This window comes from Janthinobacterium sp. GL_088, assembly GCF_057837845.1.
The window spans coordinates 1,935,537-2,158,566 of the sequence record NZ_CM174453.1 but is presented as its reverse complement, the minus strand read 5'-3'; the positions used below and the strand labels follow the sequence as shown (position 1 = coordinate 2,158,566).

The 223,030-nt window shown below is 61.7% G+C and carries 218 protein-coding genes, 7 tRNA genes, 3 rRNA genes, 1 other RNA gene, 1 pseudogene and 1 riboswitch (2 of these 231 only partly in view); of the genes and pseudogenes, 137 read left to right on the top strand and 93 right to left on the bottom strand.

Annotated features, from left to right (window positions below; all coding sequences use genetic code 11):
- Together AC3IQ7_RS09915 and AC3IQ7_RS09910 are read left to right on the top strand one after the other, a co-directional pair.
- Positions 1-507: the 3' end of a sugar diacid recognition domain-containing protein gene (locus AC3IQ7_RS09915; RefSeq protein ID WP_489209298.1), read on the top strand. Its footprint begins 708 nt before the window's first position; 507 of the gene's 1,215 nt are visible here — the last part of the coding sequence; the start codon falls outside the window, past its left edge; it ends in the stop codon at positions 505-507.
- Positions 504-857, top strand: a complete 354-nt coding sequence (locus AC3IQ7_RS09910; protein WP_099380077.1) for a YnfA family protein — start codon at positions 504-506, stop codon at positions 855-857. Before AC3IQ7_RS09915 ends, AC3IQ7_RS09910 begins: the two co-directional genes overlap by 4 nt.
- 6 nt (positions 858-863) lie before the next feature.
- On the opposite strand, the gene AC3IQ7_RS09905 is transcribed toward AC3IQ7_RS09910, so the two are convergent.
- The gene (locus AC3IQ7_RS09905; protein WP_099380076.1) at positions 864-1,265 is read right to left on the bottom strand and encodes a TerB family tellurite resistance protein; all 402 of its coding nucleotides are present in this window, start codon (positions 1,263-1,265) and stop codon (positions 864-866) included.
- A 69-nt stretch (positions 1,266-1,334) separates the two neighbouring features.
- A complete protein-coding gene (locus tag AC3IQ7_RS09900; RefSeq protein WP_035826186.1) occupies positions 1,335-2,297 on the bottom strand; it encodes a TerC family protein in 963 nt (320 codons plus the stop codon).
- A gap of 158 nt (positions 2,298-2,455) precedes the next feature.
- Between AC3IQ7_RS09900 and nhaR the strand changes: the two genes are divergently transcribed.
- On the top strand, positions 2,456-3,355 hold the full coding sequence (nhaR, locus tag AC3IQ7_RS09895; protein ID WP_099380075.1) for a transcriptional activator NhaR: 900 nt from the start codon (positions 2,456-2,458) through the stop codon (positions 3,353-3,355).
- A gap of 114 nt (positions 3,356-3,469) precedes the next feature.
- Positions 3,470-4,810, top strand: coding sequence for a chloride channel protein (locus AC3IQ7_RS09890; protein WP_489209295.1), 1,341 nt, complete (start codon positions 3,470-3,472; stop codon positions 4,808-4,810).
- Here the strand turns inward: AC3IQ7_RS09890 and AC3IQ7_RS09885 are convergent.
- Together AC3IQ7_RS09885 and AC3IQ7_RS09880 are read right to left on the bottom strand one after the other, a co-directional pair.
- Positions 4,800-5,294, bottom strand: coding sequence for a MarR family winged helix-turn-helix transcriptional regulator (locus tag AC3IQ7_RS09885; RefSeq protein WP_322427973.1), 495 nt, complete (start codon positions 5,292-5,294; stop codon positions 4,800-4,802). The two genes, AC3IQ7_RS09890 and AC3IQ7_RS09885, sit on opposite strands and share 11 nt — an antisense overlap.
- Positions 5,295-5,373: 79 nt before the next feature.
- Complete coding sequence (locus AC3IQ7_RS09880) at positions 5,374-6,501, bottom strand: toxin-antitoxin system YwqK family antitoxin (RefSeq protein WP_489209292.1); 1,128 nt, start codon at positions 6,499-6,501, stop codon at positions 5,374-5,376.
- Between the two features lie 77 nt (positions 6,502-6,578).
- Between AC3IQ7_RS09880 and AC3IQ7_RS09875 the strand changes: the two genes are divergently transcribed.
- On the top strand, positions 6,579-6,974 hold the full coding sequence (locus tag AC3IQ7_RS09875; protein ID WP_099380071.1) for a hypothetical protein: 396 nt from the start codon (positions 6,579-6,581) through the stop codon (positions 6,972-6,974).
- A gap of 4 nt (positions 6,975-6,978) precedes the next feature.
- Here AC3IQ7_RS09875 and msbA read toward each other — a convergent pair whose 3' ends face one another.
- The 3 genes from msbA to AC3IQ7_RS09860 all read right to left on the bottom strand — a co-directional run bounded on the left by msbA (position 6,979) and on the right by AC3IQ7_RS09860 (position 10,313).
- Positions 6,979-8,814, bottom strand: coding sequence for a lipid A export permease/ATP-binding protein MsbA (gene msbA, locus AC3IQ7_RS09870; RefSeq protein WP_099380070.1), 1,836 nt, complete (start codon positions 8,812-8,814; stop codon positions 6,979-6,981).
- Between the two features lie 108 nt (positions 8,815-8,922).
- Positions 8,923-9,306 carry a hypothetical protein gene (locus AC3IQ7_RS09865; RefSeq protein ID WP_099380069.1) on the bottom strand — a complete coding sequence of 128 codons (384 nt, stop codon included), beginning with the start codon at positions 9,304-9,306 and terminating at the stop codon, positions 8,923-8,925.
- 44 nt (positions 9,307-9,350) lie between these two features.
- On the bottom strand, positions 9,351-10,313 hold the full coding sequence (locus tag AC3IQ7_RS09860; protein WP_322427969.1) for a Dyp-type peroxidase: 963 nt from the start codon (positions 10,311-10,313) through the stop codon (positions 9,351-9,353).
- Positions 10,314-10,485: 172 nt separating this feature from the next.
- Between AC3IQ7_RS09860 and AC3IQ7_RS09855 the strand changes: the two genes are divergently transcribed.
- Entirely contained in the window at positions 10,486-11,907 is a 1,422-nt protein-coding gene (locus tag AC3IQ7_RS09855) for an aminotransferase-like domain-containing protein (protein ID WP_322427968.1), read from the top strand.
- A 9-nt stretch (positions 11,908-11,916) separates the two neighbouring features.
- Here the strand turns inward: AC3IQ7_RS09855 and moaA are convergent, their stop codons facing one another.
- Both moaA and AC3IQ7_RS09845 read right to left on the bottom strand, forming a co-directional pair.
- Positions 11,917-12,984: a GTP 3',8-cyclase MoaA gene (gene moaA / locus AC3IQ7_RS09850; RefSeq protein ID WP_489209289.1), complete on the bottom strand. Its 1,068-nt coding sequence runs from the start codon at positions 12,982-12,984 to the stop codon at positions 11,917-11,919.
- A gap of 103 nt (positions 12,985-13,087) precedes the next feature.
- Entirely contained in the window at positions 13,088-13,423 is a 336-nt protein-coding gene (locus AC3IQ7_RS09845) for a helix-turn-helix domain-containing protein (protein WP_489209287.1), read from the bottom strand.
- 111 nt (positions 13,424-13,534) lie between these two features.
- On the opposite strand from AC3IQ7_RS09845, the gene AC3IQ7_RS09840 reads away from it, so the two are divergent.
- The 7 genes from AC3IQ7_RS09840 to AC3IQ7_RS09810 all read left to right on the top strand — a co-directional run bounded on the left by AC3IQ7_RS09840 (position 13,535) and on the right by AC3IQ7_RS09810 (position 22,707).
- Positions 13,535-15,847: an FdhF/YdeP family oxidoreductase gene (locus tag AC3IQ7_RS09840; protein ID WP_489209285.1), complete on the top strand. Its 2,313-nt coding sequence runs from the start codon at positions 13,535-13,537 to the stop codon at positions 15,845-15,847.
- A gap of 13 nt (positions 15,848-15,860) precedes the next feature.
- On the top strand, positions 15,861-17,240 hold the full coding sequence (locus AC3IQ7_RS09835) for a cytochrome ubiquinol oxidase subunit I (protein WP_489209283.1): 1,380 nt from the start codon (positions 15,861-15,863) through the stop codon (positions 17,238-17,240).
- A gap of 30 nt (positions 17,241-17,270) precedes the next feature.
- Positions 17,271-18,251: a cytochrome d ubiquinol oxidase subunit II gene (locus AC3IQ7_RS09830; RefSeq protein ID WP_489209281.1), complete on the top strand. Its 981-nt coding sequence runs from the start codon at positions 17,271-17,273 to the stop codon at positions 18,249-18,251.
- A 12-nt stretch (positions 18,252-18,263) separates the two neighbouring features.
- A complete protein-coding gene (locus AC3IQ7_RS09825; RefSeq protein ID WP_489209279.1) occupies positions 18,264-19,184 on the top strand; it encodes a bestrophin family protein in 921 nt (306 codons plus the stop codon).
- A 16-nt stretch (positions 19,185-19,200) separates the two neighbouring features.
- Positions 19,201-20,046: a formate dehydrogenase accessory sulfurtransferase FdhD gene (gene fdhD, locus AC3IQ7_RS09820; RefSeq protein WP_489209277.1), complete on the top strand. Its 846-nt coding sequence runs from the start codon at positions 19,201-19,203 to the stop codon at positions 20,044-20,046.
- Positions 20,047-20,189: 143 nt separating this feature from the next.
- Entirely contained in the window at positions 20,190-21,683 is a 1,494-nt protein-coding gene (locus AC3IQ7_RS09815; protein WP_322427961.1) for a metal-dependent hydrolase family protein, read from the top strand.
- Between the two features lie 46 nt (positions 21,684-21,729).
- Positions 21,730-22,707, top strand: a complete 978-nt coding sequence (locus AC3IQ7_RS09810; RefSeq protein WP_489209274.1) for a ribonuclease Z — start codon at positions 21,730-21,732, stop codon at positions 22,705-22,707.
- Here AC3IQ7_RS09810 and AC3IQ7_RS09805 read toward each other — a convergent pair.
- Positions 22,694-23,350 (bottom strand): tetratricopeptide repeat protein, encoded by a 657-nt coding sequence (locus AC3IQ7_RS09805; protein WP_099380060.1) that lies wholly within the window; start codon positions 23,348-23,350, stop codon positions 22,694-22,696. The genes AC3IQ7_RS09810 and AC3IQ7_RS09805 overlap by 14 nt on opposite strands.
- Positions 23,351-23,420: 70 nt before the next feature.
- Between AC3IQ7_RS09805 and AC3IQ7_RS09800 the strand changes: the two genes are divergently transcribed.
- From AC3IQ7_RS09800 to AC3IQ7_RS09790, 3 genes are all read left to right on the top strand, one after another.
- Positions 23,421-24,188, top strand: coding sequence for an XAC2610-related protein (locus AC3IQ7_RS09800; protein WP_489209272.1), 768 nt, complete (start codon positions 23,421-23,423; stop codon positions 24,186-24,188).
- A 49-nt stretch (positions 24,189-24,237) separates the two neighbouring features.
- The gene (locus tag AC3IQ7_RS09795; protein ID WP_489209270.1) at positions 24,238-24,705 is read left to right on the top strand and encodes a GNAT family N-acetyltransferase; all 468 of its coding nucleotides are present in this window, start codon (positions 24,238-24,240) and stop codon (positions 24,703-24,705) included.
- A gap of 649 nt (positions 24,706-25,354) precedes the next feature.
- A complete protein-coding gene (locus AC3IQ7_RS09790; RefSeq protein ID WP_489209268.1) occupies positions 25,355-28,108 on the top strand; it encodes a TonB-dependent receptor in 2,754 nt (917 codons plus the stop codon).
- Between the two features lie 125 nt (positions 28,109-28,233).
- Here the strand turns inward: AC3IQ7_RS09790 and AC3IQ7_RS09785 are convergent, their stop codons facing one another.
- The 3 genes from AC3IQ7_RS09785 to AC3IQ7_RS09775 form a co-directional block, all read right to left on the bottom strand.
- Positions 28,234-28,431 carry a DUF3079 domain-containing protein gene (locus AC3IQ7_RS09785; RefSeq protein ID WP_489209266.1) on the bottom strand — a complete coding sequence of 66 codons (198 nt, stop codon included), beginning with the start codon at positions 28,429-28,431 and terminating at the stop codon, positions 28,234-28,236.
- Positions 28,432-28,569: 138 nt separating this feature from the next.
- Positions 28,570-29,028: a hypothetical protein gene (locus AC3IQ7_RS09780; RefSeq protein WP_489209264.1), complete on the bottom strand. Its 459-nt coding sequence runs from the start codon at positions 29,026-29,028 to the stop codon at positions 28,570-28,572.
- Positions 29,029-29,035: 7 nt separating this feature from the next.
- The gene (locus AC3IQ7_RS09775) at positions 29,036-29,491 is read right to left on the bottom strand and encodes a GNAT family N-acetyltransferase (protein WP_489209262.1); all 456 of its coding nucleotides are present in this window, start codon (positions 29,489-29,491) and stop codon (positions 29,036-29,038) included.
- Positions 29,492-29,783: 292 nt separating this feature from the next.
- Between AC3IQ7_RS09775 and AC3IQ7_RS09770 the strand changes: the two genes are divergently transcribed.
- Positions 29,784-30,149 carry a hypothetical protein gene (locus AC3IQ7_RS09770; protein WP_489209260.1) on the top strand — a complete coding sequence of 122 codons (366 nt, stop codon included), beginning with the start codon at positions 29,784-29,786 and terminating at the stop codon, positions 30,147-30,149.
- A gap of 112 nt (positions 30,150-30,261) precedes the next feature.
- On the opposite strand, the gene AC3IQ7_RS09765 is transcribed toward AC3IQ7_RS09770, so the two are convergent.
- On the bottom strand, positions 30,262-30,654 hold the full coding sequence (locus tag AC3IQ7_RS09765; RefSeq protein WP_322427949.1) for a GFA family protein: 393 nt from the start codon (positions 30,652-30,654) through the stop codon (positions 30,262-30,264).
- A 526-nt stretch (positions 30,655-31,180) separates the two neighbouring features.
- Here AC3IQ7_RS09765 and AC3IQ7_RS09760 point away from each other — a divergent pair.
- Both AC3IQ7_RS09760 and AC3IQ7_RS09755 read left to right on the top strand, forming a co-directional pair.
- Positions 31,181-31,438, top strand: a complete 258-nt coding sequence (locus AC3IQ7_RS09760; protein ID WP_489209258.1) for a YjhX family toxin — start codon at positions 31,181-31,183, stop codon at positions 31,436-31,438.
- A 33-nt stretch (positions 31,439-31,471) separates the two neighbouring features.
- Entirely contained in the window at positions 31,472-31,978 is a 507-nt protein-coding gene (locus AC3IQ7_RS09755) for a GNAT family N-acetyltransferase (protein WP_489209256.1), read from the top strand.
- A 482-nt stretch (positions 31,979-32,460) separates the two neighbouring features.
- Here AC3IQ7_RS09755 and AC3IQ7_RS09750 read toward each other — a convergent pair whose 3' ends face one another.
- Both AC3IQ7_RS09750 and AC3IQ7_RS09745 read right to left on the bottom strand, forming a co-directional pair.
- Positions 32,461-32,733 carry a DUF4242 domain-containing protein gene (locus AC3IQ7_RS09750; protein WP_099380048.1) on the bottom strand — a complete coding sequence of 91 codons (273 nt, stop codon included), beginning with the start codon at positions 32,731-32,733 and terminating at the stop codon, positions 32,461-32,463.
- Between the two features lie 214 nt (positions 32,734-32,947).
- The gene (locus tag AC3IQ7_RS09745; RefSeq protein WP_035826142.1) at positions 32,948-33,205 is read right to left on the bottom strand and encodes a hypothetical protein; all 258 of its coding nucleotides are present in this window, start codon (positions 33,203-33,205) and stop codon (positions 32,948-32,950) included.
- A gap of 1,572 nt (positions 33,206-34,777) precedes the next feature.
- Here AC3IQ7_RS09745 and AC3IQ7_RS09740 point away from each other — a divergent pair.
- Both AC3IQ7_RS09740 and AC3IQ7_RS09735 read left to right on the top strand, forming a co-directional pair.
- Complete coding sequence (locus AC3IQ7_RS09740) at positions 34,778-35,473, top strand: hypothetical protein (protein ID WP_489209253.1); 696 nt, start codon at positions 34,778-34,780, stop codon at positions 35,471-35,473.
- 171 nt (positions 35,474-35,644) lie between these two features.
- Positions 35,645-36,481 (top strand): hypothetical protein, encoded by an 837-nt coding sequence (locus tag AC3IQ7_RS09735; protein ID WP_489209251.1) that lies wholly within the window; start codon positions 35,645-35,647, stop codon positions 36,479-36,481.
- 200 nt (positions 36,482-36,681) lie between these two features.
- Here the strand turns inward: AC3IQ7_RS09735 and AC3IQ7_RS09730 are convergent, their stop codons facing one another.
- From AC3IQ7_RS09730 to AC3IQ7_RS09715, 4 genes are all read right to left on the bottom strand, one after another.
- Positions 36,682-37,176: a hypothetical protein gene (locus AC3IQ7_RS09730; RefSeq protein ID WP_489209249.1), complete on the bottom strand. Its 495-nt coding sequence runs from the start codon at positions 37,174-37,176 to the stop codon at positions 36,682-36,684.
- Positions 37,177-37,567: 391 nt separating this feature from the next.
- Positions 37,568-37,783 carry a hypothetical protein gene (locus AC3IQ7_RS09725; protein WP_489209247.1) on the bottom strand — a complete coding sequence of 72 codons (216 nt, stop codon included), beginning with the start codon at positions 37,781-37,783 and terminating at the stop codon, positions 37,568-37,570.
- A complete protein-coding gene (locus tag AC3IQ7_RS09720; protein WP_489210420.1) occupies positions 37,780-38,835 on the bottom strand; it encodes a phage portal protein in 1,056 nt (351 codons plus the stop codon). The genes AC3IQ7_RS09725 and AC3IQ7_RS09720 overlap by 4 nt, the downstream gene beginning before the upstream one ends.
- A gap of 14 nt (positions 38,836-38,849) precedes the next feature.
- Complete coding sequence (locus tag AC3IQ7_RS09715; protein WP_489209245.1) at positions 38,850-40,661, bottom strand: terminase ATPase subunit family protein; 1,812 nt, start codon at positions 40,659-40,661, stop codon at positions 38,850-38,852.
- 136 nt (positions 40,662-40,797) lie between these two features.
- Between AC3IQ7_RS09715 and AC3IQ7_RS09710 the strand changes: the two genes are divergently transcribed.
- The 26 genes from AC3IQ7_RS09710 to AC3IQ7_RS09585 all read left to right on the top strand — a co-directional run bounded on the left by AC3IQ7_RS09710 (position 40,798) and on the right by AC3IQ7_RS09585 (position 61,112).
- Positions 40,798-41,586 (top strand): GPO family capsid scaffolding protein, encoded by a 789-nt coding sequence (locus AC3IQ7_RS09710; protein WP_489209243.1) that lies wholly within the window; start codon positions 40,798-40,800, stop codon positions 41,584-41,586.
- A 47-nt stretch (positions 41,587-41,633) separates the two neighbouring features.
- A complete protein-coding gene (locus AC3IQ7_RS09705) occupies positions 41,634-42,653 on the top strand; it encodes a phage major capsid protein, P2 family (RefSeq protein WP_489209241.1) in 1,020 nt (339 codons plus the stop codon).
- Positions 42,650-43,369 carry a phage terminase small subunit gene (gene gpM / locus AC3IQ7_RS09700; protein ID WP_489209239.1) on the top strand — a complete coding sequence of 240 codons (720 nt, stop codon included), beginning with the start codon at positions 42,650-42,652 and terminating at the stop codon, positions 43,367-43,369. Before AC3IQ7_RS09705 ends, gpM begins: the two co-directional genes overlap by 4 nt.
- Before the next feature lie 96 nt (positions 43,370-43,465).
- Complete coding sequence (locus tag AC3IQ7_RS09695; RefSeq protein ID WP_489209237.1) at positions 43,466-43,969, top strand: head completion/stabilization protein; 504 nt, start codon at positions 43,466-43,468, stop codon at positions 43,967-43,969.
- Positions 43,969-44,178, top strand: coding sequence for a tail protein X (locus tag AC3IQ7_RS09690; RefSeq protein WP_489209236.1), 210 nt, complete (start codon positions 43,969-43,971; stop codon positions 44,176-44,178). The genes AC3IQ7_RS09695 and AC3IQ7_RS09690 overlap by 1 nt, the downstream gene beginning before the upstream one ends.
- A gap of 47 nt (positions 44,179-44,225) precedes the next feature.
- Entirely contained in the window at positions 44,226-44,597 is a 372-nt protein-coding gene (locus AC3IQ7_RS09685) for a hypothetical protein (protein WP_035820867.1), read from the top strand.
- Complete coding sequence (locus AC3IQ7_RS09680; protein WP_489209233.1) at positions 44,597-45,157, top strand: glycoside hydrolase family 108 protein; 561 nt, start codon at positions 44,597-44,599, stop codon at positions 45,155-45,157. Before AC3IQ7_RS09685 ends, AC3IQ7_RS09680 begins: the two co-directional genes overlap by 1 nt.
- The gene (locus tag AC3IQ7_RS09675; protein ID WP_489209231.1) at positions 45,154-45,666 is read left to right on the top strand and encodes a lysis system i-spanin subunit Rz; all 513 of its coding nucleotides are present in this window, start codon (positions 45,154-45,156) and stop codon (positions 45,664-45,666) included. The genes AC3IQ7_RS09680 and AC3IQ7_RS09675 overlap by 4 nt, the downstream gene beginning before the upstream one ends.
- A complete protein-coding gene (locus tag AC3IQ7_RS09670) occupies positions 45,650-46,138 on the top strand; it encodes a phage tail protein (protein ID WP_489209229.1) in 489 nt (162 codons plus the stop codon). The genes AC3IQ7_RS09675 and AC3IQ7_RS09670 overlap by 17 nt, the downstream gene beginning before the upstream one ends.
- Positions 46,135-46,602, top strand: a complete 468-nt coding sequence (locus AC3IQ7_RS09665; RefSeq protein WP_489209228.1) for a phage virion morphogenesis protein — start codon at positions 46,135-46,137, stop codon at positions 46,600-46,602. Before AC3IQ7_RS09670 ends, AC3IQ7_RS09665 begins: the two co-directional genes overlap by 4 nt.
- A gap of 143 nt (positions 46,603-46,745) precedes the next feature.
- A complete protein-coding gene (locus tag AC3IQ7_RS09660) occupies positions 46,746-47,480 on the top strand; it encodes a class I SAM-dependent methyltransferase (RefSeq protein ID WP_489209226.1) in 735 nt (244 codons plus the stop codon).
- Between the two features lie 218 nt (positions 47,481-47,698).
- On the top strand, positions 47,699-48,367 hold the full coding sequence (locus AC3IQ7_RS09655) for a phage baseplate assembly protein V (protein WP_489209224.1): 669 nt from the start codon (positions 47,699-47,701) through the stop codon (positions 48,365-48,367).
- The gene (locus tag AC3IQ7_RS09650) at positions 48,367-48,711 is read left to right on the top strand and encodes a GPW/gp25 family protein (protein ID WP_489209222.1); all 345 of its coding nucleotides are present in this window, start codon (positions 48,367-48,369) and stop codon (positions 48,709-48,711) included. The genes AC3IQ7_RS09655 and AC3IQ7_RS09650 overlap by 1 nt, the downstream gene beginning before the upstream one ends.
- Entirely contained in the window at positions 48,708-49,586 is an 879-nt protein-coding gene (locus AC3IQ7_RS09645) for a baseplate assembly protein (RefSeq protein ID WP_489209220.1), read from the top strand. Before AC3IQ7_RS09650 ends, AC3IQ7_RS09645 begins: the two co-directional genes overlap by 4 nt.
- Positions 49,583-51,049 (top strand): phage tail protein I, encoded by a 1,467-nt coding sequence (locus AC3IQ7_RS09640; protein WP_489209218.1) that lies wholly within the window; start codon positions 49,583-49,585, stop codon positions 51,047-51,049. The genes AC3IQ7_RS09645 and AC3IQ7_RS09640 overlap by 4 nt, the downstream gene beginning before the upstream one ends.
- The gene (locus AC3IQ7_RS09635; RefSeq protein WP_489209216.1) at positions 51,042-51,422 is read left to right on the top strand and encodes a hypothetical protein; all 381 of its coding nucleotides are present in this window, start codon (positions 51,042-51,044) and stop codon (positions 51,420-51,422) included. The genes AC3IQ7_RS09640 and AC3IQ7_RS09635 overlap by 8 nt, the downstream gene beginning before the upstream one ends.
- A gap of 11 nt (positions 51,423-51,433) precedes the next feature.
- Positions 51,434-52,351: a hypothetical protein gene (locus AC3IQ7_RS09630; protein WP_489209214.1), complete on the top strand. Its 918-nt coding sequence runs from the start codon at positions 51,434-51,436 to the stop codon at positions 52,349-52,351.
- Positions 52,352-52,375: 24 nt separating this feature from the next.
- Positions 52,376-52,708, top strand: coding sequence for a hypothetical protein (locus AC3IQ7_RS09625; protein ID WP_489209212.1), 333 nt, complete (start codon positions 52,376-52,378; stop codon positions 52,706-52,708).
- Positions 52,709-52,733: 25 nt separating this feature from the next.
- Positions 52,734-53,852, top strand: a complete 1,119-nt coding sequence (locus tag AC3IQ7_RS09620) for a hypothetical protein (protein ID WP_489209210.1) — start codon at positions 52,734-52,736, stop codon at positions 53,850-53,852.
- Positions 53,853-53,922: 70 nt separating this feature from the next.
- Positions 53,923-55,098 carry a phage tail sheath protein gene (locus AC3IQ7_RS09615; RefSeq protein ID WP_489209208.1) on the top strand — a complete coding sequence of 392 codons (1,176 nt, stop codon included), beginning with the start codon at positions 53,923-53,925 and terminating at the stop codon, positions 55,096-55,098.
- A 58-nt stretch (positions 55,099-55,156) separates the two neighbouring features.
- Positions 55,157-55,666, top strand: coding sequence for a phage major tail tube protein (locus AC3IQ7_RS09610; RefSeq protein ID WP_426074173.1), 510 nt, complete (start codon positions 55,157-55,159; stop codon positions 55,664-55,666).
- 37 nt (positions 55,667-55,703) lie between these two features.
- Positions 55,704-56,012, top strand: coding sequence for a phage tail assembly protein (locus AC3IQ7_RS09605; protein WP_489209205.1), 309 nt, complete (start codon positions 55,704-55,706; stop codon positions 56,010-56,012).
- A gap of 8 nt (positions 56,013-56,020) precedes the next feature.
- On the top strand, positions 56,021-56,134 hold the full coding sequence (locus AC3IQ7_RS09600; RefSeq protein ID WP_071650277.1) for a GpE family phage tail protein: 114 nt from the start codon (positions 56,021-56,023) through the stop codon (positions 56,132-56,134).
- Between the two features lie 30 nt (positions 56,135-56,164).
- Positions 56,165-59,221 carry a phage tail tape measure protein gene (locus AC3IQ7_RS09595; protein ID WP_489209203.1) on the top strand — a complete coding sequence of 1,019 codons (3,057 nt, stop codon included), beginning with the start codon at positions 56,165-56,167 and terminating at the stop codon, positions 59,219-59,221.
- 14 nt (positions 59,222-59,235) lie between these two features.
- On the top strand, positions 59,236-59,844 hold the full coding sequence (locus tag AC3IQ7_RS09590) for a phage tail protein (protein ID WP_489209201.1): 609 nt from the start codon (positions 59,236-59,238) through the stop codon (positions 59,842-59,844).
- Positions 59,841-61,112: a phage late control D family protein gene (locus tag AC3IQ7_RS09585; protein ID WP_489209199.1), complete on the top strand. Its 1,272-nt coding sequence runs from the start codon at positions 59,841-59,843 to the stop codon at positions 61,110-61,112. The genes AC3IQ7_RS09590 and AC3IQ7_RS09585 overlap by 4 nt, the downstream gene beginning before the upstream one ends.
- A gap of 76 nt (positions 61,113-61,188) precedes the next feature.
- Here AC3IQ7_RS09585 and AC3IQ7_RS09580 read toward each other — a convergent pair whose 3' ends face one another.
- The 7 genes from AC3IQ7_RS09580 to AC3IQ7_RS09550 form a co-directional block, all read right to left on the bottom strand.
- Positions 61,189-61,893 carry an SIR2 family NAD-dependent protein deacylase gene (locus tag AC3IQ7_RS09580; RefSeq protein WP_099377171.1) on the bottom strand — a complete coding sequence of 235 codons (705 nt, stop codon included), beginning with the start codon at positions 61,891-61,893 and terminating at the stop codon, positions 61,189-61,191.
- Positions 61,894-62,000: 107 nt separating this feature from the next.
- The gene (locus tag AC3IQ7_RS09575; RefSeq protein ID WP_489209196.1) at positions 62,001-62,360 is read right to left on the bottom strand and encodes a hypothetical protein; all 360 of its coding nucleotides are present in this window, start codon (positions 62,358-62,360) and stop codon (positions 62,001-62,003) included.
- Positions 62,361-62,447: 87 nt separating this feature from the next.
- Positions 62,448-62,747, bottom strand: a complete 300-nt coding sequence (locus tag AC3IQ7_RS09570; protein WP_289907219.1) for a hypothetical protein — start codon at positions 62,745-62,747, stop codon at positions 62,448-62,450.
- 69 nt (positions 62,748-62,816) lie between these two features.
- A complete protein-coding gene (locus AC3IQ7_RS09565; protein ID WP_489209194.1) occupies positions 62,817-63,350 on the bottom strand; it encodes a hypothetical protein in 534 nt (177 codons plus the stop codon).
- A 466-nt stretch (positions 63,351-63,816) separates the two neighbouring features.
- Entirely contained in the window at positions 63,817-64,221 is a 405-nt protein-coding gene (locus tag AC3IQ7_RS09560; protein ID WP_489209192.1) for a hypothetical protein, read from the bottom strand.
- A 126-nt stretch (positions 64,222-64,347) separates the two neighbouring features.
- Positions 64,348-64,617 carry a hypothetical protein gene (locus AC3IQ7_RS09555; protein ID WP_139143233.1) on the bottom strand — a complete coding sequence of 90 codons (270 nt, stop codon included), beginning with the start codon at positions 64,615-64,617 and terminating at the stop codon, positions 64,348-64,350.
- A gap of 191 nt (positions 64,618-64,808) precedes the next feature.
- Positions 64,809-65,252 (bottom strand): helix-turn-helix domain-containing protein, encoded by a 444-nt coding sequence (locus tag AC3IQ7_RS09550; protein WP_083292451.1) that lies wholly within the window; start codon positions 65,250-65,252, stop codon positions 64,809-64,811.
- 293 nt (positions 65,253-65,545) lie between these two features.
- Here AC3IQ7_RS09550 and AC3IQ7_RS09545 point away from each other — a divergent pair, with 293 nt between their 5' ends.
- The 12 genes from AC3IQ7_RS09545 to AC3IQ7_RS09490 all read left to right on the top strand — a co-directional run bounded on the left by AC3IQ7_RS09545 (position 65,546) and on the right by AC3IQ7_RS09490 (position 71,969).
- Positions 65,546-65,749, top strand: coding sequence for a hypothetical protein (locus AC3IQ7_RS09545; RefSeq protein WP_035820909.1), 204 nt, complete (start codon positions 65,546-65,548; stop codon positions 65,747-65,749).
- A gap of 37 nt (positions 65,750-65,786) precedes the next feature.
- Complete coding sequence (locus AC3IQ7_RS09540) at positions 65,787-65,975, top strand: hypothetical protein (protein WP_046682347.1); 189 nt, start codon at positions 65,787-65,789, stop codon at positions 65,973-65,975.
- The gene (locus AC3IQ7_RS09535) at positions 65,972-66,235 is read left to right on the top strand and encodes an Ogr/Delta-like zinc finger protein (protein WP_070300963.1); all 264 of its coding nucleotides are present in this window, start codon (positions 65,972-65,974) and stop codon (positions 66,233-66,235) included. The genes AC3IQ7_RS09540 and AC3IQ7_RS09535 overlap by 4 nt, the downstream gene beginning before the upstream one ends.
- Before the next feature lie 120 nt (positions 66,236-66,355).
- The gene (locus tag AC3IQ7_RS09530; RefSeq protein WP_070300961.1) at positions 66,356-66,757 is read left to right on the top strand and encodes a hypothetical protein; all 402 of its coding nucleotides are present in this window, start codon (positions 66,356-66,358) and stop codon (positions 66,755-66,757) included.
- Positions 66,758-66,858: 101 nt separating this feature from the next.
- Entirely contained in the window at positions 66,859-67,212 is a 354-nt protein-coding gene (locus AC3IQ7_RS09525; protein ID WP_489209189.1) for a hypothetical protein, read from the top strand.
- Positions 67,202-69,040 (top strand): replication endonuclease, encoded by a 1,839-nt coding sequence (locus AC3IQ7_RS09520; RefSeq protein ID WP_489209187.1) that lies wholly within the window; start codon positions 67,202-67,204, stop codon positions 69,038-69,040. Before AC3IQ7_RS09525 ends, AC3IQ7_RS09520 begins: the two co-directional genes overlap by 11 nt.
- Complete coding sequence (locus tag AC3IQ7_RS09515) at positions 69,037-69,189, top strand: hypothetical protein (RefSeq protein WP_175445254.1); 153 nt, start codon at positions 69,037-69,039, stop codon at positions 69,187-69,189. Before AC3IQ7_RS09520 ends, AC3IQ7_RS09515 begins: the two co-directional genes overlap by 4 nt.
- Positions 69,183-69,494 (top strand): hypothetical protein, encoded by a 312-nt coding sequence (locus tag AC3IQ7_RS09510; RefSeq protein WP_489209185.1) that lies wholly within the window; start codon positions 69,183-69,185, stop codon positions 69,492-69,494. The genes AC3IQ7_RS09515 and AC3IQ7_RS09510 overlap by 7 nt, the downstream gene beginning before the upstream one ends.
- A 10-nt stretch (positions 69,495-69,504) precedes the next feature.
- Positions 69,505-69,750, top strand: coding sequence for a hypothetical protein (locus AC3IQ7_RS09505; protein ID WP_489209183.1), 246 nt, complete (start codon positions 69,505-69,507; stop codon positions 69,748-69,750).
- Positions 69,747-70,472, top strand: coding sequence for a hypothetical protein (locus AC3IQ7_RS09500; protein WP_489209182.1), 726 nt, complete (start codon positions 69,747-69,749; stop codon positions 70,470-70,472). The genes AC3IQ7_RS09505 and AC3IQ7_RS09500 overlap by 4 nt, the downstream gene beginning before the upstream one ends.
- 168 nt (positions 70,473-70,640) lie before the next feature.
- Positions 70,641-70,892, top strand: coding sequence for a DUF4224 domain-containing protein (locus AC3IQ7_RS09495; protein ID WP_489209180.1), 252 nt, complete (start codon positions 70,641-70,643; stop codon positions 70,890-70,892).
- An 18-nt stretch (positions 70,893-70,910) separates the two neighbouring features.
- A complete protein-coding gene (locus AC3IQ7_RS09490) occupies positions 70,911-71,969 on the top strand; it encodes a tyrosine-type recombinase/integrase (RefSeq protein WP_489209178.1) in 1,059 nt (352 codons plus the stop codon).
- A 129-nt stretch (positions 71,970-72,098) separates the two neighbouring features.
- On the opposite strand, the gene AC3IQ7_RS09485 is transcribed toward AC3IQ7_RS09490, so the two are convergent.
- From AC3IQ7_RS09485 to AC3IQ7_RS09465, 5 genes are all read right to left on the bottom strand, one after another.
- Positions 72,099-72,188 (bottom strand) — tRNA-Ser (locus AC3IQ7_RS09485).
- Positions 72,189-72,334: 146 nt separating this feature from the next.
- The gene (locus tag AC3IQ7_RS09480) at positions 72,335-74,380 is read right to left on the bottom strand and encodes a putative bifunctional diguanylate cyclase/phosphodiesterase (protein ID WP_489209176.1); all 2,046 of its coding nucleotides are present in this window, start codon (positions 74,378-74,380) and stop codon (positions 72,335-72,337) included.
- 1 nt (position 74,381) lies between these two features.
- Positions 74,382-75,506 carry an EAL and HDOD domain-containing protein gene (locus AC3IQ7_RS09475; RefSeq protein ID WP_324847603.1) on the bottom strand — a complete coding sequence of 375 codons (1,125 nt, stop codon included), beginning with the start codon at positions 75,504-75,506 and terminating at the stop codon, positions 74,382-74,384.
- Between the two features lie 266 nt (positions 75,507-75,772).
- Positions 75,773-76,402 (bottom strand): response regulator transcription factor, encoded by a 630-nt coding sequence (locus tag AC3IQ7_RS09470; RefSeq protein WP_489209173.1) that lies wholly within the window; start codon positions 76,400-76,402, stop codon positions 75,773-75,775.
- Between the two features lie 28 nt (positions 76,403-76,430).
- On the bottom strand, positions 76,431-77,801 hold the full coding sequence (locus tag AC3IQ7_RS09465) for a cache domain-containing protein (protein WP_099380307.1): 1,371 nt from the start codon (positions 77,799-77,801) through the stop codon (positions 76,431-76,433).
- Positions 77,802-78,043: 242 nt separating this feature from the next.
- Between AC3IQ7_RS09465 and AC3IQ7_RS09460 the strand changes: the two genes are divergently transcribed.
- The 4 genes from AC3IQ7_RS09460 (at position 78,044) to AC3IQ7_RS09445 (ending at position 85,494) form a co-directional block, all read left to right on the top strand.
- Positions 78,044-80,104, top strand: coding sequence for a carbon starvation CstA family protein (locus tag AC3IQ7_RS09460; protein ID WP_099380306.1), 2,061 nt, complete (start codon positions 78,044-78,046; stop codon positions 80,102-80,104).
- The gene (locus AC3IQ7_RS09455; protein ID WP_010396213.1) at positions 80,104-80,304 is read left to right on the top strand and encodes a YbdD/YjiX family protein; all 201 of its coding nucleotides are present in this window, start codon (positions 80,104-80,106) and stop codon (positions 80,302-80,304) included. The genes AC3IQ7_RS09460 and AC3IQ7_RS09455 overlap by 1 nt, the downstream gene beginning before the upstream one ends.
- 188 nt (positions 80,305-80,492) lie before the next feature.
- Positions 80,493-83,333 carry a hybrid sensor histidine kinase/response regulator gene (locus AC3IQ7_RS09450; RefSeq protein WP_489209170.1) on the top strand — a complete coding sequence of 947 codons (2,841 nt, stop codon included), beginning with the start codon at positions 80,493-80,495 and terminating at the stop codon, positions 83,331-83,333.
- A 1-nt stretch (position 83,334) separates the two neighbouring features.
- Positions 83,335-85,494 carry a putative bifunctional diguanylate cyclase/phosphodiesterase gene (locus AC3IQ7_RS09445; RefSeq protein WP_489209168.1) on the top strand — a complete coding sequence of 720 codons (2,160 nt, stop codon included), beginning with the start codon at positions 83,335-83,337 and terminating at the stop codon, positions 85,492-85,494.
- Here the strand turns inward: AC3IQ7_RS09445 and AC3IQ7_RS09440 are convergent.
- From AC3IQ7_RS09440 to ubiD, 7 genes are all read right to left on the bottom strand, one after another.
- The gene (locus tag AC3IQ7_RS09440; protein ID WP_489209166.1) at positions 85,463-86,605 is read right to left on the bottom strand and encodes an esterase-like activity of phytase family protein; all 1,143 of its coding nucleotides are present in this window, start codon (positions 86,603-86,605) and stop codon (positions 85,463-85,465) included. The two genes, AC3IQ7_RS09445 and AC3IQ7_RS09440, sit on opposite strands and share 32 nt — an antisense overlap.
- A gap of 29 nt (positions 86,606-86,634) precedes the next feature.
- Positions 86,635-87,855 (bottom strand): CaiB/BaiF CoA transferase family protein, encoded by a 1,221-nt coding sequence (locus AC3IQ7_RS09435; RefSeq protein WP_489209165.1) that lies wholly within the window; start codon positions 87,853-87,855, stop codon positions 86,635-86,637.
- Between the two features lie 10 nt (positions 87,856-87,865).
- Positions 87,866-88,456 carry a recombination mediator RecR gene (gene recR / locus AC3IQ7_RS09430; protein WP_034786598.1) on the bottom strand — a complete coding sequence of 197 codons (591 nt, stop codon included), beginning with the start codon at positions 88,454-88,456 and terminating at the stop codon, positions 87,866-87,868.
- A gap of 47 nt (positions 88,457-88,503) precedes the next feature.
- Positions 88,504-88,830, bottom strand: a complete 327-nt coding sequence (locus tag AC3IQ7_RS09425; RefSeq protein ID WP_034759121.1) for a YbaB/EbfC family nucleoid-associated protein — start codon at positions 88,828-88,830, stop codon at positions 88,504-88,506.
- Positions 88,831-88,872: 42 nt separating this feature from the next.
- Positions 88,873-91,182, bottom strand: a complete 2,310-nt coding sequence (gene dnaX / locus AC3IQ7_RS09420; RefSeq protein WP_322429149.1) for a DNA polymerase III subunit gamma/tau — start codon at positions 91,180-91,182, stop codon at positions 88,873-88,875.
- A gap of 238 nt (positions 91,183-91,420) precedes the next feature.
- An RNA gene (ffs, locus tag AC3IQ7_RS09415) (signal recognition particle sRNA small type) lies at positions 91,421-91,519 on the bottom strand.
- 76 nt (positions 91,520-91,595) lie between these two features.
- The gene (gene ubiD / locus AC3IQ7_RS09410) at positions 91,596-93,080 is read right to left on the bottom strand and encodes a 4-hydroxy-3-polyprenylbenzoate decarboxylase (protein WP_071650179.1); all 1,485 of its coding nucleotides are present in this window, start codon (positions 93,078-93,080) and stop codon (positions 91,596-91,598) included.
- A 478-nt stretch (positions 93,081-93,558) separates the two neighbouring features.
- Here ubiD and AC3IQ7_RS09405 point away from each other — a divergent pair, with 478 nt between their 5' ends.
- Entirely contained in the window at positions 93,559-94,476 is a 918-nt protein-coding gene (locus AC3IQ7_RS09405) for a transglycosylase SLT domain-containing protein (protein ID WP_199534502.1), read from the top strand.
- 175 nt (positions 94,477-94,651) lie between these two features.
- Here the strand turns inward: AC3IQ7_RS09405 and AC3IQ7_RS09400 are convergent.
- The 4 genes and pseudogenes from AC3IQ7_RS09400 to ribBA all read right to left on the bottom strand — a co-directional run bounded on the left by AC3IQ7_RS09400 (position 94,652) and on the right by ribBA (position 98,346).
- Positions 94,652-95,883: pseudogene (locus AC3IQ7_RS09400) on the bottom strand (IS3 family transposase).
- Between the two features lie 132 nt (positions 95,884-96,015).
- Positions 96,016-96,486, bottom strand: coding sequence for a transcription antitermination factor NusB (gene nusB / locus AC3IQ7_RS09395; protein ID WP_034759129.1), 471 nt, complete (start codon positions 96,484-96,486; stop codon positions 96,016-96,018).
- A 196-nt stretch (positions 96,487-96,682) separates the two neighbouring features.
- A complete protein-coding gene (gene ribH / locus AC3IQ7_RS09390) occupies positions 96,683-97,165 on the bottom strand; it encodes a 6,7-dimethyl-8-ribityllumazine synthase (RefSeq protein WP_034759563.1) in 483 nt (160 codons plus the stop codon).
- A gap of 59 nt (positions 97,166-97,224) precedes the next feature.
- The gene (gene ribBA, locus AC3IQ7_RS09385) at positions 97,225-98,346 is read right to left on the bottom strand and encodes a bifunctional 3,4-dihydroxy-2-butanone-4-phosphate synthase/GTP cyclohydrolase II (RefSeq protein WP_099380459.1); all 1,122 of its coding nucleotides are present in this window, start codon (positions 98,344-98,346) and stop codon (positions 97,225-97,227) included.
- A gap of 422 nt (positions 98,347-98,768) precedes the next feature.
- Here ribBA and AC3IQ7_RS09380 point away from each other — a divergent pair, with 422 nt between their 5' ends.
- Positions 98,769-99,194, top strand: coding sequence for an OsmC family protein (locus AC3IQ7_RS09380; protein WP_034759136.1), 426 nt, complete (start codon positions 98,769-98,771; stop codon positions 99,192-99,194).
- Here the strand turns inward: AC3IQ7_RS09380 and AC3IQ7_RS09375 are convergent.
- The 11 genes from AC3IQ7_RS09375 to glyA form a co-directional block, all read right to left on the bottom strand.
- Positions 99,191-100,606, bottom strand: coding sequence for a hypothetical protein (locus AC3IQ7_RS09375; protein ID WP_489209161.1), 1,416 nt, complete (start codon positions 100,604-100,606; stop codon positions 99,191-99,193). The genes AC3IQ7_RS09380 and AC3IQ7_RS09375 overlap by 4 nt on opposite strands.
- 111 nt (positions 100,607-100,717) lie before the next feature.
- The gene (locus AC3IQ7_RS09370; protein ID WP_489209159.1) at positions 100,718-101,353 is read right to left on the bottom strand and encodes a riboflavin synthase; all 636 of its coding nucleotides are present in this window, start codon (positions 101,351-101,353) and stop codon (positions 100,718-100,720) included.
- 27 nt (positions 101,354-101,380) lie between these two features.
- Positions 101,381-102,454 (bottom strand): bifunctional diaminohydroxyphosphoribosylaminopyrimidine deaminase/5-amino-6-(5-phosphoribosylamino)uracil reductase RibD, encoded by a 1,074-nt coding sequence (gene ribD / locus AC3IQ7_RS09365; protein WP_489210418.1) that lies wholly within the window; start codon positions 102,452-102,454, stop codon positions 101,381-101,383.
- A gap of 66 nt (positions 102,455-102,520) precedes the next feature.
- Positions 102,521-103,051 carry a GspH/FimT family protein gene (locus tag AC3IQ7_RS09360; protein ID WP_322429146.1) on the bottom strand — a complete coding sequence of 177 codons (531 nt, stop codon included), beginning with the start codon at positions 103,049-103,051 and terminating at the stop codon, positions 102,521-102,523.
- Between the two features lie 78 nt (positions 103,052-103,129).
- The gene (locus tag AC3IQ7_RS09355; protein WP_489209157.1) at positions 103,130-103,633 is read right to left on the bottom strand and encodes a type IV pilin protein; all 504 of its coding nucleotides are present in this window, start codon (positions 103,631-103,633) and stop codon (positions 103,130-103,132) included.
- Between the two features lie 59 nt (positions 103,634-103,692).
- Positions 103,693-107,550 carry a pilus assembly protein gene (locus tag AC3IQ7_RS09350; protein WP_489209155.1) on the bottom strand — a complete coding sequence of 1,286 codons (3,858 nt, stop codon included), beginning with the start codon at positions 107,548-107,550 and terminating at the stop codon, positions 103,693-103,695.
- The gene (locus AC3IQ7_RS09345) at positions 107,547-108,131 is read right to left on the bottom strand and encodes a pilus assembly PilX family protein (protein WP_489209153.1); all 585 of its coding nucleotides are present in this window, start codon (positions 108,129-108,131) and stop codon (positions 107,547-107,549) included. The genes AC3IQ7_RS09350 and AC3IQ7_RS09345 overlap by 4 nt, the downstream gene beginning before the upstream one ends.
- An 84-nt stretch (positions 108,132-108,215) precedes the next feature.
- On the bottom strand, positions 108,216-109,184 hold the full coding sequence (locus AC3IQ7_RS09340) for a PilW family protein (protein ID WP_489209151.1): 969 nt from the start codon (positions 109,182-109,184) through the stop codon (positions 108,216-108,218).
- Positions 109,181-109,771: a type IV pilus modification protein PilV gene (pilV, locus tag AC3IQ7_RS09335; protein WP_489209149.1), complete on the bottom strand. Its 591-nt coding sequence runs from the start codon at positions 109,769-109,771 to the stop codon at positions 109,181-109,183. The genes AC3IQ7_RS09340 and pilV overlap by 4 nt, the downstream gene beginning before the upstream one ends.
- 219 nt (positions 109,772-109,990) lie before the next feature.
- Positions 109,991-110,452 carry a transcriptional regulator NrdR gene (gene nrdR / locus AC3IQ7_RS09330; protein WP_034759169.1) on the bottom strand — a complete coding sequence of 154 codons (462 nt, stop codon included), beginning with the start codon at positions 110,450-110,452 and terminating at the stop codon, positions 109,991-109,993.
- A 143-nt stretch (positions 110,453-110,595) separates the two neighbouring features.
- Positions 110,596-111,843 carry a serine hydroxymethyltransferase gene (gene glyA / locus AC3IQ7_RS09325; protein ID WP_035826086.1) on the bottom strand — a complete coding sequence of 416 codons (1,248 nt, stop codon included), beginning with the start codon at positions 111,841-111,843 and terminating at the stop codon, positions 110,596-110,598.
- Between the two features lie 111 nt (positions 111,844-111,954).
- Positions 111,955-112,079: riboswitch (ZMP/ZTP riboswitch) on the bottom strand.
- Between the two features lie 315 nt (positions 112,080-112,394).
- Here glyA and ybgC point away from each other — a divergent pair.
- The 9 genes from ybgC to AC3IQ7_RS09280 all read left to right on the top strand — a co-directional run bounded on the left by ybgC (position 112,395) and on the right by AC3IQ7_RS09280 (position 118,087).
- Complete coding sequence (ybgC, locus tag AC3IQ7_RS09320) at positions 112,395-112,796, top strand: tol-pal system-associated acyl-CoA thioesterase (protein WP_099380468.1); 402 nt, start codon at positions 112,395-112,397, stop codon at positions 112,794-112,796.
- A 47-nt stretch (positions 112,797-112,843) separates the two neighbouring features.
- Complete coding sequence (gene tolQ, locus AC3IQ7_RS09315) at positions 112,844-113,533, top strand: protein TolQ (protein ID WP_034759183.1); 690 nt, start codon at positions 112,844-112,846, stop codon at positions 113,531-113,533.
- 15 nt (positions 113,534-113,548) lie between these two features.
- A complete protein-coding gene (locus AC3IQ7_RS09310; protein WP_223278896.1) occupies positions 113,549-113,989 on the top strand; it encodes an ExbD/TolR family protein in 441 nt (146 codons plus the stop codon).
- Positions 113,990-114,037: 48 nt separating this feature from the next.
- Positions 114,038-115,048: a cell envelope integrity protein TolA gene (tolA, locus tag AC3IQ7_RS09305; RefSeq protein ID WP_099380469.1), complete on the top strand. Its 1,011-nt coding sequence runs from the start codon at positions 114,038-114,040 to the stop codon at positions 115,046-115,048.
- A 5-nt stretch (positions 115,049-115,053) separates the two neighbouring features.
- Complete coding sequence (gene tolB, locus AC3IQ7_RS09300; protein ID WP_374106454.1) at positions 115,054-116,322, top strand: Tol-Pal system beta propeller repeat protein TolB; 1,269 nt, start codon at positions 115,054-115,056, stop codon at positions 116,320-116,322.
- A 43-nt stretch (positions 116,323-116,365) separates the two neighbouring features.
- A complete protein-coding gene (gene pal, locus AC3IQ7_RS09295; protein WP_034786578.1) occupies positions 116,366-116,887 on the top strand; it encodes a peptidoglycan-associated lipoprotein Pal in 522 nt (173 codons plus the stop codon).
- Between the two features lie 134 nt (positions 116,888-117,021).
- Positions 117,022-117,780, top strand: a complete 759-nt coding sequence (ybgF, locus tag AC3IQ7_RS09290) for a tol-pal system protein YbgF (protein ID WP_077401297.1) — start codon at positions 117,022-117,024, stop codon at positions 117,778-117,780.
- Between the two features lie 67 nt (positions 117,781-117,847).
- A tRNA-Lys gene (locus tag AC3IQ7_RS09285) sits at positions 117,848-117,923 on the top strand.
- Between the two features lie 88 nt (positions 117,924-118,011).
- A tRNA-Lys gene (locus tag AC3IQ7_RS09280) sits at positions 118,012-118,087 on the top strand.
- Positions 118,088-118,243: 156 nt separating this feature from the next.
- On the opposite strand, the gene AC3IQ7_RS09275 is transcribed toward AC3IQ7_RS09280, so the two are convergent.
- From AC3IQ7_RS09275 to AC3IQ7_RS09250, 6 genes are all read right to left on the bottom strand, one after another.
- Positions 118,244-118,969, bottom strand: coding sequence for a hypothetical protein (locus AC3IQ7_RS09275; RefSeq protein WP_489209142.1), 726 nt, complete (start codon positions 118,967-118,969; stop codon positions 118,244-118,246).
- Between the two features lie 251 nt (positions 118,970-119,220).
- The gene (locus AC3IQ7_RS09270) at positions 119,221-119,388 is read right to left on the bottom strand and encodes a hypothetical protein (RefSeq protein WP_489209140.1); all 168 of its coding nucleotides are present in this window, start codon (positions 119,386-119,388) and stop codon (positions 119,221-119,223) included.
- 40 nt (positions 119,389-119,428) lie between these two features.
- Complete coding sequence (locus AC3IQ7_RS09265) at positions 119,429-119,728, bottom strand: BrnA antitoxin family protein (protein ID WP_489209138.1); 300 nt, start codon at positions 119,726-119,728, stop codon at positions 119,429-119,431.
- Positions 119,688-119,960, bottom strand: a complete 273-nt coding sequence (locus AC3IQ7_RS09260) for a BrnT family toxin (RefSeq protein WP_489209136.1) — start codon at positions 119,958-119,960, stop codon at positions 119,688-119,690. The genes AC3IQ7_RS09265 and AC3IQ7_RS09260 overlap by 41 nt, the downstream gene beginning before the upstream one ends.
- Before the next feature lie 85 nt (positions 119,961-120,045).
- Positions 120,046-121,176 (bottom strand): acyltransferase family protein, encoded by a 1,131-nt coding sequence (locus tag AC3IQ7_RS09255; protein ID WP_489209134.1) that lies wholly within the window; start codon positions 121,174-121,176, stop codon positions 120,046-120,048.
- Positions 121,177-121,298: 122 nt separating this feature from the next.
- Positions 121,299-121,640 (bottom strand): ArsR/SmtB family transcription factor, encoded by a 342-nt coding sequence (locus AC3IQ7_RS09250; protein ID WP_489209132.1) that lies wholly within the window; start codon positions 121,638-121,640, stop codon positions 121,299-121,301.
- A gap of 106 nt (positions 121,641-121,746) precedes the next feature.
- On the opposite strand from AC3IQ7_RS09250, the gene AC3IQ7_RS09245 reads away from it, so the two are divergent.
- A complete protein-coding gene (locus AC3IQ7_RS09245; RefSeq protein WP_489209130.1) occupies positions 121,747-122,835 on the top strand; it encodes an NADH:flavin oxidoreductase/NADH oxidase in 1,089 nt (362 codons plus the stop codon).
- Here AC3IQ7_RS09245 and AC3IQ7_RS09240 read toward each other — a convergent pair.
- Together AC3IQ7_RS09240 and AC3IQ7_RS09235 are read right to left on the bottom strand one after the other, a co-directional pair.
- Positions 122,829-124,328 (bottom strand): MDR family MFS transporter, encoded by a 1,500-nt coding sequence (locus AC3IQ7_RS09240; RefSeq protein WP_489209128.1) that lies wholly within the window; start codon positions 124,326-124,328, stop codon positions 122,829-122,831. The genes AC3IQ7_RS09245 and AC3IQ7_RS09240 overlap by 7 nt on opposite strands.
- On the bottom strand, positions 124,325-124,783 hold the full coding sequence (locus tag AC3IQ7_RS09235) for a MarR family winged helix-turn-helix transcriptional regulator (RefSeq protein ID WP_489209126.1): 459 nt from the start codon (positions 124,781-124,783) through the stop codon (positions 124,325-124,327). Before AC3IQ7_RS09235 ends, AC3IQ7_RS09240 begins: the two co-directional genes overlap by 4 nt.
- A gap of 120 nt (positions 124,784-124,903) precedes the next feature.
- On the opposite strand from AC3IQ7_RS09235, the gene AC3IQ7_RS09230 reads away from it, so the two are divergent.
- Positions 124,904-124,979 (top strand) — tRNA-Lys (locus tag AC3IQ7_RS09230).
- Positions 124,980-125,059: 80 nt separating this feature from the next.
- Positions 125,060-125,135, top strand: a tRNA-Lys gene (locus AC3IQ7_RS09225).
- Between the two features lie 55 nt (positions 125,136-125,190).
- Here the strand turns inward: AC3IQ7_RS09225 and AC3IQ7_RS09220 are convergent.
- Positions 125,191-125,937: an AraC family transcriptional regulator gene (locus tag AC3IQ7_RS09220; protein ID WP_489210415.1), complete on the bottom strand. Its 747-nt coding sequence runs from the start codon at positions 125,935-125,937 to the stop codon at positions 125,191-125,193.
- Between the two features lie 93 nt (positions 125,938-126,030).
- On the opposite strand from AC3IQ7_RS09220, the gene AC3IQ7_RS09215 reads away from it, so the two are divergent.
- The 3 genes from AC3IQ7_RS09215 to AC3IQ7_RS09205 all read left to right on the top strand — a co-directional run bounded on the left by AC3IQ7_RS09215 (position 126,031) and on the right by AC3IQ7_RS09205 (position 127,931).
- Positions 126,031-126,288 carry a hypothetical protein gene (locus tag AC3IQ7_RS09215; RefSeq protein ID WP_489209124.1) on the top strand — a complete coding sequence of 86 codons (258 nt, stop codon included), beginning with the start codon at positions 126,031-126,033 and terminating at the stop codon, positions 126,286-126,288.
- 66 nt (positions 126,289-126,354) lie between these two features.
- Positions 126,355-126,948, top strand: coding sequence for an IMPACT family protein (locus tag AC3IQ7_RS09210; protein ID WP_489209122.1), 594 nt, complete (start codon positions 126,355-126,357; stop codon positions 126,946-126,948).
- A 266-nt stretch (positions 126,949-127,214) separates the two neighbouring features.
- Entirely contained in the window at positions 127,215-127,931 is a 717-nt protein-coding gene (locus AC3IQ7_RS09205; RefSeq protein ID WP_099380480.1) for a hypothetical protein, read from the top strand.
- Between the two features lie 104 nt (positions 127,932-128,035).
- Here AC3IQ7_RS09205 and AC3IQ7_RS09200 read toward each other — a convergent pair whose 3' ends face one another.
- Positions 128,036-128,425, bottom strand: coding sequence for a hypothetical protein (locus AC3IQ7_RS09200; RefSeq protein WP_489209120.1), 390 nt, complete (start codon positions 128,423-128,425; stop codon positions 128,036-128,038).
- A gap of 13 nt (positions 128,426-128,438) precedes the next feature.
- Entirely contained in the window at positions 128,439-128,816 is a 378-nt protein-coding gene (locus tag AC3IQ7_RS09195) for a nuclear transport factor 2 family protein (protein WP_099380482.1), read from the bottom strand.
- Positions 128,817-129,077: 261 nt separating this feature from the next.
- On the opposite strand from AC3IQ7_RS09195, the gene AC3IQ7_RS09190 reads away from it, so the two are divergent.
- The 6 genes from AC3IQ7_RS09190 (at position 129,078) to AC3IQ7_RS09165 (ending at position 136,360) form a co-directional block, all read left to right on the top strand.
- Positions 129,078-130,478, top strand: a complete 1,401-nt coding sequence (locus AC3IQ7_RS09190; RefSeq protein ID WP_489209117.1) for an L-cystine transporter — start codon at positions 129,078-129,080, stop codon at positions 130,476-130,478.
- Positions 130,479-130,558: 80 nt separating this feature from the next.
- Complete coding sequence (locus AC3IQ7_RS09185) at positions 130,559-131,323, top strand: histidine phosphatase family protein (protein WP_489209115.1); 765 nt, start codon at positions 130,559-130,561, stop codon at positions 131,321-131,323.
- A gap of 16 nt (positions 131,324-131,339) precedes the next feature.
- Entirely contained in the window at positions 131,340-132,218 is an 879-nt protein-coding gene (locus AC3IQ7_RS09180) for an NAD(P)H-hydrate dehydratase (protein ID WP_489209113.1), read from the top strand.
- Positions 132,219-132,330: 112 nt separating this feature from the next.
- Positions 132,331-134,850 carry a TonB-dependent receptor plug domain-containing protein gene (locus tag AC3IQ7_RS09175; RefSeq protein WP_489209111.1) on the top strand — a complete coding sequence of 840 codons (2,520 nt, stop codon included), beginning with the start codon at positions 132,331-132,333 and terminating at the stop codon, positions 134,848-134,850.
- A gap of 16 nt (positions 134,851-134,866) precedes the next feature.
- Positions 134,867-135,790 carry an SAM hydrolase/SAM-dependent halogenase family protein gene (locus tag AC3IQ7_RS09170; protein WP_489209109.1) on the top strand — a complete coding sequence of 308 codons (924 nt, stop codon included), beginning with the start codon at positions 134,867-134,869 and terminating at the stop codon, positions 135,788-135,790.
- 237 nt (positions 135,791-136,027) lie between these two features.
- Complete coding sequence (locus AC3IQ7_RS09165; protein WP_158301370.1) at positions 136,028-136,360, top strand: hypothetical protein; 333 nt, start codon at positions 136,028-136,030, stop codon at positions 136,358-136,360.
- Positions 136,361-136,451: 91 nt separating this feature from the next.
- On the opposite strand, the gene AC3IQ7_RS09160 is transcribed toward AC3IQ7_RS09165, so the two are convergent.
- The 3 genes from AC3IQ7_RS09160 to AC3IQ7_RS09150 all read right to left on the bottom strand — a co-directional run bounded on the left by AC3IQ7_RS09160 (position 136,452) and on the right by AC3IQ7_RS09150 (position 141,515).
- The gene (locus tag AC3IQ7_RS09160; protein ID WP_099380488.1) at positions 136,452-139,673 is read right to left on the bottom strand and encodes an efflux RND transporter permease subunit; all 3,222 of its coding nucleotides are present in this window, start codon (positions 139,671-139,673) and stop codon (positions 136,452-136,454) included.
- A gap of 3 nt (positions 139,674-139,676) precedes the next feature.
- Positions 139,677-140,849: an efflux RND transporter periplasmic adaptor subunit gene (locus AC3IQ7_RS09155; RefSeq protein ID WP_099380489.1), complete on the bottom strand. Its 1,173-nt coding sequence runs from the start codon at positions 140,847-140,849 to the stop codon at positions 139,677-139,679.
- Between the two features lie 240 nt (positions 140,850-141,089).
- Positions 141,090-141,515, bottom strand: a complete 426-nt coding sequence (locus tag AC3IQ7_RS09150; protein WP_099380490.1) for a divergent PAP2 family protein — start codon at positions 141,513-141,515, stop codon at positions 141,090-141,092.
- 248 nt (positions 141,516-141,763) lie between these two features.
- On the opposite strand from AC3IQ7_RS09150, the gene AC3IQ7_RS09145 reads away from it, so the two are divergent.
- The 11 genes from AC3IQ7_RS09145 to AC3IQ7_RS09095 all read left to right on the top strand — a co-directional run bounded on the left by AC3IQ7_RS09145 (position 141,764) and on the right by AC3IQ7_RS09095 (position 152,338).
- Positions 141,764-142,846 (top strand): DUF475 domain-containing protein, encoded by a 1,083-nt coding sequence (locus tag AC3IQ7_RS09145; protein ID WP_099380491.1) that lies wholly within the window; start codon positions 141,764-141,766, stop codon positions 142,844-142,846.
- A 99-nt stretch (positions 142,847-142,945) separates the two neighbouring features.
- Positions 142,946-143,521, top strand: coding sequence for a TerD family protein (locus AC3IQ7_RS09140; RefSeq protein ID WP_046682304.1), 576 nt, complete (start codon positions 142,946-142,948; stop codon positions 143,519-143,521).
- A gap of 64 nt (positions 143,522-143,585) precedes the next feature.
- Positions 143,586-144,302 (top strand): TIGR00266 family protein, encoded by a 717-nt coding sequence (locus AC3IQ7_RS09135; protein ID WP_099380492.1) that lies wholly within the window; start codon positions 143,586-143,588, stop codon positions 144,300-144,302.
- 242 nt (positions 144,303-144,544) lie between these two features.
- Entirely contained in the window at positions 144,545-145,582 is a 1,038-nt protein-coding gene (locus AC3IQ7_RS09130) for an ATP-grasp domain-containing protein (protein WP_489209101.1), read from the top strand.
- Entirely contained in the window at positions 145,579-146,736 is a 1,158-nt protein-coding gene (locus AC3IQ7_RS09125) for a phosphoribosyltransferase domain-containing protein (protein ID WP_099380494.1), read from the top strand. The genes AC3IQ7_RS09130 and AC3IQ7_RS09125 overlap by 4 nt, the downstream gene beginning before the upstream one ends.
- Positions 146,714-147,466 carry an HAD family hydrolase gene (locus tag AC3IQ7_RS09120; RefSeq protein ID WP_099380495.1) on the top strand — a complete coding sequence of 251 codons (753 nt, stop codon included), beginning with the start codon at positions 146,714-146,716 and terminating at the stop codon, positions 147,464-147,466. The genes AC3IQ7_RS09125 and AC3IQ7_RS09120 overlap by 23 nt, the downstream gene beginning before the upstream one ends.
- Complete coding sequence (locus tag AC3IQ7_RS09115; protein ID WP_099380496.1) at positions 147,463-148,569, top strand: cysteine protease StiP family protein; 1,107 nt, start codon at positions 147,463-147,465, stop codon at positions 148,567-148,569. The genes AC3IQ7_RS09120 and AC3IQ7_RS09115 overlap by 4 nt, the downstream gene beginning before the upstream one ends.
- Complete coding sequence (locus tag AC3IQ7_RS09110; RefSeq protein ID WP_489209098.1) at positions 148,562-149,548, top strand: HpcH/HpaI aldolase/citrate lyase family protein; 987 nt, start codon at positions 148,562-148,564, stop codon at positions 149,546-149,548. The genes AC3IQ7_RS09115 and AC3IQ7_RS09110 overlap by 8 nt, the downstream gene beginning before the upstream one ends.
- Positions 149,545-150,789: a TerD family protein gene (locus AC3IQ7_RS09105; protein ID WP_099380498.1), complete on the top strand. Its 1,245-nt coding sequence runs from the start codon at positions 149,545-149,547 to the stop codon at positions 150,787-150,789. Before AC3IQ7_RS09110 ends, AC3IQ7_RS09105 begins: the two co-directional genes overlap by 4 nt.
- A 24-nt stretch (positions 150,790-150,813) precedes the next feature.
- Complete coding sequence (locus AC3IQ7_RS09100) at positions 150,814-151,188, top strand: DUF8785 domain-containing protein (RefSeq protein WP_070224711.1); 375 nt, start codon at positions 150,814-150,816, stop codon at positions 151,186-151,188.
- 196 nt (positions 151,189-151,384) lie between these two features.
- Positions 151,385-152,338, top strand: coding sequence for a hypothetical protein (locus AC3IQ7_RS09095; RefSeq protein ID WP_322429120.1), 954 nt, complete (start codon positions 151,385-151,387; stop codon positions 152,336-152,338).
- A gap of 160 nt (positions 152,339-152,498) precedes the next feature.
- Here the strand turns inward: AC3IQ7_RS09095 and AC3IQ7_RS09090 are convergent, their stop codons facing one another.
- Both AC3IQ7_RS09090 and AC3IQ7_RS09085 read right to left on the bottom strand, forming a co-directional pair.
- On the bottom strand, positions 152,499-154,934 hold the full coding sequence (locus AC3IQ7_RS09090) for a coiled-coil domain-containing protein (RefSeq protein WP_489209096.1): 2,436 nt from the start codon (positions 154,932-154,934) through the stop codon (positions 152,499-152,501).
- Positions 154,935-155,059: 125 nt separating this feature from the next.
- Positions 155,060-156,073 carry a serine/threonine protein kinase gene (locus AC3IQ7_RS09085; protein WP_176382357.1) on the bottom strand — a complete coding sequence of 338 codons (1,014 nt, stop codon included), beginning with the start codon at positions 156,071-156,073 and terminating at the stop codon, positions 155,060-155,062.
- A 103-nt stretch (positions 156,074-156,176) separates the two neighbouring features.
- Here AC3IQ7_RS09085 and AC3IQ7_RS09080 point away from each other — a divergent pair, with 103 nt between their 5' ends.
- The 9 genes from AC3IQ7_RS09080 to AC3IQ7_RS09040 all read left to right on the top strand — a co-directional run bounded on the left by AC3IQ7_RS09080 (position 156,177) and on the right by AC3IQ7_RS09040 (position 166,635).
- Positions 156,177-156,875, top strand: coding sequence for a UPF0149 family protein (locus tag AC3IQ7_RS09080; RefSeq protein ID WP_034785080.1), 699 nt, complete (start codon positions 156,177-156,179; stop codon positions 156,873-156,875).
- 131 nt (positions 156,876-157,006) lie between these two features.
- Positions 157,007-157,573: a sigma-70 family RNA polymerase sigma factor gene (locus AC3IQ7_RS09075; RefSeq protein WP_489209093.1), complete on the top strand. Its 567-nt coding sequence runs from the start codon at positions 157,007-157,009 to the stop codon at positions 157,571-157,573.
- Position 157,574: 1 nt separating this feature from the next.
- The gene (locus tag AC3IQ7_RS09070; protein WP_099380501.1) at positions 157,575-158,591 is read left to right on the top strand and encodes a FecR domain-containing protein; all 1,017 of its coding nucleotides are present in this window, start codon (positions 157,575-157,577) and stop codon (positions 158,589-158,591) included.
- 86 nt (positions 158,592-158,677) lie between these two features.
- A complete protein-coding gene (locus AC3IQ7_RS09065; protein WP_099380502.1) occupies positions 158,678-161,083 on the top strand; it encodes a TonB-dependent receptor in 2,406 nt (801 codons plus the stop codon).
- Positions 161,084-161,111: 28 nt separating this feature from the next.
- On the top strand, positions 161,112-162,032 hold the full coding sequence (locus tag AC3IQ7_RS09060; protein ID WP_322429115.1) for a LysR family transcriptional regulator: 921 nt from the start codon (positions 161,112-161,114) through the stop codon (positions 162,030-162,032).
- Positions 162,033-162,134: 102 nt separating this feature from the next.
- On the top strand, positions 162,135-163,670 hold the full coding sequence (locus AC3IQ7_RS09055) for an MFS transporter (RefSeq protein ID WP_489209090.1): 1,536 nt from the start codon (positions 162,135-162,137) through the stop codon (positions 163,668-163,670).
- A 27-nt stretch (positions 163,671-163,697) separates the two neighbouring features.
- On the top strand, positions 163,698-164,768 hold the full coding sequence (locus AC3IQ7_RS09050) for an HlyD family secretion protein (protein ID WP_489209088.1): 1,071 nt from the start codon (positions 163,698-163,700) through the stop codon (positions 164,766-164,768).
- A complete protein-coding gene (locus tag AC3IQ7_RS09045) occupies positions 164,765-166,204 on the top strand; it encodes an efflux transporter outer membrane subunit (RefSeq protein ID WP_489209086.1) in 1,440 nt (479 codons plus the stop codon). The genes AC3IQ7_RS09050 and AC3IQ7_RS09045 overlap by 4 nt, the downstream gene beginning before the upstream one ends.
- Positions 166,201-166,635: a hypothetical protein gene (locus AC3IQ7_RS09040; RefSeq protein ID WP_199534535.1), complete on the top strand. Its 435-nt coding sequence runs from the start codon at positions 166,201-166,203 to the stop codon at positions 166,633-166,635. The genes AC3IQ7_RS09045 and AC3IQ7_RS09040 overlap by 4 nt, the downstream gene beginning before the upstream one ends.
- Positions 166,636-166,668: 33 nt before the next feature.
- Here AC3IQ7_RS09040 and AC3IQ7_RS09035 read toward each other — a convergent pair whose 3' ends face one another.
- From AC3IQ7_RS09035 to AC3IQ7_RS09015, 5 genes are all read right to left on the bottom strand, one after another.
- On the bottom strand, positions 166,669-167,457 hold the full coding sequence (locus AC3IQ7_RS09035; protein WP_489209084.1) for an ATP-binding cassette domain-containing protein: 789 nt from the start codon (positions 167,455-167,457) through the stop codon (positions 166,669-166,671).
- Between the two features lie 8 nt (positions 167,458-167,465).
- On the bottom strand, positions 167,466-168,518 hold the full coding sequence (locus AC3IQ7_RS09030) for a FecCD family ABC transporter permease (protein WP_099380808.1): 1,053 nt from the start codon (positions 168,516-168,518) through the stop codon (positions 167,466-167,468).
- Positions 168,515-169,453 carry a heme/hemin ABC transporter substrate-binding protein gene (locus tag AC3IQ7_RS09025; protein WP_099380807.1) on the bottom strand — a complete coding sequence of 313 codons (939 nt, stop codon included), beginning with the start codon at positions 169,451-169,453 and terminating at the stop codon, positions 168,515-168,517. Before AC3IQ7_RS09025 ends, AC3IQ7_RS09030 begins: the two co-directional genes overlap by 4 nt.
- Complete coding sequence (locus AC3IQ7_RS09020; protein ID WP_099380806.1) at positions 169,441-170,526, bottom strand: hemin-degrading factor; 1,086 nt, start codon at positions 170,524-170,526, stop codon at positions 169,441-169,443. The genes AC3IQ7_RS09025 and AC3IQ7_RS09020 overlap by 13 nt, the downstream gene beginning before the upstream one ends.
- Positions 170,527-170,728: 202 nt before the next feature.
- Positions 170,729-171,628, bottom strand: coding sequence for a DMT family transporter (locus AC3IQ7_RS09015; RefSeq protein WP_489209081.1), 900 nt, complete (start codon positions 171,626-171,628; stop codon positions 170,729-170,731).
- A gap of 235 nt (positions 171,629-171,863) precedes the next feature.
- Here AC3IQ7_RS09015 and gcvA point away from each other — a divergent pair, with 235 nt between their 5' ends.
- Both gcvA and AC3IQ7_RS09005 read left to right on the top strand, forming a co-directional pair.
- Positions 171,864-172,808: a transcriptional regulator GcvA gene (gene gcvA / locus AC3IQ7_RS09010; protein WP_058051030.1), complete on the top strand. Its 945-nt coding sequence runs from the start codon at positions 171,864-171,866 to the stop codon at positions 172,806-172,808.
- Positions 172,805-173,149, top strand: coding sequence for a hypothetical protein (locus AC3IQ7_RS09005; RefSeq protein ID WP_489209079.1), 345 nt, complete (start codon positions 172,805-172,807; stop codon positions 173,147-173,149). The genes gcvA and AC3IQ7_RS09005 overlap by 4 nt, the downstream gene beginning before the upstream one ends.
- A 138-nt stretch (positions 173,150-173,287) precedes the next feature.
- On the opposite strand, the gene orn is transcribed toward AC3IQ7_RS09005, so the two are convergent.
- Positions 173,288-173,896: an oligoribonuclease gene (gene orn, locus AC3IQ7_RS09000; RefSeq protein ID WP_180287809.1), complete on the bottom strand. Its 609-nt coding sequence runs from the start codon at positions 173,894-173,896 to the stop codon at positions 173,288-173,290.
- 56 nt (positions 173,897-173,952) lie between these two features.
- Here orn and AC3IQ7_RS08995 point away from each other — a divergent pair, with 56 nt between their 5' ends.
- The 15 genes from AC3IQ7_RS08995 (at position 173,953) to ppnP (ending at position 191,901) form a co-directional block, all read left to right on the top strand.
- Positions 173,953-175,233, top strand: coding sequence for a M48 family metallopeptidase (locus tag AC3IQ7_RS08995; RefSeq protein ID WP_489209076.1), 1,281 nt, complete (start codon positions 173,953-173,955; stop codon positions 175,231-175,233).
- Positions 175,230-175,595: a 4a-hydroxytetrahydrobiopterin dehydratase gene (locus AC3IQ7_RS08990; RefSeq protein WP_322429106.1), complete on the top strand. Its 366-nt coding sequence runs from the start codon at positions 175,230-175,232 to the stop codon at positions 175,593-175,595. Before AC3IQ7_RS08995 ends, AC3IQ7_RS08990 begins: the two co-directional genes overlap by 4 nt.
- On the top strand, positions 175,592-176,497 hold the full coding sequence (gene rsgA / locus AC3IQ7_RS08985) for a ribosome small subunit-dependent GTPase A (protein ID WP_034785059.1): 906 nt from the start codon (positions 175,592-175,594) through the stop codon (positions 176,495-176,497). Before AC3IQ7_RS08990 ends, rsgA begins: the two co-directional genes overlap by 4 nt.
- 282 nt (positions 176,498-176,779) lie before the next feature.
- Complete coding sequence (locus AC3IQ7_RS08980) at positions 176,780-177,196, top strand: hypothetical protein (protein WP_322429105.1); 417 nt, start codon at positions 176,780-176,782, stop codon at positions 177,194-177,196.
- A 241-nt stretch (positions 177,197-177,437) separates the two neighbouring features.
- On the top strand, positions 177,438-180,293 hold the full coding sequence (locus tag AC3IQ7_RS08975) for an ATP-binding protein (protein WP_489209073.1): 2,856 nt from the start codon (positions 177,438-177,440) through the stop codon (positions 180,291-180,293).
- A gap of 283 nt (positions 180,294-180,576) precedes the next feature.
- Entirely contained in the window at positions 180,577-181,497 is a 921-nt protein-coding gene (gene argF / locus AC3IQ7_RS08970; RefSeq protein ID WP_099380798.1) for an ornithine carbamoyltransferase, read from the top strand.
- A 69-nt stretch (positions 181,498-181,566) separates the two neighbouring features.
- Positions 181,567-182,802 (top strand): argininosuccinate synthase, encoded by a 1,236-nt coding sequence (locus AC3IQ7_RS08965; protein WP_035825961.1) that lies wholly within the window; start codon positions 181,567-181,569, stop codon positions 182,800-182,802.
- Between the two features lie 175 nt (positions 182,803-182,977).
- Entirely contained in the window at positions 182,978-184,789 is a 1,812-nt protein-coding gene (locus AC3IQ7_RS08960; RefSeq protein WP_099380797.1) for a methyl-accepting chemotaxis protein, read from the top strand.
- A 4-nt stretch (positions 184,790-184,793) separates the two neighbouring features.
- The gene (locus AC3IQ7_RS08955) at positions 184,794-185,249 is read left to right on the top strand and encodes a chemotaxis protein CheW (protein ID WP_489209070.1); all 456 of its coding nucleotides are present in this window, start codon (positions 184,794-184,796) and stop codon (positions 185,247-185,249) included.
- Positions 185,246-186,484, top strand: coding sequence for a CheR family methyltransferase (locus AC3IQ7_RS08950; RefSeq protein WP_489209068.1), 1,239 nt, complete (start codon positions 185,246-185,248; stop codon positions 186,482-186,484). Before AC3IQ7_RS08955 ends, AC3IQ7_RS08950 begins: the two co-directional genes overlap by 4 nt.
- A gap of 9 nt (positions 186,485-186,493) precedes the next feature.
- Positions 186,494-187,180 (top strand): chemotaxis protein CheW, encoded by a 687-nt coding sequence (locus AC3IQ7_RS08945; RefSeq protein WP_322429101.1) that lies wholly within the window; start codon positions 186,494-186,496, stop codon positions 187,178-187,180.
- Entirely contained in the window at positions 187,177-189,462 is a 2,286-nt protein-coding gene (locus AC3IQ7_RS08940) for a hybrid sensor histidine kinase/response regulator (RefSeq protein WP_099380793.1), read from the top strand. The genes AC3IQ7_RS08945 and AC3IQ7_RS08940 overlap by 4 nt, the downstream gene beginning before the upstream one ends.
- A gap of 10 nt (positions 189,463-189,472) precedes the next feature.
- Positions 189,473-190,525 carry a chemotaxis-specific protein-glutamate methyltransferase CheB gene (gene cheB / locus AC3IQ7_RS08935; RefSeq protein ID WP_099380812.1) on the top strand — a complete coding sequence of 351 codons (1,053 nt, stop codon included), beginning with the start codon at positions 189,473-189,475 and terminating at the stop codon, positions 190,523-190,525.
- 10 nt (positions 190,526-190,535) lie between these two features.
- Positions 190,536-191,561, top strand: a complete 1,026-nt coding sequence (locus tag AC3IQ7_RS08930) for a diguanylate cyclase (RefSeq protein WP_322429099.1) — start codon at positions 190,536-190,538, stop codon at positions 191,559-191,561.
- A gap of 25 nt (positions 191,562-191,586) precedes the next feature.
- Entirely contained in the window at positions 191,587-191,901 is a 315-nt protein-coding gene (gene ppnP, locus AC3IQ7_RS08925) for a pyrimidine/purine nucleoside phosphorylase (protein ID WP_489209064.1), read from the top strand.
- 111 nt (positions 191,902-192,012) lie between these two features.
- Here the strand turns inward: ppnP and murB are convergent, their stop codons facing one another.
- Complete coding sequence (gene murB / locus AC3IQ7_RS08920) at positions 192,013-193,041, bottom strand: UDP-N-acetylmuramate dehydrogenase (protein WP_099380790.1); 1,029 nt, start codon at positions 193,039-193,041, stop codon at positions 192,013-192,015.
- Between the two features lie 185 nt (positions 193,042-193,226).
- Here murB and AC3IQ7_RS08915 point away from each other — a divergent pair, with 185 nt between their 5' ends.
- Positions 193,227-193,712, top strand: a complete 486-nt coding sequence (locus AC3IQ7_RS08915; RefSeq protein ID WP_034759416.1) for a YajQ family cyclic di-GMP-binding protein — start codon at positions 193,227-193,229, stop codon at positions 193,710-193,712.
- A gap of 184 nt (positions 193,713-193,896) precedes the next feature.
- Positions 193,897-195,162, top strand: coding sequence for a nitronate monooxygenase (locus AC3IQ7_RS08910; protein ID WP_070277935.1), 1,266 nt, complete (start codon positions 193,897-193,899; stop codon positions 195,160-195,162).
- Positions 195,163-195,215: 53 nt separating this feature from the next.
- Here AC3IQ7_RS08910 and AC3IQ7_RS08905 read toward each other — a convergent pair whose 3' ends face one another.
- The 6 genes from AC3IQ7_RS08905 to AC3IQ7_RS08880 form a co-directional block, all read right to left on the bottom strand.
- Positions 195,216-196,514 carry a leucine-rich repeat-containing protein kinase family protein gene (locus AC3IQ7_RS08905; protein WP_489210413.1) on the bottom strand — a complete coding sequence of 433 codons (1,299 nt, stop codon included), beginning with the start codon at positions 196,512-196,514 and terminating at the stop codon, positions 195,216-195,218.
- Between the two features lie 110 nt (positions 196,515-196,624).
- Positions 196,625-196,737 (bottom strand): 5S ribosomal RNA (gene rrf / locus AC3IQ7_RS08900).
- 138 nt (positions 196,738-196,875) lie between these two features.
- A 23S ribosomal RNA gene (locus tag AC3IQ7_RS08895) occupies positions 196,876-199,765 on the bottom strand.
- Between the two features lie 238 nt (positions 199,766-200,003).
- Positions 200,004-200,079 (bottom strand) — tRNA-Ala (locus AC3IQ7_RS08890).
- 12 nt (positions 200,080-200,091) lie between these two features.
- Positions 200,092-200,168 (bottom strand) — tRNA-Ile (locus AC3IQ7_RS08885).
- Positions 200,169-200,266: 98 nt separating this feature from the next.
- Positions 200,267-201,797: ribosomal RNA gene (locus AC3IQ7_RS08880) — 16S ribosomal RNA — on the bottom strand.
- The 16S, 23S and 5S rRNA genes sit together here with 2 tRNA genes alongside, the layout of an rRNA operon.
- Positions 201,798-202,404: 607 nt before the next feature.
- Here AC3IQ7_RS08880 and AC3IQ7_RS08875 point away from each other — a divergent pair.
- The 3 genes from AC3IQ7_RS08875 to AC3IQ7_RS08865 all read left to right on the top strand — a co-directional run bounded on the left by AC3IQ7_RS08875 (position 202,405) and on the right by AC3IQ7_RS08865 (position 205,865).
- Positions 202,405-203,697 carry a sensor histidine kinase gene (locus tag AC3IQ7_RS08875; RefSeq protein WP_099379008.1) on the top strand — a complete coding sequence of 431 codons (1,293 nt, stop codon included), beginning with the start codon at positions 202,405-202,407 and terminating at the stop codon, positions 203,695-203,697.
- Between the two features lie 68 nt (positions 203,698-203,765).
- A complete protein-coding gene (locus AC3IQ7_RS08870; protein ID WP_035825940.1) occupies positions 203,766-204,524 on the top strand; it encodes a LytR/AlgR family response regulator transcription factor in 759 nt (252 codons plus the stop codon).
- 150 nt (positions 204,525-204,674) lie between these two features.
- Positions 204,675-205,865: a PAS domain-containing sensor histidine kinase gene (locus AC3IQ7_RS08865; protein ID WP_322427677.1), complete on the top strand. Its 1,191-nt coding sequence runs from the start codon at positions 204,675-204,677 to the stop codon at positions 205,863-205,865.
- Positions 205,866-205,911: 46 nt separating this feature from the next.
- On the opposite strand, the gene AC3IQ7_RS08860 is transcribed toward AC3IQ7_RS08865, so the two are convergent.
- The 3 genes from AC3IQ7_RS08860 to AC3IQ7_RS08850 form a co-directional block, all read right to left on the bottom strand.
- The gene (locus AC3IQ7_RS08860; RefSeq protein WP_046682561.1) at positions 205,912-206,859 is read right to left on the bottom strand and encodes a porin; all 948 of its coding nucleotides are present in this window, start codon (positions 206,857-206,859) and stop codon (positions 205,912-205,914) included.
- A 194-nt stretch (positions 206,860-207,053) separates the two neighbouring features.
- Positions 207,054-207,704, bottom strand: coding sequence for a class I SAM-dependent methyltransferase (locus tag AC3IQ7_RS08855; protein WP_099379006.1), 651 nt, complete (start codon positions 207,702-207,704; stop codon positions 207,054-207,056).
- A gap of 61 nt (positions 207,705-207,765) precedes the next feature.
- Positions 207,766-208,707 carry a CysB family HTH-type transcriptional regulator gene (locus tag AC3IQ7_RS08850; protein ID WP_034751505.1) on the bottom strand — a complete coding sequence of 314 codons (942 nt, stop codon included), beginning with the start codon at positions 208,705-208,707 and terminating at the stop codon, positions 207,766-207,768.
- A gap of 160 nt (positions 208,708-208,867) precedes the next feature.
- Here AC3IQ7_RS08850 and AC3IQ7_RS08845 point away from each other — a divergent pair, with 160 nt between their 5' ends.
- The 8 genes from AC3IQ7_RS08845 to AC3IQ7_RS08810 all read left to right on the top strand — a co-directional run bounded on the left by AC3IQ7_RS08845 (position 208,868) and on the right by AC3IQ7_RS08810 (position 216,633).
- Positions 208,868-209,641 (top strand): sulfite exporter TauE/SafE family protein, encoded by a 774-nt coding sequence (locus AC3IQ7_RS08845; RefSeq protein WP_034782225.1) that lies wholly within the window; start codon positions 208,868-208,870, stop codon positions 209,639-209,641.
- An 81-nt stretch (positions 209,642-209,722) separates the two neighbouring features.
- On the top strand, positions 209,723-211,411 hold the full coding sequence (locus AC3IQ7_RS08840; protein WP_099379005.1) for a nitrite/sulfite reductase: 1,689 nt from the start codon (positions 209,723-209,725) through the stop codon (positions 211,409-211,411).
- Complete coding sequence (locus AC3IQ7_RS08835) at positions 211,404-211,964, top strand: DUF934 domain-containing protein (protein ID WP_219312948.1); 561 nt, start codon at positions 211,404-211,406, stop codon at positions 211,962-211,964. The genes AC3IQ7_RS08840 and AC3IQ7_RS08835 overlap by 8 nt, the downstream gene beginning before the upstream one ends.
- Positions 211,965-211,973: 9 nt before the next feature.
- Positions 211,974-212,690, top strand: coding sequence for a phosphoadenylyl-sulfate reductase (locus tag AC3IQ7_RS08830; RefSeq protein ID WP_099379003.1), 717 nt, complete (start codon positions 211,974-211,976; stop codon positions 212,688-212,690).
- 40 nt (positions 212,691-212,730) lie between these two features.
- A complete protein-coding gene (gene cysD, locus AC3IQ7_RS08825; protein WP_034782216.1) occupies positions 212,731-213,642 on the top strand; it encodes a sulfate adenylyltransferase subunit CysD in 912 nt (303 codons plus the stop codon).
- The gene (locus AC3IQ7_RS08820; RefSeq protein WP_099379002.1) at positions 213,642-214,958 is read left to right on the top strand and encodes a sulfate adenylyltransferase subunit 1; all 1,317 of its coding nucleotides are present in this window, start codon (positions 213,642-213,644) and stop codon (positions 214,956-214,958) included. The genes cysD and AC3IQ7_RS08820 overlap by 1 nt, the downstream gene beginning before the upstream one ends.
- Before the next feature lie 28 nt (positions 214,959-214,986).
- Positions 214,987-215,751: a uroporphyrinogen-III C-methyltransferase gene (gene cobA, locus AC3IQ7_RS08815; RefSeq protein ID WP_322427675.1), complete on the top strand. Its 765-nt coding sequence runs from the start codon at positions 214,987-214,989 to the stop codon at positions 215,749-215,751.
- Between the two features lie 231 nt (positions 215,752-215,982).
- Complete coding sequence (locus AC3IQ7_RS08810; RefSeq protein WP_158301267.1) at positions 215,983-216,633, top strand: hypothetical protein; 651 nt, start codon at positions 215,983-215,985, stop codon at positions 216,631-216,633.
- On the opposite strand, the gene AC3IQ7_RS08805 is transcribed toward AC3IQ7_RS08810, so the two are convergent.
- Genes AC3IQ7_RS08805 through lptF form a run of 4 tightly spaced genes read right to left on the bottom strand, consistent with a single transcriptional unit; the run spans position 216,630 to position 220,313 of the window.
- The gene (locus AC3IQ7_RS08805; RefSeq protein WP_233516217.1) at positions 216,630-217,598 is read right to left on the bottom strand and encodes a stealth family protein; all 969 of its coding nucleotides are present in this window, start codon (positions 217,596-217,598) and stop codon (positions 216,630-216,632) included. The two genes, AC3IQ7_RS08810 and AC3IQ7_RS08805, sit on opposite strands and share 4 nt — an antisense overlap.
- On the bottom strand, positions 217,595-218,002 hold the full coding sequence (locus AC3IQ7_RS08800) for a sirohydrochlorin chelatase (RefSeq protein ID WP_099378998.1): 408 nt from the start codon (positions 218,000-218,002) through the stop codon (positions 217,595-217,597). The genes AC3IQ7_RS08805 and AC3IQ7_RS08800 overlap by 4 nt, the downstream gene beginning before the upstream one ends.
- Positions 218,002-219,171: an LPS export ABC transporter permease LptG gene (gene lptG / locus AC3IQ7_RS08795; protein WP_099378997.1), complete on the bottom strand. Its 1,170-nt coding sequence runs from the start codon at positions 219,169-219,171 to the stop codon at positions 218,002-218,004. Before lptG ends, AC3IQ7_RS08800 begins: the two co-directional genes overlap by 1 nt.
- The gene (gene lptF / locus AC3IQ7_RS08790; protein WP_099378996.1) at positions 219,168-220,313 is read right to left on the bottom strand and encodes an LPS export ABC transporter permease LptF; all 1,146 of its coding nucleotides are present in this window, start codon (positions 220,311-220,313) and stop codon (positions 219,168-219,170) included. The genes lptG and lptF overlap by 4 nt, the downstream gene beginning before the upstream one ends.
- Before the next feature lie 67 nt (positions 220,314-220,380).
- Between lptF and AC3IQ7_RS08785 the strand changes: the two genes are divergently transcribed.
- Positions 220,381-221,874, top strand: a complete 1,494-nt coding sequence (locus AC3IQ7_RS08785) for a leucyl aminopeptidase (RefSeq protein ID WP_322427671.1) — start codon at positions 220,381-220,383, stop codon at positions 221,872-221,874.
- 99 nt (positions 221,875-221,973) lie between these two features.
- Here the strand turns inward: AC3IQ7_RS08785 and AC3IQ7_RS08780 are convergent, their stop codons facing one another.
- The 3 genes in view from AC3IQ7_RS08780 to AC3IQ7_RS08770 are tightly spaced (at most 32 nt apart) and all read right to left on the bottom strand, a layout consistent with a single transcriptional unit that may run on beyond the window.
- Positions 221,974-222,498, bottom strand: coding sequence for a hypothetical protein (locus AC3IQ7_RS08780; protein WP_199534432.1), 525 nt, complete (start codon positions 222,496-222,498; stop codon positions 221,974-221,976).
- An 11-nt stretch (positions 222,499-222,509) separates the two neighbouring features.
- On the bottom strand, positions 222,510-222,980 hold the full coding sequence (locus tag AC3IQ7_RS08775) for a CreA family protein (protein WP_489209053.1): 471 nt from the start codon (positions 222,978-222,980) through the stop codon (positions 222,510-222,512).
- Between the two features lie 32 nt (positions 222,981-223,012).
- On the bottom strand, positions 223,013-223,030 hold the final stretch of the coding sequence (locus AC3IQ7_RS08770) for a DUF1653 domain-containing protein (protein ID WP_034782199.1). It continues 171 nt past the right edge of the window; 18 of the gene's 189 nt are visible here — the last part of the coding sequence; the start codon falls outside the window, past its right edge; the stop codon is at positions 223,013-223,015.

The window sequence follows — 223,030 nt, the reverse complement described above, 5'->3', positions numbered from 1 at the left end:
GAACTGCACCAGGTGGCGCAGCAGGCGCTCACGCCGCCCGCCACCCTGTCCATGGGCGTGGCCTTGCCGGGCCTCGATGGCGCGACGGCCTCGTATGAATCGGCGAAGCAGACGGCGCGCGTGGGGCGCGCCCGCGATGCCGGGCAAGCTACTTTTTCCTATCTGGAACTGAGCCTGCCCGTGCTGCTGTCCGGCCTGAAAGCCGGTTGGCAGGCAGAGCAGCTGCGCCAGACCCTGGCGCGCCTGCAGGCGCACGACCGCAAGTCGGGCACCCTGATGCGCACCTTGGCCGCCTGGTTCCGCCACCACAGCCATCCGATGGCCACGGCCAGGGCCCTGCACATCCACCGCAACACCCTCGATTACCGGCTGCAAAAGATCGCCGAACTGACAGGGCTGGACCTGGATGACACGGATGACCGTTTGCTGCTGTATGTTGCCCTGCAGCTCAATGAAGGCTCTCCCGTCTACAATGGCGGCTCGACTGAAAAAAAAGGAATGCAATGAACGACGCCATTGAGTGGACAGGACTGGCCCGCACCTTCGGGCTGTTTACTGTCACGGCCGTGGCCGAACTGCTGGGCTGCTACCTGCCCATGCTGTGGCTGAGCAACAAGGGCAGCGCCTGGCTGCTGTTGCCGGCCGCCATCAGCCTCTTGATCTTCGTGTGGCTGCTGACCTTGCATCCAGCCGCCAGCGGCCGCGTGTATGCCACGTATGGCGCCATCTATATCGCCACGGCGCTGGGATGGCTGTGGCTGGTGGACGGCATCACGCCCGCCTGGACCGACATCGCCGGCGTGGGCCTGGCCCTGGCCGGCGCCGCCGTCATTGCCATGGGGCACAAGACGGCTTGATGTGCCTCAGGCAGCGTGCGCGCGGAAGTTCGTTTCCGCCGACCACGCCGCGCTGGCGCGGGCCAGCAACACGGCTTCGCCATCGGCCAGCCAGTCGTCCGCGTCGGCGATCTTCCACATGGCTTGCAGCAGCTTGCGGCGCAAGTCGGGATCGGTGATTTCGTCGAGCAGGCTGTCGATCACGCCATTGGCCAGCTGCACGGCGCCATGCACGGTCGAGGTCAGCATGTCGTCACACAGGTCTTGCAGCAGTTGCTGGAAGGCGGCCGGTTCCAGGTCGATATGCTCGAGGATCTTGCTGCGGTGCATCGCTTGCAGCTCGGCGCTGGCCAGGTTGCCATCGACCACCATCATCAGGGCCAAAATACGTCCCGCTGCCTGGGGACTATTTACTTCATACGTACGCATGATTTTCTACTCTTTCTATTAGTCAATTAAAAGGCGCGCCACCGCCACGCGGGGCGCGCCGTACCACATTTACTTCTTGTCGCTGCGGGTGATGAACACGCTCGCCACGCAGCTCGACACGATCAGCACTGCCACTACCAGCAACGATGCTTCCACCGGCACGTGGTACCACGGCATGATCAGCATCTTGGCGCCGATGAACACCAGCACCATGGCCAGGCCGTACTTGAGCATGTGGAAGCGGTCAGCCACATCCACCAGCAGGAAGTACAGGGCGCGCAATCCCATGATGGCGAACAGGTTCGACGTGAAGACGATGAACGGATCCGTCGTGATGGCGAAAATCGCCGGGATCGAATCCACCGCGAAGACCAGGTCCGTCACCTCGATCAGGATCAGCACCAGGAACAGCGGCGTGACATAACGCAAACCGCCCTTTGCCACGAAGAAACGTTCGCCGTGGTCGCCATCGGCCACCCGCAAGTGGCGGCGGGCAAAACGCAGCACCGGGTTGTTCGCCACGTCCGGCTCCGCATCGGCCGCCACCAGCATGCGCATGCCGGTAATCAACAGGAAGGCGCCGAACAGGTACAGCACCCAACTGAACTCGCTCACCACCCACGCACCGGCCATGATCATCACGGCGCGCATGACAATCGCGCCCAGCACGCCATAAATCAACACGCGGCGCTGGTACTGGATCGGCACCTGAAAGGCGCTGAAGATCAGCAGGAAGACGAACACGTTATCGACCGACAGGGCTTTCTCGATCAGGTAGCCGGAGAAAAACTCCAGCGCTTTCTGGTTGGCGATCTCGGGACCGGCCGTGCCGTTCAGATACCACCACAGGCCGCCGTTGAACAGCAGGGCCAGGCTGACCCACACGAGCGACCACGTCGCCGCTTCCTTGACGCTGACCTTGTGCGCCTTGTTGCCGCCGAAGACGAACAAGTCCAGCGCCAGCATCACCAGGACAAAGGCGATGAAGCCGGCCCACATGGGTGCCGTAGCAATACTTTCCAGGCCGTTCATCGGCGGCCTCCGCAACTGTCTGTTTGTATCCTGAAGTCCATGGCACTCTCCTTGCATGAATTGAGCAGCCATCATAGTCTGAATATAAACATCGAACAAATCGAATATAATTTAAGAATACATCGAAAAACTCGATGCATTTATTGCCTGGAAATATCATGTCGACACTCAACTTCAAGCACTTGCGCTATTTCTGGATGGTGGCCAAGACAGGCAGCATCGCGCGCGCGGCCGAGCAGCTGCACCTGACGCCGCAATCGATTTCCGGACAGCTCAGCGAGTTTGCCGACACCCTGGGCGTGGAACTGTTCCGCCGCAGCGGGCGCCAGCTGGAATTGACGGACACGGGGCGGCGCATCCTCAGCCATGCCGAAAGCATCTTCAGCACGGGCGATGAATTGCTGGAAATCGTGCGCGACCAATCGCGCACCACGACGACGACCTTCCGCGTGGGCTGCGCCGATTCCGTGTCGAAACTGATCGCCTGCCGCCTCGTCGCGCCCGCGCTGGGACTGGCCGAGCCGCTGCGCATCATTTGCCGCGAAGGCCGGCTGGCCAGCCTGCTGGCGGACCTGGCAGTGCACCGGCTCGACCTGATCATGGCGGACCGCCCCATGCCGGCCCACTTGAGCGTGCGCGGCTTTAACCATTTACTGGGCGAAAGCGGCATGACCCTGTTCGGCACACCAGCGCTGGCCGCCACCCTGACGGGGGGCTTTCCGCAATGCCTGGACGGCGCGCCGCTGCTGCTGCCCGGCGAAGACTTCGCCATTTACGGACGCTTGCTGCAGTGGCTGGGCGACAACAATCTGCACCCGCGCATCGTAGGCGAGTTCGACGACAGCGCCATGATGAAAGCCTTCGGCCAGTCCGGCGCCGGCCTGTTCTTTGCGCCCACCGTCATCGCGCCCCAGGTCTGCGAACAGTACGCCGTGGTGGCGCTGGGCCGGGTCGACAGCCTCGTCGAACAGGTGTATGCAATCACCACGGAACGGCGCCTGAGCCACCCGGCCACCATCGCCATCAGCCAGAGCGCGCGGCGCGAGCTGTTCGTGTAGCAGTTCCGCAACTGCAATACCAAAATTAAATCCCGCAAATACATTTGAACAAATACATCTATATAATGGCAAGTCTCCCCGACGCCCTGCGCGCCCCTTCCTGGACTTGCCGCAATGAAGCACTTGCACGATATTCCCTCTGCCTTCAAGCATGAATTTGCCAACCCGCGCCTGTGGTGGTCGCGCGCCGTCGTCGTCGGCATGGCCGCCATCGCGGGCCTCGTCGTCGTCGGTTTTACGTGGCTGGCGGAGGAAGCGCTGGACCTGTTTCTCTTTTTTAACGGCAAGGCCTGGTGGTTTGCCCTGCTGTGGACGCCAGCCTGCGCCGCCCTGCTGGTCTGGCTGACGCGCCGCTACGCGATGGGCGCGGCCGGTTCCGGCATCCCGCAAGTGATGGCGACACTGGATCCGGCCGTGGCGCCCGAGCAGCGCTCGCTATTTGTCTCGTTGAAACTCAGTGCCGCGAAAATCGGCCTGACGGCGGGGGGCTTGCTGGGCGGCTTGTCTCTGGGGCGCGAAGGCCCGTCCGTGCAAATTGCGGCTGGCGTGATGCTGGCCGCGCGCCGCTGGCTGCCGCGCCACTCGCAGGTGAGCGCCCATTCGCTGCTGGTGGCCGGCGGCGCGGCCGGCATCGCGGCCGCCTTCAACACGCCGCTGGCGGGCGTCATGTTTGCCATCGAGGAACTCTCCCGCTCGCCAGAGCAGCGCAACAGCGGCCTGATCGTGGCCGGCATCGTGCTGGCCGGCATGATGGCCGTGTCGATCCACGGCAACGCCACGCACTTCGGCATCATCCATCCCGGCCCCATCGGCCTGGCGCTGGCCTTGCCGGGTTTACTCGTCACCTTGATCGCAGGCGTGGCGGGCGGCCTGTTTGCCCGGCTGCTGCTGGCCTCCGCCCGGGGCAATCCGCTGGGAAAACTGTCCGCGTGGAGAAAGGGCCGGCCCGTGCTGTTTGCCACCGTCTGCGGTGTGCTGGTGGCGGCCATCGGCATCGCCAGCCATGGCGCCACATTCGGCAGCGGCACCGTGGCCACGCGCGCCATGCTGGAAGGCTCGTCCGACGTGGCGCCCGCCTTTGTTGCCTTCAAATATGTGGCCACGTGGCTGACCGTCTGGTCGGGCGTGCCGGCCGGCATCTTCGCGCCATCGCTGGCCATCGGCGCCGGCATCGGCCACGATATCGCCGTGCTGCTGCACTATCCGCACGCGCCGGCGCTGATCGCGCTGGGCATGGTGGGCTTCCTGGCCGCCGCCACGCAGGCGCCGCTGACGGCTTTTATTATTGTCATGGAAATGGTCGATGGCCACGGCATGGTGCTGAGCCTGATGGCCTGCGCCGTCGTCGCCAGCACCGTCTCGCGCGTGCTCAGCGAACCGTTGTACGGGGCGCTGGCGCAATTGCAGCTGCAACGGTTGCCGCAGCAGCAAGCGGGCCGGGAAACTACATCGTAAACGGAAACGGTTGCATGCCCGCCTGCCTGTCATCGGGAGCGACGACGGCCAGCAAGGCGCTCAAGCCCTGGTTCAGGTGCGCCAGGCTGGCGGCATCGAGCTGGCTCAGCGCGCTGGGCAGCAAGCCGCGCGCCGGCTGTGGCGCGCCGGCGATCACGGCCTGTCCTTGCGCCGTCAGGGTCAGGGTGACCACGCGCTGGTCGGGCTGGTCGCGCGCCTTGCGCACATAGGCTTTCTTGACCAGCGCCTCGACCAGGTTGCTGGCCGTCGTCTGGTGGATCGACATCTTGCTGGCCAGCTCGCCCATGCGCAGTCCCGGCCGCTCCAGCAATTCCTGCATCACCCACAATTGCGCGCCCGACACGCCGCATTGTTTCTCGATCTGCGCCGAGTGGCGCTGCGCCGCGCGCATGACGACGCGCATGTTTTGCAAGGCCATGCCTTGCGCCCTGGCCATCGCCGATACTTCCGCTTCCACCACCATTGCCTCCAGTTATCCTGCCGGCTTCGCGCCTGCTGGCGGGCCGGAATCCCTGCATGATACCTGCAAAGGATGCGCTCGACTAACTGCTCGTTACAGGCTGTCCATCGCGCCACGCCTGTTCCAGCACCAGCTTGCCTGCCTTGTCCCACTGGCGCTCGATGCCGTGCTTCTTGCCGTGTTCGTACGGCACGATCTGCCGCAGGCTGCCATCGCTGTACCAGGTTTGCAGCAAGCCGTGGCGCTGGCCTTTGACGAATGGGGTCACGCTGGCGCGCACGCCGTTGGCATGCCAATCCGTCGTGTCGCCATGGTCGCGCCCCTGCGCGTCTTTCTGCCAGGCAAACACGGGCCGGCCACTCGGCCCCCACGTTTGCAAGCTGAGCACGGCACCTTTCCGGTACAGCGTTTTGTTCGACATGACGCCATTGCCATGGCTTTCAAACGACCAGCCGTCGGGCTGGTCGTGCACCCAGACGGTTTTGCCCAGCACGCTGCCGTCCTGCGCATACGTGACAAACTCGCCCTCGCGCTTGCCATCGACATACTGTCCACGTTGGAACAGCTTGCCATCGTCATAAAACGATTCCTGCACGCCATCCATCTTGCCATTGCGTTGATACGAGCGGCTGCTGACGGCCCCATTCGCGCCATACGACACATGCTCGCCATCGGCCATCTCGTCGTCGTGATACAGCGTCTTGTAGGCCAGCTGGCCATTCTCGTGGTACGTTTCAGAGATGCTGTCGCGCCCGTTCGGCAAGGCCGTCACCCGCTGCTGGACCTGGCCATTTTCAAAGTACACGCAGCCGCCCAGCAGCTCCTCGCCCTGGGCATTGAAGTAGGTTTCACGCTGCAGTTGGCCATTTTCGTAGTAGGACTTGCGAAAATTCACGAACCTGACCTGGCTCAGGTCCAGGTCCGTGGTGTAGGTTTCAAAGGCCAGCACGCCCGGCGTGTCGGGAAATTCGAGGCGCACATGCCAGGCGCCCAGCGCCTCGTCGCGCACGGGTGGCGTGCGCAGCGCATACACGGCGCGGCGCTGGTTGCTGGGCATGAAATTTTGATCCAGATACATGGTGTGGTCTTCCTCCTGTAAGGTTGGCGTTGGCGTTTGCCCTTCGGGCTGTTCCTGTGCCGCCAGTGGCAGGGCTGCGCCCATGGCCAGCGCGGCGGCCAGCAGCCAGCGCATCGTCTGTGGTGTCTGCATTGTGTTCCATTGCAATGTTATTGTGTGGGCGCCATCATAATGGAAAGCAACGTTTTCCCCCGTCACGAAAGAAATCCATGCACTTGCCCGCCGCCCCCAGCGACACCCAGATACTGGACATCATCGATGCCTGGATCTCCGACCTGGCGCGCGGCGATTACGCGTGCGCCCATGCGCGCACGGCGCACGACGCGTACTACGGCTGGACGCCGGCGCTGCTGCGCGCCGTGATCGAAGGGTATGGTTCGCCGGAGCCGTATGCGGATGGCACGGCGTATCGCGTCACGCCGGCAGCCCAAGCTAGCGGCGCGCCACATGAGCGCTGCGTCGAGCGCCTGGCTGGCCAGGACGGCGGCGCGGCGCTTGCCGAAGCGCGCCATTCGCTGCCCCTGAATGGCGTTTGGTCGGATCTGACCGCCACGTTCCGCGTGGAGGGCGCCACGCTGGTATTACAGGAAATTCACGTGTTCTAAGGTGCTAGGCCACGCCATCCTTGACGGGAGACAGCTGGCTCGCATGCAGGCGCGCATACGCGCCGCCCTGCTGCAGCAAGTCCGTGTGGCTGCCCGCTTCCACCAGGCGCCCGCCCTGCATGACGACGATGCGGTCGGCGCTTTCGATGGTCGACAGGCGGTGGGCGATGACGATGGTGGTGCGGTTGCGCATCAGCACTTCCAGCGCCGCCTGCACGGAACGCTCCGACTCCGTGTCCAGTGCGCTGGTCGCTTCGTCGAGCAAGAGGATCGGCGCATCCTTGTACAGGGCGCGGGCGATGGCCAGGCGCTGGCGTTGCCCGCCCGACAGGCGCGAACCGTTCTGCCCCGCCTGGGTCTCGTAGCCCTGCGGCAACTGCATGATGAAGTCGTGCGCGTAGGCGGCGCGCGCCGACGCTTCGATCCTGTCCTGGTCCGGGGCCGGGTCGCCATACGCGATATTCGCCGCCATCGTGTCATTGAACAAAATCACATCCTGGCTGACGAGGGCGAACTGGCGCCGCAGAGCCAGCAAGGCGTAATCGCGCAGGTCCACGCCGTCGAGCAGGATCTGGCCGCCGCTGACGTCATAGAAGCGCGGCAGCAAGCCCAGCAAGGTTGTCTTGCCACCGCCGGAGCCGCCCACCAGGGCCACCGTTTCGCCGGCGCGGATGTCGAGCGTGATGTCGCTCAAGGCCGTGGGTGCATCGGGATCGTCGCTGTTGTAGCGGAAGTTGACGTTCTGCAGGGACAGATTGCCGTGCACCGTGACGGGCGCGATGGTGCCCGGGTCCGGTTCCAGCGGCGTGTCGATCAGGCCGAAGACGGACTCGGCCGCAGCCAGGCCCCGCTGCAGCGGCTCATTGATCTTCGTCAAATTCTTGATCGGCGACTGCATCGCCATCAGCGCGCCCATGAAGGCGACGAAGGCGCCCGGCGTGATGGCGCCGCTTTGCGCGCGCAACATGGCGAAATAGATGACGGACGACAGGGTAATGCCAACGAGCATCATGATGAAGCCGGAATTCATGGCCGAGGTGGCCGCGTGCTTGACGGCCAGCTGGCGGTTGCGCTTGACCACGTTGACGAAGCGCGCCTGTTCATAATCCTGGCCACCGAAGATTTTCACGACGCGCTGGCCGCCGATGCTTTCGTCGAGCACGGACGTCAGCTCGCCCACGGCTTGCTGCGAACTCTTGCTCAGGTGGCGCATGCGGCGTCCCGCCAGGGTCACAACGATGGCCACGATGGGCATCGAGGCCATGCAGAACAGGGCCAGCTTGACGTCAATGCTGAACAATAAAATCAGGTAGCCGACGGTGGCGACGGAATCGCGCACCATCACGTTGAGCACGTTCAAGCCCGCCTGCGACACCTGGCTGGCGTCGAAGGCCACGCGCGACTGCGTCAGGCTGGTGGTGGTGGTATCGAAAAAGCGGCTGGGCAGGCGCATGATGGTGGCGAACATCTTTTCCCGCAAATCGGCCTGCACCCGGCTCGATAACCAGACGGAACCATAATCGCCGGCAAAGCTCGACACCATGCGCAGCACGGCCAGGCCCAGGATGGTGGCGGGAATCACCCACAAGTCCACCTGCCCCGCCTGTGCCGGCAAGAAACGGTCGACCCAGCCCTGCAACATGCCCATCACGCCGGACGCGGGCGCGACCTGCGTGCTGGCCGTCGCGCGCATGGCGTCGACGACGTTTTGCAACTGGCGGATTAACAACACATCGGTGGCGGACGCCACGCCCACGGCCAGCAAGGTAGCGGCAACGATGGCGCCATAGCGGCGAAACTGGCCGGCCAGGCGGAAGAACAGGAGGCGACTTTGCTGCATGCAGGTGAGAAAAGTGAGGGTAAAACGTGATTCTAACCGCTGCAACACTTACGTATGAGAAAGTCGTACCTTGCCGGTGCAGAACCGGCAAGGGAAATGCACGGACGATCAGCTCTTCGCCACTTTCCAGGCGGCCGTGCCGGCCTTGCAGACCGTCAGCTTGAGGGTCTGTTCCTGGCCCTTGGCGCTCAAGCCCACCTGCACCTTGCGGCACGTTTGCGCCTCCGTCTTTTGCGTATCGCTGGCCGTGATCTCGGCGGCGATGCGCACGGAATTGCGCAAGCCTTCATTGCTCCATTGCACGGTTTCGCCATCCTTCTTGTCATTGAGCACGTCGGTGACGGCTTTCACGAAGACGGGCTTGTCGTTCTTGTTCAGGTAGGCCATCGGCGTATCGGCCAGGAAACCCAGGCCGACGGCGGAAGCGGAAGCGCTGAAGACGACGCTGCCGAAGATCAGGGCGGACAGTAGTGTGGCGGGACGAATACGCATGGAAAACTCCTTTAAAGTGAAAATAGGGACCGCTGGAGCGGTCCTTAGCCGGGATCCGCCGGCGAAATACCCACGGCCAGCAAGGCATCGATGCTGGGCACAAAATAGATCGCCGACGACAGCGCCGTGGAAAAATCCAGCAGCCGGTCCGTCTTGGTGACGCCATCATAGCCTACGCCGTACATTTGCCGCAGCATGCCCATGGTCACTGTGATGTCCTTGCAAAAACCGACAAACATGACGCCCGCTTCGCCGGCATTGGCGTAATTGGCATTGCGGCGCACGATATCGACTTCCTCGCCATCGCGGATGAACTGGTTGCGGCCCACGTGGGAATCGACAGGCAGCGGCGACAATTCATGGCTGCCGGCCTTGGTGCGGCCCCACACCTGCTCCGCCGCATGCACAGGCAAGGCGCGCAGGCGCTCCACATCCATGCGCCATTTTTGCAGCAGCACGGTCGAACCGCCCGCGCCCGCTTCGCCATCCGGAATGATGGCCACGCCGTTGGCGCGAAACGGATTCGGATTGGCGACGCCGTCGGCAAAACCGTCGAAGGTCACGTTATTGTGATACGGAAAACACACCTGCTCGCTGGCCAGCTCGGCGAAGGGACTCAAAAGCGTGAGCGTCGTGCGCATGCTGTCGTACAGGGTGGCCGCGTTCGACTGCGTGATCCAGACCCAGAAATCATGCTGCGTGGCCGGCGCCGTCTTGCCATTGACGCCTACCAGGTCTTGCGCGAACGAGGCCATGTTGTCCGGCACGCAGCCGGGGCAGGCGGCGCGCCACAGCTCGGGCTTAAATCCCAGCACCACATTGGCCGTGCCGCCCGTCAACTGATGGTGGCGGTTCAGGGTGGGATCGAGGATACCCGTGACTTCGGACTCCCACAGCTTTCCAAGTAACTTGAACAGCTGCCGCAGGTCGACGCCGGCCTTCACATTGAACTGCAAATGCACTTCGTCGCGCGCGACGACCGACAGCATGCTTTGTGGAATTGCCATAACCAATGTTCCTCTTTTTGTTTTCTATGTGGATCTTAAACCAGAAGTGCCGGATGGCAGTTTCATTTAGGCAACATACTTTAGGCAACATGCGATAACTGTAACTATAGGTAGTCATGAATTGGACGATAATGCAATGACGTAGAGCAAGAATAAGAATGGATACCATTGCATGAAATTGTATGAAAAGCTCGTCAGCGACATCGAGCAACTGGTGGACAAGGGCGTGCTCCTGCCCGGCGAACGCATTCCGTCCGTGCGCCAGACCAGCCAGCAGCACAAGTTGAGCATCACCACGGTGCTGCGCGCCTACGTCAAGCTGGAAGGCATGGGCGTGATCGAAAGCCGGCCCCAGTCCGGCTACTTCGTGCGCCAGCGGGCCAGCGATGCGGCCACACCGTCCTTGTGCATGCAGGCTTCGCATCCCAGCCCCGTGCCGGCGGAAGTGCACGTCAGCCGCCTGGTGCTGTCGACCCTGCGCTCGATCGGCTTGCATGACGCCATACCGCTGGGCTCGCCCTACCCCGATCCGTCGCTGTTTCCGTGGGAACGCATCAACCAGTATGCGGGCACCGTGGCGCGCCGCAACCGCGCGTGGAGCGTGACGGACGACCTGCCGCCGGGCAACCCGCAGCTGATCCGCGAAATTGCCCGCCGCTACATGGAAAACGGCCTGGCCGTCGATCCCGACGAAATCATCGTCACCGTAGGCGCCACGGAAGCCATCAACCTGTGCCTGCAAGCCGTGGCCAAGCCGGGCGACACCATCGCCGTCGAGTCGCCCACCTTCTATGCCATGCTGATGGCCGTCGAACGGCTGGGCATGAAAGTGGTGGAAGTGTCCACCGATCCGTATGAAGGCATCAGCATCGAGGCGCTGGCCGACATCATGGCCCAGCAACCGATCGCCGCCGTCATGGTGATGCCGAACTTCCAGAATCCGCTGGGCTTTCAAATGTCCGACCAGCGCAAGCGTGCCCTGGTCCAGCTGCTGGAGCAGCACGACGTGCCCGCCATCGAAAACGGCGTCTACAACGAGCTGTACTACGGCGACGCCCACCCGTCCTCGCTCAAGTCCTACGACCGCAAGGGCCTGGTGCTGCACTGTTCCTCGTTTTCCAAAAGCCTCAGTTCCGCGCAGCGCGTGGGGTGGGCCCTGGCCGGACGCTACCGGGGCAAGGTGGAGGAACTCAAATTCCTCAACACCCTGGCCACGTCCTCGTTTCCGCAGCTGGCGATTGCCGAATACCTGCAAAACGATGGCTACGAACAGCATCTGCGCCGCACCCGCAAGGCCTATGCCCAGCAGGCGCGCATCATGGCTGCCGCCGTGCAGCGCTTCTTTCCTGCTGGCACGAAAATCTCGCACCCGCAGGGCGGCTACGTGCTGTGGGTGGAGCTGCCCGGCGACATAGATTCCATGCAGCTGTACCGGCGCGCGCTGGAATGCAAGATCACGGTGGGTCCGGGGCGCATGTTTTCCGTCAGCCAGGCCTACAAGCATTGCATCCGCCTCAACTACAGCTATCCGTGGAGCGTGGGCGTCGAGCAAGCCATTATCCTGCTCGGCAAACTCATCACCGAATTCCTCTAGGCCCATCCTTCATCCGCCCACCAGCGACATGCGCACGGTGGGATACTGCTTGCGCCCGCCAAGCTGGGCCAGTGCGCCGCGCACTTCCGAGTAGCGGTCGCCACGCCGCTGCCAGTGCTGGCGCAGCAGGGTTTCCAGCCCTTGCCCGGTATCAAGCTGGGGCAGCAGGTCGAGGCCGTCCTGGGCGAACAAACAGGTAAACAGCTTGCCGTCCGACGAGACGCGCACGCGGCTGCAGTCGCCGCAGAACGGCTGCGACACGCTGGAAATGAAGCCCACTTCGCCGCCGCCATCGAGATAACGATAGCGGCTGGCCGTCTCGTGCAGGACAGGCTTGCCTTCGCCCAGCGACACGAGGGGGAATTCGGCGGCGATCAGCGCGCGCGCCGCGTCAGACGTGACGACGTGCGTGCGCGACCAGGCGCCGATGCCGCCCACGTCCATGAATTCGATCAGGCGCAGGATCACGCCCGTGTGGCGGAAATGGCGCGCCAGCGGCACGATCTGACTGTCGTTGACGCCTTTCTGCACGACCATGTTGACCTTTACGGGGTTCAAGCCCACAGCTTGCGCCACCTCAATGCCGTGCAGCACTTTCTCGACGGGAAAATCGACGCCATTCATGCGCTGAAAAATGCCGTTATCGAGACTGTCGAGGCTGACGGTGACGCGGTCCAGGCCAGCATCCTTCAGCGAGCGCGCCTTGGCCGCCAGCAAGCTGCCATTCGTCGTCAGCGCGATGCTCACGGCGCGCCCGTCCGGCGTGGTGAGCTTCGCCAGCGTCTCGATCAGCTGCTCCAGATTCTTGCGCAGCAGCGGCTCGCCGCCCGTGATGCGGATTTTATCCACGCCCAGACGCACGAAGGCGCGCGCCAGCGTTTCGATCTGCGCGAAGGACAGGCGCTCGCTGGAGGGAAGAAACGGGTAATCGCTGGGGTACAGCTCGGCCGGCATGCAATAGGTGCAGCGGAAATTGCACTGATCGATGACGGAAATGCGCAAGTCCGTCAGGGGACGGCCCAGCATGTCCACGCAGGGTTCAATATGGTCTGGCTGCGGATACCTGATGGTGTTCATTGTGCTTCCCCCTTGATTGCGTTCGTCTGGAAGTAGCATAGGACGAAAGCAGGCACTCAATGAGGTACAGTCCGGCGCCATGCGATAGAGTACAGATTCGGCTTTACTCTCCTGGTGGCGCGAACACGCTGGCGCACAGCTCGGCGCCCGCCGTACTCAGCGAAGCGCTGCCACCGCCGTTCTCCGCCGTCGTTACGTTGGCCAGTCCCGCACTGGACAGCGCATTGAGCTGGCGCAGCAAAGTGCTCATCTGTACTCCTGCCCGCTTGGCCAGCTTGGCCAGCGACCACGGTTTCTCCGGCGCCTCCTGTCGTGCTTCCCACAGCAGCGCCAGCAGGGCTATCAGCGCCGCGTCGACTCCGTCCTCCTTGTCTTCCTTGTGCATGTTTTTCTCCTTGTGCACATCATAAATCACGGCCGGCGCCGGCGCGACCGGCATCGTCGTCTTGCCATCTGTACTCTGTTTTTTTGTCCGGAACTGTGCGCCTACCGGGCGGTTCGCCGCCCCTACCATGTGATTGTCCCATCGCATATCACCAGGAGAGTCATCATGAGCAAGCCAAAGTCCGACGCGCGCATCGCGCCCTACACCCATGCCGCGGCCGGTTGGGGTGCCCTCAAGTATGTGGCCATCAACCTGTTCAAGGAAAAAGTCAGCGCGGGCAATTACCGCTCGCTGTTCGAGCAAAACCAGCCCGACGGTTTCGACTGTCCCGGCTGCGCCTGGCCCGACCGCGAACACGCGTCGACGTTTGAATTCTGCGAAAACGGCGTCAAGGCCGTGGCCGCCGAATCGACGAGCAAGCGCGTGCGCCCAGAGTTTTTCCAGGAACACACGGTCACCGAATTGATGGAGCAGTCGGACTATGATCTGGAGCAACATGGCCGTTTGACGGACCCCATGGTGTACGACTCTGCCAGCGACAAATACCAGGCCATTTCCTGGGACGACGCCTTCGCCCTTGTAGCGCACCACTTGCACGCGCTGGACGACCCGAACCAGGCCGCCTTCTATACGTCTGGCCGCGCCAGCAACGAAGCCGCTTTCCTGTATCAGCTGTTCGTGCGCGCCTACGGCACCAACAATTTCCCCGATTGCTCCAACCTGTGCCACGAAGCGACCAGCCGCGGCTTGCCGGAAACGGTCGGCATCGGCAAGGGAACGGTGCTGCTGGACGACTTCGAACATGCGGACACCCTGCTGCTGTTCGGCCAGAATCCCGCCACCAACCACCCGCGCATGCTGGGAGAATTGCGCGAAGCGTCGCGCCGTGGCGCCACCATCGTGTCCATCAACCCATTGCACGAACGGGGCCTGGAGCGCTTCACGAGCCCCCAGCATCCGCTGGAAATGCTCACGGGCGGCAGCACGAACATTTGCTCGCTGTTCATCTGCCCCACTCTGGGCGGCGACTTCGCGCTGATCAAGGCCATGGCCAAGCGCGTCGTCGAGCTCGATGACGAGGCCATCGCCCACGGCCAGGAGCGCGTGCTCGACTGCACCTTCATCGCCGAGCACACGAAGGGCTTCGAAGCGTTCGCAGCCGACCTGCGCGCCGAAAGCTGGGACTTGCTGCTGGCCGAATCGGGCGTGGCGCGCGACAAGATCGAGGAACTGACGCAGATCTATGTGAAGGGCAAGGCCGTCATCGCCACCTGGGGCATGGGCGTGACGCAGCACAAGAATTCGCTGGCCACCGTGCAAATCCTGTCGAACTTGATGATGTTGCGCGGCAATATCGGCAAGCGCGGCGCGGGCCTGTGCCCCGTGCGCGGCCACTCGAACGTGCAGGGCGACCGCACCATGGGCATCGAGGAACAGCCGACCAAGGAATTCCTCGACCGCCTGGGCCTGGTCTTCAACTTCGAGCCGCCGCGCCACCACGGCTACGACGCCGTCGGCACCATCGCAGCCATGCTGGAAAAGAAAGTCAAAGTGTTTGTCGCGCTCGGTGGCAATTTCTCGATGGCCACGCCGGACACGCCGCGCACGTGGGATGCGCTGCGCTCGTGCGACCTGACCGTGCACATCGCTACCAAGCTCAACCGCAGCCATCTGGTGCATGGCAAGGATGCGCTGATCCTGCCGACTTTGGGCCGCACGGAAATCGACGTGCAGGAAGGCGTGGCGCAAGGCGTGACGGTGGAAGATTCGATGAGCATGGTGCACATCTCGTTTGGCATGAACCAGCCCGCCTCGCCCAATCTGCGCTCGGAAATCGCCATCGTGGCCGGCATGGCGCAAGCGACCTTGGGCAGCGAAAAGATCGACTGGCTGCGCTTTTCCGGCAACTATGCGCTGTTGCGCGATTCCATCGAACAAGTTTTTGACGACTTTTTCGACTACAACTTGCGCATAGCCAAGCCAGGCGGTTTCCACCTGAAAATCGCCTCGCGCGAACGCGTATGGAAGACGGACAGCGGCAAGGCGCAATTCCTCGTCAACGCCGTGGAACTGGACACGCCGATCCACCGTGCGCGCCAGCAATATGGCGAGCGCCTGATGGTGCTGATGACCACGCGTTCGCACGACCAGTACAACACGACGATCTATGCCATGGACGACCGCTACCGCGGCGTGTTCGGCCAGCGCCGCGTGGTTTTCATCAACAAGGACGACCTGGCCATGCTGGGCTTTGCGGCCGGCGACTGGGTCGACCTGATCGGCGTGTGGCATGACGGCATCGAACGCCGCGCCGACCGCTTCCTGCTGGTCGAGTACGACATCCCGCGCGGCTGCATCGGCGCCTACTACCCGGAAACCAATCCGCTGGTGCCGCTCGACAGCGTGGGCGAAGGCTCGCGCACGCCGACCTTCAAATCCATCCCCGTGCTGCTGTCGCCTTCCGCCGCCCTCAGCTGATCAGGAGAACGCCATGTTCGGTTTCGATACCCTGGACCTGTCGCGCGCGCAATTTGCGATGACGGCCATCTTCCACATCCTGTGGCCCATATTGACGATCAGCCTGTCACTGTTCCTGTTCGTTGTCGAGGCGCTGTGGCTGCGCACCAGCGACCCCGTCTACTACCGCCACGCGCGCTTCTGGAGCAAGTTGCTGGTGCTCAACTTTGCCGTCGGCGTCGTCAGCGGGATTCCCCTGGAATTCCAGTTCGGCACCAACTGGGCGCCGTTCTCGCACCATTCCGGCCAGTTTATCGGCAACATCCTCGGCTTCGAAGGCGCCATGGCCTTCATGCTGGAAGCGGGCTTCATCGGCGTCATGATGTTCGGCTGGGGCCGCGTACCGAAAGGCGTGCACCTGTTTGCCACCGGCATGGTGGCGCTCGGTTCAAGCATTTCCTCGTTCTGGATCATGGTCGCCAATTCCTGGATGCAGACGCCGGCCGGCGTGCGCGTGGTGGACGGCAAGATCATCGTCACCGATTACGTGGCCGCCATATTCAATCCCGACATGGCCTGGGCCGTGGGCCACATGTGGGTGGCCGCCGTGGAAACGGGTTTGTTCGTCATCGCCGGCATTTCCGCCTGGTATATGTTCAAACGCCGCGAACCGGCTTTCTTCGCCCGCTCGTTCAAGCTGGCGCTGATGCTGCTGCTGGTCATTGCACCGTTGCAAGTGTGGCTCGGCGATTCGAGCGGCGTCGACGTCTTCAAGACCCAGCCCGCCAAGGGCGCGGCCATCGAAGGCCACTGGCACACGAATCCCGATGGCGAAGGCGCGGCCTGGTCCCTGCTGGCCTGGCCCAACCAGGCGGAGCAAAAGAATGACTGGTCCATCGAAGTGCCGGGCATGCTCAGCGTGATCGCCACGCATAGCGCCACGGGCAAGATCACGGGCCTGGCCGACATCGCCCGCGAAGACCAGCCGCCCATGCTGCCGCTGCTGTACTACGCCTTCCGCGCCATGGCCGGCATCGGCATGTGGTTCGTGCTGCTGTCGTTCTGGACCTTCGTCGCCTGGCGCAAGGTAGGTGGGCGGGTGCAGGAGTTCGTGCGCAATCGCAAGCTGCTGCTGGCCTGGGTGCTGACGATACCGTTGCCCTATATCGCCGTCGAGTGCGGCTGGATCGTGCGCGAAGTGGGACGCCAGCCATGGGTCGTGTACGGCTTGCTGCGCACGCGCGACGCCGTCTCCAACGTGGCGGCCCATGCCGTGGCCGGCAGCATGCTGATGTTCTTCGTGTTTTACATCGTGCTGTTTGTCACTTTCTTCGTGTTTGCCAAGAAATGGCTGCAACAAGGCCCGGATGTGGCGCTGCCGCTGCCGGACGCTGCCCATGCCATGGGGTACTGAAATGCGCCCCTACCAATCAAGGAGTTTGTAATGGATATCAATTCGCATGCCATGCTGGGCAATGCCTGGTTCGGCCTGATCGGCCTGATGCTGATCTTTTACGTGGTCACGGACGGCTTCGACCTGGGCGTGGGCATCCTCAGCCTGTTCACCCGCCGCGAGCAGGAACGCAACCTGATCTTTCAATCGATCGCCCATGTGTGGGACGCCAACGAAACCTGGCTGGTGGTGGTGGGCGGCGCCCTGTTCGGCGCCTTCCCCAGCGCCTACGCCACCTTGCTGGAAGGGCTGTACATTCCCATCATGCTGCTGATCGCCAGCCTGATCATGCGCGGCGCCTCGATCGAGTTCCGCCATGCGGCCGGCAACAAGCGCCTGTGGGACCTGATCTTCGGCGTGGGCAGCCTGCTGGCCGCCGTGGCGCAGGGCGTGGTGCTGGGCGAGGTCATCACGGGCTTGCAGCCGGGATGGCTGAGCGGCATCTTCACGGCGTGCACGGCGCTGGGCGTGGTAGCCGGCTATTGCCTGCTGGGCAGCACCTACCTGATCAAGAAGACGGGCGGCCAGCTGGAAGCGGCGGCGCGCCGCTATGCGACGGCCAGCGTGCTGGCGACTGTCGCGGCCGCCATCGTGCTGTCGGCCGGCACCATGGTCTTCAGCGCCATCGGCCACGACCGCTGGGCGCAGCCGGGCGTGTTCGGCGTGCTGCTGGCCCTGGCCGCCATCGCCGCCAGCGCTTTTATTTACATCCTGTGGGCCGTGCACGTGAATGGCGTGCGCGGACCGTTCCGCGGCGCCATCGTGCTGTTCCTGGCCTCGTTTGCGGGCCTGGCCATCAGCTTCTTCCCCGACCTCGTGCCGGGCAAGCTGAGCATCGCGGCGGCGGCATCGGATGAGCCGACCCTGATCTTCATGCTGATCGGCATGGGTTCCATGCTGCCGATCATGATCGGCTACAACCTGTTCCAATACTACGTCTTCGAGGGCAAGGTCGTGCCTCGCAAGCATTGAGCGAAATCAAATATGATCATTCGGCCTACCACCAACTGGTTCCGCATGCTGTTCGTCTGGGATGGCTCGGTGCTGCAAGCCATCATCCCGCAATTGCTGCTGATGCTGGTCGTCAGTTCGCTGGCCCTGCTGACGGATGGCCGTATCTTCGGCGTCAAGATTCCACTCGATACGGCGCCGTTTCCCATGGTCGGCATCAGCCTGGCGATCTTTCTCGGCTTTCGCAACAACGCCAGCTATGCGCGCTTCGTCGAGGCGCGGCATATCTGGGGGCAATTGCTGATCGCCGCGCGGGCCCTTGCTTCGCAGGTGCTCACGTATCTGCCACAGGAAACGAGCGGCCTCGACCACCAGTTGCTGCTGCGCCGCCTGATCGCTTTCGTGTATGCGCTCAAGCACCAGCTACGCCAGACGGACCCGCAGCAAGACCTGGCGCGCTACCTGCCGGCCGAGGACGTGCAGCGCTTGCAGGGACTCAACTTCAAACCCGTCGCCGTGCTCCATTCCGTGCGCGCCATGCTGCACGACGCCGTGCAGCGCCAGCCGGGCCAGACCCAGCTGCTGTGGATGCTCGACACCCAGCTCAACGACCTGGCCGCCACCGTGGCCGGCTGCGAGCGCATCAAGAACACGCCGATTCCGTATCCGTATGGCGTGCTGGTGCACCGCACCGTCTACATGTACTGTTTTTTACTGCCGCTGGGCCTGGTGGACGCCATCGGCGTGGCCACGCCCCTCATTTCCGTGTTTGTTGCCTACACCCTGTTTGCGCTGGAAGCCATCGCGCAGCAGATCGCAGAACCATTCGGCCTGGCGCCCAACTGCCTGGCCCTGAACGCCATGACGCGGGAAACGGAACGCTCGCTGCTGGAATTGCATGGCGACCCGCTGCCGCCTTCGATACGGCCTTGTCCGCGCTATCAAATCAATTAACGGGAGAACACACATCATGGAATGCGACATTACCACCATCGAACGCGATGGATTTCTGGAAGTTCCCATGGTGCGCCACCAGGCCGGCGTGGCCACGGCGGGCCACGACATGGTGGCCGAGGAGTATCCCGTGGCCCTCGTCTACAACGGCATCGCCCACGCGGTGATGATGGCCACGCCGCGCGACCTTGAGGAATTCGCCGTCGGCTTTACCTTGACCGAAGGCATCGTCGGCAGCGTGCGCGATATCTACGACCTCGACGTGTGCTGCGGCGCGGACAGCGCGGAAGTGCGGCTGACCATCGCCCAGCCGGATTTGATCAAGCTCAAGGCTCGCCGCCGCGCTCTGACGGGGCGCACGGGCTGCGGCGTGTGCGGCATCGAAAGCCTGGCCCTGCTGGACCTGGTGCCGGAAAAGATCACGCGCCCCCTGCCGCCGCTGGTCGCCAGCAGCGCCATCCTCGGCCGCGCCGCGCGCGAACTGCTGCCCTACCAGGAATTGATGCACAAGACGGGCGGCGTGCATGCGGCCGCCTGGTGCACGGCCGAGGGCGCCATCGTGAAAGTGTTCGAGGACGTGGGCCGGCATAACGGCCTGGATAAACTGATCGGCTACCTGGCGCTGCACCGCATCGCCATGCACGACGGCTTCGTCTTCCTGTCCAGCCGCGCCAGCTATGAACTGGTGCGCAAGTCGGCGCGCATGCATATCGGGCTCGTCGCCACCATCTCGGCGCCCACCTCGCTGGCCATCCGCATCGCGCGCCAGGCCGGCATGCAGCTGGCCAGCTTTTGCCGCCGCGACGGCTTTGTCGATTACACGGCGGGCGAAAGGGGAAATAGCGGCCAGCATGCACCTTGAACAGCCGATGCTACATTCTTTGCCGTAAAGCAAGTGCACGCTTGACTTGCCGCCGCTGCAGGCCAACTATGACAATAGTTTCCTATTGTTAACTTTGCCTGCAGCCACTATGCTGGCGCGGCAGCGATGAAAGGATGGCGGCGATGGCCCTGGCACAAGAGCAGCATCTGATGGATACGTGGCAAACGGGCGGCTTGAAGCCGCGTGCCTGCGATTGCGGCGGCACCGTCTTCACCATCCTGCATCAGCGGGTGATGGCGGACATGCGGCGCCGGCAGTTTCTCGGTGGCGCGGCCGCCATGCTGGCGCCCTTCATCGGCCTGTCCACCAGCAACGCCATCGCCCAGCAGCCGCAAACGCCCCAGCGCCCCCTGCTGCTGACCAATCTGCGCCTGTTCGACGGCACGGGCAAGACGCCCCGCTCCGGTATCCACGTGCTGGTGACAGGCCCGACCATTACCGCCCTGTTGCCGGCCGGCGAGAAGGTGGAAGGCGCGCACGTCATCGATTGCCAGGGCAAGCTGGTGATGCCGGGCCTGATCGACGCCCACTGGCACACCATGCTGGCCGCCATCAACCAGGTGACGGCCATGACGTCCGACGTTGGCTATCTGTATCTGGTGGCGGCGCAGGAAGCGCAGCGCACCCTGCTGCGCGGCTTTACCTCCGTGCGCGATCCTGGCGGCCCCGCCTTTGCTTTACAACGCGCCATCGATGAAGGCATCGTCGACGGTCCGCGCATCTTCCCCTCGGGCGCCATGATTTCGCAAACCTCGGGCCATGGCGACTTCCGCCTGCGCTCGGAAATTCCCCGCGCGGCCAACGCGCCGCTGGGCATGGCGGAAACGGCGGGCATGGCCATGATCGCCGATGGCGAGGCGGAAGTGCTGCGCCGCGTGCGCGAGCAGCTGATGCTGGGCGCGACGCAAATCAAGATGATGGCCGGCGGCGGCGTTGCTTCGATGTACGACCCGCTCGACAGCACGCAATATTCGGAACGCGAACTGCGCGCCGGCGTGGAAGCGGCCGCCGACTGGGGCACGTATGTGATGACCCACGTCTACACGCCGAAAGGCATACAGCGGGCCATCCGCGCAGGCGTGCGCAGCATCGAACATGGCCAGTTGGCGGACGACGATGCCGTGCGCCTGATGCGCGACACGGGCACGTGGTGGAGCCTGCAGCCTTTCCTGCAAGACGCGGATGCGAATGTCTACCCCGATGCGGCGCGCAAGGCCAGCCAAACCATCGTATCCGAAGGCACGGTGAAGGCGTATGCGCTGGCGCAAAAGTACGGCATCAGGACGGGCTGGGGCACAGACATCCTGTTCAGCGCGAAAAACACGCCCACGCAAGGCCGCCAACTGGCGAAACTCACGCGCTTTTACGATCCCCTGACCTTGCTGGCGCAGGCGACGGGGCAGAATGGCGAACTGCTGGCCCTGTCCGGCCAGCGCTCGCCCTATCCGGGCACCCTGGGCAAGCTGGCCGTGGGCGCGTTTGCCGACTTGCTGGTGGCCGATGGCGATCCCACGAAGAACCTCGATTTCCTCGCCCAGCCGGAAGAAAGCCTGCTGCTGATCATGAAGAACGGGCGCATCTACAAGGACAAATTGAGCGCGCCACGGGCAAGCTGAAGGCTGGCGCGTTGGCAACGGCGGTGGCTTGCCGCATAATGCGCCCATGTTCAAACTGACTTTTCTCGGCACGTCTTCCGGCGTGCCCACGCGCCACCGCAACGTCACGTCGCTGGCCCTGCAAACCACGCACAACCGCGACTGGTGGATGATCGATTGCGGCGAAGCCACGCAGCACCGGCTGCAGCGCCTGCCCCTGTCCGTGCACGACCTGGTGGGCATCTGCATCACCCACGTGCATGGCGACCACAGCTATGGGCTGCCTGGCTTGCTGGCCAGCGCCTCGATGACGGGACGCAAGAAGCCCTTGCTGCTGATCGCCTCGGCCGCCATCAAGGCCTGGATCGACGCCACCCTGCTGCACACGGAACTGTTTTTGACGTACCCCTTGATTCATATCGACGTGGACAGCGCGCCAGTCGTGCATGAGGAGGCGGGCTTGACCATCTCACGCCATGCGTTGTCGCACCGCGCCCCGAGCGTCGGTTATCGTTTTGCGCTGGAAACAAGCAGGTGGAAGCTGGACAAGGCGGCCCTGCAGGCAGCCGGCGTGCCGCCCGGCCCCGCCTGGGGACTCTTGCAGGCTGGCCAGGATGCGATCCTGGACGATGGCACGGTATTGAACGCCGCCACCTTCCGCCAGACGGACACGCAGCGCGCCACGGTGGTGATTGGCGGCGACAACGACACGCCAGCGTTGCTGACGGACGCCTGTGCCGGCGCGCAACTGCTCGTGCATGAAGCCACCTACACGGAAGCCATGCTGCAGAAAGTGGGCCCCGGCCCCACGCACAGTTCCGTGCAGCGCGTGGCGCAGTTCGCCGAAGCGGCCCGCTTGCCGAACCTGATCCTCACCCACTTCAGCGCCCGCTATCACCATGCGGACGGCATGGCCGAGCTGGAAGCGGAAGCCCGGCTGCATTACTCGGGTGAACTATTCCTCGCGCGCGATTTCGACAGCTATGAACTCGATGCGGCAGGTGTGCTCAGCAAGCTGCCGGCAAAGAAATCTAGTGGGGATTGACGCCATACTGCGCCGCATACTCTGCCGCCAGCGCGCGCGCCGCCTGCTGCTGTGACGGCGTGAGGATTTCCAGCAACTGGTCGCGGTTCTTGATCGATTGTGCGCTGCCCGCCTCGGCCGGCATGGCGATCCACGCATACGCCTGCACGTAGTCGAGTTCCACGCCCTGCCCTTGCGCGTACAGCAAGCCGTATTCGTTCTGCGCCGACAGGGAACCGGCTTCGGCCGCCTGCTTGTACCAGAAGGCCGCCTCGGCGAAGTCTTGCGGCACATCAACCCCCTTGCGGTAGGCCTGCGCCAGGTTGAATTGCGACTGGCCATCGCCCGCCTCGGCCGCCTGGCGGCCATACGCAAGCGATTGCGCCATGTCTTGCGCGACGCCATCACCGCTCGCATACATCAGGGCCAGATTGGCCAGCGACGGCGGAAAGCCCGCCTGCGCGGCTGCCGTGAACAGTTCCACCGCTTTCGGCAAGTCTTGCGTCACGCCATGGCCCTGGTAATACAGGCTGGCCAATAAATGCTGGCCGGCAGGATCGCCGGTGCGCGCAGCCGCGTCGAATTGCCTGAATGCCTCGGCGTGCTGACCGTCGTTATAAGCGAGAATGCCCGCTTCATTCAAAGATTCGGGAGAGGATGTCATCAGAATTCCTTATTCGGGGATTTTTGGGCATTGTACACAGCACTGTTCCGCGCAGAATGCACGATAGGGAATGGTGTGGCACATTGCCCAAATCATGCGTTATCATCATTCTCCGCCCGATATAATCGGGGCATTGTGCCCTACATTTGGGGCCCAATATCCGCCCAAGAATAACGCCATGAAATTGATTGTTCTGCTTTTATCCCTGATTTCCACCTCGGTTTATGGCGGCACCTTGCACCTGGACAAAGCCGCGACAGGCAAAGTACGGCAAGCGGCCGATATCCGCTATGCGAATCACGATGAAAAACAGACGTACCAGCTGAAAATCGGGAAGCAGTGGATACCTGGCAGTTGCAGCACCAGCGGCACGGGCAATTTGCATGCGCTGCTGGTCGACATGAATTTCGACGGCCATGCCGACCTGTGGCTTACCGGTTACACGGATAGCCAGGGACGCATCCGCTGTTCCGATGTATGGCTGTGGGATGCGCCGGCGAAGCAATACCGTTTCAATCAACCCATGTCTGCCATTCCGAATCTGGATATCAGCACAGCCGATCAAAAAATCGAAGGCGGCATCCCCAATTGCGGCTGCGCCGCGCAATGTTTTTATGAAGACAGCTATGCGTGGCGGGCTGACAAATTAATCACCACCGCCCGGCGCGAACAGGATTGCGAGCGCTATCGGGAATACCGCTTGAATGAAAAAGACGCCTTGATCATCGTCAAGGATGAAATCATCGATAGCGGCAATCCCGGCCAGCAGGCCATCGAGAATACAAAAGTAGTTGACTGGCAGCGTCACGCGAAAATCATGCGCAAACCTTGGGAATGATTTTAATCCTGTCCTGCCCGCCATTCATCCGACACCATCGAGTTAATACATGACGACACACCCAGCATCGATTACCTTCCATCCCGCCAGGACGGAAGACACCCCGGCCTTTATCGCCTTGCGCGGCAAGACACGGCAAAACGCCGTTTCCGAGGAACGCCTGGCGGAAGTGGGCATCACGGCCGTCACCTGGGCGGAAATGATGCGCTCGGGCAGCCTGCCTGGCCAGGCCTGCCATCACGACGGCCAGCTGGTAGGCTACTGCTTTGGCGAGCGCGACACGGGCGAAATCATCGTCCTGGCCCTGCTGCCGGAATTCGAAGGCTTAGGCATCGGCAAGACCTTGCTGGAACTGGTGATGACGGAACTGCGCGCGCAGGGCCACCAACGGCTATTCCTCGGCTGCTCCAGCGATCCCGCTTCGCGCTCCTACGGCTTTTACCGTTACCTGGGCTGGACGGCGACGGGCGAGACGGACAAGTATGGCGACGATGTGCTGGAGTTTCTGTTCCACTGATATAACAGGAATGCGTCCGGCCGCAGGCCGCTGGCCGGATCGCTTCACTCGTCTGCTAGGGCCCGAAGCGTGGCGTACGTCCAGACACAAGGGAGGTACGTCACGCGCCATTGTCGGCCCCCTCCAGCTTGTCACAAATTCTTCATTGATAGTTTGTCATGCACATAACTTACTATCAAAGCAATAGTTTAGAATAACGTCTGTTGAGTGATGAACGACGCGTTTCCTGGTATTCGCCTTGTCGCTTCCCCGCCTCTCCGCCCCCTCCCCAGCTTCCTCCATGGCGAAAAATTCAGCACGCTCTTATGTAAAGAAAATCTTTACTGTTGTAAATAAGAGTAAAGCATATAGATAAAATTGACATTTAGTGCAAATAAATGTTTTTATGTTACCCCTAGGTAAAATGAATATCACATTTTACAAAAATGACTGAACTTAAACGGTCAAACTAGATCGGGTTGGCAGGCAATTGCATATCTCAATATGCTTGTTTCAACAGTTTTTCGCATAAAACGGGTCCTGAGAATGACTCGTACGGAGAAGTGAATTGACCAAGAAGTTTGTTCTGAAGCGCAGCGTCGTCGCTGTCGCATTGACACTGTCCTCATCCCATTTCGCGTTTGCACAGCAAGTTCCGGCAGAGCCGGCAGTGCAAAAAGTCCTGGTGACCGGTTCCAATATCAAGCGTACTGAAAAGGAAGGCTCTTCGCCTATCCAGACCCTGAACGCCAAGCAGATTGCCGCTACCGGCGCCAATACCGTGGCAGAACTGTTGCACTCGATCCCAGCTTTCGGCTCAGGTTCGTCGGTGGACGTGACCGACGGCGGCTTCGCCCGTGGCGCGGCAACCGCGTCCTTGCGTGGACTGGGTTCGTCTTCCACGCTGATTTTGCTCAATGGCCGCCGCATCACGGCTTCCGCCTATGCCGACCCGAACCAGGGGAAATCGGCCGTCTATGACTTGAACAGCATTCCCGTGTCGGCCATCGAACGCGTCGAAGTATTCAAGGATGGCGCATCGGCAGTGTATGGTTCCGACGCCATCGCCGGCGTGGTCAACTTCATTACCAAAACCAAGTACACGGGCGCCGAAATGAACGCCAGCATCAGCGCCAACGACGACGGCGAATTCGCCCGCAAGAGCGCCAGCGGTATCTTCGGCTTTGGCAAGGATCGTTTCAATGCCTTCGTCAGCTTTGACGTAGCCAAGCGCGACAGCACCATCATCAAGAACGAACGGGACGTCGAGAAAGGCATGTATGCCGATATCAATGGCCGCCTGAACCCTTTCGCCAGCAGCCTGACGACATCGCCGTTCTTCTACGCTGAAACGAAGCCAGGCACGAAGAACTTCGCCACCACCTACGCACAGCGCGCGCAAATCATCAACCGCCTGGACTGCCCGACATCGCAGCAAATCACCGGTAACATGGCGGCGCACAACCTGCTGGCAACCGACACGCTGGTGGGACGCACCTTCTGCAACTTCAACATCGACGATTACGCCGAAGTGCAAAGCGCCGGCAAGGACGCCAACATCCTGTCGCGCGCCACGTTTGAAATCAACGAGGACGTGACCGCCTTTGCCGAAGCCGGCTACAGCCGTTCGGAACGCACCTATCTGCGCGTGCCGACCGCCTTCCGCAGCACAGCTTCGACCACCGTGTATCAAATCAACGGTGCACCGCAGCAGTTCCAGATGATCTTGCCGGTAGGTCATCCTGACAATCCATTCCCGACGCAGCGCTCCGCTGTCGGTTACCGCGTCAGCGCCCCGGGCGGCGCCTCCAATCTGAACGAAAGCTATCGCTTGCTCGCTGGCGTGCGCGGTACGACAGGTGCGTGGGATTGGGAAACGGCCGTGCTGTGGAACCGCTCCGAACGCACGGAAACCACGAATGGCATGCTGTATCGCCCGACCCTGGAAAAGGTCATGACGCAAAACTGGACCCTGGCGCAGGTCAATGCCGATCCTAGCGTCACGCGCGATCTGGAAAACCGCGGCTTTGCCCAGGTAACGCAAGTCGATGCCAAGGCGAGTACCGCATTTGGCCAGCTGGCTGGCGGTCAGGTCGGCGTGGCATTCGGCGCTGAATTCCGTCAAGAAAAAATCGGTCTGACGCCAGACATGGCGACACAGCGCGGCGACATCATCGGCCTGGCCAATTCGATGGCCGATGGCCAGCGCAATGTCAGCTCGACATTCGTCGAAGTGCGCACGCCGTTTGCGAAATACTTTGAAATGGACTTTGCCGGCCGTTACGACAAATACCCTAACATGAAGGGCAATTTCGTACCGAAAGTCGGCGCCAAGTGGACCATCAGCGACCGCGTGGCCGTCCGCAGCACCTATGCAGAAGGTTTCCGCGCACCAGCACTGACCCAGGTCTCGCCTGGCGGCGTACAGTCGTTTGGCAACGTGGTTGACCCGCTGCGCTGCCCGGACGGCGTCAATCCGGCCTCCGGCGCAGATAAAACCGATTGCAAGAAAGGCATTTCCAGCCTGTCCTCGGCCACGCCTGATCTGCGCCCTGAAACTTCGAAGAGCTACTCGCTGGGCCTGATTCTGGCGCCAACCAAGGAAATCGACGTGCTGGTCGATTACTACCGCATCAAGAAAGTGGATGAAACCGCTTTGTTCAGTGCGCAGTACATGGTTGATCGTCAAGACCGCTACCCTGGCAGCGTCGTACGCGACAACAATCCGGCCAATCTGGTGACCGATGCCAATGGCAACGTGGTGCCTAACTCCGGCCCGATTTCCCAGGTCAACCGTTCGTATGTGAACCAGGGCAGCACTGAAGTGCAGGGTATCGATTTTGAAGTGGCGTACCGCAAGTCGCTGGGCGATCTGGGCCGTCTGACGGCCAACCTGAACTGGAGCTATCTGATGAGCTTCAAACGCGCCGAGCGTCCGGGTGAAGCAGCAACCGACACCTCCGGCGCGAATGGCGGCCTGTCCGACTATGCCACTTCGGTCGGCGACAATCCCAAGAACCGCGGCAACCTGTCGGTCAACTGGACCCGTGGCGACCACTCGCTGACGACGTCGGTAGATTTCGTCGGTCCAGTATCGTTGCTGCGCCGTAGCGACAACAATGTGGTCTACGAGAAACCATACTGCCAATACGGCGTGGGTCAACCCAAGTCGGCATATGGGCTGGGCGGCTTGCCAAAGTACAGCAACTACATCAGCAGCTGCGACGTGAAGAGCTGGACGACCACCAATATGTCGTACTCCTACACGGGCTTCAAGGATCTGACCCTGTCGTTCAATATCAAGAACCTGTTTGATATCAAGGCGCCATACGATCCACGTTACCCAGTGGAAGGCTTCAATCCACAGTTGCACAATGGTCAAGGCCGCTACTTCCGCATCAGCGCCAACTACCACTTCATGTAATCCCCTGCTGCCGGCGTGATACTACGCCGATAGCCAAGGGCTGAGTCCTGTCTTACACAGGACTCGGCCCTTTTTAGTTTCAGATGGAAAATGTCGGCCGCCGATCTGCTTCCGCCCCTGCCGGCTCAAGGCAACTTCTTGCCTTCATCCTTGTCGGCCGCCTCCAGTCCCCAGTCATTCCAGCCTTCGCCAAACAGCTCGATCGGATGCTGCGTGCGCTCGGAACCATTGCCGCAACGCATGGCGTCCGGCGGACAATACTTGTCGCAGCCCCAGCAGATGCGTTCGGGGTTCTTGGGATTCAAGGGAAAAGGCTTGGCCATGGGAGGCGATCGTGGTCGTTTGAGGGTTCCTGGTTGACTCTAGGCCTGGCGTGGGGGGGCGGTCAAACGAATTTCGGCTGGGAACTTGTCCGATATCAAGCTTGTGCAGAAAATGGAGCGTCGGCATGGCGCCGCCTCCTATTCCGGATCTTTCGTGACGGATATGGCCACTTCCAGCACGGTTCTCACGTAATTGACACTGCCGTCGACAGCCGGCTGCGCCTTCAGCTCATCCTGCACGTAGACCATCGTCACCATGGCGCCAGGCACGAACAGCCTGGTGTCCTGCTTGTGATTCGTGTAGATGCTTTCGTCGACTGTCGAGCCATCCGCCAGGCGCAAGGTGAAGCCGTTGACCTGATCGCCACGGCGGCTGTCCTGGCCCGCGAAATACGTTCGTTCGATGCTGCCCGTCAAGGTTTGCGTCTGGAGGCGTTTGGCCTCGATGCTTTGCCACCAGGCTTCGGAAGCGAACAGGCCGTGACTGCCTTTCAGGCCCATGTGGGGTCTGGAACTGTCGCGGGTGAGGGACTGGGTTTTGGCGACGCGGCTGGGATCTTTTGCCAGGGCTTCGGCAAGGGTGTAGACGGGTTTCATAGGGCGCTCAATATTTGCGCCGGATGACATAGGCATTGCCGGCAGGCTCAAAACCGAGCGTCGGATAGTAAGACATGGCATCCGGGGCGGAGAGCAGTATCAAGGATACTTCGTCGCCGATGATAGCCTGAGTGCGCTTGACAAGTTCCTTGCCGATACCCAGACCCTGGTACTGCTTGTTGACGGCCAGATCCGACAGATAGCAGCAGTAGGCATAGTCCGTCAGCGACCGGGCCAGACCCACAAGCTCATTATCCACCCAGGCCGACAGCAAAAGGCAAGGCGCAGCGAACATGCGCGCGATTCTCGGGAGATTGTCGGTAGGACGCTTGATTCCGGATTGATCGAAGACACGCACGACATCGAGCGGATCGAGGGGAAAGTTGTGACGATATTCTACGCTGATGTTTTTCATGGTTTTAAAGGTGGCAGGTAATTGGGCGCAGCTTGTTTCTGCAAACATTGCTCATGTTGGCATGTGCATTAATAGTATGCCAGTTGCGGGGGCGAGAAGGCTGTTCCCGTCCCCGCCACGCATCTGACGCTCATTCAAATGCCCGGAACTTCAGGAAACGCGGGCCTTCATACGCCACCTCGCAATCAAATAGGAATCCTGCCAGCAAACGAACAAGCTGCGCTAGCTTGTGTGACAATGCACACACTGGACATGTGGAACCTTCCATATCTCTATCTGATATCAAACCGACTTGGCAAGGATTGTAAAAATGTGGGTACCGTTACGATTGAATAAACGCATGTCCACTTCCTTTGTTGCCGCCCTTTTTCTTGTTGCTGGTGCCTCATCAGCACTCGCTGGCACGCTTGACGAAGACCGGACACGCGGTGACATCCATGGCTTGTTTGAGATCAGGGATGCAGCAGTACAGTTCATGGCAGCTGAAAATGCAAAAAATGAAACAAGTTGGCAAGTCCTGGAGCCGAACCGGAAGATTCTGGTAACGAAATGCGCGGTAGCGTTGGGTGTGCAATGGGTTCCGAAAAGCCATGGCCTGTCCGGACCGAATGTTGCTGTGATTTGCGCCAAGACCGTCAAGCCCACGATACAAGATAAATGGGAAGTGTTTGTGCCGATCGCCAAGGGGCCGGTGGCGCATAAATGATCAGCTCGCGAGGGTATGGCTGGAGGAGCCATCCTGACAGCAACCGATCATCGGAATTCTTCGGAGTGTCATGAATGCGATAAAAAAACCAGTCAGATGACTGGCTTTTTTATTATGTCGGACTTTCTTGAAACTGTTTGGCATTATCAAAAATTTCATACCATGCAGGCTTGGAGCCAACATGCACATGAAATTGTATTCTTACCTCAGGGTCATCATCCAGGCAGTTAAGCGATATTGGAAATGAATCACTCTCTGAACCAATTTCCCCCAAAGAAGTCCCGCATTTCTTGCAAAAAGTTCTTGCGTATTTAAAGGGAGCCTCTGGCTCATATCGTTGAATAAATTCCCGCCCCTCCAGCAAGGTAAATGCATTTTTATCCACGAAGGCCAGGGCACTCGCTCCGGCCTTCCGGCAACGCGAACAGTGACACATGCCCATCATGCCTGGGGGTGAGGCCAATTCAAACTTTACTGAGCCACAGCAGCAACTACCTTTGATCATGAGGTGTCCTTTTTGAAAGTTGACACTGTATTTTTACACAGTACTTCTCGACAAACAAGACACATAGGGAGGAATTTTTTCAGCACCGAAACGAGGGGCTGTTCCGCCATTCAGACGCTGAGCGATGCGCTGGATGCCGTGAAAGCTGGCTCAGTCGAAAAGCGAATGAGGAGCAGGTGGATGCGGGGTGGACTTGGCTGGAAAGCCCAGCCCTTCGAATCTCACACCGACAACGCTACCTACGCATGGACATCGGTTAAATCGTGCTCCACCAAAATCATCGTATATCCAAGCACCTTGAGCCTTGACAAGAAAATTACACCAGCGTAGAATTAATTTGCCCTAATTTTAGGCAGCTCTTCTTTCAGATTTCATAAGGCTTGTATGTTGGAGATTGCAGTAATCCGATAACCAAAATTCTTCTTTAGCAAGAAGCTTTGGTTATCAATGCGCAAAAATACTTGGCGTGCACCTGCTGGTGCCTGCTGATTCTGCACATTCAGATTACTGAGTTAGGATTTCCAACATGAACATTTCCAAGCCGGAACAACGGACTCTTCACGTTCTCGCAAAAGGTGGTCGTATCGCTCATATACGCGATATGTCAGGCCGCATCACATCTGTCGAATGCTACACCCGCGACGGCCATGTACTGTCAGATTGCACAGTAGCTACTTTCACAAAGCTCAAGACGAAGCGCTTGATCAAGTCTACAAATGGTCAACCATATCAAATCAATGCGACCGGGCTTCGATCCGTACGCGCACAGCTCGACAACCGCTAACTTTTTAGTTATCTACACCAAGGAAAAATCAAAATGACCATCAAGATCAGCACAGAGCGTGCGGAGCATATCAATGCCATTACCCTGCTGACAGAAGCGGCCTTTCAAAACGAAGAGCACTCAAGCCACACTGAGCAATTTATCGTTAATGCATTGCGGGATTCCGGTCAATTGACGATATCATTAGTGGCAGTAGATGGAGCGTCCATCGTAGGCCATGTCGCAGTCTCACCAGTTACAATTTCTTCGGGTGATACTGGATGGTACGGTCTTGGGCCTATTTCAGTTTCTCCTGAACGCCAAGGACAGGGGATAGGCTCGCAGTTGATGAAGGCCGCGCTGAAAGAACTTCAACACTTGGGGACGACCGGGTGCGTCGTGCTCGGCAACCCGGCTTACTATGGACGTTTTGGGTTCAAGGCGCATTCAGGCCTTATTCTGCCAGGAGTTCCGCAGGAATACTTTCAGGCAACGTCGTTTGGCAGCAAAATACCCTGTGGTGACGTTAAATTCCACGAGGCATTCAACGCCACAGAGTAAGCATAAGCAATTACCTGAGCGGGAGCCGGTGTCAAAAAAACGCATTCTTGCGTTACCAGGGCATGCCTGCAACCACTGGAATGTTATGCGGCGGCGAATCCCACTGGCTCCGCCACTGAATTGTTTAGAATCAAGTAGTTAGCAACAAGAAGGCTGTCATTATCTGGGGTATTTTTGGGCTATTCTCGCCTGGGAATGACAACAAAATGGCAGCCTTTTATCGCCGCTCCCTGCATTGTGGTCGCGAGGGTCATCCCGACATTCAGACACGGACTGATGCGTTGGGCGCAGCAAAAGCTGGCTCAGTCGAAACTGACGACAGCCACGAACGCGCGCCACCGGCGCGTAAACGGTACCCACCGGCATACCCTCTCCAAAGCGCAAGCCCGAACTATCCTCGCGAGCGTATGCCCCAGCCACATCCAGCATTAACAGAGTGAAACTCCGCCAGGAACGGGACTAACGTACTTTGTTGGGCGGCCCTATTCCGCCGTAGTCGGGTCAATTACTGAAATGACTTCCGACACGCGGTTTGCAGGGAAGCCTCCTTGCTGGGCATGTTCGCGAACCAGTTCCTCATTTGCAGCGATGTAAACACAGTAGATTTTATCGCCAGTAACATAACTTTGGAGCCATTGAATTTGTGGGCCCATCTTGTTTAGTACACCGCATGATTTCTGCGAAATGGCTCGAAGTTCTTGCTCTGATAACTTGCCAGCCCCGGGAATATCACGCTCAATAACGTACTTTGGCATAGCACTCTCCTTATGATGTTTCCGGGCGAACACAACACTCGCCGGCTCCATGCGTCACACATGCCGTGACATCTTTTGTTATACACCACTCTGGCTGGTTAGTATTGCTTAAATTATCATAAGATACCGAGATACCATAACTGTTTTCTTCGACCCGCCTGCCGACGCTGCCCACTAGCCGCATCACTGGATCTCGGCCGACTATTCTTTGCCATCAAGGGAGGGTCAAGTCCAACTCCAGACCGCCCATCCTGATAAGGAAGAAGGTGGCGATCCCCAGGCCCACGAGCAATAGCACGAAAACTGTGACCACCTTGCCGCTCGCGCGCAGCACCGCGCGATTCTGCTTCGCCTTATCCTTGTCCTTCTTCCCTTGATCGTAATGCCACTTGATGGCGAAGAACATGCCCGTGCCGAGCACGAGAGCCTTGAACGTCACGAAGACTATAGGGGTCCAATCCAAATCCGTCATTTTGAGTATTTCCAGTCTATTACTTGACACTATCTATCGTGAGGAGCACCACCTCAAAACGCTGCTTCAGCAGCTGCTGTTCCAACCATCTCCCAGGCACCCTGTTTGACTCTGTCATTATAGCTACCGATGAAATAACAATGGCATCGGGCGCAGTGATTTGCCATATGCAGATGAGAGAGGCGAAAACGTCAGCGACTGCCATACAAGGACGGTGTTGCTGCACGCTCTGATGCATACTACTTGAAAACAATATCCATACATTGGGACAAAATGTCCTAGTTGAAAACCATGCAAGATGAGAATTTTGCCATCTGTTTGCCGCGCTTTTCCGGGAATAAAAGGCCACGTTTTTGGCAGATTGCGCATGCGTTGCAGGCGGCGGTGGCGGACGCATCCTTGACACCGGGTAACCGCCTGCCTTCGCAGCGCCAGGTCGAGGAGACGGGGCGGGCCAGGTTCTGTGCGGTGCCTTCGCCCCCAACGAAAGCCGTACCTACTAACCTACCTACACAAAGGCATCGGTACAAAAAAGGCTTTGCGTACTCCTCAAATACCTTGGCTTCGGGCAGAGGCACAATCTAGTCGGGAAAAACATGGCCAACTGCGATACTCGCCGCCCTCAACGCGATCATTTCGGTCCCCGGAAGGCCCCTGTCGGCATTGCTCAGCGAGAGCGAGCAGCGAGAGCGAGGGTCAGGTCCGGATTTCAGACACGGACTGAGGCGCAGGTGCTGTGAAAGCTGGCTCAGTCGAAAAGCTGTGAAATCACGAACGCGCGCCTGCGGCGCGCGGGGCTGCCGCGCAGCGGCAGCAGTTGGAGGATTCGGGGCGGGCTGGGCCGGTAGGCCCAGCCCTTCGAATCTCACACGCAGGGCGCGAAGGCGCCCTGCTCGATTCCGCCAGGCAATAAAAAACCGCCCGAAGGCGGTTTCTTTATTTCTTGGCGGAAGCGGTGAGATTCGAACTCACGAACAATTTAACCCGTCGCTAGTTTTCAAGTCTTCGAAATATCTGTTTAAATTCAACAAGTTACGAATTTTCTCATTCCGCATGCGAGGTTTTTCAGCCGTCATACAAAGTCCTTTTTTCCTCACCAAGTACAGACGATGCGGAAACGATTTTGCTGCGCCAAGACAAGTACCTATTGAATTCCGCAAAAATGCCTTTACTTTCAAAGATGGCATTTCATCATCCACAAAAAAGGGGCGAGCATGGCAGATTTTTGCATCACGGCAGTCAGCTATAATCAAAGTCGTAGTCATATCGAATACGTTATAGTGAGAGAAGAAAAGTCTGGGACAATCGGGGCAGAGCGCAATGTGCCGCGGGCGTTCGTGGCCGATCTCATTCGGTTAAATTTGGCAACATTCCAGACCAGGATAAAAACGACCGAAGGCAAATGGAGGGTTGGTGCGCAGATACATCTCATTGACGATATCTACATTACGACAGACAGAAATAGTACGGAGCGTGACAACTTAGAGAATTTGCCGGAGTTCTAACGATAGTGCTGTCCTGCACTGAGCAGCGTATGCTTGATGCGATTTATGGGGCGCGTTCTGGCGCCCCATGGACACCTTGAAGTATAGCTTAGTGCTGCTTTTTTCTTTCTATCAAAGGTCAACGATGGTTGATGAAATTCTTTCCAGAACGGACGATATCCTTGCAACTGCACGTTTAGGCCTGGACGATATGCTTTCGACAGATCGCACGCGACGCATGAGCGGATTACGCAATCTAATCGTTTTTGGTCGTTCGGTTACATTTACACTTCAGAATCTTAGCTCCAAAGCAGAGGGGTTTGACGAGTGGTATTTAGCTGAACAGGAGGTAATGAAGGCCGACTCTCTGATGAAATATTTTCTTAATCTTCGCAACGAAATTCTCAAACAAGGGAAATTGAACGTTAGCACGTCGGCTCACATTAGCGCGTTCAATACTGAGGATATAAAAAAATTTCCAAGACCACGTAACGCCGTAGCGTTTTTCATTGGAGATCAGATAGGCGGCACAGGATGGGAGGTTGAACTTCCTGATGGATCAAAAGAGAAGTATTACGTTACGTTACCTTCAAGCATTGGGACCGTAAAGCAAACTTTCGCTGATATGCCACAAGAAAAATTCCCAGCTCTCGACGGGCGAAGTGTCGAAGACCTTTCAAGTGAGTATCTTGAAAAATTGTCCGCCTTGGTCAGTAGAGCAAAAATACGATTTGGAACGAATGTTAGACCGTCAGGCCGTCCGCACCTGACTCTTGTGAAGTAGCGACATAGCCGCCCGACACATGCACTACTGATGCAGCAGTGTATTTAGCTATGAAACCTTTTCTATATTTAATAAAGTTGCGCCAAAAGTTACGCTGAAATATCTAATAAATGTACTTGCAATATGACTGCGTAAGCTAGACTGATGAGATCTAAAAATTAAGGATGGTCTATGAAAGTGTTCATGAGCTGGTCGGGACTACGCAGCAAACTTACTGCAGAGCTTCTACATGATTGGATTAAATGCGTTATTCAGGCTGCTCAACCTTGGATTTCTTCGAAAGGAATTGAACGCGGTGCCCTTTGGTTTTCAGAAATCAATAATGAGCTAAAAGACACCTCTATGGGCGTCATTTGCCTGACAGCAGAAAATAAAAATGCTCCATGGATTCTTTTTGAGGCTGGCGCGCTAGCGAAAGGACTCGTTAACAGCCGTGTTTGCACCTTCCTCGTTGATTTAGAAAGTCACGAGCTTCAACCGCCACTCGCACAGTTTAATCATACTTTCCCAAATAACGAAAGTATGTGGAGTTTAGTTGCGACAATAAATAATGCACTAGGTGAAAAAAGCTTAGAAATATCTGTTTTAAAGCGTGCTTTCGACACCTACTGGCCTCAATTTGAAGTTGCGTTCGCTGAAATCATCAATAACAACCCTTCTGTTACAGTGGTTAAACCGCGAGACGATAAGGAAATTCTAACTGAGATTCTGGAAACTACTCGCAGTATGCTGGGCCGGGTTCGCAAGTTGGAAGCGAGGGAAGGTCAAGCTAGTCTTAATGAGATAGCTAACTGGAATGGGCTTCTGAAGGACACATCGTCGGTACTCGAACAAGGGCAATATCACAATGCCGTTAATATCGCCGTACATCACATGCAGAAAGGCGTCACTACGGAATCTCTGCAAATTTATCTGATGCAGAAATTTGGATTTGATGAAGCAAAAGCCATGTATGTTATTGAAGTAGCAAAAATTTCCACTACCGGAGATAGGCCTGTAATCCTTTAGATAGAACAAATTTCACTTACGTCTAGGATTGTGATTCCTGTTGTCGTGGGTTCGAGCCCCATCAGCCACCACACAGAATAAGTAGGAAAATCAAAGGGTTACATGCTTCGGCTTGTAACCATTTTTTTCATTTTCCAACGGTTTTTTAAATTTTCCAACGCTCCCTGCTGCCGTATTGCATCGCATGCAACAAATCAGCACTATGTTCTTAATTTTTCAGTTGCCACTAGAACATTCACGTGGGCAACGAAAATTCTTCGGCAAAGATCCACTGCCTTGGCGCTAATACTAGACACGTCCGATGCTGAAACACCTGGGACTTTGCCACAATCAATCCACAGTTCCCCCTCATAAGTCTTCGTGTAGCGATTTATGTATGCCTCAATTTCACCCAAATCGGCGTACTGATTGGCTTCGGCAAAAGCCAAAGCTTCAGTGAAATTTATCAAGTTCCAACCGAGCGGCTCGCTAAATTCTGTTACACGCACAGCCAATGGATCTTTGATTGAGAGGTGCGGCGCGTTATCAAGAATAATCTTTCGTATCCACGCAGAAGATTTTAGTCCAGCAACTTGGGCCGCAGCATCGATGCGTCTAGTTTCAGCGGCGTTAAAGCGCAATGTTGGTTTGTATTCATTTTGCATAATTTTCCCTTTCAAAAGTGATAAATGTATTTTGCCGGCATTTGCCGGCATTTGCAAGCATTACTTTCGCATTCTTGCAATATTGCACCTTGGCAATGCCAATAACCGCAATATGCTATCCAAACCACTCACACAAAAAACCGCTCAAAGTGCGTCAAAGTGCGTCAAAACGCATGCCCCCTCTTCGCCCCACCGCGCCAGTCCTCATGCGCCTTCGGCCATGGCGCAAATTTGAGTCAAAAGAGCCCTATATAGCGGGCAGGTGTGGAGGGGGGACAACTGCGCGCGCCGGGCCGAAATGGGCTTTTTTCTTGCTTCTGGAGCAATATCATTCGTCGGGAAGTGAAAAAGCCGCCTCATGGGCGGCTTGTGCGGTGGCTGGGGCGCTCTGGCGCGGCTGGGCTGTCGCGGCCCTGCCCCGCCGGCTAAAGCGGCGTGACGGTCATCCTGCGCGGCCTGCGCGCTCCTTCGCCGCCTGCTCCTTCTCGTAGTCGTCGCGGCAATCGACGTTGCAGAACGGCAGGCCGGGCGCCAGCGGCTCGTCGCAGTAGTGGCAGGCGCCGTGCGCCACCAGGGCGGGCCGTCCGCGCACGGCGGCCAGGCCGCGCGCCACTTCGGCAAAGATGATCTTGTCCGTGCTGTCTACGTGGTCGCTCATTGCGCGCCCTCCCCACCTGTGGCCAGGTCATACGGGGCAAAGCGCACCACTTCCACGCCGGCCCACTCGTTGATCGCCATGAACTGCGCCTGCAGCGGCACCAGCTCATTACGCGCGAAGACGCGTGCGGCCGGTTCCACGGCGCCGAAGCCGCCGGCGTTGTTGGGCAGGATGCCCATCAGCTGGGGCGGCACGCGGTGCGCGGCCAACTGGTCGTCGCGCGTGACGCTCTTGATGTTGAAAAACTCGTCCTTGGCGGCCACGTCCGAAACGGGCAGAATCTGAATGCCGTCCTTCTTGCCGTTCGGCGCGTACATGAACAGGTTGCGGAAGTTGCCCGGCCCCTTGCTGTCGCGCATGGCCTGGCGCAGGTTGTCCACGTCCTGGGTATTGGCGGCCGCATCCGTCATGTAGAAGACGAAACCGGCGTGCGAGCCGTTCTTGTAGTACTTGCGGCGGAACAGGGTGGCCGCCTCGTTGAGCCAGGCCGATTGCAACGCGCTCAGGTACTGCGGCACGCCGTACAGCTCCTGGTTCACGTCCGGTTCCATCAGGTGAAACACGCGGCCCTTGTCGAACTGGTGCACGGCCTGATAGCCGTTGACGAAGTAATAGGTATCCAGATCGACGCCGCGCCGCATGTACTTGGCCAGCGCATGCTGGTACGCCAGCGCCTTGCCGCTGCGGCTGGGCCGGTCTTCCAGGTAGGCATTGCCGAACGTCAGGAAGTCCAGCGCCATGCGCTTGAAGGCGTCGCGCGACAGGTACTTGCTGGGGATCAGGGTAGACGCCAGCACGTTGGCCTTGAAGTGGATGGCGCTACTGTGGTGCACGCCAGCATTGAAGGACTTGGCCAGGCCGGCCAGGTTGACGGGCGGTTCATACCAGTGGCCGTTCTTCCAGCATTCGAAGCAGTCGAGAATGTCGGCGTGCTCGAGCACGGGCGTCGGGTCACCGAAGGAAAACACCTCGATGCCGGCGGCCGGCGCCGTGGCCGTGGCCGTGGCCGCTGTTGATGGTGCGCCTTGGGGCTGCTGGCCGCGCGCGCGCAGGTGTCGTGCTTTGCTCAAGAATAAATCTCCATGAAAGATTGGTGGTTGTCGGTGGTGCCTTCGAATGGCTCGTGATCGAGGGCGTGCATGCAGGCCCACGCCAGATCGGCGTGGCCGGTTTCATCGGTGCGCCCCGCCACGTAGGTGACGTTGCGCCCGCTGGGGGTGAGGGTTTTGTGGATGGCCATGAACGATTGCGCGATGTCGGTCCAGCCGGCGTCGAATTCCAGCCGCCCCTTGCTGATGATGTTTTTGGCCTTCAAGACCATGCGGGTTTTGACTTCGGGCGAGTAGTTCAGGGCAGTCACTGCCGGGAAGAAACCGCGCACGATGGGCAGCACGCCGATACCCATGCCCGTGGTATCGATGCCGATGTACTCGACGTTGTAACGCTGGGTCATCTGGCGGATGGCGTCGGCGTGATCTTCGAAACTCTGCCCGCGCCACTGGTGGCGCTCCAGGATGCGGAACTTGCCGCCGGCCGTCATGGGCGGCGCCAGCACGACGCAGCCGGCGCTGTCGCCGTTCAAGGCCGGGTCGTAACCGATCCACACGGGCCGGTTGCCGAACGGTCGCAGGCCCAGCAAGGGCTTGTAGTCGTCCCACTCGACCCAGGAATCGACCATGCAGCGCTGCAGCTCGGCCAGCGGGAAGACCGAGGCCGAGTCATCGATAAAGTTGCACATCAGCAGGTTGTCAAACTGGTCGGGGCTGTATTCGAAGTTGCGCAGCTCATCGATGTCGAACAGATTGCAGCCGCCGCGCTCGGCGTCCAGGATGGTGACGATCTGGCGCCAGATCTTGTCCTCGCCCGTAAAGCCCGACGACAAGCGGCCATGGCTCACGTCGATATTCACCTGGTCGACCTTGGCGCGGCGCTTGTTGAACAGCTCGCCCGTCCAGAACGGGTAGGCCTGGTGTGTGGTCGAGGATGGCGTTGAAAAGTAGGTCTTGCGCCATTTCTTGTGGATGGCCATGCCCGAGGCCACCTTGTTCAACTCCTGGAAATTCTGCGTCCAGAAAAATTCATCGAAGTAGAAATTGCCGTGGTAGCCCTGCGCGGTGCGCGCGTTGGTGCCCAGGAAATACAGGTGCGCGCCGTTCGGTAGCACGATGGGGTCGCCCGTCAGCTCGATGCCTGCCGCCTCGCGCGCGAATTGCACGATGTATTGCTTGAAGACGTGGGCTTGCGACTTCGACGCCGACAGGAAAATCTGGTTGCGGCCCGTCCCCATGGCGTCGGCCAGCGCCTCGCGGGCGAAATACCAGGTGGCGCCGATCTGGCGGGACTTGAGGATGGCGCGCGTGCGCTGGTCGCCGTTGCGATACCAGACCTTTTGATAATCGAAGAGCGAGTCCTGGAAGGCGTCGAGCAGCTGGATTTTCTGTTCTTCGCTGAAGTCGTTGCGGGTCGGCTTCTTCTTCGGCCCCGCGTTGCGGTTCGCCAGCTTCGGATTGAGATCCACCTCGTTGCCGCCCGGCTGTTCATAGCGGCGCACGCGCGCCATCTGCACGATGGTGCGCGCCAGCAAGTCGATTTCCTTGTAATCGCTGCCGCTCTTGACCTCTTTTTCGATCAGTTTCACCAGGCGCAGCTCGGCCGCTGCTTCAACGTGTTCGATGGCCTGCGCCTGGTCCCACTCGTCGCGCAGCTTCCAGCTATTGATGGTGCTGCGCTTGATCCCTAAGTGCCGGGCGATGGACGAAATGCGCCAGCCCTTCCAGTACAGGGCGCGCGCGGCTCGGCGCGGCTCGGATTCGGGCACGGCCAGTTCACCGATGATTCCATCGACGGTTTGTTCGCTTGTTTTCTCGATTGTCAGCATGCCGCCAGCGTAGGCCGCGCGCGCGCGGAGCGGGGGAAGGCAAAAGTCGCTATTGCCCATAGCAACCCGCACCACATTGAATCGCAGCGCCAAGACGTTGACCATGGCGTTATCCGATCAACCGAAAACGTCCACCATGTCCAAATCCAAATTCTTCCGCGTCGCCACCGAAGGCGCCACCACGGACGGCCGTAACATCGACCGCGCCACCATCGAGCAAATCGCCGCCACCTACAACCCGAAAACCTACGGCGCGCGCATCTGGCTGGAACACATCCGGGGCATCCTGCCCGACAGCCAGTTCAAAGCCTACGGCGACGTGATCGCCGTCAAGGCCGAGGAAGTCGACACCGACAGTGGCAAGAAACTGGCCCTGTTCGCGCAGATCGAGCCCACGTCGGAGCTGGTGGCCATCAACAAGGCGAAACAAAAGCTCTACACCAGCCTGGAAATTCAGCCCGACTTTGCCGACTCGTCGCAGCCTTACCTGGTCGGCCTGGGCGTCACCGACAGCCCGGCCAGCCTGGGCACCGAGGCGCTGAAATTCTCCGCCAGCCGCAAGCTGCAAAGCGCCAACCTGTTCACCTCCGCCGTCGAGGTGACGCTGGAATTTGACGAGCCACAGGGCATCAAGCTGGCCGACGCCGTGAAAAACCTGCTGTCGCGCTTCTCCAATAAATCCGGCACCGACGCGGCGCAGTTCGCCGACATCAGCGAAGCCGTGCAGGAGCTGGCCGGCCACGTCGTCACCGCCAACGACAACTACGCGGACGCCGTGATGCGCCTGGAGAAAACCGAAACGGCATTGAAGGCCACCCAGGACGAGCTGGCCGCCTTCAAGGCGCAGATGGATGAAGCGCCCGGCAACGGCCCACGCCGCCCGGCCGCCACCGGCAACGACGGCGCCGTGCAGACCGAGTTTTAAGCGCCCTCGCCCTTTCTTACACCCATTCAACAACGGAGCACCGAACCATGAAAAAGCAAACGCGCCAGGTATTTGGCCAGTATGAAACCCGCCTGGGCCAACTGAACGACACGGACAACGTGGCCAAGACCTTCAGCGTCACGCCAAGCGTGCAGCAAAAGCTGGAAAACAAGATGCAGGAATCGAGCGAGTTTCTGTCGAAAGTGAACATCATCGGCGTGGGCGAGCAGGAAGGCGAAAAGCTGGGCCTGGGCGTCTCCGGCCCGATTGCCAGCCGCACCAACACCAAGGACAAGGAACGCGAAACGCGCGACCTGTCCACCATGGACAGCACGAAGTACCGCTGCGAGCAAACGAACTTCGACACGCATTTGAGCTATGCCAAGCTGGACGCCTGGGCCAAGTTCCCCGACTTCCAGTCGCGCGTGGCCAATGCCATCCTGACGCGCCAGGCGCTCGACCGCATCGTCATCGGTTTTAACGGCGTCAAGGCCATGGCCGATACCGATCTGGACGCCAATCCGCTGCTGCAGGACGTGAACAAGGGCTGGCTGCAGCACCTGCGCGAGCTGGCGCCCGAGCGCGTGCTGGGCCTGGTGGCCAACGGCATGCCGGGCAAGGTCATCATCGGCGACGTGGACGGCGCCGACTATGCCAACCTGGACGCGGCCGTCACCGATGCCGTCAACCTGCTTGACCCTTGGTATCAGGAAGACACCAATCTGGTGGCCATCGTTGGGCGCAAGCTGTTGAACGACAAGTATTTCCCGCTGGTCAATACCAAGCAGGCGCCGACGGAAACCCTGGCGGCTGACATCATCATCAGCCAGAAGCGTATTGGCGGCTTGCCAGCGGCGCGCGTGCCCTTCTTCCCGGATAACGCGATCCTGATTACGCGCTTCGACAACCTGTCGATCTACTTCCAGGAAGGCGCGCGCCGCCGCCGCGTCGAAGACGTGCCGAAGCGCGACCGCATCGAAAACTACGAGTCGTCCAACGACGCCTACGTGATCGAAGACCTGGGCCTGGCCGCGCTGGTGGAAAACATCGAGCTGAAAGACAAATGATGGCGAACCAATCCCCCGCCCTGCGCCACCGCGCGCGCATGCTTGCCGAGCGCACGGCCGGCGCCGCCGCGCCGCAAGGCGTGACCACCGGCACGGCCTACGAAATGATGCTCTACAAGCTGGCCGACGACCGCCGCCGCCTGAAATCCATCCAGTCAGTGGAACGCAAGATCGAGGTCAAGGCCACCTTGCTGCCGGATTACGCGCAATGGATCGACGGCGTGCTGGCCGGCGGCAAGGGCGCCCAGGATGACGTCTTCGCCACCCTGCTGGTGTGGCACATCGACACGGGCGAGTATGCGCGCGCCCTGGTCATGGCCGAATACGCGCTGGCGCACAAGTTCACCCTGCCCGATACCTACAGCCGCGACATTGCCACCCTGATGCTCGACGAGTTTGCGGAAGGCTACTTGCACGGCAAGCTGGCCGCCGATCCGCAGCACGCCGCGCAGGTGCTGGGCACCGTCGAGCAATTGACGGCCGCCAGCGATGCGCCCGACCAGGCGCGCGCCAAGCTGCACAAGGCTATCGGCCTGGCCATGATCGCCGTGCTCGATCAGGCCGACGACACGGACATCGCCCCGGCGCTGGTGGCGCAGGCGGAAACGGCCATGGGCCAGTTGAAACGCGCGCGCGCCCTTTCCGAGTCGTGCGGCGTCAAGAAAGATATGGAACGGCTGGAGCGGCGCCTCAAGCGCGCGGCCGGTTCCACGTAAAGAGCATCCCCCGCAGCACGGCGGCACGGGGGGATTCTGGCCATACCTTTGGCCTGATGAACCCCGTCCACCGCCCTATTATTGAAAGCGTCCCGTATGTCCTTCATGGCCCTGCCCCCGTCAACTAAGCCTGGCACCGCCCCGGCGCCGCCAGCGGTTGCCCCCGGCATCATCGAGAACGACGGCTGGTTTCCCGATATTGCGCTGGCCGATATGCGCGACGCCATGCGCCTCGACGGCACCGTCACCGACGCGCGCCTGGTGCAAGCCGTGGTCGACGCCATCCTGCACGTCAACCGCGAGCTGGCCGACTGGCAAGGCAAGCAAGCCGCCGCAGGTATCGCCACCCTGGTGGACGTGCCGGCCACGCGCATCAACCGCGAATCCCGCTTGCTGGCGCAGTACCGGCGCGCCGTCTACAGCACGGCCAAAGCCGATCTGATCGAGCGTTACCGCGATTACGACAGTACGGCCACGTCCGTCAGCGACAAGAAAAGCATGGAGTGGCTGGACGAGGCGCCCGGTGCACAGCGGCGCAATGCGCAATGGGCCATTGCCGATATGGTCGGCCGCACGCACCTCACCGTGGAATTGATCTGATGCAGGTGCGCACGCGGCAGCACGACACGTTAGACGCCCTGGTGTGGCGCTACCTGGGCGACGGCGCGGGATACGTTGAGCACACCTTGGAAATGAATCCCGCACTGGCCCGCCACGGCGCCGTGCTGCCGGCCGGCCTGGTCGTCACCCTGCCGGAACCTGCCGCCAACGTGGCCGCCGTTGCCGATCTTGTGCAGCTATGGGACTAACTTTTTTAACAACACCTCTACTTATCCTCATCATGGAGAAACAAGCAATGTCCGCAGAATCGTTTGGTGGTTTCGCCACCCTGGTCAAACTGTACGGCTTCAAGGCAGCGCTGGGCATGGTCGGCGCGGCCATGCTGTACATCGTGCTGCCGCCCTTAAATAGCGACGGCACCTTCAACAAGGGCGAATTCGTCGCCCGGCTGGCCTGCGCCGGCGTGTTCTCGTGCCTGTTGGGCGGTACCGTGTACCAGCTGCTGTGCGCCCAGCTCCCCGCCATCGGCGCCATGGTCAACGCCTCCGCCATCGACTTGATCGTGGGCGCCCCCGGCTGGTGGGTATCGCGCGCCGTGGCGCTATGGTTCCAGCGCCGCAGCGACAAGGACATCGCCGAGCTGGTCAAAGACGCAAAGGAACACTGATGGCCACCATGGAAAATCCCGTGATCGCGCGCACCATCGATGCCATCCTGCGCGCCGAAGGCGGCTATGTGAACGACCCGGCCGACAAAGGCGGCGAAACCAATTTCGGCATCACGGTGGCCGTGGCACGCGCCAACGGCTACAGCGGCTCCATGCGTGACCTGCCCGTGGCGGTGGCGCGCGCCATCTACACGGCGCGCTACATCACGGAACCGAAATTCGACCAGGTGCTGGCCATCCATGCCGGCATCGGCGCCGAAGTGATCGACACGGCCGTGAACATGGGGCCGCACCGCGCGGCCGAGTTCCTGCAGCGCTGGCTGAACGGGTTCAATGACACGGGCGCCCGCTATCCCGCCCTGTTCGTCGACGGCCGCCTGGGCGCGCAGTCGCTGGCCGCCCTTGCATCCTTCCTGAAATGGCGCGGACAGGACGGCGCCGCCGTGCTGCTGCGTGCCTTGAACGGACTGCAGGCAGCGCGTTACCTGGAAATCACCGAGGCCAACAAGAGCCAGCGCCGTTTTCTGTTCGGCTGGATCAAGGAACGGGTGGCCATGTGAGCACGACCACCTCGCGCCCGCTGGTCGCCGTTCTCCTGTGCGGCGCCATCGCTGGCTGGACGGCGCAGGGCTGGCGCAAGGACGCGACCATCGCCGAGCTGCAGCGGGCGGCGGCCACGGACGAGACCAACGCCGCCACCGCGCTGGCCCAGGCCACCGCCCGCGTGCTCACCTTGGAGCGCGCCGCCGGCGCCGCCCTGGCGCAGCGCGCCGACCACCTCACCCAGGAGCAAACCCATGCGAAAACTGAACGCGACCGTTTCAATGCTGACGTGCGCAGCGGCGCTGTGCGCCTGTCAATCCCCGTCGCCAATAGCCAGTGCGCCGCAACTGCAGATGCCACCGCTGCCGCAGGCAATCAGCAGCAAGCGCGTGCCGAACTTGACCCAGCGACTGCGGCAGCTCTTGACGCCATTGCCGGCGACGGCGACGACGCCACCCGCCAGCTGAACGCCTGCATCGACGCCTACAACACCGTGCGAGACACCTACCATGTACAAACCGAATAGCCTGCGCCAGCACCTGGCCGCCGCCATCCCCGACCTGCAGCGAGACCCCGACCGCCTGCTGGTCTTCGCCGATGAAGGCAACGTGGTGGCGTCGGCCACCGCCTCCCTCTCCTTCGAATACCGCTTCAAGCTTAACCTGATCGTCACCGACTACGCGGGCGACGCGGACGCCATCATGGTGGCCCTGATCGCCTGGCTTAAAGTCCACCAGCTCGACCTGATGGCCAACGAAGAGACGCGCAAGCACGGCATCGCCTTCGAGGTGGATTTTAATAATCATGAAACGGTCGACATTTCCATCAAGCTGGACCTGACCGAGCGCGTGGCCGTCAAGACCGGAGAGGCGGGCCGCCTCGACATCAAGCACCTGGGCGAGATACAGCACATGCCGGCCTACGCGGACGAGTTCTGGAAGCTGTATGCCGGCGACACCCTGCTGGCTGAATGGCGCACGCCCGAGGCGACGCCATGAGCGACGACCTGCAGGCGCTGGAAGCCTGGGCTGGCGCCTTGTTGGCCAAGCTACAGCCGGCCCAGCGCCGCGCCATCAATCACAAGGTGGCCATCGACCTGCGCCGCAGCCAGGCGCAGCGCATCAAGGCGCAGCAGGGGCCGGATGGCACCGCGTATCCGGCGCGCAAGCGACGCAAGGAATTCAAGGGGAAGAATGGGCGCATCAAGCGGCAGAAGGCGGCGATGTTTGCCAAGATTCGCACCGCCAAACACCTGAAGGTAAAGGCGACTGGCGACCAGATCGAAGTCGGGTTCTTTGGCTGGGTGGCGCGCGTGGCGCATGTGCATCAGTTTGGCCAGCAAGATCGAGTTTCAAAAAAAGGGCTCGCGTACAAGTACCCGGAGCGGCCGCTGCTGGGCTTGAGTGAACCGGATCGGACATTGATACGCGAATCGCTGCTGCGTCACATGGAAAAAAACTAAGATACTTCAATGCAAACTTCAACTGACATTAGTTATCAAATGAGTTAGAGTCACATACCGTTGATCACTACAGGCGGAAAATTCAGTCGATTAAAGTAATCCGCTAAGCGGAATCATCTAAATTTCTAGCAGAGAAAAATACTATGTTGGTACGAATGAATCAAATAACTTACGCTGAACATTGGGAAAATGAATCGATTCAATTCGAGAAAAAAGGAATCTATAAGCTCCTGGCTGAAATTACACCAAATGAGGACACTCTGGAGATAGGGTGTGGTACCGGCGTAACCACGAAGCACTTGGCATCAACGAGAAAAGTATTGTCGATCGACAACAACACGCACATTATCAATAAGGCAAAATTATCCCTTTCAGAAATTAATTTGAATGTGCCAATAATACATGCTGACATATTTGAGCTTTCGCCTCAATGCATCAGTACCATCGAGGATTTCGCGCCGAAAGGCATCGTATGTTGGTTTATCGGTTCACACCCGGACGATGTAGATAACCGTACACCCGCTGCGACGCCGCCCATACAGAAACCAAAGAAATACCGTGAAAATATAGAGGATCAACTTTTATTGTTAAGTTCATCATCTGTAGAGTGGATTCATCTTGCCAACAGATGCATGGTGCTTACAACTGCAACAGAATCTGAATTAATTAACGCCACCAAGGATGACTACGACACTTACCTCTTTTCAAACAGCGAATTTAAGGTAGTTGACGTACAAATTATTGACTGGGATACAGAAGGCAGCGAATTCATGTACGCGCTTGCTCCGAACGCCAATGCCGGGCCAGGTAAGGCTGTCCCAAAAATCATTTCAATACTTGCCCGTCGTGTCAACCCAACAGAAATTAAAATCCAATAAATATGAATATGGTTGGTATTGGAATTCCACATTGAGTTCGCTGATAGAGCTAAGCAAAGAATGACTTTTAGGAAATAAAATATTTTTTGAGCAAAAGCGGCTGTCAGCCACGTCCTAGAACTCTAGGGAAATTTAAATTAGCGTATTTAAGTATCTCATAGTCGCTAAGCCACTTATCAACCTGGCCCCGCGTGCATCCGCACGCGGACTTCGGCAACATGCACTGCATGAACGCCGACCTGTCCGACCTCCTCCGCTTGCTGCAAAACCTGATCCGCCTTGGCACCATCGCCGAGGTCAAGGGGGCCAAGGCGCGCGTGCGACTCGGCCCGACACTCACCACCGAATGGCTGAAATGGGCCACGCCGCGCGCCGGCAACACCCGCACCTGGTCGGCGCCGACTGTGGGCGAACAGGTGATTGTCTTTTCCCCGGGCGGCGACCTGACGCGCGGGGTCATCTTGCCGGCCCTGTACTCGCAGGCGTTTGACGCGCCCGAATCCAGCCCCACAGTCCACACCACGCACTACCCCGACGGCGCCGTGGTGCAGTACGACCACGCGGCCCATGCCCTGACGGCTACCATTCCCGGCGGCAGCGCCACCATCACGGCCGACAAAGTCACGTCGAACGCGCCCAGCACCATCTGCACGGGCGACCTGACCGTCATGCAAAACCTGATCGTCATGCAAGCGGCCACCGTCAACGGCGCCACCGCCCTGAACGGCGGCGTGAACGCCAAAGCCGGCGCCGCTGGCGGCGTGGCCATGGCCGTGCAAGGAACGATCAAAGCCAGCGAGGACGTGCTGGCCGGCGCCATCAGCCTGGCCAAGCACCCGCACGGCGGCGTCAAGGCCGGCGGCGACCAGTCGGGCGGGCCGCTGTGATGCTGGGCATGCACGCCGCCACTGGCCGCAGCCTGTCCGGGCTGGCCCAACTCCGTCAGTCCATCAGCGATATCCTGACCACGCCCATCGGCTCGCGCCTGATGCGCCGCCGCTATGGCTCTGAAGTGCCTGAACTGATCGACCAACCCTTGAACAGCGCAACCGTGCTGCGCATCTACGCCGCCACCGCTTACGCGATCCGCCTATGGGAACCGCGCATCACGCTGACCAGCCTGCAGTTTGAAACAGGCGAGGCCGGCGCGGCATCCCTGATCCTAGATGGCGTGGCCGATGGCCAAGCTGTCCAGCTCGCGGTCGGTATCGGCCAGGAAGGCACGCCATGAGCACGGCAATCGACCTGTCCATGCTGCCGGCGCCGACCATCATCGAGGCGCTCGACTATGAAACGCTGCTGGCTGCCCGCCGCGCCGACCTGGTTGCGCGCTATCCGGCCGCCGCCGACGTCATCACGCTGGAATCGGAACCGCTGAACAAGCTGCTGGAAGAATCGGCGTACCGCGAACTGATACTGCGACAACGCATCAACGACGCCGCGCGCGGTGTCATGCTGGCATTTGCGACCGGCGCCGACCTCGACCACCTTGCCGCCCTCTTCGACATCGCGCGCCTCGATGGCGAGGTCGATGACGCGCTGCGTCCACGCACGCAGCAATCGCTATACCGCCTGTCCGTCGCCGGGCCGAAAGAGGCCTATGCAAGCCATGCGCGCGCCGCTGCCCCGTACATCAAGGATGTCGCCGTCACCAGCCCGACACCGGGAACCGTCTTGCTCACCATCCTGAGCACGAAGGGCAACGGTACGGCCGATGCCAGCCAGATTGCGGCCGTCAACGCCGCACTATCCGCTGACACCGTGCGTCCAATCTGCGACACCGTGGCGGTGCAAAGCGCCGTGGTGACGGAGTACAGCGTGGTGGCCAGCCTTGAAACGATGGGTGGCCCGTCGTCGCAGGCGGTGCGCGCGGCAGCGCAGGCAGCAGCCGAGGATTACACGCGCAACGCGCACCAGATCGGCAATGCGATTACCCGCAGCGGCCTGTATGCCGCACTGCGCCAGCCTGGCGTCACGCGCGTCACGCTGACCGCTCCGATACAGCCTACCGGAGACAACGACATCCTGATTCAGCCGGCCGCACTCGGCGCGGCCTGGTGCATGAGCGTCACCGTCAAGCTGAGCGACGAGCGAGGATCGCCATGACCAACCTGCTGCCACCGAACGCCAGCGCGCTGGAACGCGCCATCGCCGCGACCGGCGCCGGTATCGACACGCTGCCCGTGGCCGTGCGCGATGTCTGGAATCCGGCCACTTGCCCGACCGCGCTGCTGCCCTGGCTCGCCTGGGCGCTTGCCGTCGATGAGTGGGACGAGGCCTGGAGCGAAGCCGTCAAGCGTACCGTGATCGCCGACGCCATCGAGGTGCACCGCCATCGCGGCACGGTCTGGTCCCTCAAGAAATCACTGGCGCCGCTGAGCATGGCGGTCGACATCATCGACCAGGCGAGCCAGCGAGCCACCTATGCCGCGTTGGACGCCCTGCGGCTGGATGGCGCCTGGCGGCTCGACAGCACGAGGCAAATCAGCCCGGTTGAACTGTACGCCAATCTGCCGCAGATCCAGCACTGGGCTCAATTTATCGTGCGCGCCAATCTGGCAGACGCGGTGCGTGCCGAGAATTTCGCCCTTCTGCGCCACCTGGTGCAAAAGTGGAAGCCGGCCCGAAGCTGGCCCATTTTCATGTTCTGGCTGATGTTCGCCCTGGAAGTGCGCGCGCAAGCGAGCGCGGCGCTGCAGCTCGACAAGCGGATCGGCGCGCGCTACCCGTGGAGTGGCCGCACGGTCAGCGACACCACGCGCTGGCCCTTGGGCCGGGATGGCACGACGGTGTCACTGCCGCAAGCGCTGGGTACGTTCCGCTTGGGCGAACGGCGCGGCGCGATCAGCGCCTGGCGCCTGAAAGGCAGCCGGGTCGATAGCAACACGCTCATGCAAAGCGCGGCAGCGGCCAGCGTGTACCGCCTGCCGCAGCTCGCCGAGACTGACCGCCGGCTGAATGGCGCATGGCGCCTTGGCGGCCGGGATGCCCTCACCATCAGCCATTCCAGCATCACAGCGGCCAGCAGCATCGCCGCCCCGCAAATGGTAACGGTCACGCATCACTCCAACATACGCATCGACTACCCAGCGACGCCGGCCAAATTGGGCGCACGTGCACGACTGGCCGCATGGCGGCGTCTGGATGGCCGCTGGGCGGTCGGATCGACCGTCACAGCTCGCCCCTTTGGCTTCGCCCTTCGGCGCGATGAGGCGATCCTGGCGGAGAGCAGCACTGCAGTGGTATCGGCATCGGCGTCCTACGTGAACCCGGAGCGGCTCACCCGACGGGCGCCGATCAAGATGGCGCCGACCGTGCGGCGGCTCGACGGGAGCTGGCATCCGGGCGCGGAGCACCGCATCGGCCGCTTCCGCCTCGACGGCCGCCGGTTAAGGGCACATCAATTCGTCACCTGCCGGCGCATCGGCAGCTTTGCCGTCATGCAGGGTGCGTCTGGCATCGAAGAGAGCCTAAAGCGCCGGTTACACCTGAATGGCGCCTGGAGACTGGGCGGACAGGCAGCGCCGCAATTTCACATCAACATCATCAAGGAGGTTCAACATGGCTGAAGCCATCACGCTCGACGCCTACCGCAAGCGGCTGGCAAAACACATGGCAGATAACACGGCCCTGCCGCCCATTGCCTTCATGGCCTTTGGCGATGGTGGCCATAACGCCGACCTCACGCCCAAGCCGCCATCGGCGGGCGCCGTCGCGCTGGTCCATGAAGTGCTGCGCAAGCCGCTGGCCGCCATCACGCAAGAGGACGCTTTCAGCACCACCGGCAAGGGCGTCATCGACGCATCCGAGCTGATCGGCGCCCGCATTTCCGAGGCGGCCTTGCTCGATGCCAACGGCCAGCTGGTCGGCTTGAAAAACTTCGCGCCCAAGCTCAAGGAATCGGACGAGCGTTATGAAATCAGCATCAAGCTGCGATTTTAAAGGACAAAAAAATGGCTTTGCCACACAACACAATTACCCCGATTCCCAACAACGAACCTGATGCCGTGCCGGCGCTGTGGAACACGCGTTATGACGAGATCGACGAAAACTTCCGCAATCTCGATGGCCGAGTGGCCGCCAGCGGAAATGAAATTTCCGCAGCGCGCAAAGGCAAACCCAGCCTCGATGCGCGTCTGGACGATATGGCGTCAAATATCTCGGTCACGTCTGTCGGCATGCAAAACGCGACCGTCGCCGCTCTGACGTTCGCGCTTGACCAGGCCGCTGTGGCGAACTACAGCATCCAGGCACTCAAACAGCAACTGCAACAGGAAGGCGAAATCACCGTCCAGAACAGAGGCATTGTGTCCGGCTGCATCGCCATCAAATCCGCTACTGCCGCGCGCAACCTGACCCTGTTGACAGGCGTGTGTTTTGCCAATGGCCGCGCCTATTCCGTCGCTGGTGGCGTCAATGCCGCCAGCGTGCCGAGCAATACCGGCGCCGGCAGCGTGACGGTGTACGCGTATCTGTATCAAGACGCTGGTGGCCTGTGGCGCGTTGCGGTCACGGCTATCGGGCAGGAAGTGCCATTGAGCGGTATTCGCATTTACAACATCACTGTGCCGGCGAACAGCACCGATGCAACAGATCCCAGCCTGACCAACGTGGCCTTGACAGATATCCGTCGCATCGAGGCAAATTTTCCGTCTCGCCTGAACTCTCCTGTCCAGGCATCGGCCGCCATCAATGCTTTGTCTGCCAACAATTACCGGCTCGATTTTGACGTCGTATCCGCGACCGGCGCGCCCTGCGAAGAGGTGGCCATTGTGGTGTTTAGTCGGGCAACCAACGGTTTTACCGTGCAACTGGCCAGCGCCGCCGACAACGTCACCCTGCGCTGGCGTGTCAGCAAGCTCAACAACTAATTCAACTCACAACAGGACTCTTCCATGCCACAAATTATTTTGAAACAACCTGGCCAGCCCGTCGCTGATTTTGCGTTCACCGGTACGACGGTCATGGTCGCCGGTGTCTCGGTCGATTGTGCCCATCGACAGATGGACGTTGCCGTCGCCGTCGAAATCCGCAGCAATCCCAGCGGGCCAGGCGAGGGTGGCAATGGTGCCTATCTCGCCCAGATTACGATTCCGGCGCGCCGCTACACCCTGGCGCAAGCCCTCGGCGCGGAGGGCAAAGGTGGAGACGGTCCGCCCATCGTGACGCAAGAGGCCGTACCGCTCGATCCCAACGCCGTGCAAGTCACGCTTTGGCCTACCGCTTAATTCACCTTTTTGATAGAGAAAAAACATGGCAACGATTTTCAGTAAAGACAGCTTGCGCGCCAGCGTCGAGGCAGCCAGCGGCGGCCGCCAAACAGTGCTGTATACCGCGCTCGGCCAACCAACCTACATGAACGTTATTCCGCAGTTTGATGGCCAGTCCGTGGATGCCGGACTGCCGGCCGGGCCACACGAAATGTTCATGGTCGGCGGCGTCGCCAAAAGTGAATATTTTGTTGGCACTTACCAAGGCCAACTGGTCAACGGCGAGCTGTTGAGCCTGCCTGGCGTCGATCCTTCGACATTCATGAATCACGAGAAACTTGTTGCATCTGCCCGCGCGTGCGGCGTAGGCCATCACGTCATGACGAATGCGGCATTTGCGGGTCTTGCGCTGTGGTGCCGTGCGAACGGTTTTCAGTCACGTGGCAACACCGCCTATGGAAAATCCTCTGATTCGCCTTGGGAGACCGCGCGCCGTATCGACGGCTTGAGCCCTGGAGGCACAGCCGGCACGCCGCGCACCTTCACCGGTTCCGGGCCAGCGTCCTGGCGCCATGACAATACCTCGTCCGGCATTTGCGACTTGACCGGCAATATCTGGGAATGGGCGCCAGGCATGCGCTTGATGGCTGGCGAAATCCAGATCATTGCAGGCAATAACGCCGCATTGTCATCGACTGATATGTCTGCCACCTCGGTGGAATGGAAGGCGATCAACGGTGCGACCGGGGCGCTGGTGGCGCCTACATTCACCGGCACGATTGCCGGCGGTGACTACGTCGCAACAACGGCCAATTCAGTGCGCATTGCTGCCAGTGGCAATGCCAACTACACCTTGGTTTGCGGCTTCGGGGAGAGCTTCGAAGCCGTTAGAAATCCCGGTGGCACACCTGTGGGCGCTACCGCTCTGGCACTACTCAAATCGCTGGGTCTGTTTCCAGTCGCAAGTTCGCTGGGCGGGACGATTGCCGTACCAGTGGGAAATGGTGACGGTATTTGGCCTCGCTTAACCGATGAACGCTTTCCCCTGCGCGGCGGTGACTGGGTCAGCGGTACCGCTGCCGGCTTGTTTGCATTGGACATCAGCAATCCTCGTTCGAGCTCGCTTTATAGCATCGGTGCACGGCCCGCTTTTGTGCTCTGACCGCTTAAACATGAAATCTGTCGGGCTGGGCGATAGCCTGGCCCAGCCCATCAATTAAAGGAACAAAAAAATGGCCACCGACTACCACCATGGCGTGCGCGTCATTGAAATCAACGAGGGTTCGCGCCCGATCCGCACCGTGTCCACCGCCGTGCTGGGCCTGATCGCCACAGCCGACGATGCCGACCCGGCAGCCTTCCCGCTCGACACGCCCGTGCTCGTCACCAACGTGCTGGCCGCCATGGCTAAGGCCGGCAAGACCGGCACCTTGTACCGCAGCCTGGCGGCCATCGCCGCGCAGACCAAACCGCTGACCGTCGTGGTACGCGTGGCCGAAGGCGAAACGGAGGCGGAAACCACCAGCAACGCCGTGGGCGGCGTCTCGCCGGATGGCAAGTACCTGGGCGCCAAGGCGCTGCTGGCCGCGCAAAGCAAGCTGGGCGTCAAACCGCGCATCCTGGGCGCGCCGGGGCTGGACACCCAGGCCGTCACCAACGCCCTGGCCAGCGTGGCACAGCGCCTGCGCGGCTTCGTGTATGCGTCCGCCTATGGCTGCGCCACCGTCACGGCGGCGACCACCTATCGCGGCCAGTTCGGCCAGCGCGAAGTCATGATGATCTGGCCGGATTTTGTGAACTGGGATACCTCCACCGATACCGAGGCCAGCATTTCGGCCGTCGCTTACGCCATGGGCCTGCGCGCCAAGATCGACGAGGAAACGGGCTGGCACAAGACGCTGTCGAATGTGGTCGTGAATGGCCCCACCGGCATCACCAAGGATGTGTTTTTCGACCTGCAAGACCCGGCCACCGATGCCGGCGTGCTCAATACCAAGGAAGTGACTACCCTGATTAACATGGGCGGTTACCGCTTCTGGGGTTCGCGCACCTGCGAGGCGCCGGGCGGCTTCTTCTATTTCGAAAGCTACACGCGCACGGCCCAGGTGCTGGCCGACACCATCGCCGAGGCACACTTCGCCTACGTCGATGTGCCCTTGCATCCGTCCCTGGTGCGCGACCTGCTGGAAAGCATCAACGCCAAGTTCCGCGACCTGAAATTGCAGGGCTACATCATCGACGGCCATGCCTGGTATGACGAGCAATACAATGACAAGACGGCGCTGAAAGACGGCAAGCTGGCCATCGACTACGACTACACGCCCGTGCCGCCGCTGGAAAACCTGAAATTCCAGCAGCGCATCACCGACCGCTACCTGGCCGACTTCGCCTCGCGCATCGCCGCGTAACTGTCCAATCACCACCCTGCCCGCGCCTACGCGGGCACATTGAAATACTGGAGAAATTATGGGCCTGCCCCGCAAACTGAAAAATTTTAACTTGTTCCAGAACGGCGTCTCCTTCATGGGCATGGTGCCCGAAGTCACCTTGCCCAAACTCAGCCGCAAGATGGAAGAGTACCGCGCCGGCGGCATGAGTGGCCCCGTGTCCGTGGACTTCGGCAACGAGGCGCTGTCGCTGGAATGGAGCGCGGGCGGTCTGATCGCCGAAGCCCTGAAACAGTACGGCGCGCACTCGCACGGCGCCGTGCAACTGCGCTTTGCCGGTGCCTACCAGGAAGACGATGACGGCACGGTCGCCGCCGTGGAAGTCGTCGTGCGCGGCCGCTACAAGGAAATCGACATGGGCGCGGCCAAGATGGGCGACGACACGACCCACAAATACACCATGGCGTGCAGCTATTACAAGCTGATGATCGACGGCGCCACCGTCATCGAACTGGACTTCATGAGCGGCACCGAGAACTTCGGCGGCGGCGACACCAACGCGGCCATCCGCAAGGCCATCGGCCTGTAATCCCCTTTTTTAATCACACCACGACAAGGAACACACCATGCACAACGATACCCAAAACCAGGCCGTCATCGAGCTGGACGAGCCGATCAAACGCGGTGACACCTTCATCACCGCGCTGACCGTGCGCAAGCCCAAGGCGGGCGCCCTGCGCGGCATTTCCCTCATTGAGCTGGCCAACCTGAACGTATCAGCCCTGCAGATCGTGCTGCCGCGCATCACCGAGCCGACCTTGACCGCGCACGACATCGCCAACATGGACCCGGCCGACCTGCTGGCCGTGGGCGCCGAGGTTGCCGGTTTTTTGGCGAGCAAAGCCGATCGCCTTTCGGTATCCCCGGCGAAGTAGAAGACGCCATGGCCGACATTGCCGGCGTCTTTCACTGGACGCCGGCAGCGATGGACGATTTTACGATTGATGAACTGATGGCCTGGCGCGAACGCGCCCGGCAGCGAAGCGGAGCGGAATAAATGGCTGGTCGGGATTTGAGGTTACAGGTAGTGTTTGCAGCGCTGGACAAGATCACCGGCCCGCTGAAAAAGATCATGGGCGGCTCCAGCGATACGGCCAAGGCATTGAAGGCCACCAGCGACCGCTTGCGCGATCTGAATGCCCAGCAGAAAAACATCAGCAAGTTCCGCGAGCTGCACGGCGGCCTGGACGCCACCCGCACCAAGCTGGAGGCGGCCCAGCAAAAGGTGGCCAGCCTGGCCACCAAGATGAAGCAGACGGAGGTGCCCACGCGCGCCATGACGCGCGAGTTTAACGCCGCCGTCAAAGCGGCCGGCGCCCTGAAGACGGCCGGCCAGCAACAGGCGCAGCAACTACAGGTCATGCGCGAGCGCCTGGGGGGCGCCGGCATCGGCACCAAAGACCTGGCCAATCACGAGCGCACCTTGCGCCGCGAGATCGAGGCCACCAACAAAACCATGACGCTGCAGCAGCAGAAGCTGGCCAACGCGGCCGCCAAGCAGCAGCGCGTCACCAATGCCACCCAGCACGCGGACAAGCTACGCAGCAAGGCGGGCAGCATCGCCATGGCGGGCGCTGGCGCGACGGCGACCGGCGCGGTCATGGCCGTGCCCGTGGCCAAGGGTCTGCACGAGGCGAAGCATTACCAGCTGGAAAAGGCCCGCGTCAATGCCTTGGGCTTGGGGCCGAAAACCAGCCAGCAGGCGATCCAGTTCGCCCAGAACATGAAGACCTACGGCACCAGCCAAAACGAAAACCTGGAACTGGTGCGCGACGCGATGTCAATCTTTGGCGACCTGCACCACGCGGAAATGGTCGCGCCCACCCTGGCCAAGATGAAGTTTGCCAACAAGGCATTTTTCGGCGCCGAGTCGGGCGAAGAGAACGAGCGCGTCTTCATGGACTTGCTCAAAGTCATCGAGCAGCGCGGCGGCACGGCCAGTTCGGAGAAATTTCACGACCAGGCCAACATGATGCAAAAAGTCATCACGGCCACGGGCGGGCGCGTGGGGCCAACGGAATGGCTGAACTTCATCAAGACGGGCGGCATCGCTGCCAAGATCATGGACGACAAGCAGTTCTATTACCAGATGGAACCACTGGTGCAAGAAGTCGGTGGCCACCGCGCCGGCACGGCCCTGATGTCCGGCTATTCGAACTTGTACCAGGGGCGCACCACCAAGCGCGCCGTCAGCAACATGGAAAAACTGGGGCTGATTAAAGATCGTCGTCAGGTCAAGCATGACAAAGTTGCGCAAAGCGCCACCCTTGGCCCGGGTGCCCTGCTGGGCAGTGACATTTTCCGACGCAGCCAATTTGAGTGGCTGGAAACCGTCTTGCTGCCACAACTGGAAAAGAAAGGCATCACGGATCCTAAGCAAATTGAGGACACCATCGGCAGTTTATTTTCAAACCGCACGGCAGGTAATCAGTTTTTGGATATGTTCCGGCAGCGCATCCAGATGCACAAAAATGCCAAGCTGAACGAAGGTGCGTATGACATCGAGCAGATTTATGACTTGGGAAAGCAGCAGGCCGGCGGCGCCGAATTGGAAGCGACGGCCAGGCTGGCCAACTTGAAACTCACCATGGGCGAGAAAATCCTGCCGCTGTATGCGCAGGGACTGGAAATGGCGATTTCCGCCATCACGCGCCTGAACGGCTTCATGGAGCGCAACCCGACCGTGGCCAAGGTCATGATTACCGCCTTTGCCGTGCTGGCCGGCCTGATGCTGGCACTCGGCCCGCTGATGCTCGGCATTGCCGCCATGATCGGCCCATATGCCATGCTGCACGTCATGTTCGCCAAGATGGGCGTGACGGGCGGCGTGCTCACGCCCATCCTGCGCGGCTTGGGCGGCGCCTTCATGTGGGCGGGCCGGGCCGTGCTGTGGCTGGGCCGCGCCCTTCTGATGAACCCGATTGGCATCGCCATCACGCTCATCGCCGGCGCCGCCTTCCTGATCTACAAATACTGGGAGCCGATCAAGGGTTTCTTTGGCGGTCTGTGGTCGGACGTCAAGGCGGCGTTTGCCGGCGGCTTTACCGGCATTAATAGCCTGATCGCCGACTGGTCGCCGCTGGGCTTGTTCTATCGCGCCTTCGCGGGCGTGCTGGGCTGGTTCGGTGTTGCGCTGCCGGCCAAGTTCACCGACTTTGCCGCCGGCATCCGGGGCCGCCTCGCCAAGGGACTGGCGCCGCTGGCCGGCTTCTTTACCGGCATCTGGTCGCAGATCAAGACTGCCTTTGCCGGCGGCATTGGCGGCGTCAGCACCCTGATCGCCAACTGGACACCGCTCGCCCTGTTCTATCGCGCCTTCGCGGGCGTGCTGGGCTGGTTCGGCATTGCGCTGCCGGCCAAATTCACCGACTTCGGCGCCAGCATCCTGCAGCGCATCACCGCATCCTGGGCGCCTATTTCCGCCTTCTTCGCCGATATCTGGTCGCGCCTGCGCACCGTCTGCGCTGGCGGCATGGGCAGCATCACGGCCCTGATTATCAACTGGTCGCCGGTCGGCGTGTTCTACCAGGCGTTCGCGGGCGTGCTGAGCTGGTTCGGCATCAAGCTGCCGGCCCAGTTCACCGAGTTCGGCGCCAACATCGTGCGTGGCCTGGTCAACGGCATCACCAGCTCCATGGGCGCTGTCAAGGACGCCATCAGCAATGCCGGTTCCAGCACCATTGCCTGGTTCAAGGAAAAGCTGGGTATCCACAGCCCAAGCCGCGTGTTTGCTCAGCTCGGCGACTACACCATGCAAGGCCTGGCCGTGGGACTGGACCGCAGCGAGGGCGCACCGATTGCCAAGGTATCGGGCCTGGCGCAACGCCTGACGCAATTGGGCGCCGGCATCGCCATCGGCTCAGCGACCGCCCTGCCGGCCAGCGCCTTTGACACGCGCGCGCCGCTGTCCCAGGGCGGCTTCGGCGCCGGCATGACCATTCAGGGCGACAAGATCGAAATCACGATCCAGGCGCAAGCCGGTTCCGATCCCCAGGCCATCGCCCGCGCCGTGTATGCGGCCATGGAACAACGCGACCGCGAAAAGGCGGCGCGCATCCGCTCGTCCCTGCGCGACCACGATTAAGAAGGAAGTACACCATGATGATGATTTTAGGAATGTTCGTGTTCAGCCTGCCGACCCTGGCCTATCACGAGCTACAGCGGCAAACGGAATGGAAGCACGCCAGCACGGCCCGCGTGGGCCTGCGCGACGCGCATCAATACGTGGGGCCAGGTGACGACACCATCACCCTGTCGGGCTGGGTGGCGCCGGAACTGACCGGCTCCCTGTACTCGCTCGATGCGCTGCGCATGATGGCCGACACGGGCAAATCGTGGATTCTGATCCAGGGCACGGGCCGCATCCTCGGCTCGTACCGCATCACCAGCATGACGGAGGGCCGCACCATCCTCGACGGCAGCGGCGGCGCGCGGCGCGTCGAGTTCTCGATTGCGCTCAAGCGGGACGACGACGGCGTGCTGGCCATGGTGGGCCTGGGTGACATCGGCGACCTGAAAAACATGCTCAGCATCGACGGCATGACCAGCAGCATTGCCGGCGCGGCCAAGAATGCCGTGGGCAGCGTGGTGGGCAATGTCGTGGGCGGCATCACGTCGAAATACGGCGGCGTGGTCAGCGAAATGAAAGACAAGATCAGCGGCAGCATCAGCGGCGCCATCGGCAGCGCGGCGGACAAGTTCAAATGAGCGAGCATATCCCCGCCTTCAAGGTCAGCATCGAGGACAAGGATTTGACGGCCATCGTCTCGCCGCGGCTGATTAATCTGACCTTGACCCTGTGCCGTGGCGACGAGAGCGACCAGCTCGACATTGCATTGGACGACAGCGACGGCAAACTGGCCCTGCCGCCGCGCGGCGCGCAGATCGCCCTTGCGCTGGGCTGGCAAGCGTCCGGCCTGGTGGACATGGGCAAGTTCACCGTCGACGAGGTGGAGCACAGCGGCGCGCCCGACACCATCACCCTGCGCGCCCGGTCGGCCAACCTGATCGACACCTTCAAACAGCAGCAGGAACACAGCTTTCACAAGACCACCCTAGGCGCCATCATCGAGGCCATCGCCTTCCGCAATGAGCTGGCGTCGGGCGTGTCGGCGCGCCTGCGCGATACCGCCATCGAGCACATCGACCAGACCCACGAAAGCGATGCGGCCTTCCTGCGCCGGCTGGGCAGGAAATACGACGCGGTGGCCACCGTCAAGAACGACACTTTGCTCTTCATCCCCATCAACCAGAGCCGCACCGCCAGCGGCAAGGCGCTGCCCGTCATTCCCATCACGCGCGCCCTGGGCGACGGCCACCGCTACCACAGCGCCGAAAGCGACGCCTACACAGGCGTGCGCGCCTTCTGGCATGACGAGCGCTATGCCCGCCGCCGCAGCGTCGTGGCTGGCGTGCCCGGCAACAGCAAGCGCCTGCGCACCACCTTCGCCAACGAAACGGACGCGCGCGCGGCGGCCGTGGCGGAATGGCAGCGCATCCTGCGCGGCCTGGCCACCTTCGAAATGAGCCTTGCCCTGGGCAACCCGGCCGTGTTCCCGCAATCACCCGTGACGGTGCAAGGCTTCAAGCCCGAGATCGACACCACCGAGTGGCTATCGGTCAAGGTCACGCACAACCTGGGCGGCAACGGCTTTACCACGCGCGTGGAGTTTGAAACGAAGACGGAAGCGGTGGAGGCCGAACGCGAGGAAGAGAAAGACCCGGACGAAGGCATTACGGGCGTGGTGGCCAAGTGGAAGGACGTGGCGGCGAAGAAGAAAAAGGCGGGGCAGGAGCAGGCCGGCGCCACGGGCACGCTAAAGACGCTGGAGCACACTTACAAGAGCAGGCAGGCCGCGAAGCGGGCGGCGCTGCATGCGTGGAAGCATATTGAGGAAGTGCGGGACATCATCCGCGAAAACAGCGAGGAACCCTGGAAGCCTAAGCAAACAGCAGCCGGCGCAGAAGCAGCCTAAACGCGCGCCATTCACATCCACTCAGCGGCTGCTTTCGCCCCAAAGCGGACCTGGCAACACTATTTTTAGCAGAAGTTTATAGAGCTTGGCCCAACCATTTTTCGACTAACTTCGGAACGATGCTTGTGGCGTTGCCGCGTAAAAAACTGAATCCGAATGGGACTTTGCCGATATCCAAACCGTTAAGAACCTTTTCAGCACGCCCGCGCGCCACCTTCACTAGAGCAGCTGCTGGATAGACAGATAGTGAAGTTCCGACTACAAGGACTTTCGCCGCGGAAGCAACGTGCTGGCGTGCCTCTTCAATGCGCTGAACATTTTCACCAAACCATACGATGTCTGGACGGAGCTGAGTACCGTCTTCGCAAAGTTGCCCCAGTAGAATTGGGGCCGAACCAATGCGATAGCGCTTAGGCCGATCCGATGTACCTCTTGCGCATGAGAGTTGACCGTGGAGGTGAACTATCTTGGTAGAGCCAGCCCGTTCGTGCAGCTCATCTACATTTTGTGTGATCACTACGACGTCATATGCCGCTTCAAGCGATGCAATAGCTTCATGAGCAGCGTTTGGTGCAGCCTCTGAAGCCTTTGCTCGGCGCTCGTTGTAAAAGGCCAGCACTGCTTCTGGTCGAGCCTTCCAGCCCTCAGGCGACGCAACTTCATGCCAAGAAAATTCGTTCCAAAGCCCGTTCGAATCGCGAAACGTCGGTAGTCCACTCTCCGCGCTTAGCCCCGAGCCGGAAAGAACGACGATCTTGTTTTGCTGAACTTCGGCTTTCATTCATATTCCACTGAGCAGGATATAACTGTGTCAAAAGGAGTAAAGGGCGCGACCGTCTGCTTTTGGCCGGTTGCCGTCGTTGCCAGGTTCCGTCACATTGCAGAAGTTCAGAGACGTTCAATCGTGTAAGCCTCAACTTCGCATCCCCAGCCGCTGAAATGACCGCAACCAAACGACCCTTGGGGGACACGAACAACCCCAGAAATTCGGACGCGTTTTCCCTGCCAGCGCATGAGCATTTCTTGATTCGGCTGGATACTTCCTGCATCAAAGGTAATCCAAACGCTGGATTGATAGTACGGAGGATCTACCGCTTCCGTGATCTCCCGTCGCTCTGCCTTTGGATAATGGCCGAGAGAGTGATTCTCAAATTCAAACGTCAGCAAACCAACGATTTCGACCGGCTTACCGTCAAGCTCATCTGCGCGGTCGATTACTTCGTTGACAGATAGCACATTGCTCATCATGAGATACCGTCAAATTAAGGGTGTGTGGAAAGACCGCTTCTGGCCGGTTGCCGTCATTGGCAGGTTCCGCCCCATTGCAGACGACTGTTACTTGTTAGCTTTCCGGTCCAAGACTTCGCCCAAAGAAGTGTCCGGGAACTTACGCCAGTCTCGAGGTTCCGTACTCCGAACAAGATTTTCAACAGCAGCCAGAGCGTCGCTGTTCTCAACACCAACTGCTGTCGCGAGAACGTGATTTTGCGTGTGCCGCTCTGAACGGTTCGCTCGTGCTTTAGCTAATGGGATGCCTTTGCGTGAGGCCTTGCTGTTTTCACCGTACGTGTTGCGGCGGTCTTTCTCGTAGCTGAGGCACTTTTTCTCTTGAGGAGTTTTCGGTTGCACTGCCATGTATCTTTCCCTTTCACATCCATAGCTGAAGGTCCGTTTCTGGCCGTATCCGGCAATAGCTGTACGTTACTACTTCCCCAGGATTGGGCTAAAACGAATCTCTCGAATTGATTGCTCAAGAAAAGACAGGTCTAAAGCTGTACGCTCTGACTGTTCCTGGGAACTCAAGATCGAGTAACTGAAACTTGCGATACGCACATGCTCAGGTTCCATAGCACTGGCCACGGACCACCAATAGATCGTGATGGGGTTGCCACGATCAACTTCCCGCGAGACACGTTTAGCTATCGCTGCCCCAGCTGGCAATGTCTCTACATGCGAATTGCCAATTTTCAAAAGCACCGAGCGGCTATCAGCGGAGGTCACGGGATTCGGAGATTTTGCAGTGATAACATCAAGCCGTAGCGTACCTGTATCGGCACCGGGAGCATAAAACAATCCGCCCCCCTCCGGCTCATACTCCTCAATCCAGGTGCCCGGCAAGGCGAACACTACCAGTCCTCCACGGTAATTAATCTGCTTTGGCAGTGGCTGCAATTCCTGACCCGCCATCGTGCTCTTAATGCTTAACAATGTCGCAATGCCAACTATGAGCTTCCGCATGAAGTACCCTATATGCTTATTCTGAGAGACAGCTTGTGGCCGTTCGCGGCCCAAACTTAACCCGAAAATATTTGTTCTTTAAACACCGTGAACTTGGTCTCTCCAGCTACCGACTCTATGGACCAAGGCTTCTCAGTGCTCACCCGTACCAGGCTTCGTCCCAGTTCATCAGCCCATTCCTCTTCAAAGACGCAGGCGATGTGCCCGGGGTGGGGGTAATGGCTCCCGGACATTCGTTCCCCAATTCCTATGACGGGCTCTTTTTCGACGAATTCATGTCGTACGCCGTCGGAATCGGTAAGCACGCATCCTACCCATACCGGAAAGTGGTCGTCAACAACACGCTCTATCTGCACTACCAAACTAATCATTGGCCGTATCCACGTCTATAAACCTATTTTGTTCAGTGTCCGCTTCTGGCCGGTTACAGTCATTGGCAACTTCCGCGCCGTTGCTTACCTTGCCCTTAATCGCTGTGCGCAACGTTAAGCATGAGTTCTTCGGCGAAAGGCTTCCGGTGTGCTTCGAAATACGAAACCCAGAAAGACATCACGGTATTTGTCGCCGCTAGATTTGCTGCAAGCCGATATACTTCGCGCCCGTTGTCGGCCTCATGCAAGACCTCGCGACTGCCTACCCAGCCATTTCCGCTTACGTTGACTGTACGCTCTTTGCCAAGCATTTCCTCAGGTGACGCAGGCTGGCCGTTTGCTTGTCCCCCAACCTCCATGATGTGCACATCGACTGCCCAGTCGGCGCCCCATGCAGACCACGAGCCATTGTCATTCCGCTCATGGTATGCAGGCGGTAGCCTTACGACCCAGCCGCCCCACAGATCAACTGTCCCGCCGTTCTCAAGTAAGGTCGCCATTTATCCGTGCCGAAATAAGTTTGTTAGGTGACGACTGCATTAACGCTAAATGTCCGCTCCTGGCCGGTTGCCGTCATTGGCAGGTTCCGCCCCGAAGCAGACGTAACCGACATGTCCAAGATTAACTTAAGTCAGTCGTATTTGACGCGTTTTTAACTGATCGATTTGGCGAGCTTTCGACTCTTCGGAGTAAGGCTCTGAGGATGAATCGAAGGGCTTGTAAACTCCAAAATCGTACATTTCATAATACTTTGTCATTGCTTCTGTCCAGGAAGATGCTTCAAACGTTGCAATAAATCGAGCATCAGCCGTCATAAATTCCGGCCGACTCCCGTTAGCAATACAAACCGTTATTCCATCTTCGTCCTCCCAAACCTCATGTAGTAAAGATGCCATTTCTACCTCTAGATGATTGAGTAGCCAGGTCAAAAAATGAATGTTGCTATACGACCGCTTCTGGCCGAATCCAGCCGAAGTTGCTCAGACGTTGACTTTACGACACCTTCACGCATCAGATCGGTATGCGTAGTATGCAGACAAAACAAGCAGCAATTACAATAAGCATAAGAAGGTGAATCAGTTGCAGACTATTTTTCCTTTTTTCGTCCGCTACCGGCCACATTAAAAGTCTGCGGCCCAATGATATTCCCTACGAAATTTTGCCCAATCTTGCCGTGGGTTTCAACGTGCGGAGTATTTCCTGCAGAAGATGTTGAGGGCGTTGGCATGCGCATGCCGCCAATCATTCCAAGAACACCAGCTCGTCCACGTGCATCTAGGTTCCGGAAACCAGAAACTAACTCGCTTTCATCTGCACTAAGTACAGCAGCTGAAACGCTGCCTGTCATCACATACCAAACGTCTACGCCAATTTCTAACAGCGCGCAGAGGTAGACAGCATCGGGAGAGCGCTCATCTTTTTCATACGAAATTTGAGCGCGTTTTTTGACCCCGCCAACCGCTGCGAAGTCGTCTTGGTTCATGCCCAGACGTTGACGCTCTTGCTTTAATCTTTCACCAAACATGCTCATACTCACATCTTTTTGTTGACTAGTGCGCTTTTGGACACTATAGTTACGCCATCCTGTAGCGATTACACATCATAACATTATGAAAAACGTATCCAATGCCAGGCGTACTGCCAAGGGCGTCACGACTAAGCCCCTTGGCGTCCGCCTGACGTCTGATGAAGTAGCCGAAGTCGAGGGCTACGCAGAGAAACTTGACCGGTCCCGCGCCTGGTTCCTCCGCTTCCTAATCCTACGCGGCCTCGCCGACTACAAGCGTGAACTCGCTTCCAAATCCATTCACTAAGGACAACGTCATGTACCCCGATGCAAAACGTATCCGCAGCCACCGCGTCATGCTGCGCCTCGATGACTATGAGCACCAGCTCGTTTCCTCGATCGCCAACTACCAGGGCGAAGAGCTTGCAGTGCTGGTGCGCCAGATCGTGATGCGTGAAGCCTTGGCCGTGATCGCCTTGGATGACGCCACCATCGACAGCGTACAGCGTCGCAGCGTTTAAACCGAGTCACTTTTGAGCAACTCTAAAGTTACAGAAAATGCCAGACCATCAAATTAACCTCAATGACGAAGAGCGCGCGGTGCTGGAACTTGTGCGCCAACGCCAGGGGCTGGCAAGTATCGATCAGGCGGCCGAATGGCTCGTCAAATCGCGCTTACGCATACAGTCGAAAAACATGACGGGTCGCGGTCGCGCCCTGTACCAAGTGGAAAGAAAGCTGAAATGAGAGTCATCGGCCTGCCCTGCCCGCATTGCGAATACACCGTCCGCGCCGTCAAGAGCCGCACGATGTCCGCCATGTTCAAGGAAATCACCTACATGTGCCAGAACCCCGAATGCGGGCACTCCTTCGTGGCAGGCCTGGAAGTACTGCGCACCCTTTCGCTGTCCGCCATGCCCAAGCCGGATATCCGCATCCCGATGTCCCAGCATGCGCGCACGGCGGCCACCAGCCAGCTAGCCCTGGACCTGACTGCGGGCTGCTGATGACTATCCCGATCCTCGCGCCGCCGTAACCCGGCCGCCGTATCTCCCCTCTTTTGCTGTGCCCTGCTGCGCTCCTTTTTGAGCGTGCGGGATTCGTTCAACCTGAAATAAGGAAAACCGATGGAAACCACGCTGCACGCCACCCCTCATGCCTGCATATCCATGGCATCAAACACGATCCGCCCGACCTTGCAAAATTGCATTGTCCCCGTGGCACCGACGTGTTTTCTGCTGCAAGCCAGCGCGGGCATCGGCATCGCGGCGCTGACCGCCCACATCCATGAGATTGCCAAGACCTATCACGCCTACGGCGCGGCCAATCTGACCTTCATCGTCAGCGATGCGCAGGCACTGGAGCGTGACGGCTTTTTCGCGCCAGCCAAACAACGCGCCCTGGTCGGCAAGCTGCCCATCGAGTTGAACTACATTTTCGCCAATGAAGCGGGTTCCCGGCACTGCTGCGGCGCATCGCACACGCTCCCGTACTGGGCAGAGCAATTTCTCAAGCCAGGGGCACGCTGATGCTGCGCCTAGCCAAAACCTGCGGCATCTGGCTGCTGACGCTCCTGATTGTCATTGCCCCCGGCGTGCTGCGGGCCATCGGCGCCATCAAGGACTGAACCATGCCGGCGTCCCTTATCGACAATCACCTGTCCTTCCAGCCTGCCGCCGAGATTCTGGCCGCGCGCGACAAGGCCATGCCGACGCCACCAGGCGCCGGGCATGCGCTGGCCGCCATCGCCGAAGCCAAGGCCCAGCTACGCAGCATCAAGCCGCGCAACCTGGCGCCCTTCATGGCCCAGGCGTGGGGATTGTCGCCGCGTGGCGCGCGCCGTTCCGTGCTGATCGCCGCCGGCATGGACGCCGACCGCTGGGAATCGCCCATCCATTCATTTACCGAGGAAGAGCGTATCGCACTGCGCGCCGCCACCTCTGCCGCTATCCGTGTGTACGAAAGACTGTTGAATGCAATCTAAACAAATCCTGCTGCCTGCCCCGCAACGCCACGAAGCCTTCTTGCGCTCCGCGCAGTTCGCGCCCGAGCTGGCCCGCATTCCCTACAAGTGGCGCAACCGCGTCATCACGGCCGCCATGGCCAAGATGGCCTGGTCGTCCTGGTACAAAATCTATGAGTCCATCGCCACCAGCTTTGTGCGCGAGTTCGCCGACCTGTACGTGCCGGCTGGCGTGGACCTGTCGCAGAGCGACGCCGACATCGTGGCCACCGCCGAACGCGCGGCGGCCGGCGTGACCAAAATGCTGTGGATGGCTGTGTCCGACACGCACGCCCTGCAGATCATGGAAGACGAATGTGCCTCGTATGGCATCGAGCTGCCCGAGTTCGACGCGCTGACCGACACCATCGCCCGCTTGGTGGATGCCCGCTGGTGGCGCCGGCAGTTGCGCAAGCGCGTCAAGCGCGCCTTCGAAGCGGGCAATATCCGCCTGGGCTATGTGAACTATCGCGCCGAACCCTACGCCAGCAACGACGCCGTGCTGTCGCGCCTGGCGCAGAACCGTCGCAACGCGGCAGCGCTGGCCGCCACCCTGGTGCAAAACGAGAACGGCCAGCAATTCAGTATCGCCGAGCTGGCCGAGAAAACGACCGCCAACAAAGCCATCCGGCGCGGCGAACTGATGTTGCGCATCAACGGCTTTGAGCAGATCGCCCGCGAGTGCGGCGACCAAGGCATTTTCATCACCTGGACGTGCCCATCGCGCTTCCACGCCATGCAGCACAGCGGCAAGCCAAACGACAAGTTCGACGGCTCCACGCCGCGCGAGGCCAATGCGTACCTGGGCAAGATGACATCGCTGTGCCGCTCCGCGCTGGCGCGCCGTGGCATAGGCCTGTACGGCTTTCGCATCGCAGAGCCGCATCACGATGGCTGCCCGCATTGGCATCTGCTGCTGTTTGTGCGCCCCACCGCGAAATACAAGACGGCCCACCTGCGGGACGTGGCCGGCCGCGCCATCCGCATCATGAAGCGCTACGCCTGGCGCGTGGACCGTGGAGAACCGGGCGCATTCGCGCGCCGCCTGGACGTGAAACGCATCGACTGGGCCAAGGGCAGCGCCGCCGGCTACATCGCCAAATATGTGGCCAAGAACATCGACGGCGTGGCCGAGCACAAGACGAAAGAAGGCTATCTCGTCACGGCCGACACCGAAGGCGATGTCGAGCTGACACCATCGGCGCGCGTGGAGTCCTGGGCTGCATGCTGGGGCATCCGCCAATTCCAGCAATGGGGCGGCGCACCCGTCACCGTGTGGCGCGAACTGCGCCGCATCGAAGAAAGCATGGTCAATGAAGCGCCGGCCGCCATGCGCCGCGCCTGGAATGCCGTGCAAAAGATCGACGGCGAAAAGCGCGCCTGCTGGGCCGAATACCTGCGCGCCCAGGGCGGCGCCCTGGTGCCGCGCAAGGAACTGGTCGTCACGCTGGCCAAGGACGAAAAAACCGTCATCGGCCGCTACGGCGAAACGCTGCGCACCACGCCCTACGGCGTGCGCTGCAGCGATCTGATCGGCGTGGTCTTCAAGTCCGTGCGCCATACGTGGACGCCCGTACAGGCCACAGGCGGGCGCGGGGTGGCTGTTGGGGTTGCCGTTCCTCGGACTCGTGTAAATAACTGTACGCACCCCGACCGCCCTGCCCCGGCCACGCCGCCAGCGGCGCCCGTGCCCGATCTGCCCGACGAGGCAAAAAGAGCGCTGATTGCCGCCTGGGCAGCCGTCAACGCCTGCCCGTATCCCCGGCTGATCGTCCACGACAACCCATCGCATGAAGGAGCTACCACATGAAAACCTTTGCCGTGATCGTTCGCACCCAAACCGAACGCTTTGAATTTTTTGATGACGCCGCGTCCAGCGGCGACGTGATCGACGCCGCCATCGACCGCTACGGCGTGTGCGGCGTTACCGCCAAACTGAAAGGAGCACCGCAATGCTGAACACCCTGACCAATTCGCCGCGGCAAATCGCCTTGGGCGACCGCGTGACATTCGATACCGATGAAGGCTACCAGGCCGGCACCGTCAACGACCTGCGCCGCGACGTGGGCAATGGCGAGCTGCATGCGTGGGTCGAGCTGGACCATCAGTGGCCGGGCATGTTCCGCGCGGTGCCGCTGGCTGCACTGGTGTCTATCAAGCCAGCCCAAACTGAAAACCAGCATCTGGCCATCAAAAGCAGCGCATGCGGTAAAACCAGCATGGCGCGCCAGTTCCACCAATGCAGCATCTGTATCACTGCGTGAGGGCGATGCAATGAATACTTACAGCACAAGATTTCTCGCAGCCTGCCCCAACAATGGCGAATACATCGTATATGACCTGGCAATCGATTCCACGACTGTCATCATGGTCGAGCACATCGTTACCGCGACCAGAATGATCCGGGCCGGCTATCACGAAGTTATCGCCGACGCACTGCACAAACAGTTCGGCGGTCGCCAAGTCTTGATGGCGCATCACCACGGCGTCGATATCAAGACCGTTCGGGGTGGTGCATGACGCAGCACTACCATGGCACGCCCATCACGCCGCGCAAGGTTCTGGCTCAGCTCAGGGGGCGTTCGTTCTGCATATCATTCGCTCGACCGGATGACGTGGAGTGGTGCCACGAAAATGGGCAAAGCAACATGCTCGACAATTCGGCATTTTCCATCTGGACGGAAAACATGAAGCGCAAGGCTCGTGGCGAAGCGATTGTCGAGATGGACGGTGCTTTCTGGCAGGGGTTCTACGCCTGGGCCGAACGCTGGCTGACCTATAAAACCACCTGGGCAGTTATCCCGGACGCGATCATGGGCAACGTCAGCGCTAACGACGCCCTCATTGCGCAGTGGCCGCATGGCCAGCGCGGTGCACCTGTTTGGCACATGCATGAGCCAGTGGATCGCCTCAAGCGCTTGTGTGACGAGTGGGAGCGTGTCTGCATAGGTTCGTCAGCACAGTTCCGTGTAGTTGGTGCTCAAAACTGGCATCACCGCATGACAGAAGCGATGAACGCGATATGCCAAACCGGCCGTGTGCCGACCTGGCTCCACATGCTGCGCGGAATGAATGCTGCGCGTTGGGGCTATCCATTCGCCAGCGTAGACAGCACCGACATTGCCCGCAACCACAACCGGAAAAACAATCCGCGCGAGATGGCCGAGATCTGGGATGGCATTCAATGTTCGCCGTTTTGGGATCGCAAGTACGTGCAGGCTGACCTCCTGTGTGCGGCATAAGACGTTCAAAACGAAAGAGAAAAATGGACCAATACAAAGAATTCTGCCGGCTGCGCGACTACCGCAAGCCAGGCGCAGAAGTACCGCAGTACACGGAGGCCGAAGCGTTCGCCTTGGCCACGAACAAATGCCAAGCATGCAGCCCCGCCACAAAGAAAGCGGCATCCAATGAATAACCTTTTTGATAATTCGATCCAGTCCGAAACACTGACTGTGGAAGAGCTGGAAACCATTTCAGGCTGCTGCCGGAAAGTGGATCAGATCAAATGGCTGCAGCAAAACGGCTGGACCTTCATCAAAAACCGGGCCGGCGCGCCCATCATCGGGCGCCTGTACGCCAGGTTGCGCTTGAGCGGCATCAATCCCGCCAGCCTGGTGAGCACGCCGGCCTGGGCGCCGGACCTGTCCAAAGTACGTTGATAGAATTGAAAGAAAACAATGCGACCTAAAAGCACTGGCTACAAACTGCCGCCGCGCATGCTGCGGCGCGTGCGCAAGCTGAAATCGGGCGAAACATGGACGGGCTACTACTACAACGGCCGGGACGACGCCGGGAAGCGGAAGGAATACCCACTGGGTACGGATCTGGTCGAGGCCAAGCGCCTGTGGGCGGAATATGAGTGCAAGCCAGTCCCGACCGACGCCACGCTCATGGAATACGTGTTTGCGCAGTACGTCCGAGACATACTGCCCGGCAAGGCGCCAAGCACGCAACGCGAAAACTCCAGCTCGTTGAGCCAGCTGCGCCCGGTCTTCGACAGCGCACCCATCGACGCCATCACGCCGCAGGACATAGCCCGCTACCGCGACGCGCGCAGCGCCAAGGTGCGCGCCAACCGCGAAATCGCGCTGCTGTCGCATGTGTTCAATATGGCAAGGGAATGGGGCTACACGAAGCGCGAGAACCCATGCAGGGGCGTGCGCAAAAATAAGGAGGTGCCGCGCGACTTCTATGCCGACAAGGCCGTGTGGGATGCGGTACGGAACGCCGGCTGTGAAGAGCTGCAGGACGCCATGGACCTGAACTACCTGACCGGCCAGCGGCCTGCGGACGTGCTCAAGATGCGCGACGGCGATTTGAAGGATGGGGCGTTGCAGGTGCGCCAGGGCAAGAGCAACAAGCTGCTGCGCATCGTGCTGGAGCACGACGGCATCAAGTCCGAACTGGCGAAGGTCATCGAGCGCATCCACGCGCGCCCGCACCGGCCGCGCACCACCTTCATCGTCGCGCTGCCGAATGGTTGCCAGGTCAAGAAGTGGCATTTGCGCCTGCGCTTCGATGGCGCCCGGAAAGCGGCAGCGGAACTGGCGCTAAAGGCTGGCGACGAAGAGCTGGCCAGCCGCATCAAAGCCTTCCAGTTCCGCGATATCCGCGCGCGCTCCGCCAGCGACATTGCCGACCTGGGCGCCGCCAGCTCCCTGCTGGGGCATAGTGAAAAAGTCATCACGGAAAAGGTCTATCGGCGCATTGGCCAGGCTGTCCGCCCTACCCGCTAGCGGCGAGTTGCGGAAACCATTTCCGCAAATTAGAGCTAAGTTGAAACTGAAGTTTTACATCAGGGATTTTCCAGGCGACAGCACAAAAAAAATAAGCCCTTGATAATCAAGGGCTTATTTCAATATTTCTGGCGGAAGCGGTGAGATTCGAACTCACGAACAGTGTAACCCGTCGCTAGTTTTCAAGACTAGTGCCTTCAACCACTCGGCCACGCTTCCAGATGGCAGCATTATACATAAAGGTCAGTGGCTTACCAATGGCTAGCACTCCCGTGGCCTTATTTCCCCCAGCGAAGAGGACAGGAGAACACCCACGGCTCTTCGCCTGTGGCTTCAATATCTGCGCTGACACACCAAAGCTAAGCCTACAGACCCCAATTTTCCCGCAGCGCCTTCTCGAACTCCACCGCTGGCAACGGCCGCGAGAACAGATAGCCTTGCACTTCGTCGCAGCCCGAACTCTTCAGGAAGGCCAGCTGCTCGGCCGTTTCCACGCCTTCCGCGATCACTTTATGGTGCAGTTGCTGGGCGATGCTGATGATGGTGCTGGCGATGGCGCAGTCGCTGGCGTCGGTCGGGATGCCGGTGGTGAAGGACCTGTCGATTTTTAACGTGTCGATGGGGAAGCGTTTCAAATAGGACAGGCTGGAATAACCGGTGCCGAAGTCGTCCAGCGACAGGGCCACGCCCAAGGCCGTGATGCGGTCCATGATGCCGATGACTCTCTCGATGTTGTGCATCAGGGTGCTTTCCGTGATTTCCAGCTCCAGCCAGGCCGCTTCCAGGCCGTAGCGGGCCAAGGTCGCCGCCACCCTGGCGGGCAAGGCTGCCGTGAATTCGCGGGCGGAGACGTTCACGGCCAGGCGGATCGGCGGCAGGCCGGCCAGTTTCCACGCCTGCGCCTGGGCGCAGGCCGCTTCCAGCACCCATTCGCCCACCTGCACCACCAGGCCCGTCGATTCGGCCAGGGGGATGAATTCGGCCGGCGGGATCATGCCGTGCTGCGGGTGGTGCCAGCGCACCAGCGCTTCGGCGCCGATGATGCGCCCGCTGCCCAACGCGTATTTCGGCTGGTAGTGCAGCAACAGTTGCTGCTCGGACAAAGCCTGGCGCAAGCCGGTTTCCAGGCGCATGCGCGCCTGCATGCCCAGGTTCATGTCCTGGCTGTAGAAGGCCACGCTTTCCGCTTCGCCGCCGCTGTCCTGCTTGGCACGGTACATGGCGATGTCGGCCAGGCGCAGCAGGGTTTCCGCATCCTGCCCGTCTTGCGGATACACGCTGATGCCGATGCTGGCGCCCACGCGCAAGTCGTGGCCTTCGATCAAAAACGGCTCCACCAGGGAAGCGAGCAGCTTTTGCGCCACCATGCTGGCCTCGAAATGCTGGCCGATGTCGAACAGGCCGACGGCGAACTCGTCTCCGCCCAGGCGCGCCACCAGGTCCTGGTCGCGCAAGGCATGGCGGAAACGCAGCGAGACTTGCCGCAGCAGTTCGTCGCCGATGCGCCGGCCCAGGGTGTCGTTGATCAGTTTAAAGCGGTTCAGGTCGATGAACAGCACGCAGCCGAGCATCTTGCTGCGCTGCGCCACGGAGAGGGCCTGGTCGACCAGCTTGGCCAGCAGGGTGCGGTTGGGCAGGCTGGTCAGCGGGTCGTAATAGGCCAGGTGGTGCAAGCGCTCTTCGGCCAGCTTGCGCTCGGTGATGTCCGTCAGGTAGGCGATGAGTCCGATGGGCTTGTCGTCCAGGTCTTGCAGCGGCGACAGGGACAGGCTGGCCCAGAAGATCTCGCCTGACTTCTTTCGGCGGCGCACCTCCATCAGGCGCCCTCCCTGCTCCAGGAAGGCGTCGTGGAAACCCGTGTCTTCGTCGTCGTACAGAAACAGGATGTTGCGCCCCACCGCTTCCACCGAGGTGTAGCCGAACAGGCGCTCAGCGCCCTTGTTCCAGCTGGTGATGTAGCCCGTCAAGTCCATCGTCAGCACGGATTCGTGCAACTGGTCGAGGATTTGCGTCTGCTGCGCCAGCAAGGCTTCCACTTGCGCGTAGGCGTGCGTGGAACGTTGCGCCAGCGAATGCACTTGCAAGACGCCCGCCGTCAGCGATGCCAGGCTGGCCAGGTGGCGGCGGTCGGCGTCGCTGTACAGACTGCGTCCCGCCACGCTGTAATGGCCGAAGCAATGGCCATCGAAACTGATTTCCTGCAGCAAGGCAGGCGTATCGCGGGGGAAAGGCGCGGGCGGAGCGCCGCCATCGGCGCTGGCCGCGGGCAGGAACTGGCCGTGCGGGCTGGCCATCACGGTGCTGGCGATACGGCCCAGCTCAGCGACCAGCGCGGGGCCGCGCAAACGCACGACGGCGTCGCACAGGGCGGCGCTATCACCAAGGAAATCCGACACCGGAAACAGGGTCATGCTAGAGGTTCCGGCTGACCTGGATCGCCCATTGGTAGGCCTGCAGCAGGCTGCGCCAATAGGTTTCTCCATCGATGCCGGCGCGGCGCAAGCCCTCGGGCGGCGGCGTGGCGCTTTCGACCAGCGCCAGCAAGGTGCCCAGCTCGCCATTGCGTTCGAGCAAGGCGACGCTCACTTCCGGCGCCAGGTTCAGGGTGGCGATGATCTCTTCCATCGGCATGCCCAGCAGGACGTCGAGCAGCGAGAACACACCCGCCATGAAGGCCAGGTCTTGCGCGTCGCGGTCGCCGCCGCGCAGCTGGCACAGCGCTTCCATCTGCGCCGCGCGCACGGCCGCCAGCGGCAGCAGCGCGTGGAGCTTGCCGTCGTCCTGTTGCCGCGCATACAGCAGCAGCTGCAGCCAGCGCTGCAGCTGGCGCCGGCCCAGCAAAGTGATGGCCTGGCTGAAACTGGTAATCGGCGCCGTGAAACCAAAGGCGGCTGAATTGACCAGTTTCAATAAATGATAGCTGAGCGATGGATCTTGCTTGAGCGGCACTTCCAGCTCGTGCGCGTCGGCATCGCGGGCCAGCAAGCCCAGCAGCGCCAGCAGGCGGCGCCGCGACGTGGCGTCTTCCGGCTCGCTTTGCTGGCGCGCATGGTGCAGGGCGTAGTCGCCGGCAAACCAGCTGATGCCAAGTTCTTGCAAGGCAACAAACTGCCCCGCGTCGGCGATGTTGTAGGCCAGGTGCGGCCCCGCCAGGGGCAGCAACTGGTGCAGGGCCGGGCGTGGGCCGGACGCGTCAAAGCTCAGCGCGCGCGCGTCGACTTGCGCCGCCGTCACGGGACCGGCTTCGGCCCCATCGAGGATGAGGCGATAGCCGGCATCGCGCCATTGCTGGCACTTTTTCTGGATATGTTTATCGCCGGCTAGATGGGCCGGCAAACGGAAGATGGTGCGTTGCGGCGCCAGTTGCGCCAGCACGGCCTCGTCCACGTCATGCGGGTCGGCCAGGGGAATGATGCAGTCGAGCGGCGCCAGGAAGGCATACGCATCGGCGGCGGCCAGCGCCGCCAGCAGCGGCGCCGTCGAGGCCTGCGGTACATGCAAGGTGACAGCGACCCACTCGTTATGAGCATTGGCCACTGCTTGCAATCCCACCAACGGAAACAGGTTTGATTCAGACGCTGACATCGGTATCTCAGTGTGGGTAGGGCGCCATAGTAAATAAACTGACCAGCATTGGCAACCCTGGCCCGTCAGGGATGCCATTTCGACAGCGAGAATCATTCTATCCGAATCTCACCTATGAAACAGTTTAATTTTGGCAATAAATATTCAAAAAGAACATTCCCCCGCGAGACCCGCCTGTCATGCGGGTGTGACAAAAACCCGGCACGGCGCGCGCCTGCTCAGGCGCTGCCGCCATGCGCGTGCTCGACCGCATATTTGATCAATTCAGCCTGCCCTTCGATGCCGAGCTTGCGCTTGATGTTCAGCCGGTGCGTCTCCACCGTGCGCACGCTCAGGACCAGCGCGCGGGCGATCTGTTTGTTCGACTGACCCCCGGCGATGTGCTGCAGCACCTGCTGCTCGCGCGTGGTGAGGAAGGAATCGTGGACTTGCGGGCGCGATAGCTGCCGCGCCAGCGCCGCGCTGTAATAAATGCCGCCTGACATCACCGTCTCGATGGCAAACACAATATCTTTACCAGGAGCATCTTTGAGCACATAGCCGCGCGCCCCGGCGGCGATGGCTTGCGACACATATTCAAGCTTGTCGTGCATGGACAGGATCAGCACGGCGATCTGCGGAAACGCCTGCTTGAACAGCGCCGTCGCTTCGATGCCGTTGATGCCGCGCATATTGATATCCATCAACACGAGGTCGACCTGGTGGAGGCGCGCCTGTGACAGCGCCTCATCGGCGCCGCCCGCCTCGGCCACCACGTCAAAATGCGCCACCGCTTCCAGGCGCGCGCGCAAGCCGTCGCGCACGAGGGGGTGGTCGTCCACCAGCAGGATGTTGATCTTCTCGCTCATGTCTCAGTATCTTCTCGGTATCTATTCATCAGTGTGTCGGTGGAAGGGCGAGCCGCGCCAGCACCAGGGTGCCGGCCGCAGACGAAGTGATGTGCAGGCTGCCGCCGATGGCTTCCATCCGTTCCGTCATGTTGCGCAGGCCGATGCCGCGCTGCGGATGCAGGGCGATGCCGTCGAAATCGAAGCCGCCGCCATTATCCTGGATGCGCAACTCGACGGCCTTGCCTGCCTCGTGCAGGCTCACTTCCACGCCGCGGGCATGGGCATGGCGCTCGCAATTGGTCAGCGCTTCCTGGGCGATGCGGAACAGCACGGTATTCACCATGTCGGGCAAGCCCTCGCCCGCCGCCGCCGGGCTGGCCGTGAAACTGGCTTGCGCGCTGCTGCTGTCGTTAAATTCATGCACCAGGTGGTCGAGCGCGGCGGCCAGGCCCAGGTCATCCAGAATGGCCGGGCGCAGGTTGTGCGAAATGCGCCGCACTTCGCCCAGCACCTTGTTCAGCTGCTCGGCGGCCCGTTCGAAGGTGGCGGGCGCCTTGTCTTTCTGCTCGGCATTGCCGGCCAGCCGCGCGATGCCCGCCTCGATCTGCAGTTTGATCGACACCAGCCACTGGCTAATGCCGTCATGCAAGTCGCGCGACAGCCGCGCCCGCTCCTCCTCCTGCGACTCGACCACGCGTTGCGCCAGCACTTTCAGCTTGGCGTCGGCCACGCGCAATTCGCGCAGGTTCAGCACGAGGCCGCAGGCGGCCACCAGCAGGGAACCGAGGATGGCGATGGCGGCGATCAGTTCCATGGTCGAGCGGATATTGCGCGATTGCTGGGCGTCGACCTTGGCCAGCGCCTGGTCCACGTCATCCATGTAGATGCCGGTACCCATCATCCAGCCCCACTCCGGCATCAGGATCACATAGCCGAGCTTGGGTGCGGACTTGTTGGTCGACGGCTTGATCCAGTTATAGCGCTCGAAGCCGCCGCCGCTCTGCGCCCGCTGCATCAAGCGCTGGATGGTGAGATTGCCTTCGGCGTCGCGCAATTGCCACAGATTCTGTCCCACCAGCTCGGGCTGGCGCGGATGCATCAGCGACTTGCCCTGCAAATCATAGATGAAGAAATAGCCATCGTCGCCATAGCTGAGGGCGGACAGGATGCGCTTGGCCTCCTCTTGCGTGGCGTCATCCTTGCGCCCCGACTGGTACAGGGAAGCGATGGAATGGCTGGCCAGGGTCACGTAATGCTTGAGTTCGGCCTCCTTGCTGGCCAAGTACGCTTGCTGGATGGTGGCGCGCTGCTGCTCGGCCAGGGTGATGGCTTGGTGCCGCACGGCAAACGCGATCGCGCACAGGGCGAGGATCAGCGGCGTGAGGGCCAGGAAGATGACTTTCTGTCTGAGTTTCATGTCCTGGCGCTCCGGCGGCGTCGATGCTGGTGGGAATGCGTGATTTTACGTCGCGGCATGGCGATCAGTCTGCGTAGTAATACTGAGCGTTACTGCGTAGTCGTGCGCTTGCGGCAATTATACGATTCCTGAATACTCGCCATAAGCTGCAGATACACCAATTCACACCCAAACTGGCGACGACCAGGCTCGGCAGCACACATCATCGCACGGCACAGCGCCCGTCAATCTCTGGAGGAAGCATGAACCGCATTTTCAAACAGCTCGGCTGGGCAGCGCTTGCGCTGGCAGGCGCCGGGTCCCTGGGCGTCGTCGCCCTGCAACGTGGCGAACCGATCAGCGCGATCTGGATCGTCATCGCCGCCGTCTGCGTCTACCTGATCGCCTACCGTTTCTACAGCCTGTTCATCGCCGACAAGGTGCTGGGCCTGGATGCCCGCCGCATGACGCCTGCGTTCAAGCACAACGATGGCCTCGACCACGTGCCGACCAACAAATATGTGCTGTTCGGCCACCATTTCGCGGCGATTGCCGGCGCCGGCCCCCTGGTCGGCCCCGTGCTGGCCGCGCAGATGGGCTATCTGCCCGGCATGCTGTGGATCTTGGCGGGCGTGGTGTTTGCGGGCGCCGTGCAGGATTTCATCGTGCTGTTCATTTCCATGCGCCGCGATGGCCGCTCGCTGGGCGACCTGATCAAGGCTGAACTGGGCGAAATTCCCGGCATGATCGCCTTGCTCGGCTGCTTCATGATCATGGTCATCATCCTGGCCGTGCTGGCCTTGATCGTCGTCAAGGCGCTGACGGGTTCCCCATGGGGCAGCTTCACCGTGATGGCGACGATCCCCATCGCCCTGTTCATGGGCGTGTACTCGCGCTTCATCCGCGTGGGCCGCATCGGCGAGATTTCCATCATCGGCTTCGTGCTGCTGATGCTGGCCATCATCGGCGGCCAGTACGTGCAGGAACACGCCGTGCTCGGTCCGATGTTCACGTTCACGGGAACGGAACTGACGTGGATGCTGATCGGCTACGGCTTCATCGCTTCCGTGCTGCCCGTGTGGCTGCTGCTGGCGCCGCGCGACTACCTGTCTACTTTTCTCAAAATCGGCACCATCCTGGGCCTGGCCATCGGCATCATCGTCGTCGCGCCGTACCTGAAAATGCCGGCCATGACCAAGTTCATCGACGGCTCCGGCCCTGTCTGGTCGGGCAATCTGTTCCCCTTCCTGTTCATCACGATTGCCTGCGGCGCCGTCTCCGGCTTCCACGCGCTGATTTCCTCGGGCACCACGCCGAAGATGATTGAAAACGAAAGCCACGCCCGCTTCATCGGCTATGGCGCCATGCTGATGGAATCGTTTGTTGCCATCATGGCCCTGGTGGCCGCCTCGACCATCGAGCCAGGCATCTATTTCGCCATGAACAGCCCGGCCGCCCTGATCGGCACCACGGCCGAGTCCGCCGCCCAGGCAATCTCGCAGTGGGGCTTCTATGTGACGCCGGAAATGCTGACACAGACGGCCAAGGACGTTGGCGAGCACAGCATCATCTCGCGCGCCGGCGGCGCACCGACCCTGGCCGTCGGCATGGCGCAGATCCTCTCCGGCGCCATCGGCGGCAAGGCCATGATGGCTTTCTGGTACCACTTCGCCATCCTGTTCGAAGCGCTGTTCATCCTGACGGCCGTCGATGCGGGCACGCGTGCCGGCCGCTTCATGCTGCAAGACTTGCTGGGCAGCTTCGTGCCTAGCCTGAAAAAAACGGAAAACGTCATCGCCAACCTGCTGGCCACGGGCCTGTGCGTGGCGGCCTGGGGCTACTTCCTGTACCAGGGCGTGGTCGATCCATTGGGCGGCATCAACACCCTGTGGCCACTGTTCGGCATCGCCAACCAGATGCTGGCCGCGATCGCGCTGATCCTCGGCACCTGCGTGCTGTTCAAGATGAAGCGTGGCCAGTACGCATGGGTCACCATCACGCCGACCATCTGGCTGCTGCTGTGCACCCTGACGGCGGGCTGGCAAAAGATTTTCGACGCCAATCCGCGCGTCGGCTTCCTCGCGCACGCCAAGAAATACTCGGCGGCACTCGATGAAGGCACCCTGCTGGCGCCAGCCAAGTCGGTGGCGCAGATGCAGCAGATCATCTTCAACGATTACCTGGACGCCGGTCTGGCCGCCTTCTTCGTCATCGTCGTCGTCAGCGTGCTGTTCTTCGGCGTCCGCACGATTTTGAAGGCGCGCGCCGACAGCAAGCCTAGCACCAAGGAAACGCCGTTCCAGGCCATGCCCACGGTGCAATGATGATCGACGAAATCATCAAGGCTGGACGGTATCTGGGGCAAAGCATGCGGCTCATGTGCGGCTTGCCCGAGTACGACACCTATGTGGCGCACCGGGAAGTGACCCATCCCGGCGAGCCGATGATGACGTATGAAGAGTTTTTCCGCGAACGGCAGGAAGCGCGTTATGGCGGCGCGGGAAAACGCGGAGGGTGTTGCTAATGTAAGTACTGGGGTCAGATCCGCCGGGTCTGACCCCATTGTTGCGCCCTCGTTGTTTCATCTTCAGTAAGTTCCCCTCCCCTCTCTTCCCTTAGACCCACATCAACATCAGGGTGTGTCTTCGCGTCTATATTTTTCCAATAGGAATTAAATAACAGTCAACGGGCGACCGGGGAAGCTGCGAATTCATGTTCAATTTCCAACGCTCCAGCATCAGCCAGAAGCTGACCATGATTTCGGTACTGTCGTCGGGCTGCGCGCTGCTGCTGGTGTTCGTGGCGTTTGCGCTGACGTCCGTGCTCAGTCACAAGAATGATGAAGGCAAGCAACTGCTGTCGCTGGCGGGCGTGATCGGCGCGGCCAGCGCGGCGCCCTTGCTGGCGGGAAAATCGGCGCAGGCGGAACAGGTGCTGGCCGCGCTGGCCGCGCGCGACGAGGTGGCCCAGGCGGCCCTGTTCGACAAGGGCGGGCGTTTGTTCGCCCTGTACCGCGCGCCACAGCACGCGGACGGCCTGGCGGCGCCGGAAGACATGGACCCCGCCTTGCTGGCAGACATGGCCGTGCAGCCCGTCACGCAAGGCTCGGGCACGACCCTGGCGCCGGCCATGCGCTTGTACCGTCCCGTCTACCGGCCAGGCGAGCCGCAACAGATCATCGGCGCCGTGCTGATCGAGGCGGACCTGAACCACATGTGGCGCGACATCGGCCGCCACGTGGGCGCCATCGGCGGCGCCACCGTGCTGTCCTTCCTGATCGCCGTCTTCCTGGCGCGGCGCTTCAAGAGCGTGATCGCCGAACCGATCACCAAACTGATCGATACAGCGCAAAAAGTGTCGAGCAGCCAGACCTACAGTCACCGCATCGCGCACCAGCGCAGCGACGAACTGGGCGTGCTGATCGACAGCTTCAACGACATGCTGGCGCAGATCGACAGCCGCGACAGCACCCTGGCCAACTACCGCGACCAGCTCGAGCGCCAGGTGGGCGTGCGCACGGCACAGCTGGAAAAGGCCAAGGACGCGGCCGAGGCGGCCAGCCAGGCGAAAAGCGCGTTTCTTGCCACCATGAGCCATGAAATCCGCACGCCGATGAATGGCGTGCTGGGCATGACGGAACTGCTGCTGGCCAGCCAGCTGACGCCGCAGCAGCGCCACTACACGAGCATGGTGCAGCGTTCGGGACAGAATTTGCTGGTGATCATCAACGACATCCTCGACTTTTCCAAGATCGAGGCGGGCAAGCTGAGCGTGGAATACATCCGCTTCAATTTCCGCGAATTGCTCGACGACATAGAACACGTGTTCGCGCCGCAGGCGGAAGCGAAAAACATCAGCCTGGAATTCGACGTAGCCTACGACATCCCGATCGCCATCTGCGGCGACCCGAACCGTTTGCGCCAAATCATCGTCAACCTGCTGGGCAACGCCATCAAGTTTACGGAAACGGGCAAGGTCACCGTGAAAGTGACCGTCTGCAGCGAAGACGCGCCCAGCGTGGGCTTGCGTTTCGAGGTGCACGACACGGGCATCGGCGTCTCGAACGAAGCGCAGACGCGCATCTTCGAATCGTTCTCGCAGGCGGACGGTTCGACCACGCGCAAGCACGGTGGCACGGGCCTGGGGCTGACGATCTCGAAACAGCTGGTGGAGCTGATGGGCGGCACTATCGGCGTTGATAATGCTTTAACGCAAGGATCGATCTTCTGGTTCGAAGTAAATTTCGATAAGCGGCGGGTCGACAGCGACGACCCGTCCTTCAACCTGAAAACCACGCGAGGGTTACGCGCCTTGATCGTCGACCACACACCGGCCACGCGCGCCGTGCTGGAGCGGCAACTGGCCAGCTGGCACATCGTCAGCGACAGCGCCGGCACGGCCAGCGACTGCCTGGGCAAGCTGCGCGCGGCCGCCCAGGCGGGCACGCCGTATGCCGTGGCCCTGCTCGACATGGAATTGCCGCGCACCAGCGGCCTGGCCCTGGCCGCCAACATCAAGAGCGACCCGCTGCTGGCCGACCTCAAATTATTGCTGCTGAGTACGGAACAGGCGGCGGCCGACCCCGTGCAACGGCGCGAGGCGGGCGTGGCCTTCCAGCTGATCAAGCCGGCCCGCGAATGCGACCTGTTCGACTGCATCGTCACGCCGCCGCGCGCCAGCGAGGGCCTGCGCATCCATCCGCCGCACGCCCCCCGTCAGGTGGGCCGGCGCCAGCGCCGCCGCGTGCTGCTGGCCGAGGACAATCCCGTCAACGTGGAAGTGGCGCTGGCCATGCTCGATAGCCTGGGCCTGGACGTGGTCTGCGCGCGCAATGGCGAAGAAGCCTTGCAGGCGGCACAGGCCGAGGATTTCGATCTGATCCTGATGGATTGCCAGATGCCCGTGATGGATGGCTTTGCCGCCACGGCGGAAATCCGCCGCCATGAACAGCACTGCGGCCACGCGCGCGTGCTGCCCATCGTCGCCATCACGGCCAATGCGCTGCAGGGCGACCGCGAAGCATGCCTGGCGGCCGGCATGGACGATTACCTGAGCAAACCGTTCACGCAGCAAGACCTGGGCCACACGATCGCGCGCTGGATCACCCTGCCGCGCGCGGCCACCGTGCACCACAGCGAAGTGCCAGAGCAACAAGCGCCGCCAGAGACGCCTCCCGCGCCGCAGCTCACGCCAGCGGGCCAGCCACTGAACCGGCAAGCGCTGGAAAACATCCGCGCCCTGTCCGGCACGGATGGCGATGCGCTGCTTGAACGGGTCATCCAGGCCTTCGTCGGCGAGACTCCGCGCCAGTTGAGCGCCATGCGCGCAGCCATTGCCGGCGCGGATGCGGAAGCGCTGCGCAAGGTAGCCCACAGCCTGAAGTCAAGCAGCGCCAACGTGGGCGCCGACGGTCTGGCGCAGCTGTGCAAGGAGATGGAAAAACTGGGCCGCGCCGGCAGCACCGAGGGCGCGGCGCCCCTGTTGCAGCAGATGCAGCAAGCCTTCCTGTCCGTACGCGACTCGCTGAACGCCATCCTCGTGAAGGAACACTGACATGACAGCGCCCCTCTCCCCTCCCCGCGGCCTGGTGCTGGTGGCCGACGACGATCCCGTGATGCGCCTGCTGATGCGGCAAATGCTCACGCAGGTGGGCCTGGACGTGATCGAGGCCGAAGACGGCGTGCAGGCGCTGGCCAGCTACAAGCACAGCGGGCCGGACCTGGTCATGCTCGACGTCGACATGCCGGCCATGGACGGCTTTGCCGTGTGCCGCGAAATCCGCCACCAGGAAGTGGGCGGCACCGTGCCCATCATCATGGTCACGGGCGGCGACGAACTGGAAGCCGTCACGCGCGCCTACGAGGTGGGCGCCACCGACTTCATTTCCAAGCCCATCAACTGGCCCATCCTCGGCCACCGCGTGCTGTACGTGCTGCGCGCCAGCGACGCCATCGCCCGTTTGCGCATCGCCGACGCGCACAACCGCGCCGTGCTGGCCGCCATCCCCGACACCTTCTTTCGCCTGAACCGCGAAGGCTTTTATCTCGACTATGAACAGGGCCACGACGCCAGCGCCGGCTTTTCCCTCAGCGACTGCGTGGGCAGCCATATCCGCGACGTGCTGCCGCCCGAAATCGCCGCGCGCCTGCTGGACAAGGCGCACGCCGTGCTGGCCACGCAGCATATCGGCTCGGTCGACTATACGCTCACGCACGAGGACAGCACGCGCCATTTCGAGGCGCGCCTGGTGGCGACGGGGGCCGACGAGGTACTGGGGCTGGTGCGCGACATCAGCGAACGCAAGCGCACCGAGGAGCAGATCCGCCGCCTCGCCTATTGTGACAGCCTGACGGGCATCCCCAACCGGCAAGCGTTCCTGGAAACGCTGGAACGCGAACTGCTGCGTTCGAAAGAACACGACAAGAAATTCGCCGTGCTGTTCATGGACCTGGACGCCTTCAAGCGCATCAACGACACCCTGGGCCACGACGTGGGCGACCATTTGCTCAAGGTGGTGTCCGAGCGCCTGCGCGAAACCATCCGCCCCAGCGACCTGGTGCTGCGCGCCGAACACGAGTTTGAAGCCACCTTCGGCGGCAGCAACCTGGCGCGCCTGGGCGGCGACGAATTCACGATCTTGATACCCGACCTGGAGCGGGTGGAAGACGCGCTGAACGTGGCACACCGCGTCAAGGAAGCCATGCGCCGGCCCTTCATGATCGAAGGACACGAGATTTTCGTCACGGCCAGCATCGGCATCTCGCTGTATCCGGAAGATGGCGAGGACTGCAACTCGCTGCTCAAATATGCGGATACGGCCATGTACCACGCGAAGAACTGCGGCAAGAACAACGCCAAGCTCTATAGTTCTTCGCTAACGATGGAAATCATGAGCCACGTCAAGATGGAAGTCGGCTTGAGGAAAGCCTTGCAGAACAACGAGCTGTACTTGCTGTACCAGCCGCAGATCGACGTGCCCAGCACGCAGATCGTCGGCGTGGAAGCGCTGGTGCGCTGGCGCCATCCCGAGCGGGGCATCATCTCGCCCACGGAATTCATCCCGCTGGCCGAAGAGACGGGGCTGATCGTGCCCATCGGCGAATGGGTGCTGCGCACGGCATGCAACCAGGCCAAGGCGTGGCAAAGCGATGGCGGACGGGCCATCCGCATGGCCGTCAACCTGTCGGCAAAGCAATTCAAGGATGAAAATCTGATGCAGATCGTGCTGTCGGTCCTGGCCGACACGGGCCTCGATGCGCGCCTGCTGGAACTGGAATTGACGGAAGGGACCTTGATGGACGATGCGCGCGCCACCATGGTGACCCTGGAGCAATTGCGCGGCATCGGCGTGTATCTCTCCATCGACGACTTCGGCACGGGGTATTCGTCGATGAATTACCTGAAACGCTTCGACGTGCGGGCCTTGAAAATCGACAAGAGCTTTATCGCCGGCTTGCCGCAGGATACGGAAAACGCGGCCATCACGCGCGCCATCATCGCCATGGCGCATGGCTTGAAGATGGTGGTGGTGGCCGAGGGGGTGGAAACGGACGAGCAGCTGCTGATGCTGGAAGAATACGGCTGCGACATGGCGCAGGGCTACTTTTTAGGCCACCCGTCGCCGCACGACACGATCACGGCCATGCTGGCCAGGCAGAGGGGCCAGCTGGCCAGCCTGGAAACTAGAGCACTTCGAAGGCAAGGATTTGCGTGACTTGCTGCGGATTAAAATTGTCGTCGGAAATCATCACCAGGCTGCGGCGGCCATTTTCCAGGCGCGGGCCCCAGCTGATGCCTTCGATATTGTCGATCCTGGCCAGGCCGATCTTTTCCAGGTCCAGCAGCAGGCGCTTGCGCGCCGGCACATAAGCCGCGCCCGCCAGCGCCGGCATGGCCTGGATATCGGTGGCGCCATCCGTTTCCATCGCGTAGATGCGCACATGGTTCGTATACACGCCATCGGCGTGTTCCACGCCGGCCCGCTCCACTACCAGCAACTGGTGACCGTTGACGGCGAGGATTTCCGACACGCCATTGTCCGCTTCCTTCCCCGGCGCCGGCCGCGACGCCACCGGCTCAATCGGATACGCGTACTGGCCCAGCACGGTGCCGGCGCGGTCCAGGCGCGTGATGCGCACGATGGAGCCGTTATCGGGCGTGGCCAGCGGGCCATCCTGGTACAGCGCCGCTTCCATACCCAGCCACAAGCTCTTGCCATCGCTGGCAAACGACAGCGCCTCAAAGCTCATGTTGTTGCGCGAGCCCGTTGCTTCCTGCGACACCTTGAACATGGCGGGCGTGGGCAAGGTGCTCAGGTAGTGGCCGCCGCTATCGGCATGGCGCACGAACGGGTGCAAGCCCACCTTGCGGTTGCCTTCGCTGGCGTACCACAGGCTGCCGTCCTGCGGATCGACGCGGATGGTTTCGATGTCGGGCACCTGGTCGCCCCGATCCAGCTTGGCGTGCGCCAGGTTCGGGTAGCGGCTGCCGTCGGGCTGCGTGAAGAAATGCACGCTTTTTAATGTCACGGCGGAAAATACTCGGCTGTCGTAATCGAGCGTGGCGCGGTAGAAGCGGGCCGGATTGATTTCCGAGCGGTCATCGCTTTCCATCACCCAGCTGTTGTTGGCCGCATCGTAATCGATGCCGGACAGGCCGCCCACCGTGGTGCCCTGGAACGGATGCTTCAAGGCGATGCGCTGTTCGCCGATCAGGCGCAGGCCCGCGACCGGCGCATCGTGCGGGAAGCTGGCACAGGCGGAAAGAAGGATGGCGGCGGACGCCAGGGCAAGCGCGGTACACGCGCGGTGGAACAATGGAAGCATGATCGGTATCAAAGAAGTCGGCAGGAAGCTTACACCACCCCATCGGTCTTGAGCTGCGCGATGGCGGCAGCGTCATAGCCGAGCGATGCCAGCACCTCGTCGTTATGCTGGCCCAGGGTCGGTCCCAGCCACTGCGTCTTGCCCGGCGTGGCGGACAGTTTCGGGCTGATGGCGGGCAATTTGACGGGCGTGCCGTCGGCGAAATGGTGTTGTTCGAACATATTGCGGGCGAGAAATTGCGGATCGCCCAGCATGTCGCGCACGGAGTAGATTTTGCCGGACGGCACGTCGGCCGCCTTCAGCACGGCCAGCGCGCTGTCGATCGTGTGCGTGGCGCACCAGGCGCCGATGGCGTCGTCGATTTCCTGCGTGCGCGCCACCCGGCCATCGTTGCGCGCCAGTTGCGGGTCGCCCGCCAGGTCGATGCGGCCCATGGCCAGCATCAATCGCTTGAAGATGGCGTCGCCGTTGCCGGCAATCACGATATTTTCGCCATCACCCGTCGTGTAGGTATTCGACGGCACGATGCCGGGCAGCGAGCCGCCCGTGCGTTCGCGCACGACACCCGCCTGGTCGTATTCGGGCACCAGGGACTCCATCAGGTTGAACACGGACTCATACAGGGCCACATCGACCATCTGCCCTTCCCCGTGCTCGCGCCCGCCCGTCACGTCGCGGTGGCGCAAGGCCATCATGGCGCCGATCACGCCGTGCAGGGCCGCCACGGAGTCGCCGATCGACACGCCGACGCGCACGGGCGGACGGTCGGCAAAGCCGGACACATAGCGCAAGCCGCCCATCGACTCGCCGATGGCACCGAAGCCGGGCAAGTCCTTCATCGGCCCCGTCTGGCCAAAGCCGGACAGGCGCACCATGATCAGGGACGGCTTGATCTGCTTGAGCTGTTCGTAACCGAGATCCCACTTTTCCAGCACGCCGGGGCGGTAGTTCTCGATGATGATGTCCGCTTCCAGGGCCAGCTGGCGCGCGATGGCGCGGCCCTCGGGCGACTTCAGGTTCAGGGTGATGCTTTTCTTGTTGCGTGCCTGCACCGACCACCACAGCGAAGTGCCATCCTTCAGCACGCGCCAGGTACGGATCGGGTCGCCGCCATCGGGCGACTCGATCTTGATCACGTCGGCGCCGAATTCGGCCAGCATGCGGGCGCAGAACGGCCCCGCGATCAGGGTGCCCAGTTCAAGGACTTTGATACCTTTTAAAGGACCAGTATTCGCGGAGGGTTCAGTCATAGAGATCAGTTCAGGTTGCCCTGCGGTCGAGCATCGCGCGAGCAATCGTGCCCGCGTCGACGTATTCCAGTTCACCGCCCACGGGCACGCCGCGGGCCAGGCGGCTCACGCGCAAGCCCCGCGCCTTCAGCATTTCGCTGATGTAATGGGCCGTGGCTTCGCCTTCATTGGTAAAGTTGGTGGCCAGCACCACTTCACCGACCACGCCATCGTTGGCGCGGTTCAGTAATTTTTCGAGGTGGATATCTTTCGGGCCGATGCCGTCCAGCGGAGAGAGTCGCCCCATGAGGACGAAATACAGGCCCTTGTAGGTGAGCGTCTGCTCGATCATCAGCTGGTCGGCGGGCGTTTCCACCACGCACAGCAAGCGCTTGTCGCGCTCTTCGTCGAGACAGGTCTCGCACACTTCGTGTTCGGTAAAGGTATTGCACAGGCCGCAGTGATGCACGGCATCGACGGCCTGGAACAGGGCGCGCGACAGCATGGCCGCGCCTTCCCTATCGTGCTGCAACAAATGAAACGCCATCCGCTGCGCCGACTTGGGGCCGACGCCGGGCAGGCGCCGCAACGCCTCGGTCAAAAATTCAAGCGACTTGGACATGGATCAACCTTGTCCCGTGCCATGGATCGAGCGCATGCGGCAGTGCATCAGAATGGCATTTTGAAGCCGGCTGGCAAGTTCATGCCGCCAGTCAAGCCTGCCATTTTTTCAGCGGACGTCGCTTCCGCCTTGCGAACGGCGTCGTTGAAAGCGGCGGCCACCAGGTCTTCCAGCATGTCCTTGTCGTCGGCCAGCAGCGACGGGTCGATGGAGACGCGCTTGACGTCGTTCTTGCACGTCATGACGATTTTCACGAGGCCGGCGCCGGACTGGCCTTCCACTTCCACCAGCGCCAGTTGCTCCTGGGCCTTTTTCATGTTGTCTTGCATTGCTTGCGCCTGCTTCATCAGGCCAGCCAGTTGATTTTTCATCATGAGAATGCTCCGTTCAATTCAGTTTGTGAGTTTTGTTAATCATCAATGCAGGGTCGGCGCGGCGGAGCCGGCCGGTGCAGGGGTAATCGTTCCCGGCACAACAAAAGCGTCGAATGCACGCTTCATGTCGAGCACGAAGGGATCGCTGGCGATGGTTTCTTCCGCTTGCAGCTGGCACGCCTCGCGGTGGGCCTGCGCTTCCGCGCTGGCCGTGTACCAGACGGCGCCCAGTTCCGTGTCGACATTGACCTTGCGGCCGAAGCGCTCGCTCAGCACGGCCGCCAGTTTTTCCACGTTGGCCGGACTGCGCCACGTGTCGATCGGCACGCGCAGGCGGAACGTGGTGCTGTGGCCGTCGTGCAGGCATTCGATCAGCTCGGCCTGCACGGCCAATTGCTGGGCTATGCCGCGCAGGGGCAGCACGGCAGCGACGGCCGGCCAGTTGCCGTCCCAGTCCAGGCCCGGCACGGGCGTGATCACATACGGTCCGCTGGGCGCGGCTTGCTTGGCGGCACGCTGCGGCATGATGACGGCCGGCTGCTCGCTGCTTTGCGCAGCTGGCGCCGCTACAGCGGCGGAGGCGCTGTCGTCGGAAAATTCGGTGACCCACGGCGGCAAGTCGTCGTCGGCGGGCGCCTGCTGTGGCGGCGGTGCGGCAGGACGTACCTGCTGGACGGGAGCTTCCATCACGGCGACCGGTGGCGCATCGTCCCACGGCGCAGGTGCTTTCGCGGCGGCGGGCGGTGGTGGCGGCGCGGCCTGGACGGGTGCAGCCGGGGCTGGCGCCGCGGCGACAGGTTCCGCTGCCGGTGCCGGTGCAGCTGGCTTGGGCGCCGACGACGGCGCCGATGGCGCACTGCCCGGACGTCCTTTCGAGGCGGCGCGGGCCGCTTCCAGCGCCGCATTGATGGCGGCGCGGGCGGAACTGATCGGAGCGCCCGAGGCTGCCGGGGCAGCCGCAGCGGGAGCAGCGGCAGGCGGCGGCACTGGTGCTGGCGCCGGGGCTGCTACAGGCGCCGGTGCCGGTGCCGGAGCAGCTGCGCGTGGCGGCGGCGCTTCGCTGCGCGCCATGCTGGCGGCTGCGGCAGCGACCACGGCGGGCGGTGTCACGGCGGCGTGGCTGGCCACGCTGTTCGTGGCGGCACGGGCGGGCGGTGCGGATGCCCCTGCCGCAGCGCGCGCGGCAGCCACGGCGGCGGGACGGTTGCCTGGGACGGAGGCTGGTGCCGCCGGCACGCCATCGGCGCCGCCTATGCCAGGCCGAAAGGCCAGCATGCGCAGCAAGGTCATGGTAAAGCCCGCATATTCGTCGGGCGCCAGGCCCAGTTCATTGCGGCCATGCACGGCGATCTGGTAAAACAGCTGCACTTCTTCCGCGTCGAACGCGGCAGCCAGACGCACGATGTCCGCATATTCGGGCAAATCCTGCGGCAAGGCGGCCGGCACGGTTTGCGCCAGCGCAATGCGGTGCAATAAAGTGCCCAGATCCTGCAGGGCGCCGTTGTAGGACAGGCTGCGCGAGGCCATCTCGTCGGCCACGGCCAGCAGATCGGCGCCATCCTGCTGCGCCAGCGCGTCGAGCAGGCGCACCAGGTAGGACTGGTCGAGCGCGCCGAGCATGCCTTGCACGGCATCGAGCGTGACTTCGCCGGCCGCATAGGCGATGGCCTGGTCCGTCAGGGACAGCGCATCGCGCATGGAGCCGTGGGCGCCCTGGGCCAGCAGGCGCAAGGCCGGCTGTTCGAAGGCGATGCCCTCTTGTCCCAGGATATTGTCCAGGTGGCTGATGATGTGGCCGGGCGGCATCTGCTTGAGGTTGAACTGCAGGCAGCGCGACAGCACGGTCACGGGAATCTTTTGCGGGTCCGTCGTGGCCAGGATGAACTTGACGTGCTCGGGCGGTTCTTCCAGGGTCTTCAGCATGGAATTGAACGCGTGGTTCGTCAGCATGTGCACCTCATCGATCATATAGACCTTGAAGCGCGCATTGCTGGGCGCGTAGACCGCCTGTTCCAGCAGCTGCGCCATTTCATCGACGCCGCGGTTCGACGCCGCATCCATCTCTATATAGTCGACAAAGCGTCCCGCGTCGATCGCCGTGCACGCTTCGCACACGCCGCAAGGCTGGGCCGTGATGCCGCCCGTGCCATCGGGGCCGATGCAATTGAGCGACTTGGCAAGGATGCGCGACAGGGTCGTCTTGCCGACGCCGCGCGTGCCCGTGAACAGGTAGGCGTGATGCAATCGGCCGCTGTGCAAGGCATGCGTGAGCGCGCGCACGACGTGCTCCTGGCCGACGAGCGTCTCGAAATTCTTGGGGCGGTATTTACGGGCGAGGACTTGATAGGACATGCTGAGATTTTACCATGCGATTTTGCGGGTGATCCTGCGCGGCGGGCGCAAGCCTCATGGCCGGGCCATTCCAATATGGCAAACGCGGCAAAGCAGCAATTGTATAACATGGCCCGGCAGAAACAGGGAAAACACGGCAAGTCCGGCAATGCTGCGGATCGGAAAGAAAACGGGGCCGTAAAAGCAAAAAAGCTGCCCATGGCAGCTTGATTGTTGATCCTGATAAAACATTCCCGAAGGAGGCGAGCCTGATCTGCGGCACTCATGGTTAATAGCCGTGGCTGCTTCGTTCCCGACCTGACCAGGTTAGCCATGCCACGATGCGCAGGGGCCCGCCGGGGACAATTATAACCGACCTGCGCAAGATTGGGGAAGTCACGCAAAAACCGGACTCCCCCAGCCCCTGGCTTGCCTTACAAGCCCAGCTCTTGCCAGATCCCATCCACCTTGGCCTTCACTTCCGGCGTCATGGCAATCGTCGTGCCCCACTCGCGCGTCGTTTCGCCCGGCCACTTATTCGTCGCATCGATACCCATCTTGCTGCCCAGGCCGCTGACCGGCGAGGCAAAGTCCAGGTAATCGATCGGCGTGTTGTCGACCAGGGTCGTATCGCGGATCGGGTCGACACGCGTCGTGATGGCCCAGATGACTTCTTTCCAGTCGCGAATATTCACGTCTTCATCGACCACCACGATGAACTTGGTATACATGAACTGGCGCAGGAAGCTCCACACGCCGAACATCACGCGCTTGGCGTGGCCCGCGTACTGTTTCTTGATCTGCACCACGGCCATGCGGTAGCTGCAGCCTTCGGGCGGCAGATAGAAGTCCGTGATTTCGCTGAACTGCTTTTGCAGCAGCGGCACGAACACTTCATTCAGGGCCAGGCCCAGCACGGCCGGCTCGTCCGGCGGTTTGCCTGTATACGTGGAGTGGTAAATCGGGTCGCGGCGCATGGTGATGCGGTCGATGGTAAACACGGGGAAACTGTCCTGCTCATTATAGTAGCCCGTGTGGTCGCCATACGGCCCTTCCAGCGCGTGCTCATAGCCGCTCGGATGGTTTTCATCCGGATAGATATGGCCCTCGAGCACGATCTCGGCCGACGCAGGCACGCGCAGCTCGCTGCCGATGGCTTTCACCAGCTCCGTGCGGCTGCCGCGCAGCAAGCCGGCGAACTGGTATTCGGACAGGCTGTCCGGCACCGGCGTGACGGCCCCTAATATAGTAGCGGGATCGGCGCCCAGCGCGACGGCGATCGGATACGGCTTGCCCTTGCTCTGGATCGCGTGTTCGCGGAAGTCCAGCGCCCCGCCCCGGTGCGCCAGCCAGCGCATGATGACCTTGTTGCGTCCCAGCACTTGCTGGCGGTAGATGCCCAGGTTTTGCCGCTTCTTGTTCGGACCCTTGGTGATCACCAGGCCCCAGGTGATCAGGGGAGCGACGTCGCCGGGCCAGCAATGCTGGATCGGCAGGCGCGCCAGGTCGACGTCATTGCCTTCCCAGACGATTTCCTGGCATTTCGCGCCGCGCAACTCCTTCGGCGACATGTCCCACACGGATTTCACCAGCGAACCGAGGCCCAGCAGATCCTTGAAATCCTTCGGCGGCTCCGGTTCCTTCAGCCGCGCCAGCACATGGCCGATCTTGCGCAACTCGCTCACATCTTCCGCGCCCATGCCCAGCGCCACGCGGCGCGTGGTGCCGAACAGATTGCCCAGCACCGGCATGTCGTATCCCGTCGGATTGTTGAACAGCAAGGCCGGCCCGCCTGCGCGCAAGGTACGGTCGCAAACTTCCGTCATCTCCAAAATCGGTGAAATGGGGGTCGAAATGGGCTTAAGTTCACCCATTTGTTGCAGTTGAGAAATAAAATCTCGCAAATCTGAATATTTCATGTGTTTTTAATTTTTTTTGACGTCGGACGCCGTTGCTGAAGGATCTATGCCAAGTAATTGATTTTATTGGCTTTTGGCACAATGCAAGTCAAAAAGTAAGACATAAAAGTAATAAAGAAACGATTCGTTAGTATTGACTTGATATAAAACGGCTTCTACAATTCGCCCAACTTGAAAGAGCACGCCGGCCCAGAGCTTGATTTTAGCGTTTCTCTTTCATTCACGGAGTCGGGGCTCCACATGACATTTTAAGGAGTGTTTTCAAAAGGCGTCTGCCTTACCCCCGGTAAAAGTTGTATTGCGACTGATCCAATACCAAAACGGGACCGATCAGCTCAAGCAAGCAATGACGGCGTTTCTCGCACGCATCCATACGCGGCGGAAACGATGATATTTCTGATGCACGGCATTGGCAGTACCCACAACACCGCGACACCGCGGAGGGACTGCCTGTTGACGCGACATTTCGGGGAACTCTATGACTCATCGTAGCACTGAAGCAGCATTGCCTGCTTCAACCGTGGCTGGCCAGCCAGCGTTGGCGCGTTTGCGCGCCCGCGCACAAGCCATTTCGGCACGTGGCGTATTGACCACGGCACAACACACACTGACAGTCTTCGGCATTTCCGCCCTGGCACTGATCGCCCTGCTGATGTTCCGCCCGGACCTGGGCAAACAACTGACGCACAGCCTGTTCCCGCTGCCGATGGCAGAGGCGCAAGCCGTTGAAGCGCCAGCACTGTCGGCACTGATGGAAGCGCCTGCTTCCGTGCAAACGGCCGCCGCCAGCGACGCACCGCTGAGCAAGGAAGAAAAAGCCTTGCTGGGCACGCAAAAGCAGCAGCAATGGGTCACCAACTGGCTCTCCAAGCGCTACCGCGTGGCCAACGATGCGACCAATATGCTCGTCTCGACGGCATACCTGACGGCCCGTGAAATCAAGCTGGACCCGCTGCTGATCCTGGCCGTGATGGCCATCGAATCGGGCTTGAACCCGTTCGCGGAAAGCCCCGTCGGCGCGCAAGGCTTGATGCAAGTCATGTCGAAAGTGCACCATGAGCGCTTCCAGGAAATGGGCGGCGTGCAAGCAGCCTTGAATCCGGTCGCCAACATCCGCGTCGGTTCCCTGATCCTGAAAGACTACGTCACGCGTGGCGGTTCCGTCGAAGCGGGCTTGAAAACCTATGTCGGCGCCGCCAACTTCGCCACCGACTCGGGCTACGGCTCGCGCGTGCTGGCCGAATATCGCCGCCTGAAACAAGTGTCCGCCGGCCAGCGCGTGCCAACCACGACGCCAGTGATGGCATCGAACACGCCAGCGCCAGCCAAAGCGCCAGCGCCGGAAAGCGGCATCACCATCAAAGTGCTGCCCCACAACGAGATCGCCGGCCTGTAGTAGCGCGCTCTTCCAACCTACTGCGCAGCCCGCTCTCGGGTCGGCGTTACTCGCTGTACTCCAGTACAGCTGCGTTACTCAACCCGACATCGGGCTTGCTCGCTACGGTTTGAAGAGGCGCCGATGCGTTAATGCGCAACACTCCGTGTCCAGTCCTAAAATAGGTTGACAGTATTTATTGCTGTAGAAACGCCCGATGCACCGCATCGGGCGTTTTGTATTGCAGGGCCGTATGCGGCCGTTCCTGGTTATAGATCCGCACCGATTGCGCCACCATTTTGCTCGCCTGTTTCAGGTCCGCAGGTCGATTCAGCAGGAACTCGCCTTTCAGAATGCCGTTGATACGTTCGGCCAGCGCATTCTGATAGCAGTCGTAGCCATCTGTCATGGAGCAAGTCAGTCCGTGACGACGATGAATTTCCTGATAGTAAGTAGAGCAATACTGGATGCCCCTGTCTGAATGATGGATCAGCGGCGTCTTGCGCTGTCGCGCTCGCAGTGCCATTTTCACGGCCTCGCTGACTTCCTCGGTTTGCAAGCTCGCGTGCACATGGTAGCCCACAATCTTGCGCGAGTATGCATCCGTCACCAAGCTCAGATAGACGAATTTTCCGGCGGTCGGGAGATACGTGATATCGGCTACCCACACCTGCTCCGGCTGCGTGGCAAACACTTGCCCCGGTCCCTCCTTGAGCAAGTTCGGATGGCGCCGGAAGCGGTGATGGCTGTTCGTGGTCTTGTGATAGGCCCGCTGCGGTTGTACCAGCAGCCACTCCTGCCGCAAGATGTCAAAGAGCCCATCGCGTCCCACTTTGATCTTTTCTCGGGAAAAGGCTGCACCGAGCATGCTGTGCAGCTTGCGCGTGCCGATGCGCGGCTGGCGCAGACGTATCGGCTGCACCAGTTTGACGACAGTTTGTGCCCTGTCCAGGCACTGTTGCTCGCGCTGACGGCGCTGGTAATAGGCTTGGCGACTGATGCCGACACAGCGGCAGGCCCGCTCGACGCTTAATCCTTCGACTTGCTTGCGCGCGATGACCTGCCCAAAGGCTTTTTTACCGGCACCCGGTACTCGTCACGCAGGACGTCGAGAACCGCTTCGAACAGCGCCGATTTCTGTCTTTCTTCCTTGAGTTGACGCTCCAACTCCTTAATGCGTTGCTCTGGCGTCAGTGGCTTGGTCGGCTTGTCTGTCATCATCGCGCTCCCTTGGCTTCGGCCCCGTGGATGCGTCCAATCCTGCAGGCCGTGTTTGCGACACCATACCAAAACTGTCGACCGACCCTGTATTCCGTAGCGTAGTTGCGCCTGCCTGTACGTCATCTCGCCTTTTTCCACCTGCTCGACAACGCTCAATTTAAAAGCCAGACTGTAATCGCGCTGGCTGCGCCTAAACCCTTGTTCCATTTGACACTCCATCTCTGCATCGAAAAAGTGTCAACTTATTCCAGGACGGGTCACCGACAGCAAAAAGGGCAGACTTTTCAGTCTGCCCTTTTTGCATCCATTGCGGCCTTCGCCGCTGGATCCATACCTATATTACTTGCGCTTGTTGGCGTTAACTTCTTCCTCGCGGAATTTCACTGCCAGTTTATCCAGCACGCCGTTCACATACTTGTGGCCGTCGATACCGCCAAACGACTTGGCCAGCTCGACCGCTTCGTTGATGACGACGCGGTACGGGATTTCCATGTTGTTCTTCAGCTCGAACGCGCCGATCAGCAGGATGCCGTGTTCGATGGGCGACAGTTCCGCGATATTGCGGTCGATCAATGGTGCCATGCTTTCGCGCAGCGCCAGCGAATCCTTGATGGCGCCGTACAGCAGCACCGTGAAATGATCGCCATCGGCCTTGTCGAAACCATGCGCGGCGCGAATATTGTTCACGACGGTGGTCGCGTCTTCATTGTTCAGCAGCCACTGGTACAAGCCCTGCAGCGCAAACTCGCGCGCGCGGTGACGCGGCGTGCGGTTTTTGCTGGGATTGGCGAGCAAATTTTTCTCAGTCATGATTGTTACCTGTTTTTAAGTACTTGTTCATTACAAATTCCGACGAGACACTGCGGCACGCTTTTAGGCAGCGCAGCCGCAATTCAAGCGTGCGTGAGAAGGATGTCAGGGCAAGGCGCGAGGCCGAAGACAGTACGAAAGTACGAAAGTACGGTGAGGCCTTGCAACGCAGCCATGGCATTCTTATCACACGCGCTTAATCTTCGTCGGTGTCCTGCAACTCTTCTAGCGCTTGCGCTAAATTAGCCATTTCCACTGCCACGCGTGCCGCTTCGGCTCCCTTGACCAGCATGCGCACTTCCGCCTGCTCGTCGTTTTCGGTCGTCAACACTGCGTTGGCGATCGGGATGCCGTAATCGAGACCGACGCGCGTGATGCCTGCGCCCGATTCGTTCGATACCAGCTCGAAGTGGTAGGTTTCACCGCGAATCACGGCGCCCAGTGCGATCAGGGCGTCGAATTGCTCGGTTTCCGCCATTTTTTGCAGAATCAGTGGGATTTCCAGGGCGCCCGGCACGGTCACGTGCAGGATATCTTCATCGGCCACGCCCAGCTTGCTCAACTCTTCCAGGCATGCCGACAGCAAGCCACCACCGACGATTTCATTGAATCGTGCCTGGACGATACCGACGCGCAAACCTTCGCCGGCAAAATTGGTTTCATATGCTCCTACTGTCATCATAAGCCTCTTTAATCTGGTGGTTCAGGGCGACACACACATGCCGCCATCGTTTACTCTCACATCGACGTCTGGCCTGGATGGCACTGAAAACCTGTTACTTCCAGGTCGAAACCGGCCATCGACGGCATCTTGCGGGGGCTGGCCAGCAATTGCATCTTGCTCACGCCCAGGTCGCGCAGGATTTGCGCGCCGATGCCGTAGCTGCGCAAGTCCATGCTGGCGGCGCGGCCTTTCGGCTTGGCTTGCGGCGTATCGAGCGCGGCGAACTGGGCAAACAGCTCGCTCGACGTCTCGCCGCAGTTCAGCAAGACCATCACACCCCGCTCGGCCTGCTTGATGGCGGCCATCGAGGCGGCCACCGTCCATGAGTGGGTGGTCGCTTCGCTTTCCAGCACGTCCAGCAAGGAAACGGGCTGATGCACGCGCACCAGCGCTTCCAGGCCGGGGGCCAGGTCGCCGTGCACGAGGGCCAGGTGGGCCGATGCGCTAGGCTTGTCGCGGAAGGCGATCAGGCGGAATTCGCCGTGCGCCGTATGCAGGGTACGCTCGGCAACGCGCTCGACCAGGGATTCCGTCTGGCTGCGGTAATGGATCAGGTCGGCAATCGTGCCGATTTTCAGGCCATGCTGCTCGGCAAATACCAGCAAGTCCGGCAGGCGCGCCATGGTGCCGTCATCCTTCATGATTTCGCAAATCACGGACGCGGGCGTCAGGCCGGCCATGGCCGTCAGGTCGCAACCGGCTTCCGTATGGCCTGCGCGCATCAGCACGCCGCCTTTTTGCGCTTTCAGCGGGAAGATATGGCCAGGCTGGACAATATCGCTGGGCTGCGTGCCCTTGGCAACCGCGACCTGGATGGTCTTGGCGCGGTCGGCTGCGGAAATGCCTGTCGTCACGCCTTCGGCAGCTTCGATGGAAACAGTAAAGTTGGTGCCGTAGGCGGTGCCGTTGCGCGACGTCATCATCGACAGGTTCAGCTCGTCGCAACGCTCTTCCGTCAGGGTCAGGCAGACCAGGCCACGCGCATGCGTGATCATGAAATTGATGGCTTCAGGCGTCACGAAATCGGCGGCAAGCACCAGATCGCCTTCATTTTCCCGGTCTTCTTCATCGACCAGTATCACCATGCGGCCGGCGCGTAATTCAGCGACGATCTCTTCGGTGCTGGATATAGACATTGTTCATCCTCGTATGACGCCTGGCCAAACCTGCTGCGCGTCGGTATAGGCGGCCTGCGATGCTCACCGTACCTTCGTACGGTTGCGCTTCTCGGCCACCTCTCCCTTCCGCTCGCGACGGTTTTGCCGGGCGTTGTTAGTGAAACTAAAAACTGCAACATCAAGTGCGAATATTCCTCAGATTTCCGGGAATTTTCTTATAACCTGCTATTTTAAAGGATTTAGCGCTTGCAGACCTGAAATAAGACAGCTTTGCGGCACGGATGCCGCAGCTAGTCCCGCAAAGCGCCCATTCCCTGATCCAGCGCACACGGCGGCGGCAAGGCGCGCGCCGCCGGCCTTGCAAAGAGCATAAGATCGGCCAGTCACCGTCACGGCGCTGACACCCCTCTCGCAGCGACACCCCACACAGGAGCGGCAACATGAAAACCAACGGATCGGCCATCTGGTCAGGCGGCATCAAGGACGGCAAGGGCGCCATCAGCACGCGCAGCGGCGCCCTGCAGGAATATCCCTACGGCTTTGCCAGCCGCTTCGAAGGCAAGCCCGGCACCAATCCCGAGGAATTGATCGGCGCTGCGCATGCGGGCTGCTTCACCATGGCCTTGTCGCTGATCCTCGGCGAAGCGGGCCTGACGGCGGAAAAGATGGAGACAACGGCCGAAGTCACCCTCGACAAGGTCGACGACGGCTTTGCCATCACGGCCGTCCATTTGATCCTGAAAGCAAAGATCCCGGGCGCCGACCAGGCAAAATTCGAGGAATTGACGGGCAAGGCCAAGGCCGGCTGCCCCGTGTCGAAGCTGCTTAAAGCCAACATTACCCTGGACGCCACCCTGCTGCCCTAGATTTTAGGCACGGGCTTGACGGGCGCCACGGCAGCGACGGGTGCCACCAGCGGCAGGCGCGAGTCGCTGGCCGGCAATGGCCGGTTCATCAACCCCGGATTCAGGGCTGCATTGTTCAGGTTATAGGCGGCAATGGCTGCCGCCACGGACGGGTCTTGCGATGACGGCGGCGGCACGGCCATGCCCGCGTTTTGCGCAGCCAGCTCTTGCGCCTGCGTATTTTGCCGGGCCAACTGGGCTTGCGCCGTCGCCAGGCCCGCATCGGCTTGCCCCTGCGCCGCACGCGCCAGCGACTGCGCCCGGTCACTGGCCGCCTGAGCCGCCATTTGCGCATCGCTGGCGGCCAGTTGCGCCCGCGCCACATCATCCGCCGCCGCTTGCGCCTGTTGCTGCAATCCCTGCTGCTGCACTTGCCCCTGGCGCAGTTCGTCCACGCGCGCAGTCTCCTGCTGCTTCGCCTGCTGATCGGTATTGATGCGTTCGCTGTCGATGCGCTGGGTATCGACGCGCTGCTTGTCCGCGCGCTGCGCCTGCAGTAGTTCCGCTGCATCGGCGGCGGCTTGCGCCGACGGCTGCGGCCGCAGCTCCTGCAAGTCCAGGTTCAGTTCTTCCGCTTCCAGCTGCTGCTGCAGTTCCAGTTGCCGCTGCGCAATGGCGATCGTCTGCGGCGGCGCCTCGTCGACGACCTGCGGCGGCGCGTCCTGCAAGGCTTGCGCGGCACTGGACGGCAGTGTTTCACCTGTCAAATCCGCTTCGACATTGCTCGCCAGCGGCGCGCCCTGCTGCCGGGCCAGCACGGCACCCACCTGCGCCAGCACATCCGTTCCCTGTTGCAAGGCGTCCAGAGTGGCATTGCTGTCGGCCGCATACGCGGCCTGCAACGTTGCAGCATCGACATCTTCATTGCGCAGATCGATGCCGATGCGGGCCAGCTGCGCTTGCGTAAGCAAGTTGCCGTCCTGCGCCAGCGCGGCGGCCGCATCCGTCGTGCCATCGCCCGACAGCAAATCGTAGCGCTGCGCCAGGCTGCCCGGCGTATCGCCGGCCGTCGCCAGCTGGCTGGCATCGATGCCGCTCGTTTGCAGCTGGGCGAACGATTCCGTCAGCTGCCGCGCCAGCGCCAGCAAGTCGTCATTGACATTCACGGGGGTATTGGCGGCCTTGGCTTCCTCCGTGGCGCCCTGCAAGGCCAGCAGTTGCCGGCGCGACAAGGCCACGCCGGACAGGAACTGGCCCAGCGGGGAGATATCGACCTGGGTCGATGACTGAATGGCAAGGGCCGCCGCCGCGCCGGACGGCGGCACGGGCAGTGCAGGTGCCAGCGGCGCCAGCGGCGCCAGCGGAACCGTCTCGCCCACGCGGGACGTGGCCGGGATGGTGTTGGGCACGGTTGCGCGCGAAATCGGGTCCATGGCTAGCCTCCACTGCGGAAAGCTTCATAGTATGCGCGTCTGCAAGAAAAGCAACACACGCTTGGCAGGGCGCAAAGGCCGGCAGGTGTGTTGCTCTTTTCAGCTACCGTATCAGGCGGCAGCCTTGTCCAGCGACAACATGCGCTCGACATAGCGGGCGATCAGGTCGATTTCCAGGTTGACCTTGCCATCGACCGTCAAGTGTTTCAAGGTCGTCATGGCGATCGTGTGCGGAATCAGGTTGATCGAGAAGCGGCAGCCGTTGACGGCGCCCGCGCCCAGGTCTGCCACTCTGTTGACGGTCAGGGACACGCCATTGACGACGACGGAACCTTTGAAGGCCAGGTATTTCGCCAGTTCATGCGGCGCTTCGATGACCAGCTCCCACGATTCGCCCACGGCTTCGAACTTGCGCACGATACCCAGGCCATCGACGTGGCCGGACACCAGGTGGCCGCCCAGGCGCTCGGCCAGGGTCAGGGCTTTTTCCAGGTTCACTTCCGTGGTGGTATCGAGACCCACGGTGCAATTGAGGCTTTCGCGCGAGACATCGACGGCAAAGCCCGTGTCCGATTTTTCCACCACCGTCATGCAGGCGCCATTGATGGCGATGGAGTCGCCCAGGGCCACATCGGCCAGCGGCAAGCCGCCCGCATGGATGTTCAGGCGCACGCCTGCGTCGAGGCCGCCGTCGAGTGCTTGCACGGTTTCAATCTTGCCGATGGCGGCAACAATTCCTGTAAACATGAACTAACCCTATAAAAGTGTGAAGTATTAATTGCGCTGGGCGAATCTTGCAAGGATACGCACATCTTCGCCCACTTGCTGAACCTGGTGAAATTGCAAAGTGCGCTGTTGCTTGATATCCGTCAAGGCGGGCAAGGCAAACATGCCTTGCGCGTCGCCCAGCAAGGTGGGCGCCAGGTAGACCAGCAGCTCGTCGACGCAGCCTTCGCGGATCAGCGAGCCGTTCAGTTTGGCGCCGGCCTCGACGTGGACTTCATTGCATTGCCGGCGTCCCAGTTCCAGCATCAGCGCGGCCAGATCGACCTTGCCGTCCTCGTTCGGCAGCAGGATGACTTCCGCGCCCAGGGCGCGCAGCTGCGCTTCCTTTTCCGGATTGGCAACTGCCGCCACGATCCACGTGCCGCCGCCAGCAAGGATGCGCGCGTCGAGGCTGATGTCGAGCCGGCTGTCGACGACGATGCGGCGCGGCTGGCGCGGCGTCTCGACGGCGCGCACGTTCAATTGCGGATCGTCCGCCTTGACCGTGCCGATGCCCGTCAGGATGGCGCAGGCGCGCGCGCGCCAGGCGTGGCCATCGGCGCGCGCCTCTGGCCCCGTGATCCACTGGCTCTGGCCATTGTGCAAGGCCGTCATGCCGTCCAGGCTGGCAGCCGTTTTCATGCGCACCCACGGCTTGCCGCGCTGCATGCGCGAAAAGAAGCCGATATTCATTTCATAAGCCTCGTCGGCCAGCACATCCGTGGTGACGGCGATGCCGGCCGCTTGCAGCTTGGCCAGTCCCTGCCCCGCCACCAGCGGGTTCGGGTCCGTCATGGCGGCCACGACGCGGCCCAGCCCCGCGCGCACGAGCGCATCGGAGCATGGCGGCGTGCGGCCGTGATGGTTGCACGGCTCCAGGGTGACATAGGCGGTGGCGCCGCGCACGTCGTTGCCGCGCGCCGCCGCATTGGCCAGCGCTTGCACCTCGGCATGATCCTGCCCGGCCGCCTGCGTCACGCCAGCGCCGATCACCTGGCCATCCTTGACGATGACGCAGCCGATGCGGGGATTGGGCGAGGTCGTGTACAAACCGCGCGCCGCCCATTCCAGCGCCAGGCGCATGCCATCGATATCGTTGAGTGTTTCCACGGGCTTCTTTGCTTGAAGGTGAGTAATTGATAAGTCGTGCTACGAACTGTCGGCCACGCCGCTGCAATTGGCCGCCTGCTGCTGCGGATCGCACACGCGCACCCTGCCCAGCATATTGATTTTAATATGCCGCACCTGCTTTCCCAAAGCCAGGGACAAGGTACCCCAGCGCGCCGCCAGGCTATTGGTCGCGCTGCAACTGCGTCCTGCGCCATTGTAGGCGATATAAAACGGCGCCGTGGCCGAGGAAAACGCGAACTGGGCCGTGATGCCCTCCGGCAGCGGCCCCTGGCGGAACAGCAATTCGTCATCGCCATCGAACACGAGGTTGGCATTGCGGTCGATGAAGATCAGCCAGCCCGTGCGCCAGTCCACGCCACCGGGCCCGGCCGGCACCAGCAGCACGCGTTGTCCCCGTGCCATCGCCTGCGCCCGCGTCAGTTCGATGGCCGAGAACAAGTCGGTCGCCGCCGCGCGCACCTGCTGGCGCGCCAGCAGGTGCAGCAAGCTGGGCATGGCAGCGGCCGCCAGCAGCGCGGCAATCGCCAGCACGGCCAGCAATTCGAGCATGGTGTGTCCGAGGGTACGGCCGAGGGTGCGCCCGAATTTGTGCCTGCTCCTCGGTAGCCGCTTGCGTGTGGCCATGGTTTAGGGCCAGCAATGGCTGGTCGGGCCGCTGCTGCCGCGCTGGCCCGTGCTGTTCAAGGACAGCACGCCGCAATCGGCATCCTGGAACTGCGCATCAACCTTGGACGTGCCCGGCATGGCGCGCAACAGTACGCATTGCCCGATCGTCAGGCCGGGACAGGCCAGCGCCTCGATTTCATACGCGCTGCCAGCCGCGCCCCCTTCGCCCGACCACCATGGAAATTGCTGCGACTGCTGCGCCGGCGATGCCGAGGAAAAGGCCAGATAGCGGTTATTTTGCGAGTAATAGCGCTCCTGCTGCTGCATCAGGCGCAGCAGGGCCGCCTGTCCCTGCACCCGCTTGGCACGCACGACATGGCTGTGATAAGCGGACACGGCCAGCGCCAGCAGCAGGCTCATGATCGCCAGCGCGGACAGCAGCTCGATCAGGCTGAAGCCCTGCGGGTTGGCAGCAGGAGTTCCACCGTTCGCAGCGAACCCATTCCGCCTTGCCAGCGTCCCCATGCGATCTCCCTCTTTCCCAAAAAGCGCCAGCCGGTACGATGCGTGTGCCTTGCCTGGGCCTATTTTTTCTTGGCCGCCTCGTGCAATTCGCGCCAGTTCGCCACTTCGCGCCAGCTCAGGCGCCGGGCCGGCAGCGGCGCGCTGACGACCTTGAGCACTGCCCCGCTGGTCGCGCCGGGCAAGCCAGGCTGCAGCACGGCCAGTTCCTTGCGCCCCTCGGCCCGCCCGGTGGCCGTGGCGGCACCCACCGTGCTGTTCAGCTCCAGCGCCAGCGGCGGCGCGCGCGCCAGGCCATCGAACAAGCGTCCCGTCTGCTCGCCCGCTTGCACGACACCGGCGCCATCGGCGGCAAAGCCGTTCAGCACATCGAGCACGTACAGGCGCGTGGCCGGCCTGGCGCAAGGATCGCGCCCCGGCAGGACGGTGTTGAACAGCACCTTGCCGGCGGCCAGTACGGGACTGCTGATGCTGCGTTCGCCCGTCTGCGCGGTATCGAGGAAATCGAGGTACCAGCCGCGCATGGCGTCGCTGCCCGTATAGCGCAGTTCGGCGCCGTCGACGCGCAGGCCGCCCAGCGCTTCGCCCAAGCTGCGCTGTTCCAGGTCGGCCCGGCTGCGCGTGGGCGAACTTGCCCGCACATCGTCGTGCACGGCGTAAAACGACTGCGACAGGAAGGCGTCGGGCCAGGTATCGGCCGCTTCGACCAGCTTGCCCGTGCCGAACAGCAGCAGATAGCCGCCACCGGGCGCGTACGCAACGCTCAGCTGCTGCGTCACGGGCTGGCGCCGGCCCTGGGTATCGCGCGCAACAAAGACGAGCTTGCGTCCTTGCCCGTCCTTCCACGGCGGTCCGCCAGTCATGTCGAGGCGCCAGATATTGCCCTGCAAATCGCCCACATACAGATAAGCCAGCGCGCCATCGCTGCCCGGCACCACGGCGGGCGAACCCAGCGCGTGTGGGACGGCGTCGGTGCCCGCATCAGTGTCATGGCCGCCATCGTTAATACCGCCACCGCTGGCCACAGGCACCTTGAGACGGAAGTAATTACTTCCCAACGTCCATGGCGTGCCGGGCGCCTTGTCCAGCGCCAGCAGGAAGAGGGCGGCCGCCGCGGCGGGCACCGTCGTGTCCTTGCCGTCGTTGACATGGTTGTTGTAGCCGCTGGCGACGATGGCAAAGTCGCGGTAGGCTGGCGCGCCCTCCTTGCCGCCCATGTTGATGCGGGCAAACGCGGGCGGCGCGCGCACGTTACCCATCAGCCTGTCGTCGCGGTCCGTAAACTCCCACAGCGCCCCGTCCTGCGCGAAGCGGGCCTGATCGGTGATGTCGAGCGCAAACACGCCTTGCGCTCCGCCACCCATACCCGACACCAGCACCGTCTTCCAATGTCCGAGCGCCAGCACTTCCGCCGTGGCTGCAGCGCCGTCGAGCAGCGGGCCGGGGCTGTAGTGAGTGCTCGCAGCGGCTGGAGCAAGGTGCAGCAGGGCTTGCGGCAGATAGGCAAACACTTCGCTGCCCGTGCGCGCATCGAAGGCATGCAGCAAACCGTCGTTGGCGCCAAGGTAGAGCATTTTGCGCCGCTGCAGCAGCGCCTGGCGGTGCAAGCCATAGCCGGCGCCCGGCATGCCCAGTCCGGGCGCGCCCACGTACAGCAAATTGCCGTAGGGCGCCGCCCCCAGACTGCCTGACCTGCGCCGCAGAAATCCGCCCGGCTGGCCCACCTCGTGCGTGCGCTGGCCCAGCAGGTACGCCAGGCGCGCTTCCCCTCGCCCATCGCCGCCGTCGAATGCGCCGCGCTGTTCCGCATCGAGCCGCTTCCAGGCCAGCGGCATCAGGGCGCCCTTGGCGTCGAGCGTATAGACGGTTCGCAAGGACGCGGGCGTGCCATCCGGCACGGGCTTCTCTTGTCCGCCAGCGGTCCACGATGACTTACCGGGAAGCAGTGCCCCATCGGCGCCCACGGCAAACGCGGTGCGCGACAAGGTCATGCTGCCATCGGCCAGGCGCATCTGCGTCTGGAACCAATATGCCTCTTCCGTCCCGCTGGCCAGCGCCATCAGGGCCGGCCCGGCGAGCGTCGCCGGCAAGGTAGCCTTGTCGGCGACAGCAAAAGCCGCGCGCAGTCCCGCGATCAAGGCGGCCGGATCGCTGCCGGGCAAATAATGGGCTGGCCAGCGGCCGTCCAGGCTCCATTCATCGAACGCGCTGCCCGTTGCGCTCATGAAGGGATTCGCGTCGCCGTTCGCATCGAGAAAACCGCCATATTTGGCCGTCAGCAGCAAGGGTGTGGTGACGGGAGTGGCGGCAGATTCGCCCGCCGGATCGCCCTGGCGCAAGTCGCCCGCATAGTGCTCGACCTTGGCAAGGCCGTCGCTCTTGCCAGGACGCAGGGCCTGCACGTGCGACCAGTAGGCAAGGCCTGCCGCATGGTAGCTGGCGCCGCCCGCTCCGTCGGCCAGCCATTCCAGCGCCGCCAGTTCGGGCCGTGGCGCGGGATTGCCTTGCGCGCCGCCACTTTCCAGGCTGCCCACCGCATGTGTCCAGGCCATCGCATCGAACGGCGGCGGCGCAAAGCCATCGGCGGCGCGGGCGCGGTCGCCGCTTGATGCGGCAGTGTGCGGGACATTGCCGGGCACGTAACGGTCGCCCGCCATGCCCGCATCGCCGAGACTGACGACGACATGGCGCTGGCAACTGGCCGTTTGCGGGTCGCTCCACGCAATCACGACCGGCAAGCCGTCGTCGATGGCGGGCGGGGCCGTGGCGGGTGGCACGACGGCGCTCGCTTGCCGCCCCTGCAGGTAACGCAACGACTCGTACAACAATTCGGCCAGCGGCGCCGCGCTGGCGTACGCGCCGGGATGCCCGGCGTTGCCGCGGCCCAGGCCATTGATGTAAGCGGTCACCCCGCCGCCAGGACCGGCGCTCTGGAACACATACACACCGGTGGCGGGATTCCATTCCTCGCCGGCATTGTCGTGCGGCATAAAATCAGGCCCCGTCCAGCGTTGCCTGCCCACGTGGGCCAGCGGCGCGCGCAGCACGCCGCCATACACGGGGCCGGCGCCGGAGCTCACGCCGTTCAAATGGCCAAACACGCCCACGCGCACCCTGCCGCCATGGCGCTGCACGGCGCCCACGGGCTTGTAGTTCTTGCCGTACGCGAGGCATAAATCGTCGCGCAGCGGTCCTTCTTGCGTGTCGCAGACGCGCACGCGCGCGAGGAACACGCCGTGCGTGGCAGCAACGCCGGGCGCGTCGCAATTGCCGCCCGGGGGCAAGCTGGCGTCGCCGAACAGCAGGCGGTTACGGCAGGAAACGATGGCCAGTTGCGCCAGAGCAAACGGTGTCGCTGCCGCCACGCCTGTCTGCAGAACCTTGCGGGGGAAAAAGACGGGGTGGGCAAAGAAGTCGATGGGACCGTCTGCATCCGGTAAATAAGCACGCTGCAGCACCGTCTTGTGCACTTCGTCGATGACGCGGTCGCCACCCGTCAGCGCATAGCGGACGAGGTCGAGCATGCTGATGCTGGCCCAGTTGAGAAAGTTGCCGCTAAAACTGTCGCCGCCGCAGCCGTGCAGCGCATCGGCCGGCTTCAGCACGGAGAAGTAAGCGGTCGCTACGCGCAAGTCCGGCAGCATGACGCCATCCTTGCTGCGGTACGGATAGCTGTAGCACATGCGCGCATGGAAGTAACCGAGGTACTCGCGCTGCGGCGCATAGTCGCCGCCATGCGCGGCAGCGACCGCCGCATGCGTGAAAGACAGGTTGAGCAGCAGATTTGGCGGCACCCTGGCGCCGTACAAACCTGCGTCGGCCCGTGCCAGCGCCACAGGAGGTGCGGCCGCGGCAAGGGCGCCGCCGCAAGCCAGGAAAATCCAGCCGAGCAATAGCCAGGCAAACGACAAAGCCCTCATGGCCCCGCTCCCGCCGCCTGCTTGCGATAATAACTTTGCAGCACGACTTGCGTGCTTTCCTGCACGCCAAAACCGATGACCGTGATGCGGTACACATAGCTTTCCGTCACCAGGCCGCCAGCGACTGCCGTGGCCTGCGCGCCGGGCGGATGAAACGGCAGCAGTTCGATCAGGTAGCGGGGCCGGCGCGACGGCAGGAAGCCCTGCCCCGTCTGCATGACGGCGCCCGTAAACTGGCCATACGGCACCGTGCGACTACCCGCTTCGGCGCCATCGAGGTCCGTGCTCAGCCAGAGCGCCGGCGCCTCCGGGGCTGCTGGCAGACACAGGCCCAGCGCCCCTCCGTCGCCGCAGCCGTCCTCAAACCCGGCCGCACTGCCTGGCGCGAAGAGGCTGCTGCGCCCGGGCGCACCGGGCAAGCCTTCGATATCATTTTGCGCATCCATCAATGCTTCCTCCGCCGCCTGAAACGCGATCTGCCGGTCGCGCTCGCCGCGTGCCGCCTTTTCGCCCTGCAAGGCCATCTGCGCCGCCGATATGCCCAGCAGCAAAATGATCACCAGCAGGCACAGCACATACACGAGCGTGGCGCCACCGCGGCGCGCACGAGATGCGCAACAAGGTAGGCAACGGCGGACGCCCGCGCCGGCCATCGCGCCGCCCGCCTAAGCCGGTCCGTTGCGCAGCATGATGCTCGTCTGCACCAGTTGCCGCAGCCGCGAACGCGTCGCGGCAGGCAGGGACGCGCGCGCGATGCGCACGCCCATGTCGCCGGCGCCGTGCGCCTCGGCATACGCTTTGCCGAACAGGTCGAACTGCGTCGGCCCCAGTTCCGCCATCTTGTCCGCCTGGCCCGCCTCGCCATGCAACAACAACGCCACGCGCACGCTGGCCACGCGCTTCCAGTGCGTGCGGCGGTGAAAATCACGCTGGCGCGCGGCCGCATCCGCCCCCTCCAGCACCAGCGCCGCATCGTCGGCGTCGAGTGCGCTGGCGTTGACATATCGGTTCGCCACGCCGTCGGGAGGCGTATCCGTGTCGAGGCCATACAGCACCTGGAAGCCGTCGACGCCACGGATGATGGCGTCCGCGCCCCAGCCGTTCGCGCCCCGGTATTTGCAGCGCAGCTCGCCCTCGCCATCGGCGCCTTGCGCTACATAGAAAATGCTCCACCCCCGCTGCGCCTGCGTTTGCGCGGCGCCCACGCCAAAGCCCGCGCAATTGAGCACGGAGCCGTCGCCGCCCTCTTCCTTGCCGGCGCCGTAATAGCGCAGGGCCAGCACGTCGCTGCCATGCGGGGCGCCGGGCAAAGCGCCACTGATGCCTTCGCTGTTCTTGCCCAGGCTGCGCGCGTCGAGCCCGGCGACGTTGGCGCTGTCGAAATCGGCATGGGCGACGGGCGCGGCGCTGCTGTCCCAGTTCACGTACGCCGTCTGGCGCACGGCGCGGGCGATGGTGTCGAGCGCATAGCGGCCGTTGTCGTCAAGGCGCGCGCTGGCGGACTGGTCGCCATAACTGCCGCTGGCCGCCAGCAGCACGCTACTGGCGGCCAGCATCAGCAGCGCGCCCAGCGACAGGGACACCAGCAATTCGACCAGGCTCATGCCAGGCTGCCGGCGCAGGACAGTATTCATGCGCCGCCTCCGCCCAGCTGGAATGCCAGTCTGGGCAGCGACTCGCCTGCCGCATTCTCGGCGGGCGAGCCATCGGGCAAGCGGCCGCGCCAGCCCAGCTTGATGACGATGGGTGCGCCCTTGCCGCCGCTGCAGGCCCACTGCAAGCCTTGGGCGGCGGCATCCCACGCGGAAGTGTCACGGCAAATGCGCAGGCGCGCGCCGGGCAAGGCCGCATGCAGCCGCTGCTGCCATTCGGCGATGTCGAATTGCGCCAGCTCGGCCGCGCTGCAGGCGGTGGTGCCGAAGCAGTCAGGCGCACCGCCGCCCGCTTCGGCGTCGTCCGCCGCCGCGTAGGCCACGTTCAGGTAGGGGTTGCCCGTATCCGGGCCATGCATGAGCACGCTGTTTGCGCGCATGCGCTCGGCCATGCCGGCCGCCAGTTGCACGCCCGCCGACAACAGCGCCGACTCATGGCGCGCGCGCAGGGAGTTCAGTTGCAGGATGCTGGCACCGAGCATACCCAGCGCCAACAGCAGCAGCGACACCAGCACCTCGACGAGGCTGCTGCCACCCGCAGGAAACATAGTGCGACCGCCCTTGCCCATGCGCTACTCCCTTCCGCAGACAGAGTCGCAGGAACAGGCGGCCCAGCTACAAGATAGGCGTGCGCAAAAAGCCGGGTCTGCGCTAGCGCAAACAGCACGGCGATAAGGTGAGAAGAACAGCGTTGGTGTTGATCAGGCCGCTTGCCAGGCGCGCGCTGGCATGGTGAAAACGGGGCACATGAGCGGCCCCGTTGTCGGCAAAGTGAACGTCAGAGTGCGTCAGGGCTTGCGCGCCTGCCCCACTTCGGCGATCGCGTCCTGGAATTCGGCCAGGTCTTCGAAGTTCTTGTAGACGGAGGCGAAGCGGATGTAGGCGATCTTGTCGAGGCGCTTCAGTTCCTGCATGACGAGTTCTCCGATATAGCCGGAATCGACTTCGCGCAATCCGCTGGTCAGCAGTTTTTCCTGGATGGATGCGATGGCCGTATCCACAGAGGCGGCCGCGACGGGACGCTTGCGCAAGGCCAGCATCAAACTGCCGCGCAACTTATCCGCAGCGAACTCCGTCCGGCTGCCATTCTTTTTGACGACGGCCGGCATGATAAGTTCAATGCGCTCGTAGGTGGTAAAACGCTTGTCGCATTTGCCGCAGCGGCGGCGGCGCCGAATGGCATCCCCTTCCTCCGATACGCGCGTATCGAGAACCTGGGTGTCGCCGTGCTGGCAAAATGGACATTTCATGGGCTGGCTACAACTTTATAGTAATAATTACGGGAAATCGCCGCCCTTGTACAAAGGGCGCCCGAATCACTCCGGGCGCCCTTGGGCACGAAGGAATGTGTCATACAGAATCTTACTCCGTATGACACATTCTGGACAAATAATTATGCTGCGTACACAGGGTGCGCGTCGGCCAGGACTTTCACGGCCGCTTTGACGCGCTCGATGGTGGCGGCGTCATGCGGATTGTCCAGCACGTCGGCGATCAGGTTGCCCACTTCTTCCGCTTGCGCTTCCTTGAAACCGCGCGTCGTCATCGCCGGGCTGCCCAGGCGGATGCCCGAGGTGACGAATGGTTTTTGCGGGTCGTTCGGGATGCCGTTCTTGTTGCAGGTGATGTGCGCGGAACCGAGGATGGCTTCGGCTTCCTTGCCCGTCAGGTTCTTGGCGCGCAGGTCGACCAGCATGACGTGCGATTCGGTGCCGCCGGAAACAATGCGCAGGCCGCGCTTGATCAGGGTTTTCGCCAGCACGTCGGCGTTCTTGATCACTTGCTTCTGGTATTCGACGAACTCAGGACTCAGCGCTTCCTTGAAGGCGACAGCCTTGCCGGCGATCACGTGCATCAGCGGGCCGCCCTGGATGCCAGGGAAGATGGCCGAGTTGATGGCTTTTTCGTGTTCGGCCTTCATCAGGATGATACCGCCGCGCGGGCCGCGCAACGATTTGTGCGTGGTCGAGGTGACGAAGTCGGCGAACGGCACCGGGTTCGGGTACAGGCCGGCGGCGATCAGGCCGGCGTAGTGGGCCATGTCGACCATGAAGTAGGCGCCAACTTCCTTGGCAATCTTGCCGAAGCGTTCAAAGTCGATCTTTTTCGAGAACGCGGAGGCGCCGGCGATGATCAGTTTTGGCTTGCGTTCGCGGGCCAGGCGTTCCATCGCCTCGTAGTCGATGTCTTCTTCCGCCGTCAAACCGTAGGAGACGACGTCAAACCATTTGCCGGACATGTTCAGCGGCATGCCGTGGGTCAGGTGGCCGCCTTCGGCCAGCGACATACCCATGATCAGGTCGCCTGGTTTCAACATGGCGAAGAACACGCCCTGGTTCGCCTGCGAGCCGGAGTTCGGCTGCACGTTCGCGCATTCGGCGCCGAACAGCTGTTTCACGCGGTCGATGGCCAGTTGCTCGGCCACGTCGACGTATTCGCAGCCACCGTAGTAGCGCTTGCCTGGGTAGCCTTCGGCATATTTATTCGTCAGCTGCGAGCCTTGCGCTTCCATTACGGCTGGCGACGTGTAGTTCTCCGACGCGATCAGTTCGATATGGTCGTGCTGGCGCGTATTCTCTTTTTGAATGACGGCGAACAATTCAGGATCGACGTTGGCGAGGTTGTGATCTTTTGCAAACATGTAAAAACTCCAAGTATGAGGGTGCTTGTACTGGCAGGTTGGATCGAATGAGGGGAGCCGGCGTTAAGTGAATAACAACATTGGACAGGCAGCCTCTTCGTGCTTTTCCATAGTGGCTACCCAGGCGAACGGCTGATGAAAAATCTCACGTTTCCCGGTGGATGCCCACCTTTCGCCGGTTTGCCGATCGCCATTCATGGAGATCGCCCGACTTTTCGCCAGTCACGTGAGACGTAATGGAAGCCAAATTGTAAGTTAAGTGCCCAAATTGAGCAAGGAATGCAACCGTGCGGCTATAATCGCCGCGCGCCACCGCAGACCGGGCGCGGCCACAGGCCGCCCCAGGGGATGACTGCGGCTTTTAAGCTGGGCTTAAACCTGGCCATGGCATGTAAGCGTATGTTACGAAGCTTGCCATTGCACACGCCGGATTTACAATGCTGCGGTGCAACTTATATGCAGCTTTTGCATGGCTTTCCAGCAAGCGCCCACAGTCACAAGAAGAAAAATCGCGTAAAATGTTGCTCAATCTCACTACTGGCGCAATAAACATGCCTTCAGTCTTTACCTGGAACGTACGTGTCTACTATGAAGACACCGACGCCGGCGGCATCGTCTATTACGCTAACTACCTGAAATTCTTCGAGCGCGCGCGTACCGAATGGCTGCGCGCCATCGACGTGGGCCAGCAGGAATTGCTGGAGCAGCACGACGCGATGTTCGTTGTCAAAAGCGTCAACGCCGACTATCATGCGCCAGCCAGGCTCGATGACACGGTAAGATTAACCTTAAGCATAGAAAAAATGGGGCGCGCCTCCATCGTTTTTCTGCAACAAGCCTGGTGCGGCGACCGCCTGCTCAACACGGCCCGCGTCAAGATCGGCTGCGTCGATTCGGCACTGCGCCCGCGCGCCGTGCCTGATGCAGTCGCGGTCCGCATGCGCGCCGCCTGAGCCCTACCCGCCACCCCCGGACAATTCACCCAACAGACTGCCAGCCAATGAACGTTACACAAGATCTTTCTTTCCTCGCGCTCATCTCCAATGCCCATTTGATCGTGCAACTGATCATGGCCCTGCTGCTGCTGATTTCCCTGACCAGCTGGACCTACATTTTCCGCAAGATGTTTGCCGTGCGCCAGGCGCGCAAGCAAACCATCGAGTTCGAACGCAGCTTCTGGGCCGGCGGCAACCTGCATGCGCTGCACCAGAACGCCAGCGGCAATCGCGACCAGAGCGGCGCGCTGGCCCGCATCTTCGACGCCGGCATGGGCGAATTCATCAAGGGCAAGGCTTCCTACGGTTCGCGTGAAGCGCTGGACGTCGGCGCCGTGCTCGACGGCGCACGCCGCGCCATGCGCGCCGCCTTCCAGCGCGAAATGGACGTGCTCGAATCGCACCTGGCCTTCCTCGCTTCCGTCGGCTCCGTCTCGCCGTACATCGGCCTGCTCGGCACCGTCTGGGGCATCATGAATGCCTTCCGCGGCCTGGCCAACGTGCAGCAAGCCACCCTGGCCGCCGTCGCGCCCGGCATTGCCGAAGCGCTGATCGCCACCGCCATCGGCCTGTTCGCGGCCATTCCCGCCGTCGTCGCCTACAACCGTTTTTCGCATGACATCGACCGCCTGGCGATCCGCTTCGAGAGCTTCGTCGAGGAATTCTCTAACATCTTGCAGCGCCAGTCGCGCTAAGAGGGAGCAGCGTCCATGGGTTCCTCCTTCAATAGTGGCGGCATGCGCGGCGGTCGTGGCCGCAAGTTCAAGTCCGAAATCAACGTCGTGCCGTATATCGACGTGATGCTGGTGCTGCTGATCATTTTCATGGTGATGCCGTCGTCGAACAATCCCAGCGTGGTGAATTTGCCCAACGCGGAAAAGTCGGCCAAACCGCCCGATGACTATATTCAGATCGTGCTGAAGCCGAATGGTTCGCTGTCGATCGGCGTCATCGGCAAGGAACAGCTGTCGCCGGAAACGGAACCGAACCGCGACGCCCTGCTGCGCAAGCTGCGCGGTTTGCATGAAAGCAATCCTGACTATCCCGTGATGATCGCAGGCGACAAGGAAAGCAAGTACGACGACGTGATCCAGCTCATTTCGGAAGCGAAAAAGATGGGTATTACCAGAGTCGGCCTGGCCACCAAGTAAGCGCAGCATCCTGTTTCCAGACTTGACCGTTTTTAGATAGACTAGACTTTGCAGAACAAACAAATCGACCATGTACTCGGCAAGCCCTACAGCGTGCCGCGCGAACGCAGTCGCTGGCCCTCGCTGGGCTTGGCGCTGGCGATGCACCTTGGGCTGCTGTTTTTCCTGTGGGTGGGCGTACACTGGCAAAATACGGAACCTGTCGCCGTCGAAGCGGAAGTGTGGGACATGAAAGTGCAGACGGCCGCGCCGCCGCCCGACGTGGCGACGGAACCGGAGCCGACACCAACGCCGCCGCAACCGCAAGTGGAACAGCCGGCCCCGCCGCCACCGCCGCCCGTGGCCGCGCCCGAGCCGAAGGTCGACCTGCGCGAAGCGGAGATCGCACTCGAGCGCAAGAAGGCAAAGCTGAAGGAAGAGAAAGACAAAGCGGCAGCGGAAGAACGCCGCAAGCAGGAATTGAAGGAACGCGAGGAAGAAAAGCGCGAACTGGAAAAACAGAAGCAGAAAGAAAAAGACAAGGCTGACAAGCTGGAGAAAGAAAAGGCCGACAAGCTGGAGAAAGCCAAGGAAGCCAAAGAAAAAGCGGCGGAAGAAAAAGCCGAGAAAGAACTGTCCGATAAAAAAGCGGCGGCCGAAAAAGCGGCCAAGGCGAAAAAAGCGGCGGCGGAAAAAGCCGCAGCCGACAAAATGCGCGCCGATGACATGAAGCGGATGATGGCGCAGGCAGGCAATGGCACAACGGGCACGGCCGCGAAAGCGACCGCGCCACGCAAGGACAGCGGCTATGTCGCTGCCCTGACGAGCAAGATCAAGAGCAATATCGCGTACAGCGGTAGCACGGACGTGCCGGGCAACCCGCGCGCCGTGTTCAAGATCGAGCAACTGCCAACTGGGGAAATTATTTCGGTCCGAAAGATTAAAAGTAGCGGCCTGCCGGCGTATGACAGCTCGGTGGAAAACGCCATTAATAAATCGTCGCCACTGCCGAAGAAAAAAGACGGCACCGTGGAACGCGAGATTGAACTGATATTCGAGATGAAGGATTTGCCTAAATGATGACCATGAAAAAAATGAGCTATGTCGTGCTCTGCGCCGGCCTGATGCTGGGAGCGTCAAGCGCCCAGGCACAGCTGCGCGTGGAGATTACGGGGATCGGCAGCAACCAGATCCCGGTGGCTGTCGCCAGCTTCGTCAATGAATCGGCCGCGCCGCAATCGCTGTCCGGCATTATCAAGGCCGACCTGGCGCGCAGCGGCGTATTCAAGCTGATCGATGCCGATGCGCCCGTATCGGAAACGGCGCCCGTCAGCTACGAGCAATGGAAGTCGCGCGGCGCCGACGCGCTGGCGGCCGGCACCGTGCAAAGCATGGCCGATGGCCGCCTGGACGTGCGCTACAAGCTGTTCGACACCATCAAGGGCGCCCAGATCTCGAGCATGAACAATGCGGCCGCGCCGCAGTTCAACCGCTTGCTGGCGCACAAGATCGCCGATGACATCTATGAGAAGCTGACGGGCGTCAAGGGCGCGTTCGCCACGCGCATCGCCTACGTCACGCAATCGGGCCGCGAATACCGCCTGGAAATCGCCGACGCCGATGGCGAAGGCATCCAGGTTGCCCTGCGCTCGAACGAGCCGATCATTTCGCCATCATGGTCGCCGGACGGCACCAAGGTCGCGTATGTGTCGTTTGAAAAGAAAAAGCCGATCGTCTACGTGCAAAACCTGGTGACGCGCCAGCGCACCATCGTATCGAATGAAAAAGGCAGCAATTCGGCGCCGAGCTGGAGCCCGGACGGTTCGCGCCTGGCCGTGGCCCTGTCGCGCGACGGCCATACCCAGGTCTACACCGTCAATGCCGACGGCAGCGGCTTGCGCCGCGTCAGCACCAGCAGCGGCATCGATACGGAACCCCAATTCTCGGCCGATGGCCAAAGTATTTACTTCACCAGCGATCGCAGCGGCGGACCACAAATCTACCGCATGTCGACCAGCGGTGGCGAAGCCAAGCGCGTGACGTTTGGCGGCTCCTACAACATCAGCCCGCGGATTTCGTCCGACGGGAAGACACTCGCTTATATTTCCCGTCGCGACGGCAATTTCCAGCTCTACGCGCTCGACCTGGCTAGTGGCCAGGAACTGCGCCTGTCGGACACCGCCAACGACGAATCACCGAGCTTTTCGCCCAACGGGAAATATATCATGTACGCGACCGAATCCGGACGACGCAAGTCGCTGGCAGTGGTATCGGTGGATGGCCGCGTCAAACAGCGTTTGACTACGCAAGCTGGCAATATCAAGGAGCCCACCTGGGGTCCTTTTATGAAGTAAATGCTGTACAGTTTCACCTTTAACCATGACCCGGAGAATAAAAATGAGTAACTTTAAAAGTTTGGCTTTCATCGCCGCTACCGCAGCCCTGCTGTCCGCCTGCAGCACCCCAGTCAAAGTAGCAGAGACCCCAGTGGTTGAGCGCGCTCCTGAAAAAGTCGTTGCACCAGTTGACACCCGTCAAGTTCAGCCAGTGACGACCGCATCGGTCGATCCACTGGACGATCCAAAAGGCGTGCTGGCTAACCGCAGCATCTACTTCGACTTCGACAAGTACGTCGTGCGCGAAGCGGACACCCCAGTCGTGCAAAACCACGCTGGCTACCTGGTGAAAACGCCTAGCCGCAAGATCCTGATCCAAGGTAACACCGATGAACGCGGTGGCGCTGAGTACAACCTGGCCCTGGGCCAGAAACGTGCTGAAGCCGTGCGCAAGTCGATGGCAGCCCTGGGCGTGCCAGAAGGCCAAATGGAAGCCGTGTCGCTGGGCAAAGAAAAGCCTAAAGCTCAAGGCAGCAACGAAGCAGCATGGGCAGAAAACCGCCGCGCTGACATCGTTTATTGATGTTGATGGGTGAGCGCGGCAGCATTGACGCTTACCTAACTGGCCAGTCATAGGCATAATAATGGGGCGCAGCGCGGTGATTCACCGCCCGGCGCCCCGTTTGCATGTTTGCGTAACCTTAGAAAGCCCGACCCATGATGACATTCTCGAAAGCCGGCGTCGCCGCCGCCTTGATGGCCGCGTTTGCCTACCTGCCCCTGCACGCCAACGCCGCCCTGTTCGATGACGACGAAGCGCGCAAGGCCATCCTCGAGCTGCGCGCCAAGGTCGACGCCATGGCACGCGACCTGAACAGCCGCATCGACGCCAAGGCGGACAAGACCAGCACCTTGAGCCTGATCAACCAGCACGACCAAACCATGCAGGAGATCGCCCGCCTGCGCGGCCAGATCGAAGTGCTGGGCAACGATCTGGCGAACACGCAAAAGCGCCAGAAGGATTTCTACACCGATATCGATGCGCGCCTGCGCAAGCTCGAACCGCGCCAGGTCACCATCGACGGCCAGGAAGCGGCCGTGGGCGTCTCCGAGCAAAGCGCATACGAATCCGCGTTCGGCCTGTTCAAGTCGGGCGACTACAAGGGCGCCGTGACGGCCCTGGACGGCTTCGTCAAGCGCTATCCGGAATCGGCCTACGCGGCCAACGCGCAATACTGGCTGGGTAACGCCTATTACGCCCAGCGCGACTGCAAGAGCGCCATCACGGCCCAGCAGGCAGTGCTGAAACACTACCCGGACAGCCCTAAAGCGCCCGACGCCATGCTCAACATCGCCAGCTGCTACACGGAGCTGAAAGACAAGCCGAACGCGACCAAGACGCTGAACGCCCTGATCTCGCGCTACCCGGACTCCAGCGCGGCCCAGGCCGCCAAGGAACGGGGCGGCAAAAAGTAAAAGCGGGGAAAAAGTTGCCCGTTAGGTTTGACAGAATCCCGGGCACCCCCTATAATCTTTCTTCTTCGGGTCGTTAGCTCAGCTGGTAGAGCAGCGGACTTTTAATCCGTTGGTCGCAGGTTCGAATCCCGCACGGCCTACCACGAATACGCAGTACTGATCTGCTTGCGAGTTGTTATAGCAAGCATTTTTTACGGCACAGTGTTACCGAAGTTGTTGTAAAAAGTTTTTGGGTCGTTAGCTCAGCTGGTAGAGCAGCGGACTTTTAATCCGTTGGTCGCAGGTTCGAATCCCGCACGGCCTACCAAATACTTAAGAAAGCCCACGAATTTCGGTTCGTGGGCTTTTTTCATTTTGCCATTCCTGATAACATCAAGCAGAGGCGCGCCGCTCCCCCTCTGCAATCATGGTAGTTTGCCGGCTCCCGGCAATGCTACCAGATCCCCTCATCCACAATACAACATCAATCCAATGGCTTCAGAACAACGTATCGCAAAGAGACATTGCCAGCCTTGATAATCTTGAAGCGTGCACCGCGAAATCCAATGACGTCACCCTCGGATAAATCATATTTCAATTCCTGCGTAAAAGCCGGCCGGGCCGTTTTATCGGCGAACTCGCGATAACTGATGGCGACCGTCCCCTGCGATACTCCCCCATAGACCAATTCCTTGACGAAGCTGTCGGCTTCGAATGTCTTGATCGACGTTGGCATGGCGACCACCGGCGCATCGCCAAAATAAACTACCGCTTTCGAAAAGGTCCAGGGGAGCGAGGGCTGATTCGCATCGTTCGGCACGAAAACCCCTCCTTCCTGATCCATGGTACCCGCCGCAAAAGTGAACGTGGCACTGTCAGCACGATAGAAAACGCCTTCCTCATTACTAAAATAGCGCTTGAATTTACCTTTTTTTATGGTCGCAGTTCCAGACCATGTATTTGAAAAGAAGCCACTTTCCACCCTGAAAGAAAGATCGCTAGCAACCTCCAGTGCAGGATGCACCAGCTGCTTGGCCTTGGAAACGATGGTCTGCCCGATTTCAACTTCGCTCTCCACGCCAATCTCGGGAAAATAAATCGTTTCCGCAACGGGATGAAACGCTACAATATTTTTTACCTTGAACGGTTCCTTGGCGGAAACGTTAAAGGCACTTAACAGAATCAGGGCGGCAAATACGGTTTTTTTCATTATCGGTGACCATTGAGATTAAATTGACAGGCAGCATAACTTGAAAGCTGTTTGCGGGCAATTTAGAAACCTCAATCATAAGAAGCCTGTCCTCCCCCACCGAAACTCGCAATCGCTTATCGCTATGCAGGCAAGCAGGCAGGCAGGGCAAAAAATACCAATGCATAGCTCGACGACGATCAGCATGAGCGATAAACCTGGCTGACGACTCAGGTCGTGGCCAACTACCATTGACTGCCATCGACGCAACCTCAGCCAAGCGCGGGTCGCGCTCGCAAATGCGACACGGCCAGCGGTATGGCCCGCCCCAGCGGCACCTCCACCCAACGGTAAAACGCGGCACCGGCCGCCAGGCTGGCGCCCCAGGCCATCAGCATGCCCAGCGCCTGCCACTCCGGAAGCAGGGTCAGTTTCGCCATGCGTACACGACTCCAGCCTTGCGACTACCAAAGTAAGCCACTACGCCTGCCGCGCCCGCAGCCACTCCTTCAACGCATCATTCATGCGCGTCTGCCACCCATCTCCGGTAGCCTTGAAAGCATCGAGAATTTCCGCGTCGAAGCGTATGGTCGTGCTGACCTTGCCGCCAGTGCCAGCGGGCCTACCGCGACGACGTGCCATCTCTTGCTGCGCCTCGGGACGGGAAACGGGCTTGTCGCCTACTTGCCAAACACCCTGCTCGAAAAAACCGTCCGTCAATTCAGGCGCGTCGTCCGGATCAACCCAGGCTTTGCTTGTATTTGTCGATTTCGCGTTCATTTGCCTTCCTCATGCTGATGATTCTGCGCGCCAAGCCACGCGGCGTCCAGACCAGGACTACCAGGCGGTCATCGAGCCAGCCGGCTGTGATAAAGCGAGGCTCGCCATAGTCCTGGCGCTGGTCCGGCAGCGTAATGGTGAGCCCGTCAAACACTTCGCGCGCACGGGCAAAGTCGAGACCACGCTCCTTGAGCGTCTTTTCACGCTTGGCAGCATCAAAAGTGATTCTCATTATTTATTGTAGTAACAAATAATGGAAACAGCCAGCCCTATTTCCCGGGCAAGGGCGCCATCGGGGCAGGGCTACGTCGCCAACCTTAACGCGACACCAGCACCGGCCGCCCCGCCAGATGCCCCACCACGCCACCCATCACCCGCCCCAGCGGCACCTCCACCCAGCGGTAAAACGCGGCACCGGCCGCCAGGCTGGCGCCCCAGGCTGTCAGCATGCCCAGCGCCTGCCATTCCGGCTCGAGCGGCACATACGTGATAAATAAGGCATTCACCAGCAGGCTGACGGGGAAGTGCACGAGGAAGACAGCATATGAAGTACGCCCGAGGGCGTTGATGACGCTCCAGGCGCCGCCGTGGGACTGCGTGCGGGCGCGGCCGAACAGGAACAGGGCACAGGCGACGATCAGGGCCAGGGCGATGCGGCTGCGGTAGTCGACGGCCAGGGCCAGCAGGACGGGCACGGCGGCCATGGCCATGAGCACGGTCATGGCACCCGGTTTGCGGGCCGGGTCGCTGGCCCACCAGGCCAGCATGCCGAGGCCATAGCTACCGAAGAAATACGGCGCCCAATTATCCCAACCCGCATCGAGATTGAAATACAGCAGGGAAAAAGTGATGCCCGCAGTGACAGCCAGCGGCATCAGCCAGTGCCCGCGCCGCTGGCCCGCCACGCGGCCACCCAACCACAGCAGCGATACCGTCAGCAGGTAGAGCTGGAAATCGATGGCCACGTACCAGGCGCCAGCCGACAGCGATTCATAGCCCAGCACGCCATGCAGCAGCAAGGCATGGGCGCTCAGCTGGCCCAGGGTGACGGCGGCCGACATGGAGTCGTGCATCATCCAGATACCGGCCACGGGCGTGATGATGGCGGCGAGCAAGGTGGCGGCAAGGAAAGGCGGCGCCAGCTTGGCATAGCGGCGCCAGATCGCCTGCAGCGGGGTGGCAATGCCGGGATGGCCGGCGGGAGAGAGCGATTTGGCGACGAGAAAGCCGCCGATGACGAGAAACACTTGCACGGCGATGCGCGCGCTGCCGCCCAGCCAGTCCAGCAACGCAGGCCACAGGGGTTGCACGTAGTCGGACATGGGGCCGTAAAACGCCAGGTGGTGCAACACGATCAACTGCGCCGCGCCTGCCTTCAAACCATTGATCCAGCCAAACTGCGGACGATTTGCCAGGTCCGCCTGTGATACCACTGCTGCTGCCGTCATTCCCTATCCTTGCCGTGCCAGGTAGTGTCGCCAGCCCATCGCGCAACAGGCGCGCGGCTGAGGATTTACCGAAAGGCCGACATCATAGCCGAGCCTGGCAAATGGCGGGGCACGGCAGGCGGCTAGACTCCCCGCCCGCCCGCGTCCGACGCCTCGGGCGCCACTGGCTGCTGCGCCAGGATGGCGTCGAGCAAACCGGGAAAACGGCTCTCGATATCGGCGCGGCGCAGGGTGTTCATGTGCGTCGTGCCCGCGTTTTCCGTGTAGACGAGGCCCGCTTCGCGCAAGACCTTGAAATGGTGGGAAACGGTCGACTTCGGCCGCCCACCGTCGAGGTCGCCACAAGCGGCCGCGTCGACTCTGGCCAGGTGGCGCACGATGTCGAGGCGAATGGAATCGCTCAAAGCGTACAGCACTCTTTCAAGGACGAATTCGCTGGCGGGAGGATGTTTGTGTGGGCGCATGAGCAGAATCATACAGCATGCGCTATACTAATTCCATTCTTCGAATATTTACGAACTACCGAATCAGCATTTCCATACACCTTCATCAACAAACACAAAGGCCACCATGTCCGCCCTCTTCCAGCCCTACACCCTCAAAGATATCACGCTGCGCAACCGCATCGCCGTGCCGCCGATGTGCCAGTACATGGCCGTCGATGGTGCCGTCAACGACTGGCATCTGTCGCATTATGCGGGCATGGCGCGTGGCGGCGCCGGCCTGGTGATCATCGAAGCGACGGCCGTGGCGCCGGAAGGCCGCATCACGCCCGGTTGCACGGGTATCTGGAACGATGACCTGGCGCAAGCCTTCGTGCCAGTCGTCAAAGCCATCAAGGCGGCCGGTTCCGTGCCCGGCATCCAGATCGCCCACGCGGGCCGCAAGGCCAGCGCCAACCGCCCATGGGAAGGCGACGATCATATCGCTGAGGGCGATGCGCGCGGCTGGCAAACCATCGGCCCGTCCGCCATCGCCTTCGGCGGCGGCCTGCCGAAAGTGCCGCGCAGCATGGATCTCGACGATATCGCCCGCGTGCAGCAGAACTTCGTCGACGCGGCCGTACGCGCCCGCGAAGTGGGCTTCGAATGGCTGGAACTGCACTTCGCCCACGGCTACCTGGCGCAAAGCTTCTTTTCCGCCCACTCGAACCAGCGCGACGATATCTATGGCGGCAGCCTGGAAAACCGTAGCCGCTTCCTGCTGGAAACCTTGAAAGCCGTGCGCGCAGTGTGGCCCGAACACCTGCCGCTGACGATCCGCTTTGGCGTGCTGGAATTCGACGGCCGCGACGAGCAAACCCTGCTTGAATCCATCGGCCTCGTGCGCCAGTTCAAGGATGCCGGCATGGATATGCTCAGCGTCAGCATGGGCTTCACGATTCCCGACGTGTCGATTCCATGGGGTCCGGCCTTCATGGGCCCGATTGCCGAGCGCGTGCGCCGCGAAGCGGGCGTTCCCGTCTCGTCCGCCTGGGGCTTCGGCACGCCAGCCATTGCCGAGCGCGTCGTCAAGGAAGAGCAGCTCGACGTGGTGATGGTCGGCAAGGCGCACCTGGCCAACCCGCACTGGGCATACTTTGCCGCCAAGGAACTCGGCGTGGAACGCGCCTCGTGGACCCTGCCGGCACCGTACGCCCACTGGCTGGAACGCTACTGATCGTCCCCGACCGTCGCCGGATGCCCCTCCAGGGGCAGTTCCGGCAGGAACAGCAGGAAGACCAGCCCCAATAGCAGCAACACGGCGCCGGCGCCAAACACGCTGGCGATCGCATGGCGGTACACTTCTACCGTCTGCGTCGCCGCGTGCGCACCGAGCGCCGAGACGGCTTCCACGCCGTGCTTGTGCAACTGATGTGCAAGGATGGCGCCAGACGCCGTCACGCCCAGCAAGCCGCCCAGCGAGCGGAAAAAGGCCAGCATGGCCGTGCCCACGCCGCGGCGCGCCAGCGGCAAGGCATTTTGCACGGCAATCGTCATGTTCGGCATCACCAGTCCCAGCCCCGTGCCGAGGAAAAAGATGGCCGGCTCGATGATCCAGTAGCCACGCGACGTTTCCATGGCCCAGGCCAGCACAGCAAACGCCACGACCGCCACGCCCAGCCCCATCACCTGCACCATCTTGTACTTGCCCGAGCGCGACAGCACCCGGCCATTGAACATCGACGACGCCACCAGCCCCACCATCATCGCCACCGTCATCACGCCCGATTCGGCAGGACTGGTGCCCATCACCAGCTGGAAGAACAGGGGAAAGAAGACGCTGGCACCCATCAGGCCCATGAAGGTCATGGCCATCACCAGGCTGGCGATATTGAAGGTGCGGTTTTCGAACAGCTCGGGCGGCAGCACGGGTTCATCCACCTTGCCCACGTGAAACGCCAGCCAGAGACCCAGCAACACGGCGATGCCGCCGCACACCTTGATGGCCAGCGCGTCCCACGGCCACTCGGTACCGCCCAACGCCAGCACCAGCAGGGCCGCCGTGACAGCGCCCGTCAGCAAGGCAGACCCCAGATAGTCGATCTTGTGCGCGTGCATGCGCACGGGCTTGCGCATGGCGCGCGCGATGATGACAAAGGCAGCCGCGCCAATGGGCAGGTTGACGTAGAAAATCCAGTGCCACGACAAGGCATCCGTGATGACGCCGCCCAGCACGGGGCCAAGCACGCTGGTGACGGCAAACACGATGGGCACCATGCCCTGCCGCTTGCCCCGCTCGGCCGGCGGCACGATGTCGCCGATGATGATTTGCGCCAGCGGCATGAAGCCGCCCGCACCCAAGCCCTGGATAGCGCGAAAGATAATGAGTTCCGTCATGTTCTGCGCCAGCCCGCACAACACGGAACCGAGCAAAAAGGTCAGCAGGGCCGTAAAGATCATGGGACGGCGGCCGTACTGGTCGGCCAGCTTGCCGTACAGGGGCATGGTAGCCGTCGAGGCCAGCACATACGCCGTGACCACCCACGACAGGTGCGCCATGCCGCCCAGGTCATCGACGATGCGCGGCAAGGCCGTGGCGACGATGCTCTGGTCCAGCGCGCCGAGGCCCAGCACGGCCAACAGGCCCAGATAGATGGCGCGCACTTCGCGCTCGGTGACGGGTTTGGCAGCGCCTTTTTCTGCGCCTGTGGCTTGATCGTGGCGGCTCATGCTTGTCCGATCTCAAGCAGCGGCTGCATGGCGGCTTCCAGCGCATCGACCTGCTGCGGCGTCAGGCGGGCGATGCGCCGCGCCAGCGTATCGCGGCGGCGCGCACGCAGGGTTTCGAGTATCGCCAGGCCTTGCGCGGAGACCTGCAGGCCCGAGCGCCGCCGGTCTTGCGGATCGGGCGCGCTGCGCTCGACCAGCCCCGCTTCTTCCAGCGACTTGACCTGCGCGCTGACGGTAGGCCCGCGCACATTCTGCAGGCGCGCCAGCGCGGCCACGCCGATGCCAGGCTGCTCGTGGATCAGCGCCAGCAGCATGTATTGCATCATCGATACGCTACCCTCCAGCTCGCCCCCTTCGCGCTGCATGGAGCGCAGCAGGCGCTTGAACGCCGTGCGCAATTCATCGGACAGCGCCAGCGCGCGTTCGGGGATGGGAAGGTCTTCGGTAGTGGACATGGAAATATATAAGTAGGTAGGCTATCTACCCATATTATGCCGCCCCCGGACACCATGCAAGGCTTTTTTCCATCCCCGCCCTTCCCAAAACCGCCGCTGGCCGTCATAATAGCCGCCCTTGGGTCGTTAGCTCAGCTGGTAGAGCAGCGGACTTTTAATCCGTTGGTCGCAGGTTCGAATCCCGCACGGCCTACCAAGAATTTGCAGTACGCTTACTTGCCACCATGGCAAGCCACGTACCGCACAGTGTTACCGCAGTAAGTAGTCAAAGTTTTTGGGTCGTTAGCTCAGCTGGTAGAGCAGCGGACTTTTAATCCGTTGGTCGCAGGTTCGAATCCCGCACGGCCTACCAAATACTTCAGAGAAGCCAACCGTTCGCGGTTGGCTTTTTTGTTTTGCGCACCAGCTTATTCTTCCCCATACCTCCCCGGTGTCACGCCCATCACGCGCTTGAACATGGCGATGAAGGCGCTGATGTTATCGTAGCCCAGGTCCAGTGCAATCGTCGTGACCGGCTGGCCGGCGGCCAATAATTCCAGGGCGTGCAGGATGCGGGCACGCTGGCGCCAGGCGGAGGGCGTAAAGCCCGTCTCGATCGTGAAGCGACGGGCCAGGGTACGCGGCGACACGCCGGCCCAGGCGGCCAGCGCTTCCATGCCACGCTCGTCGGCGAGGTTATCGAGGATGGCGCGCGCCACGCGCAGCAGGCGCGGGTCCGTGGGCAAGGGCAAGCCGAAGGGTTCGTGCGGCGAAGCAGCGATTTCGTCGAGAATCACGGCCGCCACCCGGGCTTGCCGCGCGTCCAGCGCGCCGTCGTCCCAGGCGCTGGCGCGCTCCACCGCCTCGCGCAGCAAGCCCGAGACGCGCATCACGCACGGCGCGGCGGGCAAGCTGGCGCAACTGGCCTCGTCCACATACACGCTCCAGCCCGCAAACGGACCATGCGAACGCAGGCCATGGACGTGATGGGGCGGCATCCACACGCAGTGGCTGGCCGGCACTACCCACTGCCCGCTGTCGGCAGCGATGGAAAGCAAACCCCGCGTGGCGCCGAACAGCTGGCCGCTGGCGTGGCGGTGCGCCGCCGTCACCCGCTGCTGCGGCTGGGTAATGCGCATGGCGCGCAGCGGCAGCGGCAGCGATGGCGACAAGATTGGCGGGTTTGACGTATTGAATGACATAAACAACGCAGGCAAGACAATCTTGTCATCATACAGTGAAGTCTTTCCAACATTCAGGAGTTCACCATGCGCGCAGAAGACGTATTGCCGGATCAACAAAACCAGGGTCAGTTCAATGGCGTGACCGTACGCAAGGGCACGGTGGGCGCCTTCCTCGCCAATGCCAAGGTATGGCTGGACGAGTCCAGCGGCATCGCCGAACGGAACATCGCCGAGCGCGACATTGTCGACGCCTTGCCCGCCCTGCACGCGCTGGGACTGTTCGATATTGTGCAAGTGCGCGATGCGGCGCTGCGCGAACTGGTGGCTGCCCCTGCAGCGTAAGCGGGCTGACTCGTCCACGGCGCGCATTTCCTCTATCATGCTGCTTTGCCCGCCTTCGCACCCGCCATGCCGTTTACCATTGCCACTCCCGTCCACAGCGAACTGATCATCAAGAAAAGCCGTTTCATCGGTTGCGTGCAGCCGATGACGGACCGCGCCAGCGCGCAGCAGGTGGTCAATGACTTGAAGGCGCAGCATCCGGGCGCCTGCCATGTGTGCTGGGCGCTGCTGGCGGGCGGACAGTCGGCGGCCGTCGATGATGGCGAGCCGAGCGGCACGGCTGGGCGGCCCATGCTCGACGTGCTGCGCCACCAGGACCTGGAAGGCGTGCTGGCGACCGTCGTGCGTTACTTTGGCGGGATCAAGCTGGGCGCGGGCGGCCTGGTGCGCGCCTACACGGATAGCGTGGCACAAGCGTTATTGCAGGCGGAAAAGACGGCCATCGTGCGCCAGCGCACCCTGCGCTGCACGGTGCCGTATGCGATGGAAGGCATGCTGCGCCGCGAACTCGATGGCGCCGGCGCCACCTTGCTGAACGTAGAGCACGGCGAGCATGTGCTGTTCGACTTCAGCCTGGTGGAAGCGGCGGCTACCGCCCTGCTCGCGCATCTGCATGAGGCGGGCAATGGGCGGATAGCCTGGCTGGATGCACAAGACTGAGTGGCGGGCAAACGATGCCTGCCACTAACTTTGCAATAAAGAAGACTATCGCGGCGAAACTTCTGGCATTCCAAGATGAGACATACCGTCATCCGCAACGGTTTAAAAATCACATAAGCGCTTGCTGCATTGATATTGCACAATACAACGATTTTAATTCTTGCAATGCTGGATAAAACAACATTACTTCCTTCTCCCATCATCAATATTCTTCTTTTTACCCATCATAATGCCATAATGCAACTTTAATCACCATTAGAGGCAATATGTCACTTATTCAGAAATTGGAATCTGGTTACCTACAATTCCTGCGCGTCGTCTTTTTACTCTTTGCCACAATCGCCATCATTATTGCCTTCATTCTTGGGGGACGCTATCTGATGGAACACGATGCGCAGGCCATACCCGTGAAGGATGAGATAAAAATCAGCCTCGCTGATTACAAGCCATCGGACGACCTCACAACAAAGAGCGACTCTACCGGCAAAAGCAATACTGCCGCCGCAAAAACAAAAGATCCCCTGTTTGAAGAGTTTTCCGGCGCACTCAAGAAATTAGGTACGGCAGCCATCCCTGACTTCGTATTGAATCTTGAAGCGGTTAACAATATTTTTCGCGGAATCGAAAAGAATCCAGAACTTGGCCGCCCGTTCCTCACGCAATTTGTCGGCATATTAAATACGGCCAGCACCAACCCTGCAATTGTCGTGCGTTTGAAAAAAGATGTGGGCGATGAGTTCAATGCTATCCTGGAACATAGCCAGCGTGAATATAAGGCACAAGCGAACCGCATTGCCAACCAGCGCCAACAAGCAGAAAGCGACGCATTATCGAAGCAGCAACAGGCAATGTGGTCGCTCTATGCCGCAGGCGTTCTATTTCTCGGCTTCGTCGGCCTGATTCTTTTAATCGTCTTGTTGAAAATCGAACGGAATCTGCGCCATCACACCATTGTTCCTGCCCCACAAGGTAGTACGAACTGAGAGTATCCAGCACTGAAATTTTCCAGTCGGGCAAAATAGCATTGCATCAAGGTTCGGACGAGCCGTTGAATAGTCGTCCGAACCTGTTGAATCATGCAAACGCATCAAAGACTGGCTGGCCGCTTGATCTGCAGCAAGATGAAATGCGTCCACGCCAGCGCCGGCAGCACCATCAATAGCAGCATCAGTCCGGCCGGCATGTCCGGCACGAAACGCACGAAGCAGGCGAGAAAACTGGCGATGGCCAGCCAGAAACGCCAGTTGAACGCGTATGCCTTGCGCGCCACGGTGGCCAGGGCGATGCGCCAAAATTCCAGCAAGGCCCACAAGCCGCCCGTCAACAGCAGCGCGGCCAGGGCATTGGCGCCGGGGGCGTCAGCCCAGGTGCGCACCAGGTTGTACAACAGCACGGGATAGCCGGCCGTGATGGCCAAGGTGGCAGGGCCGGCGGCGATGACAGCTTCAAACAGCTGCCCTTTGGAACGATGATCCACTAAATGATGCTCCTCAAGCCACGACGCCGGAATGGGCGGCGATCACTTGCAGCGCGCCGGCCGCATCCTGCGTCCAGACGCGCGTAAAACGGAAGTCGCCATGCGTTTCCACATCGTGATAGCTGCCCGTCAACTGCATGCGCACGGAGACCACGGCCACGTTGCCATTGATGCGCACATGGCGCTCGGACGCGCGCAAGTCCGTGATTGTCAGCAGGCGCTGCTCGTGCGCGGCCAGGTCCGCATGCTTGCTCAGCAAGTGGCCCAGGTGATTGGTAAACAATAAGTCATCAGCCAGCAACTGATTCAGTACAGCCACGTCGGAGGCCATCATGGCCAGGCGCAAGCGTTCTTCCGCATCGAGTACCTGTACTTCCGTTAAAGCATTCATCTTTTTCCTTCAAATATATGCACGACATTGATAAATAGGCAAAACATGCTGGCATGAAATCGGGTTTTTCACAATCCGCCGGAAGACTTATGCCTGTGGAGCATATTTATATAGCGTAATATTCGCAGCGGTATTGCGCAAAACGCCACCATAGTACTGTACAGTGCTTGCCCTTCCGCCCCGGGCTGGGGCAGCTGTCAGTTGTAGTACTGTTTTATGTGCTCCGTGCAGTCTCGAATAAAACCAAGATAAGGCCCCTTCATGGCAATTAACATCATCCTGAACCTGCTCGTTGCGTTGCTCGTCTTCGCTTTCATGTTCCACCAGCAACGCAAACATGCGACGTTTACCGTGCGCGTCTTCACGGGTCTGGGCCTGGGCGTGCTGCTCGGTGCGGCCGTGCAATGGCTGTACGGCGCCGGCTCGCCCATCATCGCGGGCACCAATGAATACATCGACATCGTCGGCAGCGGCTACGTAAAACTGCTGCAAATGATCATCATGCCGCTGATCATGGTCTCGATCATTTCCGCCATTTTAAAGCTCAAGGATGCGAGTTCCCTGGGCAAGATCAGCGCGCTAACCATCGGCACCCTGCTCATCACCACCACCATCGCCGCCGCGCTGGGCATCCTGATGGCCAAGCTGTTCGGCCTGACGGCTGTCGGCCTGACCTCGAGCGCTGCCGAAGTGGCGCGCGGCGTGCAGCTGCAAGGCTCGCTGGAAACGGCGAAGGCCCTGTCGCTGCCGAAACTGCTGGTCAGCTTCGTGCCGACCAACCCCTTCCTCGACATGACGGGCGCGCGCAAGACGTCGACCATCGCCGTGGTCGTGTTCTCGATTTTCATCGGCATCTCGGCCACGGGTATCGCGGTGAAGAAGCCGGAAATCTTCGCTTCTTTCGAAAACTTCATGAAAGTGGCGCACGCCATCGTCATGCGCATGGTCACTCTGGTGCTGCGCCTGACGCCGTACGGCGTGTTCGCGCTGATGTTTGAAGTGGTGGCCTCGTCGAGCTACACGGACATCTTGAAACTGATCAACTTCGTCGTCGCCTCGTACAGCGCGCTGATATTGATGTTCCTCGTGCACCTGGCCATCATCGCCGGCGTGGGTCTCAATCCGCTGCGCTTCGTGAAAAAAGTCTTCCCCGTGCTGGCCTTCGCGTTTACGTCGCGCACCAGCGCCGGTTCGATCCCGATGAGCGTGCAGACGCAAACCCAGCGCCTGGGCACGCCGGAAGGCATCGCCAACTTCGCCGCCTCGTTCGGTTCGACCATCGGCCAGAACGGCTGCGCCGGCATCTATCCGGCCATGCTGGCCGTCATGATCGCCCCGACAGTCGGCGTCGATCCATTCACGATCAGCTTCCTGCTGCCCTTGCTGGCCATCATCACCATCGGTTCCGTCGGCGTGGCCGGCGTGGGCGGCGGCGCCACGTTTGCCGCGCTGATCGTGCTGTCGGCGATGGACTTGCCCGTCGCACTGGCCGGCTTGCTGATTTCCGTCGAACCGCTGATCGACATGGGCCGCACGGCCCTGAACGTGAGCGGCTCGATCACGGCCGGCACCGTCACCAGCCGGGTCATGGGACAAACCGACCTGGCCGTCTACAACAGCGACGACGCGCCCGACTTGGATGAAACGGAGCACGCCGCCTAAAAATCTGTCCAGCGGCGCGCCGTACCTTGCCGCTTTCGTCTATATTTATTAACAATAAATACAGAGGAAGGCGCAAGGCGATGGAACAGAAATGGCCGCAGCAAATCTGGATCGTGCGTCACGGCCAAAGTGCCGGCAACGTGGCGCGCGATGCCGCCGAAGCGGAAAAACAGTTATTGATCGCCATCGCCGAGCGCGATGTCGACGTCCCCCTCTCCGAGCTGGGCGCGCGCCAGGCGCAAGCCCTGGGCGACTGGTTCGCCACCCTTCCCCCTGAACAACAACCGACCGTCGTGCTGTATTCGCCGTACGTACGGGCGCAGCAGACGGCGCAAGCCGTGCTGGCGCGCCTCGATGCGGACAGCTTGAACTCCGTGGTGGCCGACGAGCGCCTGCGCGAAAAGGAATTCGGCATCCTCGACCGGCTGACCGTGCACGGCATCGCCAGCAAATACCCGGAATTGCACGAGCAGCGCCAGCACGTGGGCAAGTTTTATTTCCGTCCACCGGGCGGCGAAAGCTGGTGCGACGTCATCCTGCGCCTGCGCAGCGTGCTCGACACCATCACCCGCGAATACCGGGGCGAAAGGGTGCTGATCGTCGGCCACCAGGTCATCGTCAATTGCTTCCGCTACCTGCTGGAACGCTGCGACGAGCAAGCCATCCTGGCTATCGACAAGGCAGCCGACGTGCCCAACTGCGGCGTCACCTCGTATGCCTTCAACCCCGCCGTGGGCAAGCACGGCAAGCTGCAGCTGAACCTGTGCAACTTCGTCGCGCCGCTCGAAGCGGCCGGCACACCCGTCACGGCCCAGCCCGACATGCCGGCCGCGCCCAAATCCTGATCCTTCGGAGGCATGCATGGACACCACCGACATCACCCCATCCCTGCTGCGCTCCTGGCCCCTGCCCATGCCCCAGCCAGACGGCGACAAGGAAGTGCGCGGCCATTTGCTGATCATTGCCGGCTCGGCGGAAATGCCGGGCGCCATTGTGCTGGCCGCCACGGCCGCCCTGCGCGCGGGCGCCGGCAAGCTGACCCTGGCGACGGGCGCGTCGGTGGCGGCGCAAGTGGCCATCGCCATGCCCGAGGCGCGGGTCATCGGCCTGGACGAAACGGCGCTGGGCGGCTTCCGGCACGAAGCGCAACATCAGCTGGCGCCGCTGGCCGGCAAGGTGGACGCCGTGCTCGTCGGGCCAGGCATGTGCGACACGGCCGCCAGTTGCGAGCTGATGCGTCACCTGCTGCCCCTGTTTGCCGCCAGTCGCTTGATTCTTGACGCGTGCGCCATGCAAGTCGTGCGCAAGCCCGCGCACTTCCGCTTTGACCAACCGGTTCTACTGACGCCGCACGCGGGCGAACTGGCCCAACTGATGGGCCTGTCAAAAGACGCCGTGCTGGCCGACCCGCATGCCTGCGCCGTGGACGCGGCGCGGCGCTGGAATGCCATCGTCGCCCTGAAAGGCGCACTGACCGTCATCGCCATGCCCGACGGCACCAGCTGGACACATGCGGGCGGCAATATCGGCCTGGCCATTTCCGGTTCCGGCGACACCCTGGCCGGCATCATCACGGGTCTGGCTGCGCGCGGCGCTCCGTTGGAGCAAGCGTGCGCCTGGGGCATCGCCCTGCATGCGCTGGCGGGCGAACAGCTGGCCCTGCGCTTCGGCATCCTCGGCTACCTGGCGCGCGAAATCCCGGCCGAGATTCCCGCCCTGCTGCGTCACCTGGCGGCATAAAAACAACAGCATAAGCATATCCAGAAAGAATCGTTAGCGCCGGCGGGCGCCTCCCTTAAGCTCATGGCAACTGTTTCCACACCGACACTAATCGAGCCAAAAGGACACCGCCTTGTATCCGCGCCATTCAACCGACTCCCTTTCCCTTCCCGCCACGCCGCTGCGCGCCATCGTGCTGGCCTGCGCCATGCTGGGCACCGCTCCCGCCTGGGCCCAGGACGCGCAAGCCACCGCCAGCACAGGCACAGGCACCACCGCTGAAACGGCCGGCGCCAGCATCGACCAGGTCACCGTCGTCGGCTCGCGCGCGCGCAATCGCACGGTGTTCGACAGCAGCGTGCCCATCGACCGCTTCGGCGCGCGCGAAGTGAGCAATGCGCTGGCGACGGGCGATGTGGGCGCGGCCCTGCAAAACCTGTCGCCGTCGATCAACTTCCCCCGCATCGAGTCGAGCGGCGCGTCGGACTCCGTGCGCGGCATCCAGTTGCGGGGATTGGCGCCGGACCAGGTGCTGGTGCTGATCAACGGCAAGCGCCGCCACACGAGCGCCGTGCTCGACACGGAAAGCAGCTTTGCCGGCACCGTGCCGGTCGACATCAATGCCATTCCGCCCAACGCCATCGACCACATCGAAATCCTGCGCGACGGCGCCGGCGCCCAGTACGGCAGCGACGCCGTGGCGGGCGTCATCAACATCGTGCTGAAAAAGGCGCGTACGGGCGGTGCCGCTTCCATCAGCTATGGCGCCAACCATACGCATTTCGACCCGACCGATCAAACCCTGACGGATGGCCAGACCGTCATCGTCAACGCCGACTATGGCGTGCCGCTGGGCGAAGCGGGCTTCTTCCGCTTCGGCGCCGAAACACGGCACCGCTCGCCGACGGAACGGGCCGGCCCCAGCGACGCGGGCTGGACTTCCTACAACTTCACGCCAGCGGACCAGGCCCTCGACAGCAAGGTGGTGTTCAAGTCGGGCGACTCGCGCCAGCGCAACAACTATTTGTTCTACAACACCCAGCTCACCCTGGCCAACGGCCTGGACCTGTACTCGTTTGCCACCCTCAACGAACGCAAATCGGACGGCAGCGCCTACTTCCGCTATCCGGGCGACCCGTCGAACGTACTGGCCCTGTATCCGAACGGCTACCGCCCCGTCACCAATGGCGACAAGCGCGACCTCAGCATCGTGGCCGGCGTGCGCGGCAGCGCGGGCGAGTGGAACTGGGACGCCAGCGCGCGCCACGGCAGCGACCGCTTTGACTACGGCGTGAGCCACTCCGTCAACGCCTCGCTGGGCGCGGCCAGCCCCACGCGTTTCAAGCTGGCCGGTTTCGACTTCCGCCAGAACGCCTTGAACATCGATGCCACGCGCAGCATCGACATCGGCTTGCCCGCCCCCTTGAGCGTGGCGGTGGGCGCCGAGTGGATGCGGGAAACCTACACCAGCTCGGCCGGCGACCCTGCCTCGTACGCGGCCGGCAGCTTCACGGACGCGCCACCGGGCGCGCAGGCGGGACCGGGCCTGCGTCCATCGGATGCCTATGACGGCAGTCGGCAAATCCGCTCCGTGTATGCGGACGTGGAAAGCGATCTCACGCCGCGCCTGCTGGTGGGCGCCGCCGCCCGCTATTCCGACTACAGCGACTTCGGCAGTGCCAGCACGGGCAAGCTGTCCACGCGCTATAAAGTGACGGAGAACTTTCTTGTGCGCGGTTCGCTGTCAAACAGCTTCCGCGCGCCGGCCCTCGTGCAGACGGGCTTCCGCTTTGCCACACTGAACTTCAACGCCGATGGCACGGCCCTGCAAACGGCGGCCCTGCTGCCGGCCAGCGACCCGCTGGCGCGCAGCTTCGGCGCGCAACAGCTGAAACCTGAAAAATCGACCAACGTCTCGCTGGGCTTGGCCTGGAAACCGGCCGCCGCCACCAGCGTGACGGTAGATGCCTACGTGATCCGCATCCGCGACCGCATCACGCGCTCGAGCGACTTGCAAAGCGACACCGTCACGGCCTACCTGGCCGCCAATAACCGCAGCGACATCCAGTCCGTGGCCTACCTGGCCAATTTGCTCGACACGCGGACCAAAGGCCTGGACGTGGTGCTGAACCACGACCTGACGTTCACCTCAGGCAAGCTGAACCTGAATGCGGCGCTGAACCTGAACAAGACCAGCCTCGACAAGGTGCACCAGAGTTCCGCCGCGCTATCCAATATCGATCCCAGTCTGACCCTGCTGACGGAGACGAGTTTGTTCCGCATCAAACATGCGTCACCCGCCAGCAAATTGATCCTCGGTGCCGACTGGCAAGCGGCCGGCTGGGGTGTGCAGGCGCGCGCCACGCGCTTTGGCGAGCTGAAAGATTTTTCCTACGACAGCGATGCCCCCCTGATCGACGGCATCCCCGCGCAACGCTTCGGCGCCGTCTGGTCGCTGGACCTGGAGGGTCAGTTAAAACTGAGCAAGCAGCTGACCCTGAGCGTGGGCGGCAACAACATCCTCGACCGCTATCCGCAGCGCGTACGGGAAACGAATAACGCCACGTATGGCGGCGCCCTGCCCTACAATTTCATCAACCCCATCGGCGTGAACGGCGCGTATTTCTACGCCAAACTCAGCTACACCTACTAAGACACGGAAAGCGCACATGATCATCAAGAAAATATCCCACCTCGTCGCCGGCGCCTGCCTGAGCGCCCTCCTGCTGTCGTCCGCCCAGGCTGGCGCGCCGCTGGTGCTGATGACGGACTTCGGCACGGCCGACGGCGCCGTGTCGGCCATGCATGGCGTGGCCTATGGCGTCGATCCGCAGCTGACCATTTCGGACCTGACGCACCAGATTCCCGACTACGACATCTGGCTGGGCGCCTACCGCTTGTACCAGACGGCCAATTACTGGCCGCAAGGCACGGTGTTTGTTTCCGTCATCGATCCGGGCGTGGGCACGACGCGCAAGTCGGTGGTGCTGAAAACCAAGGGCGGGCGCTACTTCGTGGGGCCGGACAATGGCCTGTTCACCCTGATCGCCGAACGCGACGGCGTGGCCGAACTGCGCGAAATCGATGAAAAGGTCAATCGCCTGGCGGGCTCCGCCGAGTCGTACACCTTCCATGGCCGCGACGTGTACGCGTATGTGGGTGCGCGCCTGGCATCGGGCGCCATCACGTATGAACAGGTAGGCCCGCAATTGCCGAGCGAATCAGTAGTCAAGATTGCGTATCAAAAGCCTGTGCGCGACGGCAATACCATCCGTGGCATCGTGCCCGTACTCGACGTCAAGTATGGCAATGTGTGGACGAATATCCCGAAATCGCTGCTCGACGAATTGCAGGTGAAACTGCATGATCCGCTGCAAGTGCGCATCTTGCACAAGGGCAAGCAAGTGGCCAAGGTGACGGCGCCATTCGAACACACATTTGGCGGCGTCGCCAAGGGCAAGCCGCTGGTCTACCTGAACAGCCTGCTCGACGTGGCTGTTGCCATCAGCCAGGGTGACTTTGCTGCCAAGCACCACGTCGAGTCGGGCGTGGATTGGGAAGTGGAAGTCAGCAAGGTCCCTGCCGCCAAATAAACCACCCGAACACGGCCAGGGCATCCTGTCCTGGCCCATCTCGTATCCCATGCGGGTTTGCGCTACGTCAAACGCAGCGCTCTCCCCGCCTCCGCCAGCACCACACCTGTGCAAGTCCGGTGAACCTGTACCGGCCCACCTACTCTAATCCTTGCAAGCGATGCCAGCCTTGTTCCAGATACGCAATCTGGCGAGGCATGCGTTTCCACGACAGTCTTACACTGAAAAGGAACAATCATGACGGCTCCACTCCTGACCACCAGCAAGCTCGTCCTTGGTAGCGCCATCGTCTGCGCGTTGCTGGGCGGTTGCAACAAACGCAATGACACCAGCACCACCGCCACGCCCGCCGCCACCGCGCCGGCAACGCCGCCCGCCACCAGCGGCACGTCCGGCACCACGGGCACCACCAACCCGGACACGCCAGCCGCCACGCCTGGCATGGCACCAGGCACCACCACCAATCCCGATGGCACTACCACGCCACCCTCGACCACGCCGCCTCAAAATGGCACGACACCAGGAACAGGCATAGGGACAAGCACTACGTCGCCACCACGCAACAGCTAGCCCCCTTGCCAGACGAGCAGGCAAAAAAAGAGCCTTCCGAGGAAGGCTCTTGAAATACCACTGCGCAGCGTGAGCTGGCCTTGGCCCGGTATTACTTTTGCAGGCTGACCGACGCTGCTTTCGGCGTGCGGCGTCCCATCAGGAACAGCACGGCCTTTTTCAGCATGCGGTAGACGAAACGCACCAGCAGCAAGGTCAGTACGCACTCGACCAGGGTCAGGATCATGGCCACGGCGACGGGCATGCGCGCGGCGCGGCGGTGGAACTTGGCCACGGCGCCATCGCGGGCGATTTCTATGCTGTCATAGAAGGTCGGCACGACCAGCAAGGTCAAAATCGTCGAGGTGATGGTGCCGCCGATGATGGCGATCGCCAATGGACGGTAGAACTCGCCGCCCTCGCCCAGGCCCAGTGCCACGGGGAACATGCCGGCGATCAGCGCAAACGTCGTCATCAGGATGGGGCGCAGACGCATGCGGCCTGCATACATCAGCGCATCTTCGCGGCCATGGCCCTCTTCCTCGCGCTTGCGCGCCGCGTCCAGCAGCAGGATGGCGTTCTTGGCGACCAGGCCCATCAGCATGATGATACCGATAAAGCTCATCAGGTTGAGGGTGTTGTTCGTGATCACCAGCGCCACCACCACGCCGATCAAACTGAGCGGTAAGGACATCATCACGGCCACGGGCGCCGTGAAGGAACCGAATTGCATGACCAGGATCAAATACATCAGGCCGATACCCATCACCAGCGCGATCAGCATTTCCGTGAACAACTCTTGCTGGTCCTGGCCGGCGCCACCGAGCGCCAGGCCGTAGCCGGGCGGGAAATCGATGGAGTTGGCCAGTTTCATGGCGTCGCTCGTCACTTCGCCATTCGAGCGGCCTTGCGCATTGGCCGATACGGTAATCGTGCGCTTGCCATTCTTGTGCTCGATGCCGGACGGGCCCTTGCCCATGGTAATGGTGGCGATCTGGTCGAGCGGCACCATTTGCGACGTGCCCGTCACGCTGATCGGCAGGCGCTCGATGTTTTCCGATGCCACACGGTCGTCAGGGTGCAGACGGACGGCCACGTCGCGCGTTTCGCCCGTCGGATCGACCCAGTCGCCCACTTCCACGCCGGCAAACGCCACGCGCAACGATTGCGCCGCGTCATTGACGGAAATGCCCATCGAGTTGGCCAGGCCACGGTTGAGCTCGATCTGCAGCTCATTCTTTGGGTCTTGCTCGGACAAGCCCACATCGACGGCGCCAGGAATGGCGCGCAGCTTGTCCATATAGGCATTCGTGATTTCCATGAGCTTGCGCGAATCGGGACCCGTGAACTCCACCTGGATCGGCTTTTGCGAACCATTGCTCAAGTCATCCTGCACCACGTATTCGGCACCGACCAGGCGTGACATCTTCTCGCGCAGCTCGACCGCGATTTCCTTGGCCGAACGCTTGCGGGTGTTGCGCTTGCCGATATCGACATACACGCGTCCGCCGCCCGCATTGATGGAGCTGTTGGTGTCCTTGGTTTCAGGCAAGGAACGCGCCAGCACGGCCGCCGCTTCCAGTTTCAGGCGCGAATACTCGATGCTGCTTGACGATGGCGTGCGCACATTGATCATCAAGTTGCCCGAATCGGATGCCGGCAAGAAACTCGTGCCGCCATGCGTAGCGTGCAGAACAATAGCGCCCACCAGGCTGCCGAAGGCAATGACGGCCATCCAGCGGCGGTGATGCAGGGCCCAGGCGATCACGCGGCCATAGCGGTCGGCCTGATGGTCGAACCAGTGGTTGAATTTTTCCAGCACGCGGCCGATACCTTTTTTCGGCGCCGAGTGTTCCTCGACCGGGTCGCCCCAGTAGGCCGACAGCATCGGGTCGAGCGTAAACGAGATGCCCAGGCTGACGAGCACCGAACACGTCACCGTCAAGGCAAACGGACGGAACCATTCGCCGGAGATACCGGGCATGAAGGCCACGGGGATGAAGACGGCGATGATGGAGAAGGTCGTGGCGGCCACGGCCATACCGATCTCGGCCGTGCCTTCCAGCGCGGCCGTGCGGCGATCCTTGCCCATCTGCATGTGGCGCACGATGTTTTCACGCACCACGATGGCGTCATCGATCAGCACGCCAATGGCCAGCGACAGGCCCAGCAGGGTCATGAAGTTCAGGGTAAAGCCGCACAGCCACACGGCAATGAAGGCGGCAATCACGGACGTCGGCAGGCTCAGTGCCGTAATCAAGGTGGAACGCCACGAGTTCAAGAAGGCGTAGACGACGAAGATCGTCAGCACGGCGCCCAGCACCAGCGATTCGATCACGTTGTTCAAGCTATGCTGGGCGTTTTCGCCGCCGTCGCGCGTCACTTGCAGGATCGTGCCTTTCGGCAAGGTCTTGTTGATTTCCGCCACCATGTCGCGGATCTTGTTGGCCACACTGACGGTGGAGGCGTCGCGCACGCGGGTGATCGAAATGCCCACGTTAGGCTTGCCGCTGCGCATGCTCAGGCTGTTGACTTCGGCAAAGCCATCTTCGATGGTGGCCACTTGCGCCAGGCGCACGATTTCCTCGCCGCGGCGCTTGATCACCACTTTCTCGAAGTCGCTTGGCGACTCGATGCGGCCCACGAGGCGGATGCTTTTCTCGTCCAGGGTGCCGCGCACCTTGCCCACCGGGGCATTCGTGTTCTGGTTGCGCAAGGCGGTGACGACATCGCTGACGGAAACATTGTATTCGCGCAACTTTTCCGCCCGCAGCAGCACGGACAGTTCGCGCTTGAGCGATCCGCCCACGTTGACCAGCGCCACGCCATCGACGGTGCGGAAGCGGTCCGACAGCACGTCTTCGGCCAGGCGCGAAATTTCCGCATGGCTTTGCGTATTCGACGACAGCGCCAGCTGCATGATCGGCTCGGCCGCCGGGTCGATGCGCTGCAAGATGGGCTCGCGCATTTCCGTCGGCAACTTGTAGCGCACGGCGGCAATCGCATTGCGGATATTGTCGGACGCTTCGATCAAATTGGTATTGAAGGAAAACTTCAGGAAGATGCTGGCTGAACCTTCATTCGAATCGCTGTTGACTTCGGTCACGCCGGAAATACTTTGCAGCGACTTTTCCAGGCGGTTCACCACTTCGCGCTCGACCGTATCGGGCGAGGCGCCAGGGTAAGGAATACTGACGACGATGAAGGGCACTTCGACATCCGGGTTCTGGTTGACGCGCAATTTCTTGAGCGCCAGCAAGCCGACGCACATCATGGCCAGGATCAGGACGATGGTGGCGGTGGGCCGCTTGATACTGAAATCGGAAAGGAACATGGCTTAGTTTCCTTTACCGGCAACGGCGGTGCTGCTGCTGGCCACGGCGGCGGCTGGCACGGCCTTGGCGGCCGTCAATTCCACTTTCTGACCATCCTTGAAGGTGGAACCGGGCGTGCGCAGCACGGTGTCGCCACTGGCCAGGCCGCTTTGCACTTCCCACTGGCCCGTGCGCACGTCGCGCGCACCGATGTGCAATGTGACTTTATGCAAAGCCTTGTCCTTGACTTTCCACGTGTACGTGACGTCGCCCGCCTTTACCAGGGCCGAGTCGGGGATCATCAGCGCGCTGACGGTTTCCGTCTCGATGCGCCCTTCCGCATACAGGCCGGCCACGCGCGGCTGTTCCTTGTCGTTGAAATCGACCAGCACGGCCACCTGGCGCGTGACGGCATTGGCGGCCGGATCGACGCGGCGCACCTTGCCCGCAAAATCCTGGCCTGGATAACCATTGATGCGGAACAGCACGGGCTGGCCCACCTTGACGACGCCGATCTTGTCGGCCGACACCAGGCCTTCGAGGCGCATGCTGGTTGGATCGATGACCTTGATCAACTCCTTGCCGATTTGCGCCGTATCGCCATTCGATACCTTGCGCTCGCTCACGATGCCGTCGAACGGCGCACGCACGAGGGTGCGCTGCAACTGCTGGCGGGCTTGCACGGCGCGGCTTTTCGCGGCGGACAAATCGCTTTGCGCATTATTGCGGCGAATTTCCGCGTCTTCCAGCGCCTGCGTCGACGTCATGCCCGAAGCGCGCAGGGTTTTCATGCGCTGGAACATGCGTTCGGACTGCTCCAGCACCTGGCTGGCGGCACGGCTGGCTTCCTCGGCCGAATTGAGGCTGTCGCGGATGGACGTTTCATCCAGGCGCACCAGCACGTCGCCCCGCTTGACGACTTCACCGTTTTCCTTCAGTACCTGGAGCACTACGGCCGATACTTCGGCGCGCAAGTCCGCGTTGCGCTCAGGCTGCACGGAACCGGTGATGACAGGCCCCGACGCCAGCGCATTGCTCTGGATGGTCAACAGGTCTTCCGGGGATACCAGCAAATTGACGGCAGCGCCCGCCTGTTCCTTGGCATTCTTGCCGCCCTTGCCGGGATCTTTGGACTCTTTGCCGCAGGCGGCCAGGGCAGAAGCGATTGCCAGAACAAACAGGGTTTTGCGCAACATGGGTAATTCTCCGGATAGATAGCACCACTACCGTTCCTGCTGCCCGGATAGGGCTGCAAGCGATAGCAAGCATAATATTTTTATTAAAACCACAAGCGCCAAAGTATCCATGAGCGCGTCCGGGCATGTCAATCGGCGGCTTCCTGTAATGCTTTAATGAATGGATGAAACGTAGTTTTTACGCCCTGAAACGCAAAACCCCGCCTTGAAGCGGGGTTTTGCGTTTCAGGGGAAGCGAACTTAGCGGGCAAACACGGTGTTGATCAGGAAACCGATGGCCACGCCCGTGCACAGGCCGCCGGCGATTTCCACCAGGGTATGACCCATACGCTCGCGCAAGGTCTTGTGCGCGGGGCTGGCAGCTTCCCCGGCCAGGCGGTTGATGGCCGCCGCCTGCTTGCCCACGTGCTGGCGCAGGCTGTTGGCGTCGATGATGACGATGAAGGCCAAGGTCACGGCCACGCCAAAGGCGGGATGGCCTATGCCTTCGCGCAAGGCGATCAGGGTTGCCATGCTGGAAACAACGGCGCTATGGTTGCTGGGAAAGCCGCCATTGCCGACCAGGCCGAACGCCCATTGCCGCGTGCGGACACTGTTGATCAGGAATTTGATCGGTCCGACCAGGATCCAGGCGATCAGGGGCGTGACGAGGTAAGCGATATCCACGGGGTATTCCTTCTTATATATATGTAGAGAATGTGTCAGGGGCTGCGGCAGCCAGACAAGCGCGCCGCAATTATCGCAGATCAGCCGCGCCAGCAGAACTGTCTATCGCCGACCTATAAAACGCCGCCCCAGGCGGCAACTAATATAAAATCATGGCATATACAACAATTGACGTATATCAACACTGAGTGCGGCGCGCACAGCGGCGCGGATAATCAAACGTCTTTCACACTTGCAACGGGGTACTCATGCGGCATTTCAGAATTTCCTTTTTAGTCACTTTTATCCTGATGGCGGTGTCAGGCTGGTGGGGTTACAGCCATGGCGGCATGCCAGGCATGATCCAGGCGCTGTGGATCACGGGCGTGCTGGGCATCATGGAAGTATCGCTGTCGTTCGACAATGCCGTGGTAAATGCCTCGGTCTTGCGTCACTGGAATGAATTCTGGCAAAAACTGTTCTTGACGGTCGGTATCCTCGTGGCCGTCTTCGGCATGCGGTTGCTGTTTCCACTGGTCATCGTTTCCGTCGCTACGGGCCTGGGCCTGGTCGACGTGTGGACCATGGCCACCACGACGCCCGATGTGTACGCCAAGCACCTGACGGACAACCATGCGCAAGTGGCGGCCTTCGGTGGCGCCTTCCTGCTGCTGGTGTTCCTGAACTTCCTGTTCGACGATGAAAAAGAGTTGCACTGGCTGGGCTGGGCCGAGGAAAAAGTCAATGCGCTGGGCACCGAAAGCCTGGCCGTTCTGATCACCATGGGTGCCGTGGCCGCCTGCGTGGCAATGGGTCCCGTGGACGAAAAGTATAGCGTGCTCGCGTCTGGCATCGTCGGCATCGCCGTCTACATCGGCGTGAACTGGATCAGCGGCTTGCTGGAAGAAGGCGAACCGGACTTGCAGGATGACGACGAGGAAGGCGCCGCGCCAGCCAGGAACGGCAATGGCGACCTCGTGAAAACGGTGGCGCGCGGCAGCATCGGCGGCTTCCTGTACCTGGAAGTGCTGGATGCCTCGTTCAGCTTTGACGGCGTGATCGGCGCGTTCGCCATCACCAACGACGTGGTCATCATCATGCTGGGCCTGGCCATCGGCGCCATGTTCGTGCGCTCGATGACGGTGTACCTGGTGCACAAGGGCACCCTGGACGAATTCGTCTACCTCGAGCACGGCGCCCATTATGCGATCGGCATCCTCGCCTTGATCATGCTGGCGTCCGTCAAGTACCATATTCCGGAGTGGTTCACGGGCCTGTCGGGCGTGGCCTTCATCCTGGTCTCGCTGTGGTCATCCTTGCGTTATCGCAAACGGCACGCGGCACAAGCTTGAAATCGGGGGTTCCGCCCCCAATTGAAAGAGTAATGGCACGAGCGCCTGGCGCTCATCCCATGAAGGAATGTTTGCACTTAATTACTAAAGGAGCACCACATGGCAATCAGTTTGCAAAAAGGCGGCAACGTCAACCTGAGCAAGGAAGCACCAAACCTGAAGAAGATCATCGTCGGCCTCGGCTGGGATCCTCGTTCGACGGACGGCGCCACCTTCGACCTTGACGGTAGCGCGTTTCTCCTGAAAAGCGACGGCAAAGTCCGTGGCGACTCTGACTTCATCTTCTACAACAACCTGAAGTCGACCGACGGTTCCGTCGTGCACACGGGTGACAACACGACGGGCGAAGGCGAAGGCGACGATGAGCGCATCGAAATCGACCTGACCCGCGTGCCGGCCGACATCGACCGCATCAGCATCACCGTCACCATTCACGACGCCGACGCGCGCCGCCAGAACTTCGGCATGGTGTCGAAAGCCTTCATCCGCTGCCTGAACGCGGAAGGCGAAAAAGAAATCGCCCGCTACGACCTGTCCGAAGACAGCTCGACGGAAACGGCGATGATCTTTGGCGAAATCTACCGCTACAACGGCGAATGGAAGTTCAAGGCCATCGGCCAGGGCTTCAACGGCGGCCTGGGCCCTCTGGCCCGTTCCTTCGGTGTGAATGCCTAAACGTTTTATGCGCTAAACACAGCCGCCTGGACGTACTCAGGCGGCTTTTTTTTGGAGATTTATCATGCCAGTATTTAGTGTCACGGGCGACGTCGATCCTTTCCTCCACGTCAGCATGAAACAGGGCGAAACCATCTATTGCGAATCCGATGCGATGGTGATGATGGAAACGGCGCTGGACTTGAAAGGCAAGATGACGGGCGGCCTGGGCAGCGCCATCATGCGCCGCTTCGCGAATGGCGAATCGTTCTTCCAGCAGCACATCGAAGCGGTGCGCGGCAGCGGCGACTGCCTGCTCTCGCCGACCCTGCCGGGTGCCATCGAAGTGGTCGACGTGGGCGCGCGCCAGTACCTGCTCAACGACGGCGCCTTTGTCGCCGCCACTGCGGGCACGGAAATGAAGGTGCGCACGCAAAGCATCGGCAACGCGCTGTTCGCCCAGTCGGGCGGCTTCTTCGTCATGGAGACGGCCGGCACGGGGCAGGTGGTGGTGTCGGGCTTCGGCTCCATGTTCCAGCTCGACGTCGAGCCGGGCAAGGACGTCGTGATCGACAATTCCCACGTGGTCTGCTGGGACAATAGCCTGAAATACGAGATTTCCGTGACCACGGGCGGCGGCGCCAGCGGCGGCGGCATCGGCGGTTTCCTCGGCAATATCGTCAACAGCGTCACCAGCGGCGAAGGCATCGTGCTGCGCTTTTCCGGCTCGGGCAAGGTGTTCATCTGCTCGCGCAACCGCGATGCATTCTTAAAATGGACAGCCAGCGGCAAAGCTAGTTAGAGGCACCTGACCAAACCTACTGCGCGTCGGCATAGGCGGCCTGCGATGCTCACCGTACTTGAGTACGGTTGCGCTTCTCGGCCACCTCTTCCTTCCGCTCGCTACGGTTTTGTCAGGCGCTGTTAGTTTGCTGCTCAACGTTGTAGTTCAAAAAAATCTAAGGCCAGGTTAAGTCTGGCCGTTTAGAATCCCCGCGCGCGCACCTGCGCGCGGCTTCCCCTATTTCCACCCGGTCCCCGTACATGCAAAGAGTCTGGTTCAACAAAACATTTTCCTCGGTCGGCACGGCCATGCGCCTGATCCGCGAGGCCGATATGGCCGCGACAAGCGGTGCGCCCCGCTATCACCTCGTGTGCAGCAATACGAACGCGCACGCGGCCGCCTTCCTGTCGGCCCACGAATACGCGGTCGAACCGTCGGGCCTGACGGGCCTCAATTATGTCGAGTGGTGCCTGGAATTTTGCCGCGAACGCAACATCACGATTTTCTGGCCCGGCAAGGAAGCGGGCCTGATCGGCAGCGCCAGCGCGCGCTTCGCCGCCATCGGCACGCGCGTGCTCAGCGTGGCCAGCGAAGAGACGCTGACCCTGATGCACGACAAGGCGCGCTTCTGCGACGGCCTCGATCTGCCCATGGCGCGCCCGGCCGACTACCGCGCCGTGACGACCATCACGGAATACGACGCCGCCTACGCCGAACTGCGCCCGCTGCATCGCAAGCTGTGCATCAAGCCGTCCGAATCCGTGTATGCCCTGGGCTTTGCCATTCTCGATGAAGAGCGTTCGAGCGCCCAGCTGTTGCTGGCCGGCGCCGCCTACCAGATCAATGCGCAGGAGCTGCGCAATGGCCTCGCGCAAATGGCATCGTTCAAGACCCTGCTGCTGATGGAATACCTTGACGGCCACGAATACAGCGCCGACTGCGTCGCCGACCAGGGCAAGCTCATTTGCGCCGTGCCGCGCAAGAAGCTGCACGGGGGCGGCAGCGGTCAGCTGATCGAGCTGCGCGCCGACTTGCTGGCGGCCTGCGACAAACTGGCGCGCGACTACCGCCTGAATGGCGTCTTCAACGTCCAGTTCCGCGAAGGCGCGAACGGCCTGGCTTTGTTGGAAATCAACCCGCGCATGTCGGGAGGCATCGGCATGGCTTGCGCGGCCGGCCCCAACCTGCCCTACCTGGCGCTGGCCGGCTTCGACCAGGGCTTTGACAAGCTCACCGTGCCCGCCATCCACGAAGGCATGCGCGTGGGCGAAGCCGCCTACGCCGTGGAGCTGCCATGAACGTCGTCAAGCAGCAGATGCCCACGGGCGAGCTGACCCTCAAAGTGGACGAGGCGCGCTTTCCGCTGGACTGGCTGATCGGCTTTGCCGCGCGCGCCAACGCCAAACGGGGCTTCCTGTTCCTGTCCAAGGTGCTGGGCAAGCACTGGCCCGTCACGCCGCGCGCCATGCAAACCATCCACGACGACCTGGCCGCGCAGATCCCCCCCAGCCTGCCCGGTCCCGTCGTCTTCATCGCCATGGCGGAAACGGCCGTCGGCCTGGGCCAGGGCGTGTTCGAGGCGTGGCTGCGCGCCAATCCGAACGGCAAGGCCCTGTTTTTGCACAGCTCGCGCTACCGCGTGGGCAGCGTGCCTTTTTTCGAATTCGAGGAATCGCACAGCCACGCGCCGCGCCAGTTTCTGCATTTGTCGGACGCTGCCAGCGCGCTGTTTTCCACCGCCCGCAGCCTGGTGCTGATCGACGATGAAGCGTCGACCGGCAACACCTTCGCCAACCTGGTGCAAGTGTGCCGCGCGCGCTATCCGCAACTGGAAAAGCTGCACCTGGGCGTGATCACCAATTTCATGGGCCAGGCCGCCAACGCGGGCTTGAGTGAGCGTTTCGGCCTACCCACCAGCATAGGCGCAGCCTTGTCCGGCCACTACGCCTTCCAGGCCGGCGCTGCGCCTGCTCCCGTGGCGGCCAGCGCGCAGCGTTTCGAGGCGAATGCGGAACGGGGCGCCAGCCCGGCGTTCGGCCGCATCGGCGTGGGACGCGCCTTGACGCCGCCGCAAGGCCTGGCGGTGCAGCTGGCGCAGGAAATCGGCGCCGGCGACTCCGTGCTGGTGCTGGGCACGGGCGAATTCATGCACCCGTCATTCTTGCTGGCGCGCGAACTCGAAGCGCTGGGCAAGAACGTCGTGGTGCAGTCGACCACGCGCTCGCCGATCCTGTCATGGGGCTCCGTCAGCCACATCGTCAACTGCGACGACAACTACGGCGAAGGCATCGCCAATTACCTGTACAACGTGGCGCCTGGCCAGTACCAGCACGTTTTCATCTGCCATGAAACCCCGGCCAGCCCGGCCCTCATGCAACTCGCCGGCCAGTTGAATGGCCGCCTGTTCCACTTTCAGTCAGAGACCAAAATTGAAGAAATTCCTGTTTGTTGATCTGGACGACACACTGTTCCAGACCCCTAAGAAATGCCCCGGCGAGACCGATTTGCAAGCGGCCGCGTATTTGAAAAATGGCGATGCCTGCTCGTTTACGACGGCGCGCCAGCGCGCCTTCTTTGAGTTTGCGCAAAGCGGCATGACCCTGATCCCCGCCACGGCGAGAAATGGCGACGCCTTCCGCCGCGTCGACCTGCCGTTCACCAGCTACAGCGTGCTCGATTACGGCGGCATCGTGCTGCAGCCGGGCGGCGCGCTCGACGCGGGCTGGCTGTCCCTGATGCAGAACGACATGCAGACGGCCTTGCCCGGTCTGCGGGACGCCATGCGCATCATCGACGATTTCCAGGTCAAGACGGGCATGCCCTCGCGCGCGCGCCTGATCGAGGACTACAACACGCCGTTCTACATCGTCGTCAAGGACCATGAAGCGCGCGGCGAACGCCTGGCCGACATCGAAGAACAAGTGCTGCAGCAGTGGATCGCAACCGAAGGCGCCGACTACTTCATCCACCGCAATGGCAACAACCTGGCCGTGCTGCCGAAGACCTTGAACAAGGCGCGCGCCGTCGCCTACCTGCGCGCGGAACTGGAAGCCGAACATGGCCCCATCGTCAGCTTCGGCATGGGCGACAGCCGCTCGGACGCGCGCTTCATGGCCGCCTGCGACTACGCCATCATCCCCAACGGCACCCAGCTGGCGGCACTCACGGTGGCGGCGCTATGACCGACGGCAAGCAGCACTTCAGCGGCAGCTACCGCCAGGAAGACGTGGAGTTTCTGCTGACGCCCATGGCGCTTGAACCGATCCTCGACCTGGCCGAAAAAGAGCGCCTGATCCAGTCGGGCCAGCGCCACTACAGCGAAATGCTGTCGCCAGAGTCCCTGCCTTCGCCCGCCTACCTGGCGCTGTTCCAGAGCGCGTTCGCGGCCAACCGGCTGCAAATGGCGCGCGACTGCCTGCGCCTGGCGGCCCTGATCGCGGCGCGCCGCACGGGCCCCATCACGCTGGTGTCGCTGGCGCGCGCCGGCACGCCCGTGGGCGTCATCCTGGGCCACCTGCTGCGCCAGGTGTTCCAGCGCGAGTGCAGCCACTATTCCGTCTCCATCATCCGCGACCGCGGCATCGACGCGAATGCCCTGCACCACATCCTGGCGCACGGCCATGCGGCCGACTCCATCGTCTTCGTCGACGGCTGGACGGGCAAGGGCGTGATTTCGCGCGAACTGCGCCAGACGGTCAACGACTTCAATGCGGCGCATGGCACGGCGATCGACGGCGGCCTGTTCGTGCTGTCCGACCTGGCCGGCACGGCCGCCTGCGCCGCCTCGGCCAGCGACTACCTGATCCCGTCGAGCATCTTGAATGCCACCGTCTCGGGCCTCGTCAGCCGCTCCGTGTTGAATGATGCCATCGGCCCGGACGACTTCCATGGCTGCGTGTACTACGCGCAGTTCGAAGCGCACGACCAGTCGCGCGCTTTCGCCGACGGCCTGGTGGCCGACGCCGTGGCGATTGCCGCCAGCAGCGGCATCCCGCTGGCCGAAGCGAGCGATGCGCCAGCCATGGCGGCCCGCTCGCAAGCCTACATGGCCGCCGCGCAGCAGGAATACGGCATCAGCGACATCAATCTGATCAAGCCAGGCATCGGCGAAGCGACGCGCGTACTGCTGCGCCGCGTGCCCGAGCGCCTGATCGTGCGCGACACGAATGCGCCGGACGTGGCACATTTGCTGCTTCTGGCGCAGGAAAAAGCCATACCCGTCACAGTAGAACCGGCGCTGCCTTACCAGGCGGTCGCCCTAATCAGGAGCGCAGTCGATGGATAACAACTCCCTACATCCACAAAGTGAGCATAAGGCGGCGCTGGGCGCCTCCATGTATGTGCCGACCACGCACAAGGACTTGCTGGCGATCGCCAATGGCGACAAATTCAGCCATTTGCGCTCGGTGATCCTTTGCACCGAAGACGCCATCGCGGAACGCGACCTCAGTTACGCGCTGTTCAATTTGTCGCTGGCGCTGCAAAACATGTGCGACGAATCGGATACACTGCGCTTCGTGCGCGTGCGTAATCTCGAGGTGCTGACGCGCGTGCTGGGCATGCCCGGTGCCGACAAATTGAGCGGCTTCGTGCTGCCGAAATCCACGCGCCACAACTTCGCCGCGTATTTCGAGCTGGTGCTCCACACGCATCACTTGCTGATGCCGACGCTGGAAACGGCGGAAGTGTTCGACGACGAAGAAATGAAGCAGTTCCGCATCATGCTGTCCGCGCCGGAAGTGCGGCGCCGCATCCTGGCCCTGCGCATTGGCGGCAACGATCTGTTGGCCCTGCTGGGACTGCGCCGCCCTACCAGCGGCACCATCTATCAAACGCCGCTGGGCCAGGTCATCGGCCGCCTGGTGACGATCTTCAAGCCGCACGGCTTCCAGCTGACGGCGCCCGTCTTCGAGCACCTGTCGCAGGGCAGCTGGCTCGATGCCGAAGTGGCGCAGGACATGGCGCACGGCATGATCGCCAAGACGGCCATCCACCCGGACCAGGTGCCGCAGATCGAGCGCCACTACCAGGTGGCGCAGTCGGACATCGAACTGGCGCTGCGCATCATCGACCCGGACAGCCCGGCCGTGTTCCGCATGCAGGAATCGATGTGCGAAGTGGCGACCCATTCCAGCTGGGCGCAGCGCATCATCGAGCAGGCGCGCCTGTTCGGCATCCGCCATGCGGCCGACACGGCTCCGGCGCACGTACCGACTACCTCATTGACTCAACTCTCAAGCGACGAAGGGATTGCACGACCATGACCAATTTCACACGCGGACAAAAAGGCAAACTGGCGGACCTGGGCTTGAATGGCCCGTTTGCCGTCACGCTCGATATCGTTTCGGGTTCGATGGAAGTGGATGTCAGTTGCTTCGGCGTCGATGCGGCCGGCAAGCTGTCGGACGACCGCTACATGGTCTTCTTCAACCAGAAAAGCGCGCCGGACAACGCCATCACGGTGGACTTGAACGGTCCCCGCTCCACCTTCCAGGTCGACCTGGCCCGCCTGCCCGCCTCGATCGACAAGCTGGTGTTCACGGCGGCGACGGAACAGGGCAGCATGCGCGCACTGGGCAACTCCAGCATGGCGCTGGGCCAGGCAGCCACGTTCGCCTTCACGGGCAACGACTTCCAGGACGAAAAAGCCGTCATCATCGGCGAACTGTATCGCCGCGACGGCAGCTGGCGCTTCGGCGCCGTGGGCCAGGGCTTCGCCGGCGGCCTGGCGGCGCTGCTGAAGCACTTCGGCGGCAGCGAGGCGGCGCAATCGGCTCCTGCCCCTGCACCGATTCCCGTCCCCACGCCAGCGGCCCCGCCGCCGGCGAATAAAATCTCGCTGTCGAAAATTCGCCTGGAAAAACGCGGCGACAAGATTTCGCTCGACAAGCGCGACAGCGGCGGCTATGGCCGCATCCGGGTCAACCTGAACTGGAATCAGAACGCGTCGCAAGGCCAGGCGCCCGCCTCGAAGCTGGACACGGGCTTCCTCGGCAAGCTGTTCAACAAACCGGCCGGCCGTTCGGGCGGCATCGACCTCGATATCGGCTGCCTGTTCGAAATGAGCGGCGGGGCCAAGAGCGCCGTGCAGGCGCTGGGCAACAGCTGGGGCGCCTACGACCGTCCGCCGTATATCCACCTGGAAGGCGACGACCGCACGGGCAGCATCAGCAGCGGCGAAAACATCTTCATCAACGGCACCCATTTCGACCAGATCAAGCGCGTGCTCGTCTACGCCTTCATCTACGAAGGCGTGCCGAACTGGGCCGCCACCGATGGCGTCGTGACGATCGAAATTCCCGGCCAGCCGACCGTCGAAGTGCGCCTCGACAGCGATAGCCAGCACGCCATGTGCGCCATCGCCATGCTGGAAAACCACGGCGGCAACCTGCAGGTGACAAAATTGGTGGAATACTTCGGCGGCCAAGGTAAAATCACGGCGCACCAGGCCATGGACGAAAGATATAACTTTGGTCTGAACTGGAAAGCCGGCCGCAAGGACTGATCCTTTTACCTAAACAACCCTACCATGACCCCTACGACCAAAAAAGTCACCTTCGCCTTCGCCATCTTCCTCGTGGCCGGCTTCCTGCTGCTGGCAGCCTACACGTGGATGGCCCTCAGCTTCTCGTACTCGGAAGGCGAACGGGCGGGCTACCTGCAAAAGTTCTCCAAGCGGGGCTGGATTTGCAAGACATGGGAGGGTGAATTGCTGCTCACCGCGCTGCCGGGCACCATCCCGGAAAAATTCCAGTTCAGCGTGCGCGATGAAGAGGTGGCCAAGCAACTGTCGGCCGCCGCCGGCAAGCGCATCCTCGTCACCTACAGCCAGCACAAGGGCGTGCCCACGCAATGCTTCGGCGAGACGGAATATTTTGCCGATAAGGTCGTATTGAGCCAGTAATACCTCCATTCCAGCAGTCCCGCGCCGGCCGGCCATTCCAGGCCGGCGCCTCACACATTCTCACTTTTCTTATACACTAGTGACGAGTTCTGGCCAATACAGCTTACAAATGTAGCCAATGTGCAAGATTCTTGCACAATCGCATGATCCCCGCCAGACGACCTTTAGCGTGTATTCACCTGTCACTGGAACCGTCATGCGCCTGCCATTCACCATCCTGGCCCTGCTGGCCGCCTCGCTCCCCCTTTCCGCCCAGGCACAGGACTTGTCCGGCATGGCCGGCGCCCTGAAAGTCAATTCGACCAATGAGCGCACCTTTGTGGCCGCCGTCAGCTACACCCAGCCGGTGGGCAACTACAGCGCCGTCAGCCTGTCGTATATCAACGAAGGGCACCCGGAAGACCACCACCGCGACGGCATGGCGGGCCAGGTCTGGCTGCGCACGAAAAAAGTGGAGCAAGGCCTGATGCTGGGCGCCGGCGTGGGCCGCTACTTCTTCTTCGACACGGCCAGGACGGACGACGGCCTCCACAACTTCGACAATGACCATGGCTGGGGTTCCATCGTCAGCCTGCAGGCGCGCTGGCAGTTCGACAACCGCTGGTATGCGCAAGCACAGCTCAACCGTATCAAGCCCGATGGCAAGGACAACACCACGCACCTGTTGATCGGCGCCGGCTACCGCTATGATGGGGTGCCGGGCGCCAAGCTGCACTTGCAGAACTGGGCGTACGACGACACCTTGACTTTATCGACCGGCCACACCATCGTCAACAGCTTGCGCTCCGAGTCCTCGCGCCCGTTCACCCTCGAATACCGGCGCGCGGCGGGAAAATACGTGGACTGGACGGTCAGCGCGCTCGATGAAGGCAGCACGGTGCTGGCGCACCGGCGCGGCGCGGCGGCCCAGCTGTGGCTGATCCGCTCGCTCAATGAAAAGGTGGAATTCGGCATGGGCGCCGGCCCGTACGTGGCCTGGGACGGCCGCGACACCCAGGGCCACGACACGCGCCTGACAGGCTTGCTGTCAGCCGTGGCCCGCTACCACGTCAACCGCCGCTGGGTGGCGCAAGTGGCGTGGAACCGCGTGGTAACGGATTACCACCGCGATGCGGATGTGTTGCTGGTGGGCGTGGGCAGGAAGTTTTGAGGGAAACGTAAAGGCTTGCTCTTCCGCTAAAGTAACGATACCGGACAAAACCGTAGCGAGCGGCAGTGATTTGTGGCCGAGAAGCGCAACCGTACTCTAGTACGGTGAGCATCGCCGGGCGCAAAGCGCGCAGCGCAGTAGGTTTGGTTCGGTATCCAGCTCAGCGCGAACGCCAGACGGCGCCAGCGTCATTCGGCTGCGTCAATCTCTCGATCACTTCGCGCGTCAAACTGGCCGAGCTGACTTGTTCGGCTTTCGCGCGGGCGGCGGTCAAGGAGTTGGAAAAGACGGTTTGTGGCTGCTCCAGGCTGGCGCGCAGCGCGGCCAGTTCGCGTTCCTGCTGCTGCGCGCGCGCCGTTTCCATCTCCAGCAACTGCTGCTTGGCCTCGGCCATCGCGCGCGTCGTCTCGGCTGCCTTGCGCTGCAGGGCGGCGTGGGCCTGCGCACTGGCCAGCAAGGTTTGCTGCGCGGCGAGCTTTTCGCTGGCGGCCTGCTGCGCGGCCAGTTCCAGCTGCTCGCGCTGGCGCATGGCGTCGAGCGCCTGCTGTTCCATGGCGGCGCGCGCTTCGGCTGCCGCCGTCGCCTGCTTTTCGACTTCCAGGCGGCCGGCGATGGCTTGCGAGGCGCGTTCTTCGGCGCTGCTGGTCTGGCGCTGCTGCACCAGTTTTTGCGCGATCAGGGCCAGCGACTCGCGTTCGGCGGCGACGAAATCGCGCTCGGACGCCAGCAGCGCATCGGCCGCTTGCGCCTTGTCTTCTTCCACTCGGGCGCGCTCGCTATGCACCTGTCCCAGCTCCACGGCCAGGCGCGCCTGCGCCTGCACGGCTTGCGCTGCAGCCGCTTTCTGTTCGCCTTCGACCAGCGCCTGGTCCATCAAAATACGGATGGCGTCCGCTTCCTTTTGCGCAGCTTCCCGCAAGGCCTGTTCGGCCGCCTGCTGGCCGCGCAGCAGTTCCGCTTGCGCGCCTTCGGCGGCGATCCGTTCCTGCGCCGCGTTGCACGCCAGCGCTTCCGCTTCCAGTTTTTCTTTCAAGGCGGTGATGGCGGCTTGTTCCGCGGCCAGGCGCTCCTGCTCCGCCTGCAGCAACTGCTCTGCCTGCCGGGCTTTTTCCTGCGCCAGTTGCGATGCTTGCGCCTGCGCGGCCAATGTGGCCTGGCCGGCATCGACCTCGGCCTGCTCGGCTTCGTTCTGGCTGGCGGCCAGTTCCGCCGCCTGGCGCGCCAGTTCGGCCCGTTCATGCGCCAGGCTGGCGGCGCGCTGCTGCTCTTCCAGTTCGCGCGCTGCCGCAACGGCGGCGGCCTGCTCGGCCGCTTCGCGTGCCTTGGTCTGTTCCAGTGCGGCCGTTTCCGCTTCCAGCTTGGCGTGGCCGGCGATTTCCGCATCCTGTTCAGCCGTCACACGGGCCAGCGCCACGGCGCGCAGCTGGCGGTCCACCTCGATGCGCGCTTCGGTGGCGGCAAGGATGCGCACGTCGGCATCGCGGCGTGCCTGCGCGCTGGCCACGGCGACCATTTCCAGGCGCTCGCGGTGGATGGCCGCGTCGCGCAATTCCTTTTCCGTCTGCAGGCGCAGACGCAGGGACTGCGCTGCATGGCGTTCCGATTCCGCCTGCGCCAGCGCGATAGCTTCGCGTTCCTGTTCCAGGTGCGCCAGCGCGCGCGCTTCTTCCAGGGCGCGCACTTCGGCGGCGGCGCGGTTGAAGGCCGATTCCAGCGCGATCTGGTCGGCGCGCTCGCGCTGCACCGTCAAGTCCAGCGCTTCGCTTTCCGCTTCGGCCAGCATCTGCGCCGTCTGGCGCGCACCGTGGGCATGGCGCTCGCGTTCACGCGCCAGCACGGCGACTCGTGCGTCAGCCGAGGCGATGCCCACCATTTCTTCCTTGGCCGCCTGCACGGCGGCGACGCGCTCGACGGCCTGCAGGCGCGCCTGCTCCGTCTGCACCTGCAATTCCTCGGCGGCGCGGGCGGCCTGCTCGGCCAGTTCCGACTGCACGGCCACTTGCTCGCTGGCGCGCAAGCGGCTTTCCTGCTCGGCGCGCGAACGCTGTTCGGCGGCCAGGCGGATTTCATTGTCGGACTCCACGCGGGCGCGCAGTTCGGCCGTCTCCTGCTTGACGGCTTCCAGGCGGGCCACGCTGGCTTGCGCGGCAGCGCGCATGGTGTCGAGACGTTCGCGGTTGGCGGCGATCGCTTCTTCGGCTGCCTGCGCATTTTGCTGTGCGGCGGCGGCGGCGGCCGCGTCGATGGCGGCGCGGTCCTCGGCCAGCGAGCGCACGCGCGCCTCGGCCAGCGCGCGGCTTTCGGCGGCGCAGGTGGCCTTCGCTTCCGCTTCCACGCGGGCAATCGCCTCGTGGATGGCTTTCAATTCCATTTTCTGGCGTTCGGCGGCGGGCGCCCTGGCATCGGCTTCGGCTGCCGGCTCGGCTTGCGGTTCGGCGTGCAATTCAGGCGTGATGGTGACAGCTGGCGCCTCGGCCTTGCGCTCCAGGTCCTTGAAATCATGCAGCGAGACCATGCTGTCCTGGTCGAACTCGTCGTCGGCGGAATACGCGACGGTGAGGGAGGCGGCCTGGCGCTGATTTTGCTGTGCTTGCATGATTTCTCGCTTATTCGGGTGAATTCCGTTGCTTATAGGAATTTATTACCACCATTATCGAACAGGCATGCACAAATCAGCACGGCAAGAAGAGCGCCTTTTACCACGCTTTTCGGACGTTTAGGTCAAATGGGCCACAATGGCGCTTCGTCCATCAGCGCCACCTGCTCCCTGAGTTCAAGGATGCGGTCCTGCCAGTAGCGCTGCGTATTGAACCACGGGAAGGCGACGGGGAAAGCGGGGTCGTCCCAGCGGCGCGCCAGCCAGGCTGAATAATGGATCAGGCGCAGGGTGCGCAGCGCTTCGACCAAGTACAGCTGGCGCGGGTCGAAATCGCAAAAATCCTCATAGCCGGCCAGGATGTCGCTCATCTGGCGCACCATGTCGCCCCGCTCGCCCGACAGCATCATCCACAGGTCCTGGATGGCCGGGCCCATGCGGCTGTCGTCGAAATCGACGAAATGGGGGCCGGCATCCGTCCACAGCACGTTGCCGCCATGGCAATCGCCATGCGTGCGCAGCATGGCCACGTCGCCCGCGCGGTCATAGCAGCGCTTGACGCCGTCGAGCGCCTGCTGCGCCACGCTGGAATAGGCGGCCAGCAGTTCGGGCGGCAGGAAATTGCCTTCCAATAGAAACTCGCGCGGTTCGACGCCAAACGTCTGGTGGTCGAGCGCCGGCCGCTCCTTGTAGGTGGACAGCGCGCCGACGGCGTGGATGCGGCCGATGAAGCGCCCTATCCATTCCAGGGTCGCCGGGTCGTCCAGCTCGGGCGCGCGGCCGCCGTGGCGGGGGAAGACGGCAAAGCGGAAGCCCTGGTATTGGTGCAGGGTGCTGCCATGGATTTCCAGCGCCGGCACCACCTGGATTTCGCGCTCGACCAGCTCGGACACGAACGCGTGTTCTTCCAGGATGGCCGTATCGCTCCAGCGCGCGGGACGGTAAAACTTGGCCACCAGGGGCGCGCTGTCTTCGATGCCCACCTGGTAGACGCGGTTTTCATAGCTGTTCAGGGCCAGCAGACGGCCATCGCCGCGCAGTCCCACGCTGTCGAGCGCGTCGAGCACGCAATCGGGGCTCAGGGCGGAAAAGGGATGGACGGGCCGGTCGTCCTCGTGCGGCTGGTTTTCATTGTGCATAAGCGACATTGTAAGGCGCGCGCGGGCCGCCGGTGCAAACACTTCGGCGGCAAGCCGCAGCAAAGCGTATACTGGCGCCTTACATTCAAGAAAAGAGCAAGCCATGCAACTCGAACAACCACTATCAGAAAAAGAATTCGACGAATTAGACCAATTCCTGTTGTCGGAGCGCTGCTCCGAGGACGCGATGACCATGGATATGCTGCACGGCTATCTGACGGCCGTCGCCATCGGCCCGGAACCGATCATGCCGGCCGAATGGTTGCCGCGCGTGTGGGGCGAAGATGCCGAAGATGCGCCAAAATTCAAGAACAGCAAGGAAGAAGAACGCATCGTCAACCTGATCATGCGCTTCATGAATGAAGTGCTGGTGACGTTTGAAGTAGCACCGAAAGAATTCGAAGCCCTGTTCGTCGAGCACGACTACGAAGGCCAGACCCTGATCGACGCCGAAGCCTGGTGCTGGGGCTTCTGGGACGGCATGGAACTGCGTCCCGGCTCGTGGAATGAAATCTGGGATTCCGAAGTGGCCGAGCTGATGCAGCCAATCTACCTGCTGGGTGCCGACGAAATCAAGGAAGAAGAACTGAAACTGGTGGAAGACCCGGTCAAGGCGCACAAGCTGGCGCAGGAACTGGAAGCGAACCTGCCGGCCATCCACCGTTTCTGGGTACCGCGCCGCAAGGCACCGGTGCAAACCATGAAGCGCGAAGAGCCAAAAGTGGGCCGCAACGACGACTGCCCTTGCGGCAGCGGCAAGAAGTTCAAGAAATGCTGCGGCGCCGAGCCGGCAGCAGAGTAATACGCGAATAGGTAACTAGTCACGAGAACGCCGGGCACCGTCCCGGCGTTTTGCATTTGCGCGTCCCCGATTGCATCCGCCCCGACACTTCGCCTATAATTGCGAATAATTCTTATTTGCATTACTGCCGCATGGCAGCCGAACTCCTGGAGGCATCCATGCCGCTGGCCCATCCCCTATCCACTGCAGACACCCCGGTGCAGACGCTGTATGGCGAGCACCACGGCTGGCTGCTGGGCTGGTTGCGCAAAAAGCTGAACAACCAGCACCAGGCTGCCGACCTCACGCACGACACCTTCGCACGCCTGCTGGGCGCACCCGCACCAAGCAGCCCCGGCGCGCTGGCGCTGCGCTCGCCGCGCGCCTACCTGACCACCATCGCGCGCGGTCTGATGATCGACAGCTTCCGCCGCGCCGACCTGGAGCAAGCCTACCTGGCGGACCTGGCGGCCCTGCCGCCGGCGCTGCATCCTTCGCCCGAAGAACGGCTGCTGGCGCTGCAGACGCTCGAAGCGGTGGGCCGCATGCTCGACGCCATGACGCCCAAAACCCGCCAGGCCTGGCTGCTGAGCCGTCTCGATGGACTGGCGCATGCCGACATCGCCGCGCAAATGAAAATCTCGGTGCCGCGCGTGCGGCAATACCTGGCCAATGCCGCGCGCCTGGCCTATCAGCTGCAATTTGGCGAGGCGCGCTGACATGCATGCCCATGCTCCCGTACCAGCCAGTGTGCTGGACCAGGCGATCGCCTGGCAGTTGTTGCTCGGTTCAGGCACGGCCAGCGCAGCGGACCGGCAGGGCTTGCAAGCCTGGCTGGAACAGGCGGCGGAGCATGCGCGGGCCTGGCGGCAGCTGGGGCAAATCGACCAGCAACTGGCGCCGGCCACCGGCCCGGCCACCCGCACGCTGTTGCTCAAGCGCGGCAAACGGCGCCTGGCGCAGCCCGCGCGCGTGGCAGCAGCGACAGCGCTCGCGGTCATGCTGACGATCATGCTGGCCGCCGGCATCGGCAGCATCCATCACGTGCAGCCGCTGGACCTGCTGGCCGACTACCACACCGGCACGGGCGAGCGCCGCAGCGTGCTGCTGCCCGACGGGAGCGTGCTGCACCTCAATACCGGCAGCGCCGTGGACCTGGCATTCGACAGCCACGAACGCGGCGTGATGCTGCGCAGCGGCGAGATCGCCATCGATACGAGCCATGGCGGCAACGACAGCGGGCGTCCCTTTATCGTGCATACGCCGGATGGCAGTTTGCGCGCGCTGGGCACCAGCTTCATCGTGCGCCGCCTCGACGAGGGCGGCACGCGCCTGACGGTGACGCGCTTTTCCGTCGCCGCCCGTCCGACCAGCTGCGCGCCGCAGCCGCAAGTGCCGTGCGCCCAGGAGCGCATCGTGCGCCAGGGCGAAACCGTGCGCCTGCACGACGGCGTGGTCGGCCTGCCCGCCCCGGCCGACGGCAATGCCGACGCCTGGAAAGACGGCATGCTGGTGGTGGAGAACCAGCCGCTGGGCGCCGTGGTGGCCGAAATCGCCCGCTATCACCACGGCTACCTGCACGTGACGCCCGAGGCGGCGCGCCTGCGCGTGAGCGGCGCCCTGCCCCTGGGCGACAGCGGCGCCGCGCTGCTGGCCTTGAGCGCGGCCGTGCCGGTGGAAGTGTCGACCACTGCCCGCTGGTGGAGCACGGTGCGCATGCGGCGTGAAGACAAATAAAAGTCATCTTGCCCCTCTCACTTTCGCGGTCTGGCACGGCAAGGAAGGGAAGCCCCATCTTTTTTCCCTTTTTCAGGAGTCGCGCCGTGTCCTTGCCTTTCCCATACCATCCCCTGTTTGCCGCCGTCCTCGTGGCGAGCGGCGCCGCACTGGCGCCCCTGTCCGCCCTGGCGCAACACCGTGACGCCGCCCAAGCCGTGCAGGAGTACGACATCCCCGCCGGTGCGCTGGCCGCCAGCCTGAATACAATCGCGCGCCAGGCCGGCGTGGTGCTGACCATGGACGCCACCCTGGCGGCCAACCGCAGCGCCGCCGCCGTGCGCGGCCGCTACGATGCGGCGCAAGCGCTGCGGCTGGCATTGTCCGGCAGCGGCCTGGAACTGCTGCGTACCGAGGCGGGTGGCTATACGCTGCGCGCCGCCCCGGCCACGCCTGCCGGTGCGCGCGACGCCGTCATGCCCGAAGTGAGCGTCAGCGGCGTGCAGGATGACGCCCTGCCCGGCGCCTATGCGGGCGGGCAGATAGCGCGCGGTAGCCGCCTGGGCGTGCTGGGCACGCGCGACGTGATGGACACGCCGTTTGCCGCCACCAGCTACACGGAAGAACTGCTGCGCAACCAGCAGGCGCGCAGCCTGGGCGACGTGCTGGCCAACGACCCGTCGATCGCCAGCGGCTGGCCGCGCGACAGCTATATCGACCAGCCCCACGTGCGCGGCTTCAATGTGCTGGCCGAGGACATCAGCTACGGCGGCCTGTTCGGCGTGGCGCCAGCCACCAAGATCCCCATGGAAACGCTGGAAAGAGTGGAGGTGCTGAAGGGCACCTCGGCCTTCCTGGCCGGCATCGCGCCCGGCGGCAGCATCGGCGCCATCATCAACCTGGTGCCCAAGCGCGCGGGCGACGCGCCGCTCACGCGCCTGACGGGCAGCTACGATTCGCGCGCGCAGTTCGGCGCCCATCTGGACGTGGGCCGCCGCTTCGGCGACAACAGGCAGTTCGGCGTGCGCGCCAATGCCGTGTACCGCGACGGCGAAACGGCGCTGAAGGGCAGCGACAAGACCATGGGCACGGCCAGCCTGGGACTCGACTACCGGGGCGGCGCCCTGCGCGCCTCGCTCGATCTCGGCTACGACCACCTCGACATGCGGCGTGGCGGCTGGTGGTACTTCCTCGATTCGAACGGCTTCGACATCCCCAAGCCACCGACGCGCAACACCACGCAACGATGGAACTACGCCAAATCGACCACCGAATTCGGCATGGCCAGGATCGAATACGATCTCGCGCCCGGATTGACGGCCTACGCCGCGCTGGGCGCCCAGCATGCGCAGCAGGACAAACTGTCGCCCGAACCCATCATCGGCAACAGCGCAGGCGACTTTACCGAATACTTTTCATCGCGCCCTTCGCTGACCAAGTCGCGCTCCGGTGAAGCGGGTTTGCGCGGCGTGCTCAGGACGGGCGCCCTGACGCATGAACTGCACGCGGGCGCCAGCGGCACGTGGCAGAAAATCTACAGCGCGCGCGAATACAACGGAGAACTCAACTCCAATCTGTATGCGCCCGTGTTTGTCGATGCACCGGTATTTACCAGCCGCCTGGGCGCGCTGCCGCTGACGTCGCAGAGCACGCTGACCAGCTTTGCCATCGCCGACACCATCACCATGCTGGACGGCCGCTTGCAACTGATGGGCGGCGCGCGCCACCAGCGCGTCGATGTGGCCAGCTACCGCAACGGCGTAAAAACGGCCTACGACAAGAGCGCGCTGACGCCAGGCGTGGGCATCGTCTTCAAGCCCGTCGCCAACGTGTCGCTGTACGCCAACAGCATGCAGGCGCTGAACAAGGGCCCGGTGGCGCCCGACATGGCAAGGAACGCCGGCGAAATCTTCTCTCCCTATAAAAGCCGCCAGTACGAGGCGGGGGTGAAGATCGACACGGGCGACTACCTGACCACCGTCAGCGTCTTTCAGGTCAAGCAGCCGAATGGCCAGCTCGACACCGCCAGCATGGTGTACGGCCTGTTTGGCGAACAGCGCAACCGGGGCCTGGAAGCGTCCATCGTCGGCGAACCCGTCAAGGGCTGGCGCGTGATGGCCGGCGCCATGCTGCTCGACGCCGTGCTGACGGCCACCCCGCAAGGCAAGTCTGACGGTGACAAGGCGCCCGGCATCTCCAGGCTGAATGTCAATCTCGGTTCGGAGTGGGATGCGCCGTTTGCGCCCGGCCTGACGCTGACGGGCAGAATCACGCATGCCGGCTCGCAGTATGCCGGCTCGGGCAACCTGCAGCAGATCCCCGCCTGGTCCATCCTCGACCTGGGCGCGCGCTACACGCTGCGGCTGCAAGACATGCGTCCGGTGGTGCTGCGGGCTAACCTGGACAATGTGTTCGACCGCCGCTACTGGGCCTCGGCAGCGGGCGTGGGCGGCGGCTGGCTGAACGTGGGCAGCCCGCGCAGCGCGCGTTTCTCGGCGCAGGTGGATTTCTGAAGGAGAGATCCGGCGCTATAATCGGCGCATGAAACTTCCCGACCTGAACCTGCTCGTCGCCCTCGACATCCTGCTCGAGGAAGGCAGCGCCGTCGCTGCCGCGCGGCGCATGCATTTGAGCGCGCCGGCCATGAGCCGCACCCTGGCGCGCATCCGCGACGCCATCGGCGACCCCGTCTTCGTGCGCTCCGGGCGCGGCCTGGCGCCCACGCCGCGCGCGCTGGAATTGCGCGAGCAGGTGCGTGGCGTGGTGGAGCAGGCGCACGCCATCTTCACCTCGGGCCGCGAAGTGGACCTGCGCACCCTGGAACGCACCTTCAGCCTGTGCGCCAACGACGTGTTTGTCGGCGCCTACGGCGGCAAGCTGCGCGACCTGCTGGCCGTGCACGCGCCGCACACGGTGCTGCGCTTCGTGCCCGAAGGCGATGGCGCCACGGAAAACGACGCCCTGCACGCGGGCCGCGTCGACCTGTACATCAGCGCGCGGCGCGCCTTTGCGCCCGACATCAAGCTGCAGCAGCTGTTTACCAGCGGCTTTGTCGGCATCGCCCGCAGCGACCACCCGATCTTCGACGGCCCCATCAACCTCGACAGCTTTACCGAGTACGAACATATCAGCGTCTCGCGGCGCGGCCTGGCGCGCGGCCCCTTCGATACGGCCCTGGCCGAGCGGGGCTACACGCGCCGGGTTTCGCTGATCAGCCCCAACTTCCAGTCCGCCATCTTCGCCGTGGCCGATTCGCGCCTGCTGCTGCCGCTGATGCCCACGCCGCTGCTGGCCATCGTCGAGCGCCTGGGCTTGAGGCTGCGCACCTTCCAGCTGCCGATTCCCGTCGACAGCGTGGAAGTCTTCCAGGCCTGGCACCCACGCCTCGACCACGACCATGCGCACCGCTGGCTGCGCCGCATGATCAAGGAGCTGTGCGGCAGCGCGCTGCCAGAGGAATAAATCATTGCGCCAGACGCAATTCAAACTTCATCAATGATCAATTTTCATAATATTTAACGCTACCTATACTGCGTGGACTGATCCTCATCCACGGAGTTCCCTGTGTCCGCTGTCCCCCTTCCCGGCGCCGCCCCCGCGGCCGCCCCTTCCCCTCCTGCCGCCGCCCCACCTGTTTTTGGCCTGCGCCTGGCCACGGGCCTGGCTGGCGTGCTGCTGGCCGTGCTGGTGTCCGGCCTGAATGAAAACATCACCAAGGTCGCGCTGGCCGACATCCGCGGCGCCATGGGCATCGCGCGCGACGACGCCAGCTGGCTCGTCGCCCTGTATGCGGCCGCCTCGGTGTCGGCCATGGCGTTCGCGCCGTGGTGCTCCGTCACCTTTTCGCTGCGCCGGCTGACGGCCACCGCCATCATCGTCTGCATGGCCGCCGGCGTGCTATGCCCGTTCGCGCCGAACCTGTCCGTGCTGATGTTCCTGCGCGTGGTGCAGGGCGCGGCCGGCGGCGCCCTGCCGCCCATGCTGATGACGGTGGCGCTGCGCTTCCTGCCGCCAAATATCAAGCTGTATGGCCTGGGCGGCTATGCGCTGAGCGCCACTTTCGGTCCCAGCCTGGGCACGCCGCTGGCCGCCTTCTGGACCGAGTACCTGGGCTGGCAATGGGCCTTCTGGCAAGTCGTCCCGGGCAGCATCGTCGCCCTGCTGATGGTGTCCTGGGGCTTGCCGCAAGACCCGCTGCGCCTCGAGCGCTTGCGCCAATTCGACTGGCGCGGCCTGCTGCTTGGCCTGCCCGCCATCAGCATGCTGGTGGTCGGCTTGCTGCAGGGCGAACGCCTGGCGTGGTTCGCCTCGCCGCTGATCTGCGTGCTGCTGGGCGGCGGCGCCGTGCTGCTGGTATTGTTTTTCATCAACGAGTGGTCGCATCCGCTGCCATTTTTCAAGCTGCAGCTGCTGTCGCGGCGTAACCTCAGTCATGCCCTGCTGACCCTGGGCGGCGTGCTGTTCGTGCTGCTGGCCGTGATCCTGATCCCCTCGTCCTACCTGGCGCAGGTGCACGGCTACCGCCCGCTGCAAACGGCGCCCGTGATGTTGATGGTGGCGCTGCCGCAGTTGATCGCCCTGCCGCTGGTGGCCGCCCTGTGCAATCTGCGCGCCGTCGATTGCCGCTGGGTGCTGGCCATCGGCCTGGCCCTGCTGGCCCTGTCCTGCGTGCTCGGCGCGCGCATGTCGCCGGACTGGATACGCACGCATTTCTACCTGCTGCAAGCGGTGCAGATCTTCGCGCAACCGATGGCCGTGATTCCCTTGCTGCTGCTGGCCACCACGGGCCTGGCGCCGCAGGATGGCCCGTTCGCGTCGGCCTGGTTCAACACCATCAAGGGCATGTCGGCCGTCGTCGCCACCGGCGTGCTCGATGCGCTGATCACGCGCCGCAACCATTTTCATTCAACGGTGCTCAGCGAACGCCTGGGCAACCTGCCGGCCGGCGTAGACATGGCGGGAATTGCGCAGCGCATGCATGCGCAAGTCGTCACCCTGACTTCGTCCGACCTGTACCTCACCGTGGCCGCCATCGCGCTGGCCATGATTGTGATCATTCCCATCCTGCCGACGCGCGTCTATCCGCCGCGCGCCGCCTGATTTCTATTGTTACGAAAGAGCTTCACCATGCAAAAACCCATACTGCGCTCGCGCGCTTTCATCCTCGGCCTGGCGCTGCTGGCCTGCGCCCTCGCCTTTTGCGCCTGGCAACTGCTGTTCGCCCGTGGCGACGAACAAAGCACGGACGACGCCTTTGTCAGCGCCGACTACACCGTGCTTTCCCCCAAGGTGGGCGGCATCGTGCGGGAGGTGCTGGTGGAAGACAACCAGACTGTCAAGTCGGGTCAGCTGCTGGCGCGCATCGACGACCGCGACTACCAGGCCGCCGCCGCCTCGGCCCGTGCCGAGGTAGCCGGCGCCGAAGCGCAACTGGCGAATGCCCGCGCCGCGGTGCAGCGCCAGCAATCGGTGATCGAACAAGCCAGCACCCTGGTCGACGCCAACCAGGCGGAAGACAAACTGGCGCAGCAGGAACTGGCCCGTTCAACGCACCTGGCTGGCCAGGGCGCGGGCAGCGTGCAGAACGCGCAGCAGGCGCAATCGCGCTTCGATGTGAGCCGCGCGCGCCTGGCGCAAAACCGCGCCGCCCTCGTCGCCACCCGCAAGCAGACGGACATTTTGCAAGCGCAGCAAGGCGCGGCCGAAGCGGCCTTGCTGCGCGCCAGCGCCAGCCTGCAACGGGCCGAACTGGATCTATCGCATACACAACTGCGCGCCCCCATCGACGGCATCGTGGGACGCCGCATCGTGCGCGTCGGCGCCCTGGTCGCTCCTGGCGCTAGCCTGATGGCCGTGGTGCCCCTGAACCGCAGCTTTGTCGTCGCCAACCTGCAAGAAACCCAGCTGACCCACGTGCGCCAGGGCCAGCGCGCCAGCATCGCCGTCGACGCCTATCCGGGCGTGCTCCTGCACGGCACGGTGCACAGTATCGCGCCGGCCACGGGCGTGACGTTCGCCGCCATCGCGCCGGAAAACGCCACCGGCAACTTCACCAAGGTGGTGCAGCGCATCCCCGTCAGGATCGCGCTCGATCCGGGCCAGGATGGCGAACGTCGCCTGCGCGTGGGCATGTCGGCCGAAGTGCGCATCGATACGGCCATGCGCCGTCAAGCATTGACACAGGTGAGCGCGCGATGAAAGCACTGATCTTTATCACGGCCCTGGGCCTGGCCGGCTGCGGCAGCGTTGGCACCGATTTCCAGCGCCCGCACCATGATCTGGGACAGCAATGGCGCCAGGTGGAAGATGCCCGTTTCGCCGCAAGCCAGGATGGCGCCATCGAGCAGCGCTGGTGGGACAGCTTTGCCGACGCGACTTTGTCGTCCCTGCTGCAGCGCGCCGCCGGCGCCAACCTCGACGTGCTGGCGGCCGCCAGCCGGCTGGAACAAAGCCGCGCCGCGCGCGGAGTCATCGGCGCCGCGCAAGGCCCGTCGCTGGGTGCGAATGGCAGCTACAGCCGCGCGCGCAACAGCGAGCAGGGCTTGAGCGACCCGTCGCGCAACAATGGTCAGTCCGCCTACAACCTGTGGCAAAGCAACCTTGACGCAGCCTGGGAACTGGACCTGTGGGGCCGCGTGCGGCGCGAAGTGGAAGCGGCCGATGCGCGCGTCGACGTGGCCGTGGAAACGCAGCGCGGCGTGCTGCTGGCCGTGCTGGCAGAAACGGCGCGCGACTACATCGAGCTGCGCGGCGCGCAGCAGACCCTGGCCATCACGCAGCAACTGCTCGATATCGCCCGCCATACATTGAACCTGACGCGCATCCGCCTGCGCGAAGGCGCGGCGACGCAGCTCGACGAGGCCGAGGCGGCGGCCCACGTGGCCACCATCGAAGCGCGCCTGCCGCCGCTGCAGCAGCGCGAAGCGCGCCTCGGCAATGCCCTCGCCCTCTTGCTGGCGCTGCCGCCGCAAGCCTTGCGGGCGGAGCTGGCGGCGGGCAAGGACATTCCCGCCATGACCATGCAAGTGCAGCTGGGCGTGCCCAGCAGCCTGGCCGAGCGGCGACCCGACATCCGCCGCGCCGAAGCGCAGCTGCACGCGGCAACGGCCGCCATCGGCGTGGCGCAAGGCGATTTTTATCCGCGCATCACGCTCTCGGGCAGCATCGGCCTGCAAGCGATGCAACTGTCCGACATCGGCTGGGACGCCAAACGCTTTGCCTTCGGTCCGGGCTTCAGCGTGCCCCTGTTCGATGGCGGCCGCCTGCGCGGCAACCTGCAATTGCGCGAGGCGCAGCAGCAGGAAGCGGCCATCGCCTACCGCCAGACCGTGCTGGCCGCCTGGCACGAAGTGGAAGATGCGCTGTCTGGCTACCAGGCCAACGCCCGCCGCCAGGCCAGCCTCGATGAAGCCGTCAAACAGGGACGCCGCGCGTTGGGCAGCGCGGAACTGCAGTACCGCCAGGGCGGCACGGACCTGATCAACGTGCTGCACGTGCAAAACACCTTATTGAACAACGAAGCGGCGCTGGTCGACAGCCGCGCCACCGCTTCGCTGTCGCTGGTCCAGGTCTACAAGGCGCTGGGCGGCGGCTGGCAAGCCTTTTCAACCACCTCGCAAGGAAGCACGCCATGAAACCGAATCCCGCACACTTTTCCATCCACGACGTCAGCGACTTTCCCATCGTGCGCTTTCGTCCTGAAACTGCCGTCACCGGCTATGCCCCGCTGTGGGAAAACGACATGGACGCCCTGCTACGCCACGGTGTACCGTTCGTCATGCTGTTCGAAGAGGAACGCCGCGATGAAGCGCACATCGACCGCAAGCGGCGCGGCCTGTGGCTCAAGCACAACAAGGTGGCGCTGGCCACCCTTTGCCGAGGCCTCGTGTCGATCGAGGCGGATGCGGAACAGCGCGCGCGCCTGCAGGCGATGGCAGCCGGCGCCATGAAAGCGTTCGGCATCCTGCAGGAAGTGGCGGCCACGCGCGAACAGGCCGAGGCCCTGATGGTGTGGCTGCTGGGCAGCGGCCAGATGGCGCGGCCGCGCGCGGCGGACGTGTGGTGAATAAGTGAATAAATGAGTGAATAAGTGAGTCGGTCAGGCGGCCCTGCGCACCGCGCTTCTGGCAGGGATGACGCACACGTCGCCATCGCTGCTGGTGGCCGTCGTCAGGGCGATGCCGTACAGCGCAGCCAGGGCCGGCACGGCGCCGGCATCGCTGGCGATATCGGCCACCAGCTGGCCCGAACGCACCAGCAGCAGCCGGTCAAAACCCAGCAAGGCGTGATTGATGTCGTGCAGGATGGCGATGACGGCGTGTCCGCGCGCGGTGCAAAACTGCTGCAGGCTATCGAGCAGATCGAACTGCAGGCCGGGATCGAGCGCCGCCAGCGGTTCGTCGACGAGTATCAAGCCATCTTTGACATCCCACATCTGCGCGAAGATGCGCGCCAGTTGCACCCTGGCCTGCTCGCCACCGGACAAGGTGTCCAGGCGGCGCCCCAGCAAATGCCCGGCGTGCGCCTGGGCGGCCGCGTCCTGCACGATCTGCCCCAGTTGCGGGTCGACCAGGCGCGCCACTCTTCCCAGGCCGATCACCAGCTCGCACTGCAATCCGAAGGCCACGTTCGAGCCTTGCGGCAGCACGGCGCGGCACCGCGCCAGATCGGCCAGCGGCCACTGCGCCAGGGGACGGCCGGCAAGCATCACCTGGCCCGCCTGCGGCTGCAGTTCGCGCGCCATCAGTTTGAGCAGGGTCGACTTGCCGGCGCCGCTGGGGCCGAGGATGGCGATGCGCTCGCCCGGCGCCACCCGCACATTGAAGGGGCCGAAATACTGCTGGCCCAGTTGGGTGGTGGCGAAGGAGAGTTCCAGCAGGGGCGTCATGTTCACCTCTAAGCGGTGCCGTGGCGGAAGCGCCGCAACAGCATCAGGAAAAATGGCCCGCCTAGCAAGGCCGTGAAAATGCCGACGGGGACTTCCGCCGGAATGGCGACCGTGCGCGCCAGGGTGTCGGCCAACAGCAGCAACAAGCCGCCGGCCAGCATGGCCAGGGGCAGCACACGGCGCTGATCCGCGCCCAGCCAGGTGCGTACCAGGTGCGGCGCGATCAGGCCAATAAAACCGATGCCGCCGCACCAGGCCACGGCAAAACCCGTCAGCACGGCCACCAGCACGATCACCTGCGTGCGCAGCCGGCCCACGTCGATGCCCACGTGCAGCGCCTGCGCCTCGCCCAGCGCCAGCGCGTTCAATGAGCGCATCAGGAAGCGCGTGGCCCACAGCGCGCCGGCCAGCACCACCAGCAACGCCGCCACCTGGCGCCAGCTGCCGGCCGACAGCGAACCGAGGGTCCAGAAAGTCAGGGTGCGCAGCTGGTCATCGCTGGCCAGGTAGATGCACAGGCCCATGACGGCCACCGTGATGGCGTTCAGTGCCACGCCCGTCAGCAGCAGGCCGACGATGGAACCGGGCGTGGCCCAGCGGGCGACCCTGTCGAGCAGCACGCAAATGAGCATGGCGCCGCCAAACGCGGCCCCCGGCAGCAGCCACACACGCAGCTCGGGCGCCACGTGCAGGCTGGCGGCGAAGACGATGGTGGCCGCGCCCGCGCAGGCGGCGCCGCTGCTCACGCCCAGCAGCCCCGGATCGGCCAGCGGATTGCGAAACAGCCCTTGCGTCAGGCCGCCGGCCAGCGCCAGCGCGGCGCCGATCAGGGCGGCGAACAGGGCGCGCGGCAGACGGATATGCCACAGCACATACGCGCCGCCTGACAGCGCCTCGTCGCCCGCTTGAAACGGCGCCAGCCAGTCGGCCAGCGTCACGGGCACGGCGCCCGCCTGCACGGCAATGAGCAAGCCGCACGCGAGTGCGGCGGCCAGCAAGCCGCCAGCGCCCCAGCGTGGCCAGCGCCAGGGCGTGACGGACACCAGGGAGGCCACGTTCATGCTGTCATGGCTTTGGCAAACGCGGTGTCGAGTTCCGCCAGCGCCTGCGGCATGCGCGGGCCAAAGCCCAAGAGCAGCATGGCTTCCAGCGACACGATGCGGTGCTTGCGCCCGGCCGGCGTCTGCCCCAGCCCTGGCAGTTTCAGGATGCCGTCCACGCCGCCCGAGGCCTTCAAGCCCTGGTCCGTGACGAGCACGATGTCGGGCCGCGCGGCGATCACGGCTTCGGGCGTCAGCGGCTTGTAGCCGGCGAATCCACCCTGCCCGCCCATCACGTTGACGGCGCCCGCATACGCGAGCATGGCGTCGGCGCCCGTCTCGCGCCCGCCCACCATCACCTGGTTCGGCGCATGGGCGAGGATGAACAGCACGCGCACGGCTGATTGTCCCGGTGATTGGCTGCGCTGGCGCACCTTGCCCAGGGCGCCGTCCCACTGCTGCTGCAAGGCTTGCGCCAGGCGCGCGGCGGGGTCGGCACGTCCCGTGATCTGGCCCACCTGTTTCACCCGTTCGAGCAAGCCTTCGAACTTGTTATTCGCGTTCAGCACCGCCACCGGCACGCCCGCGTCGCGCACCTGGCGCAGCACCGCCGACGGTCCCGCTTCCTCGGTGGCGATCAGCTGCGTGGGCGCCAGCGACAGCACGCCCTCGGCCGACAGGGTGCGCGCGTAACCCACCTGCGGCAGCTGTTGCGCCACGGCCGGATACAGCGAGGTGGTATCGACGCCCACCAGTTCGCCCTGCGCTTCGAGCGCATAGACGATTTCCGTCAGGGCGCCGCCGACGCTGACGATGCGCCGCGCTTTGATCATCGGCTTGGCCGCGTCGGACACTGCCGCCAGCACCTGCATCGGCGCGGCCAGCGCCAGCGCGCCCGCCCCCATTTTTTTCAGCGCGATGCGGCGCGCCACGCTGGCGGCGATCATGCGGCGCATAGTTCACCCTCCTGCAGCACGCGCTCGACGACGTTGCGCCATTCGCACAATTCATGCACGCCTGGCTTGCGTTCGCCAAAGAACATGACAATGGTGTCGCCCTTGGCGTCGAACAGTTCCACCGACGTCACCAGGCCGTCGACGGTCGGCTTTTTCACCACCCAGGCGCTGGCGATATGGTCTTCGCGCAAATGCAGGTTGAAGCGCGTGTCGAGGACATTGATCCACGGCCCCATCACGGCGATCTTGTGCACGGGCCCGGAATGGATCTGGATCATGCCGGCATTGCCGACGAAGGCCATGATGGCCACCTTTTCGAGGGCGGCGTTATTGAGCAGGTCGAGCACGCAGGATTTGTCGAGCTGCTGCACGAAGCGCGGCTCGGCCAGACGCAGGCCCTGCAGGCGCGAGACCGAATATTTTTTCAGCACGGTGAAAAATTCATGCGTGTCGCGCAAGTCGGCCCAGGCGGCGCGAAAGCCGGCCACGTCGATCTGCGCGTCGGGCAGTTCGGCCGGCGGCACCGCCGCTGCCGTCACGGCGATGCCGGCCGCCTGGTCCTCGTCGGCGAAGCGCGTTACCAGCGCGTCATAGGCGGCCAGGTCGCTTTGCGGCTTGAGGAAAATCTTGTGCACGGCGTGGCCGGCGGCATCGAAAAACTGCAGACTGCGCTGCACTTCCTTTTCGCCCATCTCGCGAACGGCAAAGCCATGCGCCCACTGGCGGTAAAACACGCGCAGGTCGATGTCGCCGCCGAGCACCAGGCCCACGTGGTTGGTGTGACTAGCTTTTCGATAGACACCCGTCTTTTCATGCACGCACGAAGCGTTGCGCGTGAGCGCCATGACTTCGCCCAGCGGCTCCAGCGCGGCGATGATGGCGGGCCAGTCGGCCTGCAAGCGCTCCGCGCCCAGCAAGGCGCCATCGGCCAGCGACAGGCCCGCATGCGCGGCGATCAGCTCGCCTTCGGAAATGGCCAGTTCCTCGGCGATGTCGCGGTGGCGGGCTTTCTTTTCGCGGCGCAGGCGGGCAAATTCGCTGGCGACCAGCTCGGTATTGCAAATAGGGGGCATGCTCGTCACGGTGTCTCCTTTCAAGGCGAACACTGGCTGGCATGGGCTGGCTGGTGGTAGGGAATCTTGAAATCAATTATAAATGAGAATCATTCGCAATCAAGAGTTATTTGTGCGCGGTCAAAAAAAAGCGCCGCGACAGGAAACCCGTCGCGGCGCAAAGGAGACCGATCAATACAACCGATCAGTTCGGGAAAAAAGGTCAGGCGCTCGCTTGCACGGCCGGCATGGAAACCGGCTTGGCAGTGGGACGCTGCGCCAGCAAGACGACGGCGGCCAGCACCATGGCACCGCCCAGCAATTGCGTGCCGCTCACGGATTCCTTCAGCAAGGTCACGCCGAACGCCATCGTGATGACGGGTTCAAACGTGGAAATAATGGACGCCTTGGCCGCGCCAATTTGCGCCACGCCGGCAAAGAAGGCGGCAATCGCGATGGCCGTCGAGAACAGGGCAATGGCGCTGACGGCCAACCAGCCCGTCGCCGTGCCCGGCAAGGACACGCCTTGCCACAAGGCAATCGCGCTGTTCGACAGGCCGGCCGTGCCCAGGATCACCACGCAAGCGGCCAATGAGTGAATATTCTCGCGGCTTTTCGACAGGCTGTTGCCAAACAGGATGTACACGGCATACACCCCGGCGGCCATCAATGCCAGCGCGATGCCGATGGGCTGGCCCTGCAGCTTGCCGCCCAGGGTGATGGCCATGCCGGCAATCGCCAGCGCCATCAGCACGAGCATGCGGCGGTCCAGCTTTTCCCAGCCCAGCGCCAGCGCGAGGATGGTGACCAGCACGGGATACACATACAGCAACATGCCGCACAGGCCACTGCTGGCATACATCAGGGCATTGAAATAGCCTTGCGACTGGGCCGTGTACATCAAGCCCATCAGCATGTAGCCGGCCAGCAGGCGGCCGCGCGGCAAGCGCCAGCCACCGAGCCATACGAGCGGCAGCAACAACATGGCGGCGATGACGAAACGCAAGGCCAGCATGGTCGACGGGTTGACCCCGGACGCATATGCCGCCTTGGCAAACACTGCGGAACTGCCGAAACCGGCGGCCGACAGCAACACCAGCGCAACAGCGCGGCGATCAGACATGCTAAACCTCTTCAATAAATCGGGTAGAACGAAGAACAAGGCGGGCTGTCCGGAGCGCCTCTGCGGGCGGTCTCGCTCCTGGCTTGGGATGCTTGCGCAAAAAATCCTGCATTAATCATATTGCGGGTCACTTCACGCAGTGACGGCATCATATTCGCTTGCGCAAAATGAAACAAACCAATATTCTTCACGGATAGGCCGAATATTACTGAGGCTCAATTCTCTTGAGAGTGCCATGTCACGTCCCTTGCCCCCACTCGCCGCCCTGCACGCCTTCGAGGCGGCCGCCCGCCATGAAGGCTTCCAGCGCGCGGGAGAAGAATTGCACGTCTCGGCCGGCGCCATCGGCCACCACGTGAAACAGCTGGAAGCGTGGCTCGGCATCGTGCTGTTCCAACGCCTGCCGCGCGGCGTCGTGCTGACCAATGCCGGGCAGCGCTATGCGGCCTCGCTGGGGCCGATCCTCAACCAGCTGGCCGACGTCTCCGAGCAGGCGCGGCGCCAGGGCGACGACAAGGTGGTGACGGTGACGGCTACCAGCTCGCTCGTCTCGCGCTGGCTGATGCCGCGCCTGGGCCGTCTGCGCGACCGCTATCCGCAGATCGAACTGCGCGTGCTGGCCTCGATGCACCCGGTCGACCTGGCGCGCGATGGCGTGGACGTGGCCATCCGCCTGGGACCGGGCCGCTATCCGGGCCTCAAAGTCGATTTGCTCATGGAAGAATGGTTTTCCGCCGTCTGCAGCCCCGATTTTCGCGCCAACGCGGCCAGCCTGCGCCAGCCCGCCGACCTGCTGCGCTATCCGCTGCTGCACGACGAGCCGGAAGTGCATCTGCCCGGCGAAATCGACTGGACGCGCTGGCTGCACAGCTGCGGCGTGCATTACAGCGGCAATAGCGGCAACAGCGGCGCGCGCTTTTCGCACACCTATCTATGTTTGGACGCGGCCGCCAGCGGCCAGGGCGTGGCCATTGCCGCCAGCCCCCTGATCGGCGACGACCTGCGCTCGGGCCGCCTGGTGCGCGTGTTCGAACACGCCGTGCGCGGACCACACTGCTATTATCTGCTGCGCTCGCCCCAGGCGGAAACGCGGCCCCTCGTGCACGCATTCTGCGAATGGCTGATCGCCGAGGCGCGCGCCGACCAGGAAACCGTCTGGCCCACCGTGGAGACCGCATGACGAGCAGGGAACTGGCGCGCAGCGCGCAATACGTAGTCCAGCATGACTATGAACAGGCCACGGTGACGGCGGCCGATGGCCGGCAAGCCAGCCTGGGCGAATTCTATGGCGACCCGGCCGTGGCCTTGATCGACATCAATGAGCAATGGTGCGCCGTGGCGGGCGAGGGATTGGTGCTGTGCCGGCTGGAGCAACCGTTCGGGCAGTGCGTGGCGTATTTTCGCGAACCTGGAGCTACCGTCTGGGTCATGGAACTACGGCAAACAGGGCCGTTTGCGCTGGAGTGGCAGGATGAAGACGGCGTTTGGCACACCCTCGATTTTGACTTTGATACGATGTAACAGAACCTTCGCGACGCCTCACAAAACCGTAGCGAGCGGAAGGGAGAGGTGGCTAAGAAGCGCAACCGTACTCTAGTACGGTGAGCATCGCAGGCCGCCTATACCGACGCGCAGTAGGTTTTGTGAGGCGTTTTCAACTTACAATTTAATGAAGTGCTCGCGGTAGTACTTCAATTCCTCGATCGATTCGAGGATATCGGCCAGCGCCGTGTGCTTCTGGTGTTTCTTGAAACCGGTGGCGATTTCCGGCTTCCAGCGCTTGCACAGCTCTTTCAGTGTCGACACGTCAACATTGCGATAGTGGAAGAATGCTTCCAGCTTCGGCATGCCGCGCACCATGAAGCGGCGGTCCTGGCCAATGGTGTTGCCGCACATGGGCGACTTGCCTGCCGGCACGTATTTCTTCAGGAACGCGATCAATTCCGCTTCCGCCTGGGCTTCCGTCACGGTCGACGCCTTGACCTTGTCGATCAGGCCCGAGCGGCCGTGCGTGCCCTTGTTCCAGGCGTCCATCTTGTTCAGGGTTTCATCCGACTGGTGAATCACGAACACGGGGCCTTCGGCCAGCAGGTTCAAGTGCATGTCCGTCACCACGACCGCCACCTCGATGATGCGGTCGGTATCGGGCTCCAGACCCGTCATTTCCATGTCGACCCAGACCAGGTTCATCTCATTTGGACGTGCGGGCACGGCGGGTGCGGGGGTGGATGCAGAGGTGGGTGCAGATAAGTCGGTCGCTTGTGACATAATTCTCTCTTGGCCTAATCAAACTAAATAATCAGCCATTTTCTCACAGGCACAGAATGTATTCACTCGCGTTTTCGATTTTGTTTGTATCCGTCCTCGTTTTGACCCTGGCCGTGCGCTTCTGGCTCGCTTCGCGGCAGATCCGCCACGTGCTGGCGCACCGCGCCGCCGTGCCTGCCGAGTTCGCGGAAAAGATCCCGCTGGCCGCGCACCAGAAGGCGGCCGACTACACGGTGGCGAAGACCAAGTTCGGCTTGCTGACCCTGCTGATCAACTATGCCGTGCTGATCGGCTTTACCTTGCTGGGCGGCCTGCAATGGCTGGCGCTGCACCTGAATGAATGGATGGGGCCGGGTTCGCCCATGCTGTACCAGATCGGCCTGATCGCCGCCTTTGCCGCCATTTCCGGCCTGATCGACCTGCCCTTCGATTACTACCGCCAGTTCGTGCTGGAGCAGCGCTTCGGCTTCAATACCATGGCGCGCAAGCTGTTCTTCACGGACATGCTCAAGGGTGTGGGCCTGGGCGCCGTCATCGGCCTGCCGCTGATCTGGGTCGTGCTGACCCTGATGGCCAAGTCGGGCGACTTGTGGTGGCTGTACGCCTGGTTCGTCTGGAGCGGCTTCCAGTTGCTGATGATGGTGCTGTTTCCCACCGTCATCGCCCCCCTGTTCAACAAATTCACGCCGCTGGCCGACGAAGCGCTGAAAAGCCGCATCGAAGGCTTGATGCAGCGCGTCGGATTCGCCTCGAAAGGCTTGTTCGTCATGGATGGCTCGAAGCGCAGCGCCCACGGCAATGCGTATTTCTCGGGCTTTGGCGCCAACAAGCGCATCGTTTTCTTCGACACCCTGCTGTCGCGCCTGGCGCCGCAGGAAATCGAAGCCGTGCTGGCGCATGAACTGGGCCACTTCAAGCTCAAGCATATCGTCAAGCGCATCGCCATAATGTTCGTCATCTCGCTGGGTTTCCTCGCGCTGCTGGGCTTCCTGAAGTCGCAGCCATGGTTTTACGCGGGCCTGGGCGTCGACCCTGTTGCCCTGGCGCTCACTGGCCAGCCGACGGATGCGCTGGCCCTGCTGCTGTTCATGCTGGCCTTGCCCGTCTTCACTTTCCTGCTGGGCCCGTTGACCTCGCTCAGCTCGCGCAAGCACGAATTCGAAGCCGACGCCTTTGCCGCCACGCACACGCAGGCGGACGACCTGGTCTCGGCGCTCGTCAAAATGTATGAAGACAATGCGTCGACCCTGACGCCCGACCCGCTGCACTCGGCCTTTTACGATAGCCACCCACCGGCCAGCGTGCGCATCCGCCACCTGAAAGGGGCTGCCACATGAATACGCCATCGACTTCGCAAGAACTGGTCCAACTGTCCTGCACGCCGCGCCAGCAGGCGCTGGGCGACACGGATATCGCCACCCTGCACGCCCTGCTGCCGCAGTGGAGCTTGCAAAACGGCAAGCTGTGCCGCGACTTCGGCTTCAAGAATTACTACCAGACCCTGGCGTTCGTGAACGCCCTGGCCTATATGACCCATACACAAGATCACCATCCGGAGCTCATCATTACTTACAAAACCTGCGCCGTGCGCTACGACACGCACTCGGTCAACCAGGGCGCCGGCGGCCTGTCCGAAAACGACTTCATCTGCGCCGCCAAGGCAGACCTCATCTACCAGAGCAGCCAGGTGGCCCCATGAGCGAAGGCAAGTTGACAGGCGTCATCATCGCCGCCCACGGCCGCCACTACCTGGCCGACGTGGACGGCGCCAAGCTGCAATGCGTGACGCGCGGCAAGAAAACCAATGTGGCCGTGGGCGACATCGTGCACCTGACGCGCACGTCCAACGACCAGGCCGTCATCGACCGCATCGAGGAACGCAAGACCCTGCTGTACCGCTCGGACCAGTACAAGTCGAAATTGCTGGCCGCCAACCTGACGCAGCTGTTCATCGTCGTGGCGACGGAACCGGGCTTTGCCGACGACCTGATCTCGCGCTCGCTGGTGGCGGCCGACGCGGCCGGCATCGAGGCGCGCATCATCCTCAACAAAACGGACGTGACCGCTTCACTGGAACGCGCCCGCGAACGCCTGCTGCCGTATTCATCGATGGGCTATCCCGTCGATGAAGTGTCGGCCCGCGCCGAACCCGAGCACGCCGTGGCCACCCTGGCGCCGCTGCTGGCGGGCCAATCATCCATCCTCATCGGCCAGTCGGGCATGGGCAAGTCGTCCTTGATCAACCTGCTGGTGCCGGACGCCGACATCGCCGTGCGCGAAATCTCGGCAGCGCTCGACACGGGCAAGCACACGACGACCTTTACGCGCCTGTACAAGCTCGACGAACTGGGCGCGAACAGCTCCATCATCGATTCGCCGGGCTTCCAGGAATTCGGCCTGTACCACTTGTCCGAAGGCATGCTGGAGCGGGCCTTCCGCGAATTCCAGCCGTATCTTGGCGGCTGCAAGTTCTATAACTGCCGCCACCTGATCGAGCCGCAGTGCGCCATCCTGCAAGCCTTGTCTGAAGGCAAGATCGCCAAGATGCGCCATACCCTGTACGGCCAGCTGCTGCACGAATCGGCGCAAACGCTGTATTGAACGCGCCTGGCGCCCGCCATCGGCGCGGGCGCCAAACCGACAAAAACATTACCACCACGAATTAAACAGAATTAAATTCTGTTGTTCAGCCTGCTTTCGCGCATTCATTCCAAAACCATCCATCGCCCGAATTCGCGTTTCAGCGCCGGATTCCGGCGTTTCATCGCTTTGCGCTGGCATCGCGCAGGTCCCCTTGCTACCTTGGCATTGTCCCCGCCAGCGAACCTGCTGGAGACAACATTGGTCTAACTCCAACCAGCATTTTGATCACAAGGTGAAATCATGAAAGCATCGTTCTCGCGTACCCTCGCCCTTGGCAGCGCCGCCCTCGTCCTCGGCCTGTCTTGCCTCAGCGCCAGCGCGCTGGAAATCGGCGACCAGGACAAGGTCCAGGTCTCCGGCAAGGTCTACAAACTGGCCCCGCAGGAATTCAGCCAGTACGGCAATCGCTACCAGCTAGACACGGGCGATACCTTGCTGCTGCGCCAGCAAGTCAACCGCTACTTCACGCAAATCAAGGGCCAGCCCGAAATAGAACTGTTCGGCCGCGCGCCGGGCGTCTTTGAAACGGCCGGCGGCACCCGCATGGAATTTCGCAACGATGGCGACGTCATCGCCATTACCGGACTGAACAATATTCCGGGCGCCATCGCCAAGGCTGGCGAAACGGCCAGCACCGTGCACTTCGCCGGCCGCTAAGCAGGTAGCACGGCAAGCAGCGCGGCAACTGGCCGGCAAGCCATCGCCAGCCTGTCCACGGGGCGTGCATCGGCCGGCAGGGGCTGGTGCACGCCCCACCCGCTTTGCGCAGCCTGAAAGGGCGCGCGCAAAAAATACTGTCGAGTCGGCCAAACAACTGCATCCGAATGCAGCTTACAATGCGATCCAATAAGGTGTCACTGGCCGCGGGCCAACACCATCGCCTTGCAGGAGATTTCGGATGGAAATGTTCGCACTCGAACATGACATTGCACAGTGGGAAGACACACTGCGGCCATTGCGCGCCCTGGAGCGCTTGCCCTTGCTGATGCTGCTGGCCTGGCATTTGCGCCAGCGCAACTGCGCACAGGCGCTGCACCATGCGGCCGAAGCGGCGGCCTTGCTGCCCCAGGCCCAACTGCCGGACCACGCCCTGGCCATCGCGCAGGCGCGCCTGCAACTGGTACAGGCGGAAGTGGCATGGCTGCAAGGTGCGCTCGATGTGGCCGAAAACCTGGCCATGGCGGCGCACGCCATCCTGTGCGCCCACGGCGACGGCGCCGCTTGCGCCGACGCCCACTGGCTGCTGTCCTCGATTGCCGTCGACCGGGGCGACCATGCCCGCTGCGATGCCGAATTGCTGGCCGCTGCCGAACAAGCGCGCAGCGCCGGCGATGCGATGCGCGCCAGCCTGGCCGACGCGGCCACGGCGCGCTGGGCCGTGTTGCGCGATGCACCGGCCGCCCAAGCCCGCTGGGGCGGCGCCTTCCAGGCCGACGGCGCCAGCGGCAAGCTGCCCGCGCCGCTGGCTGCCTGGGTGCATGACTTCCGCGGCTTGCTGGCGCACACCTCGCGCGACCTGGGCACGGCTGCCGGCCACTACATGCAAAGCTACGAGGCGGCGCTGGAAAGCGGCCAGCTGCGCGGCGCCATCACGGCCGCCATCAATATCGGCGATTGTTTTTCCAGTCTCAACGACAACGAATCGGCCCTCGAATGGATGCAGTGCGCGCTGGACCTGGCGCGCCCCACGGGCTGGCCGCGCAGCATCGGCGCCTGCCAGACGCATACGGCCGAAACCATGCGCAAGCTGGGGCGCCTGGCCGCTGCCGAAGACTTGCTGCGCCAGGCGCTGCTCATCCTGGCGCCCGTGGCAGGTGCGCGCACCTATGCCAACGCCCTGTTCCACCTGGGCGAACTGAGCCTGGACAAGGGCGATTACGACACGGCGCTCGACGCCTTCAGCCGGCTGGCGCAGCGGGCCGAAGCGTTGGGCCAGGCCGATTTCCGCAGCATGGCCCAGCGCGGCAGCGCCCACGCACTGTCCTACCTGGACCGCCCGGACGAGGCGCTGCAAGCGGCCGAGCGGGCTTGCCAGCTGGCCACCGCGCAAGGCGACGCCATGCACCAGGTGGCGGCGCTGCGCGTCTTGTCCATGCTGCATGCGCGCCATGAGTTGCCGCCGCCCGCAGACATGCTGGAACGTAATCCCGCCCTGCATTTCCTGCACCAGGCGCTGCAGGTGGCCGCCTCCATCGAAGGCTATTCGCCGCCGGGCGAACTGCTCGACGCGCTGGCGCGCGAATACGCGCACGCGGGCGACTATGCGCGCGCCTACGATATCGCCCTCGATGCGGGCATGGCGCGTGAAAAAAGCCACACCCAGCAGGCGAGCAACCGCGCCACCGCCATGCAGGTCTACCACCAGACGGAACATGCACGCTCGGAAGGCTATCACCACCGCGAACTGGCCGCCTCCGAAGCGCGCCGCGCCGAAGTGCTGCAGCAGACCAGCGACACCCTGGAACGGCTGTCGGCCATCGGCCAGGAAATCACCACCCACCTCGACGCCAGCGCCGTATTCCAGGTGCTCGACCGCCATGTGCATGCCTTGCTGCCCGTCAACACTTTCGCCGTCTACATGCTCGACGCGGCAGGCACGGCGCTGCGCCGCGCGCATGGCATGGAAGCGGGCCGGCCCCTGTCCGACAACGCCATTCCACTGAACAATCCACGCGCCTACTCCGTGCGCTGCCTGCTGGGCCGGCGCGAAGTGTATATCGACCAGGTACCGCCGCGCCGCCACGCCTACACGGTGCCCGGCACCCTGCATAACCAGAGCGTGCTGTACGTGCCGCTGATGGTGGGCGAGCGCGTGCTGGGCGTGATGACGGTGCAAGCCTGCCATGCCAACGCGTATGGCGAACGCGAGCGGCTGATCTTTCGCACCCTGTGCGCGTATGGCGCCATCGCGCTCGACAATGCCAGCGCCTACCGGCAATTGCAAGATGCCCAGGCGCAACTGGTATCGCAGGAAAAACTGGCCGCCCTCGGTTCCTTGATGGCCGGCGTGGCGCATGAGCTGAATACCCCGATCGGTAACAGTCTGCTGATCGCCAGCACCATGCAACAAAAAACGGAAGACGTGGAACGCCTGATGAACGGCCCCGGCCTGCGCCGCTCGGACCTGGCCGCCTTCATCGACGATGCGGGCAAGGCGTCGGCGCTGGTGATGCGGGGCCTGCGCAGCGCGGCCGACCTGGTCAACAGCTTCAAGCAGGTGGCCGTCGACCGCACCACCGAGCAGCGGCGCCGGTTTGACTTGCAACAAGTAAGCAATGAAATCATCGCCACCGTCATGAACCGCATCCGCAGTTCGGGCCACCGCATCGAAGTGGAGATAGCCTTCGGCATCGCCATGGACAGCTATCCGGGTCCGTTCGGCCAGGTGATCACCAATCTGATCAACAATGCCCTGCTGCATGCCTTCGCTCCCGCGCCCAACGATGGCGCCGCCGGCACCGGTTGCATGCGCCTGTCCGCCACGATGGAAGCGGCGCGCGTGCAGATCGTCTTCGAGGACAATGGCGGCGGCATCGCGGAACAACATTTGTCGCGCATCTTCGACCCCTTCTTTACCACCAAGCTGGGCCAGGGTGGCAGCGGCCTGGGTTTGTCGATCAGCTACAACATCGTCACGGCCCTGCTGGGCGGCACCATCCAGGTGGCCAGCAGCCCCGCCGGCACGCGCTTCACCCTGGACTTGCCGCTGGAAGCGCCCCAGCTGGACGGCGCTGCGCCCGCCAGCATCTATTAACCACCACCGTTTGCCCGGGCGCAGGCTTGCCTATACAAGTACGCGCCCGGCCAGTCTTTCCAATCTAAAAGCAAAACCCTTATAATTGAACGGCTGAAGTACTTGCCATTGCATTATTTTCAACTTGGCAAACTGCATCGACCCGCGCGACAGGCGTCGCGCTGGCACCGATCAACACAGCAGCGCGCCGGGCGAGGCAGTCATCAGACGAGATGTTGTACGCTGATGCAACCCGGCGGGAAAGGCACGCCGCCGGCGGCCTGCGCATCTTCAAGTGGTCATTATGTCGACAAAAAAACCGATCAAGCACTACCTCCAGTTCTCCGATTTCACGTTGGAAGAGTACGAATATGTGATCGAACGCGCCCATCTGATCAAGCGCAAGTTCAAGAACTATGAAATCTACCATCCGCTGATCGACCGCACCCTGGTGATGGTCTTTGAAAAGAACTCGACCCGCACGCGATTGTCGTTCGAAGCCGGCATGCATCAGCTGGGCGGCGCCGCCATCTACCTGAACACGCGCGATTCCCAGCTGGGCCGCGGCGAGCCGGTGGAAGACGCGGGCCAGGTCATGTCGCGCATGTGCGACATCATCATGGTGCGCACCTTCGGCCAGGAAATCATCGAGCGTTTCGCCGCCAATTCGCGCGTGCCGGTGATCAATGGCCTGACCAATGAACACCACCCGTGCCAGGTCTTTGCCGACATCTTCACCTATATCGAACACCGCGGCTCGATCGCCGGCAAGGTCGTCGCCTGGATCGGCGACGCCAACAACATGCTGTACTCGTGGCTGCAAGCGGCCGAAGTGTTCGGCTTCCACGTCAACGTGTCGACGCCAAAGGGCTACGACATCGACCTGGCGCAAGTCAAGACCGAGCGCTACACCTTCTTCGCCAACCCGTCGGACGCATGCGAAGGCGCGCACCTGGTCAACACGGACGTGTGGACCAGCATGGGCTACGAAGCGGAAAACGCGGCCCGCATCGCCGCCTTCGACGGCTGGATCGTCGATGGCGCGAAGATGTCCCGCGCCGCGCCCGACGCGCTGTTCATGCACTGCCTGCCCGCCCACCGCGGCGAGGAAGTAGCCGCCGAAGTGATCGACGGCCCCCAATCGGTGGTGTGGGACGAAGCGGAAAACCGTTTGCACGTGCAAAAAGCGCTGATCGAATACCTGTTACTCGGTAAAATCAACTAATTCGCCAGGCACTGCATAACACCTGGCAGCATCGCAACACATACATCGACAACGACAACTGGAAGCAATATGAGCGACATTAAAAAAGTAGTCCTGGCCTATTCCGGCGGACTCGACACCTCCGTCATCCTGAAATGGCTGCAAGATAACTACCAGTGCGAAATCGTCACCTTCACGGCCGACCTGGGCCAGGGCGAAGAACTGGAACCGGCGCGCGCCAAGGCCATCAAATTCGGCATCAAGCCGGAAAACATCCATATCGAAGACGTACGCGAAGAATTCGTGCGCGATTTCGTCTTCCCGATGTTCCGCGCCAACACCGTGTATGAAGGCGAGTACCTGCTGGGCACCTCGATCGCCCGTCCTTTGATCGCCAAGCGCCTGATCGAAATCGCCAACGCCACGGGCGCCGACGCCATCTCGCACGGCGCGACCGGCAAGGGCAACGACCAGGTGCGTTTCGAACTGGGCGCCTATGCCCTCAAGCCAGGCGTAAAAATCATCGCGCCATGGCGCGAATGGGATCTGCTGTCGCGCGAAAAACTGCTGAAGTACGCGGAAGACGCCGGCATCGAAATCGACATGAAGCACAAAAACGGCGGTGCGCCGTACTCGATGGATGCCAACTTGCTGCACATCAGCTTTGAAGGCCGCCACCTGGAAAACCCGAGCGCCGAAGCAGAAGAAACGATGTGGCGCTGGACCGTCAGCCCGGAAAACGCCCCGGACGAAGCGGAATACCTGGACATCGAATACGAAAAAGGCGATATCGTCGCCATCAACGGCGTGCGCATGTCGCCTGCCACCGTGCTGGCCGAACTGAACAAAGTTGGCGGCAAGCATGGCGTGGGACGCCTGGACCTGGTGGAAAACCGCTATGTCGGCATGAAATCGCGCGGCTGCTATGAAACCCCGGGCGGCACCATCATGCTGAAAGCCCACCGCGCCATCGAATCGATCACCCTGGACCGCGAAGTGGCCCACCTGAAAGATGACCTGATGCCGCGCTACGCGTCGATGATCTACAACGGCTACTGGTGGGCGCCTGAGCGCGTTGCCCTGCAAACCCTGATCGACCACACGCAGGAAACCGTGAACGGCTGGGTACGCATCAAGCTGTACAAGGGCAATGTCATCGTCGTTTCGCGCGATTCGAAGACGGATTCGCTGTTCGACATGAACATCGCCACCTTCGACGAAGACGGCGGCGCCTACAACCAGGCCGACGCCGGCGGCTTCATCAAGCTGAACGCCTTGCGCATGCGCATCGCCGCCATCGCCCGCGAAAAGCGCGGCCAGAAGTAATTAGTTGCCGGGAGGCACTATCTCCCGCATCCACCGAAGCCGCCCACGGGCGGCTTTTTCCGTTTACAGCGCACTCTGCCGCGATTTACGCCCCTGCACGCCCCCCATTTTGCTGTCTGCGTGGCAAAATGCTACAGTGCAATTGTGCTGACCTTCCCGCTTCCGGAGCCCTCCCATGTTCAAAGACCTGAGTATCAAGAATAAACTGTACCTGGGCTTCGGCTCCATCGTGGCCATCATCCTGATCTTGCTGGCCGTCGCCTACAACAGCTTTTCGCGCCTGTCAGAAGCCAATGCCTGGGACCGCCACACGATGGAAGTGCTGGTCGAGATCGACAAGATTCACAATTCCATCCTGCAAATCCAGGTGGAAGCGCGCGGTTTCATTCTCACCGGCAACGAAGCTTCGCTGAACCCGGAAACGGACGAGATGGCGGTGCTGACGCAGCACACGCAAAAAGCCATCAGCATGACGGTCGACAACAAGCTGCAGTCGGAGCGCTTCCGCAAGATCGATGCGCTGACCACCACCTGGGTCAAGGAGTGGATCAATCCCCTGATCGAGAAGCGCCGCGCGCTGGGCAACGCGCCGGGCGCCACGGAATCGGTGGCGCGCACCATGCCGCCGACCGGCTACCCGGCCGTCGCGCAAGCGAACAAGCTGCTCGACGAAGTCGCCGCCGAAGAAACCCGCTTGCTGGCCGAACGCACGGCCACGACGGCGAAATTGCAGGAAACCATGCTGCTGACCCTGGCACTGGGCGGCCTGCTGTGCGTGGTACTGGCGCTGGGTATTTCCTACCTGCTCGGCCGTTCCATCCTCGGTCCGCTGAACAGCCTGACGGACGCCGTCGGGCGCATCGCCGGCGGCGAGCAAAGCGCGCGCGCCGCCATCCTCTCGCGCGACGAGCTGGGCAAGGTGACGGAAGAATTCAACCGCATGGCGCAAACCATCCAGGACAATCAGGCCAATGAACTGGCTGCCACCAACAGCTTGCGGGCCAAGGTCGATTCGCTGCTGGAAGTGGTGTCGAAGGCAGCCTCGGGCGACCTGACGGGCAAGGTCAGCATCACGGGCAGCGACGCCATCGGCCAGCTGGGCAATGGCCTGGCGAAGATGTTCGAAAATCTGCGCAGCCTGCTCAACAATGTGCAAAAGGCCGGCATCCAGGTGACGACGTCCGCCACGGAAATCGCCGCCTCGGCACGCCAGCAGGAAGCCACGGGCATTGAGCAAGCGCAAACGAGCGTGGAAATTCTCAGCACCACAAAGGAAATCTCGGCCAACACGAGCCAGTTGCTCAAAACCATGGAAGACGCCACCGCCGTGGCCGACTACACGACGAATGCCACGGCCGAAGCGCAAAACAACCTCAAGCGCATGGATTCGACCATGCAGCACATGGTCTCGGCCACCGATTCCATCAACGCCAAGCTGGCGGCCCTGTCGGAAAAAGCCAGCAATATCAATAGCGTACTGATCACCATCACCAAGGTGGCCGACCAGACCAACATCCTCTCGCTGAACGCCGCCATCGAGGCGGAAAAAGCGGGCGAGGCGGGCCGCGGCTTTTCTGTCGTGGCGACGGAAATCCGCCGCCTGGCCGACCAGACTTCCGTCTCCACCTGGGATATCGAGCAAATGCTCAAGGAAATGCAGTCGGCCGTGTCCGCCAGTGTGATGGGCATGGATAAATTCTCGGAAGAAATTCGCCGCAGCGTGGGCGAAGTGCGGCAAGTGGCGGAACAACTGTCGTCCGTGATGGACCAGGTGCAGAAACTCACGCCGCAATTCGATGCCGTGCTGCAAGGCATGCAGTCGCAGGCGATCGGCGCGTCGCAAATTTCCGACACCATGATGCAGCTCAACGACGCCACGCAGCAAACGGTGGAATCGCTGAAAGCCACCAGCGAGGCGGTGCACCAGCTGCAATATGCGGCAGGCGACCTGCAGTCGAGCGTGTCGTCCTTCGCCGTCACCATCTGATCCCATGAAAGTACTGCTCTTTCACATCGGACGCGACCGCTATGGCCTGCCCCTGGCCGGCATCGTGCGCGTCTTGCCGTTGCTGGAGCTGAAACAGTTGCCGCTCACGCCAGACTACGTGGCCGGCCTGATGGACTTGCACGGCACGCCCGTGCCCGTGATCGACCTGTCGCGCCTGGCCGGACTGCCTGCCGCCGCCGCGCAATTCGACACGCGCATCGTCATCGTCGACTACCGCGCGCCCGGCGGGACCACGCATGCGCTGGGCTTGCTGGCCACGCAGGTGCGCGGCATCGCCGACATCGCTGCGGAAAAGCTCGAAGATAGCGGCGTGGCTACGGCCCCCTTCCTGGGCCAGGTGGCCAGCGACGCCGACGGCATCGTGCAGCTGGTCGAACTCGAACAGCTGCTGCCGCCGGACGTGCGCGCGCTGCTGTTCCAAGACGCGAGTGCAGCATGACGGCACAAGCCCTGCTGCGCCGCGCGACCGGCCTGTCCGTTTCCAAGTCCGTGGCCGAGCGGGCCGTCGGCCAGCGCATGGAGCAGACGGGCTTCAGCGATAGCGAGGCCTACCTGCAGGCGCTCACGCCGGCCGAAATGACGCAATTGATCGAGCTGGTGGTGGTGCCGGAATCATGGCTGTTCCGCGACCCGCAGGCGTTCTACGCCACCGTCGAACTGGTACAGGAACGCTGGGCGCGGGGACGCGCCACGCGCATCCTGTCGATTCCCTGCGCAGGCGGCGAGGAACCGTATTCGATGGCCATGGCGCTGCGCGACGGCGGCGTGCCGAAACAGGCGTTCAGCATCGATGCGTATGACCTCAGTCCCGGCTGCATCGAGCGCGCGCAAGCCGGCGTGTATGGCCGCAACGCCTTCCGCGCGCAGGACGTCGCCTTCCGAGAACGCTATTTCACGCACGTGGCCGACGACGCCTACCGCATCATCGACTCCTTGCGCGAACAGGTGACCTTCAGGCAGGGCAATCTGCTGCAGTTCGACACCGCCACCTACAGCCGCCACTACGACGTCATCTTCTGCCGCAACCTGCTGATCTATTTTGACAAGCCGACCACGCGCGCGGCCATCCACAACCTGTCCGCCCTGCTGGCCGACGACGGCATGCTGCTGGCCGGCTATGCGGAAGTGCCATCGTTCTGCCAGAACGGCTTTGCGACGCTGCAGTTTCGCCAGGCCTTCGCCCTGAAGAAGGAAACGGCGGCGCCGGCCAGCCCCATGCAGGTGGCGCCGCTGCCGGCCATGCGCACCTTGCGCAGCGTGCCGCCCGCCCCAAGGCGCACTGCCGCTCCCGTCGCACAAGCTGCGCCGCGCACGCGCCCCGTGTCCGTGCCGGCGCCGGCCACGCAAGCAGCGCAAGCCGATTTGCTGGCCGAGGCGCGCCTGCTGGCTGACCGTGGCCAATTGCGCGAGGCCGGCGAAAAATGCCACGCCCATCTGGCGCGAGTGCCCGAGGCGGCGGAAGCGTATTTCATGTTGGGCATCATCAATGAACTGGCCGGCAAGATGGACCTGGCCGACGATTACTGGCGCCGCTGCATCTACCTGCAGCCCGACCACTACGAGGCGCTGTGCCACCTGTCCCTGCTGGCCGAACGCAATGGCAACCACACGGCCGCCGCCACCCTGAAGGCGCGCGCGGCGCGCATCTACCAGCGCCGCCAGGCATCCAACTAAGGGGCAAGCATGACAAATCTCATCGCCACCGAGTCCCCCGCCGCCATCGACGACTGCTGGAACCATATCGGCGTGGTCGGCGACCAGAGCTGCCCCAAGCTGCCGGCCAACGTGCATTGCCGTAACTGCGACGTGTATGCGGGCGCCGCCCAGCGCAACCTGCAACGTCCCGTGGATGAGCACTACCAGCGCGACTGGGCCAGCCACTTCCGCCAGATCGATGCGGGCGGCGAAGTGCGCGACAGCTCGGCGCTGGTGTTTCGCATCGGCCGCGAATGGCTGGCACTGCCCACGCGCGTATTCGACGCCGTGGCGCCACAGGCCAAGCCGCACGTGCTGCCGCACCGTGGCGGGCGCGGCCTGGCGGGCATCGTCAATATCGGCGGCAAGCTGTATCCATGCATGTCGCTGGCACACTTGCTGGGCATCGACGAACAGGGCGCGCCACCGGCCAAGGGCCGCCACACGTTCGCGCGCCTGCTGCTGATGCGCTGGGAGGAACAGGCCTACGCGCTGCCCGTGGCCGACCTGCACGGCATCGTGCGCTATGCGTCAGGCGCCGTGCAGGCGCCGGCGGCCACCATCAACAAGGGCCTGTCGCGCTATTTGTCCGGCGTCATCACCGAGGGCGACCTGCGCATCGGCTGCCTCGATACGGCGCTGATCGGCTTTCAACTTGCGAGACTATTACGATGAGCCAGGACCAGCACGGCGACCTGAGTGCCTTTTCCATGCTGGACCTGTTCCGCATGGAGGCGGACAGCCAGACCCAGATTCTCACCGATGGCTTGCTGGCCATGGAGCGCCATGCGGGCGATGCGGCAGCCGTCGAGGCGATGATGCGCGCGGCGCACTCGATCAAGGGTGCCGCCGCCATCGTCGGCCTGCAAGTGGTGGTGCAACTGGCGCACGGCATGGAAGACAGTTTTGTTGCCGCCCAGCATGGCCGCTTGAAACTCACGCCGGAACGGGTCGACGTGCTGCTGTCGGGCGTCGACCTGATCGTCCAGCTGTCTCGGCTGGACGACGCGGGCGCCGAAGCGTGGCTGGCCGCGAATGCGACGCAGATCGACCAGACCCTGAACGCCATCGCCGGCATCGCCGACCTGCCCGAATTGCCGGCCCTGCCCTCGGCCGCGGCGCCCTTGCCGCCGCCGGTGGCTGAAGCGCAGGCTCCCATGGCCAGCGGCCTGGCGGGAGATGAACCGGAAACGGCCGCCCCGGCGCCGCGCGCGGGTGCTGGCACTGCCAAGGCAGCGGCGCAAAACTTCGACAAACTGCTGTCGCTGGCCAGCGAATCGCGCATCAATGCGCACCAGATGCACCCGTTCATCGGCGCGCTGCAGCGCTTCAAGCGCAACCAGAGCAGCCTGTTTTCCGCCGTCGAGCACCTGCACGAAGCCATTGCCCGCTCGGGCGACGCGGGCCTGATGGAAAAGTCGCTGCTGGCGCTGCAAAAGACGCAGCCCCTGAAGCAGTTCATGCTCGAACACATCGCCGACATCGAAACCTATGAACGGCGCTTGCTGGCCGTTTCACAAGGCATGGTCGACGAAGTGCTGGCCCTGCGCATGCGCCCTTTCCGCGACGGCATCCACGCGTTTCCCCGCATGGTGCGCGACCTGGCGCGCAGCCTGGGCAAGGAAGTGCAGCTGGAAATCGAAGGCGAAGACACCCTGGTCGACCGCGACATCCTGGCGAAGATCGAAAGCCCGCTGAACCACATGCTGCGCAATGCCATCGACCATGGCATGGAAGGCCCGTACGAGCGCATCGACGCTGGCAAGGAGGCGCTGGGCACGATACGCATGGAAGCGCGCCACCGCGCCGGCATGCTGAGCATCGAGATCAGCGACGACGGGCGCGGCGTCGACCTGGAAAAAATCCGCCAGTCCGTGATCGAGCGCAAGATGGCCAGCCCCGCCATGGCCGCCGCGCTGTCGCCGGGCGAGCTGCTGGAATTTTTATTCCTGCCCGCCTTCAGCCTGAAGGCGACGGCGAACCAGTTGTCCGGACGCGGCGTGGGCCTCGACATCGTGCACGAGACGATACGCCAGCAAAACGGCACGGTGCGCCTGGAATCGGAACCGGGCCGGGGTTTCCGCGCCTTGATCACCCTGCCGCTGACGCAATCGATCGTGCGCGCGCTGGTGGTCGACGTGCATGGCGAAGCCTATGCCATCCCCATCGTCAAGGTGGAAAGCGTGGTGCGCGTGCCGCAAGCGGCCATCCATACCCTGGAAAACAAGCAGTTCTTTGAACTCAAGGGCGAGCATCTGGGCCTGGTGTCGGCGGCGCAGGTGCTGGAACTGGGCGAAGCGGCCAACCAGGCCGACGACTTGCCGGTAGTGGTGATCGGGCGCGGCAAGCAAAGCTATGCGCTGGTGGTCGACGCCATCCGCGGCGAGCAAAGCCTGGCCGTGCAGGCCATCGACCCGATTTTCGGCAAGATGCGCGACATTTCCGCCGCAGCCCTGCTCGACGACGGCGAGCCCGTACTGATCCTCGACGTGCCCGATTTGCTGCTGTCGATCGACAAGCTGCTGCACGAGGGCGGCCTGCACCAGTTGGCGCAGGCCGGCCACACGCAGCAGCGCCGCGCCAAGCGCATCCTCGTCGTCGACGATTCGCTGACGGTGCGCGAGATGGAGCGCAAGCTGCTGCTGGCGCGCGGCTTCGAAGTCGACGTGGCCATCGACGGCATCGACGGCTGGAACGTCGTGCGCAGCGGCGAATACGACCTGGTGATCACCGACGTCGACATGCCGCGCATGGATGGCATCGAACTGGTGTCGCTGATCAAGAAGGACCTGCACCTGCACAAGCTGCCGGTGATGATCGTCTCGTACAAGGACCGTCCGGAAGACCGCGCGCGCGGCCTGTCCGCCGGCGCCGACTATTACCTGACCAAAGGCAGCTTCCACGACGAGACCTTGCTCGACGCGGTGGCCGACCTGATAGGAGATGCCCGCTTATGAGTTGTACTTCATGAAAATTGCCATTGCCAATGATGTCCCCATGGCCGCCGAAGCCCTGCGCCGCGTAGTGGCCAGCACGCAGGAACACCAGGTGCTGTGGATTGCCCGCACGGGGCTCGAAGCCGTGCGCATGTGCGAGGGCAACCGCCCCGACCTGATCCTGATGGACCTGAACATGCCGGAAATGGATGGCGTCGAGGCGACGCGTCTGATCATGGAACAAAGCCCGTGCGCCATCCTGGTGGTCACTGGCCGCCCGCAAGACAATGTCAACCAGGTCTTCCGCGCGCTGGGCGCCGGCGCGCTCGACGTCACGGCCACCCCCGTGCTGCAGGGGCAGGTGGGCGGCGACAGCGAACTGCTGGCCAAGATCAAGACCATCGGCAAGCTGATACGCCACAGCGCCGAAACGCCGCCGCCGCGCCAGACGAATGGCAATGGCGGCGAACGGGGCGACGGCCAGGTATCGACCCTGGTGGCCATCGGCGCCTCGACGGGCGGCCCTTCGGCCGTGGCCAAGGTACTGTCCGGCTGGACGGCGCCGCCCGGCTGCGCCATCGTGGTGGTGCAGCATATCGATGAAACCTTCGCCTCGCACTTCGCCAAATGGCTCGATGACCAGCTCAGCATGCCCGTGCGCGTGATCGCCGAAGGCGACGAACTGGTGTCCGGCACGGTACTGATCGCCAAGACCAATGATCACCTGCTGCTAGATCAAAATTATCGTTTGGGTTACGATGCAGCACCACGCGAGTATGTTTACCGCCCGTCCGTCGATGTCTTCTTCAACTGCGTGGCGCAGCACTGGCGCGGCGAGGCCATCGGCGTATTGCTCACAGGCATGGGGCGCGACGGCGGCGATGGCTTGCTGGCCATGCGCCGCGCCGGCAAGACGACCATCGCGCAAGACCAGGCCAGCAGTGCCGTGTACGGCATGCCGCGCGCGGCGGCCGAACTCGATGCGGCGCAGCTCATCCTGCCCCTGGATAGAATAGGCGCCAGCCTGCGCAGCCGCCTGGGCGCCAAACTCAACAATGGGTGGGAGCCCTCCCCTAACATCTGAAAAGAATGCAATGCCAGAATTCTCCTCCAGTTTCACCCAGCCTGAGCCCGCATTGACCGAATTCAAGGTCAGCGTGCTGCTGGTGGACGACCAGTTGATCATTGCCGAGGCAGTCCGACGCATGCTCAGCGAGCAACAGGATATCGAATTTCATTACGTGACCGACGCCACGCAGGCGCTGGACACGGCGCTGCGCTTGCAACCGACCGTCATCCTGCAAGACCTGGTGATGCCGGGCATCGACGGCTTCGCCCTGATCCAGCTGTACCGCGAAAACGCGGCGCTGGCGCATGTGCCGGTGATCGTGATGTCGGCCAAGGATGACCCGAAACTGAAGGCGCACAGCTTTGCCGTCGGCGCCAACGATTATGTGGTGAAACTGCCGGACCGCCTGGAGTTGCTGGCGCGCATACGCTACCATTCCAACGCCCACATCAGCCGCTTGCAACGCGACCAGGCTTTTCGTTTCCTGCGAGAAAGTCAGAAGAACCTGGCCGACGCGAATATTGAATTACAGAAACTAGCCGCTCTCGATGGCTTGACGGGCATCGCCAACCGCCGCCGCTTCGATGAAACCCTGCAATTCGAATGGCAGCGTGGCCAGCGCGACAAGACGCCGTTGAGCTTGCTGTTCTGCGATATCGACCATTTCAAAAGCTATAACGATCACTTTGGCCACCTGGCGGGCGACCTGTGCCTGAAAAAAGTCGCCGCCGTGCTGACGGAACATTTGAAACGCCCGGCGGACCTGGCCGCCCGCTACGGCGGCGAAGAATTCGCCCTGATCCTGCCGGAAACGGAAGCGGCCGGCGCGTTGTTGATCGCCGAAGCGTGCCGGCGCCATCTGGAAGGCTTGCAGATAGAGAACCCGGCGGCCGGCACGGGCATCGTCACCATCTCGATCGGCGTGGCCACCATCGTGCCTTCGCCGGACTCGACGGTCGAGCAATTGATCAACCGCGCCGACCAGGCCCTGTACGCGGCCAAGCGTGGCGGACGCAACAGCGTGCTGAGCGCCGCTGACGTCCAGGACTGATTTTTAACAGCAAGGAAAGTGAAGCATGAGCAAACAACTGGACAATGTCAGCGTCGTCAAGAAGTCGAATATCTACTTTGACGGCAAATGCATCTCGCACAACGTCATCCTGGCCGATGGCACGAAGAAAAGCGTGGGCGTGATTTTCGCGTCCTCGTTGCGCTTCAACACGGGCGCGCCGGAAATCATGGAAATCGTCAGCGGCCTGTGCAAGGTACGCCTGGCCGATGCGACAGAGTGGCACAGCTATGCCGCGGGCACGCAATTCAGTATCCCGGGCAGTAGCTATTTTGATATCGAGACGCTGGAGACCGTCGACTACGTCTGCCACTTCGGTTAATCCACGCAGAAAAAACGTCCATGGCTGCGTTGCACTGCCTCGCCGTACTATTCGTACTGTCTTCGGCAATGCGCCTTGCCCTGAGCATTTTTTCAAGCGCAGATTGACTATTTAGACAAACACAGGCTCGGGCGACAGGCGCACGCCATATTTCGCCTCTACATCATCCTGTATCGCTGCCGCCAGCCGGGTAATGTCCGCGCCACGAGCGCCGCCATTATTCACCAGAACCAGTGCCTGCTTGGGATACACTCCCGCGGGCCCCAGGTTTTTCCCCTTCCAGCCACATTGATCGATCAGCCAGCCGGCCGCCAGCTTTTCCGTGCCATCGGGCTGCGCATGGTGCACGAGGGTCGGGAAACGTTCCAACAAGGCAAGACATTGCTCTCGTGATACCACGGGATTCTTGAAGAAGCTGCCCGCATTGCCGATCACGGCCGGGTCCGGCAATTTTCTCCGACGGATCGCCATCACCGTGTCCGCCACCTGTTGCGGCGTCGGCTCGGCAAGATTGCGCTCGGCCACGGCCTGCGCCAGTTCCGCATAGCGCAAGTTCGGCTGCCACTCGGCCGGCAAGGCAAACGTGACTTCCAGCACGATCAGCTCGCGCCCGTCCGCCTGCTTGAAGATGCTGTCGCGATAGGCGAAGCGGCAGGCGTCGCGGTCCATGTCGAAGACGATGCCGCTGGCGCTGTGCATGACGCTTACACTATGCAGATAATCCTTGATTTCAACGCCATACGCGCCAATATTCTGGATAGGCGCCGCGCCCACCGTGCCGGGGATTAGCGATAGGTTTTCCAGCCCGCCCACGCCCTGCGCCAGGGTCCATTGCACGAAATCGTGCCAGTTTTCGCCGGCCGCGGCCGTGACGAGTATCGTCTCGAAATCCGCCTGCGCCAGGCGCATGCCGCGCGTGGCCATGTGCAGCACGGCGCCGGGAAAGTCGCCGGTCAGCACGATGTTGCTGCCGCCGCCCAGTATCAGGCGCGGCATGGCGGACAAGGCCGGATCTTGCAGCGCCGCCTGCAATTCGGCTTGCGAAGTGATGCGTACGTAGGCGGCCGCGCTGGCCGTGATGCCGAAGGTATTCAGGCGCTGGAGGGAGTAATTGTGTTCGATGGTGAGCTCTGCAGACATGGGATAGGGAAATTTTGCTCGATTATAGAGCGAAAGCGACAAAAAACCACCTCAGGACAAGGGCGACTTGCCCGTTGTCCGTTAAAATGTCGCATCTTTAACAGGGCCGTCCCCTGGCGCAGAATCAGCCGCCAAGGCCCAGCGCGCCGAGCGTGCGCTCGCTTTAACAAGAAAAGGAACAGACCATGCCGTCATTTGATGTAGTCTCCGAAGCCGATATGATCGAAGTCAAGAATGCAGTCGAGCAATCCAACAAGGAAATCACGACGCGCTTCGACTTCAAGGGCAGCGATGCCCGCGTCGAGCACAAGGAAAACGAATTGACCGCGTTTGCGGACTCGGAATTCCAGCTCAGCCAAGTGCGCGACGTGCTGACCAACAAATTGACCAAACGCAAGGTCGATGTGCGCTTCCTCGACGAAGGTGACATCAAGAAGATCGGCGGCGACAAGGTCAAGCAGATCATCAAGATCAAGAATGGCATTGAATCGGATGATGCAAAGAAAATCGTGCGCGTCATCAAGGACAGCAAGATGAAAGTGCAAGCGAGCATCCAGGGTGAAGCCGTGCGCGTCACGGGCGCCAAGCGGGACGACCTGCAGGCGGCCATGGCCATGCTGCGCAAGGACGTGCCCGATATGCCGCTGGAATTTAACAATTTCCGCGATTAATTTCGATCAAGCGCACGATCCAGCCAGCGTTCACGCGGCATGGTGGCAAGCTCTGCCTCGGAGAGCCTGCCCGCTTGGGGTAGAATTGAAGCTGCGCACAGCTACATGCGCCCGCGCGCCTGACCGGCAGCGGGCTTGACCGTACATCTGGCTCAGTGATAACCACGGTAGTCTAAGGATAGCAATGAAACGTGTTGATGATTTCCGCCTGCGATTTGGCAAAAAAGAATATGTGCCCATCATGATAGGCGGAATGGGTGTGGATATTTCCACGTCGGAGCTGGCCCTGGAAGCGGCCCGGCTGAACGGTATCGGCCATATTTCCGATGCCATGGTGGAAGACGTGTCGGATCGCCGTTTCGACACCACCTTCGTCAAAGACAAGACGAAACTGTACAAGTTCAACATCAATAACAGCGACAAGGCCGTGGTGCAGTTCGACCTGGGCCGCCTGGCGGAAGCACAGCGCCTGCATATCGGCCGCACCATGGAAGCGAAAAAAGGCGATGGCTTGATCTTCGTCAATTGCATGGAAAAGCTGACCATGAACGGCCCCCGCGAAACCTTGCGCGTGCGCCTGAATGCGGCGCTGGACGCCGGCATCGACGGCATCACCCTGTCCGCCGGCCTGCACTTCGGTTCGTTCGCCTTGATGGCCGACCATCCGCGTTTCCGTGATGCCAAGCTGGGCATCATCGTCTCGTCCGTGCGCGCCTTGCAGATTTTCCTGCGCAAGAACGCCAAGCTGGACCGTTTGCCCGACTTCATCATCGTCGAGGGCCCCCTGGCCGGCGGCCACCTGGGTTTCGGCATGGACTGGGCCAATTACGACCTGCACACGATCACGGCGGAACTGCTGGCCTACCTGAAAGCGGAACAGCTGGACATCCCGCTGATCGCCGCCGGCGGCATTTTCACGGGCAGCGATGCCGTTTCCTTCCTGGAAGCGGGCGCGGCTGGCGTGCAAGTGGCGACGCGCTTTACCGTCACCAAGGAATGCGGCTTGCCAAACAAGGTCAAGCAGGAATACTACAAGGCATCGGAAGAAGACATCATCGTCAATGGCGTCTCGCCGACGGGCTACCCGATGCGCATGCTGAAGAACACGCCCGCCATCGGCGCCGGCATACGTCCAGGCTGCGAATCGTATGGCTACCTGCTCGATGCAACGGGTAACTGCGCGTACATCAATTCGTACAACCGCGAAGTGGCTGCCCATCCGGAACAAAAAACCGTCGTCGTGATGGACAAGACTTGCCTGTGCACGCACATGCGCAACTTCAACTGCTGGACCTGCGGCCATTACACGTATCGCCTGAAGGACACCACGCACAAGCTCGACAACGGCGAATACCAGATCCTGACGGCCGAACACGTCTTCAAGGACTACCAGTTCAGCGTCGACAACCAGATCGCCCTGCCGGAAAAAGAAATTCTGGTAGCAAGCTGAATCTTGCTAGCCTGAAATAAAAATGGCGCAGCCTGCGAAGGCTGCGCCATTTTTTATGCGGGGAAGATGTCCCGCAAGCCCCGCTCGATCACGTTGAAGCCGGGCCGCCGCAATACTTCTTCCTGCAGGCAAGCTTCCATCATGACCTGCAGGGCGGGCAAGGGCGTCGCAGAATGCGCGATCAATTCACCCAGCAGCACGCCAAAGGCGCGCGCCTCTATGCCCTGCAGCAAGTCCCCTTGCGCTGAACCGGGCGCAAACATCGACGCCGCGCCAAAGTCACCCAGCAGGCAAGCCCCCGCGTCCGCATGCAGGATATTGTGCGCATACAGATCGCCGTGCACGATGCCGCGCGCATGCAGCTGGCACACGGCCGAAGCGATGCCATGGGCAATGGCCAGGGCTTGCGCAGGATCAAAGCATGCGCCATCGGCATATACGTCGCGCGTGCACGATTCCAGGCTCGGCGGTCCGGCCAGATTGCGGAAGGCCGTGTCGATGAGCGGCATGACGAGCCCCAGCGCCCCTTGCGGATGCGCATCGAGCGTCCCGAGGATGGGAATCAGGCCCGGATGGGCGCCGGCGCCGACACAAGCGGCCATCTCGCTGCGCGGCAAGCCATCACTGGTCATGGCCCCCTTGAATACCTTGACGGCAACCTCATCCACACCATCCAGGCGGGCACGGTAAATCACTCCCGATGCGCCCTCACCCAGCTGCTGCGCCAGTTCCAGGCGCTGCCATGCCATGCCCGCCGCAGCCACACCGGCCAGGGCCGCCAGTTCACGCGCTTGCGTAAAGGGATTGCCCGCATACGCGAGCCAGCTCAGGCGTGGCAAGGACAGCAGGCATTCGGGCAACGCCGTGAAACGGTTGGCGGCGATGCGCACCAGTTCCAGCCGGCGGCAGTTCGCCAACGAAGCGGGCAAGCTGTCGAGGCAATTTCCCGCCAGCATGAGTTTCTGCAGCTCACTGCACATGCCGAGTTCGTCCGGCAAGACTGCGATGGCATTGTCGGTCAGGGTCAGCCAGCGCAATCTGGATGGCAAGGCTGCGGCTGGCACGTGGTCGATCCGGTTCGCCTTGAAACCGATCATTTCCAGTGCAGGACAGGAACCGAGCACGGTAGGTAAAGTGGTAAACAGGTTATCCGAGCAAAAAATGATGCGCAGCTTGTGCAGGCGCGGCAAATCGTCGGGCAGCGCGGACAGCGCGTTGCCGGACAGGTCGAGGATTTCCAGGCTGTCTGCCAGGTCGAAGATGTCGTGGGGAAAGTCCGTCAAGCCGCAGGACAGCTTCAGGCGGCGCAGGCCAGCCAGTTGGCCAGCGCGTAATTGCTCCAGTGTATGCACAGCAGACAAGATATCCCTTTCAAGGTAGCACGCGATCGATGCCATGCATAAATCATTGGACGTAAAAAAACCCCAACCGGATCACCGGAAGGGGTTTTTTCGAATAACAAGCCTGACGATAACCTACTTTCACACTGGTTGCAGCACTATCATCGGCGCAAAGTTGTTTCACGGTCCTGTTCGGGATGGGAAGGGGTGGGACCAACTTGCTATGGTCATCAGGCATAACTTGTACTGGCGTTTGTCCTCAATGGAGCGACAAAGCCTGAATCTGGAAGAAGCAAAGATTGGGGTAATGACTGGTAGTATCAACAAACGCACAACGTTGTACCGTCTTATCCTCTGTACCTGCTAAGGTTATAGGGACAAGCCGTACGGGCAATTAGTACTGGTTAGCTTAATGCATTACTGCACTTCCACACCCAGCCTATCAACGTCCTGGTCTCGAACGACCCTTCAAAGAGCTCAAGGCTCTGGGAAATCTCATCTCAAGGCAAGTTTCCCGCTTAGATGCTTTCAGCGGTTATCTCTTCCGAACTTAGCTACCCGGCAATGCCACTGGCGTGACAACCGGTACACCAGAGGTTCGTCCACTCCGGTCCTCTCGTACTAGGAGCAGCCCCCTTCAAATTTCCAACGCCCACGGCAGATAGGGACCAAACTGTCTCACGACGTTTTAAACCCAGCTCACGTACCACTTTAAATGGCGAACAGCCATACCCTTGGGACCGGCTACAGCCCCAGGATGTGATGAGCCGACATCGAGGTGCCAAACTCCCCCGTCGATATGAACTCTTGGGAGGAATCAGCCTGTTATCCCCAGAGTACCTTTTATCCGTTGAGCGATGGCCCTTCCATACAGAACCACCGGATCACTATGTCCTACTTTCGTACCTGCTCGACTTGTCAGTCTCGCAGTTAAGCACGCTTATGCCATTGCACTATCAACACGATGTCCGACCGTATCTAGCGTACCTTCGAACTCCTCCGTTACACTTTAGGAGGAGACCGCCCCAGTCAAACTGCCTACCATGCACTGTCCCCGATCCGGATAACGGACCAAGGTTAGAACCTCAAACAAACCAGGGTGGTATTTCAAGGTTGGCTCCACGAGAACTAGCGTCCCCGCTTCAAAGCCTCCCACCTATCCTACACAGATTGGTTCAAAGTCCAATGCAAAGCTACAGTAAAGGTTCATGGGGTCTTTCCGTCTAGCCGCGGGTAGATTGCATCATCACAAACATTTCAACTTCGCTGAGTCTCGGGAGGAGACAGTGTGGCCATCGTTACGCCATTCGTGCAGGTCGGAACTTACCCGACAAGGAATTTCGCTACCTTAGGACCGTTATAGTTACGGCCGCCGTTTACTGGGACTTCAATCAAGAGCTTGCACCCCATCATTTAATCTTCCAGCACCGGGCAGGCGTCACACCCTATACGTCCACTTTCGTGTTTGCAGAGTGCTGTGTTTTTATTAAACAGTCGCAGCCACCAGTTTATTGCAACCCTTTCACCCTCATGGAGTAAACCATTCAAGCTACCGGGGCGTACCTTTTCCCGAAGTTACGGTACCAATTTGCCGAGTTCCTTCTCCCGAGTTCTCTCAAGCGCCTTAGAATACTCATCTCGCCCACCTGTGTCGGTTTGCGGTACGGTCTCGTATGACTGAAGCTTAGAGGCTTTTCTTGGAACCACTTCCGATTGCTTCGTGAACAAGTTCACTCGTCTCAACCCCTTGAATTCCGCGCCCGGATTTGCCTAAGCGCCTTCTATGAGCCAAAAACCAACTATTCCAACAGTTGGACAACCTTCCGCGATCCGTCCCCCCATCGCATCATACGACGGTGCAGGAATATTAACCTGCTTCCCATCAGCTACGCATCTCTGCCTCGCCTTAGGGGCCGACTCACCCTGCTCCGATGAACGTTGAACAGGAAACCTTGGGCTTACGGCGTGGAGGCTTTTCACCCCCATTATCGCTACTCATGTCAGCATTCGCACTTCTGATACCTCCAGCATCCTTTACAAGACACCTTCGCAGGCTTACAGAACGCTCTCCTACCATATATATCTGTGATAAATCACAGAACAATATCCGCAGCTTCGGTGACTGGCTTAGCCCCGTTACATCTTCCGCGCAGGACGACTCGATCAGTGAGCTATTACGCTTTCTTTAAATGATGGCTGCTTCTAAGCCAACATCCTGACTGTTTTAGCCTTCCCACTTCGTTTTCCACTTAGCCAATCTTTGGGACCTTAGCTGGCGGTCTGGGTTGTTTCCCTCTTGACGCCGGACGTTAGCACCCGACGTCTGTCTCCCAAGCTCGCACTCATCGGTATTCGGAGTTTGCAATGGTTTGGTAAGTCGCAATGACCCCCTAGCCATAACAGTGCTCTACCCCCGATGGTGATACTTGAGGCACTACCTAAATAGTTTTCGGAGAGAACCAGCTATTTCCAAGTTTGTTTAGCCTTTCACCCCTACCCACAGCTCATCCCCTAATTTTTCAACATTAGTGGGTTCGGACCTCCAGGGCGTGTTACCGCACCTTCATCCTGGCCATGAGTAGATCACTTGGTTTCGGGTCTACACCCAGCGACTGATCGCCCTATTCGGACTCGATTTCTCTACGGCTTCCCTATATGGTTAACCTTGCCACTGAATGTAAGTCGCTGACCCATTATACAAAAGGTACGCAGTCACGGAACAAGTCCGCTCCTACTGTTTGTATGCACACGGTTTCAGGATCTATTTCACTCCCCTTCCGGGGTTCTTTTCGCCTTTCCCTCACGGTACTGGTTCACTATCGGTCGATTACGAGTATTTAGCCTTGGAGGATGGTCCCCCCATATTCAGACAGGATGTCACGTGTCCCGCCCTACTTGTCGTACGCTTAGTATCACCGGTCCGATTTCACATACGGGGCTATCACCCACTATGGCTCCTATTTCCAGAGGATTCTGTTATCGGTCCGACTATCACGTACAGGCTCTTCCCATTTCGCTCGCCGCTACTTTGGGAATCTCGGTTGATTTCTTTTCCTGCAGCTACTTAGATGTTTCAGTTCGCCGCGTTCGCCTTGCATACCTATGTATTCAGTATGCAATACCCTAAAAGGGTGGGTTGCCCCATTCGGAAATCTGCGGATCAAAGTGTGTTTGCTCACTCCCCGCAGCTTATCGCAAGCTACTACGTCCTTCATCGCCTGTAATCGCCAAGGCATCCACCATGTGCACTTATTCGCTTGTCCCTATAACGTTAGCCTCTTCATTCTTTCAAACGAAAAGAGCGCTACAGGGATAAGAAAGTACAACGTTGTTGCTTGTTTGTTGATACATACAATCATTACCCATCGATTTACCTTTTACGGCAAACCGATCAATAAATAATCTTTACTTCTTCCAGATTGTTAAAGAACGAAACAGCTTTGATCGCTAAAAGATCAAATCTAAACCCAGAGGCTTACATTTGTACTTTCGAGTAAAACGTGGTGGAGGATGACGGGATCGAACCGACGACCCCCTGCTTGCAAAGCAGGTGCTCTCCCAGCTGAGCTAATCCCCCGGGAATTTTTACTGGTAGGGCTGGTTGGACTCGAACCAACGACCCCCGCGTTATCAACACGGTGCTCTAACCAGCTGAGCTACAGCCCCAACGCGGAACTACTACGACTACTGTTTCTTCTTCATTTAACAGCCGATAAGTGTGAACATTTGATGCGTGAACCATTTCTGATTCGTGCAAACTCTAGAAAGGAGGTGATCCAGCCGCACCTTCCGATACGGCTACCTTGTTACGACTTCACCCCAGTCACGAATCCTACCGTGGTAAGCGCCCTCCTTACGGTTAAGCTACCTACTTCTGGTAAAACCCGCTCCCATGGTGTGACGGGCGGTGTGTACAAGACCCGGGAACGTATTCACCGCGACATGCTGATCCGCGATTACTAGCGATTCCAACTTCATGCAGTCGAGTTGCAGACTACAATCCGGACTACGATACACTTTCTGCGATTAGCTCCCCCTCGCGGGTTGGCGGCGCTCTGTATGTACCATTGTATGACGTGTGAAGCCCTACCCATAAGGGCCATGAGGACTTGACGTCATCCCCACCTTCCTCCGGTTTGTCACCGGCAGTCTCATTAGAGTGCCCTTTCGTAGCAACTAATGACAAGGGTTGCGCTCGTTGCGGGACTTAACCCAACATCTCACGACACGAGCTGACGACAGCCATGCAGCACCTGTGTACTGGTTCTCTTTCGAGCACTCCCCAATCTCTCGGGGATTCCAGCCATGTCAAGGGTAGGTAAGGTTTTTCGCGTTGCATCGAATTAATCCACATCATCCACCGCTTGTGCGGGTCCCCGTCAATTCCTTTGAGTTTTAATCTTGCGACCGTACTCCCCAGGCGGTCTACTTCACGCGTTAGCTGCGTTACCAAGTCAATTAAGACCCGACAACTAGTAGACATCGTTTAGGGCGTGGACTACCAGGGTATCTAATCCTGTTTGCTCCCCACGCTTTCGTGCATGAGCGTCAATCTTGACCCAGGGGGCTGCCTTCGCCATCGGTGTTCCTCCACATATCTACGCATTTCACTGCTACACGTGGAATTCTACCCCCCTCTGCCAGATTCTAGCCTTGCAGTCTCCAATGCAATTCCCAGGTTGAGCCCGGGGATTTCACATCAGACTTACAAAACCGCCTGCGCACGCTTTACGCCCAGTAATTCCGATTAACGCTTGCACCCTACGTATTACCGCGGCTGCTGGCACGTAGTTAGCCGGTGCTTATTCTTCAGGTACCGTCATTAGCAAAAGATATTAGCTCTCACCGTTTCTTCCCTGACAAAAGAGCTTTACAACCCGAAGGCCTTCTTCACTCACGCGGCATTGCTGGATCAGGCTTTCGCCCATTGTCCAAAATTCCCCACTGCTGCCTCCCGTAGGAGTCTGGACCGTGTCTCAGTTCCAGTGTGGCTGGTCGTCCTCTCAGACCAGCTACTGATCGATGCCTTGGTAGGCTTTTACCCTACCAACTAGCTAATCAGATATCGGCCGCTCCACGAGCATGAGGTCTTGCGATCCCCCACTTTCATCCTTAGATCGTATGCGGTATTAGCGTAACTTTCGCTACGTTATCCCCCACTCTAGGGTACGTTCCGATATATTACTCACCCGTTCGCCACTCGCCACCAGAGCAAGCTCCGTGCTGCCGTTCGACTTGCATGTGTAAGGCATGCCGCCAGCGTTCAATCTGAGCCAGGATCAAACTCTTCAGTTTAATCTCTGTTTAATGTCATTTCTGACAGGTCGGACAGCATCACTACCATCCAAATCTTTTGCACTGCAAAAGATTTGCTCACTCAAAAAACTGACAGGCCACTACTTTCGTAGCGCCTATTTCATTATTTCTTGTGAACATTTGATATATTTTAAGTTAGACGCCAATCCGAAGATTGACGCTGCACTTACATCAAATGCCCACACTTATCGACTGTTAATTGTTAAAGAACTGTATTCGGTTACTGCTTTCGCGCTATCGACAAAGCGTTGTGTTTGTCAGCTGCGAAGAAGGAAGAGTATGAAGCATTTGCAGCATTTCGTCAACCTTCTTTTTTCACCCTGCTTTACTCTGCATTTGCATGCGTCGTTCAGCGAGGGGGCGAATTATAGCCCCGCCCCGCCCACCCCGCAAGGGCTATTTTCCCGCCCTCGCCGCCCAGCAAGCATAGTCTTCACTTCAAGCGCCTTTTTGTGCAGCCTGTCGCAATCGGCTGGCGTAGTTCGTGGTCTTTAGGCACAGTGGCAACATCAGACTCTGACGCTACTCAACAAGGGGTTAAACTTGCCCGCTGCGTCGATTAACTCTTGTACTTGAAAGTGCCACCATGCTTCCGATTTCCAGCCTGCCCCAATTGTTAAAAACCATCCTTGCTTGGTTGCAACGGGCATTCGACGCGACGACGACCTGGGTCACCCAACTGTCCTGGTGGAAATTTTTCCTGTTCGCTGCACTGGCCCTGATCGCCGGTTCCATTTTGCAAGATGAGCTTTTCTCGTCCAGCCCGAACGAAGAAGTGGTCATCAAGTCGCATAAACGCAGCAGCAAGGGCTCGGGCGAGACCAATATCCTGATCGACGATACGGGCATCCATTTCAATCCCCGCAGCAGCAAGAACCGCCGTAGCAGCGCGGCCGATGCCGCCAGCGATCCGGCTGATGCCGCCGAGGCGGACGCACAGGCCAGTACCGTGCCGCCGGAACCACCCGAGCCACCTGCCGCCCCTGCCAAACCCAGCTACCCAGTAACGACGAATGCCTCGGGCGAAGAAGTCCACATCGAACTGCCGCCGCAAATCGGCGAAGAGTTGTCGAATGCCATCGAAGAAGCGGTCGATGATGCGGCAGAACAAAAAGTGTCGCGCTATCACCAGCAAGCCTCGACCTGGTTCAAGAGCTTTGTGTCCCTTCTGGTACTGGCCCTGTTCGCCATGAAAGCCCTGGTCGGCGGCAAGAAACGGGCGGAGGCGGAAACCGTCACGGCAAATGAAGCGGCCGAACGGGAATCCATGCAGCGCCAGCTCAGCGAAGCGAAGATGCAGATGATGCAGGCGCAAGTCGAGCCGCACTTCCTGTTCAACACGCTTGCCTCCGTCGAACACCTGATCCAGGTCGATCCGCCACGCGCGGCCAAGATGCAGCGCAGCCTGATCCAGTATTTGCGCGCCGTACTGCCGCAAATGCGCGACAACGCCCTGATTACCAACCTGGGCCGTGAAGCGGACATGGTGCAAGCGTATTTGAATCTGCTGAAAATGCGCATGGAAGAACGCCTGACCGTCGACTTCCAGATTCCCGACGGCCTGCGCAGCGCCGCCTTCCCGCCCATGATGCTGCAATCGATGGTGGAAAATGCCATCAAGCACGGCCTGGAAGTCAAACCGGAGGGAGGCACCCTGCGCATCGTGGCCGAAGTGGCGCACAGCAAGCTGCGCGTCACGGTGACCGATGATGGCCTCGGCTTTGGCGTGGTGCCCAGCGATGGCACGGGCCTCGGTTTGCCCACCATCCGTGAGCGCCTGAAGCTGCTGCATGGTGACGAGGGCAGCCTGACCATTACGCCAAATCAACCGTCCGGCGTGTGCGCCGTGATCGAAGTGCCATATCAATTGTCCAAATAAGACAGAGTAGTTGATAAAAACGCTAAATCATTGAATAATCAATCTTCGCCTGTTCACACTTGAGACCTATGCCTACCGCTATTATTGCCGACGACGAAAGACTGATGCGCGACCAGCTGCGCCTGCGCCTGGGCCAAGCCTGGCCTGAACTGGAAATCATCGGCGAAGCCAAGAATGGCGACGAAGCGATCGAACTGGTGGAGCAACTCAAGCCGGACTTTGCCTTCCTCGATATCCGCATGCCGGGCAAGACGGGCATGGAAGCGGCGCAAGTGATCGGTGGCAAGACGCATATCGTCTTCGTCACGGCCTACGATAGCCACGCCGTCGAAGCCTTCGAGCGGGGCGCCGTCGACTATGTGCTCAAGCCACCCGAGCATGAGCGCTTGCTGGTCACCGTGGAGCGCCTGAAAACGCATTTGAACAAGCCGGCCCTGGACGTCAACAGCAGCGTCACGGCCATGCTGTCGCAACTGGCGGAAAAAATCACGGCCAAGCCCACCTATTTGCAATGGATACAGGCCAGCATCGGCCAGGACTTGCGCATGATCCCCGTGGAAGAGATCCTGTTCTTCCGTTCCGACGAGAAATACACCTGCGTGCAGACCGCCAAGTATGAGGCGCTGATCCGCAAGCCCGTGCGCGACCTGGCCGAAGAGCTCGATCCTTCGCTGTTCTGGCAAATCCACCGCGCCACCCTGGTCAACGTGAATGCCATCGAAGGCGTGACGCGCGATATCCGCGGCCGCCACCTGGTGCTCATCAAGGGCAAGTCCGACAAGCTCGAAGTGAGCCGCAGTTTCTTGCACCTGTTCAAGCAAATGTAAGCCTCCCGCCGCCGCCCGGCCCAGGCCGGCGCGGCGCTTGCCCTCTTCTTTCCCCTTCCTGCGCCACATCAAGCCACGCCATCCCAACAGGCATAGGCTACATCAAGTCCTGTCTTGCCTGCCTTCGTTCACGTTCGCAAGGAGAATCCCATGCCTGACCGAGGCAGTTCCACACTGCTACGCATCCTGCCGCTCGGCATGGCGGCAGCGCTTTTGCTGTGCTTGTTTCCTCCGCTGAAAGCCCGCCGGCAACGGCAGGCGCGTGGCCAGGCCATCATCGACAGCGCCAGCGACGCCATCATCAGCATCGACAGCGGGCAAATCATCCTGCACGCGAACGCGGCGGCAGCCAGATTGTTCGACGACACGCCGGCCGGCATGCGCGGCATGCGCCTGGGCCACTACATCCTGCGCGATTTGCGTACCCTGGGCGGCCTGGGCACGCACGAGGGCGATCCGCCGTTTGGCGACATCGGCCAGGAACTGCGCCTGACGGGCCGGCGCGCCACCGACTACACCCTGACGGGCCGGCGCAGCGATGGTGTCATGTTCCCCCTCGAAGGTTCGCTTTCGGCCATGCAGGAAGACGGCCATAGCGTGTTTACCATCATCGTGCGCGACATCAGCGCGCGCCAGCAGATGCATGAACAACTGGCCCGCTCCTTTTCGCAACTGCGCGAATTGTCGAGCGCGCTGCAATCGATCCGCGAAGAAGAGCGCAAGCATATCGCGCGTGAACTGCATGATGATCTGGGGCAATTGCTGGCCACCTTGCGCGTCGACCTGACTCTGGTGCGCCAGCACACGGACACCACCGCGTCCCTGCAAGCGTTGTTGCACAACATGGATGGCTTGCTGGTGACGGCCATCACCTCATTGCGGCGCATCGCCAGCAACCTGCGTCCGCGCGCGCTCGATGAAGGGGGCTTGTATTTTGCGCTGCAAAAACTGCGCCACGACTTCCTGCTGCGCCGCGCCATCCATTTCGACTTGCTGGCCGACGAAGCCGACCTCGTGCTCGACGATGCGCGCAGCACGGCCATCTACCGCATCGTGCAGGAAGCGCTGACGAACATCGCGCGCCATGCCGAGGCCAGCCACATCACCATCGCCCTGCACCGCATCGATTCCTCGCTGGCCATCACCATCCAGGATGATGGTCGCGGGATTGCCGAGCACGACCTGGAAAAAGCCACGGCCCTGGGCTTGCTGGGCATGCGCGAGCGGGTGTGGGGCTTGAATGGCAGCATCCATATCGGCGCCGATAGCGAACTGGGCGGCACACGCATCGAAATCTCGCTGCCCATGCATGCGGAAGCGGCAGCAGCGGCGATGCAATAAAAAAGGCGCCCGCAGGCGCCTTCTACTTCGTCACATCGAATACTGCTTAGAACTTGTGTGCCAGACCGATCTGGTACGAGGTCAGCGACTTGACGCGCTCGCGGCCAGCGTAAGCGTACACGTCGGTACGCTTCGACAGGTGGTAGTCGTAACCAACGCCGAACTCCTTGATGGTGTCCTGATCCTTGAACTTGTTGTTGCTTTGCTCTTGCTTGCCATACGACACTTTGGCATCGCCGCCGCCAACCGTGTAGTTCAGGCCGATCAGGTAGGACTTGAATTCGCCAGTCGTGGCAACCTTGGTGTCGCCTTTCGAGTAGGCGGCCGTGATCTTGGCCGGGCCGAATTTATAGCCGCCACCGATGGACCACAGGTCCGGCTTGGCGGCCGTTGCCGTTGCTTGCACGGCTTTTTCGTAGCCGGCGTGCAAGCTGATCGGGCCGTTGTCGTAAGTTGCCAGGCCGATCACGCCTGCGTCAGCGCTGTTGACTTCGCTCAGCACGTATTGCAGGCTGCCCACGAAACCTTCAAAGCTTGGGCTGTTGTAGGTCACGGCATTGTTGACGCGCGACGAGCCGACGCCCGAACGCAGCAGGGTTTCATTGTTCTTGCCGACCACGCCGTAGGTGTTGAAGGGATCGACGCGGGCGATGGTGCCATCGACCAGGTTCTTGGTGCGGCCCAGGATGGCGGTACCAAACGCGCCTTTCAAGCCCACGTAAGCTTGACGGTCGAACAACACGCCTTTTTGCGCGCCGGTGTCAGCCAGGAATTCACTTTCCAGGTTGAAAATTGCGGACAGGCCGCCACCCAGATCTTCCGTCCCCTTGAAACCGAGGCGCGACGCGTTGTTTTCGCGTTGTACCGTCGGCTGGCCAGTGGTCTTGGCAATACCGAGGTCAACCAGGCCATACACGGTGACGTTCGATTGTGCTTGTGCCGTAGCTGCTGCGAAGGTGCCGATGATCAATGCTGCCAGAGTAATTTTTTTCACTTGAGATTCTCTACATTAGGTTGGACAAGTTGAGCTGCTGCTGAGCTGCTTAGCTGCTGAACCGAATCATGCCAACGAAATACTTCAACAATATGACATCGACAAGATGTTGTTTTTTTGCACAACATCGTGTCAGATAAAAACAACAGGCGAAAAAAAACCGCCCGAGGGCGGCTTGCGTTGCCGTTGCAACTTTATTTCAGGCGGCAGCTCAGCAGCCAGTAGTATTCCAGGCGCTTCATGCGGATTTCACGGGCAGAGTGGGCAAACTTCTTGCGCAGGTGGCTATCCGATGGGAAATTCTTCAGCACTTCATAGCGCTCGCCCGCGTCCGTCGTGCGGAACTGGTGCGTATTGCCTTCCAGGTCGGTGCGCGCGATAACAGTGCTGCTGCCGTCGACATAGGAATTGTCGATCAGCACCAGCATGATGTCCTTGCCCAGCTTGCTGCGCAATTGCTTCAGGTATTTATCCTGGTCTTCGCGCTTGACGTGCGACCACCAGAAACCTGCGAACACGGCCGTAAACTTGCCCAGCAGATCATCGGGCAAGTTGAATGCGTCGAGCTTGGCGAATGTGACGTTGTCGGGCAAGCCGCGGGCCTGGGCCAGCGCCAGCATTTCATCGTTGATATCGGTGGCCAGCACGGACTCGGCCGATTCGGCGACCACTTCCGTCCAGTAACCCGTGCCGCAAGCCAGTTCCAGCACGGTGTGGCCTTCCAGCACATCGGCGACCTTGTCGCGCAACACTTCCAGGTCTTCCTGGCGTTCTGGCTTGTCATAGACGCGCTCATACTGCTGCGCGATGGTGGCGTAATATTTGGCAAGCTGATCGGTAATCATTGTTTCTTCTCTTCTTAAATAATCTTGGCCAGGCAACTCGCCCGGCCGACTTCCTGCATTGTTATAGTTCGTAGTGCTCTTTATCGCCGCTCATGGCCTGCTCTATGAGCTTGCGGTTCAGGGTTGGTGTCAGCAACTCGATAAAGGTATAAATATAGCTGCGCAAATACGCGCCTTGCTTGACGGCCACACGCGACACATTCATGCCGAACAGGTGGCCGACAGGGATGGCGCGCAAGCCTTTGTCGCGCTCGGCATCGAAGGCCATACCCGCTATGATACCAATCCCCATGCCCAACTCGACATAAGTCTTGATCACGTCCGCATCAATGGCTTCGAGCAAGATGTCCGGTTTCAGGCCGCGCAGCACGAAAGCGTGGTCGATCTTGTTGCGTCCGGCGAACGCGCTGTCATAGGTAATCAGGGGGAAAGCGGCGATTTCTTCCAGGGTCACGGACTTCGACTTGAGCAGCGGATGGTCGACCGGCACCACCACCACGTGCTCCCATTGATAGCATGGCAAGGTGATCAAGCCATCGATGGCGGCGATCGATTCCGTGGCAATGGCCAGGTCGGCCTGGTCGCGCTGCACCATCTCGGCGATCTGGCGCGGATTTCCTTGCAGCAAAGACAATCTTACCTTCGGGAACTTCAGCATGAAGGCTTGCACCACCTTGGGCAAGGTGTAGCGGGCCTGCGTGTGCGTGGTGGCAATGGTAAAGCTGCCGCTGTCCTGGGCTGCGAATTCCTTGCCGATGCGTTTCATGCTGTCGATTTCCTGCATGATCAGCTCGACGGACTCCAGCACCAGGCGGCCCGGCTCCGTCAAGCCGCGGATGCGCTTGCCGTGGCGCGTAAAAATATCCACGCCCAGCTCTTCCTCCAGCTCGATGATGGCTTTCGATACGCCCGGTTGCGACGTAAACAAGGCCTTGGCGGCGTCCGTCAGGTTGTAATTCTGCCGGACCGCTTCGCGCACGAAGCGCAGTTGATGGAGATTCATTGCTGGTTTGCCCTAGATTGCCGTGATTTGCCGAGTTTCCGCCCCACCCATGATTTTGCGTTCATGCATATACGCATATCGCATATAAGCAAATGCGTACTAAGTAGTTTGGATTAAACCTTAAGTTTATTACTATTGCGGGTACTTTGGGGGTGCAAGCATGACTTTGTCTTATATAGTCTCAGGATTTGCCGTAGGATTACTCGTAGGAATGACCGGCGTGGGCGGCGGATCGCTGATGACGCCGCTGTTAACCCTGCTGTTTGGCGTGCCGCCTTCCGTGGCGGTGGGCACCGACCTGGCCTTCGCCTCGATCACCAAGAGCGCCGGCACCCTGACGCACCGCCTGCGCGGCACCATCCGCTGGGATATCGTCAAGCGCCTGTGCATCGGCGCCCTGCCCGCCGCCGTCATCGCGACCCTGGCGCTGAAGTCGTTCGGCACCCTGTCGCCGGAAATCGGCCAGATCATCCGTTACTCCATCGCCGGCTCCGTGCTGCTGACCGTCGTGGCACTGATTTTCAAGGGCCGCATGCTGGCCTGGATCAATGCGCACCCTGAGAAACAATTGCAAGGCAACAAGCTTGCCGCCGCAACCATTATTTCCGGCGCCGTGCTGGGCGTGCTGGTGACGGTCTCGTCGATCGGCGCCGGCGCCATCGGCGCGACCTTGCTGGTGATGCTGTATCCACGCATGAGCTCAGCCGAAGTGGCGGGCACCGACATCGCCTACGCCGTGCCCCTAACGGCCATCGCCGCCCTGGGCCACTGGTGGCTCGGTTCCATCCACTGGGAATTGCTGGCCTCCTTGCTGGTCGGCTCCCTGCCCGGCATCACCCTGGGTTCCTGGGTCGCCCGCTCCGTGCCGGAAAAGTTTTTAAGAGTGTTGCTGGCGATGACCTTGACCGGCGTGGCAGTGAAGCTAATCTATTAATTACCGAACAAGTGACAAGAGCAGTATCAAGAACATAATCCCAGGCAATCTTCCAGCACCCCGGCTTTTTTAGGAATTGATATGTACCATTACGATCAGTACGACCACCTCATCATCAAAGAACGCATCGCCCAGTACCGAGACCAGGTTGCGCGCCGTATCGCCAATGAACTGACGGAAGAGGAATTCATTCCGCTGCGCCTGCAAAACGGCCTGTACATGCAACGCCACGCCTACATGCTGCGTATCGCCGTGCCGTACGGCTTGCTGTCGTCGACGCAGATGCGCATGTTCGCGCACATCGCGCGCAAGTACGACCGCGGCTACGGCCACTTCACGACGCGCCAGAACATCCAGTTCAACTGGATTGAGCTGGAACAGACTCCCGATATCCTGACCGATCTGGCATCCGTGGAAATGCACGCGATCCAGACGTCCGGCAACTGTATCCGTAATACAACATCCGACCCGTTCGCCGGCGTCGCGGCCGATGAAATCATCGATCCGCGCCCGTACGCGGAAGTGTTGCGCCAGTGGAGCACCTTCCACCCCGAGTTCATCGCCCTGCCGCGTAAATTCAAGGTCGCCATCAATGGCGCCGAGGAAGACCGCGCCGCCATCGCCGTGCACGACATCGGCTTGACGGCCGTGCGCAACGCCGCTGGCGAAGTCGGCTTCAAGGTGATGGCGGGCGGCGGCATGGGCCGCACGCCGATCCTGGGCAGCGTCGTGCGCGACTTCTTGCCGTGGCAGCATTTGCTGACCTACATCCAGGCCATCATGCGCGTGTACAACCTGCACGGCCGCCGCGACAACAAATACAAGGCGCGCATCAAGATCTTGCTGAAAGCCATCGGCGTGGAAGAATTCACGCGCCAGGTGGAAGCGGAATGGGTCGACTTGAAGGATGGTCCGGAAACATTGACGGCCGAGGAAATGCAGCGCGTGGCGGACTTCTTCAATCCACCTGCTTACCTGGCCCTGCCGGAACTCGACTACAAGGCGGAACACGCGGACAACAAGGCGTATGTGAACTGGCTGGCGCGCAACGTCAAGCCACACCAGCGCCCCGGCTACGTGGCCGTGGTGCTGTCCCTGAAGAAAACCGGCGTGCCGCCCGGCGACGCGACGGCCGAGCAGATCGACTTCGTGGCCGATCTTGCCGACCGCTACAGCTTTGGCGAACTGCGCGTGACGCACGAGCAAAACCTGGTGCTGGCCGACGTGGAACAGTCGAAACTGTTCACACTGTGGCAGGAAGCCAAGGCGCACGGCCTGGCCACGCCGAACATCGGTTTGCTGACGGACATGATCTGCTGCCCCGGCGGCGATTTCTGCTCGCTGGCCAACGCCAAGTCCTTGCCGATCGCGGCCGCCATCGCGGAACGCTTCGACAGCATCGACTTCCAGCACGACATCGGCGAGATCGAACTGAATATTTCCGGCTGCATCAATGCCTGCGGCCACCATCACGTGGGCAGCATCGGCATCCTCGGCGTCGACAAGGATGGCAGCGAATGGTATCAAGTGTCGATCGGCGGCGCGCAAGGTAACAACGCGGCCATCGGCAAGATCATCGGACCATCGTTCTCTTCCCTGCAGATGCCTGAAGTCATCGGCCGCCTGCTGCACGTCTATGTGCGCGACCGCCATGAAGGCGAGCGCTTCGTCGATACGGCCCAGCGCCTGGGCCTGGCGCCGTTCAAGGAACACGTATATGCAACGCCGATCACCGTCGGCAACCTGGTGGGAGAAGACGAATATGTTTGAAGTACGCGAAGAAATCATCAAGAACGCCGCCGTGGTGCCGAATACCTGGGGCTTGCTGCGCCTCGATGAAACCGACACGCCGGAAACGGTGGTCGTGCCTGCAGGCAAGGTCATCGTGCCCCTGCCCGTATGGCAAGCCCAGCGCGAAACCCTGGCCGCCCGCCTGCCCGACATCGGCGTGTGGCTGGCCAGCGACGAACGCCCGGAAGAGTTGGCGGCTGATGTGGCGCAACTGCCCGTCATCGGCGTGGACTTCCCGAAATTCACGGATGGCCGCGGCTATTCCATCGCCTTCAACCTGCGCGCCCGCCTGGGTTTCCAGGGTGAATTGCGCGCCATCGGCGACGTGCTGCGCGACCAGCTGTTTTCGATGCACCGCGTCGGTTTCGATGCGTATGCGACACGCCCTGACCGCAGCATCCATGACGCATTGAAAGGGTTGTCCGTCTTTTCGGAAACCTACCAGGCTTCGTGGGATCAAAAATCGCCGCTGTTCCGCCGCCACCAGCGCGAAGGCCAGAATCCTGACCTCGACAATGCGGCCGGCATCTGAGGACCGATCATGAGCAATTTGACTTCTTTGATTGACGCCACCGAGCAAACGCTGACACGCATCGCCGCGGATTTTTCGCCGGCCGTGTTTGCGTCCAGCCTGGCAGCCGAAGACATGGTGCTGACCCACATGATACTCAAGGCAAAGCTGCCCATCGGCATCTTTTCCCTGGAAACAGGCCGGCTGCACCAGGAAACCCTGGCCGTGCTCGACAAGGTCAAGGCCCGTTACGACCACGACATCACCTTGTACCGCCCGCAGCCGGAAGCAGTCGCCGCCTACGTGGAACAGAACGGTCTCAATGCGTTCTACAACAGCGTCGAGATGCGCCGCGAATGCTGCCGCATCCGCAAGGTCGAACCGCTGGGCCGCGCCTTGGCCGGCAACAAGGCCTGGGTGACGGGACAGCGCCGCGCGCAGTCCACCACGCGCGCCGAATTGCACGTGCAGGAAGACGATGCGGCGCATGCGATGACGAAATTCAATCCGCTGGCCGACTGGTCGGAAGAAGACGTATGGGCCTACATCCGCGCCAACGACGTGCCCTACAACGCACTGCACGACCAGGGCTACCCGTCGATCGGCTGCGAACCGTGCACGCGGGCCGTCCAGCCAGGCGAAGATGTGCGCGCCGGACGCTGGTGGTGGGAAAACCCGGACTCCAAGGAATGCGGCCTGCACATGGTGGACGGTAAGTTGATACGCATCAAATCCGTGGCAGCCTGAACAGACATAACAGACTCAGCAGAACAAGAAAGCACCCCATATGAGCAATATTTTGAACCAGCGTCACCTCGACAGCCTTGAATCGGAAGCCATCCACATCATGCGCGAAGTGGCGGCCGAATCGGCCAACCCCGCGCTGCTGTTTTCGGGCGGCAAGGATTCCGTCGTCCTGCTGCGCCTGGCCGAAAAAGCCTTCCGCCCGGGCAAGTTTCCATTCCCCCTCGTGCATATCGACACGGGCCACAACTTCCCGGAAGTCATCACGTTCCGTGACAAGAAGGTGGCGGAACTGGGCGAACGCCTGATCGTCGGCTCCGTGGAAGACTCGATCAAGCGCGGCACCGTGCGCCTGCGCAACCCGGCCACGGATTCGCGCAATGCGGCCCAAGCCGTGACCTTGCTGGAAACCATCGCCGAACATGGCTTTGACGCCTGCATCGGTGGCGCGCGCCGCGATGAAGAAAAAGCCCGCGCCAAGGAACGCATCTTCTCGTTCCGCGACGAATTCGGCGCCTGGGACCCGAAAGCCCAGCGTCCGGAATTGTGGGACCTGTATAACACCCGCGTGCATCCCGGTGAAAACATGCGCGTCTTCCCCATCTCGAACTGGACCGAACTGGACGTGTGGCAATACATCGCCCGCGAACAACTGGAATTGCCGCCGATCTACTTTGCGCACGAGCGCCAGGTGATCCCGCGCAACGGTTTATTGGTGCCGCTGACAGATTTGACGCCGCCGCGCGAGGGTGAAACGGTGGAAACGCAAGTCGTGCGCTTCCGCACGGTGGGCGATATTTCGTGCACCTGCCCCGTATCGTCCGATGCGGCCACGGTCGACGCCATCATCGCCGAGACGGCAATCACGCAAATCACGGAACGGGGCGCCACCCGCATGGATGACCAGACTTCCGAAGCCTCGATGGAAAAACGCAAGAAAGCAGGGTATTTCTAATGAACGCAGCACTCCAGAACACCAACCTCACCGACAGCGTCGAACGCGGCATGTTGCGTTTTATCACGGCCGGTTCCGTCGATGACGGCAAGAGCACCCTGATCGGCCGTTTGCTGTTCGACAGCAAGGGCATCTTTGCCGACCAGCTCGACGCCATGTCGCGCTCCAAGCACAAGCGCACGGTGGGCGACACGGTCGACCTGTCGCTGCTGACGGACGGCCTGGAAGCGGAACGCGAGCAAGGCATCACCATCGACGTTGCCTACCGCTACTTCGCCACGCCGAAACGCAAATTCATCATCGCCGATACGCCGGGCCACGAGCAATACACGCGCAATATGGTCACGGGCGCCTCCACCGCCGACGCCGTCATCATCCTGATCGACGTGTCGAAAGTCAAACTCGGCGACGATGGCAGCGTGGAACTGTTGATCCAGACCAAGCGCCATTCGACGATTGCCCACTTGCTGCAGATCGAGCACGTGGTTGTGGCCGTCAACAAGATGGACCTCGTCGACTACGATGAAACCGTGTATAACCGCATCGTCGCGGCCTACCGCGAATTCGCCCAGTCGCTGGGACTGAAGGACATCACGCCGATCCCCCTGTCGGCACTCACCGGCGACAACGTCGTCGAACGCGGTGACAAGCTGGGCTGGTACACGGGTCCGACTTTGATCGAGCTGCTTGAGTCCTTGTCCGTCTACGACGAATCGCACGACACGCCCTTCCGCTTTCCGGTGCAACTGGTGGCGCGCCACAACGGCCACGAAGCGAACGACTTCCGCGGCTACATGGGCCGCATCGAGGCGGGCAAGGTCAGCATCGGCGACACCCTCGTGGTGCAGCCATCGGGCCAGACGGCCACCGTCAAGGATATCGTCACCCTGGACGGCTCGCTGCCAACGGCCGTGGTGGGCCAGTCCGTGACCCTGCTGCTCAATGAATACCTCGATATCTCGCGCGGCGACTTGCTGGCCAGCAGCGAGCGCCCTGCCACCCTGCTGAAACAGGTGGTGGCTGACGTGTGCTGGCTGTCGGAAGACGCGCTGGACCTGCGCCGCAAGTACTGGATCAAGCATGGCACGAAACAGACGGCGGCCAAGGTGACGGCGATCGAATCGATCCTCGACATCAATACGCAGCAGCGCCATCCGGCCGAAGGCCTCAAGCTGAACGATATCGCCCGCATCAGCCTGAATGTGCAACAGGCGCTGGCGGCCGACGCGTATGCCGATATCCGCGCCACCGGTGCCTTCATCCTGATCGATGAAGTCACCCACCAGACGGTCGCGGCCGGAATGGTTCGACTCTAACCCCGCATAGTCCAGGAAAGGCAGCCATATGAACAGCTCCCCATCTCTCCCCGGCAAGGTCTACCTGGTCGGCGCCGGCCCCGGCGCGCAAGACCTGATGACCTTGCGCGGCGCGCGCCTGCTGGCGCAAGCGGACGTCGTGCTGCACGACGCGCTGGTCACCGAAGAGATGCTGGAGTTGTGCCCGCAGGCGCAGAAGATTCTGGTCGGCAAGCGCTGCGGCCAGCTGTCGACGGCGCAGGCCTTCATCAACAAGCAACTGGTCGACAACGCGCACAAGCACGCCATCGTCGTGCGCCTGAAAGGGGGCGACCCCATGCTGTTTGGCCGCGCCGACGAGGAACTGCGCGCGCTGGAAGAAGCGGGCATCGACGTGGAAGTGGTGCCAGGCATTACCACGGCCCTGGCAGCCGCGGCCGCCACGCAGCAGCCGCTGACCAAGCGGGGCGTGTCGCGCAGCGTCGCCTTCTTTACTTCCAGCACGGCGCCGGGAGAACCTGACCAGACGCGCATTCCCGACTGCGATACCCTGGTGCAATACATGGGCGGCCGCGAAGCCATCGCCACGGCGCAGCGCCTGCTGGCGCAGGGCCGCCGTGCCGACACCCCGGTGGTGGTCATCGAAAACTGCAGCCGCCCGGACCAGCGCATCGTGCGCCTGCCGCTGAGCGCCCTGGCGCATGGACTGGGCGACACCCAAGGCCCCGTGCTGGTGATGCTGGGCGACGCCATGGCCGCGCGCACGCACCAAGCCATCGCAGAACCGGTTGCCATTCTGGCGCGCCATGCTTGAATAAACACAGCGTATTTTACCGACTTTAAAGTCAGTAACCGACGTCTTCAGAAAAAACATGATACGATGCTCACGCATCTTTTCTCGAGAAGTTGTTGCGTGATAGCAATAAATTCACGCTTCGCCCCGCCATAGCGCTTGCCATGCGGTCTCTCGGCTGACCCTCCCCGAAAAAAGCTGCGCCCGCAGGCTGCAATACCGCGCCGCGCAACTTTAGCCTTACGATCACACATGAATTTCACCTCCATGCGCGAAGCCCTGACTTCGCTCAGCCGCAGCAATGTCGGCGTCGCCAGCGCTGTGCTGCTCAGCATGCTCGCCTCCATCGCCCTGTGGACGGTGTTTCCGAATATCGACGACGAAAACCATTTGCTGGAATGGCTGCAAGCGCTGTTCCTGGCCCTCGCTTGCACCGTGCACGGCGTGCGCGCCTGGCAAGAGACTGACCGCCAGTCCTTGCGTTTCCTCATGCATGCCGGCTTGTCTGCCCTGCTGTTTGGATTCCTGCTGCGCGAACTCGATATCGACCAGTTCGGCACGGCGCCCGCCTGGGCACAGCTGGAAAAAGCCCTGCGCGTGGTGGAACTGCTGATATTGATACGCGTGCTGATCTTTTTCGCGCCGCGCGCGCGCAAGGTGTTTGCCCATGCGCCGCAGATTTTCAGCATGCGCATCACCATCCTGACGGCCATCGGCGGCTTGCTGATGGTTGCCGGCTGGCCGTTCGACAAAAAGGTCTTCCATGGCATGCCGGACGCCTATGCGCTGCTGGGTGAGGAAGTCTTCGAACTGGGCGCCTATCTGCTGCTGTTCCTCGCTTCGCTGTCCGACAGTTCGGCCGCCGCCCGCATCAGCCTGGCGCCGAAGAAGAAAGCCGCTTAAGCGCCTTCAAATGAAGATGGCAGCGGCAGCAGCCGCTGCAAGGTAGCGGCCACGCGCAGCAAACGCGGGTCGTCATCGTCGGCCTCGTCGCAGGTATCGTTGATACAGAAAAACGGCAAGCTGCCGAAACGCGCCGCCAGCTCCTCCAGCTGTTGCGGCGCCTGCACATCGCCGCTGGCGATATGCAGCGGGTCGAGCATGTGCGAGCGCGCCAGTCCCTGATGCACCATCCAGCGCGGCACCAGGTCGGGCAGCAACGCCGGCACCTGCCACGAACGGAACACCGTCGCGCGCACGCCGGCAAACATGGCCGGCGCCAGCCCTTCCAGTGCATGCAGCGCGCTTTTCAGCATGGGCCGCGGCGCATGCGCATACAGGCGCGGTTCATGCACGTATCCGGCGTACTGCGCCGACAGCCATTGCCGCGACAAGGTGGCGCAATTGACAGGCGCCGCCACATCGGCGCGCAAGTCCGGCAGGTCATCCTGCAGCGCACTCTCCGTGAAAACACTTAAACACCGGTCGCCTGCCCCGCCAAACCAGAATGCGGGCTCGAACGGCGCGCCGAAAAATACGTCGTCGTTCAGATACAGGAAGCATTCGGACAAGCCCGGAATATGGTGCAGATACGATTCGATATGGCCGGAATCAAACACCGGCAAGGATGCATCGGGCATCAGGCTCGCATGGTCGACCACCGTCAGGCGCGGTGAGGCGCGCAGCCAGTCGGGCACTTGCCGGTCCGTCAGCAGATAGATGTGGCCGTGGCCGGGGAAGAAGCGCTCGAGCGCGCGCAGGTTGTAGCGCAGTTCGCCGTTGTCGCGGTAGCGCCCCGCCACGTTGCCGTGCAGGGCCAGCTGGCCGGGATGCGCCTGCGCCCAGGCGGCATAGGCGTGCTGCCGGCGCGCGCGCCAGGCGGGATCGGCGCCGTCCACCCACAGGTAGACGATGTCGATGCCGCTCAAGGCAGAAAGCTGGAACCTGGCGCCGCCACGCAGTAATCGGCGATGGCGGCGAGCACGCTGGCGTTCTCGCCCACCGCCTCGACCACCTTCAGGCGCAGTGCCGGATGCTGCTGGCGCAGTTCTTCCAGCAGCAGCGGCAAGTCGCGCAGCACATGCCCGCCCTGTCCCAGGAACACGGGCACCACGGTAACGTCAAGGATGGCGCCGGCGGGAAGCTCGGCCAGCAGGGTCGCCACCAGTTCGGGCAGGCGCGGCGTCATCAGCTCCAGGAAGGCCAGGTGCACGCCGGTAGCAGGCATGCGCGCCTGGGTCAGGTCGCGCAGGCGTTCGAAGGGCGCGGCCCACGATGCGGCGCGCGCGCCGTGGGCAAACAGGATCAGCGCCTGCTTCACGTTCGTCTCCATCAGTGCCGCTCCACCCACCACAGGGCGCCCAGCGCCAGCAGCAGGTACAGGGCACTCGGCGCCACCGCCGTCAGGAAGGCCGGCCAGGTGCTGAGCAGCCCCAGATGCGAGAACAGGGTGTTGACCAGCATGAAGCTCACGCCGATCATGATGCCGATGAAGATCTTCAGGCTGATGCCGCCGCTGCGCGTATGCATGTAGGCGAACGGCAGCGCCAGCGCCATCAGCACGAAAATGGCCAGCGGGTCGATCAGCTTTTTCCAGAAGGCGATGCGGAAACGCTCCGTTTCCTGCTTGTTCTCGGCCAGGTGGCGCGTGTACACGGCCAGTTCGCTGGCCGACATGCGCTCGGGATCGGACGCCGACACCGTCAGGATCTTCGGCGTCACTTCCGACGTCATGTCCTTGCTGGCGCTTTGCACCGTGTGCACCAGGCTCGTTTCCTGTCCATAGTAGTTCGCCAGCTTCGGCTCGAAGCCGGGCGAAGTGGCCGCGCTGTTCGAGAACGAGGTTTCCGTCACATCGGTCAGGCGCCAGATATTATTGCCCTGATATGTAGCCCCCTTGGCCACGGTCAAGGTGCGCAAGCGCATATCGGTGTCAAATTCATACAGCTTGACGTTTTTCAGCTGGCCGTCCGGACGCGCTTCGCCGACATTGAAAAAGCGCGAACCGGTGACGGTGCCCGTCAAGCCCTCGCTCTTGACCATGTCCTTGGTCCACAGGCCCGAGCGAAACTCGCTCGACACGGCCGCGCCGCGCGAGGTCAGCTTGAGGCGTTCGGCCAGCGGTTCCGTGCGCGGCGTGATCAACTCGCCGAAGATGAAGGTGATGACGACGAAGACGATACCGATGCGGAACAGGAAACCGGCCGCCATCGCCGTCGACATGCTCGATGCGCGCATGATGGTAAATTCGGAACTGGCGGCAAACTGCGCCATCGTATAAATGGTGCCGATCAGCGCCGCGATCGGCATCACCTCGTACACGTGTCCCGGCACCAGCACCAGCACGTACAGGAAGGCATACTGGATGGTGTAGCCGTTGCGCCCCACCTTGGGCAGCTCGCCCGTCAGGTCGATGAAGGCTTGCAGTGCCAAAAAGGCGAGCAGCACGAACAGCACCGCCTGGAATATCGAGACCGCAAAATAGCGCTGTAAAATCTTCATTTCGATGCCGCTTTACTTGTGTTGCCGGCGCGGCGCGCGCGCTTGAAAGCCGCCAGCAGGACCAGCGGATGATAGCGGTGGTTCACATTCAGGCGCCACGCAAACAGCGCCACCACGGCCAGCGCCGCCAGCAGGTGCAGCGGCCACCAGGCCAGGCCGAAAGTCAGGCGGCCCTGCTTCACGCTCGCTTCGATGACCTTGATCAGGTTGCTGTACGTAAAGAAAATCAGCAGGGCGATAATCAAATTGGTCGAACTGCCGGCACGCGGATTGACAAAGCCCAGCGGGATGGCCAGCAGGATCAGCATCAGGCCGATCAGGGGCGCGCTGACCCGCCACAGCAATTCAGCCATGGTGTAGGGATTCGGCTCGGCGATGAGTGCCATGGTGCTCATGGCGCGCACGCCCAGTTCCGCGCCCAGCTCCTGCTGCTTGCTCTCGATGCGCATGATGTACTGCTCGAATTCCATGGTCTGGAAGTCCGCTTGCGTCGGCACGCCCTGGTAGCGGCGGCCGCTCTTGAGCACCAGGAAGCGTTCGCCCTTGGCGTCGGTATTGATCACGCCTTCCTTGGCGACGACGACGACGGCGCTGCCTTTTTCATCGACGGTATTGACGAAGACGTTTTGCACCACGGTCTTCTCCCCGCTGACGCCCTCGACGAAGAAGATGCGGTTGCTGCCGGCCGATTCGCGGAACTGGCCCGGCGTGACTTTCTGCAGGTCTTCGCGCTTCTCGAAGCGCGCCACATATTCATCGCTTTTCTTTTGCGCCCACGGCGTGGCGTACAGGCTCAGGACGCCGGTGGCCAGCACCAGCGGCAGGCCGAAGCTGAGCACGGGCCAGATCCAGCGCGACAGGCTCAGGCCGGAGGCGAACCACACCACCATCTCCGACTCCTTGTAGCTGCGGGTAACGACCATCAGCACCGAAATGAATCCGGTGAGGATGAGGATGGTGGGCAGCTGCATCAGGGCGGAAAAAACCATCAGCGACATGACGTCGGACGACGCGATCTTGCCGCCCGCCGCCTTGCCGAGAATACCGATCAGCATCCAGGTGAGCAGGATGCTGAACAAAACTGTGAAGGTGGCCCCGGCGGCACTAGCCAATTCACGTCGAAGGGCGCGTTGAAAGATCATTCGGAGTTTATAATTCGGGTCAGTTAGTTGAGTAACACGTTACTAGTAAATGAAAACGGAGAACCAAATGGACTTTAGCATAAAAGCATTCGATACCAAGAGCACCCTCGGCACGGCCAAAAGCGGATGCATCGCGGTTGCGGTATTCGAAAACAAAAAACTGTCGCCAGCGGCAAAATCGCTGGACAGCAAGGGTGCGATTTCGGCTGCGCTGAAGTCCGGCGACATCAGCGGCAAGCCTGGCAGCACTTTGCTGCTGCGCGCAGTCGATGGCGTCGCCGCCGAACGTGTTCTGCTGGTAGGCATGGGCAGCGATGACACTGTCAGCGAAAAAAGCTTCACGACCGGCGTACAAGCCGCACTGAAGGCCTTCGGCTCGCTGGGCGCTGCGGACGCCATTATCGCATTACCGCTGGCTGAAGTGAAAGAGCGCGACGTAAATTGGGCAATCCGTTGCGTGGTGCAAGCCGCCCACGACAGCGAATACCGCTGCGACTCGCAAAAAAGCAAAAAAGATCCGGCGCCTGCAGGCGTGCGCAAGATCGTCCTGGCAGCGCCGGCGACAAGCGCCACGCGCGGCGCGCTGGCGCAAGCCATCGCCATCGCCAACGGTTCCGACCTGACGCGCAACCTGGGCGACCTGCCGGCGAACGTCGCCAATCCGACCTACCTGGCCAACACGGCCAAGCAGCTGGCCAAGGATTACAAGTTCGAAGTCGAAGTGCTGGACCGCAAACAGCTCGAAGCGCTGAAAATGGGCAGCTTCCTGTCCGTCACCAACGGCAGCGAGCAACCGCCGAAGTTCATCGTCCTGAAACACATGGGCGGCAAGGCCAAGGATGCTCCGGTGGTCCTGGTCGGCAAGGGCATCACCTTCGACACGGGCGGCATTTCGATCAAGGCCGGTCCTGGCATGGATGAAATGAAGTACGACATGTGCGGCGCCGCCTCGGTGCTGGGTACCTTCCGCGCCATCGGCGAAATGAACCTGAAGCTGAACGTCATCGGCGTCATCGCCGCGTGCGAAAACATGCCGTCGGGCCGCGCCACCAAGCCGGGCGACATCGTCACCTCCATGAACGGCCTGACCATCGAAGTGCTGAACACGGACGCCGAAGGCCGTCTGGTGCTGTGCGACGCGCTGACCTACGCCGAACGCTTCAAGCCGGCAGCCGTGGTCGATATCGCCACCCTGACGGGCGCTTGCGTCGTGGCCCTGGGCCACCACAACAGCGGCCTGTTTACGCGCAGCGATGCGGCGCATGACCAACTGGCCAATGAATTGCTGGCAGCAGGCAAGCAGTCGAGCGACACGGCATGGCGCATGCCGATCGAAGAAGCGTACAACGAACAGCTGAAGTCGAACTTCGCCGACCTGGCCAACATCGGCACGCCAGGCGGCGGCTCGGTGACGGCAGCGGCCTTCCTGGAAAACTTTACCAAGAAGTACACCTGGGCGCATCTGGACATCGCCGGCACGGCATGGAAGTCGGGCGGATCGAAGGGCGCGACCGGTCGTCCAGTACCCCTGCTGACCACGTTCCTGATCAACCGCGTGTAAGTTGACGCCTGCCGGTAGCGCTGCGCTACCGGCATCGTCAGGCACAAAAAACCGCCAGGTCTTGCGACCATGGCGGTTTTTTTATGCGTGGCTTCTTAATCAGTAGACGACGGGATTGGGCAAAGGCGATGGCGCCACCTTCGGCTGCACCACCGTTTCCGGCACGGCGGCCGCGGGCGGCGCTGGCATCGGCGCGGGCGGCGGCGCCAGGCGCGCGGGGTCTTGCATGACGATGGTCAGAATCGATGGGTAATCGAAGCCGGCGCCCGTGTTGCGGTCGACGAAATAGCCGACGCCCAGGGTCAGGATGACATTGCCCCAGACGCTGCCATTGAGCTTGGGGTCGATATGATCGTCCGTCGCGATGGCGGGCGAACCGTGCTTGCGGCAGTCAACCTTCAACGGTTCCTGGCTCTTGCGGATGGTGATGCGTCCGGGCGTGGTGACGAACCACTTGCCCACGTCGTTGCTGAGGATGCAGCCGGCGCCCGTCAGTTCGCGGTTGTCCTGGATGGTTTGCACCAGCACCATTTGCTCGGTGTTGCCCGTCAGGGTGGCGCAGCCGCCCAGGCCAAACAGCAGCAGCGTCCTGGCGGCAAGGGCAGCAGACGATGGCAGGCGCATGGGACGCTCGCTTAACGGACGGGAATCGGCTGGTCGCCGGGCACGGCGACGGCGGTGACGCTGTTTTTTGGACTGCCTTCGATCAGGCGGTCGGAATACACGAGGTAGACCAGCGCATTGCGCTTGCTGTCAACCATGCGCACGACGCGCACGTGCTTGAAGAAGATCGAGGCACGCTCGGTAAACACTTCTTCCTGGCGCGGCAGCTTGCCCTTGAATTGCAGCGGCCCCACCTGGCGGCACGCCACGGCCGCATCGGCCTTGTCTTCGGCCAGGCCGACGGCGCCCTTGAGGCCGCCCGTCTTGGCGCGCGACAGATAGCAGCTGACGCCAGCGACACGCGGGTCATCATACGCTTCGACGACGATCTTGTGGTCAGGACCGATCAGTTTGAACACCGTGTCGACTGAACCGATGGTTTCGGCGTGCGCCGCGGCGCAGGCAAAGCCCAGCACCAGAGCGGCAGGCAGCAATTTACGCATGAAAGAATCCCGGGCACGCACGCAGGCGGCCATCAGTTGATGGGAGCGAA

What these genes read in the sequence shown, in the direction of transcription:
- AC3IQ7_RS09855 (WP_322427968.1), top strand. Translation starts at nt 10,486, where the DNA reads ATGAAATTGTATGAAAAGCTCGTCAGCGACATCGAGCAACTGGTGGAC.
- AC3IQ7_RS09090 (WP_489209096.1), bottom strand. Translation starts at nt 154,934, where the DNA reads ATGCAAGCACAGCAAAATCAGCGCCAGGCCGCCTCCCTCACCGTCGCG.
- AC3IQ7_RS09180 (WP_489209113.1), top strand. Translation starts at nt 131,340, where the DNA reads ATGGACACCACCGACATCACCCCATCCCTGCTGCGCTCCTGGCCCCTG.
- AC3IQ7_RS09135 (WP_099380492.1), top strand. Translation starts at nt 143,586, where the DNA reads ATGCCAGTATTTAGTGTCACGGGCGACGTCGATCCTTTCCTCCACGTC.
- AC3IQ7_RS09070 (WP_099380501.1), top strand. Translation starts at nt 157,575, where the DNA reads ATGCATGCCCATGCTCCCGTACCAGCCAGTGTGCTGGACCAGGCGATC.
- AC3IQ7_RS09815 (WP_322427961.1), top strand. Translation starts at nt 20,190, where the DNA reads ATGGCCCTGGCACAAGAGCAGCATCTGATGGATACGTGGCAAACGGGC.
- AC3IQ7_RS09505 (WP_489209183.1), top strand. Translation starts at nt 69,505, where the DNA reads ATGAATACTTACAGCACAAGATTTCTCGCAGCCTGCCCCAACAATGGC.
- AC3IQ7_RS08775 (WP_489209053.1), bottom strand. Translation starts at nt 222,980, where the DNA reads ATGCGTAAATTGCTGCCTGCCGCTCTGGTGCTGGGCTTTGCCTGCGCC.
- AC3IQ7_RS09160 (WP_099380488.1), bottom strand. Translation starts at nt 139,673, where the DNA reads ATGTTCCTTTCCGATTTCAGTATCAAGCGGCCCACCGCCACCATCGTC.
- AC3IQ7_RS09155 (WP_099380489.1), bottom strand. Translation starts at nt 140,849, where the DNA reads ATGTTGCGCAAAACCCTGTTTGTTCTGGCAATCGCTTCTGCCCTGGCC.
- AC3IQ7_RS09265 (WP_489209138.1), bottom strand. Translation starts at nt 119,728, where the DNA reads ATGAACGCGAAATCGACAAATACAAGCAAAGCCTGGGTTGATCCGGAC.
- AC3IQ7_RS09800 (WP_489209272.1), top strand. Translation starts at nt 23,421, where the DNA reads ATGGTGTGGCACATTGCCCAAATCATGCGTTATCATCATTCTCCGCCC.
- AC3IQ7_RS09605 (WP_489209205.1), top strand. Translation starts at nt 55,704, where the DNA reads ATGCACAACGATACCCAAAACCAGGCCGTCATCGAGCTGGACGAGCCG.
- AC3IQ7_RS09785 (WP_489209266.1), bottom strand. Translation starts at nt 28,431, where the DNA reads ATGGCCAAGCCTTTTCCCTTGAATCCCAAGAACCCCGAACGCATCTGC.
- AC3IQ7_RS09765 (WP_322427949.1), bottom strand. Translation starts at nt 30,654, where the DNA reads ATGATCAAAGGTAGTTGCTGCTGTGGCTCAGTAAAGTTTGAATTGGCC.
- AC3IQ7_RS09245 (WP_489209130.1), top strand. Translation starts at nt 121,747, where the DNA reads ATGTCCGCCCTCTTCCAGCCCTACACCCTCAAAGATATCACGCTGCGC.
- nrdR (WP_034759169.1), bottom strand. Translation starts at nt 110,452, where the DNA reads ATGAAATGTCCATTTTGCCAGCACGGCGACACCCAGGTTCTCGATACG.
- AC3IQ7_RS08780 (WP_199534432.1), bottom strand. Translation starts at nt 222,498, where the DNA reads ATGCGCCTGCCATCGTCTGCTGCCCTTGCCGCCAGGACGCTGCTGCTG.
- AC3IQ7_RS09730 (WP_489209249.1), bottom strand. Translation starts at nt 37,176, where the DNA reads ATGCCGGCAAATGCCGGCAAAATACATTTATCACTTTTGAAAGGGAAA.
- AC3IQ7_RS09690 (WP_489209236.1), top strand. Translation starts at nt 43,969, where the DNA reads ATGCAGGTGCGCACGCGGCAGCACGACACGTTAGACGCCCTGGTGTGG.
- AC3IQ7_RS08930 (WP_322429099.1), top strand. Translation starts at nt 190,536, where the DNA reads ATGCCAGAATTCTCCTCCAGTTTCACCCAGCCTGAGCCCGCATTGACC.
- AC3IQ7_RS09740 (WP_489209253.1), top strand. Translation starts at nt 34,778, where the DNA reads ATGGACACCTTGAAGTATAGCTTAGTGCTGCTTTTTTCTTTCTATCAA.
- AC3IQ7_RS09890 (WP_489209295.1), top strand. Translation starts at nt 3,470, where the DNA reads ATGAAGCACTTGCACGATATTCCCTCTGCCTTCAAGCATGAATTTGCC.
- AC3IQ7_RS08835 (WP_219312948.1), top strand. Translation starts at nt 211,404, where the DNA reads ATGTTTGAAGTACGCGAAGAAATCATCAAGAACGCCGCCGTGGTGCCG.
- dnaX (WP_322429149.1), bottom strand. Translation starts at nt 91,182, where the DNA reads ATGTCCTATCAAGTCCTCGCCCGTAAATACCGCCCCAAGAATTTCGAG.
- AC3IQ7_RS09650 (WP_489209222.1), top strand. Translation starts at nt 48,367, where the DNA reads ATGCTGGGCATGCACGCCGCCACTGGCCGCAGCCTGTCCGGGCTGGCC.
- AC3IQ7_RS09005 (WP_489209079.1), top strand. Translation starts at nt 172,805, where the DNA reads ATGACGAGCAGGGAACTGGCGCGCAGCGCGCAATACGTAGTCCAGCAT.
- AC3IQ7_RS08995 (WP_489209076.1), top strand. Translation starts at nt 173,953, where the DNA reads ATGTATTCACTCGCGTTTTCGATTTTGTTTGTATCCGTCCTCGTTTTG.
- AC3IQ7_RS09525 (WP_489209189.1), top strand. Translation starts at nt 66,859, where the DNA reads ATGCCGGCGTCCCTTATCGACAATCACCTGTCCTTCCAGCCTGCCGCC.
- AC3IQ7_RS09435 (WP_489209165.1), bottom strand. Translation starts at nt 87,855, where the DNA reads ATGACTGAACCCTCCGCGAATACTGGTCCTTTAAAAGGTATCAAAGTC.
- AC3IQ7_RS08955 (WP_489209070.1), top strand. Translation starts at nt 184,794, where the DNA reads ATGAAAGTACTGCTCTTTCACATCGGACGCGACCGCTATGGCCTGCCC.
- AC3IQ7_RS09445 (WP_489209168.1), top strand. Translation starts at nt 83,335, where the DNA reads ATGACAGCGCCCCTCTCCCCTCCCCGCGGCCTGGTGCTGGTGGCCGAC.
- AC3IQ7_RS09170 (WP_489209109.1), top strand. Translation starts at nt 134,867, where the DNA reads ATGATCATCAAGAAAATATCCCACCTCGTCGCCGGCGCCTGCCTGAGC.
- gcvA (WP_058051030.1), top strand. Translation starts at nt 171,864, where the DNA reads ATGTCACGTCCCTTGCCCCCACTCGCCGCCCTGCACGCCTTCGAGGCG.
- AC3IQ7_RS09165 (WP_158301370.1), top strand. Translation starts at nt 136,028, where the DNA reads ATGACGGCTCCACTCCTGACCACCAGCAAGCTCGTCCTTGGTAGCGCC.
- ybgC (WP_099380468.1), top strand. Translation starts at nt 112,395, where the DNA reads ATGCCTTCAGTCTTTACCTGGAACGTACGTGTCTACTATGAAGACACC.
- AC3IQ7_RS08865 (WP_322427677.1), top strand. Translation starts at nt 204,675, where the DNA reads ATGCCTGACCGAGGCAGTTCCACACTGCTACGCATCCTGCCGCTCGGC.
- AC3IQ7_RS09310 (WP_223278896.1), top strand. Translation starts at nt 113,549, where the DNA reads ATGGGTTCCTCCTTCAATAGTGGCGGCATGCGCGGCGGTCGTGGCCGC.
- AC3IQ7_RS09865 (WP_099380069.1), bottom strand. Translation starts at nt 9,306, where the DNA reads ATGCGTATTCGTCCCGCCACACTACTGTCCGCCCTGATCTTCGGCAGC.
- AC3IQ7_RS09510 (WP_489209185.1), top strand. Translation starts at nt 69,183, where the DNA reads ATGCTGAACACCCTGACCAATTCGCCGCGGCAAATCGCCTTGGGCGAC.
- AC3IQ7_RS09760 (WP_489209258.1), top strand. Translation starts at nt 31,181, where the DNA reads ATGAACATTTCCAAGCCGGAACAACGGACTCTTCACGTTCTCGCAAAA.
- AC3IQ7_RS09380 (WP_034759136.1), top strand. Translation starts at nt 98,769, where the DNA reads ATGAAAACCAACGGATCGGCCATCTGGTCAGGCGGCATCAAGGACGGC.
- AC3IQ7_RS08975 (WP_489209073.1), top strand. Translation starts at nt 177,438, where the DNA reads ATGGAAATGTTCGCACTCGAACATGACATTGCACAGTGGGAAGACACA.
- cobA (WP_322427675.1), top strand. Translation starts at nt 214,987, where the DNA reads ATGAACAGCTCCCCATCTCTCCCCGGCAAGGTCTACCTGGTCGGCGCC.
- cheB (WP_099380812.1), top strand. Translation starts at nt 189,473, where the DNA reads ATGAAAATTGCCATTGCCAATGATGTCCCCATGGCCGCCGAAGCCCTG.
- AC3IQ7_RS09560 (WP_489209192.1), bottom strand. Translation starts at nt 64,221, where the DNA reads ATGGCGACCTTACTTGAGAACGGCGGGACAGTTGATCTGTGGGGCGGC.
- AC3IQ7_RS09645 (WP_489209220.1), top strand. Translation starts at nt 48,708, where the DNA reads ATGAGCACGGCAATCGACCTGTCCATGCTGCCGGCGCCGACCATCATC.
- AC3IQ7_RS09105 (WP_099380498.1), top strand. Translation starts at nt 149,545, where the DNA reads ATGACCAATTTCACACGCGGACAAAAAGGCAAACTGGCGGACCTGGGC.
- AC3IQ7_RS09075 (WP_489209093.1), top strand. Translation starts at nt 157,007, where the DNA reads ATGGCAGCCGAACTCCTGGAGGCATCCATGCCGCTGGCCCATCCCCTA.
- AC3IQ7_RS09235 (WP_489209126.1), bottom strand. Translation starts at nt 124,783, where the DNA reads ATGTCCACTACCGAAGACCTTCCCATCCCCGAACGCGCGCTGGCGCTG.
- AC3IQ7_RS09260 (WP_489209136.1), bottom strand. Translation starts at nt 119,960, where the DNA reads ATGAGAATCACTTTTGATGCTGCCAAGCGTGAAAAGACGCTCAAGGAG.
- AC3IQ7_RS09490 (WP_489209178.1), top strand. Translation starts at nt 70,911, where the DNA reads ATGCGACCTAAAAGCACTGGCTACAAACTGCCGCCGCGCATGCTGCGG.
- ppnP (WP_489209064.1), top strand. Translation starts at nt 191,587, where the DNA reads ATGAGCAAACAACTGGACAATGTCAGCGTCGTCAAGAAGTCGAATATC.
- AC3IQ7_RS09195 (WP_099380482.1), bottom strand. Translation starts at nt 128,816, where the DNA reads ATGAATGCTTTAACGGAAGTACAGGTACTCGATGCGGAAGAACGCTTG.
- AC3IQ7_RS09555 (WP_139143233.1), bottom strand. Translation starts at nt 64,617, where the DNA reads ATGGCATCTTTACTACATGAGGTTTGGGAGGACGAAGATGGAATAACG.
- ubiD (WP_071650179.1), bottom strand. Translation starts at nt 93,080, where the DNA reads ATGAAATATTCAGATTTGCGAGATTTTATTTCTCAACTGCAACAAATG.
- AC3IQ7_RS09360 (WP_322429146.1), bottom strand. Translation starts at nt 103,051, where the DNA reads ATGCTCGAATTGCTGGCCGTGCTGGCGATTGCCGCGCTGCTGGCGGCC.
- AC3IQ7_RS09240 (WP_489209128.1), bottom strand. Translation starts at nt 124,328, where the DNA reads ATGAGCCGCCACGATCAAGCCACAGGCGCAGAAAAAGGCGCTGCCAAA.
- nhaR (WP_099380075.1), top strand. Translation starts at nt 2,456, where the DNA reads ATGTCGACACTCAACTTCAAGCACTTGCGCTATTTCTGGATGGTGGCC.
- AC3IQ7_RS09755 (WP_489209256.1), top strand. Translation starts at nt 31,472, where the DNA reads ATGACCATCAAGATCAGCACAGAGCGTGCGGAGCATATCAATGCCATT.
- AC3IQ7_RS09715 (WP_489209245.1), bottom strand. Translation starts at nt 40,661, where the DNA reads ATGCTGACAATCGAGAAAACAAGCGAACAAACCGTCGATGGAATCATC.
- AC3IQ7_RS09590 (WP_489209201.1), top strand. Translation starts at nt 59,236, where the DNA reads ATGATGATGATTTTAGGAATGTTCGTGTTCAGCCTGCCGACCCTGGCC.
- AC3IQ7_RS09570 (WP_289907219.1), bottom strand. Translation starts at nt 62,747, where the DNA reads ATGGCAGTGCAACCGAAAACTCCTCAAGAGAAAAAGTGCCTCAGCTAC.
- AC3IQ7_RS08870 (WP_035825940.1), top strand. Translation starts at nt 203,766, where the DNA reads ATGCCTACCGCTATTATTGCCGACGACGAAAGACTGATGCGCGACCAG.
- AC3IQ7_RS09695 (WP_489209237.1), top strand. Translation starts at nt 43,466, where the DNA reads ATGTCCTTCATGGCCCTGCCCCCGTCAACTAAGCCTGGCACCGCCCCG.
- msbA (WP_099380070.1), bottom strand. Translation starts at nt 8,814, where the DNA reads ATGCAGCAAAGTCGCCTCCTGTTCTTCCGCCTGGCCGGCCAGTTTCGC.
- AC3IQ7_RS08850 (WP_034751505.1), bottom strand. Translation starts at nt 208,707, where the DNA reads ATGAATCTCCATCAACTGCGCTTCGTGCGCGAAGCGGTCCGGCAGAAT.
- nusB (WP_034759129.1), bottom strand. Translation starts at nt 96,486, where the DNA reads ATGACTGAGAAAAATTTGCTCGCCAATCCCAGCAAAAACCGCACGCCG.
- lptF (WP_099378996.1), bottom strand. Translation starts at nt 220,313, where the DNA reads ATGATCTTTCAACGCGCCCTTCGACGTGAATTGGCTAGTGCCGCCGGG.
- AC3IQ7_RS09040 (WP_199534535.1), top strand. Translation starts at nt 166,201, where the DNA reads ATGAAACCGAATCCCGCACACTTTTCCATCCACGACGTCAGCGACTTT.
- AC3IQ7_RS09655 (WP_489209224.1), top strand. Translation starts at nt 47,699, where the DNA reads ATGCACTGCATGAACGCCGACCTGTCCGACCTCCTCCGCTTGCTGCAA.
- AC3IQ7_RS09425 (WP_034759121.1), bottom strand. Translation starts at nt 88,830, where the DNA reads ATGATGAAAAATCAACTGGCTGGCCTGATGAAGCAGGCGCAAGCAATG.
- AC3IQ7_RS09205 (WP_099380480.1), top strand. Translation starts at nt 127,215, where the DNA reads ATGTCACTTATTCAGAAATTGGAATCTGGTTACCTACAATTCCTGCGC.
- AC3IQ7_RS09370 (WP_489209159.1), bottom strand. Translation starts at nt 101,353, where the DNA reads ATGTTTACAGGAATTGTTGCCGCCATCGGCAAGATTGAAACCGTGCAA.
- AC3IQ7_RS09125 (WP_099380494.1), top strand. Translation starts at nt 145,579, where the DNA reads ATGAACGTCGTCAAGCAGCAGATGCCCACGGGCGAGCTGACCCTCAAA.
- recR (WP_034786598.1), bottom strand. Translation starts at nt 88,456, where the DNA reads ATGTCCAAGTCGCTTGAATTTTTGACCGAGGCGTTGCGGCGCCTGCCC.
- AC3IQ7_RS09905 (WP_099380076.1), bottom strand. Translation starts at nt 1,265, where the DNA reads ATGCGTACGTATGAAGTAAATAGTCCCCAGGCAGCGGGACGTATTTTG.
- tolB (WP_374106454.1), top strand. Translation starts at nt 115,054, where the DNA reads ATGAAAAAAATGAGCTATGTCGTGCTCTGCGCCGGCCTGATGCTGGGA.
- AC3IQ7_RS08965 (WP_035825961.1), top strand. Translation starts at nt 181,567, where the DNA reads ATGAGCGACATTAAAAAAGTAGTCCTGGCCTATTCCGGCGGACTCGAC.
- AC3IQ7_RS08915 (WP_034759416.1), top strand. Translation starts at nt 193,227, where the DNA reads ATGCCGTCATTTGATGTAGTCTCCGAAGCCGATATGATCGAAGTCAAG.
- AC3IQ7_RS09680 (WP_489209233.1), top strand. Translation starts at nt 44,597, where the DNA reads ATGGCCACCATGGAAAATCCCGTGATCGCGCGCACCATCGATGCCATC.
- AC3IQ7_RS09795 (WP_489209270.1), top strand. Translation starts at nt 24,238, where the DNA reads ATGACGACACACCCAGCATCGATTACCTTCCATCCCGCCAGGACGGAA.
- ribBA (WP_099380459.1), bottom strand. Translation starts at nt 98,346, where the DNA reads ATGTCTATATCCAGCACCGAAGAGATCGTCGCTGAATTACGCGCCGGC.
- AC3IQ7_RS09100 (WP_070224711.1), top strand. Translation starts at nt 150,814, where the DNA reads ATGACCCCTACGACCAAAAAAGTCACCTTCGCCTTCGCCATCTTCCTC.
- AC3IQ7_RS08910 (WP_070277935.1), top strand. Translation starts at nt 193,897, where the DNA reads ATGAAACGTGTTGATGATTTCCGCCTGCGATTTGGCAAAAAAGAATAT.
- AC3IQ7_RS09620 (WP_489209210.1), top strand. Translation starts at nt 52,734, where the DNA reads ATGGCAACGATTTTCAGTAAAGACAGCTTGCGCGCCAGCGTCGAGGCA.
- AC3IQ7_RS09270 (WP_489209140.1), bottom strand. Translation starts at nt 119,388, where the DNA reads ATGGCGAAACTGACCCTGCTTCCGGAGTGGCAGGCGCTGGGCATGCTG.
- AC3IQ7_RS09830 (WP_489209281.1), top strand. Translation starts at nt 17,271, where the DNA reads ATGGATATCAATTCGCATGCCATGCTGGGCAATGCCTGGTTCGGCCTG.
- AC3IQ7_RS09545 (WP_035820909.1), top strand. Translation starts at nt 65,546, where the DNA reads ATGTACCCCGATGCAAAACGTATCCGCAGCCACCGCGTCATGCTGCGC.
- AC3IQ7_RS09725 (WP_489209247.1), bottom strand. Translation starts at nt 37,783, where the DNA reads ATGAGCGACCACGTAGACAGCACGGACAAGATCATCTTTGCCGAAGTG.
- AC3IQ7_RS09450 (WP_489209170.1), top strand. Translation starts at nt 80,493, where the DNA reads ATGTTCAATTTCCAACGCTCCAGCATCAGCCAGAAGCTGACCATGATT.
- AC3IQ7_RS09665 (WP_489209228.1), top strand. Translation starts at nt 46,135, where the DNA reads ATGAGCGACGACCTGCAGGCGCTGGAAGCCTGGGCTGGCGCCTTGTTG.
- AC3IQ7_RS09020 (WP_099380806.1), bottom strand. Translation starts at nt 170,526, where the DNA reads ATGCCCCCTATTTGCAATACCGAGCTGGTCGCCAGCGAATTTGCCCGC.
- AC3IQ7_RS09095 (WP_322429120.1), top strand. Translation starts at nt 151,385, where the DNA reads ATGCGCCTGCCATTCACCATCCTGGCCCTGCTGGCCGCCTCGCTCCCC.
- AC3IQ7_RS09215 (WP_489209124.1), top strand. Translation starts at nt 126,031, where the DNA reads ATGCGCGCAGAAGACGTATTGCCGGATCAACAAAACCAGGGTCAGTTC.
- AC3IQ7_RS09550 (WP_083292451.1), bottom strand. Translation starts at nt 65,252, where the DNA reads ATGAGCATGTTTGGTGAAAGATTAAAGCAAGAGCGTCAACGTCTGGGC.
- fdhD (WP_489209277.1), top strand. Translation starts at nt 19,201, where the DNA reads ATGGAATGCGACATTACCACCATCGAACGCGATGGATTTCTGGAAGTT.
- AC3IQ7_RS09745 (WP_035826142.1), bottom strand. Translation starts at nt 33,205, where the DNA reads ATGACGGATTTGGATTGGACCCCTATAGTCTTCGTGACGTTCAAGGCT.
- AC3IQ7_RS09080 (WP_034785080.1), top strand. Translation starts at nt 156,177, where the DNA reads ATGCAACTCGAACAACCACTATCAGAAAAAGAATTCGACGAATTAGAC.
- AC3IQ7_RS09520 (WP_489209187.1), top strand. Translation starts at nt 67,202, where the DNA reads ATGCAATCTAAACAAATCCTGCTGCCTGCCCCGCAACGCCACGAAGCC.
- AC3IQ7_RS09190 (WP_489209117.1), top strand. Translation starts at nt 129,078, where the DNA reads ATGGCAATTAACATCATCCTGAACCTGCTCGTTGCGTTGCTCGTCTTC.
- AC3IQ7_RS09465 (WP_099380307.1), bottom strand. Translation starts at nt 77,801, where the DNA reads ATGAAACTCAGACAGAAAGTCATCTTCCTGGCCCTCACGCCGCTGATC.
- AC3IQ7_RS09580 (WP_099377171.1), bottom strand. Translation starts at nt 61,893, where the DNA reads ATGAAAGCCGAAGTTCAGCAAAACAAGATCGTCGTTCTTTCCGGCTCG.
- AC3IQ7_RS09685 (WP_035820867.1), top strand. Translation starts at nt 44,226, where the DNA reads ATGTCCGCAGAATCGTTTGGTGGTTTCGCCACCCTGGTCAAACTGTAC.
- AC3IQ7_RS08800 (WP_099378998.1), bottom strand. Translation starts at nt 218,002, where the DNA reads ATGGAGACGAACGTGAAGCAGGCGCTGATCCTGTTTGCCCACGGCGCG.
- pilV (WP_489209149.1), bottom strand. Translation starts at nt 109,771, where the DNA reads ATGGGCAAGGGCGGTCGCACTATGTTTCCTGCGGGTGGCAGCAGCCTC.
- AC3IQ7_RS09140 (WP_046682304.1), top strand. Translation starts at nt 142,946, where the DNA reads ATGGCAATCAGTTTGCAAAAAGGCGGCAACGTCAACCTGAGCAAGGAA.
- AC3IQ7_RS09035 (WP_489209084.1), bottom strand. Translation starts at nt 167,457, where the DNA reads ATGACGCCCCTGCTGGAACTCTCCTTCGCCACCACCCAACTGGGCCAG.
- AC3IQ7_RS09780 (WP_489209264.1), bottom strand. Translation starts at nt 29,028, where the DNA reads ATGAAACCCGTCTACACCCTTGCCGAAGCCCTGGCAAAAGATCCCAGC.
- ribD (WP_489210418.1), bottom strand. Translation starts at nt 102,454, where the DNA reads ATGCGCCTGGCGCTGGAATGGGCGGCGCGCGGTTTGTACACGACCTCG.
- AC3IQ7_RS09540 (WP_046682347.1), top strand. Translation starts at nt 65,787, where the DNA reads ATGCCAGACCATCAAATTAACCTCAATGACGAAGAGCGCGCGGTGCTG.
- AC3IQ7_RS09130 (WP_489209101.1), top strand. Translation starts at nt 144,545, where the DNA reads ATGCAAAGAGTCTGGTTCAACAAAACATTTTCCTCGGTCGGCACGGCC.
- AC3IQ7_RS09470 (WP_489209173.1), bottom strand. Translation starts at nt 76,402, where the DNA reads ATGAGCGAGAAGATCAACATCCTGCTGGTGGACGACCACCCCCTCGTG.
- cysD (WP_034782216.1), top strand. Translation starts at nt 212,731, where the DNA reads ATGAGCAATATTTTGAACCAGCGTCACCTCGACAGCCTTGAATCGGAA.
- gpM (WP_489209239.1), top strand. Translation starts at nt 42,650, where the DNA reads ATGATGGCGAACCAATCCCCCGCCCTGCGCCACCGCGCGCGCATGCTT.
- AC3IQ7_RS09440 (WP_489209166.1), bottom strand. Translation starts at nt 86,605, where the DNA reads ATGCTTCCATTGTTCCACCGCGCGTGTACCGCGCTTGCCCTGGCGTCC.
- AC3IQ7_RS08950 (WP_489209068.1), top strand. Translation starts at nt 185,246, where the DNA reads ATGACGGCACAAGCCCTGCTGCGCCGCGCGACCGGCCTGTCCGTTTCC.
- AC3IQ7_RS08990 (WP_322429106.1), top strand. Translation starts at nt 175,230, where the DNA reads ATGAATACGCCATCGACTTCGCAAGAACTGGTCCAACTGTCCTGCACG.
- AC3IQ7_RS09735 (WP_489209251.1), top strand. Translation starts at nt 35,645, where the DNA reads ATGAAAGTGTTCATGAGCTGGTCGGGACTACGCAGCAAACTTACTGCA.
- AC3IQ7_RS09530 (WP_070300961.1), top strand. Translation starts at nt 66,356, where the DNA reads ATGGAAACCACGCTGCACGCCACCCCTCATGCCTGCATATCCATGGCA.
- AC3IQ7_RS09565 (WP_489209194.1), bottom strand. Translation starts at nt 63,350, where the DNA reads ATGCGGAAGCTCATAGTTGGCATTGCGACATTGTTAAGCATTAAGAGC.
- AC3IQ7_RS08820 (WP_099379002.1), top strand. Translation starts at nt 213,642, where the DNA reads ATGAACGCAGCACTCCAGAACACCAACCTCACCGACAGCGTCGAACGC.
- AC3IQ7_RS09600 (WP_071650277.1), top strand. Translation starts at nt 56,021, where the DNA reads ATGGCCGACATTGCCGGCGTCTTTCACTGGACGCCGGCAGCGATGGAC.
- AC3IQ7_RS09840 (WP_489209285.1), top strand. Translation starts at nt 13,535, where the DNA reads ATGAGCAAGCCAAAGTCCGACGCGCGCATCGCGCCCTACACCCATGCC.
- murB (WP_099380790.1), bottom strand. Translation starts at nt 193,041, where the DNA reads ATGTCTGCAGAGCTCACCATCGAACACAATTACTCCCTCCAGCGCCTG.
- AC3IQ7_RS09025 (WP_099380807.1), bottom strand. Translation starts at nt 169,453, where the DNA reads ATGCGCCGCATGATCGCCGCCAGCGTGGCGCGCCGCATCGCGCTGAAA.
- lptG (WP_099378997.1), bottom strand. Translation starts at nt 219,171, where the DNA reads ATGAAGATTTTACAGCGCTATTTTGCGGTCTCGATATTCCAGGCGGTG.
- AC3IQ7_RS09185 (WP_489209115.1), top strand. Translation starts at nt 130,559, where the DNA reads ATGGAACAGAAATGGCCGCAGCAAATCTGGATCGTGCGTCACGGCCAA.
- AC3IQ7_RS09910 (WP_099380077.1), top strand. Translation starts at nt 504, where the DNA reads ATGAACGACGCCATTGAGTGGACAGGACTGGCCCGCACCTTCGGGCTG.
- AC3IQ7_RS09045 (WP_489209086.1), top strand. Translation starts at nt 164,765, where the DNA reads ATGAAAGCACTGATCTTTATCACGGCCCTGGGCCTGGCCGGCTGCGGC.
- AC3IQ7_RS09575 (WP_489209196.1), bottom strand. Translation starts at nt 62,360, where the DNA reads ATGATGAGCAATGTGCTATCTGTCAACGAAGTAATCGACCGCGCAGAT.
- AC3IQ7_RS09015 (WP_489209081.1), bottom strand. Translation starts at nt 171,628, where the DNA reads ATGTCTGATCGCCGCGCTGTTGCGCTGGTGTTGCTGTCGGCCGCCGGT.
- orn (WP_180287809.1), bottom strand. Translation starts at nt 173,896, where the DNA reads ATGTCACAAGCGACCGACTTATCTGCACCCACCTCTGCATCCACCCCC.
- AC3IQ7_RS09660 (WP_489209226.1), top strand. Translation starts at nt 46,746, where the DNA reads ATGTTGGTACGAATGAATCAAATAACTTACGCTGAACATTGGGAAAAT.
- AC3IQ7_RS09110 (WP_489209098.1), top strand. Translation starts at nt 148,562, where the DNA reads ATGGATAACAACTCCCTACATCCACAAAGTGAGCATAAGGCGGCGCTG.
- AC3IQ7_RS09050 (WP_489209088.1), top strand. Translation starts at nt 163,698, where the DNA reads ATGCAAAAACCCATACTGCGCTCGCGCGCTTTCATCCTCGGCCTGGCG.
- AC3IQ7_RS09355 (WP_489209157.1), bottom strand. Translation starts at nt 103,633, where the DNA reads ATGGGGACGCTGGCAAGGCGGAATGGGTTCGCTGCGAACGGTGGAACT.
- AC3IQ7_RS09705 (WP_489209241.1), top strand. Translation starts at nt 41,634, where the DNA reads ATGAAAAAGCAAACGCGCCAGGTATTTGGCCAGTATGAAACCCGCCTG.
- ybgF (WP_077401297.1), top strand. Translation starts at nt 117,022, where the DNA reads ATGATGACATTCTCGAAAGCCGGCGTCGCCGCCGCCTTGATGGCCGCG.
- AC3IQ7_RS09885 (WP_322427973.1), bottom strand. Translation starts at nt 5,294, where the DNA reads ATGGTGGTGGAAGCGGAAGTATCGGCGATGGCCAGGGCGCAAGGCATG.
- glyA (WP_035826086.1), bottom strand. Translation starts at nt 111,843, where the DNA reads ATGTTTGCAAAAGATCACAACCTCGCCAACGTCGATCCTGAATTGTTC.
- AC3IQ7_RS09030 (WP_099380808.1), bottom strand. Translation starts at nt 168,518, where the DNA reads ATGAACGTGGCCTCCCTGGTGTCCGTCACGCCCTGGCGCTGGCCACGC.
- AC3IQ7_RS09275 (WP_489209142.1), bottom strand. Translation starts at nt 118,969, where the DNA reads ATGAAAAAAACCGTATTTGCCGCCCTGATTCTGTTAAGTGCCTTTAAC.
- AC3IQ7_RS09860 (WP_322427969.1), bottom strand. Translation starts at nt 10,313, where the DNA reads ATGGCAATTCCACAAAGCATGCTGTCGGTCGTCGCGCGCGACGAAGTG.
- AC3IQ7_RS09625 (WP_489209212.1), top strand. Translation starts at nt 52,376, where the DNA reads ATGCCACAAATTATTTTGAAACAACCTGGCCAGCCCGTCGCTGATTTT.
- AC3IQ7_RS09825 (WP_489209279.1), top strand. Translation starts at nt 18,264, where the DNA reads ATGATCATTCGGCCTACCACCAACTGGTTCCGCATGCTGTTCGTCTGG.
- AC3IQ7_RS09615 (WP_489209208.1), top strand. Translation starts at nt 53,923, where the DNA reads ATGGCCACCGACTACCACCATGGCGTGCGCGTCATTGAAATCAACGAG.
- AC3IQ7_RS09250 (WP_489209132.1), bottom strand. Translation starts at nt 121,640, where the DNA reads ATGCGCCCACACAAACATCCTCCCGCCAGCGAATTCGTCCTTGAAAGA.
- AC3IQ7_RS08855 (WP_099379006.1), bottom strand. Translation starts at nt 207,704, where the DNA reads ATGATTACCGATCAGCTTGCCAAATATTACGCCACCATCGCGCAGCAG.
- AC3IQ7_RS09085 (WP_176382357.1), bottom strand. Translation starts at nt 156,073, where the DNA reads ATGCACAATGAAAACCAGCCGCACGAGGACGACCGGCCCGTCCATCCC.
- AC3IQ7_RS09635 (WP_489209216.1), top strand. Translation starts at nt 51,042, where the DNA reads ATGGCTGAAGCCATCACGCTCGACGCCTACCGCAAGCGGCTGGCAAAA.
- AC3IQ7_RS09805 (WP_099380060.1), bottom strand. Translation starts at nt 23,350, where the DNA reads ATGACATCCTCTCCCGAATCTTTGAATGAAGCGGGCATTCTCGCTTAT.
- AC3IQ7_RS09535 (WP_070300963.1), top strand. Translation starts at nt 65,972, where the DNA reads ATGAGAGTCATCGGCCTGCCCTGCCCGCATTGCGAATACACCGTCCGC.
- AC3IQ7_RS08830 (WP_099379003.1), top strand. Translation starts at nt 211,974, where the DNA reads ATGAGCAATTTGACTTCTTTGATTGACGCCACCGAGCAAACGCTGACA.
- AC3IQ7_RS09585 (WP_489209199.1), top strand. Translation starts at nt 59,841, where the DNA reads ATGAGCGAGCATATCCCCGCCTTCAAGGTCAGCATCGAGGACAAGGAT.
- AC3IQ7_RS09405 (WP_199534502.1), top strand. Translation starts at nt 93,559, where the DNA reads ATGACTCATCGTAGCACTGAAGCAGCATTGCCTGCTTCAACCGTGGCT.
- ribH (WP_034759563.1), bottom strand. Translation starts at nt 97,165, where the DNA reads ATGACAGTAGGAGCATATGAAACCAATTTTGCCGGCGAAGGTTTGCGC.
- AC3IQ7_RS09750 (WP_099380048.1), bottom strand. Translation starts at nt 32,733, where the DNA reads ATGCCAAAGTACGTTATTGAGCGTGATATTCCCGGGGCTGGCAAGTTA.
- AC3IQ7_RS09060 (WP_322429115.1), top strand. Translation starts at nt 161,112, where the DNA reads ATGAAACTTCCCGACCTGAACCTGCTCGTCGCCCTCGACATCCTGCTC.
- AC3IQ7_RS09210 (WP_489209122.1), top strand. Translation starts at nt 126,355, where the DNA reads ATGCCGTTTACCATTGCCACTCCCGTCCACAGCGAACTGATCATCAAG.
- AC3IQ7_RS09145 (WP_099380491.1), top strand. Translation starts at nt 141,764, where the DNA reads ATGCGGCATTTCAGAATTTCCTTTTTAGTCACTTTTATCCTGATGGCG.
- pal (WP_034786578.1), top strand. Translation starts at nt 116,366, where the DNA reads ATGAGTAACTTTAAAAGTTTGGCTTTCATCGCCGCTACCGCAGCCCTG.
- AC3IQ7_RS09115 (WP_099380496.1), top strand. Translation starts at nt 147,463, where the DNA reads ATGACCGACGGCAAGCAGCACTTCAGCGGCAGCTACCGCCAGGAAGAC.
- AC3IQ7_RS09710 (WP_489209243.1), top strand. Translation starts at nt 40,798, where the DNA reads ATGTCCAAATCCAAATTCTTCCGCGTCGCCACCGAAGGCGCCACCACG.
- AC3IQ7_RS09340 (WP_489209151.1), bottom strand. Translation starts at nt 109,184, where the DNA reads ATGAATACTGTCCTGCGCCGGCAGCCTGGCATGAGCCTGGTCGAATTG.
- AC3IQ7_RS09670 (WP_489209229.1), top strand. Translation starts at nt 45,650, where the DNA reads ATGTACAAACCGAATAGCCTGCGCCAGCACCTGGCCGCCGCCATCCCC.
- tolQ (WP_034759183.1), top strand. Translation starts at nt 112,844, where the DNA reads ATGAACGTTACACAAGATCTTTCTTTCCTCGCGCTCATCTCCAATGCC.
- argF (WP_099380798.1), top strand. Translation starts at nt 180,577, where the DNA reads ATGTCGACAAAAAAACCGATCAAGCACTACCTCCAGTTCTCCGATTTC.
- AC3IQ7_RS09835 (WP_489209283.1), top strand. Translation starts at nt 15,861, where the DNA reads ATGTTCGGTTTCGATACCCTGGACCTGTCGCGCGCGCAATTTGCGATG.
- AC3IQ7_RS08840 (WP_099379005.1), top strand. Translation starts at nt 209,723, where the DNA reads ATGTACCATTACGATCAGTACGACCACCTCATCATCAAAGAACGCATC.
- AC3IQ7_RS08845 (WP_034782225.1), top strand. Translation starts at nt 208,868, where the DNA reads ATGACTTTGTCTTATATAGTCTCAGGATTTGCCGTAGGATTACTCGTA.
- AC3IQ7_RS09810 (WP_489209274.1), top strand. Translation starts at nt 21,730, where the DNA reads ATGTTCAAACTGACTTTTCTCGGCACGTCTTCCGGCGTGCCCACGCGC.
- AC3IQ7_RS09350 (WP_489209155.1), bottom strand. Translation starts at nt 107,550, where the DNA reads ATGAGGGCTTTGTCGTTTGCCTGGCTATTGCTCGGCTGGATTTTCCTG.
- AC3IQ7_RS09630 (WP_489209214.1), top strand. Translation starts at nt 51,434, where the DNA reads ATGGCTTTGCCACACAACACAATTACCCCGATTCCCAACAACGAACCT.
- AC3IQ7_RS09875 (WP_099380071.1), top strand. Translation starts at nt 6,579, where the DNA reads ATGCACTTGCCCGCCGCCCCCAGCGACACCCAGATACTGGACATCATC.
- AC3IQ7_RS09845 (WP_489209287.1), bottom strand. Translation starts at nt 13,423, where the DNA reads ATGCCGGTCGCGCCGGCGCCGGCCGTGATTTATGATGTGCACAAGGAG.
- rsgA (WP_034785059.1), top strand. Translation starts at nt 175,592, where the DNA reads ATGAGCGAAGGCAAGTTGACAGGCGTCATCATCGCCGCCCACGGCCGC.
- moaA (WP_489209289.1), bottom strand. Translation starts at nt 12,984, where the DNA reads ATGAACACCATCAGGTATCCGCAGCCAGACCATATTGAACCCTGCGTG.
- AC3IQ7_RS09375 (WP_489209161.1), bottom strand. Translation starts at nt 100,606, where the DNA reads ATGGACCCGATTTCGCGCGCAACCGTGCCCAACACCATCCCGGCCACG.
- AC3IQ7_RS08960 (WP_099380797.1), top strand. Translation starts at nt 182,978, where the DNA reads ATGTTCAAAGACCTGAGTATCAAGAATAAACTGTACCTGGGCTTCGGC.
- AC3IQ7_RS09900 (WP_035826186.1), bottom strand. Translation starts at nt 2,297, where the DNA reads ATGAACGGCCTGGAAAGTATTGCTACGGCACCCATGTGGGCCGGCTTC.
- AC3IQ7_RS09515 (WP_175445254.1), top strand. Translation starts at nt 69,037, where the DNA reads ATGAAAACCTTTGCCGTGATCGTTCGCACCCAAACCGAACGCTTTGAA.
- AC3IQ7_RS09775 (WP_489209262.1), bottom strand. Translation starts at nt 29,491, where the DNA reads ATGTTTGCAGAAACAAGCTGCGCCCAATTACCTGCCACCTTTAAAACC.
- AC3IQ7_RS08945 (WP_322429101.1), top strand. Translation starts at nt 186,494, where the DNA reads ATGACAAATCTCATCGCCACCGAGTCCCCCGCCGCCATCGACGACTGC.
- AC3IQ7_RS09480 (WP_489209176.1), bottom strand. Translation starts at nt 74,380, where the DNA reads ATGACCCTGTTTCCGGTGTCGGATTTCCTTGGTGATAGCGCCGCCCTG.
- AC3IQ7_RS09495 (WP_489209180.1), top strand. Translation starts at nt 70,641, where the DNA reads ATGAATAACCTTTTTGATAATTCGATCCAGTCCGAAACACTGACTGTG.
- AC3IQ7_RS08940 (WP_099380793.1), top strand. Translation starts at nt 187,177, where the DNA reads ATGAGCCAGGACCAGCACGGCGACCTGAGTGCCTTTTCCATGCTGGAC.
- AC3IQ7_RS08810 (WP_158301267.1), top strand. Translation starts at nt 215,983, where the DNA reads ATGAATTTCACCTCCATGCGCGAAGCCCTGACTTCGCTCAGCCGCAGC.
- AC3IQ7_RS09610 (WP_426074173.1), top strand. Translation starts at nt 55,157, where the DNA reads ATGGGCCTGCCCCGCAAACTGAAAAATTTTAACTTGTTCCAGAACGGC.
- AC3IQ7_RS08980 (WP_322429105.1), top strand. Translation starts at nt 176,780, where the DNA reads ATGAAAGCATCGTTCTCGCGTACCCTCGCCCTTGGCAGCGCCGCCCTC.
- AC3IQ7_RS08785 (WP_322427671.1), top strand. Translation starts at nt 220,381, where the DNA reads ATGGACTTTAGCATAAAAGCATTCGATACCAAGAGCACCCTCGGCACG.
- AC3IQ7_RS09460 (WP_099380306.1), top strand. Translation starts at nt 78,044, where the DNA reads ATGAACCGCATTTTCAAACAGCTCGGCTGGGCAGCGCTTGCGCTGGCA.
- AC3IQ7_RS09880 (WP_489209292.1), bottom strand. Translation starts at nt 6,501, where the DNA reads ATGCAGACACCACAGACGATGCGCTGGCTGCTGGCCGCCGCGCTGGCC.
- AC3IQ7_RS09255 (WP_489209134.1), bottom strand. Translation starts at nt 121,176, where the DNA reads ATGACGGCAGCAGCAGTGGTATCACAGGCGGACCTGGCAAATCGTCCG.
- AC3IQ7_RS09770 (WP_489209260.1), top strand. Translation starts at nt 29,784, where the DNA reads ATGTCCACTTCCTTTGTTGCCGCCCTTTTTCTTGTTGCTGGTGCCTCA.
- AC3IQ7_RS09455 (WP_010396213.1), top strand. Translation starts at nt 80,104, where the DNA reads ATGATCGACGAAATCATCAAGGCTGGACGGTATCTGGGGCAAAGCATG.
- AC3IQ7_RS08875 (WP_099379008.1), top strand. Translation starts at nt 202,405, where the DNA reads ATGCTTCCGATTTCCAGCCTGCCCCAATTGTTAAAAACCATCCTTGCT.
- AC3IQ7_RS09640 (WP_489209218.1), top strand. Translation starts at nt 49,583, where the DNA reads ATGACCAACCTGCTGCCACCGAACGCCAGCGCGCTGGAACGCGCCATC.
- AC3IQ7_RS09500 (WP_489209182.1), top strand. Translation starts at nt 69,747, where the DNA reads ATGACGCAGCACTACCATGGCACGCCCATCACGCCGCGCAAGGTTCTG.